This window comes from Phenylobacterium sp. J426, assembly GCF_024699945.1.
Taxonomy (GTDB): Bacteria; Pseudomonadota; Alphaproteobacteria; order Caulobacterales; family Caulobacteraceae; genus Phenylobacterium.
Map to the genome: position 1 here is coordinate 167,260 of NZ_JAJOMY010000001.1, position 220,116 is coordinate 387,375.

A 220,116-nucleotide genomic window follows, 5' to 3' on the forward strand; every position below is an offset into this window, starting at 1 on the left:
GGTGATGAACCTCGTGGTCAACGCTCGCGACGCCACCCCGCCCGGCGGCATGATCCGGGTCGAGACCCTTCGCGCCCGCCTCGGGGCCGGCGAGATCGAGGACCTGGAGGCCGGCGATTACCTCTGCCTCGCGGTGCACGACACGGGCGCCGGCATGGACGCCGAGACCGCCGCGCGGGTCTTCGAGCCCTTCTTCACCACCAAGGCGCCCGGCAAGGGCACCGGCCTGGGCCTCTCCCAGGTCTACGGCTTTGCGCGCCAGAGCGGCGGCGCCGCCGCGATCGACAGCGAGCCCGGCAAGGGCGCCAGCGTGCGGCTCTACCTGCCGCTCACCGACGCCCCGACCGCCGAGGACGAAGCGGCGGCGCGGCCGCAGCTCGCCCGCGGCCCCAAGCTCCGTGTCCTGCTCGCCGAGGACGATCCGCAGGTCGCCGAACTGGTCGAGGCGCTGCTCGCAGACCTTGGCCACGTCATCATCCGCAAGCCCGACGCCGCCCAGGCGCTCGAGATCCTGCGCAGCACCGCCCCGATCGACCTCCTGCTCACCGATCTCGTCATGCCCGGCGACATGAACGGCGTGGAGCTGGCGCGCGAGGCCGTGCGCCTCCGGCCCGGTCTGCCGGTCGTCCTCTCCTCCGGCTACACCGGCGAGACGCTCAACGCCGCCGAGGGCGCGCCCTGGCCGCTGCTCCGCAAGCCGTACGGCGCCGACCAGCTGGCCCAGGTCATCGCCGACGTCGCGCCGCACGCCGCCGAACCGGCCTGAGCGCGACCCCACGTCAGCTTTCCGACTAAGCCCTTGCGCCTTGGCCGCACGGCGCTATATCTGTGCTTGACCGTTTTGCTCGAATTGAGCAAAAGGAGCCCGCCGCGTCGGAGACCGCCTCCGGCGCATTTTAAAGGCCTCAGTAATGCTCATTTTGAGCATAAGGGAGGATAAGATGGCCGCCGACGGTTTCCAGTTCGACTTCACGCCTGAAGTCGAGGCCCAGACCTCCCTCGCCTGGGGAAAGGTCAAGCGCCACGTCACGCCGATGGAGTGGCGCCGCCAGGCCCCCCTGATCGCCGAGATCAACCGGCTGAAGCGCGAGAAGGACGCCGTCATCCTCGCCCACAACTACATGACGCCCGAGATCTTCCATGGCGTCGGCGACTACGTGGGCGACAGCCTCGGCCTCGCCAAGGAAGCCGCCCGCTCCGACGCCAAGGTGATCGTTCAGGCCGGCGTCCACTTCATGGCCGAGACGTCCAAGATCCTCAGCCCCGAGAAGCGCGTCCTGATCCCGGACCTGCGCGCCGGCTGCAGCCTGGCGAGTTCCATCACCGGCGCCGACGTGCGCCTCATCAAGCAGCGCTATCCCGGCCTGCCGGTGGTCACCTATGTGAACACCACCGCCGACGTGAAGGCCGAGACCGACATCTGCTGCACCAGCGCCAACGCCGTGCAGGTGGTGGAAGAAGCCGCCAAGCTCTGGGGCGTCGACCGGGTGATCCTGATCCCCGACGAGTTCCTGGCCCGCAACGTCGCCCGCCAGACCCACATCGGCATCATTGCCTGGAAGGGCCGCTGCGAGGTGCATGAGCGCTTCACGGCGGAAGACATCCTGGAGATCAAGGCCGCCTATCCAGGCGCCGAGGTCCTGGCCCACCCGGAATGTCCGGCCGAGGTGCTGGAGGTTTCCGACTTCGCCGGCTCCACCGCGGCGATGAACGACTATGTGCTGCAGCGGAAGCCTAAGCGCGTGGTGCTGATCACCGAGTGCTCGATGGCCGACAACGTCGCCGCCGACGCCCCGGAAACCGAGTTCGTGCGGCCCTGCAACCTCTGCCCCTACATGAAGATGATCTCGCTCGAGAACATCTACGAGACGCTGGTGCACGACCGCTACGAGGTCACGGTGGATCCCGCGATCTCCGAGCGCGCCCGGCTGGCCGTTCAACGGATGGTCGACCTGCCGCCGCCGGCCCAGCCGGCCCGCTACGATCTCGTGAAGGCCCGCCACCACGTCGACGTGGAGCTGATCTGATGGCCGACCGCCTCCGTCACGACGGGATCGTCGTGGTGGGCGCGGGCCTGGCCGGCCTCACCGCCGCCCTGGCCGCCTGCCCGACGCCGGTCCTGGTGCTCACCGAGGCTGCGCTCAACGCCGGATGCTCCTCGGCCTGGGCGCAGGGCGGCATGGCCGCGGCGCTGTCCGCAGACGACAGTCCCGCCCTGCACGCCGCCGACACGGTGGCCGCCGGCGCCGGCCTGGTGGACGAGGCCATGGCCCGCCTGCTGGCTGAGGAAGGGCCCGAGGCCGTCCGCGCCCTGGCGCGCCTCGGCGCGCCGTTCGACCGCACGACCGAGGGCGCGTTCGCCCAGAGCCTGGAGGCCGCTCACGGCAAGGCCCGTGTCGCCCGCGTGAAGGGCGACCAGGCCGGTCGCGCCATCATGCAGGCGGTGGCCGCCGCCGCGCTGGCCGCGCCCCACGTCAAGGTGCGTCAGGGCGCCAGGCTCACGGGCCTGCTCCAGGCGGCCGACGGCCGCATCCGCGGCGTCCTCGCCGACCTCGACGGGCGCCCGACCGAGATCGTCGCCCATGCGGTCCTCTCGGCCACAGGCGGCATCGGCGGGCTGTACGCCGTCACCACCACGCCCGCCGAGCTGAAGGGCGAAGGCCTTGGCCTCGCCGCCCTCGCCGGCGCGACGATCGCCGATCCCGAGTTCGTTCAGTTCCACCCGACGGCCATCGACATCGCCCGCGATCCCGCGCCGCTCGCCACCGAGGCCCTCCGGGGCGAAGGCGCGCTGCTGGTGAACGCCGCCGGCGAGCGCTTCATGGGCCGCTACCACCCGGCCGGCGAACTCGCGCCTCGCGACGTCGTGGCCCGCGCCATCCACGCTGAGCGCGAGGCCGGCCGCGGCGCCTTCCTCGACGCCCGTAAGGCGGTGGGCGACCAGTTCCCGGATGAGTTCCCGACCGTCTTCGCCGCCTGCCTGTCGGGCGGCGTCGATCCAAGGCGCCAGCTCATCCCCGTCGCTCCGGCCTGCCACTACCACATGGGCGGCGTCGCCACCGACGCAGACGGCCGCACCTCCCTGCCCGGCCTCTTCGCCGCCGGCGAATGCGCGGCCACCGGCGTCCATGGCGCCAACCGGCTGGCGTCGAACTCCCTCCTGGAGGCCGCCGTGTTCGGCGCCCGCGCGGGGCGCGCCGCGGCCGCGGACCCGGGCTGCGACGCCGCCTGGCGCCCCGTGACAGCCCCCGAACTGCCGCCCGAGGGCCTCAAGGCCCTGCGCCAGGCCATGAGCCGCCACGCCGGCGTCGTGCGCGACGCGCAGGGGCTCGGCCGGCTCCTGAACCTGATCGACGGGTTGGAAGCCGCGTACGGTCGCAGCGCGCCGCTCGTCGCCGCCCGCCTCGTCGCCGCCTCGGCCCTGGCCCGGCGGGAAAGCCGCGGCGGTCACTTCCGCGCCGACTTCAAGGGCCAGCTCGCGCCGGCCCGAACCTTCGTCACCCTGGGCGACGCCGAGGGTGTCGCTCCCCCGGCCTTCGCAAGGTACGCCGCCGAATGATCGAGCCGATCCCCGACCTCCTGATCCTGCCGACGATCCGCCAGGCGCTGGCCGAAGACCTCGGCCGGGCGGGCGATGTCACCGCCCAGGCCTGCGTGCCGGCCGAAACCGAGCTTGCCTGCACCTTCGGCGCCCGACGTGGCGGGGTGATCGCCGGACTCGCCTGCGCCCGTCTGGCGCTGGCCGAGCTGGATCCGGACGCCGAGTTCCGCGCCCTCGTGAGCGACGGCGATCAGGTCGCCGCCGGCACGGTTCTGGCCGAGGTCCGCGGCAAGGCCCGGGCGATCCTGTCGGCCGAACGCACCGCGTTGAACCTGCTGGGCCGCCTCTGTGGCATCGCCACTCTGACCCAGGACTATGTAGACGCCGTCGCCGGCACGCGCGCCCGCATCACCGACACCCGCAAGACGACCCCGGGTCTGCGCCACCTCGAGAAGTACGCGGTGCGCTGCGGCGGCGGGATCAACCATCGCTTCGGTCTGGATGACGCCATCCTCATCAAGGACAATCACGTCGCCGCCTGCGGCTCGGTCGGCGAGGCCGTGCGGCGGGCCAAAGCCTTCGCGGGCCACCTCATGAAGGTCGAGGTGGAGGTCGACAGCCTGCACCAGCTGCACGAGGCCCTGTCCCAGGATCCGGACGTCATCATGCTGGACAACTTCAGCCTGCAGGACATGGCCGAGGCGGTCCAGATCGTCGGGGGCCGCGTCGTGCTCGAAGCCTCCGGCGGCGTCACCCTGGAGAGCGTGCGGGCCATCGCCGAGACAGGGGTCGACGTGATCAGCGTGGGCGCCCTTACCCACTCGGCCAAGGTGCTCGACATTGGCCTGGATGCCGCCTGAGCCTTAGGAACCGACCTTTCCGCCCGGGGTTCACCCTCCCAACCCAGGAGGCATACCCATGGCTTCGAAAGCTCCCCCGATCCCGCCCGAACAGCGCTCGCACCCGGGCGAGAAGCCGGATGTGGCCGGCTCCGACATCGGTCGCCGCGATGCGATCACCGGCAACCAGTCGAGCCAGCCGGGCGACGACGACGTGAACATCAAGCAGCAGGGCCGCCAGGGCGGCATCCACCAGAACACCCATCATCAGGGCTACCAGCAGGACCGCTGATCATGCCCGACAAGCACCCGAACACCGACCGTTACGGCGGCCCAGGCGCAAGCCACGAGGACCGGACGGAGCCCAAGCCCAAGCCGCAGCAGACCCGCCAGCCGGGCGAGCCCACCAACACGGCCTTCTCCGGCGTGTCGGGCGGCGGCGGCGAGCGCGACCGCCACCACAGCCACGATCCCGACCAGAAGGTGGATCGCCAGCAGAACAGCGAACAGCGCGCCAAGCACGAGACGCCGCCCCGCACCACGCACTGAGCCTGCAACGGGCGGCGTTCGTCGCATTACAGAGGCTTCACTGGTCCGGACTTGGCCGCAGCGCTTAAGTCCGGGCCATGTTGAAGCTCCACGCCTTGACGGCCACCCTGCTGGCCATTCCTGTCGTCGCCGCCGCGCAGGATTATCCGAAGAAGATCCCGGCCCCCGGCGGCCACGTGATCATTCCGGCGGCCGGCGCCCAGCGCGCCTATGACGACTACAAGTACGCCCCCGCGCGGCGCGCCGGCGACTTCCTCTATATCTCCGGCGTCGTCGTGGGGCCCGCGCCCGACCAGGGCCGCGACGTGGAAGGCTTCAAGGCGGGCGTCCGCCGCGCCTTCAACCACATCAAGCTCAGCCTGGCGGCCGAGGGCCTCACCTTCGCCGACGTGGTGATGATCAACTCCTTCCACGTCTGGCAGGGCCCGGGCTTCGCCGGCACGCGCGACGAGCAGTTCGCCGCCGTCAGCGCCGTGAAGGACGAGTTCATGAGCGCGCCGCACCCGGCCTGGACCGCCGTCGGCACGACCGGCCTTCTCATGGAAGGCGGCGTCGTCGAGATCCAGATGATCGCCTACGCGCCGCAAAAGCGCTGAGCCGGATTTCGTCGCACGCTCGGCGGCGTTGATCGACGTCGCCTTGCGCCCTGCGCCCCGTCCGGCACTGACGAACGCCGCGCCCGCGAGGGCCCAGCCGTCGTTCGTCCCGCCATGCGCCGCCGCCAGTCCCTAGGCCGTTCCCTCCCCGCCGTGCGCCGGAACATGCGCCTGCGGAGTTGGGCCTGATGGGGCGGATATCTGTGGGATTGCGCGTCGAAAGCCCACGGTTCCTCGCTGCGACCCTGAGGAGCCTCGCCGCCCAGACCTTTCCTGACTTCGAGATCATCGTGGTGGACGACAGCCCCGATGGCCGCGCTGGCGACGCAGCGCGGCGCCTTGGGGATCCACGCCTGAGGGTCATCGCGGGGGAGCGCCGCGGCTGGGGCGCCGCACTGACCCGCATCTGGGGCCAGGCCGGCGGCGAGTTCCTGAAGATCGTCGCAGAGGGAGACCTCCTGCGCCCGCGCGGGCTCGAAGTCTTGCACGGGCTGATGCGACATGCGCCGCAAGCCGGCGTCGCGTTCGGACGTCGGGTGGTCGTCGACGAGAACGACGTGGTGCTCAGCCGGCCGCAGGCGCCGATCAGGCCCGGCCCGCAAGGCCTGGCCCCCGGCGAACTCCCCGCCATGTAGCCCGGAGTCTCGTCGACCCGATCGACGGCTGGACGCCCATGCTGCTGCGACGCTCCGTCGTGAGCGACCCTTCCGCCCTTTCCACATACGCGGGGGCCTCGATCCGAGCCCGCTCGAGCCTGCCCGCCGTGATGAACGCCGCCGCTGCCCCCGCGGTCGGGATCGGCGAGATCCTCGCCATCGTGCGGGAACGAGATCCGGCCCTGGAAGGCGAGCGCGTGTTCGAGTGGGAAGCCCTTCATCGCGGCGCCGTCGCATGCGGACTGCTGGACCCCTCGGAGGCGCTCGCCGCCCTTGAGCGCCTTGAAGGTCTGTACGCGCGCCACCGCCAGGGGCGCGGCGAAGTCGCGCTGCTGCAGAGCGCCCTGCCCGAGCTCCGGTCCGCGCTCGCGGCAGGCCGCACCGACGTGCTCGACGAGGGGTTCCGGACCACCCTGCTGTTGGCCGAAAGCTGGTGCGCCGCGCGCGGCGAACTCGGCGAGCCGCGCCTCCGCCGGCCGGCGGACCATGAGCCGCGGCCCGGGACGCCGCTGGACGAACACGCCCGCTTCACCGCGCCCTCTCCCGAGTTCGAGGAGGTCGATCCCGATATCCTGCAGGACGTTTCCGCGCTCCAAGGGGCCGACCCGCTGGTGCTGGCCTTCTACCTTCCCCAGTTCCACGCCATTCCCGAGAACGATCGCTTCTGGGGGGAAGGGTTTCACGGAGTGGCGGCAACTCGCCCGCGGCGCACCGCGGTTCCCTGGACATTACCAACCGCGCATTCCCCGGGACCTGGGCTTCTACGACCTCGCGGATGTCGAGGTGTTGCGGCGTCAGGCCGCTATGGCTCGCGCCGCCGGCGTCGGAGCCTTCGCCTTCTACTACTACGCGTTCGCGGGGCGGCGGGTGCTGGAGCGACCGCTGGAGAACCTGCTGGCCTCCGACGTCCAGATGCCTTTCCTGCTTATCTGGGCGAACGAGAACTGGAGCCGGACGTGGACCGGCTCCGTCTCCGACGTGCTGCTGGCGCAGGACTACTCCGAAGAGCATGAAGACGCTCTGCTCGCGGACTTCGCCCGCCACATGGCCGATCCCCGCTATGTCCGGCTGCAGGGCCGCCCGCTGTTCGTGGTCTACAATCCCGACCATGTTCCCGACGCGCGCGCCGCCTTTGCGCGCTGGCGGGCCAAGTGGGCGGCCATGGGCGTCGAGCCCCTGATCTTCATGGCCCAAACCTTCGGCTGTCACGATCCCAGGCCGATCGGGCTGGACGGCGCCCTGGAGTTCCCCCCGCACAAGCTGGGCGCCTCAACCCCGTGCAGGTCCGTGGACGCCTTTTCGGCCGACTTTGCAGGGACCGTGTACGACTACGACGCCTTCGCCGCCGCCTCCCTGCGCGAGGCTCCGCAGCCATTCCCCCTGATCAAGACCGCGGTCCCCATGTGGGACAATGATGCGCGCCGTCCCGGCCGAGGCTCGTACCTCGTCGGCGTTTCGCCGGCCAAGTACGAGGCCTGGCTCGGCGAGCTGCTCGCCCGCGCGGCGGCTCACCCGGTCGGGGGGACGGCCCATCGTCGCGGTGAACGCTTGGAACGAGTGGGCCGAGGGCGCCTACCTGGAGCCCGACCTGCACTTTGGCGGCGCCTTCCTGAACGCCACGGCCCGAGCCGTGAGGCGCGCGCGCACCGCCGCCGTGCGTCGCCGGGCGCCGCCGTCCGAGCGACTGCGCATCTGCATCGCCGCCGACAGTCTGGAGGTGGGCGGCGGCGAGCTCATGCCGCTGGAGATCGCCAACGGCCTGCATCGCCGGGGCCATCAGGTCACCTATCTCACCGTCGCCCAGGACGAGCCCCCTGGACGTCCGAACCTCCGCGGCCGGCTTGAGCCTTCCATCCCTGTTCTCCGCTGGAACGATGTGGAGGTTCGACTGGGCGCCCTCCTCCAGGCGCGGGGAATACAGGTCTTCAATTCGCACAACATCAGCATCGACCACCGGCTGTTCCGGCGCGGGTGGCGTCTTCCGTCGGCGCACGTCGTCTCGCTGCACGGCTCGTACGAGAACGCTCCCGAGTACCTGACGCCCGGCATGCTGTCGTACCTGCGCGGCGTCGATCTATGGCTCCACCTGACCGACGGGAGCCGCTCCCGGCTGGTCGACCGAGGCCTCGACCCGGCACGCTTCCGTCGGAGCTTCAACGCCGTGCAGCGCTCTCGTCCGGGGCGCTCGCGGGCCCAGATCCGCCACGAGCTGGGCATCCCTCAGGAAGCCTTCGCCCTCGTCCTGGTCTCGCGCGCCCTGGCCGAAAAGGGCTGGGCCGTCGCCATCGAGGCCTGCAGTCGCCTCCACCAGCGGGGGCAGCCGGTCCACCTCGCCCTGGGGGGGTCAAGGCCCGGCCGCCGAGGCGCTCCGCCCCCTCTGGTCGGGCGCGCCCTTCGTGAGTTTTCTTGGTCACCTGCCCGAGCCGCAGGAAATCCTGCCCGCCTTCGACATGGGGATCTTCCCCAGCACCTATGCCGGCGAGACCTTCCCGCTGTTCCTCCTGGAATGCTTCCAGGCCGGACTGCCGGCAGTCGCCACCGACGTCGGCGAGATCCCCGCCATTTTCGGCTCCCCGCCGGATGCGCGGCCGGGCGCCTTGGTGTCGGCGGCCTTACCGCCGGCTGCGCTCGCTCAGGCGCTGGCCGAAGAGATCCTGCGGCCGGCCACCGACCGCCATCTTGCCGCCCGATGGGCCGCCAACGCCGCGGCGAGGTCGAGGACCTACGACCTCGAGGCCTTGATCGACTTCTACGAAGCCTGCTTCCGCGACCTTGTCGAAGGCCAAGCGGCCCCGCGCCACGCCGCCGAGTAGGCTGTCACACCGCCTGGAGCCGCGCCGCCGCGCCGACCGCCGCCTGCGTCCGGCCCTCCAGGCTCTGCGCCATCAGCGCCCGCACCCGCGCCAGCACCTCGGGCCGCGCGAGCTCCGGTCGGCCCGACTGAAACGGCGGCGCCGGCGCGTACTCCAGGCCGAGTTGCACGCCTTCGGCGTAATCGTCTCCGGCAAGTTCGGCCAGCAGGGTGAAGGCGAAGTCGAGGCCCGCGGTGACGCCGCCGCCGGTGATGATGTCCCCGTCACGTTCCACCCGGGCCTCGGAAACGATCGCCCCGAAGGGCGTCAGCAGGTCCCGCCACGCCCAGTGGCACGCCGCACGCCGGCCGCTGAGCAGACCCGCCGCCGCCAGCACCAGCGAGCCGGTGCACACGCTGGTCAGGTACTTCGCCTGGCCGCCCAGCCGCCTGATCTCGCCCATGAAGTCCTCATCCAGCATCGCGTCAGTGCAGCCGAAACCGCCGGGGACCAGGAGCACGTCGCAGCGCATGACGCCCTTGAGGTCGGCGAGACCGGTGAACGTCAGGCCCTCGGCCTCGATGTCCCGCCCGCCCATCGAAGCGACGCTCACCTGGGCGTTGGGCGCGCGGCTCAGCACCTGGTGCGGCCCGGTGAAGTCCAGGTGGGTGACGCCGGGATAGAGCGCGATCACGATGCTGAGCTTCGACATGGCCTGGCCCTCCAATGGGATTGACGACGCCACGCTAGCTGGCGCAGTTTGCGGCGGGAATGACAATGTTCCGGCACATCCTGCCATGACCCACCATCTCGCGATCCTCGTGTTCCCGGGCTTCCAGTTGCTGGACGCCGCCGGCCCGATCGCCGCGTTCGAGATTGCCGAGCGGTTCCGGCCCGGCGCCTACAGCGCCACCGTGCTCGCCCCCGGAGGCGGCGCGATCGAAAGCTCGTCCGGGGTGGCCTTCGCCGCGGAGCCGCTGGACGCCGGCCCGTACGACACCGTCCTGGTCTCCGGGGGCGACGGCACGCGCGACCTGCACGCTCTGGCGGAAATCGTGGCTTGGCTGAAGAAGACGCCAACGCCGCGCGTCGCCAGCGTCTGCTCCGGCGCCTATCTGCTGGCCGAGGCGGGACTGCTCGACGGTCGCCGCTGCACCACCCACTGGGGACGGACCGACGACTTCAGCCGGCGCTATCCGAAGGTGAAGCTGGACGCCGACCGCATCTTCATCCGCGACGGCCACGTCTGGACCTCTGCCGGCATCACCGCGGGGATCGACCTTGCGCTCGCCCTGGTCGAAGAGGACCTCGGCGTGGAGGTCGCCCGCCGAACGGCCCAGCAGCTCGTCGTGCACCAGCGCCGACCGGGGGGCAGTCGCAGTTCTCGGCGCTCATCGATCTCGGCGGCCGCACGGGGCGCTTCGGCGAGCTGATGGACTGGATGCGCGCGAACCTCGCCCGTCCCCTCACCGTGGACGAGCTGGCCGAAAAGGCCTGTATGAGCCCTCGCAACTTCGCGCGGGCCTTCGCCGCCGAGACCGGGACCACGCCGGCGAAAGCCGTGGAACGGCTGCGCCTCGAAGCCGCCCGCACCGAGGTCGAGGCCGGGCGCGCGCCGATCGACCGCGTGGCGGAATTGGTGGGATTCGGAGATCCGGAGCGGATGCGCCGAGCCTTCCTGCGCGCCTTCGGCCAGCCGCCCCAGGCGCTCAGGCGCGCGGCGCGGGCCTAGGCCTGCCCCGCGAGCTGCTTGCGCAGGATCTCCAGGCTCTCGTCCTGGCGCCGGATCATGTCGGCCATCTCACGGTAGCGGAGGGCGTCCATCTTGTCGTGCAGGTGCATGATCTCGAGTTCGGCGCGAAGGTTGACGATGTAGTCCTGCTCCGCGGCCCTCCGGTCGCGCTCCGCCGCCCGGTTCTGGCTCATCATGATGATCGGGGCCTGCACCGCCGCCAACGTCGACAGCATCAGGTTGAGGAAGATGAACGGGTAAGGGTCGAAGGCGAGGCCATGCCCCCTGCCCCAGGCGTTCCACCCCATCCACACCGCCAGGCAGGCGCCGAAGCCGATGATGAAGCCCCACGAGCCGCCGACGCTGGCGACCCGGTCGGCCAGTTTCTGGCCCGGTGTTCGCTCATCCAGCTTCAGTTCCGGATCCGCGGCGCTGGGCGACTCGGTCGCGATCAGGTCGATCACGCTCCGCTGGATCGGCGTCAGCTTGTCGTACTCGCACCCCAGCAGTTCCTGGGCGAGATGCTCACGGGCTAGCTCCGACATGGCTCGACGGTCCTGCGCAACGGTTGCGCCGGAGCATCAGGCGGACTCAGGCTCCGCCGCAAGCGGCGGTTCGCCCTAGGAGGCGGCGGGGGGCGGAGGCGACGGCCGAGGCCGGCGAGCCCTTCAGCGCCGCCGAGTCCGCGCCGCCCTTGGCCGGGGCGGCCTGGGCCGGCTTGGCCTCCGCTGCGGAGGCCGCGCCTTCGGCCGAAGCGGCGTGAGGGACCTCCGCCGGCTTCTCCACCACCACCACATTGGTCAGGCGGTACTCGATGGGAGCCTCGGGCAATCCGGACGTCAGCACGGCGGGCTGCAGCGGAGCCTGGGCGGCCGCCTGCATCACGCCTCGCGGATTGAACTTGTAGAAGACGTGCATCCCCACCTGGGCCACGCGGCGCATCTGGGGCCCCCAGGCCGGGGCCACCGCGGTCGTGTGGAAGTGGGTCGCCGAGCCGACGTCGGCGACGGCGGCGCCGGCCAGCACGCGGCTGGCCACCTTGCGGGCGCGCTGCCAGGCGCTGGTCTCGTGACCGCCGCGCATCGAGCCGTCGCAGGCGAAGCTGAACTGGCATCCGGTGCGCCGGCCCGAGCCCTGGAACACCACGCCGCAGACCGTCTTCGGGAAGGCCGGGTGCTTCACGCGGTTCATCACCACCTGGGCGACGGCGAACTGCCCTTGCGGGCTCTCGCCGCGGGCTTCGTAGTAGACCGCCTGCGTCAGGCACTCGAGATCCCGCTGGGCGGAAACCTTTCGGTCGCCCTGCTGGTTCTCCAGACGCTCGGTGAGCTGGGCGAGCTGCCGCGCCTGCGCGCTTCCGCTCGGCTGCTGGGCCAGGCGCAGGACGTTGGCGTCCTGCAGCATCGCGTCCGAATAGCCGCCGGCGGCGGCCATTGCGATGCGTTCGACGCGGCTGTGGTCGGCGGCGTGCTGGGCCATGCCTCCCGCCAGATAGGCTGCGCCAAGGCTCAGGCCCACGCCTGAGCCGATCAAAGCGGCGCTCATCAGCATGCGCCAGTCGGCGCGTGCCTGCGTTCCAAAATTCAAGACTCTCGGTTCCCTGACCGCGAGGGCGACAACACGCCCCCCGACAATTGTCGCCGCGGTCGCTCCTGCTCTTGCTGGCAGCGTCCGCCGGCTGGCCTCGCCCCGGATCCGTAAGTGGGGCAGGCGACGGCAAATGGTGAAGGATGTATGAATGAACTCGCCAGCCCTGGCAAGTCATTTTTGCAGCGCAGCATAGGACTTGGGGCCGCGCCCATGGGTGTTCCGCTCCGATACATTCCGATTTCTGAGCGGCAATCGCCGGGCCATTTACCACGACTTCCGAAAATCAGTTATCGCAGGAACAAGGACTTCGGCGGGCAATTTTGCGTCCTGTTGGCCTCGCGCGTTTACCTTGTTCCCGAGGCGGACCTTGAGCGGAACTGAACCTGGCGCGCGGTGTTTCCGCATCGCAAACCAAGGAGGCTTCGCCCATGACCAAGACGCTTCTGCTCGCGGCCGCCGCGGGCATGGCCCTCACCCTTTCGGCCTGCGGGCACAACACCGAGCAGAAGGCCGCCACGGGCGCGGTCGCGGGCGCCGTGGTCGGCGGCCCGGTGGGCGCAGCGGCCGGCGCGGCCGTGGGCACGGCGGTCAGCAAGGCCGACGACAAGTAAGCCGCGCGCCGGCGGCGGGCCTCTCCGCCGCCGGCCGTGCGTGAGCCATCGGACTCCCCGGCGGACTTCCCGCCGCGGCGTGCTAATCTACGCCGTAAATGAACCGGGAGGGCTCCGATGATCCGCACCATCATGGCCATGGCGGCCGCGCTTGCGCTGGCCGGGGCGGCTCACGCCGCGCCGCAGGACAGGTTCGCCGCCAACGGCGACGTGAAGATCCACTACGCCGTCGAAGGCCGGGGCCCGCTCGTGGTGCTGCTGCACGGCTTCCCCGACTATTGGGGCACCTGGAAGCCGCTGATGGCCGAGCTGAACAGGGCCGGCTATCGCACCGCCGCCCTTGACCTGCGCGGCTACAACCTCTCGGACAAGCCCCAGGGCGAGGCGGCCTACGCCATGCCCAATCTGATCGGCGACGTGGCCGCGGTCATCGCCGCCGAGGGCCAGAAGAGCGCCGTCGTGGTCGGCCACGACTGGGGCGCCGCCATCGCCTGGCAGGTGGCGATGAACCGTCCCGACCTGGTGAACCGCCTGGTGATCATGAGCGTGCCTCACCCGGCAGGGTTCGCCCGCGAGATGGCGTCCAACAAGGCTCAGCAGGAAAACAGCCAGTACGCCCGCAACTTCCAGCAACCGGGCTTCGAGAAGAACCTCACGGCCGAGGGGCTCGCCAACTGGGTCAAGGATCCGGCCGAGAAGCCGGCCTACGTCGAGGCGTTCAGGCGGTCAGACTTCACGGCCATGCTGAACTACTACCGGGCCAACTATCCGCGCGGCGCGGGTGAGGCGACCGCTCCTCCGGCGGGTATGGCCGCCAGCAACCGGGTGAAGGTCCCGACCCTGGTGATCCACGGCATGAAGGACACGGCCCTGAACGCAGCCGGTCACTCGGGCACCTGGGACCATGTCGACGCGGACACCACCATCGTGATGTTCCCTGACGCCGCCCACTTCGTGCAGCACGACGCCAGGGACCAGGTGAACCGCACGGTGCGCGACTGGCTGGCCGCGCGCCGCTAGGCGATCAGTACTTCACGCAGAGCAGGTCGCGGAGCACCGTCGAGCGCCCGATGATCCGGCCGTCCGGCGCGATGGCGCGGTTCGCGCGCTCGCTGGAGTCGTACCAGACGGACGGGCCCAGGCCCTGCCGGCGGCAGAAGGTGTCGGCGCCGGTCTTGCCGGCCGCCACGTCCACGCCGCGGACCTGGGGCCGAGCGAAGAACACGGTCTTGACCCCGTCCACGCCACGGCTGTCCCCGCCGGGAGGGCCCCAGCCGCCGTGGCCGCCGCCCGGCGGCGGGAAGGGGCCGGGACCAGGGCCAGGGCCCGGCGGCCGCTGCCAGCCGGCCGGCTCCAGGGACGAGATCTGCGCCATGAGGCCGTACTGCGTCAGGTCGGGCACGTCCCCGCGGATCTCCTGGCAGCGGCCACGGAAGTCGTCGTGCTCGCAGACCCGCCAGGTCCCCGAGAACCGCGCGCTCTGCGCCCGGTCGTTGAACCGCCAGTCGCCGAGATCCGACGTGGAGCCGGTGATGGTCACCGACCGGCCCTGGTAGTTCGGCAGCTCGTACAGGGTGGCCGAGCCGCTCCCGCGACCCAGGTTGTTCTGCGCGGCGGCCTCGCCCGCGCAGGCGAGCGCCGCGATCGCGCCGGCCACCAGGGCCGCTCTTTTCGGGTCCAGTCTCTTGGTCATGTCAGCCTCCTTAGCCGTTGCCCGCAGGAAAGCTTGGCCGCGCTGAACGGCGCCTGAAGCTCGCGCTTCATCCGCCGTTCATTTCCAAATGGGAAGCAATCTTCCGCTCGATCGCGCCTTTGTCTACGCGACGTAAGAACTATCTTGATCTGCGAAACGGCGGCGCGCCTTCAATCCTCGCGCCGCCCAGCGATAGAGTTCGGGAGAGATGAGATGATCGAACGCAGGCCTTTCGCCGACCTCGGCGGCGCCGACCACGGCTGGCTCAAGGCGCGCCACCACTTCTCGTTCGCCAACTACTACGACCCGAAGAAGATGGGCTGGGGCCCGATCCGGGTCTGGAACGACGACGAGATCGCGCCGCAGTCCGGCTTCCCGCCGCATCCCCATGCCGACATGGAGATCATCACCTACGTCCGTCAGGGCGCGATCACCCACCAGGACAGCCTGGGCAACAAGGGCCGCACCGAGGCCGGCGACGTCCAGGTGATGAGCGCAGGCTCGGGCATTCGGCACGCCGAGTACAACCTCGAGGACGATGTGACGAAGATCTTCCAGATCTGGATCATGCCCAAGACCGAGGGCGGTCCGCCCGCGTGGGGGCGCCAAGCCCTTCCCGAAGGGCGACCGGGCCGGAAAGTTCGTCACCTTGGCCAGCGGCCTGCCGGATGACGGCGACGCCCTGCCGATCCGCACCGACGCCCGAGTCGCGGGCGCGACGCTGAAGGCCGGCGAGACGACCGAATACGCCCTAGGCCAAGGCCGGCACGTCTATCTGGTGCCGGCGGCGGGTTCGGTGGAGGTCAACGGCGTCCGTCTCGACGCCCGCGACGGCGCCGCGATCCGCGACGAAGCCGTGCTGACGGTGAAGGCGCTCGAAGACGCGGAAGTCGTCCTGGTCGACGCGGCGGCTTAGAAACCTCCTCCTTCGCGACAGCGATGGCGGGAGGCTCAGAAAAGGTCAGGGCCCGCGGCGTCTCCGCCGCGGGCCCTTTCCGCACATCCGCTCAGGTAAGGGAGAGCTTAGCGGGCGGCGTAGTGGTGCGTCAGGGCGGCCTGCTGGGCCCGGCGGACCCCATCGGCCTTGTGGTTCAGCTCGGCGCGGACGCCCGCCTGGCAGGCCGCGCGATCCGTGTTGGCCTTGCGGTTGAGGCAGTAGCGGAAGGCGGGCGCCGTCGATGCGCTGCTTCAGGACCGCGTTGCCCTGGTGCGTCAGCAGGTTCAGGTCGTTCACGGCGACCGCGGCCGGCGCGGCCTGGGCGGTGGTGGACAGGGCGGCCATCGGCAGGGCGGCGAGCGCCAGGGTGGCGAGGCCGGCGAGGCGGCTGGTGAAGCTGGTCTTTTGCATGTTCGATCCCTCTTGCGGTGTGCGGCGGGCGTTGCGTCCGTCGACAGGGATACGAATACTTCCAGACAGCCGTCATTTCCCGTGAATACGAGGTAATGACGTGGATTTAAGAATATTACAGAGACTTAATACTTGAACATCCCGTAATGATTGCCGCGTCCCTCTCCAGTCAGCCACGTCGCGAAGGCCGCTGCCGCCGCATCGGCGGCTGCCTGACACGAGGCGTCCTGCCCCGTCGACACCGATCGGCGTGGTGAACGTCAGCTTCGGGTCGGGAGCTGACATTCACTCCAAGCTCAGAAGCGGGCCTACGGAACCGCAGTCCCCGCGCATTCTCGCTCGAATGCTAGCTTGGTGGCGTCGAAGTTCTCGGCTGTGCAATTGAGAAACTCTATCGCCTGCCGCCAGCCTTCCCGCCGGGCGACCAGTTGGTCATCATGGGCTTGCCACTCGAACGCTTGGAGCACCTCGTGAACTGCGCGCTGCTGATGGTCGGGTAGCAACGGATCGTCGGTCTGCGCACCGGGAAGGTAGTTGTTGCAGCACCAGTATGACATTTCCTCCGTGGTGATTTTCCCCTCACCCCAATCGCGCATCAGCTTCAGGAGCCGTTGCTTCGGCACGTAGCTGAGATTTTCGCTAGTTATCATTGCGCGAACGATGACCTGCCAGACGAACGTCTGCAACGGGTCGGGAGCGGACATCAGTGGAGCGCCGGGGAGCGGACGTTCGTGTCTGCCGCACCGATGCAGGCGCTCTAACGGTCTAACCTTCTCAGGGCCCCTGGCGCGAAGGTCGGCATGCTCCTTGACGGCGAGAGCCCGTTCAGCGTCAGCGACGGGACGAGAAGGTGGGCGCTCCGTCCCATCTATGCGACGGTAAGCGTGACGCGGCGGATCAGCCTCCGCTTGGATGGAAAGACGAGGCGGCGCGAGGGCCGGGAGGTCGAATGCGGGGCAGCTTCTGGGTCTTTGTCGGGCTTGCGGCGACGCTTCTCTGCCTACCAAGACCTGCGCAGGCGCAACTGCGGCGGGACTGGTCGAACGTGCCTACGACGGCGGACTTCGAGGCGGCCCTGCCGAGCGCGGGATTCGATGACCGCCCCACGGCGCACGCCATCTGCAATGGGGACACCGCAGGCGCGCTTGCCGGTTGCGTCATCATAGATGAGGAGCCGTCCGGCCAAGGCGTGGGAGAGGCCCTAATCCGAATGGCGCCGTCATTCCGGCTAAAGCCGGCGAGTGCTTCCTGTGTCACCCGTTTCCCACGGACCTTGATCCATTCGATGTGGTCGGACAGAGCGCCGGACCTGGTGCTGAAGCGCGCGCCGACGATTGAGGATGTCCGCAAGTTCTACCCACGGTCCGGCGCCGGGCCGACGGCACAAGGCTTCGCGATGGCGCGCTGCATCGTAGCGGCTTCCGGCAAGGTTGATGAATGCCGCGTGATCTATGAAGAGCCGAAGGAGGCCGGGTTCGGCGCAGTCGCCCTGAAGGTCGCCAAGAAGCACACGTTCGACAAACCGCAGTCATACGACCCCGCCAACCCGCCGACCTTCACTATGCCGATCAACATCGTCGCCAACCCAGACGCCGCGCGCCGATGCGGGGTCTGGTGATGCGGCGGATGTCCGCAACGGGTCGAGGCTGTGTAAAAACGCGAAGCAGGGCAGACTCCTGACACACGGGTCGGGAGGCGCTGATGAGCCGCTTCGTCGAGGGTGAAGATCGCCGTCAGCCGGTGCTGCTTCCCAGCTGTCTGGACGACTACGTCAGCGACGAGAACCCGGCTCGGCTGATCGACGTCTTCGTTGATGAGCTGGATCTCGGCGGCCTGGGTTTCGAGATCGTCCCGGCTGCGACGGGCCGGCCGGCGTATCACCCGGCGATGCTGCTGAAGCTATACATCTATGGCTACCTCAACCGGGTGCAGTCGAGCCGGCGGCTGGAGCGCGAAGCACAGCGCAACGTCGAGCTGATGTGGCTGACGGGGAAGCTCGCGCCGGACCACAAGACCATCGCCAACTTCCGGAAGGACAACGGCGCAGCGATCCAGGCGGCCTGCGCCCACTTCATTGTGCTGTGCCGTCAGATCGGCCTGTTCACTCAGGCGGTGGCTGCGGTGGACGGCAGCAAATTCAAGGCGGTGAACACCCGCGACAAGAACTTCACGCCGGCCAAGCTGAAGAAGCGGATCGAGCAGGTCGCGGAGCACATCGCCGGCTATCTCCAGGAGCTGGACACCGCCGACCGTCTCGAGGGCGAGGCGGTCGAAGCCCGCACCGTGAAGCTCAAGGACAAGATCGCCACGCTGCGGGCGCAGATGCAGGCGCTGAAGGCGATGGAGGCGCAGGTGGAGGCGTCCCCTGACGGCCAGGTATCGCTGACCGATCCGGACGCGCGATCCATGGCCACGAGCGGCCGCGGCAGCGGCATCGTCGGCTACAACGTCCAGAGCGTCGTCGACGCCGAGCACCACCTGATCGTCGCCCATGACGTGATCACCACGGGCAGCGATCGCCAGCAGCTCGCCGAGATGAGCGGCAAGGCCAAGGACGCCATGGGCGTGGAGCGGCTCGAGATGCTGGCCGACCGAGGCTACTTCTCCGGCGAGGAGATCCTGGCCTGCGAGCAGATCGGCGTGACGCCGTACGTGCCCAAGCCGCTCACCTCAGGTGCCAAGGCCGATGGACGCTTCGGCAAGCAGGACTTTGCTTACGTGCCCGAGCAGGACGCCTATCGCTGTCCCGGCGGGAGCCTGCTCCGGCGGCGCATGACGACCGTCGAGAAGGGGCTCACCCTGCATCGCTACTGGGATCGGGCGAGCTGCCAGGCCTGCGCGCTGAAGCCCCAGTGCACGCCCAGCGTCGAGCGCCGGATCACCCGCTGGGAGCATGAAGCCACGATCGAGGCGCTGCAGCGGCGGATGGATCTCGCGCCCTACGCCATGCGGGCCCGCCGGCGGATCGTCGAACACCCCTTCGGGACGATCAAAGCCTGGATGGGCCACACCCACTTCCTAATGAAGCGGCTCCCGAACGTGAAGACGGAGATCAGTCTCCACATCCTCGCCTACAACATGAAGCGGGTGATGCAGATGCTCGGAACGGGGCCGCTGATCGCGGCGATCCGGACCTGAGGGAGCGGCGCGTCTAGCCCGCCTGCCATCAGCGGCTCAGCGCCGGCAGCGAGTTTTTACACGGCCTCGGTCGGAAGCCGACGTTCGGACGGTCGGCTTGGAGGGCGTGCGCGTGCTCCTAGGAACATCGGGCTGAGTTCTCGCGAACTTGCTCTGCCAGCGTGGTGATCAGGCCGAACTGTTGGCGACGCACGTCGAGACTGCTCTCATCCTCGATCGGATGAGGCCGCCAATCGCCGGGCCCAACGCATATGCCTTGAAGACCGAACCTTTGAGGCGCGCCGGCGCCGGCGGCCCACCGATCGAAGAGATAGGGGAAGCGCTTCCGCTCGGTCTGCCCTTGATCCAACAGGGGTTCGAGGACGGCGATCATGCGCCGCTGGAAGCTGCGGTCCTGATCACCATGCTGAACGAGAAGCCAAGCCGCCGCGTCTGCCTTTACGCCGTCTCGACCAATGGTGAACCAGCCGCGCCGGGCTACCGTCTCCGTTAGCCAGGCGCGGTTGTCTTGATCCACCGCCACCGCCTCGTTGCTGATAAGTCCGCGCAATAGCTTGATAGCTAAGGGCGAGAGCCCGCCGGCGAACTGCGCCTGGGCCTGAGGTGCGAGACTCTCGCGTGCAGCTTGGTCACGAGCTGCGCGTCGGAAGAGCTCGGCGACATCCGGGTCAGAGGTAGCCTGCGCGAGCTTGGTGAAGCTCGCGGTGGTGGCCCAGCCTCGTAAGGGCGGCTCTCCGGTCCGAAGGACAATGCTGACGGCGCTCCGCCTGCGCGCATCCGCGTCGCGAGCCTGTCGACAAGCCCGCGCCCATTCCACTGGGCTAGCTGCGCTTCGCTCTTCGGCGATAGACGAGAGGGGCGCGGCGAGCGTCGATACACCTAGGCAGCTTCGAAGGTCTGCCGAGCTGATCTCCGCAGCGGGTGAGCTGATCAGCAACGTAAGCGCAGCGAGCGACAGACTTAGCATCCTTCACCTCCGTCGCTCCCGCCGACGTCAGTGAAGCTTAGAATGCCCATCGAGGGAATGCATCGGACGTCCGCTTCTGAGCCGAACGCCGAGGTTCGCTAACCACCCCTAGCGGACCATCCGAGCGGCCGGTCATCAGGCAGCTAAGCGAGACAGGCCTCAGTGCAGCCGTGGCGGCTCCACCACCGCCTCGTCCCACTCGCCCTCGTCGTCGCAGACCAGGACGACCCGGCACTCCTCGTCCACGCGCGCATAGTCGAGCGCCGCCGCCAGCGCGGCCGCGCGGCTCTCGTAACGACCCAGCTCCTCGCCGTCGTCGTCCTGCAGGATCCAGCGGCCGCCCTGGGCCACCACGCTGAGATCGAACATCGAAGGCTCCCCTCGCCCAACCCGGTTATCCCGGATCGGCGGCGGGAAGGCGCGAGGATTTCGCGTCGCACGTGTGCGACACGGGCGCGCAGGAGGCGCCGCGGACCTAACCTTCGCGGAAGTAGGGCTCGACCGGCCCCTTGAGCTTGATGGTCAGCGGATTGCCGCGGCGGTCGCGGGCGTTGCCGGCCGTCACGCGGATCCAGCCTTCGCTGACGCAGTACTCGTCGACGTTGGTTTTGTCCTCGCCCTTGAACCGCACGCCCACGTTCCGCGCCAGCATCTCGGCGTCATAGTAGGGGCTGTCGGGATCCACCGAGAGGCGGTCCGGCGGGGTATCGGTCTTCTCGCTCATGCCGCGCGAGGTCGCACAGAGCGGCCCCCCATTTCAAGGCAGGCGTTCAGATGAGGCCGGCCACCAGGCGCCGCGCCAGCGCCTCGTCCGCGTGGACGTACCAGTTCACCTGCGCCCGCTCGAGCAGCTCGGACATGCCGACGTCGGTGTCCTCGATCAGATCGTCGAAGTCCTCTTCCTCGACGTCCAGGCCCGTGTCGATCTCGCCCAGCAGCGCTTCGACCCGCATCCTCGCCGCCTTGAGCGGCCCCTCGAAGGTCACTGTCTTGTTGAGCTGCCGGCAATGGATCAGCAGCGCCGTCCCCCGGCTCAGCCAGCGGTCCGTCCGCGGGAAGGCCGACATGATCGTCACCCCGGCGGAGTAGACCACCGACTTGCCGAGGAAGATCGTCCGGCGGCCGGTCCGCTCGCGGAACAGCCGAACGTCGGCCGCGATCCGCCGCCCGATGTCGGCATCGCCGCCGGTGGTGGTCAGCTCCAGCACCAGCGGTCCCTCGCCGGCCGTCTCCGCCATCGCCATGCCGTCGATGAAGAACCGCAGCATGGCCTCGTCCACCGGGCCGTTCAGCCGAACCTGCGGGCTCGCCAGCTCGGCCGGCGCCCGGGCCATCGTTGCATCGTCCATGGCCGGCGGAACGCGCGAGCCCGGCAAAGGCGCCCTGCCTTGCCAAATGGCGCGGCCCGTCGTCTGTTCGGCGCCGCTTGAAGGGGGAGTTTCTTCGCATGACGATCCGGGCTCTGGCGGTCGCGGCCGCCCTGGTTATGGCGGCGCCGGCCCAGGCGCAGGACGCGCCGGCGCAGTTCAGGCAGCTCCTCGACGACCATTGGGCCTGGTACCTGAAGAACAATCCCGTCCAGGCCAGCACGCTCGGCGTTCGCACCTACGACAAGGAGCTGGGCGACCCCTCGCTCGCGGCCATCGACCGCGAAGCCGCCGACGCAGCCGCCTTCCTGAAGCGTCTCGACGCGATCCCCGCCGAAGCACTCTCCCCGGCTGACCGCCTGAACCGCGACATCCTCCGGCGCGAGCTCGCCAACCAGGTCGAGGGCGGCAGGTTCGTCCAGCGCGCCATCCTGTTCTCGAACCGTCGCGGCTGGCACCTCAGCTTCGCGCGCCTGGGCGAGCGGATGCCGATGTTCAACCTCGCGGACTACGAAAGCTACGTCGCCCGCCTCGCCGCCTTCCCCGACTACAACCGCAAGGCCATCGAGACGACGCGCACCCTCGTAAAGGCCAGGGCGACGCATCCCTGCGCCGCCATGGTCGGCTTCGAGCGCGGCATCCAGAACCAGATCGTGGACGATCCGGCGAAATCGGATCTCTACGCGCCCTTCCTGAAGCCGAAACCGGCGGCGATCACCGACGCCCAGTGGGCCGATCTGTCGGGCCGGGCGAAGCAGCTCATCTCCTCGGGCGTCGTCCCGGCCCACCGCGACTTCCTGAAGTTCTATGAGACCGAGTACGCGCCCGCCTGCCGCAAGGGGGTTCGGCGCTTCCGAAATGCCGCAGGGCCGCGAGTGGTACGCGTACCGCATCCGGCTGATGACCACGATGAACCGGACCCCGGAGGAGGTGCACCAGCTGGGCCTCGCCGAAGTCGCGCGCATCCGCGCCGAGATGGACGCCGTGGTGAAGCGCTCCGGGTTCGCCGGCGACCGCGCCGCCTATGTCGAGCATCTGCGGACCGACCCGAAGTACTATCCGAAGACGGCTGAAGAGCTGATGGCCGTGGCCAGCGTGCTGGCCAAGCGCATCGACGGCGAGATGCCCAAGCTGTTCGGCCGCCTGCCGCGCACGCCCTATACGGTGCGCGAGGTCCCCGCGGCCATCGCCCCCGGCACCACCACCGCCTACTACAACTCCGGCTCCTACAAGGGCGGCCAGCCGGGCATCTACTACGTCAACACCTCCAAGCTCGATCAGCGCCCGCTGTTCGAGATGCCGGCGCTGACCGTCCACGAGGCCGTCCCCGGCCACCACCAGCAGCTCTCCATCCAGGACGAGCTGGAGGGCCTGCCCGAGTTCCGCAAGTACGCCGTGAACTTCACCGCCTTCACCGAAGGGTGGGGTCTCTATTCCGAGCGCCTCGGGATCGACATGGGCCTCTACGACACCCCCGAGAAGGACTTCGGCCGCCTGTCTTACGAGATGTGGCGCGCCTGCCGACTCGTGGTCGACACGGGTCTTCACGCCAAGGGCTGGACGAAGGACCAGGCCATCCAGTTCATGCTCGACAACACCGCGCTGTCGCGCGGCAACATCGAGGCCGAGGTCAACCGCTACATGGTCGATACAGCCCAGGCGCTGGCCTACAAGCACGGCGAGCTGAAGCTGCGCGAGCTCCGCGCCAAGGCCGAGAAGGCGCTGGGGCCGAAGTTCGACCTCCGGGCCTTCCACGACGTCGCACTCGAGAACGGCGAGGTCCCCCTCGACGTCCTCGACGCCCACGTCACCGCCTGGATCGAGACGCAGAAGTAACGCCCTACCTCCCCCATCGCGGCAGCGATGGCGGGAGGGGGACCGCCCGCCGTAGAGCGGGTGGTGGAGGGGGCAGGCCGCACGCGCCGCACCTTTCGTTCGCCCCTCCACCCCCGGCTCTTCGCTGCGCTCGGCCGGCGGCCCCCCTCCCGCCGCTGCGCAGGGGAGGTAGATCGTTGCCAAGCGCCGCCGCACGCTGTTCAACAGGCGCCATGAAGCTCATCCTCGCCGCCGCTGCGGCCATCGCTCTCTCCGGCGCCGCCATGGCCGAACAGCTCCCGCCGAAGCGGATCTTCGAAAGCCCCGACCTCAACGGCCCGCGCGCCCGGGGCGTGAAGCTGTCGCCCGACGGCCGGTCGGTGACCTACATCAAGGTCCGCGCCGACGACCTCACCGTCACCGACCTGTGGGTGGCCGACGTGGCCGGCGGCGAGCCGCGCCTGCTGATCGACGGCAAGACGCTGGCGCCGGACGCGCGCGAGCTCTCCGAGGCCGAGAAGGCCCGCCGCGAGCGGGCCGGCGTCGCCACCCGCGGCGTCGTCGACTACGCCTGGGACGACCAGGGCCGGCTGATCCTCGCCCCCGTCGAGGGCGACCTCTACGTCTACGACCTTGGCTCCCAGCAGGTCCGCCAACTCACGCGAACGCCCGGCGACGAGATCGACGCCAAGGTGAGCCCCCGCGGCCGGTTCGTTTCCTACGTCCGCGACGACAACCTCTACGTCACGCCCATCGCCGGCGGGGCCGAACAGGCAATCACCCAGGGCGGCACGGAGCTGAAGAGCTGGGGCACGGCCGAGTTCATCGCCCAGGAGGAAATGGACCGCCACACCGGCTACTGGTGGAGCCCGGACGAGAGCCGGATCGCCATCGCCTTCGTCGACCAGACCGGCGTCGATGTGGTCGATCGTCCGGAAGTCGGCGCCACGGGCGCCAAGGTGGTCGCCCAGCGCTATCCGCGCGTCGGCCGCCCCAACGCCGTCGTCGACCTCTATGTGCAGGACCTGGCCGGCGGCCAGCGCCTGAAGGTCGATCTCGGCGACAATCCCGACATCTACCTGGGTCGGGTCACCTGGTCGAAGGACGGCCGCACGCTGTACGTCCAGCGCCAGTCGCGCGACCAGCGCCGCCTCGACCTGCTCGCCGTCGATCCGGTCACGGGCAAGGGCAAGGTGATCCTGACCGAGACCAGCCCGCACTGGGTGGACCTGACGGACGACTTCCGTCCGCTCGCCGACGGGACCTTCCTCTGGTCGTCCGAAAGGAGCGGCTTCCGCCACCTCTACCTGCACCGCGCCGACGGCCGGGTCCTTCGCCAGGTGACGAAAGGGCAGTGGCCCGTCGCCGCCCTGCTCGGCGTCGACGAGGCCCGTGGCGTCGCCATCTTCAGCGCCAACAAGGACGTCCCCGTCGAGCGCCGCCTCTACGAGCTCTCGTACAAGGCCCCGGCCGCGCCCCGGGCGCTCACGCCCGCCGGCGGCTGGTGGAGCGCCGAGGTCGCCCGGACCGGCGGCGCCTTCGTCGGGACCTACGAGGATCCGAAGACCCCGCCCCAGACCGCCCTCTATCGCGCCGAGGGAACCCGCGTGCGGTGGATCGAGGAGAACCGGCTGGCCGCCGGCCACCCCTTCGCGCCCTACGTCGATCGCCTGCGCGCGCCCGAGTACGGGACGATCAAGGCCGCCGACGGCAGCCCCCTCTGGTACTCGCTCCGCACCCCGCCCGGGTTCGATCCTGCGAAGAAATATCCGGTGATCGTCCAGGTCTACGGCGGCCCCGGCAGCGCCCGGGTCTTCAAGGGCTGGCAGTCGCCGGAGGACCAGATCCTGCTCGACGCCGGATACATCCTCTTCAGGCTCGACAACCGCGGGACGCCGAACCGCTCGACCGCCTTCAAGACCGCCATCGACCGCAAGCTCGGCCAGCTCGAGGTGGACGACCAGATCGCCGGCGCCCGCTGGCTGCAGGCCCTGCCGTACGTCGACAAGGACCGCATCGGCGTCACCGGCTGGTCCTACGGCGGCTACATGACGCTCCTGCTTCTGACCGCGCCGGACAGCCCCTTCAGGGCCGGCGTCTCGGGCGCGCCCGTCACCGACTGGACGCTCTACGACACCCACTACACTGAGCGCTTCATGGGCACGCCCAACGACAACAAGGACGGCTACGAGCGGTCTGAGGTCGTCCGCCGCCTCGACCGGCTGAAGCCCGGCAGCCTGCTGCTGGTCCACGGCATGGCCGACGACAACGTCACCTTCGACCACTCGACGCGGGTGATGTTCGACCTGCAGGCCAAGGGCGTGCCGTTCGAGACCATGGTCTATCCCGGTCTGCGCCACCGCGGCGGCTGGACGCCCACCAACCGCCTGCACCGCGCCATGCAGGCCCTCGACTTCTTCGACAGAAGGCTGAAGTGACCTTCTCCCCGCGAGGGGAGAAGACGCTCACATCACCGCGGCTTGCGGAACTTCATCGCGAACTGGTCGGTCTTCCCGCGGATCGACGGGTCGAAGACGCTGGCCGTGTGCGGGTCGGCGCTGTCGCGCAGCAGCGGGCTTTCGCCCTCGAACCTGAAGCCGGCCGCCTCGACCTCCTGGCGCACGATCGACGGCTCGATCCGGTGCACCTTCGTCGCCGCCTCGAGCCCCGAGCCCGGCGCCGCCACATGGTCGACGATGACGTAGAGCCCGCCCGGCTTCAGCGACTTGAAGACCTCGGCGTTCACGGTCTGCGCGACGCCCTTCGGGAAGTTGGAGAGGTGCAGGTCGTGGTAGTTCTGGACCGTGAACACCAGGTCCAGGCCATCCGGCAGGTCCAGCGCAGCCAGGCTCTCGCGGCTGGAGGTGACGTTCTTGTAGTCGGCGACCACCTTCGTCTGGTTTTCGCCGTAGCTCGCCTGGTACTTGATGAACTCGTCCGGCTGATAGGCGTGGACCTGGCCCTTCGGCCCGACCGCCGCCGACAGGATGCGGGTGAAATAGCCGCCGCCCATGATGAAGTCGGCCACCTTCTGCCCGGGCTTCACCTCGGCGAACGCCAGCAGCTCGGCGGGCTGGCGCGCCGCGTCACGGCCCACGTCCGCCGCCGGACGGGCCGTGTGGGCGAGCGCTGCGGTGAGATGCGCGGGGACCGCCTGGGCCAGCGCCGCGCCGGCCGCGGTCACCATCAGGGCGGAAAGAAGCGGAACCAGGATCCTGCGGGCCATTCGGGCCTCCCTCGACTGCCGTTCGGCGAACCGTAGCAGAGGAACGGGCCGAACCGAATGGCGCCGCTCGTCTCCTCAGGCGTTCTCCATCGCCGGTTCGTTCTCCCGGAACGGTGCGAGCTGCGCCTCCAGCGCCCGCCCGAACGCCGGCCGCGCCTCGCAGCGCGCCAGGTATGGCCCCAGCACCGGATGGCCGGTCACCAGATCGGTGTCCCGCAGGCCGCGCAGCACCGTCGCCATCATCAGGTCCCCCGCCGTGAAGCGGTCTTCCAGATGCTCCCGGCCGTCCAGCCGCCGGGCCAGGCCGTCCAGCCGCCGCCGGATCGTCTCGACCACCTGCGGCCGGCGCTCGGCCGTCCAGGCCTCGCCGGCGTGGAACAGGTCGATGTCCGCCAGCGGGCCGATATAGGCGTCGACGCTGTCCAGCGAGGCCGTCACCCACTGCACGGTCTTGGCCCGCCCGGCGGGATCGCGCGGCATCAGCGCCTCGGACCGCTCGGCGATGTGCAGCACGATCGCGCCGCTCTCGAACAGCACCAGGCCGTCCTCCTCGATCGCCGGCACCTGCCCCCACGGCTGGATGGCGCGGTACTCGGGCTGGTCCTGGTCGCCCAGGCCGAGGAGCCGGGTGGCGTAGGGGACGCCGGCCTCTTCCAGCGCCCACCGGACCCGCAGGTCGCGGACCAGGCCCTGGGCGAAGGGCGGCACCCACTTGAAGGCGTAGAGCGTGATCATGCGTGGTCCTCCGGCTCGGCCTCGACATAGGCCTGTTGCTTGTCCAGCAGCCCGCTCCAGCCGGCGATGTGGCTGTCCCGCCGCGCGACGTCGGTGAAGGGGGTCTGGTGGAAGGTCTGGATGGTCCCGTCGTGGGCCTCGGCGAAGGTGATCGTCACCGTCGTCTCGATCCCTGCCGCCGGACCGTCGTCCCAGGCGAAGGTGAAGACGATGCGGCGGTCCTCGACGATCTCGCGATAGACGCCCTCGTGCCAGTTCTCGCCGTAGCGATCCGAGGTGAACCCGGCCCGCCACTTGCCGCCCTCGCGGAACTCGTGGCTGAAGTGGATGCAGCGGCAGTGCTTGGGCGCCCACCAGTTCGCCCGGTGCACCGGGTCGGCCCACATCCGGAAGACCAGCGGGATCGGCGCATCAAAGTGCCGGACGATGAGCAGCTCATCGTCGCGAAGCGGCATCCCGGGGTCGACGACGCCCGCGCGCACGTCAGTTCTTGCGTCCATTCGGATCTCCTTTCGTCAGCGTCGCCAGGTAGGCGTCCATCTTGTCGAAGCTGCCCTCCCAGAACCGGCGGTAGTGGGCGAGCCAGCCGTCCAGGTCGCGCAGCGGCCCGGCCTCCAGCTTGCAGGGCCGCCACTGCGCCTCCCGACCGCGGCTGATCAGCCCCGCCTGCTCCAGCACCTTCAGATGCCGGGACACCGCCGGCAGGCTGATGTCGAACGGCTCGGCCAGCTCGTTCACCGTCGCCGCGCCCTGCGCGAGCCGGGCGAGGATCGCCCGGCGCGTGGGATCGGCCAGCGCCGAGAGCGTAGCGCTCAGGGGGTCCCTCTGCGGGTCGGCCTGCATGGTCATCATCTCTCCGAACTCAGGCGCCTCAGCCACGGCGCGGCGTGAAAGGCGGCCATCAGCAGGTACATCGCCGTCATGCCGGTCAGCGGCGACGCGGACCCGGCCGAACAGATCACGCTCGAGGGTCCGCCGCTCGCCGCGCTCGCCAGCGCCATGATGGCGAAGGTCGGGGTCGCGGCCAGGCTCAGGGCGTCGGCCGGCCTCATGGCTCCGCCCCGTGCGGCCCATAGCGGTCGTGATAGTTCCACCAGCTGTAGGTCGGCGCCTGCGGATAGCCGGGCGGCGAGTCCTCCCAGGCTTCCTGCCGGCCCAGCGGCGACAGGTCGAGATAGCTCCAGACCGTGCCCATCCCCTCGTCGCCGCGCGCGTTGATGAAATAGGTCCGGTAGATCCGCCCGCCCTCGCGGATGAACACGTTGTGGCCGTGCCACTCGTCCACGCCGAAGTCGGCGTCGAAGCTGTCGGTGATGGTGTGCCAGGGGATGTGCATCCAGCCCATCCGCGTCCGGATGCGCGCCAGGTCGCCCTGCGAGCCGCGAGAGACGAAGCGCAGCGTCGTGTCCCGCGCGTTCAGGTGCGCCAGGTGCGAGACCTGGTCGGCGACCAGGGAACAGCCGCAGCAGCCGTTCTCGGGCCAGCCCCTGACGCCGGGATCGAAGAAGGCGCGATAGACGATCAGCTGCCGCCGGCCTTCGAACAGGTCCGCCAGGCTGGCGGGGCCGGTCGCCGTCTCGAAGACGTAGTCCTTCTCCACCCGCATCCACGGCATCCGCCGGCGCTCGGCGGCGAGCGCATCGCCCGCGCGGGTGTGGGCCTTCTCCTTGACCAGCAGCGCCTGCCGGGCGGCCTCCCAGGCGTCGGGCGAAACGATCGGCGGCGGCTGCATGTCGGGCTTCCTAATTAGCAATCACGTTAATTAGCCGGATTGTTAAATACGGAAGGCGGCGAGAGAGTCAAGATCGGGGTCGCGCCCCGGCCCCAGGCCGACCCGGCGCGTCTAGAAGACGGTGGTGGAAACGCCGGCCAGCAGCCGGTTGATGTGCGTCGCCAGCGCCTCGGCCTCGTCGCGCGCGACGCCCGGCCTGAGGTCCAGGGTGAACAGCGAATTGCTGTAGGACGAAACCGCCCCGCTGGCGGGGAAGAACGCCAGGAAGACGACGCCGTCGCGGCCCTGCCGGACTTCACAGCGGTGGGCTTGATCGGGACTCATTGCAGGATGCTCCGGTCGCCCTTGAGGCGTCGGCGGTTCAGCCGCTCGGCCAGATCGTCGGCTTCGGGCCACGAGAGGCCCGCCTGAGCCGACAGGCCCAGCATCACGGTCTCGCCCGTCCAGCGGTCGAAGACCGTCCACCCGCGGGCGTCGCGGCGGGTGTCGTATTGGATCGGGTTGGGCATGGTCCGCTTCCTCCGCATGGGTCGGACGAAGGCGAGCGGGCCACGAGGGCCCGCTCCGCCCGAGGGTCAGGCGCCCTGCAGCTGGCCGGCCGAGGTCTTGCCGCTGCGCTGGTCGCGCTCCAGCTCGAAGCTCAGCTTCTGGCCTTCGTGCAGGCTGGCCATGCCGGCGCGTTCGACCGCCGAGATGTGCACGAACACGTCGTTGCCGCCGTCGTCAGGTTGGATGAAGCCGAAGCCCTTTTGGCCGTTGAACCACTTCACAGTCCCGGTGCTCATTTGATCGTCCCTTTCGGACATGAGTTCTCACGCCCAAGAACAGGCTGTGAGATCAAATTTTCGGAGAGGGTCGAAAGACGAATCCGGATCGAAACCAAAGCTTCGACGGGGATGGCGCGCGAGCCAAAACGATATTTGATCTGGCCAATATGCGCCTAGGCCGGAAGATCACCAAGTTTTATTTTCTATTTTCTGACTTCTTCATAAGGTCATGCTAGATATCGCGGATGCGCATGACAATCGACAGGGCGGTGCTCACCGTCATTCCACGCGACGGCGGCTGGGCCGTCGAATTCGACGGCGACGTCTTCGGCCATTCGCGGGACAAGGACGTGGCTCGCGCTGCGGCCAACCGGCGGGCGCGCGAGGTCCAGGACGGCGGTCGCGCCTGCCAGGTCCGCGTGTATGGCGAACACGGCTTCTGGGCGGCCGCGTGATGCGGGCTCCCCCTCCCCGTTCGGCGGTTCGCCGGCTCTCCCCCGCCGACCGGCTGCGCGGTCAGATCGAGGCGGCCGAGGCCGAGGGCGCGCTTCGGGCCGACATGGTGCTGCGGCTCACCCGCTCGGACGTCGACCACCTCAAGCGTGACACCTCGCTGGCCGTGACCGACATCAGCTTCGCGGCTGGCGTCATGCGCTTCCTGGGCGTCAAGATCGAGCAGGGCGGCGTCGCCGAGAGCGTTCTCGAGCAAGCCTAGGGGCCGCGCCGCTAGGCGCTAGCCATAGGGCTGGCCATAGGGCTGGGACGGCGCTGCGGCCTCGGGCTCCCCCGGCGCCTGGGGCGGCTTCGGCGGCTTGCCCGAAAGCCGGTCCGCCAGCTTGAACACGAACGGGTTCAGCACGATCGAGATCAGGGCGCCGGCCAGGATCAGGTCGTGTGTCTCCCGGCTCAGCGCCTCCAGCTTCAGCCCAACGCCCGCGAGGATGAACGAGAACTCGCCGATCTGGGCGAGGCTGGCGGCGATCAGCAGGCTCGGCATCCGTTCCAGCTTGAACAGGCTGGTGATGGCCAGCGCCGCCAACGCCTTGCCGCCGACGATGATCGCCACCACCAGGGCCACCGCGATCGGCTGCTCCAGCAGCACGCGCGGATCGAACAGCATCCCCACCGACACGAAGAACAACACAGCGAAGGCGTCGCGCAGCGGCAGGGCCCGCTCCGCCGCGTTGTGGCCGAGCGGCGTGCCGTTCAGAACCAGGCCGGCGATGAAGGCGCCCAGGGCGAATGAGGCCCCGAAGACCGCATAGGCCAGGTAGGCGATGCCTAGCGAGATGGCGAGCACGCCGAGGGTGAACAGCTCCCGCGAGCGCGTGTGGGCGATCCGCACCAGCACCCACGGCAGCACCCGGCCGCCGACCAGCAGCATGAAAGCGACGAAGATGCCGATCGAGAGCAACGTGCCGCCGATCTTCAGGCCCACCGCCCCCCAGTCCGCGCCCGGGCCGGCGCCCTGCACGGCGCCCTGCGCCGCGGCGGCTTCCGGGACGGCTCCGGCCGTGGCCACCAGCGGGATCAGCACCAGGGCCACGACCATTACCAGGTCCTCGACGATCAGCCAGCCCACCGCGATGCGCCCGGTTTCCGTCTTGACCTGTTTTCGCTCCTCCAGGGCGCGCAGCAGCACGACTGTCGAGGCCACGGAGAGCGAGAAGCCCATCAGGGCCGCCTCGACGTCGTTCAACCCCATGAAGAAGCGGCCGACCGCCCATCCCAGGGCCGTGGCCGCCGCGATCTGGAACAAGGCGCCGGGCACGGCGACCTTGCGCACCTGGAGCAGGTCCCGGGGCGAGAAGTGCAGCCCCACGCCGAACATCAGCAGGATGACGCCGATCTCGGCGAGTTGCTGGGCCAGGCCCGCGTCGGCCACCCAGCCGGGGGTGAACGGTCCAACGACCACGCCCGCCAGGAGGTAGCCCACCAGGGGCGACAGCTTGAACCGCAGCGCCAGCATGCCCAGCACGAAGGCCAGCACGAAGCCGGCCACCAGCATCAGGATCAGACTGTCGTCGTGCGGCATCAGGGCTCCATCTTGTCGGGGAGCTTCCGAGGTGCAGGCCCCGACCGGCGGGGTCAACCCCGCGGCGGCAGAAAACTGCGCTATGCCGGTTTGCGGATCACCGCCGTCACCACCGCGATCCGTTCGACGTCGGCGTAGACGTCGCGCTCGAGGTCCTCGCCGAACACGTCGGGATCGGTCTCGCGGTAGTCGAGCTCTGCGCCTTCCGCCGCGGCCAGCTCCGCCAGGCCTTCGCGCAGTTCATCGCGGCCGCCGTCCAGGATGGCGCTGCCGGTGTAGAGCAGCAGCCGCCCGCCCGGCTCCAGCACCTCCAGCGCGGCCTTCGCCCAGTCGACCGACAGCCGGCCGCCGTGCAGGTCGCCCCCCATCCCGATAGCTCTGGCCAGAATCGGCCATGTAGGGCGGGTTGGCCAGCACCACCGAGGCGCCCGGCGCCACCCCGTCCAGTCCGCTGGTCCTCAGCATCGACAGCGCCGCCCCGGCATGCGCCGCATTGATCCGCGCCAGCCGGAGCGCCATCGGGTTGATGTCCGTCATCGTCAGGTCCGCGCCGGGCGCTGCGAGCGCGGCCGTCAGGGCGCCGACCCCGGCGCCGCCGCCCACGTCGACGATCCGGCCGCCGTCCGAGGCATCCAGTTCGCGCAGGATGAAGTCGGCGAACCGGTAGCTGTCGGGCCCGAGGAAGACGGAATCCTTCTCGACGGTCGGGAAGGCCGAATGCAGGAAGAGCCGCCCCTTCAGGCGGGCGACCCGCACACGGCTCCGGGCGAGACCGTCGCCAAGCTCGGCCAGCAGGTCGGCGGCGCGCAGCGCCTGGATCAGGAAGACTGGCGCATCGGCGGTCTGGAACGGCAGGCTCCAGCCCAGCACGTCCCGCAGGTCCCCAGTACGCGCCGTCGCCCGCCGGGCGATCACCCGCCGATGCGTGGCCGGCGTCGGCGGCGTGAAGTCGTAGCCGCGCCGCTCCAGCTCGGCGAGCAGGGTCGTCAGCGCCACGTCGGGGTCGCTCAGCTTGGCCGATCCATCCATGCGCCAATCAAAGCCCGAACCGGTCGCCCGTTCCGGCCGTTGAACCGCGACCATGCGTATCGCCACCTACAATGTGAACGGCGTCAACGGCCGCCTGCCCGTGCTGCTCCGCTGGCTGGAAGAGGCTCAGCCGGACGTCGTCTGCCTCCAGGAGCTCAAGGGCCCGACGAGCGCTTCCCGCGGGAAGCCATCGAAAAGGTCGGCTACGGGGCCATCTGGCACGGCCAGAAGAGCTGGAACGGCGTGGCGATCCTGGCCCGCGGCGGAGAGCCGGTGGAGGTGCGCCGCGGCCTGCCCGTCGTCGATCCCGAGGACGTCCAGAGCCGCTACCTCGAGGCCGCCGTGAACGGCCTGCTGATCGGCTGTCTCTATCTGCCCAACGGCAATCCCGCCCCGGGCCCGAAATTCGACTACAAGCTGCGCTGGTTCGATCGGCTGCTCGCCCACGGCCGGAGCCTGATCGACCAGCAGGTTCCGGCTCTTCTCGTCGGCGACTTCAACGTCATGCCGACCGACCTCGACGTCTACAAGCCCGAGCGCTGGCTCGACGACGCCCTCTTCCGCCCCGAGGTGCGGGACGCCTACGCCAGGCTGCTGGCGCAGGGCTGGACCGACAGCCTCCGACTCCTGCATCCGGGCGAGCGGATCTACACCTTCTGGGATTACTTCCGGAACGCCTACGCCCGCGACGCCGGCCTGCGCATCGACCACCTGCTGCTCAGTCCGCCCGTCGCGCCCCGCCTGGAGGCCGCCGGCGTCGATCGGCACGTCCGTGGATGGGACAAGACCAGCGACCACGCGCCCACCTGGATCGAGCTCGCCGGGTCGTAGAATCCCATAGTCTCGCTCGATGGAGAACCCGCTCAGGATAGACGCGCCGAACGACCGAACGTCGCGCGTCGAAGCGTCCGGCGATTCCGTGCACGCGTATCTGCTACATCGCCGGCTTCTCGCACCTTGACCCGACCCCACGTTATGCGGACGTGTTCCCCCGGATGAGCCCGTACATTCTCATTGCCGACGACGACCCGCTGTTGCGCGCGATCCTGGAGCACAAGCTGGAGGCGGCGGGCTACGCCGTGAAGAGCGTCGAGGACGGCCGCGCCGCCCTCGAGGCGGCCGCCGAGGACATCCCGGGCGTCGTCGTGTTGGACGCGATGATGCCGGTGATGGACGGCTTCGAGGCTCTGCGTCGGTTCAAGCAGGATCCCCGGTTGGCCGACGTCGCCATCATCATGCTCACCGCGCTCAAGCGCGAGGCCGACATCGTCAGCGCGCTGAAGCTGGGGGCCGCCGACTATGTGCCCAAGCCCTTCAACCCGGACGAACTGGTCGCCCGCCTCGACCGCCTGATGAGCGGCCTGCGCGGAGCCTCGGCTTGAAGCCTCTGGTCCTCGCGGCGGCGCTCGCCGCCGCCGCCGTTCCCGCCCTTGCCCAGCCCGCCGCCGATCCGCTCGCGACGGGCGCCGAGCTGCGCCGCGCCGGCCGGGCCGCGGAGGCCATTCCGCATCTGGAGGCCGCCAGCCGCACGCAGTCGGCCGACGCCGACGTCTGGCTCAATCTCGGCTTGGCCTACGCGGCCGTCGGCCGCTTCGACGACGCCGACCGCGCCCTCGCCGAAGCCCAGCGCCTGGCGCCGGACTACGCCGACGTGGCCGTCGCCCGCGCCCGCGTCGCCTTCTTCCGCGGCGACTACGACGAGGCCGATCGCCGGCTGGCGCCCGCCCTGACCGCCCGGCCGCCCGGCCCCGACGCCCTCGCTTTGCAGGCCCAGGTGGCCGCCGCCCGCCGCACGCCGCCGGAGGCCGAGGGCGCCGCCCGCTGGCGGCTGGACGCCGGGGCGACCTACGGCGACCGCACCCGCGGCCTGTCGTCGACCCGGATCGGCAACCTCGCCCTCAGCCGCACCCGGGGTGGCCTCACCCTCGGCGGCGCGCTGGAGCACGCGCGCCAGTTCGGCGCCGCCGACACCTATGTCGAAGGGCTCGTGGCCAACCGCGCCGGATACCTCGCCGTGGGCGGGACGCCGAAGGCCGACTTCCGGCCGAAGGTCGCTGTCCGCGCGGGCGCGGCGACGCGGCCGAAGCCCTTCGGAGACGGCTGGGGCGCGAGCCTCGGCCTCGACGGCGGCTACGCGCGCTACGCCGTGGGCGACGTCTGGAGCCTGCACCCGTCGCTCACCCTCTCGCGCGGCGAGGCCGTGTCGCTCACCGCCCGGTGGATCAACGTCGTCGACGAAGCGGACGAGCACCGCGCCGGCTACGCCCTGCGCGCCGCATGGCGACCCGCCGCGCCGCTGCAGCTCTCGGGCGGCTGGAGCAACGCGCCGGAGTCCAGCGAGGGCGTCACCGTGCGGGTGAAGGCGGTCGCGCTCGGCCTGGCCTATGACGTCTCGGACGACCTCACCCTTCGCCTGGATGGCGTGCGCGAGGATCGCGCCGCCTATGACCAGGACCTCGTCAGCCTCGGCTTCACCCGGCGCTTCTGAGGTGTCGCTGCTCCTCGCCATCTGGGCCATCGCGCTCGTGCTCATGGCCATGGCGTTGAGCTGGATGGCCGCTCTGATCGTGCAGCGCCTGGTGGGCGCGCGGCTGCAACGGCGGCGCGTGGCGCGCCGCCGGGCGATCGAATTCGCGCTGCTCGCCGTGATGCAGGGGCGCGCCGACGCCGCCCTGGCGCTGCGGCCCTACCAGGACGACCCGCGCCTGATCGCCGAGACCCTGCTCGACTTCCTGGGCGTGGTCCGGGGCCGTGACCGGGAGCTGGTTGTCGAAGCCCTGGAGGCGATCGGCGTGCCGGGCCGCCTTCGGCGGCGGCTGTCCACCGGAGCCTGGCCTGGCCGCCTCGCCGCCGCCGAGGCGCTCGCCGCCTTTCCCGGCCCTGAGACCGAGGCCGCGCTGCGCAGACTGGCGGACCGCTCGCCCGAGGCGCGCCTGACGGCGCTGGAGGCCCTGGCGCGCGCCGGCGGCCAGGTCTCGGTCGACCAGCTCCTCGACGCCGCCTCGCAGGGCGATCTGCGCCTGACCGGCCGCTTCGCCGAATTCCTGCGCGAACAGGCCGCGGCCGATCCGGCCGGCGCGAGCCTGGCGTTGGCGCGCGACGACCTCGCCCCCGAACTGCGCATCCTGGTCCTCGACGCCCTGGGCGGCAGCGGAGACTACAACGCCATCACCGTCCTGGCGGAAAATGCGCGGCGGCCCGAGCCTCTCGTCCGGGCGGCCGCCGTCCGCGCGCTCGGCCGGCTGCAGCATCCCGCCGGCCAGACGGCCATCGCCGCGGGCCTCGACGATCCTGACGCTGAGGTCCGCGCGGCCGCCGCGGAGGCCGCCGGCGAAGCCCGCCTGCCCAAGCTGGCCGAGGCGCTCTACGGCCGCCTGTCCGACGACGCCTGGCGGGTGCGCTTCCAGGCCGCCGCCTCGCTCGGCCGGCTGGGCGAGCCCGGCCTCGAGCGGCTCCGCACCGCCGCCGCCCTCTCCGAACCCGCGCCGCAGCGCGCCGCCTCGCTCACCCTCGCCGAGCTGGGGGTGGTCTGATGCCGTTCGACCTCGACGCCACCGTGCAGGGCGCGCTGATCGCGCTGACCGGCTTCGCCGAGGCGATCGCCATCCTGGTGATCGGCGCGGGCCTGCTGCAGAACGCCTTCCACATCTGGCAGCTCATCGTCGCCGCCGACGCCCTCCGCCGCGAGCGCGGCGTGGTCGAGGCCCGCATGCTGTGGCGCCGCTACGCCGACAGCGCCCCGCCGATCGCCCTGCTGGTCCCCGCCTACAACGAGGAGATGACCATCGGCGAAAGCCTCCGGTCGCTGCTCGCGCTGCAGTACCCCAGCTTCGAGGTGGTGGTCGTCAACGACGGCTCGAAGGACGGCACCATGGAGGCCCTGAAGGCGGCCTTCGACCTCAGGCCCGCCGAGCGCGCCTGGGAGCCGATCGCCCCGCACGCCCCGATCCGCGGCATCTATGTGGCTCCGAACCAGCCGCGGCTGCTGGTCGTCGACAAGGAGAACGGCGGCAAGGCCGACGCGCTCAACGCCGCAATCAACCTCTCCCGCGCGCCGATCGTCTGCTCGATGGACGCCGACAGCCTGCTCGAGCCCGACGCCCTGCTGCGCGCGGTGCGCCCGTTCGTCGAGGATCCCGAGCGCGTCGTCGCCGTCGGCGGCACCGTGCGCATCGCCAATGGCTGCGAGATCCGACACGGCCACGTCGTGAAGATCGGCGTGCCGCGCAATCTCGTGGCCCTCGTCCAGACCATCGAGTACCTGCGCGCCTTCCTGATGGCCCGCATCGCCTGGAGCGAGATGCAGGCGCTGACGATCATCTCGGGCGCCTTCGGCCTCTTCCGCCGAAGCGCCGTGCTCGAGGTCGGCGGATACAGCCTGGGCACGGTCGGCGAGGACATGGAGCTGGTCATCAAGCTCCACAAGCGCGCCCGGCAGGAGAAGCGGCCCTACCGGGTCGCCTTCGTCCACGAGCCGGTCTGCTGGACCGAGTGCCCCGAGGACCTCCAGATCCTCGGCCGCCAGCGCGCCCGCTGGCATCGCGGGGCGCTGGAGACCTTCTTCCGGCACCGGGACATGCTCTTCAATCCGCGCTACGGGCGGCTCGGCTTCCTGGGCTTCGGCTACATCCTGCTCGTCGACGTCCTGGGGCCGTTCATCGAGCTGTTCGGCTACCTGCTGATCCCCGCCTTCTGGGCGCTGGGCGTCCTGCAGACCGAGTACCTGCTGGCCTTCCTGGCGGTGAGCTTCGCCTACGGCGTCGTCATCAGCGTCGGCGCGCTGGCGCTGGAGGAGGTGGAGCTGCGCCGCTTCCCCAACGCGCGATCGCTGGTCATCCTGCTGTTCGCGGCGATCATCGAGAACTTCGGCTACCGGCAGATCAACAACATCTGGCGCATCCGCGGGACCTGGCAGTTCGTCACCAAGCAGCACGGCTGGGGGGCCATGACCCGCAAGGGCTTCAGCCCGGCGGCAGCGCCTCCAGCGCCGAAATGAGCGCCGTCATATCGGCGGGGCGCCCCTCCCGCAGCTCGTCCTCCAGGGCCGCCGCCGCCGCGCTGACGCCGCCGTAACCGAACACGCCGCCCGAGCCCGCCAGCTTGTGCGCCCGCGCCAGCAGCTCATCCTGCGGCGCGCCCCCGGTCGCCCGGATCCAGGCCAGGTCATCGGCCGCCCGGGCCAGGAACCGGGCTCTCAGCGCCGCCAGCGGATCCGGTCGGTCAGTTTGGGTCATCGCGCCCTATCTTCCTTAACTTGCCTTGGCTTAGCATGGCGGACCGTCGGCCGACCCATCCGGAAACCTGCTTTTGAGTCCCTCCGAGCTCGCACGTCTCGCCATCCTCCACGAGTATGGCGTCCTCGACACGCCGGCCGAGGCGGCGTTCGACCGCATCACCGAGCTGGCGGCCGAGCTGTTCAACGCCCCCATCGCGCTGGTCACGCTCATCGACGCCGAGCGCCAGTGGATGAAGTCGGCCCACGGCCTGGAGCGCGGCGAGACCACCCGCCAGGACGCCTTCTGCGACTACACCATCCGGTCCGACGAGGTGATGATCGTCCCCGACGCGACCGAGGACGACCGCTTCCGCGACAATCCCTACGTCACCGGCGACCCCGACATCCGCTTCTACATGGGCCCCCCTGCAGGTGCCGGGCCCCGGCGGCCCGCGCATCGGGGCGCTGTGCATCCTCGACCGCGTGCCCCGCGAGCCGCCCAGCGAGAAGGACCAGCGCCGACTGCAGATCCTGGCCGCCGCCGTCGTCGGCGAGATGAACCTGCGCCTGGCCAACCAGCGCCTGGAACTCGCCCGCCGCGAGGCCGAGGCCGCCGCCGAGGCGCGCTCCGAGTTCCTCGCCAACATGAGCCACGAGCTGCGCACCCCGCTCACCAGCATCATCGGCTATTCCGGCATCCTCAACGCCTCGAAGGACCTGCCCGAGCGCGAGAAGCACTTCGCCCAGCGGATCAATTCCGCGAGCCAGGCCCTGCTCGCCATCGTCAACGACGTTCTCGACCTGGCCCGCCTCGACTCAGGGCGCCGAGGACGAGCCGGCCGACCTCGCCGACGTCCGGGAGATCGCCGAGAATGCGCTGGGCATCGTCGCCGAACAGGCCCGCGCCAAGGACCTCGACCTGCGCTTCGAGGCGCCGCCGTCGCTGCCCCAGGTGCGGGTCCCCACCGCCCGCCTGCGCCAGATCCTGCTGAACCTGCTGTCCAACGCCGTGAAGTTCACCGAGGCCGGCCATGTGACGCTCAGCCTCTCCGCCGACGAGGACCGCCTCTACGCCCGCGTCGCCGACACCGGCGTCGGCATCCCGAAGGATCGGCAGGCCCGGATCTTCGACCGGTTCATCCAGGCCGACTCCTCGGTCGCCAAGAAGTACGGCGGCACCGGCCTCGGCCTCACCATCTCCAGCCGCCTGGCTGAGCGCATGGGCGGCCAACTGACGGTCGACAGCGAACCTGGCCAAGGCAGCGTCTTCACGTTGGCCCTGCCCCTGGCCTGACGCTCCGGCCTGGCTCCGGCCTGGCTCCGGCCTGGCTCCGGCCTAGTTCCGGAACCAGCCGCCGACCACGCAGGTCGCCACCCCGTCGCGCACCGTCACCGTCGTCCGCCGCACCGGCGGCGGGCTGAAGACCGTCGTCCCCCGGGGCGTCGTCACGCTCACATAGCCCGGCGCGTTGAACTGGCAGATCCGATACACCTGCCCGTCGTCCCGGAACCCCGCACAGCTGACGTGCCCGTGCTGGCGCGTGAAGGTCGCATCGCCATAGGTGAAGGTCCGCGGCAGCCGCCGTGACACGGGCGCGCTCGCCGCCACGTCACAGGCCGGGCCGGTGATGCCGTCCCAGGCCGCCTTCTCGGCGCGCGCCGCCCACCATGTCCTGGCGATGTCGGTCAGCGGCACGGCCGCCGCGATCGCCAGCACGCCGACCATCCCCGCCGCCTGCAGCCGGTCGACCAGCCCACTCGTCAGCCTCGAACCCCGAAGTCGCCCACGCAGCGCAGCGCTCATGACGTCGCTCCCATCCTGGAGCGCGCATTACATATGTAATTTTCCTAGCCGACAAGCCCCGATGGCCGCGTGAACTGCCCGGGCGAAAGCGCCGCCGGCGTGAACCGGCATTCCCGGATGGCGCCGTTGAACCAGTCCACCCGGTTCAACCGAACGCCCACCGAGGTCCGCCCGGGCCCCTGCGGCCGGAAGGCGATCTCCGCCTCGGCCTGCAGCACGCCGTCGACATAGGCCGCGTAGCGCCGGCCGTCGCACACCTGGGCCACATGCGCCCAGCGCCCCACCGGATGCCGCTTGGTCGGATCGATCAGCACCTGGCTGTAGCCCGGCCCCTTCACGAAGGCGTCCAGCCACCAGGCGTCCTCGGCCACGCGGATCTCGAACAGCATCCGCGTCCCGCCCGAGACGCTCCCCGCTCCCTCGGCGTCCGCGGCGTCCGCGGCGTCCTGCGCCAGGTGCAGCCAGCGCTGCTCGAACCGGCCGCCGTCCGGCCGGAACACCGCCTCGATGGTGAAGGCCCGCGCGCCGGCGAGCGGATGTTCCGGGATCACCAACCCGTCGTCCTGGCCGTCGAACAGCAGCGCCCTGCCCCCCGGCCCCGGCGTCACGCGTGGCTCGCCCAGCACCTCGGTCGCAAGTCCGCCCACCCGGTCGGGTCGCGTGAAGCTCCACACGCGCGGCTTGCCCGGCTCCGCGGCGGCGAACGCCGGTGCGGACGTCAGCGCGGCGGCGCCGGCCAGCACGGTCCTGCGATCGAGGCACTGCATGCGGGCCAGGGGGCCACATTCCGCGCCCGGCGCCTAGGCGCCTCCGCAAACCGACGTTACCGATACCATGAAACGTCCCGCCTAGAGGACGACCTGGGAGGCCATCATGGCGCCGGCGACCTTCACCGCCGTCCTCGTCCTGCAGTTCGCGGTCATCCTGGCGGCCGCTCATGCCGCGGGCTGGCTGTTCCGCCGGTTCCTGGGCCAGCCGCGCGTGGTCGGCGAGATGACCGCCGGCATCCTGCTGGGCCCCTCGCTCTTCGGGCTCCTCGCCCCGGACCTGCAGGGGCGCCCTGTTCCCCGCCGAGACGCGCGGCGCCCTCCACCTCGTCGCCCAGCCGGGGTCGGCCTCTACATGTTCCTTGTGGGGCTCGGCTTCGACCGCGGCCATCTCCGCCGCCAGGCGGCCGGCGCGGGAGCGTTCGCCGCCGCAGGCATGATGGTCCCCTTCCTCGCCGCCGCGGCCCTGGCCCCTTGGCTGCTGGCCCGCCCGGGCCTCTTCGCCGATCACCTGGACCTCGCCCAGGCCACGCTGTTCCTCGGCGCCAGCCTGGCGATCACCGCCTTCCCGGTCCTGGCCCGCATCCTCGACGAGCGGGGCCTGACCGAGACGCCGCTGGGCGCGCTCAGCCTCTCGGCCGGGGCGCTGGGCGACGTCGGGGCGTGGATCCTCCTCGCCCTGGTGCTGGCGACCGTCGGCGGCGGAGGCGGCGTCCCGGACCTTGGCCTCTATGCGGTGTTCGGAGGCTTCGCCGCAGGCCTCGTGGTCCCGCGCGGACCGGTGGCGCGGCGCCTGAAGGCCGGCCTGGAACCGATCGTCGCCGCCGCCCTCGTGCCGGTGTTCTTCGCCGTCTCGGGACTGAACACCCGCCTCGACCTGGCGACCGACCCCGCCCTGGCGGCCGTCGCCGCCGTCGTGCTGCTTGCCGCCGTCGGCTCCAAGGTCGGGGGCGGCTGGCTCGCCGCCCGCCTCACCGGCCACGACAACCCGACCGCGCTCGCCGTCGGCGTGCTGATCAACACCCGGGGCCTGATGGAGCTCGTGGTCCTCAACATCGGACTGCAGGCCGGCCTGATCCAGCCCGCCCTGTTCTCGATCCTCGTGCTGATGGCCCTGGTGACGACCTTCATGGCCGCCCCGCTGTTTCGGGCGGCGTACGGCCGTCGCGCCGGCGCGCTGGCCCCGCCGGACGCCTCCGGCGCCGCTGGCCGCCTAGGGCGCCTCGGCCTCGCCGTCGGCCGGGGACGCCGCGCCACATGAGAACGCATCCAGACGCTCGGCGCCCAGCCACAGCTCGCAATCGAACGGCTGGCCGGCGCACATCGCCCGCGCCTTGACCTGAGCCTCGCGGAGATCGGCGGCCTCCAGCCATTCGCCGACCGCGATCCGTCCGTCGGGCCCCAGCTTGTAGAGGCGGTAGCTCGGCAAGGGTGTCCTCATACGGCAGGCTTGGAAAAGGGCGCGCCGTATGACGCTGGTCTTTTGAACCCAATCTGAACCACGGCGACGCTTCCCCGCTGTCTGGCTTCGCGTCCTCCGGTGCGCCAGTATCCCCCGGTTGAGCCGTGGCCGGACAGGAGATCGCCATGCCCGAGGCCGAAAACGCGACCCGCGAGGGCGGCTGCCGCTGCGGCCAGGTCCGCTTCCGCCTGACGGGAGCGCCGCTCGTCACCATGGCTTGCCACTGCCGCGGCTGTCAGAAGATGACCGCCAGCGCGTTCTCCCTCAGCGTCCTGGTCGCCGGCGAAGGGTTCGAGGTCACCGCGGGCGAACCTGTCGTCGGCGGCGCCGGCAGCCCCGACCTCCGCCATTTCTTCTGCCCCAAGTGCATGAGCTGGATGTTCACGCGGCCCGACGCCATCGGCCCGTTCGTCAACGTCCGCAGCCCGCTCCTCGACGACCCGTCGGGCCTCGAGCCCTTCATGGAGACCCAGACCGCCGAGAAGCTGCCCTGGGCGACCACGCCCGCGAAACACAGCTTCGACCGCTTCCCCGCCCCCGAGGACTTCGGCCGCCTGATGGCCGAGTACGCGGAGAGCCGGGCCTAGGTCTGGTCGGCGCCGGCCCGCTGCCTCACCCCCGCCCGCGCTGCGCGGCTCCGCCGCCGTGGGCCGCGGGGTGAACTCCTTGACCATCACGGTCATCGGCCGGGCTTCCTGTTCGGCGTCCCGCGCCACCAGCCGCTCGCTGTACTTGCGCGGCGCGAGCCTGGGCGCCTGCCAGCGGATCAGGTCGAACTTGAACCGGCAGGCCCAGACGTTGCCGGGCGTCACCTCGCCCGCCAGTTCGCGCGTCTCGTCGAACAGGTAGTCCCCCTGGAACTGCCGGGCGGCCACGTACAGGTCCTCGAAGTCGGGGAGGCGCTGCACCCAGCGATAGACCGTCGCCGGCGTCGGCAGGTGATCGTCGCGGCAGATCGAGATCAGGCTCTCGCCGTTCGCCAGGCGAAAGCAGATCTCCTCGCCGATCTCGGCCGTGTAGGTCGGCTCATGGCCGCCGTCCCGCCGCGCCAGGTCACGCCGCGCCCGCCGCTCGGCCTCGCGCTCGCGGTCCGCCAGCCGCCGCGCCAGCCGCGCGCGTCGCTGCGCCGCCGCCAGCCGTTCCCCGAACTCCATGTGGCTGCGCCGCCAGACCCCGATCGCCGTCCGGCTCGGCATCCGCGGGTCCTGCTCCAGCGCCGCCAGGCTCTCGCCCGCCGCCACCCGGCCCACGATCTCGTCCGCCAGGGCCTCGGTGAAACGCACATGCTCCCGCCGCGGGAGCCCGTCCCCGCGCCCCCAGGCCGCTCCGCCGCCATCCATCCGAATTGTCCGCAAGCACGGCCGCACGCCGCCCAGCGATAAGGTGGCTGAGCGCGGAGCCGATGTCAAGAACAAATCGAGAACAGCTATGCGGCTACCGGTCCTCCCCCATCTGGGGAGGACCGGCCGGAGGGGGTCACCCGAGGTGGGCTCCGCAACCTCCGCAAACACAAACGCCAGGATCGTGCGCGCGGCGTCGGCGGCCGCAGATCACCCCCTCACCCGCTTCCCCACCGGGGAGCACCCCAGGCCGCTCATCCCCCGTTCATGCAGCCTCCGCCCTAATCGCCGGCTGGCGGCGGCTTTGGGGGTGCGCGGCCGCGCCGCACCCTTCACGCGCCCCGCTTGAGTTACGCTTACCCCCGCGTGTCAGCCGGAGCCTGCAAGTGCGTCACGTGACCCGAATTCTCGCCCTCGCCGCGCCTGCTGCGGCGCTCGCCACAGCCGCCGCGGCCGCGCCCTCGCGGCCCGTCGCCATGCCGTGGATCATCTCCCCGGCCGACGCCGCCTGCCGGACCCAGATCGAACTCACCTCGCGCTCCGGCGCCGTGACGCCGGTGACGCTCACCTCGGACGGCCAGGTCGTCAGCCTGACCTTCGCCAAGCCTGACCTGCCCGAACGGGCCTTCCTGCCGATCCGGGTGGACCGCAACCGCTTCTCCAACCTGGTGATGCGCCGCGCCGACGGGGTCACCGGCGAGCTGGTGCTGTCGGAAGAGACCGAGGCGGCCATGCGCAAGGGCCAGACCCTCGACATCGCCTGGCTGTCGGAGGAGCCCGTCTCGGCCACCCTCGCCGGCTCGGAACAGGGCCTCACCGATCTGCGGGTCTGCGGCGCCCAGATCGCGTCCCAGGCGCGCGCCCGCGCGGCGGCCGACGCCGAGGCCAAGGCCCGCGCCGAGGAGGACGCCCGCAAGCAGGCCGTCGTCCAGGCCCAGCTCGAGGCCGCCCGCGCCCAGACCGCCGCGGCGGAAGCCCAGCGCCAGCGCGTGGAGCAGGAGGCCGAACGCCAGCGCCGCCAGGAAGCCCAGGAACGCGAGCGCGTCTACGCCGAGGCCCGCCAGCGGGAGTACCAGCGCGAGTACGACTACGAGGCCGCCCGCCGCCGCGAGTATGAAGACGCCCGCCGCCGGGATTGGGACGACGAGCCGTACGGCGGAGACTACCGCCCGGCTTTCCAGCCCCGCTATCCCATCTACCCGCAAGCGCAGCCCAGCTATCCGCCCGCCTGGGGCCGCCGCTGGTAGATCAGTGCATCGTGCCGGCGACGATCTCCAGCTTGTTGCCGTCGGGATCGAACAGCACGCAGCCGTAGTAGTCGGGCGCGATATCGGGATGCGGCCCCGCGGCCCGCACCGGCTCGGCCCCCGCTGCGACAGCGGCCGCATAGGCCTGGTCGACCTCCGCCCGGCTGCCGGCCGTGAACGCGATGTGGGTCCCGAGGCCCGCCACCTGCGCGCCGCTCACCGGATAGAGGTAGAGGTGGCCGCCCACCCCGCCCGGCCCGTAGGCCAGCTCCTTCTCGGTGGTCAGGGAGACCGCCACGCCCAGCGGCCCGAAGAAGGCGTCGTAGAAGCGGCGGGCGGCGGCGAGATCGCGCACGCCCAGCGAGAGATGATCGAACATCGGAAAGCCTCCTCCGGCCAAGCTTGAAGGCTTCAGATAAGGGGTCGACCGCCGTTCCGCGAGCCCTACCTCCCCCATCGCGCAAGCGGTGGCGGGGGGGGGACCATTCGCCGAAGAGCGAATGGTGGAGGGGGCAGGCCCCAGGCGCGGCAGTTCAGCTGCGGGCCGTCGCGCCGGTCGGCCGCTCGCCCCCTCCACCGTCCGCTCTTCAGACGGCGACGCCGTCTTCGGCCGACGGTCCCCCTCCCCCGCTACGCAGGGGAGGTCGTCACTCCGCGCCCGACTTCGCGCGGTAGTCCAGCGGCGGCGGGCGATCGCCGACCATCGCCCTGTACTGGAAGTCCGGCCCGCGCTTCTGGTTGAGCTCGGCCTTGGCCGCCTCGATCGTCGCCGGGTCGCGGAACAGGGCCGCGCCGGTGAGCGCCAGCGACTTGGCGGCCACGACGCCGCCCTTGGTGGCCATGCTCGTGCCGCCGGCCGCCACCGCCTGCCACGAATGCGCCGGGGTGCCCGGCACCCAGACCGCGGCGCGCATGCCCACCGTCGGCGTCACCCAGCTCACGTCGGACACGTCGGTCGAGCCGCCGCCGTCGCCGCCGATCCGCATCGGCTGCACCTCGGCCGCGCTCTCCAACTTGGCGTTGGTGGTCGGCAGGTGCTTCTGCAGCGCCTCGGCGAAGGCCCGCTCCTCCGCGTTCCAGACCACCCCGCCCACGTCGCGCAGGTTCTGGTCCATCACCTTCGCCAGGGTCTCGTTCGGCAGCATGTTGTAGACGCCGCCGGTCTGCTCGAAGCTGACCTTTGTCTCTGTGGCCATGGCCGCGCCCTCGGCGGCCTTCATCACCCGGGCCATCACGTCGCGCACCACCTGCGGATCGCGGTGGCGGACATAGTAGTAGGCCTCGGCCTTCTCCGGCACGACGTTGGGCGCCTGGCCGCCGTCGGTGACGACATAGTGGATGCGCGTGCCGTCCGGGATGTGCTCGCGCAGCATGTTCACCGCCGCGTTCATCACCTCCACGCCGTCCAGCGCCGAGCGTCCGCGCCACGGCGCCGCCGAGGCGTGCGACGAGGCGCCGGCGAAGCGGAACTTGCCCGAGATGTTGGCCAGGCTGACGCCCTGGCTCGCGTCATTGGCGTCGCCCGCATGCCAGTGGAGCGTCGCGTCCACGTCCTTGAACAGGCCGGAGCGCACCAGATAGACCTTGCCCGAACCGCCCTCCTCGGCCGGCGAGCCATAGACGCGGACCTCGCCCTTCACGCCGTTGGCGACCATCCATTCCTTGAGGCTGATGGCCGCCTGCACGGAGGCCGCGCCGAACACGTGGTGGCCGCAGGCGTGGCCGGCGACGCCCGGGATCGCCTTGCGCTCGGGGCTGGCGGCCTGGGCCAGACCCGGCAGGGCGTCGTACTCGGCGAGGATGCCGATCACCGGGCCTTCGCCCGACTTGAAGCTGCCCACGAAGGCGGTGGGCATGCCGGCCACGCCGGCCTCGACCTTGAAGCCCGCCTTCTTCAGCTCGGACTGCAGCAGGGCCGAGCTCTTGTGCTCCTGGTAGCCGACCTCGGCGTAGTCCCAGATCTGCTTGGCCACCTGGCCCAGCCGCGGGCCCGCCTTGTCGACGCTGGCCTTGATCTGCGCGCGATCCTGCGCCGAGAGCTCGGCCGCGTCCGCCGCGCCCGCGAACGCCAGGACGGCCGCCGCCGCCAGAAGAACCCGCTTCATCGAAAAGCCCCCGAAAGCTGAACTTGCGGGCGAAATTCGTAAGCAGCCTCAGCGGCCGCGCAAAGCGGATTGTCGGGAACGGGGTTACGCCGGCTCGTAATTCAGGATCGGCGCCAGCCAGCGCTCAGCCGTGCGCACATCCCAGCCCTTCCGGCGGGCATAGTCCTGAACCTGGTCGCGCTCGATCCGGCCGACGCCGAAATAGTGACTCTCGGGATGGGCGAAATATAGCCCCGACACCGCCGCCGGCGGCGTCATGGCGAAGCTTTCCGTGAGCTCGATCCCCGCCGTCTCGGTCGCCGACAGCAGCTGGAACAGCGTCGTCTTCTCGGTATGGTCGGGCTGGGCCGGATAGCCGGGCGCGGGGCGAATGCCGCGGTACTTCTCGGCGATCAGGGCGTCGATGTCGAAGGGCTCGTCCGGCGCATAGCCCCACAGCTCTGTACGCACCTTCCGGTGGAGCGCCTCGGCGAAGGCCTCGGCCAGCCGGTCGGCGAGGGCCGTGAACAGGATCGCCGAATAGTCGTCGCCGGCGTCCTTGAACGCCTTGGCCTGGGCGAGTTCCCCATGGCCGGCGGTCACCGCGAAGCCGCCGATGTAGTCGGCCTTGGTCCCCACCGGCGCCACGAAGTCGGCCAGCGCCACGTTGGCGCCGTCGCCCGTCTTGATCATCTGCTGGCGCAGCGTGTGCAGCCGCGCAAGCTCGGCCTCCCGCGCCTCGTCGGCATAGACCACAATGTCGTCGCCCTCGGCGTTGGCCGGCCAGAAGCCCACCACGCCGCGCGCCTCCAGCAGTCCCTCCTGCAGGATGCGGTCCAGCATCCGCTGGGCGTCGTTGAACAGGTCCGTCGCCGCCTTGCCGACCACCTCGTCGGTCAGGATGTCGGGGAAGCGGCCCACCAGCTCCCAGCTCGCGAAGAACGGGGTCCAGTCGATGTGCCGCCGCAGCTCCGGCAGGTCGTAGGGCGCGAAGGTCCGCACGCCCAGGAAGCTCGGCTTCGGCGGGTCGTAGGCCGTCCAGTCGGGCGTGAACGCGTTGTCCCGCGCCTCCTGCAGGCTGGCCCGGGCGCGATTGCCCTGGCCGCGGGCGAACTGCTGGCGGACCTTCTCGTAGTCGGCCGCCGTCTCCGCCAGGAATCGCGCCTTCTCCGTCTTCGACAGCAGGTTCGAGACCACGCCCACCGCCCGGCTGGCGTCCAGCACATAGGTCGTCGAGCCCGACGGATAGCGCGGCTGGATCTTCACCGCCGTGTGCGTCTTCGAGGTGGTGGCGCCGCCGATCAGCAGCGGGATCTTGAAGCCCCGCCGCTCCATCTCGGCGGCCACGAAGCTCATCTCGTCCAGGCTCGGCGTGATCAGCCCCGACAGCCCGACGATGTCCACCTGGTGCTTCTCGGCCTCGTCGAGGATCCGGTCCGCCGGCACCATCACGCCCAGGTCCACGACCTCGTAATTGTTACATTGTAACACCACACCGACGATGTTCTTGCCGATGTCGTGGACGTCGCCCTTGACCGTCGCCATCAGCACCCGCCCGGCGTGCTCCCGCGGCTTGCCCTCCTTCTCCGCCTCCATGAAGGGCATCAGGTAGGCCACGGCCTGCTTCATGACCCGGGCCGACTTCACCACCTGCGGCAGGAACATCTTCCCCGCCCCGAACAGGTCGCCGACCACGTTCATGCCGTCCATCAGCGGGCCTTCGATGACGTGCAGCGGCCGCTCGGCCTTCTGCCGCGCCTCCTCGGTGTCGGCCTCGATCCAGTCCGTGATGCCGTGCACCAGCGCGTGGCTCAGCCGCGCCTCGACCGGCTGCTCGCGCCAGGCCAGGTTCTCGACCTTGGCCTCGCCTTTCTGGCCCTTGTACTTGGGCGCCAGGTCCACCAGCCGCTCGGTGTTGGAGACGCCGCCCTTCGCCGGCCGGTTCAGGATCACGTCCTCGACGGCCTCGCGCAGCTCCGGCTCGATGTCATCATAGACCGGCAGATCACCGGCGTTGACGATGCCCATGTCCATGCCCGCCGCGATGGCGTGGTACAGGAACACCGAGTGGATCGCGCGGCGCACCGGCTCGTTCCCGCGGAACGAAAAGCTGACGTTCGAGACCCCGCCGGACACCCGCGCATGCGGCAGCTCGGCCTTGATCCGCCGCGTCGCCTCGATGAAGTCGACCGCGTAGTTGTCGTGCTCCTCAATGCCGGTCGCGACCGCGAAGATGTTGGGGTCGAAGATGATGTCTTCCGGCGGGAAGCCCACCTGCTCGGTCAGGATGCGGTAGGCGCGCGTGCAGATCTCGACCTTGCGGTCCTGGGTGTCGGCCTGGCCCACCTCGTCGAAGGCCATCACCACCACGGCGGCGCCATAGCGCAGGCAGGCCTTGGCCTGCTCGATGAACTTCTCTTCGCCTTCCTTCAGGCTGATCGAATTGACGATCGACTTGCCCTGCACGCACTGCAGCCCGGCCTCGATCACCTCCCACTTGGAGCTGTCGATCATCACCGGCACGCGGGCGATGTCGGGCTCGGCCGCCATCAGGTTCAGGAACGTCCGCATGGCGGCGACCGAATCCAGCAGGCCCTCGTCCATGTTGACGTCAATGACCTGGGCGCCCGCCTCCACCTGTTGCCGCGCCACGCTCAGCGCCTCGGGATAATGCCCCTCGGCGATCAGCTTCCGGAATTTGGCCGAGCCGGTGACGTTCGTCCGCTCACCGACGTTCACGAATGTAGGGCGCACTAATCTGCCTCAGGAGGTACAAGGGCCGGCAGCCCGTCGATGGATTTGGCGTTGCTGGCGTAGCGACGGGCCGTCCACTCCTCGAGCGGCCGGTGATCGATCCAGCGGCGGAGCTGATCCCGCTCGCCGCGATAGTCGAAGAAGGGGATGCTCCAGCCGCAGCTGTCGGCGATGCGGCTGAGCTCGACGACGATGACAGCCCGCGCCCGGTCATAGCCGGGGAACCGCGCCAGGAGGGTCGGAAACTCGGCGTCGTGGAGCGCGACCGCGCGACCACGCCCGTACAGCCGCAGGATCTTCGGCGCGCCGTCGAAGGCGCAGAACATCAGGGTGATGCGGCCGTTCTCCCCGGACGTGCGCCATCGTCTCGGCGCCTGACCCGCCCAGGTCCAGGTAGGCGACGGTCTTCTCGTCCAAGACGACGAAGGTGTCGTAGCCCTTCGGCGAGACGTTGACCGAGCCCTCGCCCGACAAGGGCGCCGTCGCGACGAAGAACATCTTCTGTCGCGCGATGAAGCCGATCAGCGCCTCGTCCAGCTGTTCGAACGTCTGGCTCATCAGACGAGCTCGAAGGGCTCCAGCCCCGCCAGCCGCATCGCGGTCGGGCGCTCCGGGATCTGCCGCGGGGTCACGCCCTTCACGGCGTCGGCGACGTGCTTGATGTGTTCGGGCGTCGTGCCGCAGCAGCCGCCCAGGATGTTGACCAGCCCGTGCTCGGCCCACTCATGCAGCATGTGGCCCGTCTCGTGCGGCTGCTCGTCGTACTCGCCCATGGCGTTCGGCAGGCCGGCGTTCGGATAGGCGCTGACCAGCGTATCGGCGATCCGGGCCAGCTCGGCGATGTGCGGCCGCATCAGCTCCGCGCCCAGGGCGCAGTTCAGGCCCACCGCGAACGGCTTCGCATGCCGCACCGAATTCCAGAACGCCTCGACCGTCTGACCCGACAGCGTCCGCCCCGAGCGGTCGGTGATGGTGCCCGAGATCCAGATCGGCAGTGGCTCGTAGCCCTGGTCCTCCAGGTCCATGATCGCCTTGATCGCGGCCTTGCAGTTCAGGGTGTCGGTGATGGTCTCCACCAGGAACAGGTCGACCCCGCCCTCGTGCAGCGCCCGCACCTGCTCGGAATAGGCCTCGTAGACCTGCTCGAAGGTGACCTTGCGCGCGCCGGGGTCGTTCACGTCCGAGCTCATCGACAGCATGACCGGCAGCGGCCCGATGGAGCCCGCCACGAACCGCGGCTTATGCGGCTCCTTCGCCGTCCAGGCGTCGGCCGAGGCCCGCGCCAGCTTGGCGCCTTCGAAGTTGATGTCCCACACCGCCGCCTCACAGGCGTATTCGGCCTGGCCGATCGACGTGGCCGAGAACGTGTTGGTCTCCGAGATGTCGGCGCCGGCCGCATAGTAGGCGTCGTGCAGCTCCGCGATGATGTCGGGCCGGGTGATGCACAGCAGGTCGTTGTTGCCGCGCAGCTCGCCCGCCGCGTCCTTGAAGCGGTCGCCGCGATAATCGGCCTCGGCCAGGCCGCGCTTCTGGATCATCACGCCCCAAGATCCGTCGAGGATCAGCACGCGTTGCTTGGCGGCGGCCTTCAGGGCCGCGATCCGTTCCTGCCTCGTCATGCCGCGGCCTCCTTGGGCTCGGGTCCGGTGTCGCGCACGCCCAGGATCCGGCAGATCGCATAGGTCAGGTCGGCGCGGTTGAGCGTGTAGAAGTGGAAGTCGCCGAAGCCCTCTTCCGCCAGCCTCGCGCACATCTCGCTGGAGACCGACGCCGCGATCAGCCGGCGGGTTTCCGGGTCCTTGTCCAGGCCCTCGAACAGGTTGCCTAGCCACGTCGGCAGCTCGATGCCGATCGGCCCGGCCATCTTCTTGAGACCGGTATAGTTGGTCACCGGCATGATCCCGGGCGAGATCGGGATGGTCACGCCCGCCTTCCGCACCCGATCCATGAACCGCAGGAAGCCGTCCACGTCGAAGAAGAACTGGGTGATCGCCCGCGTCGCGCCGGCGTCGACCTTGGCCTTCAGCACATCGATGTCGTGGTCGATCCCGACGCTCTCGGGGTGCACCTGCGGATAAAGGCCGACGCTGACCTCGAAGTCGCCGACGGCGCGGATGCCGGCCGTCAGTTCGGTGGCGTTGCGGTAGCCGTCGGCGCGCGGCGTATAGGCCCCTCCGATCTGCCCCGGCGGGTCGCCGCGCAGGGCCACGATGTGGCGGATGCCGGACGCCCAATAGTCGCGGATCACCTCGTCCACCTCGGCGCGGCTGGCCTCGACGCAGGTCAGGTGCGCGGCGGGCTTCAGCGTCGTCTCCGAGAGCATCCGCAGCACGGTCCGGTGCGTGCGGTCCCGCGTCGAGCCGCCGGCGCCGTAGGTCACCGAAACGAACGACGGGTTCAGCGGCTCCAGGCGGCGGATCGCCTCCCACAGCTTCTCCTCCGCCTCAGGCGTTTTCGGCGGCGAGAACTCGAAGGAAACGTTCGGGCGCGGCGCGCCGCCCACGCCGGCGCGGGCCACGGGTCCCAAGGCAGAATTCGCGGGGCTCATGCGGCGGTCCTCTGCGGCTGGCGCGCGCGCTCGGCGGTCCAGATCTTCACGGTCAGTCCCTGTTCGCGAACAGGCGGCAAGGTCTCCACGGCCACCCGATCCAGGCCGGCCTCGCCCAGCCAGCGGCTCATCTCGGCGTCCGAGAAGCCCAGTCGGCGATGCTGGTGCTGCTCGCGCAGGAACTCCAGCCCGTGCGGGGCGAAATCGACGATCACCAGCCGGCCACCGGCTGCGGTGATCCGCCCGGCCTCCTTCACGGCCGCGGCCGGGTCGCCCAGGTAGTGCAGCACCTGGTGCACCACCACGAGATCTGCGCTCTCGTCCGGCAGCCGGGTGCCGAAGATGTCGCCGTGACGCAGCTCGCACCGCTCCAGCCCGGCCTCGGCCACCTGGGTCCGGGCGATGTTCAGCATCTGCTGTGAAAGGTCGAGGCCCAGCGCCTGCTCGGCCCGGGGCGCCAGCAGGGTGAGCATCCGGCCGGTGCCGGAGCCGAGGTCCACCAGACGGCGGAACGGGCCCTTCCCGACGGCCTTCAGCACGGCGGCTTCGACATCGGCCTCGGCCACGTACAGCGAGCGGATTTCGTCCCAGCGGGCCGCGTTGCGCGCGAAATACTCTCCCGCGTCCGCGGCCCGCTCGGCCTGAACGGCGATCAGCCGCTCGGCGTCGCGCATCAGCCCCGGATCGGCTAGGTCGACACGGGCCAGGATATCCGCCGCCAACTCACCGGCGTGACCTTCCTGAACCAACCGGTAGAACACCCAGGCCCCATCGGGGAAGCGCTCCACCAGGCCCGCCTCGGCCAGCAGCTTCAGGTGACGGGAGACACGCGGCTGGCTTTGATCGAGCACGCGGCACAGCTCGAGAACGGCCAGTTCCTCGCGCGCGAGCAAGGCGAGGATGCGCAGACGCGTCGGCTCACCCGCCGCGCGGAGCACGTCAACAGCCTGGGCCGCCGAAAGCTTCATGGCCCATATAAAGATATCTTTATGTCTTTAAGTCAAGGCCGGTTCAGGCGGCGACGGGGCTGGCCACAGGCTCCCCCGCCAGGAACAGTCGCACGTTCTCCACCGCTTGCGCCACCATGCGCGGAATGGAGTCCACCGTGCCGCCGGCCGTATGCGGGGTCAGAACCGTGTTGGGAACGTCGGCCCAGCGCGCCGCGGGCGTCGGCTCGTCCTCGAAGACGTCTAAAGCGGCCCGCCCCAGCCGGCCGTCCTTCAGCGCCGCGATCAGCGCATCCTCGTCGACAACGGACCCGCGCGCCACATTCACGATCAGCCCCCGTGGTCCGACCGCCTCGATGACATCCCGCGAAACCGCCTTGCGGTTGGACGCATCGGCCCGACAGGCCACGACCAGGATGTCGCTGTCGGCCGCGAGCGCAAGCAAGCTCTCGGCCTGCGGCCAGCGCACCGCCTTGGGATTGGGCCCCCACCATGAAACCTGCATGCCGAACGCCTCGGCGCGCACCGCCACTGCCTCGCCGATGGCGCCCAGGCCCATGACGCCCAGCTTGCGGTCCTTGAGGCCGGGCCGAGGCCTCATCCGGTCATCGTTGCGCCAGCCGCCCTCGCGCACCACCCGATCGCCGGCCACGATGCTCCGCCACGACGCCAGGATCAGGCCGATGGCATGGTCCGCCACGTCGTCGGCGTTCAGCCCCTTCGCGTGCGTCACCTCGATGCCATTCGCGCGGCACCAGGCAACGTCGACGCCGTCGTAGCCGACGCTCACGCAGGCGATCAGGCCGAGGCTCGGCAGCGTCTCGAGGAACTCGGGCGTCAGCGGGATCTCGCCGGCGTGCACGATAACCCGCACATTGGCGCGATCGGCCTCGGAGAGCGTCCAGCGCGCGGCCACGCGGAAGCCCGCCGCCTCCAGCGGCTGCCGCACCGGCGCCAGCATCTCGTGCGAAAGCATCACCACCGGCTCGGACATACCCATCTCCCTGCAAGCGGGAGACCAGATGCCAGAGCCGGCGGGTTGCGCCTAGCGTCAGGTGTAGAAGCTGGACGGCACTTGGCCGCCGTTCTCGGCCAGCTTCTTCATCACCGCCTTGTGGAGGGCGATGTTCTGCTCGGCGCTGCCGTGTTCGCCCGCGCGGACGCCCAGTTCGTCCGCCAGCTCCTTCCGGGCCTGCAGGCTGGAATCCATGTGCAGCAGTTTCAGCAGGTCGACGATCGAGGTGCGCCAGTTGCCGCCCCCGCCGTCCTGCATCTCGGCCATACTGGCCAGCACCGCCTCGACGTCGACCGCAGGCTCCGACGCACTGCTGGTCGCCGCGGCGGGCGTCGAAGCCCCGACGGCCGCCGGGGCCTGCGCCGCAGGCGCCTGCGCCTGACCCGGCGCTGCGCGCTTGTGACCGAAGATCTTGTCCTTGATGGCTGAGAAGATGCCCATGCGCGGCCTCCATTGTCCGGGTTCAGCGAACCCGGCTTGGCCGCGCATGGTTCCCGGCCACGTGCGTCAGATGCTCGAGCGCGTCTCGCCCGTCTGCGCCTCGGCATGGCCGCCGCGGTGGCGTCCTTCGGCGAACTCCTCGACCATCCTGGCGCAGAACGCCGGCAGATCGTCCGGATTGCGCGAGGTCACGAGGCCGCCGTCGACGACCACCTCCTGGTCGACCCATTCGGCGCCGGCGTTGCGGAGGTCGTTCTTCAGCGACGGCCAGGACGTCATCGTCTTGCCGTCCACGCCGCCGGCGTCGATCAGCGTCCACGGTCCGTGGCAGATGGCGGCGATCGGCTTCTCGGAGCGGACGAAGTCGCGGATGAAGTCGATGGCCTCATCCTCCAGCCGCAGTTGGTCCGGATTGATGACTCCGCCCGGCAGCACCAGTCCGTCGTAGTCCGATGCGTTGGCGTGCCCGAGGTCGCGGTCGACCGGGACCTGGTCGCCCTTGTCGTGATGGTTGTAGCCCTGGATCTGGCCGCCCTTGGGCGAGACCACATGCACCTCCGCCCCAGCCGCTTTAAGCGCCTCGACGGGCTTGGTCAGCTCCACCTGTTCGAAGCCGTCCGTGGCGAGCACCGCCACCTTGCGTCCTTGCAGACGTCCTTCAGCCATCACTGGCCTCCTCTTCGGGAATTGTCGGATTTCCGCCCGAACAACCCACGGGAGGCGCCGGTGTTCCGGTTCTAGCTGGTGAAGATCCAGCCGGCTGGGAGCGACGAAAGCTGCACGCCCACCAGCACAACCTGATCGCCATTGCCCATGTCGACGATGGCGTCGCCCCCTCCTGGCGGAGCGTGTACGCCGTGCCCGCCAGCACGTTCACCCGATCGCCCTCGGCCGCGTTGAAGTCGAGGATCCGGTCGATCCCCGCGCCGGAAAAGGTGTGGAAGGTGTCGGCGCCTAAGCCGCCGATGATCGTGTCCGCACCCCGGTCGCCCGCGACGAAGTCGTCGCCCTCACCCGCCGAGATGCTGTCGTTGCCCTGGCCCCCGCGGACCCAATCGTTGCCGTCGCCGCCCTCACAGGTGTCGTCGCCAAGATTGCCGTAGACCACGTCGCCGTCGGCTTCGCCGTACAGCATGTCGTTGCCTTGCCCCCCGACCACCCAGTCTCCGGCAAGCCCGCCCCGCAGGGTGTCCTCGCCCCAGTTGCCGTGCATGTCGTCGAAGGCGTCGCCGCCGACCATGGAGTCGTTGCCGTCTTCGCCCCGGAGGAAGTTCAGCCCCGCACCGCCGCTGATCGAATCTGCCCCGGCGCCGCCCATCAGGGTGTCGCCGCCGCCCCCACCGGCAAGCGTGTCGGCCCCGGCCCCTCCGGAGAGCCGCTCCCGCGCCGCCGCCGCCGACGAGGCTGTCGTTGCCCCCGCCGCCGTCGACGAGCCCCGTGACGGTTCCCAGCTCGCCTTCGTACCGGTCGTCACCTTCCGCGAGGGTCACGTCGCCCTGGATCGACCCCGAGTTGACGAGGCGCGACGCCGCGTTCCCCATCATCACCTTGCCGATCATAGTTCCGGCGTTCGTGAAGGTCTCGGGCTCACTGGCGCTGTTCACCTGCAGCGCGATCTCGGCATCGATCACGCCGGCGTTGATGAAGGCGCTGCTGGCCCGGGGCGAGCCCCAATAGACGCCGAGGCTCTCACGTGCCGGATCGGAAGCAATGGCTCGAATAACGCCCGAGTTGTGGAAGGTCAGCCCGACCTGGTCGACGAGATGGACTGCCCATGCGTCCGTCTTGCCAGACACCAACAGCATGCCCTCGTTTCGGAAGGCTGCGCCGTTTGACTGGACGCCGATGGCGGCCCCGCCGCTGGAGGTGACGCTGAACTGCCCCGCGTTCAGGAAGCTCCATCCTTCCGACGCAGAGCTGAACGCACCCATCGCGGGCCCCGTGGCTTCGACGATAACCGAGCCGCGATTGACGAAGTCGATGGCCTTCGAGCTGCCGTGAAAGCCGGTCGCCGCTCCAAAATGGGCTTCCGGCCGCGTGGACGTCACCCTCAGCAGCCCGGACCCCTCCACGGTTACGACGGCGTTCGCCGGGGCCGAACTGAAGAAGCTGACGGCGATGCCCGCGATCTGAGTCTCGGCGGAGCCCGCCGAGTTCGAGACGCTGACTGAGCCGCCGATGGTCAGCACGTTCGCGGTCGCGCCGGGGGTCAGTTCGATGATGAAGCCATTTTCGTTCAGGTACTGTCGAACTTCGCCCGGCCCCAAGATCAGGCCGCCCGTCGTCACCGTCGTCGTCGCCACGCCGCAACTCCGCACAACACTCTAGGTTGTGAGGCATAGCGGAGCGGCCGTCCCACGGCCAGCCTTATGGCAGAGCTTGGCCCCTTACCGGGCGAACTTCTGGAACTTGATCCGGTGCGGGATCAGGCTGTCGGCGCCGAGCCGGCGCTTCTTGTCCTCTTCGTAGGCTTCGAAGTTGCCCTCGAACCACTCAACGTGGCTGTCGCCCTCGAACGCCAGGATATGGGTGGCCAGCCGGTCGAGGAACCAGCGGTCGTGGCTGATGACCACGGCGCAGCCGGCGAACTCCTCGAGCGCCTCTTCCAGGTTCTGCAGCGTCTCGATGTCGAGGTCGTTGGTCGGTTCGTCCAGCAGGATGACGTTGCCGCCCTCGGTCAGCGTCTTGGCCAGGTGCACCCGGTTGCGCTCACCGCCCGACAGCAGGCCGACCTTCTTCTGCTGGTCGCCGCCGCGGAAGTTGAAAGAGCCCACGTAGCTGCGGGTGTTGATCTCGCGCTTGCCCACCGCCAGGACGTCGAGGCCGCCCGAGATCTCCTGCCAGATGGTCTTGTTCGGATCGAGCGCGTCGCGGCTCTGGTCGACGTAAGACAGCTTCACCGTCTCGCCGAGGCGGAAAGTCCCGCTGTCGGGCTGCTCCTGGCCGGTGATGATCTTGAACAGCGTCGACTTGCCGGCGCCCGTTGGGGCCGATGACGCCGACGATGCCGTTCGGCGGCAGCTTGAACGACAGATCCTTGAACAGCACCTTGTCGCCGTAGGCCTTCGACAGATTCTCGGCCTCCAGCACCACATTGCCCAGGCGGGGGCCCGGCGGGATCTGGATGGCCGCGAAGGTCTGGGCCTGGCGGGAATTCTCCTGCTCCAGCACCATCTCCTCGTAGCGCGCCAGGCGAGCCTTGGACTTCGCCTGGCGGGCCTTGGCGCCCGAGCGCACCCACTCCAGTTCGCGGGTCATGGCGCGCTGGCGGGCCTCGCTCTCGGACTGCTCCTGCACGATGCGCTTGGTCTTCTGCTCCAGCCAGCCGGAGTAGTTGCCCTCGTAGGGGATGCCCTTGCCCCGATCGAGCTCCAGCGTCCACTTCGTCACCTGATCCAGGAAGTAGCGGTCGTGGGTCACCAGGATCACGCAGCCCGGGAAGGCTTCCAGGTGGTGCTGCAGCCAGGCGACGCTCTCGGCGTCGAGGTGGTTGGTCGGCTCGTCCAGCAGCAGCATGTCGGGCTTGCTCAGCAGCAGGCGGGCCAGCGCGACGCGGCGCTTCTCGCCGCCCGACAGCTTGTCGACCGGCCAGTCGTTCGGCGGACAGCGCAGGGCGTCCATCGCCATCTCGATGCGGCTGTCGATGTCCCACAGGTCCCCGGCGTCCAGCTTCTCCTGGAGGGCGGTCATCTCCTCCATCAGCTCGTCCGAGTAGTCCTCGCCCATCAGGGTGGCGACCTCGTTGTAGCGGTCGAAGATCTTCTTCTCTTCGCACCACGAGATCACATTGCCCCAGACGTTCAGCTGCTCGTCCAGCTGGGGCTCCTGCTCGAGGTAGCCCATCTTCACGCCGTCGGCCGCCTTGGCCTCGCCCGAGAACTCCTTGTCGATCCCGGCCATGATCTTCAGCAGGGTCGACTTGCCCGAGCCGTTGACGCCCACGACGCCGATCTTGGCGTCGGCGTAGAACGACAGCCAGATGTTCTCGAACACCTTCTTGCCGCCGGGATAGGCCTTGGTCAGGCCCTGCATCTGGAAGATGTACTGCTGCGCCATGGGGCGTCCGCGCTCTCGCTTTGGTATGTCGGGGAAATCCGCCGGTGCAGATAGCGGTCCGGGCCTCCGGGCGCAACGTCGGCGCGGCGGCCGCAGGATGTCGGAACCGGTCTCACGCGCGCGCGTTGTGGCGGTTTGGTCGACGGTTCGTCAGGGGGGACGAGGCGGGTGCGCGCCCATCAGGACAATCCATGTCCGCCGCTCGTGGCGGCCGGGGCCGTGGGGCATCTTCCCGCTCAACCGTTGGGCGATGCCGCTCGCCTCGATCAGGCGTCAGGGTTAAGTGGGCCATGGCCATCGTGACCAAGTCCGGAATCCCGCCGCAGACCTCCGATCATCTTCTCGACGCGCTCATCGAGTATGCGGTGTACAGGCTCGACGCCGAGGGCCGCGTCGCAAGCTGGAACAAGGGGGCCGAGCGCGCGATCGGCTTTACGGCGTCCGAGATCCTGGGCCAACGCGCCGAGTGCTTCTTCACGCCTGAGGACCGCAAGGCGGGCGCGTTCCGCAACCTCCTCCGGGAGGCGGCGGCCCACGGCAGCGTCAGGACCCAGGGCTGGCGTGTGCGGAAAGACGGGGCGCCGTTCTGGTCCGAGGGCGCGCTCCACGCCGTCCGCGACGAGGCGGGCGCACTGACCGGCTACGCGGAGATCACCCGCGACATGACCGCCGAGCGGACGGCGCGCGACGACCTCATGCAGAGCGAGCGGCGGTTCCGCCTGCTGGTGGAGAGCGTCGTCGACTACGCCATCTTCATGCTCGACGTGAACGGCACGGTGACCAACTGGAACGCCGGCGCCGAACGCATCAAGGGGTACCGCGCCGACGAGGTGGTGGGCTCGCACTTCAGCCGGTTCTACACGCCCGAGGACCGCCGCGCCGGACTGCCGGCCCGGGCGCTCGCCACCGCCAGCCGTGAAGGCCGCTTCGAGGCCGAGGGCTGGCGGATGCGCAAGGACGGGAGCCGCTTCTGGGCCCTCGTGGTCATCGACGCGGTGCACGACGACGATGGGCAGCTCATCGGCTTCGCTAAGATCACCCGCGACATCAGCGAGCGGAAGGCCGCCGAGGATGCGCTGGCCGACAGCGAGCGGCAGTTCCGCCTGCTGGTGGCGGGCGTCGTGGACTACGCGCTCTACATGCTCGACCCCAACGGGGTGGTCGCCAACTGGAACGCCGGCGCGGCCAAGATCAAGGGCTACCGCGCCGAAGACATCGTCGGCCAGCATTTCAGCCGCTTCTACACCGAGGGCGACCGGGCCGCCGGGGTGCCCGCCCGGGCCCTCCAGGCGGCCACGGAACAGGGCCGCTACGAGGCCGAGGGCTGGCGGGTGCGCAAGGACGGCAGCCTGTTCTGGGCCAGCGTCGTCATCGATGCGATTCGCGACGAGGACGGGGCCTTGCTGGGATTCGCCAAGATCACCCGCGACATCACCGAGAAGCGCACCGCGCAGCTCGAGCTGCAGCGGGCGCACGAGCAGCTCGCGCAGGCCCAGAAGATGGAGGCCCTCGGCAAGCTCACAGGCGGCGTCGCCCACGACTTCAACAACCTGCTGATGGTCGTCGCCGGCCAGGCCCAGTTGCTGCGCAAAAGAGTGGCGGACGACGCCCGCGCCTTGCGGGCGCTCGACGCCATCGAGGCCTCCGCCAAGCGGGGCGAGGATCTCACCCGCCACCTCCTGGCGTTCTCGCGCCGCCAGCGGCTGCAGCCGATGTCGATCTCCCTGGCCGAACGGCTCGAGGATCTGAGGGCGCTGATCGCCACCAGCCTGCCGGCCTCCATCAGCCTGGACCTTGCCCTGCCGGACGACCTCTGGCCGGTGAAGGTCGACCCCAGTGAACTGGAACTCGCCCTCCTCAACCTGGCCGTCAACGCTCGCGACGCCATGTCGACCGGCGGCGCGCTCTCGATCCGCGCCGCCAACGCCACCCTTGATCGCCGCGATGACGCCCTGAGAGGCGAGTTCGTGGCGGTGACGGTTGAGGACAACGGCACCGGCATCCCAGCCGACATCCTGCCCCGCATCTTCGACCCGTTCTTCACCACCAAGGAGGTGAGCAAGGGCACCGGCCTCGGCCTCTCCCAGGTCTACGGCTTCGCCGAGCAGAGCGGCGGTCGGGTGGAAGTGGACAGCCAGCTCGGGCGCGGCACGCGCTTCACGCTCTACCTTCCCCGGAGCGGCGGATCCGCCGAGAGCCTCCCGCAGGACGAGCCGGAGCATGTCGCCGCCAGCGCCAGGATTCTCCTCGTCGAGGATAATCCCGAAGTCGCGGAAGTGGCCGCCGCGATGCTGGAACAGCTGGGGCACGAGGTTCGCCTCGCCAGTTCGGCCGCGAAGGCGCTTGCGATGCTCGGGGAGGCAGAACCGCCGGACCTGGTGTTCAGCGACATCGTCATGGCCGGCGAAATCGACGGCCTGGGCCTTGCCCGCCAGATTCGCGAGGCGCGGCCGCAACTGCCCGTGCTGCTGGCCACCGGCTACAGCCAGGCCGCCGAGGGTCTCAGCGGCGAATTCCCGATCCTTCGCAAGCCCTATCGGCTGGCGGAGCTCAGCCGCGCCATCGGCGCCCTTCTCGGCCCGCCCGAGGGTGGCGGGGGACGACGCGGAGGGGATCCCGCGCAGAAGGACGCCGACGGCAAGCTGGTGGACCTTGACGCGGCGCGCAGCCGTCGAGCCCGGCGGGACGCCTGAGGTCCGATCTTGACCCTTCCGGCCGCTAGTTGCGGGCGGTTTGGATCGTAATGGCCCCGCGGTTGCAGGCCCGCACCTGGCCGGCGGTCAGCTCACGGCCGCGGCTCTTGTAGCTGGAGACCGGTCCCACGACGGCGGCCACCCGCTTGCACTCCTTCACGAGCCCGTCGACACCGGCGCGCCGAGCGGCGTAGCCCGAGCATTGGTCGCCTTCACAGCGCCAGGCGACGCCGTTGATGGTCGCCTCGGGCGGCGCCTGAGCCGGCGACGCCAGCGTGGCCTGCCCGCTGAACTCACCCGCCAGCGGGGGTTGGGCGGAGGCAGCCCCAGGCGCAGCCATCCCGGTGACCAGCACGGCTGCCGCGATCGCCCCAACAGTCCTGAAACTTTGCATCTTCGTGATCCTTCCACTAGAAAAGAGCACGACCGGTCGCTAGCTCAGAAAGAGCACGATCGGTCACTTTCTGTCAAGCGGGAGGCTTGGCCGTATGCGCAAAGGTGAAGCGACGAGGATCCGGATCGTGGAGGAGGCTGCTCGGCAAGCCTCCCTGCGGGGCCTCGCGGCGGTCAGCCTCGCCGACGTGGCCGAGGCGGTGGGCCTCTCCAAGAGCGGGCTGTTCAAGCACTTCGACTCGAAGGAGGCGATGGAGCTCGAGATCGTCGACTACGTGACCCTGCTGTTCACGGAGTTCGTCTGGCGCCCCGCCGAGCACCTGCCCACCGCCCGCGAACGCCTCTCCCGCATCTTCGACCTCTGGATGGACTGGGAAGACAAGAAATGGGCCCAGGGCGGCTGCCCGATCATGGCCTTCAGCGTCGAGCTCGACGACCAGCCGGGTCCCGTCCGCGACCTTCTGCAGAGGCGCCTCCAGCAATGGAAGAAGACGCTGCTGCGCCAGTTCCAGCAGCTGCGCGAGCCGCCGCTGTCCGACGTGGAGGCCCAGACCGCCTACTTCCAGATGAAGAGCTTCGCCCTTGGCCACCTCGACGCTCGGCGCATCATGGGCGACGCAGACGCCCGTCGTTCGGCCCAGGCCGCGTTCGAGGCCCTGCTCGACCGGACCGAACGCGCGTCTCCGCCCTGACGGGCGGAACAATCGGCTCCTCATTTGATTGTCTCGGCACGCCAACTGAGGAGAACGATATGCACCGCGATGAAATGAAAGGCGCCGGCAAGGACATGAAGGGCGCCGTCAAGGAAGCCACCGGCCGCGCTACCGGCGACGAGCGTCTGGAAGCCGAAGGCAAGGCCGATCGCGTCGAAGGCAAGGTCCAGAAGGGCGTCGGCAACCTCAAGGAAGCCGCCCGCGACGTGCTCAAGCACTAGCTCCGTAGCCGCCCGGAGTTGGCGCCGACGCATTCGGCGCTATCTCCGGGGGGCATGAACGCAGTCGAACATCCTCGCGGCCCCCGGATCGGTCCCGGCGTCGCCGCGGGCGTCACCGAGGCGGTGATCCGCACCCAGGTGCACACATTCTACGCGCGGGTCCGCGAGGACGAGGTGCTGGGCCCAATCTTCAACGCCGCCATCCACGACTGGGATGAGCATCTCGCCAAGCTCTGCGACTTCTGGTCCTCTGTGCTGCTGGTCACCGGCCGGTTCAAGGGCTCGCCGATGGCCGCGCACGCCCGTACCCCCGGCGTCGAGCCCGAGCACTTCCCTCGCTGGCTCGCCCTGTGGGCCGACACCGCCCGCAAGGTCTGCCGCCCCGAAGCTGCGGACCTCTTTATGGCCAAGGCCGAGATGATCGGCGAGAGCCTAAAGCTGGGCCTTGCGGTCAGCCGCGGCGAGATTCCGCCCCTCGCCCGTTAGCTATTCCGCCGCCATCGCCTCCGTCGGCGCCTGCCGGGCGCGCCAGGCGGCCACCAGCCGCTGCTGTTCGGCACGGCTGCGGTACAGAAGGTCGCGCGGCAGCCCAAGCCGCGCGCTGGCCTGACAGGGCGGCGAACTCGGATCCACCACCCGCTCGGCCAGCCGCCCGGCGAGTTTCAGGGCGACCCGGTCGGTGGCCCTCAGGTCCCACTCCGGTCCGAGTTGCAGGACCTGGCGGACCTCCTGGGGCAGGAGCGAGACCGAGGCCTTGGCCAGGGCGCGGTGGAACAGCTTCGGCACGCCGGGCGCGGCCTTGCCCGAGCAGATGATGTCCAGGAATTCGCCGACGATGGGGTGGGGCTCGAAGCCCGGCGCCAGGCTCTCCATCATGGCGATGAAGTGGGCCGACGAGGTCAGAGGCGTCTGCACGCCGTATAGCCGGGCGATCGGCTCACCCTCGCGGTAGAAGGCGTCGAACTCTGCGGGCGTCAGCGGCGCCACGAAACGGTGATAGGCGTTGACGAAGCCGAAGCCGGCGGTGGCGTGCACCCAGTCCAGCAGCTCGGGGTCCAGCGCCCTGTAGGCCCGCCCGCCCGGCGTCTCGCCGCTCACCTGGGCGTGCATGTTGGTGACGCCCTGGATCACCCGCCGGGCCGCCGCCTGCGGGCCATAGACCCCGACCATCGCCGCCATGCCGGTGCGGCGCGAGCGGCCGATGGGATCGGCCTTGTAGGTGGAGTGGTCCCACACACCCGAACGGATCCGCGGCTCCGCGAACTCCAGCAGAACCGCCGCCACCCCGCCGACGCCCAGCGCGATCGGGTTCTTGAACACTCGCCAGGAGATGGAGTCGGGTTCGAGATAGGCCGCAGCGCCCTTCGGCGAAGCGAAGTCGACCTTCCAGCCCATGTATGAGGCGATTTCGGTCATGGGGGCAGCTCACGTGACATGCGCCCATCCTACACCGCTCGCAGATTGACGTTCAGTCAGGCGTGCGCCCTTCAGCGCCCGTAGATGCGGTCCAGCACACGAGCCACGTCCACCAGCCGCTCGGCCGCCGGGTCGTAGCGCTGCCCCTCGGCCATCCGCCGCGCCCAGTCCGCCGCCGCGCGGCCGCCCCAGGCGTCCGGCGGCTCGGCCAGGCTTTCGCGCGTGGTGCCGCGGTAGCGATCGGCGGTGAAGTCGTAGAACGAGCCGTCGCAATTCTTCAGCGCCGTCCCGCCGTCCGTGCCGTAGAAGCCGGCCTGGATGATGGCGTCGGTCCCGGCCTGCAGCCGCCACGAACACGCCAGCCGCACCACAGCGCCGCCCGCCAGCCGCAGCCGGCACTCGGCATAATCTTCGACGGTGTCGGTCCGTCCGGCCAGCGGCGCGGCGCCGGCGTAGAGGTCGGCCCGCACGTCCTCCACCTCGGGGAAGTCCAGCGCCCAAAGCGCCAGGTCCACCAGGTGGACGCCGAGGTCCATCACGCAGCCGCCGCCTGACAGCTCAGGGTCGTAGAACCACGGCTTGTCCGGTCCGTAGGCGTTGTGGAAGACGAGGTCGGCGGCGAACACCCGGCCGATCTCGCCAGCCCTCAAGATTTCGCGGATCCGCCGCATCCCTTCCGTGAACCGGTACGAGAAGTCGACGCCCAGCAGCCGGTCGGCCTGGCGCGCGGCGGCGACCACGCAGGCCGCCTCCTCCGCCGTGCGGCCCAGCGGCTTCTGGCAGAACACCGCCACGCCCGCATCGAGGGCCTGGATCGCCTGCGCCGCGTGCATCGCGCTGGGCGTGGCGATCACCAACCCGTCGACCTCCACGGCCAGCAGCCCGTCCAGATCGCCGACGACCTGCGCTCCGGGCGCGATCTTTGCGGCCTCCTGCGTCATCTCGGCCGAAGGGTCGGCGATCGCCGCCACCTCGATCAGGCCGGTGTCGGCCATCGCCTGCATCCGGTGACGGCCGATCCAGCCCACGCCCAGGAAGCCGATCCGCGGCCGCGTGGTCGCGGCGGGCTTGAGCCGCAGCGTCTCGAGGAGCTCGCTCACAAGGTCACCAGCGCTTTCAGGAAACCATCCGGCCGGTCCCGCGTCGCGTCCAGCGCCTGGCCCAGGTCCTCCAGAGGGTAGCTGTGGGTGTAGAGGGAGGACGGATCGAGGCGGCCCGAGGCCACCGCCTCCACCGCCTCGCGCAGGCCCTGCGCATAGACGGCCGGGTCGCGCTCGTGGGCGTTGATCACGTCCAGGCCGCGCCAGTTCCAGAGCTGCATGTTCACCTTCCGTGGGCCGTCCTGGTGATAGCCCGCGATGATCAGCTTGCCGCGCTCGGCGCAGAGCTCGGCGGCCAGGTCCAGCGGCCATTGCTTGCCGACCGCTTCGATCACACGTTCGCAGAACCGACCCCCGGTCAGCTCGCGCACCCTCTCGATGATCGTCCGGTGGTCGTCCATCGGCACGACCTCGGCCGCGCCGAACTGCCGGGCCACGTCGAGCGAGAACGGCCGCCGCGAGATGGCGATCACCCGCGCGCCGGCGTCCGTCGCCAGCCGGGTCAGGATGGCGCCGAGGAAGCCGATGCCGACGATGGCCACAGTCTGGCCAGCCTGCACGTCGGCGCGGCGGAAGATGTTCATGGCGCAGCCCAGCGGCTCGCCCGGGAACGGCTTGCCGTCCAGCTCCGCCGGCAGCTTCACACAGGCCGACGCGTCGGCGACGTCATATTCCGCATAGGATTTGTACGAGAGCGCCGCCACACGGTCGCCGGCGGCGAGATCCGTCACCCCTTCCCCCACGGCGTCCACGACGCCCCAGCCCTCGTGCCCCAGCCCGCCGGGCTCCGTCGGGAAGGTCATCCACTCCGGCCCTTCCCACGGCGTCAGGTTCGAGGCGCAGACCCCGCAGCCCTCCAGGCGCACCCGCACCTGGCCGGGGCCGGGCTGCGGCAGCGCCGCGCGTTCGAGCCGCATCTCGCCGGGCCCCGAGAGCACGGCGGCGCGCATCGTCGTCGAAACAGCTTGAGAGCCGTCCATCACCCCTCGCAAACCAACTGGCGTTCCCGAGGAGCAGAACAGCAGGGGTTGACCTTGGTTCCGGTCGGACCTCGGCCATTGGCGACCTCTCGTCGCACCGCGACGCTTGTTAGGTTGACGCTAAGGCTCCAGCCGCCATCATCGGCGCACCCGTTCGCCGGCCTGGAGGCAAGTTCGTATGCCCACCCTCGTCCGACGCCGAGAGGCCCTGGGACTCGCCGGGGCGTTTGGCCTCTCCGCCTTCGTGCTGCCCACCTGGGCCCAGGCGCTACCGGCGACGGCGCCGCGCCGCGCCGCGCTGAAGAACCTGCACACGGGCGACGCCTTCAACGACGTCTATTTCGAGAACGGGCGCTACCTGCCCGACGCGCTCGCCGAGGCCCAAAAGGTGCTGCGCGACTGGCGCACCGGCGACGAGCACTTCATGGATCCGGGCCTGTTCGACGCGCTGCACGCCATCTCCGACAAGCTCGAGACTCGTGCGCCGTTCCAGATCATCTCCGGCTATCGGTCGCCCAAGACCAACGCCATGCTGCATGCCAAGAGCAAGGGCGTGGCCTCCACCAGCCAGCATACCCAGGGCAAGGCGGTGGACGTCCGCGTGCAGGGGATCGAGCTCGCCCGCCTCCACAAGGCGGCGCTGGCTGTCGGCGCGGGCGGCGTCGGCTACTATCCGGTCTCCGACTTCGTCCATGTTGACACCGGCCGCGTACGCCAGTGGCAGGGGTCCTGAGCCGCTAGTTCGGCGGCGTCTGGGCCGGCGCTTCCGGCTCGGGCTCCACCGTCGTCAGGCCCACTGCGGCCGCATCCTCTTCCACCTGCAGCTCTTCCGGCGTCTTGACGATCGGGGCCGTGGGCTGCGGCGCGGGCTCCGCCGCCGCGGTCGGCTCGGCGGCGTCCTCCGCGGCGGGCGCCTGAACCGGCGCCGGCTCTTTGGGCGCGTTCGAGGTCAGGTTCACGCTGCGGCTGATCGCCAGCGCCGCCAGCAGCACAGCGCAGGCCAGCGCGATCCACAGCACCTTCTTGAGCATCGGTCCCTCTTGAGCCTTCGGCCCTAAGCCTTCGCCTGCGCCTGCCCCACCACGCCGACCTTGGTCAGCAGGAGCCGGTCCCAATTATACGGGTCGCCGCGGAAGTGCATCAGCCCATCCGCGCCCGCGAACGCGGTCCAATAGAGGATCATCACCGGCACCTGCTCGGGCAGCTTAACGCGCTGGGTCTTCGAACCGTCGCCCAGGGCGGTGTCGAACGCAGCGCTGTAGGCCCAGGCTGGGTCCGCCGCCAGCAGCGCCTCCGCCAGCGCGCGCGGCTTCTCGATCCGCACACAGCCGTGGCTCGCCTGGCGGGCATAGAGGTCGAAGCCGCCCTTCGATGGCGTGTCGTGCAGATAGACGGCGAACGGGTTGTCGAAGTCGAACTTGAACCGGCCGAGCGCGCTGCTGTCGCCCGACTTCTGCTGAAGCCGCGGCTCGCCGCCTTCCACCGGGATGATCCGGTAGTTGTGGCTGGCCAGGTAGCCGGGACGCGCCCGCTCCTTCGGCCACAGCTCTTCCCGGGCGATGCGTGACGGCACGTTCCAGGGCGGATTGATGACCACCGAATGGATCGCCGACATCAGCATCGGCGTCTCGTCGCCGGGCTTGCCAGACACCGCCTTCATCGACAGCACCGGCTTGTCGTCCCGGAACAGGGTCACGATCGCCGCGCCCGAATTCACCTGCACCCGCGTCGAGGGCATGGTCGCCGGCAGCCAGCGCCAGCGCTCCATGTTGGCGATGATCTGAAGCACGCGCTGACCGACCGGCTGGTTCAGATAGGCCAGCGTGCCGTTGCCGACGACGCCGTCGGGCTTCAGGCCATAGCGCTTCTGGGCCCGGACGACGGCGTCCTGCAGCGCCTTGTCGAAGGTCGGCGAACCGGTCGCCTCCGCCTGCGGATCCTCCACCGCCAGCCGCTTGCGCAGCGCCGGCACCCGAGGGTCCGTCGAGCCAAAACCCATAGCCGCGCCCGGGGGAATGGTTTCCCAGCCGCCCGCGGTCGCGATCTCGCGATAGCGCACCAGGCCGCGCTTCAGCGCCACATAGCCGGCATAGCGCGGCGCGAGCCCGTCCAGCCAAGGCTGCAGCCGGTCCTCGGCCACGGCCTTCGCGAGTTCCGGGGCGGGGTCGTACGGCGGCGGCCGTACGGCCCACAGCTCCGGGAAGTCGCCAAGGGCCAGGCGGCCGACCTTCACGTCCCGGGCATACCGCAGCAGGCCCTGGGTCACCGCTGCCGCATCGGCTTCGTCGGCGGGCAGATAGTCCTTGGGCCGGAGACCGTGCAGGTCGGCGGTGCGCAGCGCCTTCAGCGCCGTCTCCAGCTGTGCGGCGCTCAGTTGCGTCGCCGTCGGGGCGGCCGCCTGGGCTGAGGGTGCGGGCGGGCTCACCACCGGCGGCTCCTGCGCCACAGCCACGGCGTTCGCCAGCACCGCCGGAACCGCCGCAATCCAAGCCCAACGCATTGAAAGTCTTCCCCTGACGCCGTCTCACACGCTCAAACGCGTGAAATGGCATTTCGATTCCCCGTCTTTGCCGCAACCTCGCTGAACGGCGGATTGACGGATATCAGTCCTGCGCCGGGGGATACGCGTGGTGGACGCCCGCAGGATCTTCGATGTGCTTTCCGTGCACATAGTTGGGGCCGATCGGCGCCTTGCCGTGCCCGCCTGGGATGTCCAGCACATAGGTCGGCTGCGCCAGGCCCGACAGCCGGCCGCGCAGGTCACGCATCACCGCCCGACCCTCGTCGATCGTGGTCCGGAAGTGCGCCGTGCCGGGCGCCAGGTCCCCGTGGTGCAGGTAGTAGGGCTTGATCCGCGCTTCGACGAAGCCGCGCATCAGCGCCTCCAGCACCGTCGGCTCGTCGTTCACGCCCTTCAGCAGAACGGTCTGGCTGATCATCGGCACACCGGCATCCACGATCCGCGCGCAGGCGGCCCGCGCCTCGGGCGTCAGCTCGTCCGGATGGTTGGCGTGCAGCGCCACCCAAACCGTCTTGCCCGACGCCTTCAGCGCCTCGACCAGTTCGTCGGTCACCCTGGCGGGATCCACGGCCGGCAGACGGGTGTGGAAGCGCACGACCTTCACGTTGTCGATCCGCGCCAGCCGCCCGCCGATGTCGCGCAGCCGCCGGGGTGACAGGATCAGCGGGTCGCCGCCGGTGACGATCACCTCCCAGATCGCCGGGTCGCTGGCGACGTAGGCCATCGCCGCATCCAGCTGCTCCAGGCTCAGGGGCCGCACCCCGTCAGGCCCCACCATCTCCCGGCGGAAGCAGAACCGGCAGTAGACCGCGCAGGCATGGTTGGCCTTCAGCAGCACACGGTCGGCATAGCGGTGGACGATCCCGTCCACCGGGGAATGGGCGGCGTCGCCGATCGGATCGGCGCGCTCGTCCGGCGTCGTCTCCAGCTCCGCCGCGGTCGCCACGAACTGCCGCGCCACACCCTCGCAGGTCTGCGACAGCTCCGCCATCGGCGGCGTGATCGCCACCGCATAGCGCTCCGCGACGCGCGCGAGCTCGGGCAGGGCCTCGGCCGGCGCGAGGCCGGCGGCCACCAGGTCTTCAGCTGTGCGCAGCGGGCGGGTCATGGCGGCCGCGCCCTTACACTATTCCGCGCTACGGGGCGACCGGCGTCCAGAGCACGTCCTCGATCCGCCGCGCGCCGGTGGCCAGCATCACCAGGCGGTCGAAGCCCAGGGCCCCCCCGCTCGCCTCCGGCATCAGCGCGAGAGCCGCCAGGAAGTCCTCATCGATGGGATACCGCTCGCCGTACACGCGGCTCTTCTCGGCCATCTCAGCCTCGAACCGCACGCGCTGCTCGGCGGCGTCGGTCAGTTCGCCGAAGCAGTTCGCGAGCTCCACCCCGCAGGCATACAGCTCGAACCGCTCGGCCACCCGCGGGTCGCCCGCCTTCTTCCGGGCCAGCGCCGCCTCGCTCACCGGGTATTCGTACAGGATCGTCGGCCGCCCGAAGCCCAGCCTCGGCTCCACCTTCTCGACGATGATCTTCGAGAACACGTCGGCCCAGACGTCGTCCTCGGCGACCCGCATCCCTGCGCCCCGCGCCTGGGCCGCCAGGTCGCCAAACAGGTCCAGGCCGGCGTACCGCTCGAACGCCTCGGCCACCGTCAGTCGCTCGGGCTCGGCGAACGCATCGCAGGTCCCGCCGCGCCAGGTCAGCACCTCGGCGCCCACCGCCTGCGCCGCCAGCCGCATCAGCGCCGCGCAGTCGGCCATGATGGTCTCATAGGCTTCGCCCGCCCGATACCACTCCAGCATCGTGAACTCGGGATGGTGCAGCGGCCCGCGCTCCCGGTTGCGCCAGACCTTGCCCAGGCTGAAGATGCGTCGCTCGCCCGCCGCCAGCAGGCTCTTGCAGGCGAACTCCGGCGAGGTGTGCAGGTAAAGCGCCCGCGCCTCGCCCGCCGTCGTCAGCGCCTCGGTGGCGAAGGCGTGCAGGTGCGCTTCGTTGCCGGGCGAGACCTGCAGCGCGGCGGTCTCCACCTCGGCGAACCCCTGGCCCTCGAACCATGCCCGGAAGGCCCGCGTGATCGCACCCCGGCCGGTCAGGAACGGCCGGCGGTCGGCGTGGCGCTCGGGGCGCCCACCAGGGGGAAGTCTCTTTGACGGACAAGGGGCTGCGACGCTCTAGGACTGGCGAAATCGGGCGCAATCGCTATACGAGCCCGCCAAAGAACTCGCAAAGCATCCTCGAGGACCGAACTTGAAGGTTTCCGCCAGCTCCCTCCGCAAGGGCAATGTCGTCGATCTCGAAGGCAAGCTCTATGTCGTGCTCAGCGCCGAGAACATCCATCCCGGCAAGGGTACGCCCGTCACCCAGCTGAACATGCGCCGCATCTCCGACGGCGTGAAGGTGTCGGAGCGCTACCGCACGACAGAGACCGTCGAGCGCGCCACCGTCGACGACCGCGACTACACCTTCCTCTACGAGGACGGCGAGGGGTATCACTTCATGAACCCCGAGACCTACGACCAGGTCGTCGCCTCGGCCGAAATGATCGGCGACTCCAAATACTACCTGACCGACGGCTGCAAGGTTCAGCTCTCGACCCACGAGGGCGTGCCGATCGCCATTGAACTGCCCCGCACCGCGATCTTCGCGGTGGTCGAGACCGAGCCTTCGGTGAAGGGCCAGACGGCGTCGTCGTCCTACAAGCCCGCCGTCCTCTCGAACGGCCTGCGCACCATGATCCCTCCCTACATCGGTCCGGGCACCAAGATCGTCGTCCTCACGGAAGACGGCTCCTACCAGGAACGCGCGAAGGACTGAGATCCTCGAACATCCTTTCGCCCTTGCGGGAGTAGGTGTCACCCGAAGGGTGACGGACGAGGGGCCGCACCGGAGACATCCGGGCGGCCCTTCTTCGTGCTGCCGGCTGGCGCCGCAGCTGCGCCACGCTACAACGGTCTCCAGAGTACTCTGGGGGCCTTCCGATGATCCGCACAACCCTGGCTGCCGCCCTGGCGCTTGGCCTCTCGACGCCCGCCGCCGCCCAGCGCCCGCTCAGCCCCTACGCTTCCGCAGGCCAGCAGCAGGCGGCGATGAAGGACGGCCGGGTGTCCTCCGAACAGCTCGTCCGCGCCTACTTCGATCGCATCGCCGAGATCGACCGCGCGGGGCCCAAGCTCAACAGCGTCCTGGCGCTCAGCCCCCCGCGCCATCACCGAGGCTCGGCGGTTCGACGCCGAGCGCGCCGCCGGCAAGATCCGCGGCCCGCTGCACGGCGTGCCCGTCCTGCTGAAGGACAATATCGAGGCCGACATCGGCCTGCCCACCACCGCCGGCTCCCTGGCGCTTGCCGACAATGTCACCGGCCGCGACGCCCCGATCGTGAAGCGCCTCACCGACGCGGGGGCGGTGATCCTGGGCAAGACCAACCTTTCGGAGTGGGCCAACTTCCGTTCCACCCGCTCGATCAGCGGCTGGAGCGCGGTCGGCGGCCTCGTCCGCAATCCCTATTCGCTGGACCGCACCGCCTGCGGCTCGTCCTCGGGCTCGGGCGCGGCCATCGCCGCCGGCATCGGCGCGGTCGCCATCGGCACCGAGACGGACGGCTCGATCACCTGCCCGGCGGCCATGAACGGCGTGGTCGGCCTGAAGCCCACGGTCGGCTTGGTCTCTCGGACGTTCATCGTGCCGATCTCGCCCGCCCAGGACACCGCGGGCCCCATGACCCGCACCGTCGCCGACGCCGCCGCCGTGCTCACCGTCATCGCCGGTTCCGACCCGGCCGACGCCGCCACGGCCCAGGCCGACGCCCGCAAGGCCGACTACCTCAAGGCGCTCGACCGTGATGCGCTGAAGGGCCAGCGCATCGGCGTCTGGAACCGCGGCAAGGGCCAGCTCCCAGTGCTCGACGCCGCCTTCCAGAAGGCGCTCGAGGACCTCGAGGCGGCGGGCGCCGAACTGGTCGAGATCAAGGGGCCCACCGACGCCGAACTCGCGCGGATCGGCGGCCTGGAGGGCGAACTCCTGCGCTGGGAGTTCAAGGCCGCCCTCGACGCCTATCTCGCCAGCACGCCCCCAGCCGTGAAGCCTCGCACGCTCGATGCGCTCATCGCGTTCAACGCGGCCGAGCCGCGCGAACTCGCCCTCTTCGGCCAGGAGATCTTCGAACAGTCGGCCAAGACGCCGCCGGCTTCCGACACCGCCATGCAGGCCAAGCGCGCCGAGGCCCGGAAGCTCGCCGCCGATGCCCTCGACAGGATGCTCGCCGAGAACAAGGTCGTCGCCATCGTCGCGCCCAGCGGCGGCCCGGCCTCCATCGTCGACCCGGTGAACGGCGGCCGCTTCTTCGGCTCTCCGTCGACCCTGCCGGCGGTCTCGAGCTATCCGCACCTGACGGTGCCGATGGGCTTGGCCGGCGGCCTGCCGGTCGGCATGTCGTTCCTGGGTCCGGCCTGGTCCGAGGCCCGGCTGCTGGGCCTGGGCTACGCCTACGAACTGCAGTCCCGCGCCCGCCGCGAGCCCGACTTCCTGACGAGCGTCGCTCAGCAGCCTGCCATCGCCGCCGCCTACGACCCCCGCTGATCGCGCAACTTCGTTCGTGCTGCGGGGTTATGGGCGCGAGCCTGCAACCCCGGAGCCCCTCCATGCGCATCAATGAGATCATGTCCCGCGACGTCGAGACCGCCCGTCCGCAGGACACCATCCAGGACGTGGCGCGCAAGATGCGTGAGATCGACAGTGGCGTGATCCCGGTCTGTGACGGCGACAAGGTGCAGGGCATGGTCACCGACCGCGACATCGTCATTCGCGCCGTCAGCGAGGCGCGCAGCTTCGACACGCCCGTGACGGATGTCATGACCGCCGACGTCGAGTACTGCTACGAGGACGATGACATCACCGCGGCCGCCGATAAGATGGCCGAGCTTCAGGTCCGGCGCCTTATCGTTCTGGACCACGACCAGCGCCTGGTCGGCATCGTGTCCCTGGGCGACATCGCCCAGCAAGGGAAGGACAAGACCACTGGCCAAGCTCTGGAGGAGATCAGCGAGCCGAACCGGCACTAGTCGCGAGCTGACCCGTGAGGGTGGTCGCGAGCGCTCGGCCGCCCTGTTCCTGGCGGCGTCCAACAGTATCAACGATGGAAGGGCAGGCCGCGTGTCGGAAGCCACCGCCCTGAGGCTGGCAGAGAAGGTGCGGCCTGCCACCCTGGCGGGGGCGGCGGCCGCCGTCGAGGGGAACCTCGGCTTCCACCTGCTCGACACCACCATGATGTACGCCCCGAAGTCCGGGGGCGTGAAACGCTACCTGATGGCCAAGCGGGCCTGGCTCGAGAAGCGCCGGCCCGACATCCGGCACTCCCTGGTCGTGCCCGGCGCCCGCACCCATGCCGAGGCCGACGGCATTGTCACCGTCGCCGCCGCCCGCCTGCCCTTCGGGAACGGCTACCGCATGCCGGCCAGCCTGGCGAAGTGGGAGACGGTGTTGACGCTCCTGCGGCCCGACATCATCGAGGCCGGAGACGTCTTCGTGCCCGGCCACGCCGCGCTCGAGGCCGGAGAGGCGATGGGTGTGCCGGTCGTGGGCTTCTGCCACACCGACGCCGCGGCACTGGCCGCGCTACACTTCGGCGAGTGGGCCGAGCAGCCCACCTTCAACTTCTGGGCCCAGGCCTATCAGCGCTTCGACCACGTCGTCGCGCCCTCCAAGCACATGGCCGCCCGCCTGGCCGACGCCGGCGTCGAGCGTCTGTCCATCCAGCAGCTGGGCGTCGATACCGAGCTGTTCGACCCGGTGCGCGGCGATCGCGCGAAGCTGTTGCGGCGTCTCGGCCTGTCGGCCGAAACCCGCCTGCTGGTCTTCGCCGGCCGTCCGGCGCGCGAGAAGAACATCGACTCCATGGTCGAGGCGGTGGAACGCCTCGGCGGCCCTTACAAGCTGCTGCTGGTCGGCGCGGGCAAGGACGTGACGCCCTCCGACAGCGTCATCTGCCTCGACTACGAGCGCGATCCGGTGAAGCTCGCCGGGATCATCGCGTCCTGCGACGCCTGCCTGCACGCTAACGAGAACGAGATCTTCGGTCTGGTGGTGCTGGAGGCCATGGCCGCCGGCCTGCCGGTCGTGGGCTCCAAGCGGGGCGGCGTCGGCGAGCTGATCGATGAGACCGTCGGCCAGCCGGCCGAGACCGTCGATGCGAAGGGCCTGGCTGCGGCCATCGAGGCGCTGTTCGCCCGCGACCTGGCCGAGATCTCCCGGGCAGCCCGACGCCGCGCCGAGGCCCGCCACGGCTGGGACGCCACCTTCGAGGCGCTCACCCGCCTCTACGGCGGCCTCGTCCAGGGCCGCGCCCGGCCGCCGCTGGCCCTGACCGCATAAGGAAAGAACCCCCGGAGCAAGCCCCGGGGGTCCATCAGGCCACACCTTCCGCCGGGGGTTCAGCGCCCCGTCGGCATGTCCTTGAAGGGCACGTCCTTGTCGACCCGGATGTCGCCGGGCAGGCCCAGCACGCGCTCGGCGATGATGTTCTTCAGGATCTCGTCCGTGCCGCCCGCGATCCGCAGGCCCGGCGCGTACATCAGCGACCAGTGGAAAGCGCCCTTCAGCGGCAGCAGCTTCTCGTCATTGATCACGCCATACTGGTCCATCATCTCGACCGCGCTGTTGGCCAGGTCCTGCATCTGCAGGGCGCTCACCACCTTGCCGATCGAGCTCTCCGGCCCCGGCGTCTGGCCGCGCGACAGCGCGGTGATCGTCCGGTTGCGGGTGTGCTTCAGGCCCTCGGTCTGGACGTACCAGTCCGCCAGCTTCTCGCGCAGCGCCTGGTCCTTGATCGCCGGACCGCCGTCCAGGCCCGCGACGCCGCGCGCGGCTTCCAGGAACTGGCTCCAGCCGGCGCCCGTGGGGCCGCCCACCGCCAGGCGCTCGTTCATCAGAGTGACGAGGCTCACCTTCCAGCCGTCGTTGACCGCGCCCAGCCGCTGGCTGTCCTTCACCCGCACGTTGGTGAAGAACACCTCGTTGAAGCCCGAGCCGCCCGACATCTGGTGGATGGGCCGCACCTCAATGCCCGGGTCGCTCATGTCGACCCAGAACATGGTCAGGCCCTTGTGCTTCGGCGCATCCGGGTCGGTCCGCGTGACCACGATGCCGAAGTTCGAGAACTGGGCCCCCGTCGTCCACACCTTCTGGCCGTCGATGATCCAGTCGCCCGAGCCGTCGGTGGCCTGGACGGCGCGCGTTCGCGCCGCGGCCACGTCCGAGCCGCCGGCCGGCTCGGAGAACAGCTGGCACCAGATCTCCTCGCCCCGCAGCGCCGGCCCGACAAAGCGCTTCTTCGTGTCCTCGTCGGCGAAGGTCATCACCGTCGGCACGCACATGCCGAGCCCGATCTGGAACGGGTTCGGCGGGATCGGATACTTCGACTCTTCCTGGTTGAAGATCACCTGCTGGATCGGCGTGCCGCCCGGCCCGCCCCATTCCTTCGGCCAGGTGATCTGGGCGTAGCCGGCCGCCGCCTTCTTCGCCTGCCAGGCCTTCGAGGCGGCCATGGTGTCGCCACCCTCGGGATCTCCGCCGGCGTTCTTCTTGGGCGCGTTGTCCTTCAGCCAGGCCTGGACCTGCGCGCGGTAGGCGGCTTCTTCGGGGCTGTCGTTGAAGTCCATTCCGTAATCTCCGTCATCCCGGTCAACGAAGCGCCGAGGGCGCGCAGGCCAAACCGGAACCCATGTTCATCCGCGGCGGTTAGGCGGCATTCCTGCGTTCGAGGTGGCTGACCAGCCGCTCCTTCCAGACGCGGGGCGCGCCCGCGACGAGGGAAAGCTGGCGCGAGCGCCGGTAGTAGAGGTGGGCGTCCACCTCCCAGGTGAAGCCGATGCCGCCGTGGGTCTGGATGTTCTCCTTCGACCCGAACCAGAAGGCCTCCGACGCCGCGATCCGCGCCGCGCTGGCCGCCACCGGCAGCTCGGGCGCGTTGGTGTTGAGCGCCCAGGCGCCGTAGTAGGCGTTCGAGCGGGCCAGCTCGTTCTTCACGTACATGTCGGCCAGCTTGTGCTTGATGGCCTGATAGCTCGCGATCACCCGACCGAAGGCGTAGCGCTCCAGCGCGTAGGCCTTGGCCATCTCGAGGCATCGGTCGGCCCCGCCGCACTGTTCGAAGGCGATCAGCACCGCCGCGCGGTCCAGCACCTGCTCCAGCAGCGAGAGGCCCTCGCCCTGCGGGCCCAGCCGCTCGGCGGCCGCGCCGTCGAACGTCAGCTTCGCCGCGTCGCGGGTCGGGTCCAGCGTCTTCAGCGCCTCGCGGGTCACGCCGCCGGCGGACAGGTCCACCAGGAACAGGCCGGGCTTGCCGCCCTCCTTGGCCAGCACCACGGCGTGGGTCGCGATATCGCCGTCGGTGACCGGGATCTTCGTCCCCGTGAGCTTGCCGCCCGAAACGCTGGCCTGGACGCTCTGCGCTGTCACCGGGCCGGGGCCTTCCGAGGTCGCCAGCGCGCCGATCACCTCGCCGGCCGCGATCTTCGGCAGCAGCGCCTTTTTCTGCTCGTCCGAGCCCGCCAGCATCACCGCCTCGGCCAGGAAATAGACCGTCGACGCGAACGGGATCGGCGCAACGGCCCGGCCCAGCTCCTCGGCGATGGCGCACAGCTCCACATGGCCCAGGCCCAGGCCGCCGTACTCTTCAGGGATCGCGGCGCCCAGCCAGCCCTGTTCGGCCACCTGCTTCCAAAGGGCCTCGTCATAAGGCTTGGCGTCGTCGTCCAGCGTCCTGCGGACCCGCTGCGTCGTGCAGTTCGCGTCGAGGAACTTGCGCGCCTCGCTCTTCAGGAACTTCTGGTCGTCTGAAAAATCGAAATTCATCTAAGGCCCCATCCGGCCGGTTATCTCCGGCCTCGGCTTCCTCTCTAGGAAGGGGAGCATACGCGTGGCGAAGGCCCTGAAAAGTATGACCTCGCGTCATCCCGCGAGGTCAAAATCTTCGTCAGGCTCAGCCGGGCCCGCGAGTGAAGACGCCCAGCTTGGAGAACCGGCCGACCATCCGGCCGCCGGACCACAGTTCCGACGCCACGCCGTGGCGGTGCAGCGCCTGGGCGCGGACCACGGCGTCTCCATCGCTTTCCGCCTCGAAGGTCTCGCCCAGGCCAAGACGGCCGCCGCCATCCAGGCGGTAGATCCGGTACGACGCCACTCTAAAGCCCCCGATGCCCCGGCGGCTTTCTGCGGTCGCGGGCTGGCGTCGTCTGTCGCCTTCACGACGCCTGCCCTTCGAAAAAAAACGGAACCTCGCCCGCCGATGGCCGGTTGCCCACCAAATGAGGGCCGCAAATCCGACCGCCATGCAGATCATGGTGGCGTGGCGGGACAACAAGTGGGTGGTGGAGCGCAACGCGCTGAAGGTCGCCGCCTATGCCTACCGCGTTCACGCGATCGACCACGCCCGCGCGCTGGCCGCCGAGGCTCAGGCCTCGGGCCTGGAGTGCTACCTGCTCATCCGTGAGCAGGATGGCCGCTGGTCCGAACGGCCGTGTCCCCGCTCCCGCCAACGACCCGGCCCGCCCCACGCCGCCGCACGCTGAACGCGCGCGCCTTGGCGCCGCCGCACTCCAACGCCTAGATGGCCCTCATGCGCACAGAGACGCCCCAGCCCATCCGCCTTTCCGACTACCGCCCGCCCGCGTACCTCGTGGACGAGGTCTTCCTCGCCTTCGACCTTTCACCCAACGCCACCCGGGTGAAGGCGCGGCTCTCGGTGCGCCGCAACGGCGACCACGCCGAGCCGCTGCGTTTCAACGGTGAGCGGCTGAAGCCGATCTCGGTGGCTATCGACGGCCGCGTGCTGTCGGCCGCCGAGCATGAGATCGACGCCGAGTGGCTGACGATCCCCAACCCGCCGGCCGCGTTCACCCTCGAAACCGAGGTCGAGATCGACCCCGAGAACAACAAGGCGCTGTCAGGCCTCTACATGTCCGGAGGCAGGTTCTGCACCCAGTGCGAGGCCGAGGGGTTCCGCACCATCACCTTCTGGCCCGACCGGCCCGACGTGCTCAGCCGCTTCACGGTCCGCATGGAGGCCGACCAGGCGTTCCGGCGCCTTCTGTCGAACGGCAACCTCGTCGAACAGGGCGAGCTCTCCGGCGGCCGGCACTTCGCCGTCTGGAACGACCCGTTCCCCAAGCCCAGCTACCTCTTTGCCCTGGTCGCCGGCGAACTGGACGTGCTGGAAGATGCGCTGATCACGATGAGTGGCCGCACGGTGGACCTCAGGATCTACGTCGACCCCGGCATGGCGCCCCGCGCCGCCTACGCCATGGACGCGCTGAAGCGCTCCATGAAGTGGGATGAGGACGCCTTCGGCCGCGAGTACGACCTCGACCTGTTCATGATCGTCGCCGTCCGGGACTTCAACTTCGGCGCCATGGAGAACAAGGGGCTGAACATCTTCAACAGCTCCCTGTTGCTGGCCGACCCGGAGACCGCCACCGACCTGGACTACGAACGCATCGAGAGCGTCGTGGCCCACGAGTACTTCCACAACTGGACCGGGGACCGGATCACCTGCCGCGACTGGTTCCAGCTGTGCCTGAAGGAGGGCCTGACGGTCTTCCGCGACCAGAGCTTCTCCGCCGACATGCGCGGCGAGGCTGTCCAGCGGATCAAGGATGTGAAGGCCTTGCGCGCCCGCCAGTTCGCGGAGGACCAGGGCCCGCTCGCGCATCCGGTCCGGCCCTCCAGCTACCTGAAGATCGACAACTTCTATACGGCCACGATCTATGAGAAGGGCTCCGAGGTCATCCGGATGCTCAGGACCCTGATCGGCCCCGACGCCTTCCGGTCCGGCATGGACCTCTACTTCGACCGCTGGGACGGTCACGCCACCACCGTCGAGGAATTCATCCGCTGCTTCGAGGAAGCGAGCGGACGCGACCTGTCCGACTTCTTCGCCTGGTACGAACAGGCCGGCACCCCGCGCGTCACGCTGACGACCCGCTACGACGAGGGCGCCCGCGCGGTGACGCTCGACCTCGCCCAGGAGACGCCGCCCACGCCCGGCCAGCCGGCCAAGCGCGCCCTTCCGATCCCGGTCACCGTCGGCCTCCTCGACCTCGACGGCCGCGTCCAGGCCTTCGAGCGCGACGGCAAGGCCGTCGACGAGACCATCATCGTCCTCGATCAGCCGAAGGTCAGCGTCACCCTCACCGGCGTCGACCGCGACCCTGTGGTCTCGGCGCTCCGCGGCTTCTCGGCGCCCGTCGTGCTCACGACCGACGCCCCGCCCAAGGACCGCTACGTCCAGCTGGCCGCGGACCCCGACCTCTTCAACCGCTGGGAAGCCGGCCAGGAGCTGGCCGCCGACCTGATCCGCCGCCGCGCCGCCGGCCAGCCGGACGAGGTCAACGAGGAGCGCTACGCCGAGGCGGTCGGCCGCGCGCTCGCCGACCAGGCCTCCGACGCCGCCTTCAAGGCCCTGCTGCTGGCCCTGCCGTCCGAGCCCGACCTCGCCCTGCAGATGACGCCCGCCGATCCGGCGGCCATCCACGACGCCCGCGAGGCGCTGCGCGAGCGCCTGTCGGTGCACCTGGAGCAGGAGCTGCGGCGGCTGCACACCGGGTTGCAGGACCTGGGCGAGTTCACGCCCGACGCCGCCGGGGCGGGGCGCCGCGCGCTGCGCAACGCGGCGCTGGAGCTCCTCGCCGCCAATCCGCGCAGCGACATCGCCGAACTGGCGGTCGGCCACTACCAGGCCGCCGGCAACATGACCGATGCCATGGGCGGGCTCTCCGCCCTCATGCAAATCGGCGGCGAAGCGTTCGATGAGGCGCTCGCACATTTCTACGAGCGCTGGAAATCCGAACCCCTCGTCGTCGACAAATGGTTCGCCATCCAGGGACGCGATCCGTCGGAAGGGGCGCTGGGCCGCGTCCTGGGCCTCACCGCCCACCCGGCGTTCGACGCCAAGAACCCGAACCGCCTCCGTGCGCTGGTCTCGACGTTCGCCAATTTCAACCCGGCGCGGTTCCACGACCCGAGCGGCGCGGGCTACCGTTTCCTCGCAGACCAGATTCTGGCCGTCGACGGGTTCAACCCGATGACCGCCGCGCGCTTGGTGGACCCGCTCGGCGGCTGGCGCCGCTACCGGCCCGAACTCGGCGAACGGATGAAGGCCGAACTCGCCCGCATCGCCGCCAAGGACGGTCTGTCGAAGAACGTCTACGAGCTGGCCACCCGGGCCCTCGAGGGTTGATCCACAGCGAAGCCGAGTCGATCCGCCACGGTTACGCTGCGACTCGACTTCGCTTAGACTCCTGATTTGCGCCGGGGTGGGCCGGCGTCGGGGATGGAGCCTCAGGCCTTGTTCGGAGGGGCGCGTAAGGCGGCGGAGGAGCGGCGGCCGGCCGAGCTCGCGCCTGCGCGCCCGCCGACCCAGCGCTTCATCCGCATCGGCATCCTCTCGGCCCTGCTGCTCTTGGCGGTCTACACCGTCTTCGCCCTCTTCCGGCTGCAGGGCGGGCCCCAGAGCGCCGAGGAGCAGTTCGCCTGGTTGGCGGCGCCGCTGGTCGTCGCCTTCGCCCTCGGCGGTCTGCTGCTGATCGAGTCACGCCGGGTCGAACGGGCCCACGCCGCCTTCAGCGATTCCGAACAGCGCTTCCGCATGGCCGTGGAGGCCGCCCGCTGCGGGATCTGGGAGTGGGACCTCACCGCCGACCGCATCTTCATGTCCGAAGTCACCGCCGCGCTGTTCGGCTGGCGCGGTGGCGTCGTGGACGGCCAGGCGGTGCTGGACCGGGTCTCTCCCGGCCACCGCGACGGCCTGCGGGAAGCACTGGCCAACGCCGCCATCTACGGCGACTTCGACGTCAGCTTCCGGGTGCCCAGCCCCGCCGGCGGCCGCCCGGTGTGGATCGACGCCCGCGGCCGTGGCTTCGGCGACGCGCCTGAGGGGGGCTACGCCCGGATCATCGGCGTCGCCCTCGACGTCACCGAGGAGCGGCTGGCCCAAGCCCGCGCCCAGCAGGCTGAAAGCCGCCTGCGCGACGCCATCGAGAGCGTGTCCGAAGCCTTCGTCCTGTGGGACCGCCACGGCCGCCTCCTGATGTGCAACCACAACTATCGCGACTACTTCAAGCTGGAGCCGGTTCTGCTTGCCACCGGCGTCAGCCGGGAGCAGGTGGAACGCGCGGCCCGGGCGGCGATCCGCCAGGAATATCCCGCGCCGGGCGGCCGTCGCGGCGTCCGCGAGGCCGAGCTCTCCGACGGCCGGTGGGTGCAGATCTCCGAGCGCCCCACCGCCGAGGGCGGCCTCGTCGTCACCGCCGCCGACATCACGGTGCTGAAGGCCCAGGAAGAGGCCCGCCGGCTGAAGGAAGAGGAACTGCGCCGTGTCGTGGTCACGCTGGAGCGCAGCCAGGAACAGCTCTCCGAGCTCGCCCGCAAGTACGAGGCCGAAAAGATTTGCGCCGAGGGCGCCAGCCAGGCCAAGTCCGAGTTCCTGGCCAACATGAGCCACGAGCTGCGCACGCCGCTCAACGCCATCAACGGGTTCTCCGAGATCATGGTGGCCGAGATGTACGGCCCGCTCGGCGACGCCCGCTACCGGGACTACTGCCGCGACATCCTCAATTCCGGCCAGCACCTGCTCGCCTTGATCAACGACATCCTCGACATGTCGAAGATCGAGGCCGGCAAGATGAGCCTGCGGTTCGAACCCTGCTCGCTGGAGGAAATCGCCGAGGACGCCCTGCGCCTGGTCCGCAACCGCGCCGAGAGCGCAGGCCTGACCCTGATCCTCGACTTCGTCGAACTGCCGGACGTCGAGGCCGACTACCGTGCGGTGAAACAGGTGCTGCTGAACCTGCTCTCCAACGCCATCAAGTTCACGCCCCGCGGCGGCCGCGTCACGCTGCGCGCCGACCGCCGCGACGATCCGCTGGGCGAACGCGTCCGGATCAGCGTCATCGACACTGGCATCGGCATCTCGCCCGAGGACCTGGAGCGCCTCGCCCGGCCGTTCGAACAGGTCGAGACCCAGCACGCCAAGACTCAGCAGGGCACGGGCCTCGGCCTGGCGCTCACCAAGGCCTTCGTCGAGATGCACGGCGGCCTGCTGGACCTGAAGAGCGGCGGCATCGGCCAGGGCGCCACCGCCAGTTTCAGCCTCCCCGTGCGCCAGAGCGCGACGGCCTACGCGGCATAAGTCCCCTTCGCCCCTGGGCGAGAAGGACCAGGCTAGCCTTTCACCACCGCCTGGTACGCCTTCCGCGCCCGCGCCTGCGCCTCGCCGAGCTTCTTCTTCAGGCCGCGGAACTCGCGCACCCCGCCGGCGCGCGCCAGCAGCGCCCTGAACGCCTTCGGCTCTTCGCTCGGGTCGGCGTTCTCTTCCAGCGCCACTTTCAGGAGTTGGGTCAGGTCCTGCTGCAGTCGCCAGGCGTCGATCAGCGCGTCCAGCGGCTCGGCCTCGGCCAGCCTCAGCTCTCGGAACGCCGTCAGCGCCTCGGCGGTGTTGGGCGACAGGGGCCCGCCCTCCGCGGCGTGGCTGAGCTGCAGGAACTGGGCGGCGAACTCGATATCCACCAAGCCGCCGGGCGAGAGCTTCAGGTCCCAGTCGCCCTTCGGCGGCCGCTCACGCTCCAGCAGCGCCCGCATCTCGCGCACGTCCTTGGCCGTGGCTGCGCGGTCCCTCGGCCGGCGCAGAGCGTCCCCGATCGCCGCCTCCGCTTCGGCGGCGAAGGCCTCGGAGCTCGCCCAAACCACCCGGGCCCGCGTCAGGGCCAGCAGCTCCCACGTCTCCGCCTCCCCCTGGTAATAGGGTTGGAAGGCCGCCATCGAGACCGCGACCGGCCCCTTGGTGCCGGAGGGGCGGAGCTGCATGTCCACCTCGTACAGCGTGCCTTCGGCCGTGGGCGACGACAGCGCCGCGATCAGCCGCTGGGTGAACCGGCCGTAGAAGGTCGAGGCGTCCCAGCCCTTCACCTCGGACATGCCCGCCGGGTCGGCGGCGCGGTAGAGGGTCATGAGGTCGAGGTCCGAACTCGCGCTCATCTCGCGCGAGCCGCACTTGCCCAGCGCCACCACCGCTGCGTCGCCGCCGAAGGCTCCGCCCAGCCGCTCGGCTTCGGCCAGCGACGGCGGCGCGAGGGTGCGGATGCAGACGTCGGCCAGGTCGGCGAAGGCCTTGCCGGCCACCTCCGCGCTGGCCGCCCCGCTCATCACCTGGACGCCCACCCGGAAGGCCTGCTCGCGGTGAATGCGGCGCACCACGTCCATGGCCGCCTCGAAGCCCCCGGCCCGACGCACCGCGCTCGCCATCACCGCCTCGTCCTCGGCGACGTCGATGGGCTCGAAGAAGGCCGGGTCGAGCATGGCGTCGATCGCCGCCGGTCTCCGCGCCAGGGTCGAGGCCAGCCGCGGCGCGAAGGCCATCACCTGCACGATCAGCTCGAACAGCCTGGGCTGGGCCAGGAACAGCGACTGCAGCTGCACGCCCGTCGAGATGCCGGCGAAGAAGTCCTGGAAACGATTGAAGGCCGCGTCCGGCGCGCCCGTGGCCTGGGCCGCTTCCAGCAGCTTCGGCGCGAGCCGCGTGAACAGCTCCCGGCCCCGCTCCGTGCGCGTCGCCGGAATGTGGCCGTGGTGCCAGCCGCGGATGGTCTGCGAAACGCGCGCGGGGTTGGAAAAGCCCATCCGCTGGATCGTGGCCAGCGTCTCCGGATCGTCGTCGACGCCAGTGAAGACCAGGCTTCCGAACTTCGACGACAGCGGCTCCTCCTCGGCGAACAGCTCGCCGTAGCGGGCGTTCACGCCCTTGAGGATCCGGGTGATGGCCGCATCGAAGCTCTGAAGCCGGTCGTAGCCCGACAGCGCCGCCACGCGCCGCCGCTCCGGGTCGCTCTCCGGCAGGCGATGGGTCTGCTCGTCGGCCAGCATCTGGATGCGGTGCTCCACCGCCCGCAGCGTCTTGTAGGACTGGGTGAGCTCCGTCGCCGCCTCGGGCGTGACGTGGCCGGCCTCGGCCAGCGCCGCCAGGGCGTCCAGCGTCCTTGGGCTGCGCAGCTCCGGATGCCGGCCGCCCAGGATCAGCTGCTGGGTCTGAACATAGAATTCGATCTCGCGGATGCCGCCCCGCCCCAGCTTCAGGTCGACCCCCTTGGCCGAGACCCGCTCGTCCACCTTGTGCGCGTGGATCTGCCGTTTGATCGAATGGATGTCGGCGATGGCGGCGAAGTCGAGGTTCTTCCGCCAGATGTAAGGGACCAGCTCCGCCAGGAACGCCTTGGCGGCCGGGATGTCGCCGGCGCATGGCCGGGCCTTGATGAAGGCCGCCCGCTCCCAGTTCTGGCCGACAGTCTCGTAGTACTCGAGCGCGGCCGGGACCGGCACCGCCGGAGGGGTCGAGGCCGGGTCGGGGCGCAGCCTCAGGTCCATCCGGAAGACGTAGCCGTCCGCCGTCTTGGCCTGCATCAGGTCCGATACTCGGTGCGTCAGCCGCACCGCGAAGGCCTGGGGCTCGACGTCCTGCGCCAACACCTCGGCCATCGGCTCCGGATCGAAAAAGACCGAGACGTCGATGTCGCTCGAGTAGTTCAGCTCGAAGGCGCCCTGCTTGCCCATGGCGATGCAGAACCAGCCCGGCGCCGGGCCGCCCGCGCCCTCCCCCAGCTTCGCCAAGCGCCCGGATTCCTGCTCACCCCGCGCCGCCGACCAAAGCGCCGCCGTCACCGCGGCGTCGGCGAACCGCGTCAGGGCGCCCGTCACCTGGTCCAGGTCCCAGAGCCCGCCCAGGTCGGCCAGCGCCGTCAGCAGGTGCAGTTCCTGCTTCAGCAGCCGAAGCGGCGCCATCGCCTGGTCGGGCAGGAGCTCGGCGACCGCCGCCGTCCGGGCCAGCAGGTCTTCCAGCCGCGCGTCCGGATCGCTGTCCAGCAGCGCGCCCAGCCGCTTGGCGTCCCGGCGGGCCAACCCGGCGAGGTAGGGGGCGGCCCCGAACACCGGCGCCAGCGCCGGCCAGGCCTGCTCCATCGCGGGCGTCCAGGCGCTGTCGGCGATGATCTCCCGCGCGCGCTCCGCGGCCTTGGCGTCGGCGACGGGCCCGCACGGCGTCAGCCCATGGCCCAGCTTTTCGGTCTTGCCCGCGGTCATCCGGCGTCCATCATCCCGCCCCTGAACTCACGGGGGGCACGTTCATGAGCATCGCAAGCTGGATCACCCTGCCGCAACTCTCCAGGGCCGGCGACGCCGCCCTGCTGCTGACGCGGCTCAGCGTCGGCGCGTTCCTGATCTGGGGCGTGTGGGACAACATCACCAGCGCCGAGCACATGGCCAGGTTCGCCGCCTTCCTCAAGCAATTCGGCTTCCCGGCGCCGACGCTGATGGCGCCGCTGGGCGTGGCCGTTCAATTCATCTGCGGCGCGCTCTTCATCGCCGGCTTCGCCACCCGCTGGGCGGGTCTGTTGTGCGCCCTGAATTTCCTCATCGCTATTGTCATGGTCGACCAGCACGCGGGGCTCCGCGCCGCCTACCCGGCCTGGTCGCTGGTGGCGATCGGGCTCCTCCTCGCGACCGTGGGCCCCGGCCGCTACGCGGCGGACGCCCGGATCACACCCGAGGCAGGATGAGCGCCACGCGCAGGCCGGGTCCCATCTCGCCCACCTTGCCGGGGCCTTCGTCCAACTCGAGCCGCCCGCCGTGCGCTTCGGCCACGGCCGCAACGAGCGACAGGCCCAGGCCCGCGCCCGGCTCGTTGCGGCTGTTCTCCAGCCGGACGAAGCGCTGGATGACCCGCTCGCGGTCGCCGTCCGGCACGCCGGGCCCGGTGTCGGTGACCGAGAACTCCACCTCGCCCGACGACCTGCGGCGCACCCGCAGCATGATCGCCCCGCCCGCAGGCGTGTACTTCACGGCATTGTCCAGGATGTTGGCCAGCGCCTGGGCCAGGAACTCGCGGTTGCCGCGCACCGTCAGGTCCTTCGCGAACTCGGCGGCGAATTCGATGCCCTTGTCCTCGCACAGCGGCTCGTACAGCTCGGCGATATCCGCCCCGAGTTCGGCCGGGTCGAACACCACCGGGTCCGGCGCCTGGCCGGCCGCCTGCAGACGGGCGATGGAGAGCACCGCGCCGAAGGTCTTCAGCACCCCGTCCGTGTCGGTCAGCGCCTGGGCCAGCGCCTCCTGCGGGTCGCCCTTGCCGGCCTCCACGTCCAGGAAGGCGGACTCCAGGCGCGCCCGGAGCCGCGTCAGCGGCGAACGCAGGTCGTGGGCGATGGCGTCGCCGGCGTGCTTGTGGCCCTGCATCGACCGCTCCAGCCGGTCCAGCATCTCGTTGAGGCCCTGGGCCAGCTCGTCGAACTCGTCGCGGGTGCCGCGCACGGTCGCGCGCGCGCCCAGCTCGCCGTTCCGCACCCGGTCCACCACGTCGGTCAGGCTGGCCATGCTGCGCGAAACGTTGCGGCTCACCAGGACCCCGCCGGCGATGCCGACGATGATCACCAGCACCACCGAGCCCCACAGGGCGTTCACGATCTTGCCGACGTAGGCCTCGTCCTCACCGACGTCCGCCCCGACGAACAGTATCTCGCCGCCGTCCAGCCGCTGCTGCAACCCCCGCGCCGGGTGCTTCACCTCCCGGCCCTGGACGTCGTAGTCGGTGACCTGGAAGGTCGCCCAGGCCGGCTGGCCGTCGAACTCGTCGATCGGGCTCTCCTCGATCGAGCCCGAGATCCGCTCCTCCTGCGGGCTCATCAGCAGGTAGAGGAACGGCCGCTCGCTGGCCGCCCGCTCGATCAGGGACTGGTTCACCGCATCGACACCGGCGCGGTCGTAGACGTCCGTCAGCGACCGCATCTCGCGGCGGATCTCCTGGTCCGTCCGCCGCGTCGCCTCGCCGGCCGTGGCGACGTAGATGTAGGCGAGGAAGGCCGAAGCGGCGCTGGCGAACAGCGCCAGGAACAGCAGCGTCAGCCGGAACGGCGTCGTCCGCAGGAGGCGCGGCAGGCGCACCTTCGTCTAGGCGTCCAGCCGGTAGCCCGCGCCCCGCACGGTCTGCAGCATCGGCCGGTCGAAGCCCTTGTCGATCTTCGAGCGCAGCCTGGAGATGTGCACGTCGATGACGTTGGTCTGCGGGTCGAAGTGGTAGTGCCACACCTTCTCCAGAAGCATGGTGCGCGTCACCGACTGGCCGGCGTGGCGCATCATGAACTCCAGCAGCTGGAACTCGCGTGGCTGCAGGTCGATCTCCTTGCCCTGTCGGTGCACGGTCCGGGCGATGAGGTCCATCTCCAGCTCGCCCACCCGCAGCAGCGTCTGCACCGAGCCGGTGTCGCGGCGCCGCGCCAGGGCCTCGACGCGCGCGATCAGCTCGGCGAAGGCGTAAGGCTTCACGAGGTAGTCGTCGGCGCCCGCCTGCAAGCCGTCCACCCGGTCGGTCACCTCGCCGAGCGCCGAGAGGAACAGCACCGGGGTGCGGTCGCCCTCGCGCCGGATCGTCTCGACCAGTTGCACGCCGTCCATCTTGGGCATCATGCGGTCGACGATCATCACGTCGAACTCGCCCTCGGCCTTGCGCGCCTCGACGAGGCCCTCTTCGCCGTCGGCCGCGGTCACGCAGGTGTGGCCGGCCTCGGTGAGACCGCGGGCCATCACGCCCGCCGCATCGAGGTCATCTTCGACGATGAGGATCCGCATCTGATTCCCGCCCCCCAGAATCTCCGTGGGAGCCTAGCCTGAAACCTTCAGCGGCAGGAAGGACGTCCGGCCGCCGCGGTAGACGCCGACCAGCACGCTGGTGCGACCGGCCTTCTTCGCCGCCTCGACCACCGCCGCCAGTTCCGCCGCGCTGGTCACCGCCCGGTCGTTGGCCCGCGTGATGACGTCGCCTCGGCGCAGGCCCTTGGTGGCGGCGTCCGAGTTCTGGTTGACGCTCTCGACGAGCGCCCCGCGCACTTCGGCGGGCAGGCTCAGCCGCTGTCGCGCCGCCTGGTCCAGCACGCCGAACGACATGCCCAGCACCGGCGGTTGCGGCGCGGTCTGGGCGCCCGGCGCGCCCGGCGTCCGCGAGCCCGGCGCCGAATTGTCGTTGGAGGCCTGCAGGTCGCGCTCCGACGGCCTCACGCCGGACCGGATGGTGACGTTCTGCCGGCGGCCGTCGCGGACGACCTCGAGCCGCAGCTGGTCGCCCGGCCGCGCGCGCGCCACCTGGCGGGTCAGCTCCGACGACGACCGGATCGCCTGGCCGTTGATCGAGGTGACGATGTCGCCCACCTGCAGCCCCGCCCGCGCCGACGGTCCGCCCGGCGTGAGGTCGGCCACGATGGCGCCCTTCTGGTCGCCCAGCCCCGAAGCCTCGGCCATCTCGCTGGTGAAGTTCTGGATGGTCGCGCCGATGTAACCGCGCTCGATGCGGCCGCCGTTGATCAGCTGCTTCACGACGCCGTCGGCCACTTCCGCGGGGATAGCGAAGCCGATGCCGACCGAGCCGCCCGAGGGCGAGAAGATCGCCGTGTTCACGCCGATCACGCGGCCATAGACGTCGAACGTCGGGCCGCCCGAGTTGCCCCGGTTGATCGGCGCGTCGATCTGAATGAAGTCGACGAAGGTTTCGCCGATGTCGCGCCCGTAGGCCGAGACGATGCCGGCGGTCGCCGTGCCGCCCAGGCCGAACGGGTTGCCCACCGTGATCACCCAGTCGCCCACCCGCGGGCGGGCGGCGTTCTCGAAGTTCACGAACGGATAGGGGCCGCGGCCGCCCTTCACCTTGATCACGGCGAGGTCGGTGGCCTCGTCGCGGCCGACGACGGTGGCCTCGAGCTCGGTCTCGTCCTTCAGGACGACGGTGATCTTCTCGGCGTTTTCGACCACGTGGTTGTTGGTGACGATGTAGCCGTCGGCCGAGACGAAGAAGCCCGAGCCCGCCGACTGCTGGGTCGGCAGGCGCGGCTGGCCGCGCTCGGTCTGGCCGCCCTCGTCCCCGCCGTCCTCGCCGCCGCCGGGCTGGCGCGGGATGATGTTGAACGGGAAGCCGGGGATCTGCCGCAGCGACTCGGCGCTCACCCGGCTGGTCACGTTGATCGACACCACCGCCGGGGAGACGCGGTCGAAGATGTCGGCGAAGGACATGGGCGCGCCGGGCGGCGGCGCGAAGATCGGCGCGGTCGAGGCCTTGATCAGTCCGCCTTGCAACTGGCCCGCATTGGCCTCGGGCATGCGCATGCCTGCGCCCGCCACCGCCGCGGCCATGACACCGGCGCCGGCCACGGCGCCCAGCAGGTAACCCGTCTTCTTGCCCGTCGTCTTCGAGGTCATCAGCCTTACAATTTCCCTGTGCGCGCCGAGAGGTCTAGGCGCGCCCGAACAACCTAGGTTCGATGCACGGAAGTGCAACGCCCCTCAAGTTACGTTTAGGCAAGCCTGCGATCAGCTTCGCGTCTGATCTTGGGCGCAAACGTGTCAGCGCGTTTCAGGGTCCGCGATCTTTTTCAGCCGGCGCGTCTCCTCCTCGGAAAGCTCCGGCTCGGGGCCGCGCGCTCTCAGGCGCATGAGCAGCAGCGCGATCCCCGCCAGGACAACGACGAACGGCCCGATCCACAGCGCGAGGTTCCAGGCGTTGAACGAGGGCGTCAGCAGCACGAACTCGCCGTAGCGCTGGGTCAGGAACTGCTTGACCTCGCCCTCGCTCTTGCCGGCCGCCACCTGCTCGCGCACCAGCGCCCGCAGGTCCTTGGCGAGTTCGGCCTCGGAGTCGTCGATCGATTCGTTCTGGCAGACGAGGCAGCGCACATCGCGGAAGATCTCCCGCGCCCGAGCTTCCTGCGCCGGGTCCGGCAGCCGCTCGGCCGGGTCCGACGCCGCGGCGATCGACAGCGCCCCGAAGGCGATGGCCAGCAGCGCCCGCAGCCTCATGCCCCCGCCCCTTTCGGGGCCTCCTTGCGCGCCACGCCCAGCCGCAGCCGGCGATCCGAAAGCGAGACGAGCCCGCCCAGCGCCATGATCAGCGGCCCGACGAAGATCAGCGTCGCCCAGGGGTTCCAGTAGGCCCGCACCAGCCAGACCGGCTGGCCGGCCGCGTCGCGCCGCTCTCCCAGGACGAGGTAGATGTGGCTCATGCCGCGGTAGCACAGCCCGACCTCCGAGGTCGTCTGGCCGCCGGCCGGATAGAGCCGCCGCTCCGGCTGCGCCGTACAGACCGGCTGGCCGTCCTTCGTCACGCTGACCAGGCCGCGCTCGGCCTCGTAGTTCGGGCCCTCCACGCCGTCGATGCGCTCCAGCGTCACGTGATAGGCGCCCACGTCCAGGCTGCCGCCCACCGGCAAGGCCTCGGCCGCCTCGACCTTCCAGGTCACCTCGAAGACCGCGCCCAGCACGAAGACGCCCAGGCCCAGGTGCGCCAGCGTCATGCCCCAGGCCCCGCGCGGCAGGCCCCACAGCCTGCGCCAGCTCTCCCGGCCCGGCGCCCGAAACAGCCGCACGCGTTCGATGATCTCGGCCAGCGCTCCGGCGATCAGCCAGGCGCCCATGGCCACGCCCGCCGCGCCAAGGCCGTGCCGCGGCGCGATGGCCGCGAACACCACCCAGCCGATGGCCACCGCCGCGGCGAACGCCCACCAGAGCCGCCTGCCGCTGCCCATCGCGTCGCCGCGCTTCCACGCCAGCAGCGGGCCCACCGGCAGGAGGATCATCAGCGCCGTCATCAGCGGGGTGAAGGTGAGATTGAAATAGGGCGGGCCGACCGAGATCGCCTCGCCGGTCGCTGCCTCCCGGATCAGCGGGAACAGCGTGCCCAGCAGCACCGTCGCCGTCGCCGCCGTCAGCAGGATGTTGTTCAGCACCAGCGCGCTCTCGCGGCTCACCGGCGCGAACACCCCGCCCTGCGGCAGGCTCGGCGCACGCCAGGCGAACAGCGCAAAGCCCAGGCCGGCGGTCACGCCCAGGATCATCAGCAGCAGCACGCCGCGCGTCGGGTCGACGGCGAAGGCATGTACGCTGGTCAGCACGCCCGAGCGCACCAGGAATGCGCCCAGCATCGAGAACGTGAAGCCGGCCAGCGCCAGGAAAACGGTCCAGCCCGGCAGCGCGCCTCGCTTCTCGGTCACCACGGCCGAATGCAGCAGGGCGGCGGCGATCAGCCAGGGCATGAAGCTGGCGTTCTCCACCGGGTCCCAGAACCACCAGCCGCCCCAGCCCAGCTCGTAATAGGCCCAGAAGGAGCCCAGCATGATGCCGACAGTGAGGAAGCTCCAGGCGGCCAGGGTCCAGGGCCGCACCCAGCGGGCCCAGGCGGCGTCCACGCGACCCTCAACCAAGGCGGCGACCGCGAACGAGAACACCACCGACATGCCCACATAGCCCGCGTAGAGGAACGGCGGGTGGACGGCCAGGGCCGGGTCCTGCAGCAGCGGGTTGAGCGAACGGCCCTCGATCGGAACCTGCGTCAGGCGCGCCAGCGGATTGGAGGCGAAAACGGTGTAGGCGAGGAACACCACCCCCAGCAGCCCCTGCGTCGCCACGGTGACGGCCCGCAGGCCGCGCGGCAGCCCGCGCCCCAGGCCGGCGGCGGCGGCCCCGAAGCCGGTCAGCGCCAGGCACCAGAGCAGCATCGAGCCTTCATGGCTGCCCCACGTGCCGGCCACCCGGTACAGCAGCGGCTTTTCGGAATGCGAATTGGCGGCGACGTTGGCCACCGAAAAGTCCGAGGTGACGAAGGCGTGCATCAGCGCCGCGAACGCCACCGCCACCGACAGGAACGCCGCGAGCGCCGCGCCCTCGCCCGCGCCCGCCAGCACGGCGGACCGCTTCCAGCGCGCGGTCGCCGACAGCCCGACCTGCGCCACGCTCAGCGCCAGCGCCAGGATCAGCGCGAAACTGCCGGCCTCGGCGATCAAGTGGCGTTCTCCTTGCCGGCGGCATGCTCGGGGCGCTGGCCGTCGCCGTACCACTCGCCCTGTTCCTTCAGCGCCTTCTCCACCTCGCGGGGCATGTAGCGCTCGTCGTGCTTGGCCAGCACGCGCTTGGCCTCGAAGACGCCGTCGGCGCGGTAGGCGCCGATGGCCACGATCCCCTGCCCCTCCCGGAACAGGTCGGGCAGGTCGCCCTGGAAGGTGATGCGGTCCGACGCCTTCTGGTCGGTCACCGTGAACTCCACGCGTCCGTCCGGATGCTTCACAACCGAACCGGCCTCAACCAGGCCGCCCAGCTGGATCGATCGGCCGGGCTCCGGCTTGGCGGCCTGCGCCTGGCTCGGCGTGTAGAAGAACGAGATCGAGTCCGAGAGGCCCCAAAGCGTCAGCCCGGACGGCCAACGCCAGCACGGGCGCGATGGCGGCGATGAGGGTCAGGCGGCGACGGGCTTTCGGGGATTTGGGCAACCAGCTCATGGGATCAGCTCACGGCATGGGGGCCGCACGGGCGGCCTCGTCCAGTTGCGTCAGAACATCGGGCCTGTCGGCGAAGCGCGCCTTGGCCTTCGTCAAGGCCGCGTCCCGCTGCGTCACATCGCCCAATACGGAATAGGACCGCACCAGCCGCACCCAGCCCTCCGGGTCGTCCGGCGTCTGCTCCAGCTTCGCAGCCAGGCTCGCCACCATCCCCCGGATCGCGTCCAGTTCGGGCGACGGCTCGCGGGTCGGCGCCGGCCGGCCCTCGGCCTTGGCGATCGCGGCCTCCACATACGGCCGGCGCTCGTCGTCGGCCGGCATCTCGCCGAGCAGCGCCCGCAGGTCGGACGCCGCCTCGGCGCCCCGCCCGGCCTCGGCCTTGGCCTGCGCCAGGTAGAAGCGCGCCGCGGCGTCCTGCGGGTCACGCCGCAGCAGCTCGGCGAACACCGCCTGAGCGTCGGCCTCGACCTTGCCGCCCGACTGGAACACCAGGGCCTCGCCCAGCATCCGGCGCAGATCGTTCCGTTCGGGCGCCAGGGCCACCGCCCGGCGCAGCGCCCGCACCGCGCCGCCCATGTTCTGGGACTCGGCCTCCACCATCGCCAGCATGCGATAGCCCTCCGCGTCGTCCGGCCGGGTCTTCAGGACGTCGCGCAGCACCGCGCCGATCTCGGGCGGCGACAGCGTGGCGAGTTCGGCGGTCCGCCAGGCCTGCAGCCGTTTGGCGTAGGGCTGGTCCGGAAAGCCCGGGGCGCCCAGGCCCCAGTAAAGGCCCAGGGTCAGGGCAGGGACCGCGACCACCGCCAGCAGGACCCGCTTGCGGGCCTTGGGATCGGCGCTCCAGTCGTCGCGCGGCGCATCCGTCGCGGCGAGCAGCCGCCGGGCGGCCTCGGCATGCGCGCTCTTGCGCTCGGCCTCGCCCATCAGGCCTCGGTCGGCCAGTTCGTCGATCTCGGCCAGTTGCCGCCGATACAGCCCCGCCGACGGATCGACGGCGGAATCGGCCGAAGCCGCCTTCGCGGCGCGCATCAGGATCAGGGCGGCGGCGGCGGCCGTCAGCGCCCCCGCTGCGACCCAGAAAACGATCATGCCCGGGCTTTAGCCGAAACCGAAGGACGGTGCGAGCGCGTCTCTGAGACGCGCCTGAAACACGTTCCCGTTCCGATCCGGTGAGGGGCCTCGGCGGGCTAGCCCCAGCGCTCCCAGTGCTCGCTCTCGGCCTCGCCGTCGTCCTCCTCGTCGAAGTGGACCGGCGGCGCGTCGGGATTGGCCGCGGCTGCGGCGCGGCGGCGTACGAGGTCTGCGGCCTTTTCGCCCCGCAGCAGCAGGGACAGGTCGGCCGCCACGCCCAGGAAGGCCTGAGCCCGGTCCGGGTCCTCAACGTCGCCGGTCTTCACCAGGTCCACGAGTTCCTCGACATAGATGTCGATGTATTCCCCCACATGCTCCAGCATCCGGCTGCGGGCGGCGGCGAACCCGCCGTAGTTGGCGCTCGAGCGCACCTCCTGCACGAAGGCCAGCAGGGTCGTGGCCCGGCGCACGTGGGTCTCGTCCGGCGGCAGGCTGAGCCGGGGCTGCGGCCGCCGGATCCGGCGCAGTCTCGCCCGCTCGGTCGGCAGCGCCAGCAGGCAATATTTCTCGGCGTCGCGGATGCGGCCTTCCACGACGCCCGCCAGCGCCGTCTTCTGCTTGTTGATGCGGTGCCCCCACCCGTGGTCGCGCGACAGGTCGATATAGGTCTCGAGCTCCGTCACCTGCAGCGTGATCAGCTCCACGAGCTTGCCGGCCCGCCGCCCGGCCTCCGGCCCACCGTCGATGTCGAGCCTGGCGATGGCCTTCATGGACTCGTCCATCTCGTCCATCAGCCGCTCGCCGAAGCCCGCCATCTCGGAGTCCGCGAGGTAGCGCTCGTTGGGCTTGTCCATGACTTCGGAGATGATCCGCAGGACCATCCAGGGATAGGTCATCTGCGCGGCCAGCATCTCGAAGAAGCGGGGGCCTGCGTCCTCGGCGATGGCCACGGCGTCCTTGTAGGCCAGCCTCGCCGCCGCGGCGGACTCTTCGCTGAACGAAGCCAGCCACTCTGGGATGCGCAGCGCCGAGCGCCGCACCACAGGCGAGAGCTCCAGACAGGCCGCAAGTTGCTCGGCGCCGTCGGGACGCGCCGCATCGGCGAGCTCGGCCGCCTCGCGGAATTCGGGATAGTCGCGCGAGCGCAGGGCGTAGGCGGCGATCCGCGCCAGATGGTCGAACGCCTCCCCGGAGGTCTCCTCGGGGCTGAACGCGCTGAACGCCAGTTCGGCCTCCTCGATCTCTTCCGCGGCGGTGCCGCGCAGACCCCGCCAGATCAGCGGGAGGACGCGCGCGGGGAAGGTCAGCGATCGGGGGTCCCGGCCATCGCCCAGGCACATCGGCGCGATCGCCTGCAGCACGGTGTTGCGCAGCCGGCGTTCATGGACTTCCACCTCGACGAGTTCGCGCACACTGCCGAGGGCGGGATCCTCGCCCGTGTCGGCCAGCGCCATCTGCAGGCCGCCCACGATCTTGTCGGGGGCCGCCTCGACCAGCGTCCGGACGATCTCGATCTTGCGCGGCGACAGCGCGCCCATGGCTTCAGGACTCCGGCGGACTTGAGGTCCGCGACGGTCCAGCTTGCACGACCTGAGGTTAAGGTTTTCCGAAGCTTAAGGTTGCGGCCTCCTGTGGAGAGGGGCCCCTATCCCTCGGCCCGCGGCAGGTGCAGCGTCAGCATCAATCCACCCATGGTTGAATCGCCCAGGATCAGCGAGCCGCGGTAGGCCCGCGCCAGTTCGTCCACGATGGAGAGGCCCAGACCCGAGCCCGGGGCGCTCTCGTCCAGACGGGCGCCGCGCTTCAGCACCTCGTCTCGGCGCTCCGGCGGCAGGCCGGGACCGTCGTCCTCGATGGTCAGCGTCAGGTGCGTCTCGCCCTCCGGGACCGCGCGCACCCGCACCCGGCCCTTGCACCACTTGCCGGCGTTCTCCATGCCGTTGCCGGCGATCTCCATGAAGTCCTGCCGCTCGCCGAGGAAGAACAGGTCGTCCGGCGCATCCCAGTCGATCTGCACGCCCTTGTCGCGGAATATCCGCTCCAGCGTCCGGGCCAGTTCGTCCAGCACCTCCGACACATCGGTCCGCTCCCCCGGCCCCTGCGTCCGCGCCGCGGGCGCGCGCGCGCCGCAGGTGGTGGTCCACCTGCTGCTGCATCGCCTGGGTCTGGCGGGTGACCACCTCGGCCAGCGGACCGGGACGCTGGGAGGCTTCGGTCAGCATCACCGAGATCGGCGTCTTCAGCGCATGCGCCAGGTTGCCCACGTGCGTGCGCTGGCGCTCCACCGTCTCCTGGTTATGGCGCACCAGGGCGTTCAGTTCGTCGGCCAGGGGCTCGAGTTCGGTGGGATAGTCGGCGCTCAGCTGCTCGGCCTTGCCGCGGCGCACGTCGCCTACCTCGCGCTGCAGCCGGAAGATGGGGCGCAGGCCGACGCGCACCTGGATCACGATGGCGCCGATCAGTCCGGCGCTGAGCAGGGCGAACGCCGCTGCGGTGGTCGCCATGAAGTTGCGCACGTCGCGGTCCACCGGCCGCCTGTCCTCGGCGGCCATGAAGATCACCGGCTTCTCGTGGCCGTAGAAGGTGGTCCAGCGCGCCAGCACGCGCACCCGCTCCCCCGGCTGCGGGCCTTCGGCGTCGAAGGCGACGGGCCTGCCGGGGTCGGCCTGCAGGCGGGAGACGAGGTCGCCCGGCGCCTCCAGCTCGGCGTCGAAGAGCGAGCGCGAGGTCAGGCCGTCGATCGCCTCCGCGCGGCCGTCCGGCGTCACCTGGGCGATCTGCCAGTAGCGGCCCGATAGCGCCCGCAGCGCCCTGAGGTCGGTCAGCGCCGGCGCCACCACCTGGCCGTTCTCGATGGTCGAGCCGGCGATCAGGTTGTCGATCAGGTCCGAGAGGTTGGCGTCGAACCGGCGCAACGCCGCCTGCTGGAACAGCAGCGCCAGCACCACCGCCACGATGACCAGGGCCGCGAAGCTCCAGCCCACCGCCAGCAGTACCAGCCGGCGGGCGAGCGAAGGCCGCCTCAGCGCGGTGGGAAGCGCTCGCCCCAGCGTCAACGGCCGCTACGCCTTCTCGCCGGCCCCGAGCTCGTCCTCGGGGCAGATCAGCCGGTAGCCCAGGCCGCGGACGGTCTCGATGCGGTCGGCGCCGATCTTCTTGCGCACCCGGCCGATGAACACCTCGATGGTGTTGCTGTCGCGGTCGAAGTCCTGGTCGTACAGGTGCTCGACCAGCTCGGTGCGGCTGATCACCCGCCCCTGGTGCATCATCAGATAGTGCAGCAGGCGGTACTCCAGCGACGTCAGCCGCAGCGGTTCGCCGTTCACGCTGGCCCGCGCCGCCCGCGGATCGAGCCGCAGGCCGCCGCACGACAGGTTCGGCGTCGCATGCCCGGCCGAGCGCCGCAGCAGCGCGCGCAGCCGCGCCAGCAGTTCCTCGGTGTGGAACGGCTTGGTGAGGTAGTCGTCGGCGCCGGCGTCGAAGCCCGCCACCTTCTCGCTCCACGCGCCGCGCGCGGTCAGGATCAGCACCGGCGTCGCCATGTTGTCGCGACGCCAGCGCTCCAGCACCGACACCCCGTCCACCTTGGGCAACCCAAGGTCCAGGATGACGGCGTCGTAGGGCTCGGTCTCGCCCAGGTACTGGGCCTCCTCGCCGTCCGGCGCGTGATCCACCGCATAGCCGGCGTCAGTCAGCGCCAGCTTCAGCTGACGCGACAGGTCCGGATCGTCTTCGACAAGCAGGATGCGCAAGCTCTGCGTCCTTCCTCGGTTTCCTAAGCCTTCGCCCGCGGGCTACCCGCCCTGCCGGCCGATGATCTGTCCCGACTCGGCGTCCACCACGAACACCACCACCCGGCCGTTTTCGAGCTGCCACTGCACGAAATAGGCGGGGCGGCCCCCGGCGTCGCCCTGCATGGTGTTGAGGTGACGTCCGCCGTTGCGCGACGCGATCATCGCCAGAACGCGCGAAAGCGGAACTTGGCGTCCCGACTTCACGCCCTCGCGGGCCTGGTCCTGGTCGCCGCGGCCGGCGCCGAACACCGGCCGGCCCATGTCCTGCGCGTGCGTCACGGCGGGGGCCGCGGGCGCCGGCGAGCAGAACGGCGATGGCGAAGAGGCTTTTCATGGGATCTCTTCTAGGCGCCCAGGACTGAACCTCGGCTGAACGCCACCCTTAACCTAGGTTCGGCGGCGCGGCGAATACGGCCTGGCCTTGCGCATGTCCTCGGCCAGCAGTTCCAGCGCCGGATCCGGCTGATCGGGCAGGGTCACCACCAGCCGCGCGAACAGGTCCCCCCGCGCGCCCTTGGCGTCGGCGAGGCCCTTGCCCTTCAGCCGCAGCTTGGCGCCCGAGTTGGCTCCCTTGGGAATGGTCAGGGTCACCGGGCCGTCCGGCGTCGGCGCCTCGACCTTGCCGCCCAGCACGGCGTCGTACAGCGTCACCGGCAGGTCCATGACCAGCACCTCGCCCTCGCGCTTGAACACCGGATGCGGCGCGATGGTCAGCTCGATGAAGGCGTCGCCCGCGCCCGACCGGCCCGGCGCGCCCTGGCCCTTCAGCCTCAGCGTCTGGCCCTCCTGGGCGCCCTTCGGAATGCTGACGTCCACCGTCCGCCCGTCCGAGAACGCGATCCGCCGCTTGCCGCCGCGGATGGCGTCGATCAGATCGACCTCCAGCTTGGCGCGCACGTCCGCGCCCCTCTGGGAGAAGCCGCCGAAGCCGCCCCCCTGTCCGCCGCCGCCGCGCCCGCTCCGGCCGCCGCCGAACATCTCGCCCAGGATGTCGCCCAGGTCGACGTCCTCGAAGGTCTCCGTGCGGTAGCCGCCGCGCCGCTGGCCGCCGAATCCTCCGCCAGGCGGCGCACCCCACGGGCCGCCGGCCCCGCCGCCGCCGCCGAAGCCGCGGAAGGTCTCGCGCCCGTCGGCGTCGATCTCGCCGGCGTCGAACTTCTTCTTTTTCTCCGGGTCCCCGATGATGTCGAAGGCGGCGCTGACGCGCTTGAAGCGCTCCTCGGCCTCCTTGTTGTCGGGGTTGGTGTCCGGGTGGTTCGCCTTGGCCAGCTTGCGGAAGGCCTTGCGGATCTCGTCCGCCGATGCGCTCCGGGAGACGCCCAGCTCCTGATAGGGGTCGCGCGCCAAGCTTCCTGAACCTCCGCCTCAAAGCCTTACAACGAATGCGACTTCTAGATTGGCCGCGCGCCGCCGTCACGCAAGCCTCTGTGTGATAATTTTGCCACAGGCGATCCGGCGCGGCTCGCGCTAGGGACATGGCATGGCCGAAAAGCCCGCCTGGACCCGACTCTTCTCCTTCCGCGGCCGCGCCGCGCGCCGCGAGTACTGGCGCGTACTGGCGGCGCTGTTCGTGTTCGGCGTGGTGCTGCAACTCGCGTCGGTGCTGCCGGGCGTCGTCCTGATCGCCCTGCCGCTCGGCCTGGCCACCAATGTCGTCCAGTGGGCCGTCGTCGCCCGGCGCCTGCACGACCTCGGCCGCTCGGGCTGGTGGCAGGTCCCGGCCACGGCGCTCGGCCTCATGGTGGTGGCCGAGGCCGTTTCCCGCGGCCTCATCGATCCCGAGAATCCGAAGCCGCTGCCGCCGCTGCTCGCGGTGGCCATGCTCCTCATGCTGGCCTTCTTCATCGCCATCGGCTCCGTGCGCGGCGATCCGGGGCCCAACCGCTTCGGCGAGCCGCCCCGCTAGTCGTCGCCCCGCTCGACCACCAGGTCCCACGCTGCGAAATCCAGGGCGTCCTCGGCATCGGCCAGCGCGCTCTCGCTCACCGTCTGGCCGCGCACCGAGATCCCCGCCCGGTGCACGCTCTCGGGGTCGCCTGAGAGCAGCGGGTGCCAGTCGGCCAGCTCCCGTCCCTCGTGCAGCCGCCGGTAGGCGCAGCTCCTGGGCATCCACTCCAGCGCCTCGATGTTGTGCGGCGTCAGCTTGATGCAGTCCGGCACGTACTGCTTGCGGTTCGCATAGTCGCTGCACCGGCAGGCGTTGGCGTCGAAAAGCTTGCAGTGCACCCGCGTCGGGATGACCTCGCCGGTCTCCTCGTCCTCGAACCGAACCAGGCAGCACAGGCCGCAGCCGTCGCAGAGGCTCTCCCACTCCGCCACGGTCATCTGTTCGAGCGTCTTGCGCCGCCAGAAGGGTTCACCCGCCATCGCGCCCACATAGGCCGCCGCGAGCCTCGGCGCGAGAGCGACCTTTCGCGCAAGCCCATGAACCTCTATCTCCCCGCCCCCCATGAGAGCTCCGATCCTCGCCCTGAAGGACGTCCGCCTGGCCGACGGCCCGCGGATGCTGTTCGACGGCGTGGACCTGGGCCTCGAGCCGCGCGTCCGCGCCTGCCTCGTCGGCCGCAACGGCGCCGGCAAATCGACCCTGATGCGGATCATCGCAGGCGTCACCCAGCCCGACTCCGGCGAGCGGGTGATCACGCCGGGCGTGCGCGTCTCCATGGTGCTGCAGGAGCCGGAGATCGCCGGCGGGACCCTGCTGGACTACGCTGTGGCCGGCGGCGCCCCCACGCACCGCGCCGAGGCCGAACTGGAAACCTTCGGCCTCGACCCGCAGAAGGTCGCGAGCGGCCTCTCAGGCGGCGAGACCCGCCGCGCGGCGCTGGCCCGCGCCTTCGCCGAGGACCCCGACGTCCTGCTCCTGGACGAGCCGACCAACCACCTCGACATCCTGGCCATCGCGACCCTCGAGCAGGCCATCACCGACAGCCGCGCCGCGATGCTGATCGTCAGCCACGACCGCGCCTTCCTCGAGCGCGTCACCGGACGCTGCTTCTGGCTGGAGCACCGCCAGGTCCGCCGCCTCGACCGCGGCTTCGCGGAGTTCGACGGCTGGGTCGAGAAGATCGAGGCGCAACAGGCCGAGGAGGCGCGGCGCCTCGACAAGGAGATCGAGCGCGAGCAGCACTGGCTGGCGCGCGGCGTCACCGCCCGCCGGGCTCGCAACGAGGGCCGCCGCCGCCGGCTCATGGCCCTGCGCGAGGCGAAGTCCGAACGGCTGAAGGAGGCTCGCGGCAGCCTCAACATGGGCCTCGCCAGCTCCGGCGTGTCCGGCCAGCGCGTCGTCGAGGCCAAGGGCCTGTCCAAGGCCTTCGGCGACCGCGTGATCCTGAAAGGCTTCTCCACCCGCATCATCCGCGGCGACCGCATCGCCATCGTCGGCCCCAACGGCGCCGGCAAGACCACCCTGGTGAAGCTGCTGCTGAGCGAGATCCCGGCCGACGCGGGCGAGGTGAAGCTCGGCACCAACCTCACCGTCTCCTACATCGACCAGGCCCGCGCCGGGCTGAAGGAGGAGATGACCGTCCGCGACGTGCTCACGCCCAACGGCGGCGATCAGGTCATCGTCCGCGGCGTGCCCAAGCACGTGAACGGCTACGCCAAGGACTTCCTGTTCACCGAGATGCAGCTGCGCCAGCCGGTCCGCAGCCTGTCCGGCGGCGAGCGCAACCGCCTGCTGCTGGCCCAGGCGCTCGCCAACCCGGCCAACGTCATGGTGCTGGACGAGCCCACCAACGACCTCGACATGGACACGCTGGACCTGCTCGAGGACCTGCTCGCCGACTACGACGGCACCCTGATCCTGGTCAGCCACGACCGCGACTTCATCGACCGGCTCGCCACCTCCACCATCGGCCTCGACGGGACCGGCCGCGTCGTCGAGACACCCGGCGGCTGGCAAGACTTCATCGGCCAGAACCCCGGCTTCTTCGCGCAGGTCGCGCCCCCGCCCCCGCCCAAGGCGGACAGACCGTCCGCGCCCGCGCCCCGTCCGGCCGCGCCGCCGGCGAAGCTCAGCTTCAAGGAGCAGCGGCGCCTCGCCGAGCTGGACGCCCTGATCCACGACCTGCCGGCCAAGATCGCCACCCTGGAAACGGCGCTGGCGGACCCCGCCCTCTACGCCAAGGATCCGCAGGCCTTCGACCGCTACGGCCGGGCCCTCGAGGCGGCGCGGTCGCAGCTGTCCGCCGCCGAGGAGGAATGGCTGGCCCTGGAGGAGCGCCGCGAGGCCTGGAGGCCAGCCGCTAGCGGCTTTCTGTGGATAAGCTCAACCCGCTGAATCCACGGAAGAAGTCACCCGCAATCCCGCGGTTGTTAACAGCTTCTTCACGGATTGTTGACGCCCGGCGCACGTTGGGCCGCATTCGGGCGCTTGCCTCATACAGGGTTCCGGCGCAACGTCAACAGGCCGACAGGAACTGCGGCGCGGCCCAAGAAGAAAGCTGGCGACAGCGGCCTTCAGAACGCCAAGCAGCGGAGTGTCCAGCGGACCACATGAACCGGGGCGACCCGGAACAGACGGACCCGCGAAGACATCGGATGTGAGGGAAAACCACGGAGTAGCCCGCAAGGGTGAAACGAAACCGAACTCACACCCGGCCTCGATGGCGCAGATCCCCCAACGGATCTGGATGAGAGGGCGACGCCCCGGGCGACCGGAGCGCCGCTCTCTTGCTATTGGGGCCTTTCCAACCTTCACAACAGCGCCCTAACTTCCGCGCCATGAAAGCTCTGCGCTCGCTCGTCCCAGCCTTCGTCGTCGCCGCCGCTGTCGCCCTGTTGGCCGCCTGCTCCGGCCCCAGGGAAGACGCCCAGGCCCCGGCGGAAGCCGGCCGCACCGCCATCCGCTTCGCCACCGACTGGCGCGCCCAGGCCGAGCACGGCGGCTTCTACCAGGCCCTGGCCTCCGGCGAGTACGCCCGCCGCGGCCTCGATGTCCGCATCGTCCAGGGCGGGCCGGGCGTGAACGTGCCGCAGTTGCTGGCCGCCGGCGCCGTCGACCTTGGCATGGGCTCCAACAGCTTTATCGTCATGAACCTCGCCAATGAGGGCGTGCCGGTGAAGGCGGTCGCCGCCTACATGCAGAAGGACCCGCAGGTCCTGATGGCCCACCCGGACACCGGCGCCGAACGGATCGCCGACCTGAAGGGCCGCCCGATCCTGCTCTCCGACGCCTCGGTCGCCGCCTTCTGGGTGTGGTTGAAGGCCAAGTACGGCTTCACCGACGACCAGGTGCGCAAGTACACCTTCAACCCCGCGCCCTTCATCGCCGACAAGCGCGCCGTCCAGCAGGGCTACGTCACCTCCGAGCCCTACACCATCCAGAAGCAGGCGGGCTTCGCCCCTAAGGTCTTCCTCCTCGCCGACGAGGGCTATCCCGGCTACGCCACCATGGTGCTGGCCCCCGACGCCCTGATCGCCAGCAACCCCGCGGCGGTGCAGGCCTTCGTCGAAGCCACGGCGAAAGGCTGGCGCGACTACCTTTACGGCGACCCCGCCGCCGCCGACGCCCTGATCCGCAAGGACAATCCCGAGATGACCCAGGACGTCCTCGACCAGGCCCGCGAGAAGATGAGGGCTTACCGTATCGTCGAAGGCGACGAGGGCCTGCCTGTCGGCGCCATGACCGAGGCCCGCTGGACCGCCTTCGCCGAGGTCGCCAAGGCGCAAGGCGTCTATCCCGCCGCCCTTGACCCCAGGCGCGCCTACACCCTCCAGTTCGCCCCGAAGTAGACGTCTACCTCCCCCGGTCACGGGAAGGGGGGACCGCCCGTCGAAGAGCGGCGCCCGGCTTCGCAGCCAAGGTGTGACCGTCTACAGAACGAGCGCATCATCGGTTTACGAGGATCTCACGGACGTGGCTGACGGCGTGCGCAGGCTCGCGGCGGAACTTCAGGCGCCACGGCCCGCGCCCTCTGCGGGGCGCGGTCCCCCTCCCCCGTCGTCTCCGCGACACGGGAGGCAGGATTGACCACAGCCGCCCTCCGGAATGTCCGCGTGGACTACGCCCGCGGCCCGGCGCTCGGGCCGGTCGACCTCGCCGTCGCCGACGGCGAGGTGGTCGCCCTCGTCGGCCCCTCTGGCTGCGGCAAGTCCACGGCGCTGCGCTTGCTGGCCGGCCTTGAGGGCCCCACCGCCGGCGAGGTGATCCGCGCGCCCGGCCGCGGCGAGACCGCCGTCGTCTTCCAGGCGCCCACCCTCGCCCCGTGGCTCTCGGCCCGCGCGAACGTCGCCCTGCCGCTGGAACTCGCCGGGACCGGCCCCGCCGACGCCCGACGTCGCGCCGACGAGGCGCTGGCCCGCGTCGGCCTCGCGGGGGCCGAGGCGGCGCGACCTGCCACGCTCTCCGGCGGGATGGCCATGCGCGTATCGCTGGCCCGAGCGCTGGTAACCGAGCCCCGCCTGCTGCTGCTGGACGAGCCCTTCGCCGCGCTCGACGAGATCACCCGCCGGGCGTTGGCCGACGACGTGCTGCGGCTCTGGGCCGCCACGAGGCCCGCCATCGTCTTCGTGACCCACAATGTCGAGGAGGCGGTCTACATGGCCTCGCGCGTCGTGGTCCTGACCCGTGGCCCCGGCCGCATCGCCGGCGAATTCGGCGTTGAAGGTCCCCTGCCCCGCCCCGCCGCCTTCCGTACCGAGGCCGGCTTCCGCCGCACCGTGGAGGCCGTCTCCGCCGCGCTGGCGGAAGGCGTCGCGGCATGAAGCGGCTCGGTGAGGTGCTCGCGCCGCTCGGGCTGACCGCCGTCCTGCTGGCGGTCTGGGAGCTCGCCTGCCGCACGCTGGAGGTCCCCGCCTATTTCCTGCCGCCGCCCTCCGCGGTGGCCGTCGCCCTGGCGGACCACCTGCCCGTCCTCGTCGCCGCCGCCTGGCGCACCCTGTCGACCGCGCTGATCGCCCTCGTGGTCGCCAGTCTCATCGCCCAGGCGCTCGCGATCCTCACCGCGCTCAGCCCCTGGCTCGACCGCGCCATCCGGCCGCTGGCCTCGGTCGTGCAGGTCACACCGGTGATCGCGCTCGCCCCGCTGCTGCTGATCTGGGCCGGACTCGACCATCCGGACCGCGCCCTGGTCGCCATGGCGGTCGTCGTGGCCTTTTTCCCGATCTTCTCCGGCGCGGTGGCGGGCCTTCGGGCGGCTGATCCGGACCTGGAGCGCCTGTTCGACCTCTATGGCGCGAAACCGTGGCAACGTGTGCGGCGCCTCCGCCTGCCCGCCGCCGTCCCGTTCCTGCTGGAAGGCCACAAGGTCGGCGCCGGCCTCGCCCTCATCGGCGCCGTGGTGGCCGAGTTCGGCGCCGGCTCCGGCGGCGTCTCCGGCCTTGCCTGGCAGATCCAGGACGCCGGCGCCAAGCTGCAGACGGCCCGCATGATTGCGGCCCTGGTGGTCCTGGGGATCATGGGCGTGGCGCTCCACGCCGCCCTGGAGCGGCTGGAGCGCGCCGGCCTCAGGTGGTGGCGCGGGCGCTAGAGCCTACCGGGCCGCCTGGCTCACAGGCTTCAGGTCGTAGCGCACCGGCACGCGCACCTTCGAACCCACGATCGGCAGGCCTTCCGCCGACCACGGCTCCACCTTGAACTTCGGCGCCAGCGCCAGCACGCCCTGGCCAAACCCCTGGCCCGCCGGCTCCTCCTTGTCGACCGCACAGCCGCTTAGGACCCCGCCAGCCTGCACGTCGCAGACCAGCACCACCCGCACCGCGTTCGGCCCGTCCTCATGCTTCGGGATCGTTGCCTGGAAGTCGGCGGCCTCGGGCATCGCCGTCCACTTCGGCGTGCGCGCGGTGAAGTCCGCCTTCAGCAGGTCGGCCTGGAAGTTCACCGGCACCTTTACCTCGACGCCGGTGGCCACGCCGCTCACCCGCATGCCGTGCGCCAGCTGTCGCGCTGCCTGGCCGAAGCCGTGACCGCGGGGGGTCTCGCCGATCACGCTGCAGTCCTTCAGCCCGCCGCCGGACGTGGCCGTGCAGCTCAGGTCCACCGCGCCAGACAGCCCGGCCGCCTTGGCCTTCGCCGGGAACGCCGCCGCCACCCGCTCGCGGCTGGGCGCCTCCACGAACGTCGCCGCCACCTGGGCGCTGGCCGCTCCGGCCACGAGCGCCGCGCCGGCGGTGATCAGGGTGAGCAGGGTCGTACGCATGCTGAAGTCCTCCCCAAAGAGCCGCGGCAGAATGGCGCCGCCCCCCGGGTTGCGAAAGAACGAAAGTCGCCTCAGGACGCCGGCCTGGCCTCGCCCGCCGCCTTGGCTCTTGCCGGCAGGGCGGCGGCCAAGGCGCTCACATCTGGCAGCGGCTGCGTGGGTTCGCGCCTACTCCGGCGCGCGCACCGCCTGACTGGTCAGCCGAGCCAGGGCGTCGCTCGCGAGCACGCTCAGCGACCGCAGCCCATGCTCGCCGAAAACGTCCAGGGCCGCGTCCAGCGCCAGCGTCGCCGACGCCCGCTCGCCGTTGTCGACGCCGGTCATCGACAGCCGCGTCTCGTAGAGCCGCGCCAGGTGCAGCTGCGCGAGCGCCCAGCCGACCGGATCCTTGCGCGCCGACTTCGCCGCCAGTTCCATCTTCATGGCCGCCTCGGCCACGTCCAGTACCGCCAGGTCGCCGGTCAGCTCGGCCGATCGCGCCAGGCAGACGGCGCGGGCGCTGCCGGCCATGCCGCGCGCAGCGGCAGAGTGGGCGTGTCCCTGAGCACCAGGTTGGCGCGGTCGTAGCAGCTCACCGCCTGCTCGAAGGCCCGCTCGTCGCAGGCGGCCTCGCCCAGCGCCTGCAGCGCCTGGGCGAGCGCCACCTGCGTCCGCGCCCAATCCATCGGGCTGTGATCGCGGGTCAGATGGTCCACGGCCTCGGCGAGGCGCCGCGCGCCCGACGCGATCAGCTCGATCTCGCCGGTCGTCTCGCCCAACAGGGACAGGGCTTGGCCGTGAGCGACCTCGGCGCGGGCCCAGGTCAACGGTTCGTATGCGGCGTCCACGCGCAGCGTCGCCGTGGCGGCTTCCTCGACCGCCTCGCGCAGCAGCATCTCGTCCTTCAGCCGGGCGCCCCAGCCGCACAGCAGGTCGGCCCGCGCCAGCCGGGCCTCGGCGGCCAGCGGGCGAACTGAGGTGGCGCGGCGCGCCTGATTGTCCAACGCCAGGATGGGGGCGTGAAAGGCGCGGCACAACGCGCGCGCTTCGGCGGCGTCCGCGGTGGAGAGCTTGCGGCGCGCCTCGATGGCGGCGAGCCCGATGTCGGCCAGCGGGGTGGCCACCCCGCCGCGCACGGCCGCGCGCACCTCACGGAACGCCACCTCGGCGGCGGCGTCGAGGCCGGGATCCCCGAACAGTTCGGCGCCCAGCAGCGCGCAGAACGCCTGCTCGCAGCGCGCGCGGGCCCAGCCCTCGGTGCGGCGGTCGGCCTGGAAGCCAGCCGCGGCGGTCTCGGCCAGGGCCGCGGCCTTGCGCAGCGCGGCGGCGTCACCCGTGCGGCGGGCGACCTCGCGCCAGGCTGCCGCGGCGTCCAGGCGGCGGCTGGCCTTGTCCTTTTCGCCAAGTCGGCCCGCGGAAACGTCGGCGCCTCGCGCTTCGTCGGTGAGCAGCTTCAGGTCCAGCAGCTCCAGCAGGGCGGCGTCGCCGCGCGCCAGGCCCCCGGGCTCCGGCGTCCGGTCGCCTGCGAAGAGCCGCTTCAGCTCGCGTCCCAGCTCGAACATGGCTCCGCTCCGACCCTCCCTCCGTCCCACGATGGGACGGCCCGCCAGGGCCCTGAACGGGTTCAGCAAAGCCGGAGCCGATAGCTTTAACAAGTCATTAACTTCTGCGGTATGGTTAACGGAAGCTTACCATCCACAGTAAAGCGCGGCCTCCGGGCAGGTTCCGGAGGGGTGCGGGAACTACGCCCGCTCTTTGGCCCGATGGAACGCGACCTTGGGGAATCGCTCGGTCACGTAGCCGATCTCCCAGGCCGACTTGCCGAGGAACACGGGCTGTTCGTCGATGTCGGTCGCCATGGCGCTGCGATGCTTCCCGGCGAAGTCCTCGAGATCGGCCCGTTCGCCCGACAGCCAGCGGGCCTCGGCGTAGGGGCTGGGCTCGAAGATGACCTCCAGCTGGTATTCGTTGGCCAGGCGGTCGGCCATCACCTCGAACTGCAGCTGGCCCACCGCGCCCACGATGAAGTCGGCGCCCATCTGCGGCCGGAACAGCTGCGTCACGCCCTCCTCGGCCAGGCTCTCCAGCGCCTTCTTCAGGTGCTTGGCCTTCAGCGGGTCCTTGACCCGCACCCGCTGCAGGATTTCCGGTGCGAAGTTCGGCAGGCCGGCGAACCGGAGCGTCCCGCTCTCGGACAGGCTGTCGCCCACCCGCAGAACGCCGTGGTTGGGGATGCCGATCACGTCGCCTGCGAAAGCGTCCTCGGCCAGCTCCCGGTCGGAGGCGAAGAACATGGTCGGCGCGTTCACGCTGAGCTGCTTGCCGGTGTTCTGCACCTTCAGCTTCATACCCCGCTGGAACCGCCCCGAGCACAGCTTGAGGAAGGCGATTCGGTCGCGGTGGTTGGGGTCCATGTTCGCCTGGACCTTGAAGATGAAGCCGGTGACCTCCTTGTCGCTCGGCTCGACCCTGGCCTCGGCGCCGCCCTTGATGGCAGGGACGGCCTTGGGCGGCGGCGCGTATTCGCCGATCACCGCCAGCAGCTGGTCGACCCCGAAGTGGCGAAGCGCGGAGCCGAAGATCACCGGCGTCATGTGGCCTTCCAGGAACGACTGCCGGTCAAACGGCTTGGACGCCTCCTGCACGAGGGCCGCGCCCTCCAGCGCCTCGGCGAGTTCGGTCTCGTCCAGGAACGCGGCCACCGAATTGCCTTCCAGCGACACCGGGTCGGGGTGGCCGTCCTGCTGCTCGCTCGGCTTCGAGAACGGGATGAACCGCTGGCCCTCCAGGTCGACCATGCCCTTGAACCGGCCGCCCGAGCCCGCGGGCCAGTAGAGCGGCGCCGGGTCGAGCGCCAGCTTCGAGGCGATCTCGTCGAGGATCTCGATGGGGTCCAGCGCCTCGCGGTCCATCTTGTTGATGAACGTGACGATCGGGATATCGCGCAGTCGGCACACCTCGAACAGCTTCAGTGTCTGCGGCTCGATGCCCTTGGCCGCGTCCAGCACCATCACCGCAGCGTCGGCCGCCGTCAGCGTCCGGTAGGTGTCCTCCGAGAAGTCCTCGTGGCCCGGCGTGTCCAGCAGGTTGAACATCTTGCCGTCGTGGTCGAACGTCATGACCGACGCGGAGACGGAGATGCCCCGTTCGCGCTCGATCTTCATCCAGTCCGATCGGGTGCGGCGGTTCTCGCCGCGAGCGCGCACGGCGCCGGCCGCGCGGATCGCGCCGCCGGCCAGCAGCAGGTGCTCGGTCAGCGTCGTCTTGCCGGCGTCGGGGTGCGAGATGATCGCGAAGGTCCGGCGGCGCTGGGCCTCGGCGGCGGGGAAGGTGCTCATGGGGCGGCGCTTATAGCGGGGCGCCGGCCGCTTTGCAGGATTTTCGGTGTCGCGCCTTGAAAGCGCCACCATCCGCGCCCATCTCATCCTTGCGGGCCGGGCCCCTCTGGCGATTGCGCGAGACGCGATCGTGATGTCGGACCGCATCGGGTGTGCTCGATGCTTAAGGGTCCGGTCGTCCCCCCCACTTCCGCCCGGCGTCGAGCCCCCGAACACACCCCAAGCAGCCCACACTCGGGGCGGCAGCTCCCCCTGCCGCCCCGTTTTCTTCGGCGCTCAGGCTGGCGGCCGGATCTGCTCGAAGGTGCACTGTCGCGGCGCCTTGTCGGGCCGCCAGCGGACCAGCCGCGTCCCGTGCCGAAACCGGCCCCCGGTCACCTGGTCGTAGCGGACCTCGACAACCAGCTCCGGCTTTAGCGCCACCCACGCGCCGGTGCGTTCAGTGCTCCAGCGGCTGGGGCCGCCCGGCGCATCGCCCGAGAACCCCTCGCCCTTCAGCGCCTCCAGCCGACTGGTGAGCTCGGGACGCTCGGCGTTCGAGATGGTCGAGGTGAAGCCCACGTGGTGCAGCTTCCCGTCATCGCCGTACAGCCCCAGCAGCAGCGAGCCCACCTGCTCTGTCCCCTGCTGGTAGCGGAAGCCGCCCACGACGCAGTCGGCGGTGCGGATCTTCTTGATCTTCAGCATTGCCCGCTCGCCGGGCGCGTAGGGGCCGTCAGTCCGCTTGGCGACCACGCCGTCCAGCACGAACCCGGCCTCATCTAGCCAGCGGCAGGCCTGATCGCGATCCTCGGTGTATGGCGACAACCGCATCACCGCCGCGCCCTCCAGCCGCTTGAACAGCGCCTCCAGTTCGCTCCGCCGCCGCGAGAGAGGCGCGTCGATCAGCGAATGACCCTTGGCGTCCAGCAGGCAGTCGAACAGCGTCAGCGCCGCCGGCTGCTCGGCCGCCAGCTTGCGCACCCGGCTCTCTGCGGGATGGAGCCGCATCTGCAGCGCCTCGAAAGAGAGCCGGCCGCCGACGTCGATGGTGAGCTCCCCATCGACGACGAAGCGATCGACCGGCAGCGCCTTGAGCGCGTCGACCACGTCCGGAAAGAACCGATCCAGCGGCTTGCCCGACTTCGCTCGAAGCGCCACCTCGTCGCGGGCCCGAAACGCCACGCAGCGGAAGCCGTCCCACTTCGGTTCGAAGCGCCACCCCGCCTCACGCGGAACCTCCTCGACCAGCTTCGCCTCCATGGGCGGGAGGTCGAGCGGTATGGGCAGGTCGGCGAGCGTCGGCACGCCGCAGAAGCGTCAGGCGCGCTCCACCGGTTCCACCAGGAAATGACGGCCTTCGCGATCCTCGATCTCCACCACCCAGACGTCGGGGTCGATGCGCACGGCGCGTTCAATGTAGCGGTCGAGGTCCGGCTCCTGCTCAGACGCCGCCGGCTGCATCCACACCCGCTCGCCGTCGCCGCGGGTCGCCTCGGAATAGAGCCGCGCCGTGCCGTCCGAGCGGTTCAGCACCTTCACGAGGACCGTCCCTGCGCGGGGATCCCCCTTGCGCGCCACGACGGCGAAGCCGCCGCCGATCTCGACGCGGCGGATGAGGGCGCCGACCCAGATGTCGGTGGAGAGCAACATGGCGGCGACCATGCCCCGCCCGCTAACCGAACTTCAACATCCCTCGCCTATCCGTTGCGGCAAAGGCTCGCGAAGAAGGGCCAAGAACGGAAGTCGGTGGATGCAGGACACGCGCGCAACAGCGCGGCCGGCGTCTCTGTGGTTGGGTTTGGTGAGCGCGGCCGTGGTCGCGGCCCCGAACGCCGCCCACGCGGACGCCTTGAGCCTCTATGTCGAACGGACCGTGCTGCAGGCGGCGGACGAGCGCTGCAGCCTGCTGGCGCCGGAGGTGGGCGCCGCCCTCGCCGCAGGCGCCGCCCAGGCTCGCGGCGCGGCCTTGCGCCAGGGCACGGGTGAACGCGCCCTCAAGGCGATAGAGGCTCGCGCCCGAGGTCGCGCCGCCGGCCTGCCGTGCTGGTCGTCCGAGTTGACCCAGTCCGCGCGCCAGATCGAGAGCGCCTACAAGGGTTTCGCTCGGATCACCCGGATGACCTATCCGGGCGACCAGGCGGCCTGGCGTGCGGATCGCACGCTAGCGCGCGAGGCCCGGTGGCGGCTGGCTCAGGACAGCAGCTTCGGCCGCGACCGCATGATCTTCGGCCTGGCAGGCAAGGACGCGCCCGGCGCGTTGCTGGCGGTGGCCCAGTTCACCGACGGCGCCCAGCCGTATGGAGCCCGGCTCGTCCTGCGCGACACCCGCCGCACGCTGGGGCCGTATCTGCCGGGCGGAGCCCAGCGGCTGTCCTCCCGGCTGCCGCCCGCCTCCGGCCAGCGGGCCTATCTCGCCGAGGCCCGGAGCCCGGCGGGCGAGGATCTGCTGCCCAAGGATGCGCGCGCCGGTTGGGCCTTCCGTTTCCCCGCGGAGGCGGTCGCCTCCCTGTCCGGCCTAGACCCGCGCGAGGCGGTGGCCGTCGAGTTCCTGTTCTCGGGCGACCGCGTCCGGACCGCCTATGTAGAAGTCGGCGACTTCGCCGCCGGCCGGGCCTTCGTCCAGATGGCCGCGCGCTAGGCTTCGGCCGCCGGCGCCGCCACGGGCGTGACCGGCGCAAGACCCAGGACGGGCATCCGCACCGTCACCGTGGTGCCATCGCCGACAGCGCTCTCGATCGTCATCTCGCCGCCGTGCAGCGCGGCGAACGCCTGCACGAGCGACAGACCGAGGCCAGACCCCGCGGCGCGCTGCTGGGCGTCGCCCGCCTGTTCGAACGGCCGTCCCAGGCGCTCGAGGTCGTCGGGCGCGATACCGACACCAGAGTCGGTGACGATCAGTTCCAGCACGTCGCCGGCCGCCTGGACGGTGACGGTCACGGTCCCGCCACGCGGCGTGAACTTCAGGGCGTTCGAGACGAGGTTGAGGGTGATCTGCTTGATCGCACGGCGATCCGCATCGGCCTCGAGGGGTTCCGCCGGCAGCACCCCACGCAGGATGACACCGTTCCGCTCGGCTTGGCCGCGCATCAGACGCAGCACGGCGTTGACGGCGTCGCGGACGTCGAACTCTTCGCGCGCCAGTTCGAACCGCTCTGCCTCGATCTTGGACATGTCGAGCACGTCGTTGATCAGCTCCAGGAGGTGACTGCCGCTCTCGTGGATCAGTTCTGCGTATTCGGTATAGCGGTCCGCCATCGGGCCGAAGAGCCGCTGCCGCATGATGTCCGAGAAACCCATGATGGCGTTCAGCGGCGTGCGGAGCTCGTGGCTCATGTTGGCCAGGAAGCGCGACTTGCCGGCGTTCTGCTGCTCGGCCGAGGCGCGGGCCTGCTCCAGTTCGAGTTCGCGGGCGCGCTGAGCCCTGGCGTCGCGCAGGGCGGCGGCGAGACGGTTCCCGGTCAGCCGCCTGAGAGTCAGCTCCAACCAGCCGTTGGGATCGTACGCCGGCGCGAAGAACACCTGAGCCGATCCGTCACGCGCCGCCGTCTGGAGCGCTTCGTCTACCGCCAGCTGGTGCTCCAGTGCGACGAAGTCGGCGAACTGCCGGTCACGGAGCCGCCGGGGTGGCGCGCTGACCAGATCCGCGCCGTAGGCGGTGAGGATGCGGCCTGCGGGATAGAGAGTCAGGAGCAGCTGCGGCTGATGGTCGAGCGCCTCCCGGAGTTCGGTTTCGGCTTCGTCGCGCGCCCGGGCCTCGCCCGCTGCGGCCGCGTGCAGGCTGATGAGCGCCGCCGCGAACCCGAGCACCGTGGTCAGGGTCGCGATCAGGCTGAGCCAGCCGGCGCCGTTCTCCGCGGCCTGCGGCAGGGGCAGGAGCGCTCCGGCCAGGGCCGACACGCCGGCCACGCCTACCGCGGCGGCGGCGCCGAAGGCCAGCAGGCCGGACTGGCGGAATGCGGCGGCCGCCGCGAGTGGGGCGAGGCACCAGGCCGCGAGGGGGCCGCCGGCGCCGCCCGTTAACTGCACCGCGGCGGTCGACGCCACGGCCCAAACCAGGATCGTGATCGCACGGCCCGGCGCACCAAGACCGGACAGCAGGGCTCCGAACGCGGCGGCGGCGCAGACAGCGGCCAGCGCGGCCGTCTCCACCCCGGGCGGCGCCAGACCCGCAGCCCACATCGCCGCCCCCGCCCCGGCTACCGCAAGGGCGAACAGCGCATGCCAGGCCTGGGCGAAGCCGGCCTCGCGGCGCCGACGGCGCCTGGCGCTCGATGTGGGACGGACGTACGGCACGGGCGGTTTAGGTCGGGCCTTTCCCAGTGGACGTGAGTCGAAGCTTAGCCGTCCGCTCGCGGAGCGGGTACCCCGCTCGCGCGCCAGGCGACCTTGCGGGTCCTAATGCGCGCAGGCCCGGATAAGGAAATCGTAAGCGCAAGGCGGCACTGTGGCGTTCCAAGCCCTGCAGGCCCCCGGCCCCTTCATGCCCCCAGCCGCTCATCTCCGAACCGCCCAGCCGCACGCGCCCGACCGCCGCGAGACGTCTCTCGACGAGCAGAAGCGTTCGTTCCTGCGGATGGCCAGCCATGAGCTGCGCACGCCTCTCAACTCGATCCTCGGCTTCTCCGAGATTCTCAGCTCGGAACTGTATGGGCCTCTCGGAGCCCCCCAGTACAAGGAATATGCCGAGATCATCCGCAGCAGCGGGCACAAGCTGCTCAAACTTGTGAATCAGGTGTTGGAGATCGCCCGACTCGAAGCCCACGCCATGGACTTCGACCTCAGGCCGGAGCCGCTGGAGCCGGCGCTCGAGGATACGATCGCCGCGCTCGGCGACGAGCTTTCCGACATCACCGTCGAGATCGCCGGGGGCGAAAGCCTGCCGATGGTGATCGCCGATCCCCGCGGTCTGCGGACAGTGCTGTTCCACCTGTTGCAGAACGCCGCCGCGTTCTCGCCCAAGGGCTCGACGATATTCGTCAGCGCACAACGGCTGGCCGGGGGCGTCCAGATCGTCATCCGCGACCAGGGCTGCGGGGTCGAGCCCGCCGAGTTGCCGCGGCTGATGAGCCCCTTCGAGCAGGGCGAGAACGCCCTCACGCGGCATGGCGAGGGCGCCGGCCTGGGCCTGCCGATCGCAGAACTGACCTGCAAGGCGATGGGCGGACACCTGACCCCTTGCTTCGAAACCCGGAAAGGGCCTGACCGCCGGCGTGCGGCTCCCCGCCGGCTGAACCCGGTTGCGCCTCCGCCCCCCGGTCCTTAAGTGCGCCGGCATGGCCGGCATCCACGACGCACTGACCGAACTCGCCGATGAGTTCGACCTCCTGGGCGACTGGGAGGAACGCTACCGCTATGTGATCGAACTCGGCAAGGCGCTGGCGCCCCTGTCCGACACCGAGAGGTCGGAGGCCAACAAGGTCCGCGGCTGCGCCAGCCAGGTGTGGCTGGTCACCGAACCCCAGGCGGACGGGACGTTGCGGTTCCGTGGCGATTCCGACGCCCACATCGTCAGCGGGCTGATCGCGATCCTCCTGCGTCTGTACTCGGGGCATCGGCCGGACGAGATCCTGGCGTTCGACGCCAAGGCGGCGTTCGATCAGCTCGGGCTGTCGGGGGCGCTCTCCTCGCAGCGCTCAAACGGGCTGGCCTCGATGGTGGCGCGCATCCGCCGCGACGCGGAGCTTGCCCGCGCGGCGTAGAGGTCACGCCTCTTTTCCTCCCCTGCGGAGCGGAGGAGGGCGCCGGGGGCGAACGGCGGCGGTTCGGCTTGGCCTGCAGCGCATAGGTCAGGCGGACCGAGCGGCCGGTGGGTTCGAGGGCGGTGGCGAGCTCGGCGGCTTCAGCGGCGTCCTCGCGGGGTCGGCCAGGCGGTAGAGCTTTTCGGCCAGCGCCAGCTGCAGTTCGGCGAGGCGCGCGAGACCCGCGTCCTGCACCTCCAGCATGTCGGCGCCGCTCACCCTGAACAAAAAAAGAGCATCAACATCGCGGGAGGTGAAGCAGAACTGTCGGGGGATCTGCCTGCAGCGAACGGGGCCTGGACCGGGCGCTTCGCAGTGGGTGAGAAGTGCCGGACCGGGCTCAGGCGGCCCGGATGCCCGTGGGCAGGGCGCTGAGGCCCACGACGGCGTCGTAGCCGAGGATGAGATCGACGTCGGTCCCGTTGGAGGCGAGCGGCAGGCGCAGCCAGACGATGGACAGGTGGGACGCCCCGCGCCAAGCGAGGTTATGCACGCCCACCGCGGGGCGGCCTTCAGCGACCAGCTTGCCGAGTTCGCTGCGCCAGTAGTCTGCGGCGGCGGAATTGTAGACGTCCGTCAGGCGTCGACCGGTGATCTCGCGGCCATAGACATTGTAGAGCCCGGTGCCCGCCAGGCGGATCCGGTAGTCGAGCGGCGCGCCGGCGATCGCCGGCCGTACAACCTCGGTTAGGCTGACCATCGGAAGCAGGCGCTTGAAACCGCCGGGGTGGATATCGGCGCGCGCCGGCAGGCCCGCGCCACGGCGCGGGAGCTCCAGTAGGCGAAGAGCTCCTCATGCGCGCGGATCGCCGCAGCTGGAGCTCCGATCTGCGCCGCCATCAACAGATTCCTTAACAACTACTTGGAATCACGACGAATCACTTATCGCCTGATGCGCAGAATCGGCGGCAAGGCCAGATGATGGCGCAGCCTCAAGAAAAACGCCGGAGCTAGACTGCTAAACGGAAACGCCCGCCGAGCGGCGGGCGTCCCTGTAACTGTATAGCGGCTCCGCTCCAGAGAGCGGCGCGCGATCAGCGCTTCTTGCGCGGGGCCTGACGGCCGCCCTGACCCAGGCCCATCTGCTTGGCCAGGTCCGAACGCGCCTTGGCGTAGTTCGGCGCGACCATCGGATAGTCCTTCGGCAGACCCCACTTCGCCCGGTACTCTTCGGGGCTCATGTTGTACTTCGTGCGCAGGTGCCGCTTCAGCGACTTGAACTTGCGACCGTCCTCAAGGCAGACCAGATAATCCGGCGTAATCGAGCGACGGATCGGAACGGCCGGTTCCTTCGGCTGGGCCTCGACGGTCTCGGCGCCGGAGGAAACGCCGGCGAGCGCCCGGTGCACGCTCTGGATCAGGCCGGGCAGGTCGGCAGCGGCGACCGTATTGTTGCCCACATAGGCGGAGACAATGTCCGCCGTCATCTCGATGACTTCCGTCTTCTCGTCCATTCTTTCGTTCCGCGAAATCCGCGCCAATTCAAGCGCCGGAATTGAGTCACTAGTAGATTTGCCGGTGAATATCTGGAACGTCGGATGGAGACAACACGGAAATAGAGCTCAAGGCCCCTCCACATGCGAAAATTGATGAGCATTCCAGCTCATCAATGAACTTCTCTCTCGAGGCGAGTAAGGCGAGCTCTCGTGACTAGGCAACTTGAAGGCGGCGTGAAGCTGTTGCTCGCGGCGCCGCAAACAAGCATGCCGCAGCGCCGCAAGACCAGGTTTCACCCCAGGAATATCAGCGCCTTAGCTGAACTTCGGCGCTTCCCAATGGGGCCAGATGTCGGGCAGATCGCGGGACACCCGGTCGGGATAGTTCGGCAGCCGCTTCTCCAGGAAAGAGCTGACGCCCTCGCGCGCATCGCCCGAGCGTCCGCGCGCCTGGATCGCGCGGCTGTCCGCCTTGTGCGCCTCCATCGGATGCGTCGCCCCGGCCATGCGCCAGATGAGCTGGCGCGTGACCGCCACAGAGACCGGGGCGGTGTTGTCGGCGATCTCGCGGGCGAGGGCCCTGGCGGCCGGCAGCAGATCGTCAGGGGCATGGACCGAGCGGACGAGCCCCCTCTCGTGCGCCTCCTGGGCCGGGAAGATACGGCCCGTATAGCACCACTCCAGCGCGGTCTGGACGCCGACCAGGCGCGGCAGGAACCAAGACGAGGCCGCTTCCGGATTGATGCCCCGGCGGGCGAAGACGAAGCCGTAGCGCGCGTCGGACGAGGCGAGGCGGATGTCCATCGCCAGCTGCATGGTCACGCCGACGCCCACGGCGGCGCCATTGCAGGCCGAGATGACGGGCTTGAGGCTGTCGAAGATGCGCAGCGTCACCAGGCCCCCGCCGTCGCGGTGCACGCCGTCCTGCTGCCGCGCCGCCTGATCCTGGCCGCCGCGGGCGTCGTAGTCGAAGGTCTGGGCGCCGCCGGAGAGGTCGGCCCCGGCGCAGAAGGCCCGTCCCGCGCCCGTGATGATCACGGCCCGGACATCGTCGTCGCCGTCCGTGTCATCGAAGGCGGCGATCAGCTCCTTCATCATGGTGGTGTTGAAGGCGTTGAGTTTGTCGGGTCGGTTCAGCGTGATGACGGCGACGCCGTCCTCCACCGCATAATCGAGGGTCTCGAAGGCAGGCCGGGTGGTTGCTTGGGGCATCGGAGCGTTTCCCTTGTTCGTCGTCGGTCGGTGCGCATTGCGGCCAGCTTGACGGACCGTAGGTCAAGGCCCGCAATCGTTCGGGCGAAGAACCAGAGCGGCGGCCCAAGCCGCCTCCGCAGCCCCTGGGAGTGACCGCATGCATCCGGCGCACCACGCCAAGAGCCAGCCCGACCGCGCCGCCTATGTGATGGCGGGCGGGGGCGAGACCGTGACCTACCGCGAGCTGGAGGACCGCTCGAACCAGGGCGCCCAGCTGTTCCGCTCACTGGGCCTGAAGGTGGGCGACGTGATCGCCGTCTTCATGGACAATAACGCCCGCTATTTCGAGATCGCCTGGGCTGCGCAGCGGTCGGGCCTCTACTTCACCTGCATCTCGTCGAAGCTGACGGCGGCGGAGGTCCAGTACATCGTCGAGGACTGCGGTGCGAAGGTGCTGATCGCGTCTCCGGGCGTGGGCCCGGTCGTCGACGAGCTGCCCGGCGTGCTGAAGGGCGTGAAGCTGTACATGGCGGCGGGGCCGGCGAAGCCCCCTTACGAAAGCTGGGAGGCGGCGCGCGACGCCATGCCGGCCGAGCGGATCGCCGACGAGGCCGCGGGGTCGGACATGCTCTATTCTTCGGGCACCACCGGCCGCCCCAAGGGCGTGAAGCCGGCGCTGACCGGACTGCCGATCGACAGTCCCAACGCCCTGCAGATGATGGCCCAAGGCCTGTTCGGCTTCAAAGAGGGCTGCACCTATCTCTCGCCCGCGCCGCTGTACCATGCGGCCCCGCTGCGCTGGTGCATGAGCGTCCAGAAGCTGGGCGGCACGGTGATCGTCATGGAGAAGTACGATCCCGAAGCCGCGCTGGCGCTGATCGAGCAGCACAAGGTCGACTGCGGCCAGTTCGTGCCGACCCATTTCGTGCGGATGCTGAAGCTGCCGGAAGAGGTGCGCGCGAAGTATGACGTCTCGTCGATGAAATCGGCGGTGCACGCCGCAGCGCCCTGCCCCATCCCCGTGAAGGAGCAGATGATCGCCTGGTGGGGGCCGGTGATCTACGAGTACTACGCCGGCACCGAGGGCAACGGCTTCTGCTTCATTACCGCCGACGAGTGGCTCACTCACAAGGGCTCGGTGGGCAAGGCGGTGCTGGGCGAGCTGAAGATCTGCAGCGAGGAGGGCGACGAGCTGCCGCCGCGCTCGGAAGGGCTCGTCTGCTTCGCCAACGGCCCGCCGCTGGCCTATCACAACGCCCCGGAAAAGGTGGCCGAAAGCACCAACAAGCACGGCTGGACCACCCTGGGCGACGTGGGTTGGGTGGACGAGGAGGGCTACCTCTACCTCACCGACCGCAAGAGCTTCATGATCATCTCGGGCGGTGTGAACATTTACCCGCAGGAGATCGAGAACCTGCTGGTCACCCATCCGAAGGTGGCCGACGCCGCCGTCGTGGGCGCTCCCGACGAGGAGATGGGCGAGAAAGTGGTGGCCGTCATCCAGCCGCTGGACTGGGACGAGGACCACGAGAGCCTGCGGACCGAGCTGCTGGCCTACGCCCGGCAGAACCTCAGCCACGTGAAGTCGCCCCGGGTGCTGGATTTCATGAAGGAGCTGCCGCGGCATCCGACGGGCAAGCTCTACAAGCGACTGATCCGCGACGCCTACTGGGGCAAGGAGGGCTCGCGGATCGTCTGACGCGAGCCGGCGTCAGGCGCGGCGGCGCCCTTCCTCGGGCCGGGCCTTGGCGGGGGGATGCGGGCGCCGCGCCCAGGAGGACGTCGAGGCGCTCGACCAGCACGCCCAGTTCGATGGGCTTGGGCACCACGTCGTCGAACCCGGCGGCGTGATAGGCCTCGGCCTCGTGCGCCATGACGCTGGCGGTGACGGCCACCACCGGGGTGCGCGGCCGCCCGCTGCTCGTTTCACGGGCGCGGATCTCCCGGACGGCGTCCAGGCCGTCCATGCCCGGCATGTGCACGTCCATCAGAACCGCGTCCCAGGGCTGCGCCGCCCAGGCTGCGACGCCTTCGGCGCCGTCCGCCGCAAAGCCGCACTCGCAGCCGAGCTCCTCCAGCATGATCCGCAGGACCAGCTGGTTCGTCGGCTTGTCATCGACGATGAGGATCCGCGGCGCGCGTCCGAGCAGCGCCTGCGGCTCGGCGCCGCCCCGGGGCGCCTCCGTCGGGGCCGCAGCGCGCGAGATCGGCACGCCGAACGTGAAGGCCGAGCCCTCGCCCGGCGTCGAGGCGACGGAGATCTCACCTCCCATCAGGATGACGAGGTCGCGGCAGATGGCGAGGCCGAGCCCGGTGCCTTCGAAGCTCCGGGCGGCGCTGTCGTCGACCTGGGTGAACTTGTCGAAGATCGCCGCCTGCTGGCCTGGCGCGATGCCGATCCCGGTGTCACGGACCGTGCAGACCAGTTCACGGCGATCGGCGATGAAAGTGACGGCGATCTCGCCGGCCGGGGTGAACTTCATCGCGTTCGACAGGAGGTTGGAGACCACCTGGCGCAGCCGCGCCTCATCGGCCACGCAGCGCCCTTCGGAGCGGTCCTCGACCTCCAGCCGGAAGTCCAGGCCGCGTTCCTCGGCCAAGGTCGCATAGAGGCGGCGGATGCCTTCGGCGAAGCCGCCGAGATCGAACGGCTGACGCTGGAGCTCCAGCTTGCCGACCTCGATCTTCGAGATGTCCAGGATGTCGTTGAGGACCTGCATCAGCGCGCCGGCCTGCTGTCGGATCACCGCCAGGTGCGCCCGCTGGCGGCCGGCCAGCCGACCGCGCTCCATCACCTGGACCATGCCGAGGACGCCGTTCAGGGGCGTACGGATCTCGTGGCTCATGGTGGCGAGGAAGGCAGACTTGGCGCGGCTGGCCGCCACCGCCTCGACGGACATCCGGTCTGACGCGAGCCGGGCATCGATGGCCCGGGAGACCGTGCCGCGCATGAGCGCCGAGATGCCCAGGGCCGAGAAGCCGGCCGCCAGTCCCATGAACGCGTAGGTGTCGAGGAACGCCTGGCCGAGCCGCCAGCCGGTCAGCGTCAGCCCGCCCATCGCCAGCGCGACGGCGGCGACGGCCACGCGCTTCGTCGGGGCCGCCGTGGCGGAGATGAGGGCCACGAAGGTGAAGTAGACCAGGCGCTGCTCGTCGAAGATCAGGAGCTGATGGACGACGACGTTGGCGTTGACGAGGCAGAACGCGCCCAGCGTCACCAGCTCGAGACGCCCCATCCGGGGCGGCGTGCGGCGCAGGCGCCGGCAGCCCAGCAGGAGCACCGCCGACGTGAGCGCCGCCAGGGGCAGCAGCACGGCCAGGTTGAGGCCGCTTTCGATGAAGCTGTGAGCGACGGCGATCAGCGCATAGTAGACGCCGCCCGTCAGCAGGGCGCCGCTCACCACCGGCGTGTAAGCCTGCGCGAGGTATGACGAAGGAAGCATCGCCTCCCGGCGCCGGCCCGACCGCATCTTCGACTCGCGTTTCCTGACCGCCACCGTACCGGAGGTCCGAGAACAGGTTCCGCGAAAGGCCCTAAGGATTTGCCAAACTACCGTGGGTTGAGATGACGCGACGGGCGCCTTGCGGCGGCGCCGCCAGATGCTAGAGGCTGGGCGGAAACCGCTAAGGGAGCGCAACGAATGAACCCCGTCGAGATCAACGACCTGCCCGGCATGGTCGGCCAGGAGGTGGGCGTGTCGGACTGGCTGGAGATCAGCCAGGAGCGCGTGAACCAGTTCGCCGAGGCCACCGGCGACCACCAGTGGATCCATGTCGACGTCGAGCGCGCCACCAAGGAGATCGGCGGGCCGATCGCCCACGGCTACCTGACGCTGTCGCTGATCCCGTTCCTGTCGGCCGGCCTGCTGCCGATCAAGGGCGTCGTCCGGGGCATCAACTACGGCTCGGACAAGGTGCGCTTCACCAACATGGTGCGCGTGGGATCGCGGGTGCGCCTGCGTCAGAAGCTGATCGGCGCCGAGCCCAAATCGGGCGGCATGCAGATCAAGAACGAGTGCACGATCGAGATCGAGGGCCAGGACCGGCCGGCCTGCGTCGCCGAGACGATCAGCGTCGTCTACGGCGCCTAGGCGCTAGTTCCGCGCCGCTTCCTCCGCGGAGGCGGCGCGGGCCCCCACCAGGACGCCGCCGTCGGCGACCGTGGAGGGCGCGAGCGGATTGGCCAGCAGCGCGATCGTCTCGCGGATGTACTTGGCGTGGGTGACGATGCCGATCTCCAGCCGCTCGGAGTTCAGCTCCACCTGTTGCGTCAGCAGGCCGGCGATGAAGCCCTCGTCGCCCTTGTCGGCCACCTGGGTCAGCACCGTGGGGGCGGGGGCCTTGCTGACGAACACGGGCCCGCCCGAGTTGCCGGGGAAGACCGAGAAGTCGAGCAGGAAGGTCGGGAACACCTTGGCCGGGGCGATCGGATAGGACGCCACCTTGCCGGCGCGCAGGATCGGGAAACCGGCCTGATTGGCCGAGAGGCCGCGCGGGAAGCCCAGCGCCATCATCTCGTCGCCAGCGCGGACGCGGTAGTCGGTGAAGGTATCGTCGGCGGCGAGATAGTTCAGCGGAATCGCCGCCTTGGCGAAGGCGGCCGGAGCCTTGATCTCCATCACCGCCACGTCGCGGGTCGGATGGTGGGTCCAGAGCTCACCGCCCTTGCCGTCGCGGATCTTCAGCTGCTGGGGCGAGTAGCTCCACGAGCCGTCGGCGTTGGCGATGCGGTAGCCGATGCGCGCGTTGGCGCTGGGCATCTTTTGGAGCACGTGGTTCGCGGTGACCAGGATGGTCCGCGGCTGGCCGTCGGCGCCGGCGGTCGAGATGAGGAATCCCGTGCCGACGGTCCGCGTGCCGTCGCCCAAAGGCTGTTCCAGCTGAACAGTGGCGTGGATCAGCTCGACAGCGAGATCCATGACCATGGCGGTCCCCGAATACTAGAAGCCCCTCGCGTCTTCTGCGCGATCTCGATGTGCGAACAGTGAATCAGAGTCAGAGGCGCGCAACAAGCGAACATGCGCGTGAGCGCCCGCGCCAGAACGACGCGACTTTGCCTTGAGACCAGGGCGCCGGCAGCGCATTTAGCCGGGCATGAGCCTCCCCACGCCCCCCGCCGCGCCCAAGCGCCCGACCACCACCGAACAGCTCGGCCGCACGCGCACCGACGATTACGCCTGGATGAAGGACGACAACTGGCAACAGGTGCTGCGCGACCCGAAGGCGCTGAGGGCGGACGTCCGCGAGCATCTCGAGGCCGAGAACGCCTACACCAAGGCGGTGCTGGCCGGGACGGAGGCGTTGCAGGCCCAGCTGTTCGCGGAGATGAAGGGGCGCATCAAGGAGGACGACAGCTCGGTCCCGTCCCCCGATGGGCCGTGGGAATACTACGTCCGCTACGACGTGGGGGCCGAGCATCCGATCCACGCTCGGAGGCCCCGGCAAGGCGGCGCCGAGCAGGTGCTGATCGACGAGACGAAGCTGGCCGCAGGCAAGGCCTATTTCCACGTCGGCGCGACCAGCCACAGCCCCGACCACGCCCTGTTCGCCTGGGCCGCGGACACGCAAGGCAGCGAATACTATGAGATCCGGGTGAAGGACCTCGCGAGCGACGAGGAGATCGCGGCGCCGATCGAGAGCGCTTATGGCGACTTCTGCTTCTCCCCGGACAGCCAGTGGATCTTCTGGATCTGGCGCGACGAGAATGCGAGGCCGTCGAAAGTCCTCCGGCGCCCTGCGCGCGGCGGCGACGACGTCCTCGTGTATGAGGAACACGACGAGGGCATGTTCCTGGGCGTCGGCGTCACCTCCGACGACAGCCATGTCGTGATCCACGTCGGCAACCAGGAGACCACCGAGCTGTGGCTGGTCCCGGCCGCTGATCCGACGGCCGTTCCGGTCGTCGCCGAGCCGCGACGCTTGGGGGTGAAGTACAGCCTCGACCATTGGACCGACCGCTGGGTGATCCGGACCAATGACGACGGCGCCGTGGACTTCAAGCTGTGCGTTTCGCAAGCGGACGTGCCAGCGAAGGCTACGTGGCGCGACTGGGTCGCCCATGCGCCGGGCCGCTACATCACAGGCTTCGCGGCCTACGCCGGGCACCTCGTGCGGGCCGAGCGGGTAGACGCCCTCGATCGGCTGGTCGTCATGGATCGCGCCGGCGGCGAGCACACCATCGCCTTCGACGAGGAGGCCTATGCGCTGCACCTCGAGGACGGCTTCGAATACGAAACCACCCTCACCCGTTTCGTCTACCAGTCGCCGACCACGCCGCGGCAGTGGTTCGACTACGACATGGCCAGCCGTGAGCGGACGCTGCGCAAGACCCAGGAGGTGCCATCGGGCCACGACCCGGCGCTGTACGTGGCCCGCCGCCTGCAGGCGACCGCCCCCGACGGCGCCCAGGTGCCGATTACGCTGCTGATGCGGAAGGACGTCGCGATGGACGGCGCAGCGCCGGTTCTGCTGTACGGCTACGGCAGCTACGGCCACGCGATGGAGCCCAGCTTCTCGATCCGCAACCTCAGCCTGGTCGACCGCGGATGGATCTGGGCGACCGCACACATCCGCGGGGGCTCGGACAAGGGCTGGGGCTGGTTCCTGGACGGCCGAAAGGAGAAGAAGCCCAACACCTTCACCGACTTCATCGCCTGCGCCGAGCACTTGATCGCCGCGGGCTATGCCACAAACGGCAGGATCGCGGCCTACGGCGGCTCAGCCGGCGGCATGCTTATGGGCGCGGTGGCGAACCTGCGCCCCGACCTCTGGGGCGCCATCATCGCCGCCGTGCCGTTCGTCGACGTGCTGAACACCATGAGCGACACGAGCCTGCCGCTGACGCCGCCGGAATGGCCCGAGTGGGGCAATCCGCTCGCCGACCCGGCCGCGTACGACCTGATCGCCAGCTACAGCCCGTACGACCAGGTGGCGGCCAGGGCCTATCCGCCGGTTCTGGCCACCGGCGGCCTCTCGGACCCGCGCGTCACCTACTGGGAGCCCGCGAAGTGGGTCGCCAGGCTGCGCGATCACACGACAGGCGACGCGCCGATCCTGCTCAAAATCAACATGGAGGCGGGCCACGGCGGGGCGTCTGGCCGTTTCGACTTCCTGAAGGAGATCGCGCTCGACTACGCTTTCGCCATCTGGGCGATCGACAAGGGCTGGAAGCAGGCATGATCCTCCGCGCCGCGACCGAGGACGACACCGAGGCCCTGGCGGCGATCTACGACCATCACGTGCTCCACGGCTTCGGCACCTTCGAGCTGGAACCGCCCGGCGTCGCCTGGATGGAGGCCAAGCGGCGCGACATCCAGGGCTACGGCCTGCCGTTCGTCGTGGCCGAGCTCGGGAGGAAGGTGCTGGGCTACGCCTATGCCGGGCCCTTCCGGCCGCGACCTGGCTATCGGTTCACCGTGGAGGACAGCGTCTATGTCGCGCCCGACGCCGTCGGACGGGGCGTTGGGCGGGCGACCCTGGCGGCTGTCCTCGACCAGTGCGCGGCGCGCGGCCTTCGGCAGGTGGTGGCGGTGATCGGCGACTCCGGCAATGCCGCCTCGGTCGGCCTGCATCGCGCCCTGGGCTTCCAGGACGCCGGCGTGTTCCGCGACGTGGGCTTCAAACACGGCCGCTGGGTGGACATCGTGATGATGCAGAAGCCCTTGAACGGCGGCGGCGCCACCCTGCCCGATGGTCCCGGCGTATCCCTCGGCTGAAGCCCGGAACTCCGGCGCCGGGCGCCGGGTTGTCAGGCGCCGCCACATTTCCATCCGACGACTCCAGGGGTCGCCGAGGTCCCTCCGCGAGGGACATAGAAGCGCTCTATGGGGCGAGCTTCACAAAATCAATTTGCTTATGAGGCTGAAGACACTACCTCAGCCCCTCGACATCAACCGGGAGCCGTACATGTCTCTGATCAACACCGAGGTGAAGCCGTTCACCGCCCAAGCCTACAAGGAAGGCAAGTTCCTCTCCGTGAGCGACGCCGACCTGAAGGGCAAGTGGTCGGTGGTCTTCTTCTATCCGGCCGACTTCACCTTCGTCTGCCCGACCGAACTGGAAGACCTGGCCGACAGCTACGCCGAGTTCCAGAAGCTGGGCGTCGAGATCTATTCGGTGTCGACGGACACGCACTTCTCGCACAAGGCCTGGGCCGACACCTCACCGGCCATCGGCAAGATCAAGTACACCATGATCGGCGACCCGTCGGGCGTGGTAACCAACAATTTCGGCGTGATGCGCGAAGGCCAGGGCCTGGCCGACCGCGGCACCTTCCTGGTCGACCCGGACGGCGTGATCCAGTTCATGGAAATCACCGCCGAAGGCATCGGCCGCAACGCCGCCGAGCTGCTGCGCAAGGTCAAGGCCGCGCAATACGTCCGCAACCACCCCGGCGAAGTCTGCCCGGCGAAGTGGGAAGAGGGTGAGAAGACGCTCGCCCCGTCGCTGGACCTGGTCGGCAAGATCTAAGCCTGACCTCGAACGACCCGGCGCCGCTCCCAGCGGGCGGCGCCGGCCTTACTTCCCCCGAAATTCCCCTGCTCTCGCCCGAGAGTTCGACGCCGGAGTTCCCGCGTATGCTCGACGCCGCCCTGAAGACCCAACTGAAGGCCTATCTCGAGAACCTGCGCGAGCCGGTGGAGCTGGTCGCGTCGCTGGACGACGGCGCGAAGTCGGCGGAGCTGTTCGAGCTGCTGAACGAGATCGCCGAGGCCTCGTCGAAGGTCAGCCTCCGCCGGGACGGCGACGACGCCCGCAGGCCCTCGTTCGCGATCACGCGGCCGGGCACGGACATCGCCGTGCGGTTCGCCGGCCTGCCGCTCGGCCATGAGTTCACCTCGCTAGTCCTGACCCTGCTGTGGGTCGGCGGACACCCGCCGAAGGTGGAGCCCGAAGTCATCCAACAGGTGAAGGCGCTGGACGGCGACTTCCTGTTCGAGACCTACTTCTCGCTCTCCTGTCAGAACTGCCCCGACGTGGTGCAGGCATTGAACCTGATGAGCGTGCTGAACCCGCGCATCAAGGCGGTGTCGATCGACGGCGCGCTCTTCCAGGCCGAGGTCGAAGCCCGCCAAGTGATGGCGGTCCCCCACCGTCCTGCTGAACGGCGAACCCTTCGCGCAAGGCCGCATGCAGCTGGAGCAGATCCTGGCCAAGATCGATGTCGGCGCCAGCGCGCGGGCGGCCGAGAAGATCAAGGGCAAGGACGCCTTCGACGTGCTGGTGATCGGTGGCGGTCCGGCCGGCGCCGCGGCCGCCATCTATGCCGCCCGCAAGGGTATCCGGACGGGCCTCGCGGCGGAGCGGTTCGGCGGCCAGGTGCTGGACACCATGGCGATCGAGAACTTCATCAGCGTTCCGCACACCGAAGGTCCGAAGCTGGCCTCCGGCCTTGAGCAGCACGTGAAGGACTACGAGGTCGACGTGATGAACCTCCAGCGGGCGGCGAAGCTGATCCCCGCCGCGCAGGAGGGCGGCCTGATCACGGTCGAGCTGGAGAATGGCGCCAGCCTGAAGTCCCGGACCGTGATCCTGGCCACCGGCGCCCGCTGGCGGACGATGAACGTGCCCGGCGAAGACCAGTACCGGAACAAGGGCGTGGCCTACTGCCCGCACTGCGACGGCCCGCTGTTCAAGGGCAAGCGCGTGGCGGTGATCGGCGGCGGCAATTCGGGCGTCGAGGCGGCCATCGATCTGGCGGGCATCGTCGCCCACGTGACCCTGATCGAGTTCGACAGTCAGCTCCGCGCCGACGCGGTGCTGCAGCGCAAGCTCGCCAGCCTGCCGAACGTGCGGATCGTCACCTCGGCCCTGACCACCGAGGTGAAGGGCGACGGCCAGAAGGTGACGGGGCTGGTGTACAAGGACCGCAACTCGGACGAGACCCACAACGTCGATCTGGAAGGCGTCTTCGTGCAGATCGGCCTCGTGCCCAACACCGAGTGGCTGAAGGACTCGGTGGCGCTGACCAACCGCGGCGAGATCGAAACCGACTTCCGCGGCGCGACCTCGGTCCCCGGCGTCTTCGCGGCGGGCGATGCGACGACGACGCCCTACAAGCAGATCGTCATCGCCATGGGCGAAGGCTCAAAGGCGGCGCTGTCGGCCTTCGACTATCTGATCCGCCTGCCCACCGCGGACACCGCGCAGGCGGCGTAGGCTAGAAGGGCATGAAGACCGGGATCGCGATCACGGCCGCGACCCAGGTCAACAGGTTCAGGGGCAGCCCGACGCGGACGAAGTCCATGTAGCTGTAGCCGCCCAGCTCGTAGACCAGGACGTTCGTCTGGTATCCGAACGGGGTGGCGAAGGCTGCGCTGGCGGCGATCATGAGACCGACCAGGAACGGCTGCGGGCTGACGCCCAGGCTCTCGGCCAGGGCGGCGGCCACCGGCGTCAGCAGCACGGCGACGGCGGCGTTGGACAGGATTTCAGTGAGCGCGAGCGCGATAGCGTAGAACAGCGCCAGGGCCAGATGCGGACCCAGGCCGGTGACGAGGGCGGTGAGGCCGCCCGTCGCCGCGGACGCCAGGCCGGAGACCTCCAGCGACAGCCCCACCACGACCATGCCGGCGATGAGCAGCAGGATCTCCGGCCGCAGGCCGCGATAGGCTTCGTCGGCGCTGATGACGCGGGTCAGGATCAGCACGACCGCGCCCGTGAAGGCGGCGGCCGCGATCGGAGCGTACCCCAGGGCCGAGACCACCACGACGGCCACGAACACCACCAGGGACGCGAGGCCACGCTTGAGGTCGAGCGGCCGCCGCTCCGCGAATAGCGCCGCATCGCCCACCGTCACGCCGCGCGAGCTGCTGGCGTCCTCGACCGCCTGCGCGAAGGCCGTCTCGGCCACGCCCTCGCGGTTTCGCAGCAGGCGCGGGGCAACCAGCAGCAGATAGACCGCCCCCCACCGCCGCCACGACGAGCGCCGGGGCGGTGATGTCGAACAGACCGAAGCCCGGCTGGCCCGAACTGCGCGCCATGTCGTTGACCAGCAGGTTGGTCGAGGTGCCGATGAGGGTGCACGAGCCGCCGAGGATCGTGATGTAGGAGAGCGGGATCAGGAATCGTTTGGGCGGCAGCTTCATCGACTGGCTGACGTCGCGGATCACCGGGGCCGCAAGCACCACGATGGGCGTGTTGTTGAGGAAGGCCGAGGCCACGCCGCAGAAGCCGATCATCAGCCACAGCCCCACCGCGCCGAGGCGGCCGCACAGCCGCACGCCCAGACGGATCAGAGCGTCGAGGAGCCCTGACAGCTCCATCGCGTAGGCGATGACGAACAGCGAGGCGAGCGCGATCAGCGCTGGACTGGCGAACGCCGCCTGGGCCTCGACCGGGCGGATCACGCCGATCGCCAGCAGGGTCGCGGCGCCGGCAAGCGCCACCACGTCGGCGCGGAGCCGGTTCCAGATCAGGGCCGCCATGACGGCGATCAGGACGGCGAGCGCGGCGGCCTGGTCGAAACTCATCCGGTCAGATTAGGCCACTGCGGCGGTGGCTGCTATCGTCCCTCTCATGTCTCGCTTCTCCGCTTCCGCCCTCGCCCTGGCGCTGACGGCCTGTGCGCGGGAGACCCCCTCCGAAGCCCCAGCGCCCGCGCCTGCCCCGGCGGCGGTCCCGTTGGCCCCGTCGCCGCCGCTCGGCCGCGCAGACCTGCTGGCGGCGGTGGCCCAGGCCGCCTCCGCGGCCGCTGCGGGCGCCCCTGCCCCGGAGGCGGCCGGCGCCCTCGCGGGAAGGCGCTTCAGCCTACGCCTGCCCTTCGGCTGCGCGGGTCCGGCGTCCGACACCTGGGCCGGCTTCGAATACGACGAGCGGCGGGAGGCGCTGCGGCTGTCGGCGCGGCCCGAGGCCTGGACCGACCAGCCGTGGGTGCGGACCCTCGTGGCCACCGACGGCACGGAATCGATCGCGGGCTTCTGGCTACGACGCCCGTGGATGCTGACCGAAACCTGTCCCTCCGTGGCACCGGTCGCAGACGCCGGCGGCGGCGAGGAAACGGTGGGCCTGGCGCAGGTCTTCGAGGCGGGCGGGTCACGCGTGCCGCGGCGCGGCGGGCGGGCCTACCAGGCCACCGAGAAGCTGGGACGTGAGCCGCCGCCCGGGCGTGGCGGCTTCCGGCTGGTGCTGGAAGGCCGCGTCGCCTCGCCCGAGGCCCGCGGCCCGATCCGCTGCCTCGCGCCGAGCGCGGACCAACGGCCGGTATGCCTGGTGATGGTCGAGATCGACCGCGTAGCCTTCGAGGACGCGAACGGCCGTCGAATCGCGGAATGGACCAGCTGAGGGCTTGAGGCGGCCCCCTTTAGTCGGCGGTCTCCGCGACCGGAGGCTCGGCGTCGGCAGGCGCATAGCGGGCGGCGAGGTCGGCGTGCTCGGTCTCGCGGATCGCGCGGGCGACATTGAGGCGGGTGTAGATGCTGGCGCCGCGGCGCATCTGCGGTGACAGTTCCTCGGCGGCCCGCGACAGGTCGTCGGTGGCGGCGACGGCCACCACCCTGACGCCCTCGGCCCTGGGACGGACCAGGGCGTAGTTGCCGGCGATCGGAACGTGCTTCTCCCCGGCAGGGGAGAAGCCGGAAGCGGTAGGCGGCCCCGAGGCGCCCGTCAGGTCCAGGAACGGCTTCATGGGGCGGCGGTTAGGCGATGACGGAGCCTGCGTCGAGCCGAATCGGTCGGCCGAGCGTTGGCTGCGGCGGGGAGTCGCGATGGCATGACGAAGAGATCCGCAGGCGACCGCAGAGGCTTGTCGGGCCCGCATCGGCTGGGCCGCGTCTTCAGCGTCCGCCGCGAGACCTGGCGGCTCGACCAGGACCCGTCCCGCGAGCGCCCGGAGGTGACGGTCCTGGCCTCCCGCCGCAGCGCGGCCGAGGCTGCTGACCTGGCGCGGGCGGCGGCGGCGGTCTTCGAGCGACGCGGCTTCCACAAGGCGACGGGGTCTTGGTGGGGTGTCGCCGCGGGGCGGTTCCACCGCTTCCGGGTAGTGGGGCCCACACGCCGCGCGGGGTTGGTGGCGGCCGGTCTCGGAGTGCTCGCAGCGGCCGTGCTGATCGGTCGTCGGCGACAGGCCAGGCGTTCGGCGCCGCCTGGTGTGAAGACGGGGCTCGGGGCCGCTTCCCAAGGCGCGACGCAGACGGCGCCGCACAAGGGCGCGGCGAGCGCGTCAGAGCCTCGGCAGGGAGCGGATATCCTGGAAGCTTGAAGTGGCTGGGGAACTAGGACTCGAACCTAGAATGACGGTACCAAAAACCGCAGTGTTACCATTACACCATTCCCCAGCAGGAACAGCGCCGAGGGGTCGCCCTCGCGGAGGCGGTGAGATAGCGCAGAGGCCTCGCCGATGCAACGCCAAGAAGCGCCCATTTCTTCGTCTTGCAGCGCGCAATCGGCTACCCTATAAGGCGCCCTCCTTGAGATCGGAGTGTGGCTCAGTCTGGTAGAGCACTGCGTTCGGGACGCAGGGGTCGCAGGTTCAAATCCTGCCACTCCGACCATCTACTCTAGGGAGGAACCAGACCTCCCAGCCTTCAGCGAAGTGGTGGCGACAATTCCGGGGCTTAGCGCCTAGCGGGTCGGCCATGTTGCGTCTCCCACTAGCGGAACAGCGCGATTTTCCCGCCATTCTCCGCCCTGCTCTCCAGAACCTCTCCGGAAGTGTCCGTTTTCGGGAATCGACGTTAGGGGCCGCAGCGCTTGCCTACGGGTTCAATCGCGTCGGCTGCCGCAGGACCTTCCGAAGATCAGCAACGCGCCAGCAGCCGCCGTTCCTGACGCTCGTCCTCCTCGCCTAGCCTGCATCTCTTCTCCCTGGACCCCGGCAGGGGAAATCCAAGCCGTTCGACCCGAGTCCGCACGACCGCCTAGGCGGGCGGGCGAATGTGTGCGAGAGCCGCTTCGGCGGTCGAGGAATTCGGTAGCGGAATGAAGCAGTTCCTGATCACGGCGGCCGGCGTTTTCGCCGGCCTGATGATCTTCCTGGTGGGCGTGCCCGTCCTCCTGGTGTCGCTGGCGCTCAGCGCGGCGAGCCCCACGCCCACGCCGTCGCGCACGGTTCTGGAGCTGGACCTGCGCGAGACGCTGACCGACCAGGCGCCGCGCAGTCCCCTCGCCGGCTTCGGCCGCAGTTCGACGGCGGTGATGAGCATCATCGAGGGGCTGCGGCAGGCCGAGAAGGATGACCGGGTCAAGGGCATGCTTGTGCGGCTGCCCGAGGCCGGCATCGAACCCGCCATGGCCGACGAGCTGCGTCAGGCCCTCCTGCGCTTCCGCGCGAGCGGCAAGCCGGTGATCGCCCACAGCCAGGGGCTCTACCCGGGCGGCGTCGTCACCTCGACCTACATGCTGGGCGCGGCGTCCGGGAACTACTGGATGCAGCCGGGCGCCTCCCCTGCAGGCCACGGGCCTCGCGACCGAGGATGTGTTCTTCAAGCGCTTCTTCGACAAGTACGGGGTGACGCCGCAGTTCGAGCAGCGCCAGGAATACAAGAACGCGGTCAACACCTTCCTGCAGAGCGACTACACCCCTGCGCACCGGGAAGCGACGCTGTCGTGGATGACGGCGGTGTACGACGCCTCCCTGGCCTCCGCCGCGGGCGACCGCAAGGCGGACGCCGCGACGCTGCGCCGAACGCTCGAGGCCGGCCCCTATCTCGCCGAGGACGCCCACCGCCTAGGACTGATCGACCGCGTCGGGCAGGTTCGCGAGGCGCGCCAGACGCTGCTCGACCGCGCCGGGGACGACGCCAAGGCCGTGGAGTTCCGCGACTATGCGCGCGGCGATGTCGACCGGCGCGAGCGCAGCGGCGACACCATCGCCGTGATCGAGGCGGAAGGCCCGATCGTGACCGGGCGAGACAAGGGCGCAAGCCCCTTCGTCAGCAACGGCGCCATCTATTCCGACGACCTGGCCGACGCGATCCAACGGGCGACAAAGGCCAAGAACGTCAAGGCCATCGTGCTGCGGGTCAATTCGCCCGGCGGCTCCGACACGGCCTCCGAGCAGATCCTCGACGCGATCCGCCAGGCGAAGGCGAAGGGCAAGCCGGTGGTGGTGTCGATGAGCACCTATGCCGCCTCGGGCGGCTACTGGATCGCGTCGGAAGCCTCGGCCATCGTCGCCCAGCCGTCGACCCTGACCGGCTCGATCGGGGTGTTTGGCGGAAAGTTCGCCGTTGGCGAGGCCCTGGCCCGTTTCGGCGTCGATCTGCGCGAAACCAGCGTCGGCGGCGAATACGCCGGCGCCTTCAGCACCGGCCGGCCGTTCACTCCCGACCAGCGGACGGCGTTCGGCGCCTGGATGGACCGCATCTACGACAACTTCATCACCCGCGTGTCGACGGGCCGGAACCTGCCGCCCGAGCGCGTTCGGGAGATCGCCAGGGGCCGCGTGTGGACGGGGACGCAGGCGAAGCAGCTGGGCCTGGTCGACGAACTGGGCGGCTTCTACCAAGCCGTCGAGCGCGCCAAGGCCCTGGCCAGCCTGAAGGGCGACGTGCCGCTGCGCCGGATGACCCCCAGCGAAAGCCCGTTCCAGGCGCTGGAGCGGGCGCTGGGCGTCTCGGCGACCTCGGCCCGGACGCTGGCCGCCGCCGCCTGGGTGCTGGGCGACCCGCGCGCGGAGGCGGTGATCTCGCGCGCGGCCGAGGCCCGCCTGCGGGCGCAGGGCGCCACGGTGCTGGCGCCGTCGCCGCTGCACTAGGCGCGCCGCATGAGCGCGCCGGACCATCGCCAAGCCTATCAGCTGCTGCAGCGGGGCGACGTCGACGGCGCCCTGCGGTTCACCGCCGCGCTGCTTGCCCAGCCGCTGCCGAGCGCCGGGGCCTATGCGGCGCGCGCTGCGGTCCTCAAGGCGGCAGGCCGGCCGCAGGAGGCGCTAACCGTCAATCGGGAGGCCGTGCAGCGCTACCCGACGAGCGGCGTGACCTGGCACAACCTGGCCTCTACCCTCGGCGACCTTGGCCAGGGAAAGGAAGCCGTCGCGGTGGCGCAGCGGGCCATCGGCATGGGCCTGGCGGCGCCGGAGACGCGCCTGGTGCTGGCCCGTGCGCTGCAGCTGGAGCAGCGCTTCGACGAGGCCGAAGCGGTCTTCGGCGAGGCCCTGGCGCTGCGTCCCGACTACGAGGAGGCCGCCAACGAGCTGGCGCAGCTCGTCTGGATGCGCACGGGCGACGCCGAGCGCGCACTGACGCCGCTTCGGCGCAGCGTGGCCGGCCATCCCGGCCATGCGGGACTCGCCTATGCCCTGGCCATGGCCCAGGAGTTCACGGGCCAGAAGCAGGCGGCCCGCGCAACGGCCGAGCAGGCCCTGGCCCGCATCCCGGGCGACCGGCGACTGCTGAGCCTGGTCGTCGAACTCTGCTGCAAGCTGGGCGACGCCCAGGCGGCTGTCCGCTGGGCCGCGCAGGCGGCGGGCGACGATCCGGTGGCCAAGGCCCTTCAGGCCCAGGCGCTGCTGGCGCTCGGCGACGGAGACGGGGCGGCCAAGGCCGCGGAGGTCGCGGTCCGCCAGCAGCCCACGGACCAGTATTCGATCGCCCTGCTCGCCACGGCTTGGCGCATGAGCGGCGATGCCCGCTACAGCGGGCTCTACGACTACGACAGCCTGGTCGCCGCCTACGACATCGTGGATCCCGACACGGCCGACGGCGCCGCCTTCCTCGAGGAGCTGCGCGGGTCGCTGCGCCGGCTGCATCGCTATACCACCCACCCCTTCGGCCAATCGGTGCGGCAGGGCAGCCAGGCGACGCTTCGGCTGGACGGAGGCCACGAACCGGCCATTGAGCGTCTGCTGGACCTGCTCCGCGACGCCGTCGCACGACGTGTCGCCGAGGTGGGCGCTGGCGACGACATGTTCCGCCGCCGGGCCACCGGCGCCGCGGATTTCTCCGGCGCCTGGTCGATCCGGCTGATGGGCGCCGAGGGCCACCATGCCGACCACATCCACCCGATGGGCTGGATCTCGTCGGCGTTCTACGTTTCCGTTCCGGACGACGTGGCCGACGAGCAGGCCAGGCCGGGCTGGATCAAGTTCGGCGAACCCGGCGTCGCCACGGCGCAGCCGATGGCGGCCGAGCGTTTCGTGCAGCCCAGGGCCGGCCGGCTCGTGCTGTTCCCGTCCTACATGTGGCACGGGACAGTGCCCTATGCGTCGGCGGCCGAGCGGATGACAGTCGCCTTCGACGCCGTTCCGCGGCTGGGCTGAGCCTTTCCGACAACGAGACCTGGACCCGGCGCTCTCGGCGCGCCGACTCGACCTTGCGCGCAAAGAAAAAGGGCGGCGGCCGAAGCCACCGCCCTCGTTCCTAGAGGCTATCGCCCGGACTAGAAGTCCGCGCGGACGCCCACGAACAGGTACCGGCCCAGAGCGTCGTAGGTCTGGGGATAGGTGTTCCCATTGCAGGGGCCGGCCGGGCAGTTCGACTGGCTGACGAGCGGCGGCTCGTTGTCGAACACGTTGTTCACGCCGAAGCGGAACGTCACGTTCTCACGAACGGCCCAGGTGCCGGCGATGTCGAAGTAGTTCTTGTCGGTCAGCTTGTCGTCGCGCCACTGCTGGGGCGGCGTATCGGCGAAGACGAAGCGGTCGGACTTGACGCTCGAAACATAGCGCCAGGTGGTCGACAGCTCGAAGTCCCAAGGCGTGCGCCAGGTGGTGCGCAGCTTGTGGCGCCATTCCGGCATCGGAGCCGAAGCCGGCGTACCCGAGCTGGTGCAGACGCCGCCGTAGTAGCCGGCGCAGTCATAGGGCTCGTCGCCCGGCAGGGTCGTGACCGCGTACTTGTCGAGGTACGAGCCCTGGAAGTTGAACGACAGGCCGCCGAATTGGTCGAGGGCCGAGGTCATGCCGAAGTCGCCGAAGTCGAAGCGGTAGTTGGCCTCGACGTCGATGCCTTCGACTTCCAGCTTGCCGGTGTTGAAGGTGGTGTCGACGATGTAGCCGTTCTGCGACAGCCACAGCGAGCCGGTGCCCGGCGCACGCTGGATGAGACCGCAGAAGAACTGGTCGCCGGTTTCAAGGCAGCGCTCGAGGGTGACGTCCTGGCCGATCTGGCCGATCCGATCCTTCAGCGAGATGTTGAACCAGTCGACCGAGAGCGAGAAGCCCGGGACGAAGGTCGGCGTGAAGACGACGCCGAACGAGACGGTGTCCGAGGTTTCCGGATCGAGGTTCGGGTTACCGCCCGTCTGGCCGTTGTACTGCTCGGCCGAGTTGGCGGCAATGTTGCCGTACTGCGCGGCCGTGACGCCGGTGCGGGCGCACTGCGCCAGCGTCGCCGTCGGGTTCGCGCCTTCGCAGGGATCGGTCGAGCCGTTCAGCACCACGTTCAGGGTCGAGAAGAGCTCGACGATGTTCGGGGCGCGGACGGCGCGGTTGTAGCTGCCGCGGAGGCGGAAGTCCGACGTCGGCGACCAGTCGCCGGCCAGCTTGTAGGTGTCGGTCGAGAAGCCCAGCGAGTAGTCCGACCAGCGGTAGCCGACTTCCACCGACAGGTTCTGGAAGAACGGCTGGTCCTGGATCAGCGGGATCCGGGCTTCACCGAACAGCTCGTACAGGTCGTAGGCGCCTTGCGACGGCAGGGTCGCGCCGCCCTGACCGGCCAGGTCGCCCGTCTGGTAGGCGAGGTCGGTGTTCAGGTCGAGACGCTCGCGGCGGTACTCGGTGCCGAGCGCGAAGCCGACGCCGTCGTTCGCCCACGGGGTCTTGACGCCATACTGGCTGAGGTCGCCGGTGATCGAGCCCGAAACCACCGTCTGGGCGTACTCGCCGTTCTGGAAGCCCGGGGTCTGCAGGTAGTCGATCGAGGCTTGCGACGGGCCGGCGATGGAGAAGATGTCGTACGGACGGCAGGCCAGATCGACATTGGCGCCCGCGAGGGTGGTCGCCGAGCGGCAGGCCGCTTGGCCGGTCGCCGGGTCGATCACCACGTCCAGCGCGCGGGCCGAACGGGCGAGCGAGAAGTCGTTGAAGTAGATGTTCTGGTAGCTGACGACGCCGTACTGGGCGAACACGTCGTACATGAAGCCGTTGCCGAGGTCGCCGCGCATGCCGACGACGCCGCGGTAGTCGGTGTGGCGCAGGTCGGAGATCCGGCCGCCGCCTTCGACGTTACGACGCAGCACCGCCACCGAAGCCTGACGGCCAGGGGTGATCGGGTCGGCGTCGTCGTTCACGCCGAGGGTGTTCGGGAAGTTGGGGTCGTCCGGCAGCTGGTCGATGGTGGGGGCGCAGAACGCGGTCACCATGTCGGCCGACAGGAACGGGTTGTTCTCGCAGTTGATGTTCATGTTCTGGCCGAAGATGCCCGAGGGGGCGATCTGGGCGGCCGTGTGGTCGTCCATGAACATCAGCTGGGTGTAGAGCTCAGCCTTGTCGTTGAACTTGTAGTTCGCGAAGGCGCCCAGCACGTACCGGGTGTCCGGACGCTGGTAGTAGTTGTAGGGCGCGAAGTTGAACTGGTCGCGCGAGCCCACGTAGTTGCGGAGACCACGGCCGCCGGCGGCCGCCGGGTTCAGCGTGAAGTCGCCGCCGCCGCTGCCGCCGCCGTTCAGGAAGCGCGCGGGAGCCGTGGTGCCCGAGCCCGAGCAGGTGAAGCCCGACGGATCGGTCAGCGAGCGGGCCAGGGTACAGGCCGAGTAGTCGCGCGCGTCCTGGGTGACGCCCTGGACGTTGCGGTAGCCGGCGTAGGCCGTCACGTTGCCGCGGCCGTCCGGGGAATTGACGCCGACCACGAGGTTGATGTCGGTCACACCGCCGTCCCAGACGTCCTTTTCCGGCAGCGCGAAGCGCGACGGATCCAGCGCGGTGGACTGACGACGCGTCACCAGGTCCTGGATGCGGTCGTTCTCGTTGGTGTGCTGGTACCCCGAGTACTGCGCGTCGAGACGCACGCCCTCGAAGTTCTTCTGCATGATGAAGTTCACCACGCCGGCGACGGCGTCGGCGCCGTACACGGCCGAGGCGCCGCCGGTGACGACTTCAACGCGCTCGACGAGGGTCGCCGGGATGAAGTTCAGGTCGGGGGCGGTGTTGGTGGCGCCGGCGGCCGGGGTGCCCGGCTGCAGGCGGCGGCCATCGATCAGCACCAGGGTGCGGTTCGCGCCCAGGGCGCGCAGGTCGACGGTCGCGGTGCCGGTGGCGCCGTTCGCGTAGGACGAGCCCTGCGCGGCGAACACCTGCGGCAGCTGGTTCACCAGGTCTTCGGTCCGGGTGATGCCTCGGGTGGCGATGTCGGCGGCGCCGACGACCGTCACCGGGCTGGCGCTGGTCAGGTTCGGCTGCGGAATCCGCGAGCCGGTGACCACGACTTCGGCGACTTCGCCGTCTTGCGCCATGGCCGGGGTGGCAAGGCCAACGAGGGCCGCGCCACAGATCATCGAAGACGCCAAAAGGCGTTCCCGCACGGACTTGAATTTCACGGTCTGGATCCTCCAGCGGCACTGCCAGGGCGGCAGCCGCTCCCCACAAAAGAGATCGGTCCCGGGAACAGGGCTGCCCCCGGTTACGGTGGAGTTACGGGGTGGATCGACGACCGGTCAACGAACATTAGCCGCCTGCAACGTTGCGGGCGCCAACCTGTCGCATTCTGGTCACAGATTGTGCGCCTGTGGCAGGCTGACGCACGTTTGTTGCGGCTTCCGGCCATGACGGAGACCCATTCGCGCCTTCGGATCGGGCGCGGTAGAAACGGCCAGACCGTGGAATCAGTCCTCCTAAGGAGCCTCGAGATGACCCGTACCCGCGCCCTGCTCGTCGTCTCCCTCTGCGCCCTGGCCGCGGGGCCGGCCCTGGCGCAGCCCAAGGCCGAAGGACGCGCCGCCTTGGTGCAGCGGCTGTCCGACTGCCGCAAGCTGGGCGAGGATCCGGCGCGCCTGGCCTGCTACGACCAGGCGACCGCCGCCCTGGAGCAGGCCGAGGCGAAGGGCGACATCGTCGTCGTGGATCGGGAACAGGCGCGGACGGTGCAGCGCCAGGCCTTTGGCTTCAGCCTGCCCTCGCTGTCGGTGTTCGATCGCGGCGAAGAGAAGGAGGCCGTCGACAACGTCACCGGCAAGATCACCTCGGCCCGCATGGACGGGGCCGGCAAGTGGGTGCTGAAGCTGGAGGACGGCGCCGTCTGGCAGCAGATCGACGTCCAGGAGCTGTCGCTCTATCCGAAGGCCGGACAGTCGGTGACGATCCGCAAGGCGACGCTCGGCAGCTTCCTGGCCAGCGTGGAGGGGCGGCGCGCCTTCCGTGTGCGCCGCGTCGAGTAGCGGCTCAGCTTTCGTAGAACCGGTTGCGGGCCAGCATCAGCGTCTTGATCAGCTCGCGCTCGCCGGCCTCGAGGAACGGGTTCCAGATGTCGAAGATCAGGATCACCCGAAGCTGATCGGAGTCGTTCCAGGCTTCGTGCTCGATCGTGTCGTCGAAGACCCAGGCTTCACCCATCCGCCACGAACGCGTCTCGTTGCCGACGCGGAAGCGCGCCGGCCCGGGCAGGATCAGCGGCAGGTGGGTGAGGAGGCGGGTGTTGGTCGAGCCTGTATGCGCCGGAATGTGCGTCCGCGCGTCGAGCGCCGAGAACATCGCCGTGGGCGCGAACTCGGGCTGATCGGCCATCGGCAGCCGCTCGAGCAGCGCGGCGGTCCTGGGGCAACGGGCGCAGACGGCGTCCTGGCGCTGCCCATCCTTCCAGAGAAAGAGCGAGCTCCAGCGGCGGGAGTGGTTCAGCTCCTCCCACTGGTTCACAGGCGCGTCCGGCGGAAAGGCGATGTAGGGCGCGAAGTCCTGCATGTCGCCGGCCAGCAGCGCCTGGAGCTCGGCCTGGATCACCGGCGTCGCCGCCTCCAGCTCCGGCAGCCAGGGGAAGAGCTCGCGCGGGAAGAAGGGGATGGCGGGCAGGCGCGGGTAGTGCAGCAGCAGCGGTTCGTTCTGGTAGACCTTCTTGCGACCCGCATAAACGCCGATGGCCTCGTCCAGACGGGAGACGGCCAGCTCGGAGCCGGCGCCGGCGATCGGCCCCATCTGCTCGCGGAGATAGGCCTCCATAGCCGCCTGGGTCCTGGCGATCACCTCGTGCGCGCGGGCCACCGGCGCCTTCAACGGCGGCGGCAGCTGGGCCTCGTCGGGAGCAAGCTTGAGCGCGTTCTGATAGACGCGCGCCGCGACCTTCTCGCCGGAGACCTTCTCGACCAGGGCGCCCTTCGAGAGCAGGGCGAGGAAGTTATAGGGATCCAGGGCCAGCGCCTCGTCCAGCGCGGCGATGGCCTCGGGGAAGGCGCCGGACATGCGCAGCGCCAGCGCCCGCTGCATCTTGATCTGCGGATCGTGGGGGGACGCGCCCTCGGCCTGGCCGATGGCGGCGAGCGCGGCCGCAGGATCGCCGCGCCGTAGGGCCTGGGCGGCGTCGGCCAGGAGCTGCTCGGGCGAGGTTTGCAAGCCGGCGGTCATCACCTGTCCTTGGGGTCTATGGCGTCGCGCAGACCGTCGCCGATGAAGTTGAAACCCATCAGGGTGAGCACCATCACGACGGAGGGGAATATCAGCAGCCAGGGGGCCAGTTCCATGTCCGACGCGCCCCCGGCGATCAGGGAGCCCAGCGACGCCATCGGCGGCTGCACGCCGAGGCCCAGGAAGCTGAGGAAGCTCTCGGCCAAGATCACCGCCGGGATCGTCAGCGTCACATAGACGACCACCGGCCCCAGCAGATTCGGCACGATGTGGCGGGTGATGATCCCGGCAGGGCCCAGCCCCGCCGCGCGGGCGGCCTCGACGAACTCCTTGTGCTTCAGCGTCAGGGTCTGGCCGCGCACGATGCGGCTCATGGTCAGCCATTCGACCGCGCCGATCGCCACGAAGATCAAGACGAGGTTTGAGCCGAAGGTCACCATCATCAGGATCACGAAGAAGATGAACGGCAGCGAGTAGAGCACGTCGACAATCCGCATCATCGTCTCGTCCACACGCCCGCCGACGTAGCCCGCGGCCGCGCCCCAGGCGACGCCGATGATCAATGAGACCAGGGTGGCCACCAGGCCGATGGCCAGCGAGACCCGCAGGCCCATCAGCAGTCGCGCCAGCAGGTCGCGGCCAAGCGCATCCGTGCCCAGCAGGTGGCCGTCGGTCAGCGGCGGGGACCAGACGTGTTGCTTGTTCACCGCGTCGTAGGCGTAGGGCGTCAGGTATGGGCCGACGATGGCGGCCAGCGTCAGCAGGGCCAGGACGACCATGCCGGCCACGGCGGCGCGGTTTCGCAGGAGGCGGCGCCGGGCGTCGTCCCAGAGGCTGCGACCGCGGACGGCGGCGGCTTCCATGGTGGCGGCGCGGCCGATCATGCCAGCCTCACCCGGGGATCGAGGGCCGCGTAGAGCAGGTCGGCCACCAGGTTCAGCAGCAGGATCAGCGCGGCGTAGAAGATCACCATGCCCATCACCACCGTGTAGTCGCGCTGCAGGGCGCTGATGACGAAGAACTTCCCGAGGCCCGGCAGGTTGAAGATTTTCTCCACCACCAGAGAGCCGGTGATCAGACCGGCGCAGGCCGGGCCCAGATAGCTCACCAGCGGCAGGATGGCGGCCCGCAACGCGTGCTTGCCGACAATGCGGTGCTCGGGGAGCCCTTTGGCGCGGGCGGTGCGGATGTAGTTCGAGTGCAGCACCTCGATCATGCCGGCGCGCGTCAGGCGCGAGATGATGGCGATCTGCGGCAGGGCCAGCACGACGACCGGCAGCACCATGTTGGCCAAGGCCCCGTCGTTCCAGCCGGCGGTCGGAAGCCATCCTAGGTGCGAGGCGATGACCAGCACCAGCAGCGGCGCGGTGACGAAGGTCGGAATGCAGACGCCGAGGATGGCGACGGCCATCACCAGATTGTCGACCGTCCCGTTCTGCCGAAGCGCCGCCACCACGCCCAGGCTCAAGCCGACGACCGCAGCGATCGCGATGGCCGACAGCCCGAGCTTCAACGAGACGGGATAGTTCTCCTTGAGGATGTCGAGGACGGTCTTGTCCCGGTACTTGAGCGACGGTCCCAGGTCGCCTCGGACCACCCCGGCTAGATAGTCGACGTACTGCTGCCCCAGCGGCTTGTTCATGCCGTAGGCCTCCCGGACGTTGCGCTCGATCTCGGGCGAGAGCTTGCGGTCCAGGTCGAACGGGCTGCCAGGCGCCGCGCGCATCATGAAGAAGGCCGCAGTGATCACCAGGAAGAGCGTCGGGATCGCGACCAGCAGACGGCGGCCGATGAAGCGGAACATGGGCGACCTTGCGGGCGAGACGTTGCGAAACTTCCACCCGACCCCGATGATGTCAACGAAGGGCCCCGCAAGAGTACAGAGAGCTTCAGATGTCCGACTTCCGACGCGTCACCGACGACTTCACCACGGCGCCCCAGATCAGCGTGGCCGACGTGGAGGAAGCCGCACGACAGGGCTTTCGTACGATCATCAACAACCGGCCCGACGACGAGCAGCCGGGTCAGCCATCGAGCGCCGAGATCGAGGCGGCCGCCCGCGGGGCGGGCCTCGCCTATTTCCATGTTCCGGTGACGGGCGGACCCACGCCGCAGCAGGTCGAGCAGACTCAGGCGATCCTCGCCGAGGCGGAACGGCCGGTGCTGGCCTTCTGCCGCTCGGGCACACGCTCGATCGTCACCTGGTCGCTGAGCCAGGCCGCTTCCGGCGCCAAGCCCCGGGACGAGCTGGTGCGGCTGGGCCGCGAGGCCGGCTACGATCTCTCCGGCGTGCTGGGCGGATGATCCCCTACGTCCGCCAGATCGACTTCGAGTACGGCCGTTGCGACCAGGTCTCGCCGCTGGTGCGGCGGGTGATCGCCAACAACCCGAGCCCGTTCACCTATGTCGGGACCGGCACCTACATCGTCGGCCGCGGCGAGGTGGCGGTGATCGACCCGGGCCCCGACGACCCGACGCATCTCGAGGCGATCCTGGCGGCCATCCCCGGCGAGCGGGTGACCCAGATCCTGATCACCCATCACCATTCGGACCACTCGCCGCTGGCCCGGCCGCTCCAGGCGGCCACCGGCGCGCCGATCGTCGGCTGCGCGATCACGGAGGCGCACGCCGACACGTCCGAGGTCCGTATGGAGGCCGACCACGACGCCGCCTTCGAGCCGGACGTCAGCGTCTGCGCCGGCGGCGAGATCGCAGGATCCGGCTGGACGTTCGAGGCGATCCCGACGCCGGGACACACCTCGAACCACATCTGCTACGCGCTGAAGGAAGAGAACTGCCTGTTCTCCGGCGATCACATCATGGGCTGGTCGACCACGGTGATCACCCCGCCCGACGGCGACATGACCGCCTATCTCGCGAGCCTCGACCTGATCCGTGAGCGCGGCTTCGACACGCTTTGGCCAACGCACGGCCCGCCGATCCGCGATGTCGCGGCCTTCATCGACGCCTACAAGGCCCATCGCCAGGAGCGCATCGACCAGATCCTGGGCGCGCTGCGAGCTGGCCCCGGCAGCATCGGCGAACTGGTGCCGCGGCTCTATGCGGACGTGGATTCCAGACTATGGCCGGCCGCTTCGCGCTCCATGCTGGCGGCGATGATCCACCTGGAGCGCGAGGGTCGGATCGCCCAGGAGGGCGGGACCTATCGACTCGTCTAGGCTCCGACCGGTTGAGCCGTCGGCAGGACGTAGTCCTTCATCCGCTCGCGGATCAGCTTCTTGTCGATCTTGCCGGTGGCGCCGAGCGGGATCTCGTCGACGAAGACCACGTCGTCGGGCATCCACCATTTGGCGATCTTGCCCTCCAGGAACGACAGGAAGTCCTCCTTAGCGGCGGTCTCTCCGTCCTTCAGCTTGACCAACAGCACCGGGCGCTCGTCCCACTTGGGGTGCAGCGCGCCGATGACCGCGCAGATCGCCGCCTTTGGATGGCCGACGGCGATGTTCTCGATCTCGATCGAGCTGATCCACTCGCCGCCCGACTTGATCACGTCCTTGGCGCGGTCGGTGATCTGCATGAAGCCGTGTTCGTCGATCGTCGCGACGTCGCCGGTGTCGAAGAAGCCCTCGCCGTCCAGGATCTCGCCGCCGTCGCCGGCGAAGTACTGGCCGACCACGAACGGCCCCTTGACCATCAGCCGGCCGAAGGTGGTCCCGTCGTGCGGCAGCCGCTGGCCGTGGTCGTCGACCAGCTTCATCTCCATCGCGATCGGGGGGCGGCCCTGCTTGAGCTTGTACTTGATCTGCTCTTCCGCCGGCAGTTCGGCGGTCGCCGCGTTCATCGACGAAACCGTGCCCAGGGGCGACATCTCGGTCATGCCCCAGCCGTGCATCACATCGACCCCAAACTCATCCCGGAAACCGCGGACGATGGCTTCGGGCACCGCGGATCCGCCGATCATCACCCGCTTCAGCGTCGTGACCTTGCCCTTGGTCTCGCGCAGGTGGGCCAGCAGCATCTGCCAGACGGTGGGCACCGCGGCCGAGAACGTCACGCCCTCGGTCTCGATCAGCTCGTGGACCGAGGCGCCGTCGAGCTTGGCGCCGGGCATCACCATCTTCGCGCCGACGGCCGGGCACGAGAACGCGAGCCCCCAGGCGTTGGCGTGGAACATCGGCACCACCGGCAGCACGACGTCCTTGGCCGAGAGGCACAGCACGTCGACGCTCATGGTCACCAGCGTGTGCAGGAAGTTCGAGCGATGGCTGTAGAGCACGCCCTTGGGATTGCCGGTGGTGCCCGAGGTGTAGCAGAGCCCGGCCGGCGTGTTCTCGTCGAAGCCGCCCCAAGCGGTGTCGGCCGAGTTCTGCTCCACCAGGTCTTCGAAGCAGAGCGCGCCCGGCAGGTCGACGCCCTTCATGCCCTCGCGGTCGGTCATGACCACGAAGTGCTTGACGGTCGGCATATTGGCCCGTTGGGCCGCGATCACCGGAACGAAGGTCAGGTCGGTGAAGAGGACCTTATCCTGCGCGTGGTTGATGATGTAGCAGAGCTGGTCGACGAACAGCCGTGGGTTCAGGGTATGGCAGACCGCGCCCATACCCATCACGGCATACCAGGCCTCGACGTGGCGAGCCGTGTTCCAGGCCAGCGTGGCGACCCGGTCGCCAGGCTGCACGCCCAGGCCCTTCAGGGCGTTCGTCAGGCGCCTGGCGCGCTCGTGGACCTCGGCGTAGGTGGTGCGGACGATGGGACCTTCCACCGAGCGGCTGACGATCTCCCGGCCGCCGTGCCAGTCCCTGGCGTGATCGATGATCTTGTCGACCGTCAGCGGCCAATTCTGCATCACGCCGAGCATCTGTGCGTCTCCCCAACTGAACGCTTGTTAGTTTGGGAATAGGCTTAGTGAGGCGCTGACGTTTAGGCAACGCGAGTCGGCGGCTTACCGCCTGGCGCTCCACGCCCGCGCTGCAGCCTCGGCGGAGCCGCTGGTGTCCACTCGAGCCCAGGCGATCGCGGGATCCAGGCTTTCCGCCTGGTCACGCAGCACGTCGACGGTGGCGTCCGACGCATCGCCGGTCCGCGCCGCCACCCGGGATTCCAGCACCGGCAGCGGCGCTCCAGCCAGACGCCCTCGAACGGGACGCCGCAGTCCGCCGCCAGGGTTTCGGCGCGGGCGCGCAGCTGGGGCGATGTGAAGGTCGCGTCCAGGACCACCGACCGCCCGGACTTCAGGAGGGCCGCGGCGTTGGCGAAGAGCGCGTCGTAGGTCTGGACGTAGAACTCGGGCGTGTAGGCGTCGCGGGAGACCCCCTGGGTGGGCGCAACGCCCAGGAGGCGTTTGCGGATCTCGTCCGTGCGCAGGACGACCGCGCCCGGCGAGGCTCCGAGGGCGGGCGCGCAGGTGCGGGCGAAAGTTGACTTGCCGGACCCGGAGAGCCCGCCCACGGCGACCAGCACCGCGGGCTGGGGCGCCAGGTGGGCGATGCCGGCCTCGACATAGGCCCGAGCCACGTCGGGCCGCCCGCTGTGGGCTTCGACGTGGGCGCGCACCCCGGCCCGCACGGCCAGCATCAGCGGCAAGGCGGCCAAGCCGTTCCAGACGGAATCCCCGAACGTGCGGGCCGCCTCGTCCATGTAGGCGGACAGCACCCGGACCGCGGCGTCGCGGCGCCCCCCGGAAGTCGAGGTCCATCAGCAGGAAGGCGAGGTCGTAGAGGACGTCGAGATCCGACAGCAGGTCGTTGAACTCGATGCAGTCGAAGAGGATCGGCCGGCCGGCCTCCATGAGGATGTTGCCGAGGTGCAGGTCGCCATGGCAGCGGCGGGCGAAGCCCTCGGCCGTGCGCCGGGCCAGCAGCGGGCGTTGCCGCTCGAGCTCAACGTCGGTCAAGGCGATCATGTGCTCGACCCGCGCCTGGTCGAGGCCCGGGCAGGTCTCTCGCAGCAGCTGGGCGTTGGAGCCGATGGTGAAGGCGATCGCCGACAAGCCGCCTTCCGGCCGCAGCGGCGCCGCCGCATGGAAGCCGGCGATGGTCCGCCCCAGCGCCTCGGCGAGTTCGCCGTTCACCGTCTCGGGCCGGGCCGACAGCACCTCACGCTCGTCGAACCGACGCATCTCCAGCACATATTCGACCGGCTCTCCCGCGCCTTCGAGGGCAAGGCCGCCGTCACGCTCCCGGGTGATGGCGCGGACGGCGCGATAGATGTCGGGCGCGGCGGTGCGGTTGAACTCCAGTTCGCGGCGCAGGGCCCAGAGCCGCCGCTCGGCGGTGGAGAAGTCGGCATAGCCGAGGTCGACGTGACGCTTGATCTTCCAGGCGCTGTCCTCGGCCAGGAAGACGTGGGCGCAGGCGGTATCGATCTGGCGCGGCGCGCGGACCCTCAGGAACGCGACGATCTCGGCCTCGGACGCGGAACTCATGCGCCGGCCTTAAGGGAACAGTCGGTGCGTGGTCCAGCCGGCGCCGGCGCGCTGGAACACCAGACGCTCGTGCAGGCGGAACGGGCGGTCGCGCCAGAACTCGATGGCCTCGGGCGCGATGCGGAAGCCCGACCAGTGGGGCGGACGCGGCACCTTGCCGAGCCCGAAACGCAGGCCGGCGTCGGCGATCTTCCTTTCCAGCGCGAGCCGGTCGGTGAGTGGCCGCGACTGGTCGGACGCCCACGCCCCGAGCTGCGCCGGCCTGGCGCGGGTCGCGAAGTAGGCGTCGGCCTCCTCCGGGGTGACCTGCGTCACCGCGCCGCGGACGCGCACCTGACGCCGGAGCGACTTCCAGTGGAACAGGAGGGCGGCCCTGGGCTGGCCAGCGAGCTGCCGTCCCTTGGCGCTTTCCAGGTTCGTGTAGAAGACGAAGCCCTGCGGATCGACATCCTTGAGAAGCACCATCCGCACGTCCGGCAGGCCGGCCTCGTCGACCGTGGCGAGCGCCATGGCGTTGGGATCGTTGGGTTCTTTGGCCGCGGCCTCCTGCAGCCAGGACTTGAACAATGCGTAGGGGTCGGTCTCGCTGAGCAAAGGCGGCGGCTCGGCGGCGGCCACTTGGCGGACGTAGTCGTCCTCGGACGGGGACGGCGGGATCAGGCTCTTGTCGGTCACGCCCCGCATATACGCGCGGTCTGCGACGCCTGCGAGATTTTACCGGGCCTTTAACCCTCTCAAGCGAGGGTTCGGTTCCATGGCAAGGCCCCGCTCCGAGATGACGCTGAAGCAAGCGCGTGAGGTGCTGGGCGTCAGTTCGCTCTGCACTCCGAGCGAGGTGCGCGCCGCATTCCGCGAAGCGGCCAAGCACGCCCACCCCGACGCCGGCGGCAGCGACGGCGCCTTCCGCCAGGTGGTCGAGGCCTATCGTCGACTGCGCAACCCGATCATCGACGACGGCTTTGCGCCGACCCCGGCGCGCCGCGCGGCTGAGCCGGCGGGCGACCCGCGGCTGAACATCCCGCCGATCACAGCGCTGCTGGGCGGCGTGGTCGAGCATCGCCTGCCGGACGGCCGCACGCTGCGCATCACGCTTCCCGCCGGCCTGCGCTGCGGAGACAAGGTCCGCGCCGGCGACGCCCGGCTCGAGATCTATGTGAAGGCCGAAGGTGGTGTCCTGGTGCGTGGCCACGACCTCTGGATGACGGCCCACCTGGCGCCGGCGACGCTGAAGAAGGGCGGTCGGATCAGCCTCGACACGCCGCTGGGCAAGCGGATCGTGTGGATCACCGGCAAGGCGGCCGAGCGCGGGCTCGTACGGCTCGAGGGCCAGGGTCTGCCGGCCCGCGGCAAGCACCCCAAGGGCCACCTGTTCATCCGGCTGGCCCAGACCTCGGGCGCGGTGGACAGCGCCGCCGTCTCGCTGCTCCGCCGGTTCGCCGCCGCCTGGGCGGCGTAAAGCCCGGTTTGGCGAAGCGCCCGCGGCTGGGCTAGAGACGGCCCGACATGTCGCACAACACCTTCGGCCATCTCTTCCGCGTGACCACCTGGGGCGAGAGCCATGGGCCGGCGCTTGGCTGCGTGGTCGACGGCTGCCCTCCCGGTGTGCCCCTGACCGAGGCCGACATCCAGCCCTGGCTGGACCGTCGCCGGCCCGGCCAGGGCAAGTTCGTCACCCAGCGCCAGGAGCCCGACGCCGTCCGCATCCTGTCGGGAGTCTTCGAGGACGCGCGGACGAGCGGCCAGGTGACCACCGGGACCCCGATCTCGCTGATGATCGAGAACGTCGACCAGCGCTCCAAGGACTATTCGGAGATCGCCCAGGCCTTCCGGCCCGGTCACGCGGACTACGCCTACTTCGCCAAGTACGGCGTGCGCGACTATCGCGGCGGCGGCCGGCAGTCGGCGCGCGAGACCGCCGCCAGGGTGGCGGCCGGGGCGATCGCCCGAAAGATCCTGGACGGCGTGACGATCCGGGGCGCGGTGGTGCAGATCGGCCCCCACGCCGTCGATCCCGCGCGCGTCGACTTCAGCGTCACCGGGGATAATCCGTTCTGGGCCCCCGATCCGGACATCGTGCCGCTCTGGGAGGAGCATCTTGAGGCGATCCGCAAGGTCGGCTCGTCGACCGGCGCCGTGGTGGCGGTCGAAGCGACCGGCGTTCCCGCGGGCTGGGGCGCGCCGCTCTACGGCAAGCTGGACGCCGAACTCGCCGGCGCCCTGATGTCGATCAACGCCGCCAAGGGCGTGGAGATCGGCGCCGGCTTCGCCTCCGCCGCGCTGACCGGGGAGGAGAACGCCGACGAGATGCGGATGGGCGATGCTGGCCCGGTCTTCTTGTCGAACAAGGCCGGTGGCGTGCTCGGCGGGATCTCCACCGGCCAGGCCGTCACCGCGCGGGTCGCCTTCAAGCCGACGTCGTCGATCCTAACGCCGCGGCGGACCATCGACGAGGCCGGCGGCGAGATCGAACTGCGGACGAAAGGGCGTCACGATCCTTGCGTGGGGATCCGCGCGGTCCCGGTCGTCGAGGCGATGGTCGCCTGCGTCCTGGCCGATGCGTTCCTGCGGCACCGCGCCCAGACCGGCGGAAGGCCGCACCAGCCAGGGGCGTGAAGGGGCGCTGCAGGCGCCGACCCAGTATAAATACGTCAATAGGCTACTGAACTCAGCAGCTTAGCGGTGTTTCACAACCGCAACGGCATTGACCGGGCTGACGGGCCTACATATTCAGCGCGCTCCGCCTCACCGCGAGGATGCCGGCGGGGGGCTATGCGCAGAGGGACGTCGGTCAGCGGTTGCGGTACGACCTGCTCAAGATCCTGCTCGTCGACGACAACCACCACATGCGGGTGCTGTTGGCCGAGATCCTGCGCGCCCTTGGCGTGAAGAACATCTACGAGGCCAACGACGGCGCCGAAGGGCTGCAGATGATGCGCAACCACGCCGTCGACATCGTCATGACCGACCTGTCGATGCAACCGCTGGACGGTATCGATTTCGTGCGCCTGCTGCGCAACTCGCCCGACAGCCCGAACCAGCTGGCGCCGGTGATCATGATCACCGGACATTCGACCTTCGCCCGCGTGAACGAGGCCCGCGACGCCGGCGTCAACGAGTTCCTGGCCAAGCCGCTCACCGCGCGAGGCGTGGTCGAGCGCATTCATCAGGTCGTCGAGAACGCCCGGCCGTTCGTCCGCACCGACGACTACTTCGGTCCCGATCGCCGCCGCCGCGCCGACCCCGACTTCAAGGGGCCCTGGCGGCGCGGGACCGACCCGCAGGCCCGGTAAGGCGATCGGCCGCAGGCCGGCGGCCTCAATCGCGGCGCACGGCGGCGCCACATTGGACGATCACCGCCTGGAGCCCTCGATGTCCACCCATGCTCTCCTCCGCCTCGCCCTCATCGGCGCTGCGGGCCTGATGCTGTCCGGCTGCCTGGCCGTGGCGGCGACCAAGACCGCCGTGGGCGTCACCGGCGCGGTGGTCGGCACAGGTGTCAAGGCGACCGGCGCCGTCGTGGGCGCGGTGATCCCCGGCGGCGGCGACAAGAAGGACTAGGCGGGCACCGCCATCGCGCAGCTCTCGCCGATCGTCGGACGCGAAACCACGATGCGCGACAGGCCGGGAAACTGCGGCTTCAGCCGCTCGGCGAAATAGAGGCAGAGGTGCTCCAGCGTGGGGCGCGTCAGACCGGGCTTCTCGTTCAGGAGGCCGTGGTCCAGCTCGGCCGCCACCGCCTTCAGCGCGCCGCCGAGGTCGGCGAGGTCGGCCACCCAGCCCACCGGCTCCTGCGCCGCCCCGCTGACCGTCGCTTCCACCTTGAAGGAGTGGCCGTGCAGGCGCGCGTAAGGCCGATCCTGGGGACCGTCCTCCAGATAGTGGGCCGCGTCGAAGGTGGCCGCCTTGGTGATCTCAAAAACAGGTTGGCTCATATGAAGTCGCGTTTCGCCGCCAGGTCCTTCGGGGCCTAGGCGATGCCGAGGTACTTGTGGGTTTGGACGCTTAAACGCCACCGGGGGTGCGCGAGGCAATAGGCGATGGCCGCCTGCGTGTTCGCGACGCGATCCGGGCCATCCATCGGTTGGAGCAGGAAACGCTCGAAATCGAGGCCCTCGAACCGCTCAGGCATCGCGGCGGGCTGCGGGAAGACCAGCTTCAACTCCTGGCCGCGGGTCTGCACCACCGGCGCCTCGGCCTTGGGGCTGACGCAGATCCAGTCGACCCCCTCTGGAACCGGCAAGGTTCCGTTGGTCTCCAGCGCGATCGAGAAGCCGCGCGCGTGCAGGGCGTCGATCAGCGCGGCGTCCACCTGCAACAGCGGCTCGCCGCCGGTGAGCACCGTCAGCCGGTTTTCCGCGCCGCCTGTCCACTGGGCCTCGATCGCCGCCGCCAGCGCCTCGGAGTCGGAGAAACGGCCGCCGCCGGGCCCGTCCATGCCGACGAAGTCGGTGTCGCAGAAGGTGCAGACCGCCTTGCCGCGGTCCTCCTCGCGGCCGCTCCAGAGGTTGCAGCCGGCGAAACGGCAGAACACCGCCGGACGACCGGCCTGGCCGCCCTCCCCCTGCAGGGTGAGGAATATCTCCTTGACCGCGTAGCTCATGCCGCCAGCTCGGGACGGCCCCCCGCCGCCCATTCGTCCCAGCCCTTCGCCCGCAGCTCGCAGGCCGGACAGGTCCCGCACCCATGACCCCAGGCGTGCAGCTCCCCACGTTCGCCCCGGTAGCAGGTGTGGCTCTCCTTGACGGTCAAGGCGACCAGCGCCTCGCCGCCCAGCCGCTTGGCCAGGGCCCAGGTCTCGGCCTTGGTCAGTTTCATCAGCGGCGTCTCGATCCGGAAATCCTGGGCCATGCCGAGGTTCAGGGCCCGCTCCATGGCGTCGATCGCGTCGCGCCGGCAGTCGGGGTAGCCGGAGTAGTCGGTCTCGCACATGCCGCCCACCAGCACGCGCAGGCCGCGCCGGTCCGCGAGCGCGGCTGCGTAGGTCAGGAAGACCAGATTCCGACCCGGGACATAGCTGTTCGGAAGCCCCTTCTCCGAGATCTCGAACGCGCGCTCCTCGGTCATCGCCGTGCCGCCAATCGCGCCGAAGCCGCGGATCTCGAGCATGTGGTCCTCGCCGAGGCGGCTGGCCCAGCGCGGAAACGTCTCCGTCATGCCTGCGCGCACGGCCTGCCTGGCTTGCAGTTCGACGGCGTGACGCTGGCCGTAGTCGAAGCCGACCGTTTCGACGCGGGCGTAGCGGTCCAGCGCCCACGCCAGGCACACGGTGGAGTCCTGGCCGCCGGAGAACAGGACCAAAGCCCCTTCCGGGGCTGCACTGGGGGCTGCGGAGCCGTCGATCATCGGGCCCCATATGGAGCGGAAGAGCTCACAAAGGAAGCGACGCTACGGAAACTCCGTTGTCTCCGGCGCCACAGTATTCGCCGAACGCACATATTTCATGCCCAAGGTCGTCATCGCGTTCGTTGACACCGGCGTCATCGAGAGCGAGCCTCGTTGTCAAGTTGTCGGGGGACACGCCGCACTCCGAACAGCGCGCCTTTTGCGGCGGCACGGCGAGAAGGGCCAACAAGAGCCCGCGCCTCTGGGAGGAATGTAATGAAGACTGCGAGCTTTCGCGGCCTGCTGGCTGCTGGCGTCTCGTTTGGCGTGATCTGCGCCTTCGCGACCTCCGTTTCGGCCCAGACGGCCGGAAGTAACGTCATCGAGGAACTGGTCGTCACCGCGCAGAGGCAGGCGGAGGCGCTTCAGGATGTGCCGATCGCGGTCTCCGCTTTCGACCAGGGCGCTCTCGAACGATCCAAGATCGACGGCGGTCCCAACCTGGTCCTGGCCGTGCCGAACGTGAACTTCTCGAAGGGCAACTTCACCGGGTACAACTTCCAGATCCGCGGCATCGGCTCAAAGCTCGTGGCCGCGTCGGGCGACGCCGGCACCGGCATCCACCTGAACAACAGCCCGCTGATCGCCAACAACCTGTTCGAGACCGAGTTCTACGACATGGAGCGCGTGGAAGTGCTCCGCGGCCCGCAGGGCACGCTCTATGGACGGAACGCGACGGGCGGCGTCGTCAATCTGATCACCGCCAAACCGGTCGACACCTTCCAGGCCAACGCCCGCGCCGAGTACGGCAACTATGAGTCGATGAAGTTCCGCGGCATGGTGAACATGCCGCTGGGCGAAACCTTCGCGCTGCGCCTGGCCGGCAACTATCTGAAGCGGGACGGCTACGGCACCAACCTCGCCACCGGCAACGACGCCGACGACCGCGACCTGTGGGGCGGCCGGGCGACGCTGGGCTTCACGCCCACCGAGCGTTTCCGCGCCTGGCTGCTACTGGATCACTTCGAAGAGCACGACAACCGCTCGCGGATCGGCAAGCAGCTCTGCACGAAGGACGTCGGCCCGGCCAACATCGGCGCGCCCTACTCGCCGGTGGCGCCGATCGCGCAGATCCAGCGGGGCCTGTTCAGCCAGGGCTGCCTGCCCACCTCGCTCTATGACGACAGCGCGTTCGGCACGGTGAACTCGCAGGCGACTCTGGGCGGCCTGTTCGGCGCGCTAGGCGGCTTCCAGACGGGCGACGCCTACGCCGGCAAGATGCAGACCCGCGACGTCCGCGACATCGAGTCCCTGTTCGACCCGATCTACAAGGCGAAGACCAACATCTATCAGTTCAACGCCGAGTTCGACGTCACCGACCAGATGACGCTGAGCTGGCTGTCGGCGTTCAGCAACAACAAGCTCTACACCCGGCAGGACTACAACCGGTACCTGCCCTCCTCCAACTTCAACACCACGCCGAACCCGGTGAACGCGTTCGCCGCAGCACCCATCCCGGGCGGCTACGGCGCCATCTACAGCCTGCTGTTCCCCGGCGGCGTGATCAACGATCCGCAGAACGGTCCGCAGAACCGCTTCACGACGAGCGACATCTCCTCGGGCTACACCGAGCAGTGGAGCCACGAGCTGCGGCTGCAGTCCGACTTCGACGGGCCGCTGAACTTCAGCGTCGGCGGGTTGATCACGAAGTACAACGCCACCGGCGACTACTACGTGATGTTCAACACCGGCACCGGCTATGTGCAGATTCAGAACCTGCTGAACGCGGGCAATCCGAACTGCACCAGCGGCCCCACCTGTATCGCTGTCGATCCCAGCGCCGACCCGACCCGGCTCGGCCACAACTACTACGACAGCTACGGCCCCTACCGGCTGATGTCGTACGCGGCGTTCGGCGAGCTCTACTGGCAGATGAGCGACACCTTCAAGTGGACGCTCGGCCTTCGGTACACGGTGGACGACAAGCGGGTCCAAGCCCACACCGTGTCGCTGACGGTGCCCGGCGCCCGGCCCGATCCCGCGCGAGCTCCAGCAGGTGAAGTTCAAGGAGCCGACCGGCCGCATCGGCTTCGACTGGAAGCCGGAGACCGGCTTCACGGACGACACGCTGGTCTATGCCTTCTATTCGCGCGGCTACAAGGGCGGCGGCCTGAACCCGCCGTTCAGCCCCGGCGTCGGCATCGTCCCCGTGTCGGAGACCTTCGAGCCGGAGTTCATCAACTCCTACGAAATCGGCACGAAGAACACCCTCGCCGGCGGCACCGTGCAGGCGAACCTCGCGGGCTTCTACTATGACTACAAGGGCTACCAGGTCTCGAAGATCATCAATCGGACTTCGATCAACGAGAACATCGACGCCAAGGTCATGGGCGCCGAGTTCGAGGGAATCTGGCAGCCGCTCGAGGGGCTCCGCCTCAACGCGGCGATCGGCTATCTGAAGACCGAGATCAAGAGCGGTTCGTCCATCGACACCTTCAACCGCACCCAGGGCAATCCGAACCTGGTGCTGGTGAAGTCGAGTTCGGCGTCGAATTGCGTGGTCTCCCGCGCCACGGCGGTCGCCGCGCTCACCGCGTCGGCCTCCAACCCGTTCAACCTGCTGGGCGTCTGCACGCCGGCGGTGGCGGCGGGCGCCGGCACGAACATCGGCGGCACCGGGGCGATCGCCGCCGGGACCAACGTCTTCGGGCTGGCCGGCATTCCCGGCGTCGACGGCCTCGTCTCCGAAGGGGTCCCGGTCGACCTCGACGGCAACGAACTGCCGAACGCGCCGGAGTGGACCATCTCGCTGGGCGCCCAGTACACGCTGAACTTCGGCGACTGGGACGCGACCCTGCGCGGCGACTATTACAAGCAGACCAACACGTTCGCCCGCATCTACAACTCGGGCGCCGACCGCATCCGCGGCTGGGAGAACGTCAACCTGACGCTGACGGTGGCCAACCGTGACATGGGGGTCGAGGTCGGGGCGTTCATGAAGAACGCCACCAACGAGACGGCAGTCACCGACTTCTACCTGACCGACGACAGCTCGGGCCTGTTCCGGAACGTGTTCTACACCGAGCCGAGGACTTACGGCATCTGGGTGTCCAAATCGTTCTGACATCACGGTCGAAAACGGCCTGAGAGGGCGGCGGAGCGATCCGCCGCCCTTTTTCTTTGCCGGCCCTCGCACGCTTTTGAGTGCCTGGTATGGCGTCTCACCGAGCGTCGTTCGTTTTTGTGCAGTCGATTTGAAAGTGCGGTACTTCCGCAACAGCGGGCGAAAAGCCGCACTGAACGGCGTCAAGTTATCAGCGGAAAGTTGACGCCTCCGTCAGCTCGGTCCGAGGGTCCGGCCGGGCGCCTCCCCGCGCCCCCAGCAACGATTCGAACGAGAGGCGGCGACGCTTGAGCGTCTGCGCGCCCTGGGAGGACATTGATGTCGCAATCCGCTCACGTGCGGAGTCTGCTCGCTGCGAGCGTCTCCAGTCTGGCCCTCGCCGCAATGGCCGCTCCGGCCCTGGCGCAGGACGCCGCCCAGGGCGCGCTGCTGGACGAACTGGTCATCACCGCCGAAAAGCGCGAGCAGTCGCTGCAGGACGTGCCGGTCGCTGTCTCGGCCTTCACCTCGGAGCGTCGCGATGTCGCCGGCATCACCGGCATCCAGGACTTCGTGAACTTCACGCCCGGCATGAACTATTCGGGCACCGACCGCGTCAGCCTGCGCGGGGCCGGCCGCAACACCTTCTACATCGGCAACGACCCCGGCGTGGCGTCCTACTCGGACGGCTTCTACTCGGCCTCGTCGTCGGAGCTGTTCAAGACGCCGCTGTTCATCGAGCGGACGGAAATCCTGCGCGGTCCGCAGGGCACGCTGTATGGCCGCAACGCCATCGGCGGCGCCATCAACCAAGTCTCCAAGCGTCCGAGCCAGGAGTACGGCGGGGAGATCCGCGCGCTGTACGGCAACTACGACCGCTATCGGATCGAGGGCGCGGTCTCCCTGCCGGTCGCTGAGAACCTGCGCTTCAAGATCGGCGCGAGCCACGACGACCAGAGCAAGGGTTTCATCAAGAACATCGGCACCGCCAACGACGGCGCCACCATCAAGCGCACCTACTACGAGTTCATGCTTGAGGCCGAGCCCACCGAGAAGCTGGACATCTTCGTCCGCTACAACCGCTCGGTCTGGGACGACACCATGGGCGTCGGCGACCGCCTTGCCAACCTCACCACCCCCTACGACACGACCCGCGTCTTTGGCCCGATCGGCCAGCTGCAGGTGAATCCGCAGTTCGGCTACACGACCCCGAACCCGGGCGTGCTGGACCCGTACGTCCAGAACACCAACACCGACGGCTACGGCCAACTGCGGGGCAACCACGTCATCACCACCACGGTGACGTACGACCTGGGTTTCGCCGACCTGAAGTACATCGGCGGCTTCCAGCAGTATAACTACCAGACCGGCGGCGACTACGACGCCACCAGCCGGACCGCCCCGATCGTGGGCATCCTGGCGGTCCCGTACTTCCCGACGCAGACCACAGACTTCAACGAGCACAAGCGGTACTATTCGAACGAGATCAACCTGACCTCGAACGACGACGGGCCGCTGCGCTGGATCCTGGGCGTCTACCAGTACCAGGAAGAATATCGTCAGCGGATCCAGCTCGCGAACCCGAACCAGGCGCAGCTGGCTACGCCGCTGACCCTCGCCGGCACGCCGGCGGCGCCTAACCCGGGCCGCAACTTCGCCGACAGCCAGGCGACGCTCGACTCCAAGGCCTACGCGGTCTTCGGCCAGGCGACCTACGAGCTGAGCGACCAGTTCGCGGTGACGGCCGGCCTGCGCTACACCAAGGACGAGAAGAGCGGCACCGAGTTCCAGCGGCTGATCATCCAGTCGCCGAGCATCGCCGGCGGCGCGGCCGCGTTCGATGTCTCGACGGACATCGACCCGAACACCCCGGGCGTGCAGAACTTCCGCGCGCTGTCCGACAGCTGGGACGCCGTCACCGGCGTTCTGAACCTCGACTGGACGCCCGACCGCGACACCTTGGGCTACGCGAAATACAGCCGCGGCTACAAGTCGGGTGGCTTCCTGCTCGGCACCCTGGCCCCGGACCCGAGGGCCGACCAGGAGCAGGTCGACGCGTTCGAACTCGGCCTGAAGAAGACCTTCGCCGGTCGGCTGCAGGTGAACGCCGCGGCGTTCTACAACGACTACAAGGGCATGCAGCTCAACCTGTCGCAGCTCAACGCGACCGGCACGGCGGCGGCCAACAACTTCGTCAACGTCGACGCCGAGGCCTATGGCCTGGAGCTGGAGGCGATCTGGCGGCCCATTCAGAACCTCGACCTGTCGGCGAGCTACGGCTACCTGCACACGGAGATCACGTCCGGCTGCTGCTTCTACGATCCGGCAGATCCGGGCGCACGGGACCCGAGCGCCACGCCGTCCGGCGGCGCGGCCAACTCGAACGGGACGGCCCTGGTGTTCCAGACCCTCAAGGGTTCGCGGATCTACCAGTCGCCGAAGCACAAGTTCGCCGGAAACGCGAACTACACCTTCGACTTCGACGCGGGCAGCCTGATCCTGTCGGGCACCTACACCTGGACGGACGAGACCTACTACCAGCCGTTCAAAAGCGAGGCGAACCGGGTCAAGGCCTATGACGTGACCGACTTCCGCATCCTGTGGAACGACGGCGACGACCGCTACACCGTGATCGGCTTTGTGAAGAACGCCTTCGACAACCGCGGCTTCACCTCGAACGGCTCGACGACGCCCACCGCGATCTTCGACAGCCCGCCGAATCTGCAGGTCCCGACGGCCACCAGCCCGCTGGTCCAGACGCGCACGGCCATCACCCGCGGCCTGATCCAGCCCCGCACCTATGGCGTGGAGCTGCAGTACCGCTTCTAGTTTCTTCGGCGCGTTTCCTCCCATATTGCGCCCTGGGCGGCGGACCTCACGGTCCGCCGCCTATTTTTTTGATCTCGGGGACGCCGTGGACAGGCTCCACCGGGAGTTGCGCAATTTAACGTCTGCTCAAGCGCTCCCCACGATAGTGTCGACGCGGTAGTCGCAAAGCATCGGCCTGTATGTCCCTGCCCGAGTACTTCTTCGAGCGCGTCAGCGCCGACATCCGGCAGCAGTTGGACGGCGTGCAGGCGCTGGCCGACCGCCTCGCCGATCGCAGGCTCGCGCCCGACGCCCACGCCTGCGTGGATGGCATCGCCGAAGCGACCGCAGGGTTACGTCGGCTGCTGGACGCGGCCTTGGACCTGCGCACCGCCGCCCGCGAGCCCCCCGCTTGGCCGTGGGCCCCGTGCGGCTGCGCGAACTGGCCGACGCTCTGCAGGAGACCTGGACGAGACGCGCCTCCGACGCGGGCGTCACCCTGCTCGTGTCGTACGACGGGGATCCCGAAGCCTGCGGGATGGCCGACCGCGGCCGCCTGCTGCAGGTGTTCGACGGCCTGATCGGGGAGGCTGTCGGATCGCGCAGTCACGGCGCTGTCGAGGTCGTCCTCCGCGTCTCGTCCAGCGCGGGCGGCCATCGCCTTGAAGGTCGCGTCCGCGGCCTGCGCCGTGACGACTGGGACGGCCGGGACCTGGAAAGCCGCGTGCGGGCGATCGACGGGCGTGTCGGCCTCGAGGCAGCGATCGCCGCCGTGTTGGCCAGGGCGGTGCTGCACGCGATGGGTGCGACGCTGGAACGGGAAAGAGCGGCAGGCGCCTCCGAGACACTGAGCTTCGCGCTCGACCTGCCCCGCGCCCCCGAGGCCGCCGCGCGCCCCGCGCCGCGCCCCGCCCCGCCCATGTGCTGGTGGTCGACGACAACGCCACGAACCGAATGGTCGCCCAGAGCCTCGTCGAGATGTTCGACTGCACCTCAGAAGCGGCGGAGGACGGTGCGGAGGCGGTCGATGCTGTGCGGAGCGGCCGCTTCGACCTGGTGCTCATGGATATCAAGATGCCGCGGATGGATGGCGTGGAAGCCACCCGTGCGATCCGGTCGCTGCCGGCGCCCGCCGGCGCGATCCCGGTCATCGCGCTAACTGCTAACGCCGACCCGGAGGACGCCGCGGGTTACATCGCCGCCGGGATGAACGCCGTGGTCGAGAAGCCGATGAAGCCGGAACAGCTGCTGGCGGCCCTACAGGCGGCGCTGGGCGCATCCGTCGAGGACGCCGCCTAACAGGAACTCCCAGCAGGGCCCTGCAGGCGGCGTACGCCTCAGACCTGCGCGAGGCCCCCGTCGACGAAGACCTCGCCGCCGGTCATGAAGCTGCTGTCCGACGAGGCTAGAAACGCCGCCACGGCGCCGGTTTCACTGGGCTCGCCGATGCGGCCGATCGGAGTGGCGGCGCCCAGCGCCTCGAACTCGGCCTCGCCGACGACGTCCAGCGCAAGATCGGTGCGGGTGGGCCCCGGCGACAGCACATTGACACGTATGCCCGTGCCCTGGAGATCGAGCGCCCAGGTCCGGGCGAAGTTGCGGATCGCCGCCTTGGTAGCGCTGTAAACGCTGAACTGCGGGGTGCCCATGACCCCCGTGCTCGATCCGGTCAGGATGATGGAGCCGCCCTTGCCCATGAGCGGCAGCGCCTTCTGCACGGTGAAGAGCAACCCCTTCACATTGACGTCGAAGATCTGGTCGTAGTGGTCGCGCGTGATCTCCCCGAGCGGGGCGAAGGCTCCGGTCCCCGCGTTGGCGAAGACGATGTCCACCCGGCCGCGTTCGGCCTTCACGGTCGCGTACAGGCGGTCCAGGTCGGCGAGATCCGTGACCGAGCCTTGCACGGCGCGCGCGTTCGGGCCGAGCTCGGCCAATGCCGCATCGAGCGCGTCCTGCCGCCGGCCGAAGATGTATACGAACGCCCCTTCCTCGACGAACCGCTTGGCGGCGCCGAGACCGATGCCGCTTCCCCCGCCGGTGATCACCGCGGTCTTGCCGTCCAACCTCTTCATGACGTGCTCCTTGGTTGAGGTTGCACTGAGCTGGCGGCCCACATACCTACCGACAAGTATGCACCTTTTGGTAAGTGCCTAGAAAATGTCGACCGAACCCCCCGCCACGACTTGCGACCCGACGCTGCCCGGCTTCACCTGCGGCCTGGACGCGACGCTTCGTGTCATCTCCGGCAAGTGGAAGCCGCTGATCCTCTACTTCCTCGCCCAGGGCGGGCCGACGCGGTACGGCGAGCTGCGGCGCGCCATCCGGGACGTCAGCGACAAGGTGCTGATCCAGCAGCTCAAAGAGCTGGAGGCGGACGGCCTCGTGAAGCGCACGGACTACAAGGAGGTCCCGCCGCGGGTGGACTACAGCCTCACCGCGCTGGGCGTGAGCCTGGCCGAGGCGCTGGTCCCGCTCTGCACCTGGGGAACGGAGAACATGGCCGCAGTGACGCGCGTCTTCGCCGAGCGCGCGACCTGGAGCCGGAAGGGCGCCACGGCGTAGGCGTCAGACGGCCAGGGCCTCGGCGGCCTCCGTCAGGCGATCACAGGTGGCGAACTCCCGTCGGCGGAAGGCCTCCGCGGCGGCGCGGCGCAACAGGGTGTGGGCGGCGGCGGGATAGCGGACGCGCAGGCGGGCGGCCCAGGCCTCAGCCTGCTCGGGTGACGGCCGCAGTTCGTCGCCGCGGGCCTCGATCATCCGAACCGCTTCCGGCAGCGCCGGCCAGGCGAGCAGCAGGTCCAGGCCCTGGACGGCGTCGGGCGTCTGACCCGCGATCTCGAAGATGCGGTGCTCGGCCTCCACGTCGGCGAAATCCGGCAGCCGGGCGGTGAAGGCCTTGGCGCGGGCCAGCGAGAGCGTCCGCTCGAACGAGGCCCAGCGCGCCTCCTGGGCGGCCTCCGACCGGCCGGCGCGTTCCAGATAGTCGATCCAGACGGTCTCCCAGTCGAAGTCCGGCTCAGCCCGGCCGCCTCGGCCCTTGCGGAACAGCCCCGGGCGGACGGCGTCCTCCAGAAGCTGGCGCGCCTCCTCCAGACGATCCGCCTCCAGCATGCGCGCCGCGACCTCCGCGGCCACCGACGGGGTGCGAAGCGCTTCAGCGCTGAACGTGGCGCGGAAGGCGTCGGCGTCACCGGCCGCCTCCGACAGCCGTCGCAGGATGGCGGCCCAAGCGGGACCCGAGTGTGCGCCGAGGCTGGCCAGGGCGGCGCGGGCAAGGCCGGGGTCGGCATGCTCCAGCGTCGCGGGCGCCCAGTTCGACCAGAGCCCAGGAGCCTCCGCGATGGCCGCGGCCAGCATGGACCCGGCCTGCGCCGCCTCTCCTCGCGCCAGCAGCCGGCCCGCGTCGGCGGCCGCCCGCTGGAAGACGGCCGCCACCGCGCCTTCCTTGTCGCGCACGCGCCGCGCCACAGCCGTCGCCAGGCCCAGGAGCCGCAGGATGCGGTCCTGAGCGGCCGGGAGGTCCAGCGCCGACAGTCGCTCGGCCACCAGGGTGCGAAGGCCGTCGAGGTCGCGGACGAAGGCCGGTCGCTGCCGCCAGGAGACCGACGAACGGCTAGCCCCGATCAGGGTGAGCCGCCGGTCGATCTCGGCCAGCAGGTGCTCTGCGCCCTGCTCCGCCGCCAATTCCATCCGCAGCCTGCGCTTCAGGTCGGCTCGGCTCTCCGCCACCTCGGCCAGGATCTCGGCCAGCCGCTCAGGGCCCAGCCGGGCGAGGTTCTCCGGGGTGACGCGTTTCAGGCTGGCGGGCGTGGGTCGCTTCATCGCCGGATCAGCGCGCGGACCATGGCCGGGGTTCATCGGACCAGGGACGGCAAGTCCGGCGCCCTGTATGTTTCAGCTGCAACTTTATTGCGGCCCTCGGCCCTATTGCGCCCCGCGCCGCAATGACCTAACCGGCTTGCCTCGTTTTCGGGGGAGATTATGGCCGGCAAGCCCGCGCCCAAGGCTGGAGGAACGACGCCGTCGCTGGACGAGGTGCGCGCGCGCATCGACGCCATCGACGCCGACCTGCTGCGCCTGCTGGACGAGCGGGCGAGCCTGGCCCGCGCCGTGGCGGCGGCGAAGGCGGCGGCGGGCGACGCGGGCAAGTTCGGCCTGCGCCCCGGTCGCGAGGCGCAGATCGTCCGCAAGCTGGTCTCCAGCCCCCGCGCGGCGGCGACGCCCAGCCTGGTGGTGCGGGTGTGGCGCGAGCTGATGGCCGAGAGCCTGGCGCTGCAGGGGCCGTTCCGCCTCAGTGTCTGGGGCGGCAAGGATCCGGGCCGCACGGCCGAACTGGCCCGCCTGCGGTTTGGCGCGGCGCCGTCGATGCGGCAAGTGGCCAAGGCCGAGGACGCCATCGCCGACGCCCGGCAGGTGGGCGGCGTCGCCGTGCTGGCGCTGTCCCGCGACAGCCACTGGTGGGGACGGCTGCTGGCCGAGCCGCGCCTGAAGGTGTTCGCCGCCCTCCCCTGCCTCGCCGCCTGGGGACCGATGGGTGCGCTGGCGGTCGCCGAGGTGGAGGTGGAGCCGACCGGAGACGACGTAACCTTCTGGGTCACCGACGCCGCGGGATCGGCGGCGGCCATAGAGGAGGCTCTGGGCCGCGACGGCGTGGCCGCCGAGCTGATCGCCGACAGCGGCGGACTGAAGCTGTTCTCGCTCGCCGGCTTCTATCAGGCGGGTGACGAGCGGCTGGCGCGGGCGCCGGGGCGGCTGAGCGGCGTGATCGGGGCTGCGCCCGGGCCGCTGGACGTGTAAGAGGCGGCCGCCATGGCCGACTCCATCGATCTCACCAACGACCGTTCCCGCGCCGCTCGTCCCGTGCCGAAGCCCGGGATCATGGACATCCACGCCTATGTGCCCGGCAAGGCCAAGGCGGACGGCGTCGCAGATCCGATCAAGCTCTCGGCCAACGAGAACATCCTGGGGTCCAGCCCCAAGGCGCGCGAGGCCTATGCCGGCGCGGTCGACCATCTGCACATGTACCCGGACAGCCGCACCACCCTGCTGCGGGCGGCGGTGTCGGAGGACTTCGGCCTCGAGCCGGAGCGGCTGATCTTCGGCCAGGGCTCGGACGAGGTGTTCCAGCTGCTGAACCAGGTGTTCCTGGAGCCGGGCGACAACATCGTGCAGGGCGAATACGGCTTTGCCGCCTATGCGATCGGCGCGCGGGCGTGCCAGGCCGAGGTGCGGACGGCGAAGGAGCCCAACTACCGCATCGACGTGGACGAGGTGCTGAAGGTCGTGGACGATCGGACGCGGCTGGTGTTCATCGCCAACCCGGCCAATCCGACCGGCACCTGGATCCCGTTCGCCGAGGTGGTGCGGCTGCACCAGGCGCTGCCGCCCAGCGTGGTGCTGGTGCTGGACGGCGCCTATTCCGAGTTCTGCAAGGACCCGACGTTCTCGGACGGGCTGGAGTACGCCCGCACCCAGTCGAACGTGGTGGTGACGCGGACCTTCTCGAAGCTGCATGGGCTGGCCGCCCTGCGCGTGGGCTGGGGCTATGCGCCCGAGGAGATCGCCGCCGCGGTCGACCGGATCCGCCTGCCGTTCAACATCTCGATCCCGGGGCAGCTGGCCGCCATCGCCGGCCTGCGCGACGTCGACTTCCAGGAGCGGTCCATCGCCCACGTGGAGCAGTGGCGGCCGTGGCTGGCGCAGCAGCTGGGCGGACTTGGGCTCGAGGTGGTGCTGCCGTCGGCGGCCAACTTCCTGCTGGTGGGCTTCCCGAAAACGCCCGGAAAGACCGCGAAGGACGCCGAGGCGTTCCTGGCCTCGAAGGGCCTGCTGGTGCGCGGCGTCGGCAACTATGGCCTGCCCGACCATGTGCGGATCACCATCGGCCTGGAAGAGCACAACCGCGCCGTGGCCGAAGCCTTGGCGGAGTTCCTGGCCTAGCTAGGACGGCCGCTTCGCCGCCACCTGGTCCAGCAGGCTGCGGGCCTGGTCCACGAAGGCCTCCACCACCTTGGGGGCGTAGGGGTTCTGGGTCTGGATGGCGGTGAACAGCTCGAAGGTGTCGGCGCCGATCAGGCCGCAGAGCTCCAGCAGGTGCTGGTAGGACTGGGTGGCCAGCCGCTCGTCCGGGATGCCCAGGTTGACCAGCGAGCGGCCGATCAGGTGCGTCAGGGCCTGGACGTAGGCCATCTCCTCGTCGTGCTCCTCGGGCGTCGTGACCGTCACGGCGAGGCCCAGCTCGCGGCCCAGGGCGGCGACGCGCTCGTGCCGGTCGCCGCGCACCGGGCAGACCACGAACCTGAGCCCCGGCAGGCCGTCGCGGGCCACCGACTGCGGGCCGAACAGCGGGTGGGTGGCGACGATGTCCACGTGGGCGGGCAGCAGCTCGACCATCCACTGGGCGGGCAGCATCTTCACCGAGCCGACGTCGACCACGAGGGCGCCCGGCTTCAGGTGCGGGGCGATGGCGGCGAAGACCTGGCGCATGGCGGCGACGGGCACGGCGACCACCACGACATCGCGGGCGGCGGCGGCCTCCAGCGCGCCGAAGCCGACGCCCAGCGCACGCGCCTGCTCGGCCGCGTCGGGCGCCGGGTCGGCGACCAGCACGTCGAAGCGGTCCTTCAGTATGCCGGCGGCCAGCCGGCCGAACTGGCCGAAGCCGATGAGGCCGAGGGTCTTGCTGGCCGGTGTGGTCATGGCGGGCTCGATAGCGGGGGTTGGCCCGCACCGCAAACCGGACACGATCCGGAAATAGCGTTGCAACGCGGGCGCCGCTCAGTGCGGGCGACAACGAACGGAGCTCTCCGAATGCGCACTCTGATCCTCGCCGGCGCCGTGCTGCTGGCCACTGCGGGCGCCGCCGCCGCCCAGATGCCCTCGCCGGCCGAGATCGTGAAGGCCTGGGACAAGGACGGCGACGGCGCGGTCTCGAAGGACGAATGGGTCGCCGCCGGCCGCCCGGCCGAGCGCTTCGACCTCGTCGACGCCGACAAGGACGGCAAGGTCACCGCCGCCGAACTGGAAGCCGCCTTCAAGGCCATGCAGCAGCAGCGCGGCGGCTGATCGGACCCGCGGGAGCGGCGCCCATCGGGCGCCCTCCTGCCCTAGCGCCGGCGGCTGTGGCGGAACAGCTCCGGGTTCTCGCGCCGGTCGAGCTCCTGCTGGATCGCCTCGGCCGCGCCCTTCGCCCCCTCGTTCAGGGCCGAGGTGCGGAGCGCGACCAGCGTCGTCTCCGAAAGATCCTCATAGCCCACGAGCCCGTCAGGCCCCGCCGTGGGACCGGTCTCGGCCTGCGCCGTATTCCGCCGTCTGCTCATGCGGCAAGCCCTTAGCCCGTCGGCCCGCGGATGTCGCGGGCGACGCGCAGGCCGCCTCCGGCTCCGCCATTAGACAGGCCTCCCGTTCATAGTGTCAGGAATCCACGCCTCCCCCGTGCGATGGGAGAGGCGGACCATATGGTTCGCCGAGTGGCGAACCGCTCTCGACGGGAACCGGATCGCCTCGCGATCCGGTGGGCGATGGAGGGAGCGTCCGCCCCGTGCTCCACGCCGGACACAGTCGCGACGCTGAGGGGAGACTCTCACGACCGCAAGGCCGACTTAAGATCACAACACGAACACAGACCGCCTTTCACGGCCGCGTGCGCTGCAAGTTGATCCGTTTGTCCACGCTCTAGCGACCCAGGCAGAGCGTGGACAAAGGGCGCGATTAGACGGTCGGGACGGCGCCGCCGTCGACGACGAGTTCAGCGCCGTGGATCGAGGCGGCTCGGTCCGAGGCCAAGAAGGCGATGGCTTCAGCGACTTCGAAGGGCTCGGCGCCGCGGCCGATCGAGATGCCGCCGAGCCCGTCCAGGACGAGCTTGCGCGCGTCCTCGAGAGAGCCGCCGTTGGCGTCCTGCAGCCGCTTGAGAAATACGTCGGTCCCCTCGGTCATGATCCAGCCGGGAGAGACGACATTGACCCGCACCCCCTTCGGCCCGAGTTCCTTCGAGATCGACTTGCTGTAGGTCCTGAGCGCCGCCTTGGCGCTGGCATAGGCGGTCGTGGCCTCCGGTAGCGGTAGGATCGACTGGATCGAGGTGACGTGCACGACGGCGCCCGCGCCCCGCTCGATCATCTGCGGGATCAGCAGCCGATCAAGCCGCACCGTGGCGAGCAGGTTCAGGTTCAGTTCGGAGAGCCAGTGCTCGTCCGTGAGGGCGACGAACCCGCCGCCCGGCGTCGCCGAGCCGCCGATCACATGGGCGAGGATATCGACGCCGCCCAGGCGCTCGAGCGCCGCCTTGGCCAGGGCTTCTCCGCCCTCCGGAGTCGTGAGGTCGGCCTGCACGAACTCGACGCCGTCGATGGGCTCCATCGCTCCGCGGGCCGAGGTGATCACCCGAGCGCCGCCGGTCAGGAAGCGATCGACGGTGGCGCGGCCCAGGCCCTTGGTGCCGCCACTGACAAGCACGCGCTTGCCCGCGAACTCGGTCGGATCAACCTTGAGGGTCATGCCGTGATCTCCAGGCCTTGGATGGCGTCGTTCGCGAGCGTGAAGCGGTAGGTGAAGCGGATCGGGCTGCCCCTGAAGTCGCCATGGGCAGGACCTTCAACGATGACCTCTCCGCCCTCGCGCCGCACGGTGTCGGGCGTGAAGATCGCGTTCACGGCGACCACCTCCTCTTCGAACAGGGTCCGCAGTTCGGCGTGGCCTCGAAACGGGGCGCCGTTGTCACGAAGCACCGCGTCGGCGGCGAACGGCGCCAACATGCCGTCGACATCGAGGCGGGCGTTCGCAGCTACATACGCGGCGATGGGGGAAGGGAGTTCGAGCGACATTGTCCTTGTCCTGCTGATGGGGCGCGGCGGCTGCAGCGTCAGCATCCAAGCTAACGATGGACATGCCCGGCGATAATCGGGACAAAAGGGTACGAGTCATCACGGAAACCGGGACAATCTGTGCGCAGTGACCTTGCGGAACTGGACGCGGTCCTGATGGTGGCTCGGCACGGCAAGTTCCGCGCGGCCGCCCTGGAACTCGGGGTGTCGACAACCGCGCTCAGCAACGCCGTGAGCAAGCTGGAGCGCACGCTCGGCGTGCGCCTGTTCAACAGGACGACGCGGAGCGTCTCGCTGACCGAGGCGGGCCAGCAATTCGTCGCGCAGGTCGCGCCCGCCGTGCGCGACATTCAGGAGGCCATGGACGCCGCGCGCGCCCGACAGGCCACGCCGTCGGGCACGCTGCGCATCAACGCCTTCCCAACGGCCGCGCGCGAGATCTTCTCATCCCTCGTCCTGCCGTTCTTGCGCGCGCACCCCCAGATCCACATCGACATCGTTACGGAAGGACGCCTGGTGGACATCGTCGCCGGCGGCTTCGACCTCGGCGTCCGCAGCGCCGATCTCGTTCCGGCCGACATGATCGCGCTGCCGCTGGGGCTGGCGCGACGCAACGTCGTGGTGGCCACACCCAGCTATCTGAACGCCCGCGGGACGCCGCTGATCCCGCAGGACCTCGCCGAGCATAGCTGTCTCCGCGTCCGCCTCCCCAACGGCGCTATCTACCGATGGCCTTTCGAGAAGGACGGACAGACGGTCCAGATCGACGTGGGGGGCTCGATCACACTCGACGAAGCGAGCTTGGCCCGCACGGCGGTCCTCGCGTCGGCGGGTCTGGCCCTGATGATGGAGTCCGACGTGCGCGACGACATCGAGGCCGGCCGCCTAACGCGCGTGCTGGAGGAGTGGACGCCGACGCTTTCACCCCTGGCCCTCTACTATCCGAGCCGACGTAACCCGACAGCCGCGTTCAAGGCCTTCATCGAGTTCGCGCGACGGCAAGGCGCGGCTGCCGAACCCAAAGGCCCCGTCATCGGCTGAACGGCCGGCGGCCCGCTTCAGTCGGATTGGTCCTCGGCGCCCCAGCCGCCAATGCTGCCATAGATGGTGTCGCGGAGCCGCCTGACGTCGGCGTTCAAAGGCGCCCAGGGCCTCTGGCGTTTGCGTGGAGGCCGCGAGGAGCGTGTCGCCGAGACAGCCCGCGCGATCCTGCATCGCTTTTCCCTGGGCGGTCAGCGCGACGATGACCTGGCGTTCATTCTCTGGATTGCGCGTGCGGCGGACGAAACCGGCCGCTTCGAGGCGTTTCAGCAGGGGCGTGACCGTGCTGGATTCCAGCATGAGGCGCTCTGCAAGGGCGCCGACGGTCTGCTGATCGCGCTCCCAGAGCGCGTTGAGCACCAGGTACTGCGGATAGGTCAGACCCAGCTCGTCTAGCAGCGGCTTGTAGGCGCGCTGAATGGCCATGCCAGCCGAATAGATGGCGTAGCAGAGCTGATCATCCAGAGCGGGCGGTCGCTTCGCGGTCATCATCGCCTCCGTACCGCCAAACATAGGCATTTTCCGCAAAAATACATATCGCGATATTTTTTGCTGGACGATGCGACGCCTGCGCCCTATCTAACTCGATATCGCGATAATCGTTGTCGCCGTAAATCTGAATAAGGAGCGCCTCACATGTCCAAGAAGATCCTCAACAGCCTCGCCGCCGCCGCCGCCGCCGTAGCCGCCCTGTCCGGCGCCGCCCAGGCCCAGCCGGCGCCGTCCCCGCAACCCGCGGCGAAGGCCGTTCGCGATGTGGTGCTGGTGCACGGCGCCTTCGCGGACGGTTCCGGCTGGCGGGGGGTCTACGAGAACCTGACGGCCCGCGGCTATCGCGTCAGCGTCGTCCAGAACCCTCTGACCTCGCTGGCGGACGACGTCGCCGCGACGCAGCGGATCATCGATCGTCATCCCGGGCCGGTGATCCTGGTGGGACACAGCTGGGGCGGCACGGTGATCACAGAGGCCGGAAACAATCCCAAGGTCGCCGGCCTGGTCTACGTCTCGGCGCTCGCGCCCGACAGCGGCGAGACGACTGCGAAGCAGTATGAGGGCTTCCCCCCGGCGACCGAGTTCGTCCTCGATATTGGCGCGGATGGCTTCGGTTTTGTGAAGCCGGAAAAGTTCAAGTCAGGCTTCGCAGCCGACGCCAGCGCTGCGGACGCCGCTTTCCTGCGGGACTCGCAGATCCCGATCAACATGTCGGTGTTCGCCACCCCGATCTCTAAGGCCGCGTGGCGTACGAAGCCCAGCTGGGCGGTCATCGCGCGGGAAGACAAGGCGTTTGGCGAGGGCATGCTGCTGCACATGGCCCATCGGATGCGCGCCGACGTCACCATGGTCCCTGGCAGCCACGCGCTATTCATGACCCAGGCGAACGCGGTGGCCGATGTCATCGACCGCGCCGCCAAGGGCGTCCGCCACCAAGCGGCGGTGACGGCGCGTTAGAAGCCGGGCATCGACGCAAGTGTCGCGATCTGCAAAGGCGCCCATCGGCCGAAGTCGTGCCGGTGGGTGTCATGTCCGATCAGCACGTCACCGTCGCCGCTCGGCTTGGACACGAGGCGACGATCACCCTCAAGTCACAAGCGCAGGTATTCTGGACGTCCGCAACCGACCCTAAGCGGCCATCGCGCGGCCGAGCTCGAATGCAGCGCCCGAAGCGGAGACGTTCAGCGTCACCTAAGAGCCGTGCGCCGACGCGCCATATCCCCTGCGACACCCAGTTCCCCTTCCGTTCGCGGCCCCCGCGGGGTAACCTCCGGGCACAGTGACTCTCCCGCCCGCCGCCCTCGATCTCGCCCCGGCGCTTGTCGTCCTGCCGGGGCCGCGCGCCGCCGTGGCGGACGCGGCGACGACCCGCGCCTTGCGCGCGCCGGACGCCCGCGACCTGTTCGAGTCGGCGCCGGTGCTGCTGGCGCATGCGGCGATGACGGCGCGCAGGCTGGGGCTGCACGCGCCGCCGCGCGGGCCCCGCATCTTCGACGCGCTGGAGCTGTTCGCCTTCGTGCGGCCGGCGAAGTTCTGCGCGCCGTCGGCCGCCGGGCTGGCGCTGGCGCTGGGGCTGCCGGAGCCGAAAGGCGCCGAGGCGCAGGCCGCCTCGCTCCGTGAGTCCTGCCGGCTGCTGCTGGCCGAGCTGGCGCTGACGCCGGAGCCGTCGCGCGAGGAGGCGCTGGCGGTCGCCGAGACGCTGGCGCGAGCCGGCTGGCCCTGGGGCTCGGCGGTGATCGGCGCCCTGCGCTCGGCGCCGGCCGGCAACCAGTTCCGCTCGTCGGGCCTCGACGTCTGGATGCGGCTGACCGAATGGGAGGCCGAGGCGCCGCCCGGCGAGGCGGGCTCGAAGCCGCTCGATCCTGAGGCGGCCGCCCACCGGCTGAAGACGCTTCTCGAGCGCTCGGGGCTCGACGAGCCCCGCCCCGCCCAGGCCGAGCTCGCGACGGAGGCGGCCTTCGCCTTCCAGCCGCGCGAGCGCGAGGGCGAGCCGCGCATAATGCTGGCCGAGGCCGGCACGGGCATCGGCAAGACCCTGGCCTATCTGGCGCCGGCCTCGCTGTGGGCCGAGGCCAACGGCCCGGCGGTCTGGGTCTCGACCTACACCCGGGCCCTGCAGCGCCAGATCGAGCGCGAGAGCCGGAGCATCTTCGAGGACGAGAAGACGCGGGCGAAGAAGGCCGTCGTCCGCAAAGGGCGCGAGAACTACCTCTGCCTGCTGAACTTCCAGGAGCAGGCCAACACCGCCCAGCTGGGCGGGGCGGACCTGGTGGGCATGGCGCTGGCCGCCCGCTGGGCCCGGGCCACCCGCGACGGCGACATGACCGGCGGCGACTTCCCGGCCTGGCTGCCGACCCTGTTCGCCGTGGCGCCGGCCGCCCAGGCCAGCGCCGGCAACCTGGTCGACCGGCGCGGCGAGTGCATCCACGCCGGCTGCCAGCACTACCGCGCCTGTTTCGTCGAGAAGGCGATCCGCGGCAGCCGCCGGGCCGACATCGTCATCGCCAACCACGCCCTGGTGCTGACCCAGGCCGCCTTCGACGGCGCCCGCGCCGCGCGGGGCTCCAAGGCCGACAGCGAGACCAGCCAGCTCAAGCGCATCGTCTTCGACGAGGGCCACCACCTGTTCGACGCCGCCGACAGCGCGTTCTCGGCCGCGCTCTCGGGCGCCGAGGCCGCCGAGATGCGCCGCTGGATCCGCGGGCCCGAAGGCCGCGGCCGGCGTGGGCGGGGGCTGGAAGCCCGGCTCTCCGACATCCTGGGCGACCGCGACGGGGCGCGGCAGACGCTGCAGGACGCCGTGCATGCGGCGAGCGCCCTGCCCGGCGAAGGCTGGTCGGGCCGCATCGCGCCGCCCAACGGCGAGGTGAACCCCATCGGCCCGATCGAGGCCTTCCTGGTGGCGGTGCTGGAGCAGCTCCGCGCCCGGGCCCAGAACAGCGAGATCGGCATGGAGTGCGCCGCCCGGCCGGCGCTGGACCTGGTGCGCGCCAACGCCCGCGAGGCGGCCGCCGCGCTCGCCCGCGTGGAGGCGCCGCTGCTGGCGCTGGCCCGCGCGCTGGAGGACCTGCTGGACGAGGAGGCCGCCACCCTGGGCGGCTCTGAGCGGGCCCGGATCGAGGGCGCGCTGCGGGGGCTCGACCGGCGCGCGCGGATGACGCTGCCGGCCTGGCGCTCGATGCTGCGGGCCATCGACGAGGACGCCGAGGACGATCCCGACTTCGTCGACTGGTTCGACGCCACCTTCCTCTATGGCCGGGTGGTGGACGCCGCCTGCCGGCGCCACTGGGTGGACCCGACCGAGCCCTTGACCAACGCCGTCATCAAGCCGGCCCACGGGGTGCTGGTGACGTCCGCCACGCTGGCCGATCCGACGCTGGAGGACCCTTTCGCCCTGGCCGAGATGCGGACCGGCGCGGCGCGCCTGCCCGACCGGCCCAAGACGCTGAAGCTCGCCTCGCCCTTCGACTATGCGTCCAACGCGCGGGCGCTGGTCGTCACGGACGTCAGCCGGGAGGATGCGCGCCAGGTGGCCGCCGCCATGCGCGAGCTGTTCCTGGCCGCAGGCGGCGGGGGGCTCGGCCTGTTCACCGCCATCCGCCGGCTGAAGGCGGTGCACGAGAAGATCGCCGGGCCGCTGGCCGACAAGGGCCTCGCCCTCTACGCGCAGCACGTCGATCCACTGGAGGTCGGCGCGCTCGTCGACATCTTCCGCGCCGAGCAGGACGCCTGCCTGCTGGGCACGGATGCGGTGCGGGACGGGGTGGACGTACCGGGCCGGTCCCTGCGCCTGCTGGTCTTCGACCGGGTGCCGTGGCCGAGGCCGGACATCCTGCACAAGGCGCGCCGCGCCCGCTTCGGCGCCAAGAGCTACGACGACGCGATCGCGCGGGGCCGCATCGCCCAGGCCTTCGGCCGCCTGATCCGCCGGGCCGACGACAGGGGCGTCTTCATCATGCTGGACGCCGCCGCGCCGACGCGGCTGTTCATCGGCCTGCCTGAAGGCGTCGAGCTGCAGCGGGTGACGCTGGTCGAGGCCATCGAGCAGGTGTCTCAATTCTTGACATCATCCCGGACAGCCGAAGGCTGATCCGGGACCGAGGGCGTTCTGCAGTGCGGCGGTCCTGGATCCTGGCTCTCCGCTGCGCTGCGGCCGGGATGACGGCTAAAGGGCGCGCTCCAGGGCGCCGAGGATCATCGTCCAGCCCTCTGTGGTGGGGGCCATCCATTCCTCGGTCAGGTCGTCGTTGGTGAGCGTGAGGATGCAGCCGTCTCCGTCGGGCGCGATCTCCACGGTCACCCGTGTGACGCTGGGGTCGAACTGCGGCACCGCGAAGGTGAAGACCAGCCGCCTGGGCCGGTCGATCTCGAGGTATTCGCCGACATGGACGATGTCGCCGCCGTCCGGCATGTGCGCGTCGTCGGGCGGCCGGCGGTCGGTGATGGTGTAGCGGCCGCCGACGCGCGGATCGATGTCGCACCGCACGACCTCGCCGGTCTCGGTGGTGAACAGGAAGCGGCGCGCGAGCTTCGGGTCCAGCCAGGCGTCGAACACCTTCTCGGGCGAATGGGCGTAGCGGTGGGTGACGGTCACGCTAGGCATCGTTCAGCACCTTCTCCAGTTCGTTGAGCGTCCGGCTCCACAGCCGCCGCTGCTGGTCGATCCACTGGGCGGCCTCGTCGAGGGGCCTCGGGTCCAGCGCCAGGAAGTGCTCGCGCCCCTCCACCCGTCGGACCACCAGCCCGGCCCGCTCCAGCATCCGGATGTGCTTGGAGACCGAGTTCAGGCTGATCGGAAACGGCCGGGCCACGTCGGTGACGCGCGCCTCCCCCGTCGCCAGCCGGGCCAGGATCGCCCGACGCGTCGGGTCGGCTATGGCGGTCAGCGTGTCGTCCAACATATTCACCTCTTGGGGTGAATATCAGCGCCGGAGCGCGGCGGGTCAAGCGCCATGGCCGAGGTCCGGCTCGGCGGCCCCGGAATCGAACTGTGGATTCGCAACCGGCGGGTGCTGACACTCGCGCACATGTTCTCTTTATGTTCGCGCCTTTCGATGAGGAGGCGCGCGCGAAATGCCGACCTACACCTACAAGATCGAACGGCTGAAGGGACCGGCGGCGGAGGGCGGCCGGACGCTGGCCCTGTTCATCCGCCCGGGGCGGGTGCGGGGCCCGTGGAAGTGGTTCGAGCCCGACGCGGTCCCCCCTTTCGAGGGGGACTACGCCTGGTTCGAGATCGAGCGGAAGGGCGCTGCCTGGGCCTTCGTACGGCAGGTGACCGGGCGCTAGCGAGAGCGGGTGGACGCGCCCTGACTGCCGCCGGCGGCGAACGCCCGCGCCGGGTGAGATCCGGCGCCGCAAGCGGTCCAGACGTTGAACCGGGCGGCGGCGGCGTAGGCCGTGGGGTCGCCGGCCACGCGGCAATAGCCCTGCCGGCGGAGCTCGGCGGCCAGGGCCTCGCGACGGCGGCAGGCGGGATCGGCCGGGTCGGCGGCCCCGCAGGCGGCGGCGGCCCGGTCGTGCTCGCCCTGGGCCTCGACGATGCGCACGTAGCGGACGAAGGCGGGGTCGGGGCCCCCGGGGTCCAGATCGACCGAGGCGCAGGCCGACAGGGCGGCGGCGGCGAGGATCAGGGCGGGAATCGCGATGCGGGATGAAGGACGCATGACGAGGGCGTGTTCGGCCGCGGCGGCGCGCCGGGCAAGCCGGCGGGTTCCTCAGATCGGGGAACCCGCCCCGGAATGGGTAACGCCAAGGGCCTGGTTCTGGGCCTACGCGGTCAGGCGGCGAGGAGTTCGGCGGCGCGGCGGCGGGCGCGGGCCTCGGCGCTGTTGACGAGCGCCCAGCGGAGCGCGCGACCCAGCATCTGAACCCCGGCGCGGACCGCCAGGCGCTTGGGACCCGAGATCCGGAAGCCGTGCATGCGGGCCGCCCAGCCGGGCAGGAGATCGCGTGCGGCGTCGAAGGTGAGCGCCATGGCGGGAGCCGCAGCGGGGCTGGGCGGGGTGGTCGACAGCAGGGCCTCGGCGACCTCGCGGGTGCGGTGATCGTAACGGAGCTGCGGCCGGACGGCGCGGAAGTAGGCCTCGACCTCGGCGCGGCTCTCGGGAATGTCCGTGGCCCCCAGGCGGCGGGCGATCTCGGCCGTCTCGCGGTAGTAGCGGTCCTGCTCCTCGGGCGGGAAATCGGGATCGACGTAGACCAGGTAGGCGGCCAGGAAGCTGGAAACCTCGGCGACGTGGACCCAGGTCAGAAGGTCCGGATCGTCCGCGGCGTAGGGCGTGCCGTCGGGCAAGGTTCCGGCCACGCGGGCATGGATGGCGCGGACGCGGTCGATGAAGCCCTGAGCTTCCGCCCGGTCGCCGTAGGTGGTGCCGGCGATGAAGCGCGCGGTGCGCTGCAGCCGGCCGGACATGTCATGCCGGAAGTTCGAGTGGTCCCAGACGCCGGCCAGGGCGCCCGGATGCAGCATCTGGACCAGCAGGGCGGTGACGCCGCCGACCATCATCGAGGCGAGGTCGCCGTGGACCTTCCAGCAGGCGCTGTCGGGTCCGAAAAAGCCCACGTCGCGACGGTTGCGCTCGACGGTGTCGTCGCCCGTGCCGCCGACGAGGCGGCGGACCTGGAGCACGATGGCGTGTCTGAGGGGGTGCGGCATCGGACGACCAAGATAGTACCGCCACGCGTCGCGCAAAGCGTCGCCGTAGGAGCGCCTTATTGCCGGTGTCCGTTAGAGCCCGGTTCGGGGTAGGAACGAGGCCATGAAGCTTTCCCTTGCGGCCCTTGGGACGACCCTTGGCCTCGCGGCCGCCCTGTCGCTGGGCGGCGGGGCTCTGGCCAACGACGACGGCCCGATGGCCACGGCCGGCGCAAGCGGCTCACCCCCGACGGGTGCGGAGCCCCCGGCGCGCGAACGCGTGGCCCCGCACGCGGCGCCGGCTCGGCCGATGACCACGGAAGAGCAGATCGACGCCTTCATCCGCAGCTCGCCCGCCGCGGCGCCCTCGGTCGAGGAGATGGCGGCCCTGGACGAGGCGCCCGAGCGGCAGGTGCACGGCAGCGTCGAGGTGGGCGTGGGCACGCACGGCTACCGCCACGCCCGCGTCGAGGCGCACTATCCCATGGGCAAGACCGGCCACCTCAGCGTGGCGGTGGGGACCACCCGGGGAAAAGGGCTGGTCGGCGCATGTCCTGGCGGCGCGCTGGGCGGACCCTATGGCGGCGGCCTGGCGCCTTTCCCGGGTCCGCAGGGCTGCCACGCCCCCTGGTGAGGGCTATTTCATCTTCGACCAGGCCGTGCCCAAGGACAGGGCCAGGATGAAGACGGCGAACATGGCGATCACGCCATAGACGACCGGAGCTGCGTCGGGGTTCATCGAAGGTCTCCTTTCGAGTCCGCTTCTGCCGCGCGCCCGGCGCGGCCGCCTTGATGAGGATCAACCCCAGGTCAGCCCGGCGCCTCGCAGACCTGGATATCGGCCGGATCGGGCCGCCGTCCGGGCGCGGGCGGCTCGAAGATGGCGAGGTAGCCGACGCCGCCCTGCAGGCGCTGGAAGTCGACCATGCGGTAGCCGACCGCCTCGAACTCGCATTCGAGCAGGCCGGGCGGCGCGCCGTGGTTCTGGGTCGGGCGGTCGAGGTCGATGACGCCGACCCGGCCGCCGGGCCTCAGCGCGGGGGCGAGGTTCCACAGCAGGGCGTAGGGGTTCTCGATCTCGTGGTACATGTGGACCAGGATCGCGCGGTCCACCGAAGCCGGCGGCAGCTTGGGATCGTCGGGCGTTCCGACCACGATGCGGACGTTGGTCAGGCCGCGCCGCTGCGCCTCCCGCTTCAGCCCCGCGACATAGCTCTCGTTGATGTCCTCGGCGTAGACCACGCCGGACTCGCCGACCACCGGCGACAGACGCAGCGTGTGATAGCCCGAACCCGCGCCGATGTCGGCGACGGCCATGCCGGGTCGGATGTCCAGGCCGCGGATCAGCTGGCCCGACTCGTCAGCCGCATCCCGGTCGGGACCGGAGCTCCACGCGCCCGCGACGGCGGCGGCGACGGGACGGTCCGGCGTGGGGAAACCGCCCGGCCCGCGCGGGGCCGCCGCCGCAGCGCCGTTTCCGGCGGGGCCTGGGAGCAGGCGGTCAAGGCCGCGAGCGCGAGAAGAACGGGGAAGGAGAAACGCATCGGTGGGTGATCCTAGCCGTAGAACTTAGGGATACGGCAGCCGTTTGACACCCTCACCGCGGAGCTGACGAAACGAAGCAGGAACATGATATAGCAGGCACGATGGCCGACGCCGGATCTCCAACGCTGTTGCCGCCGCGCTTCGAAGCCTGGTTCGAGCGCCGGGGCTGGCGGCCGCGCGCGCACCAGCTTGAGATGGTGGAGAAGGGCCGGCACCGCCGCGACGCGCTGCTGATCGCGCCGACCGGCGGCGGCAAGACCCTGGCCGGCTTCCTGCCGAGCCTGGTCGAGATCGCCGAGCGGCCGCCGGCCAACGCGCCGCGCGGACTGCACACCCTCTACATCTCGCCGCTGAAGGCGCTGGCGGTGGATGTGGAGCGGAACCTGAACGCCCCCATCCTCGAGATGGGCCTGCCGGTGGTGGCGGAGAGCCGCACCGGCGACACCGGAGTGGCGCGCCGACAACGACAGCGGCTGAAGCCTCCGGACATCCTGCTGACGACGCCGGAGCAGCTGGCCCTGCTCTGCGCCTGGGAGGGCGCGCGGGGGGTTCTTCCAGGACCTGTCCTGCGTGATCCTGGACGAGATCCACACCCTGCATTCCTCGAAGCGCGGCGACCTGCTGGCGCTGGACCTGGCCAGGCTGCAGCAGCTGGCCCCGAATATGCGCCGGGTCGGCTTGTCGGCCACTGTCGACGACCCGGCGGTGATCCAGCGATGGATGGGCGCCGGCCGCGATGTGGATCTCGTCCTTGGCCCACCGGGCGCCGAGCCGCAGGTGGACATCCTGCTGTCGGAAGGGCGGGTGCCGTGGGCCGGTCACACCGCGCAGCACGCGATGGCCGAGGTCTATGAGGCGATCAAGCGGGCGCGGATCGCGCTGGTGTTCGTCAACACGCGCTTCCAGGCGGAGTTCGCCTTCCAGGAGCTGTGGCGGCTGAACGACGACAACCTGCCGATCGCGTTGCACCACGGCTCCCTCGCCGCCGAGCAGCGGCGGAAGGTCGAGGCGGCGATGGCCCGGGGGGAACTGCGGGCCGTGGTCTGCACCTCCACCCTGGACCTGGGGATCGACTGGGGCGACGTGGACCTCGTCATCCAGCTGGCCAGTCCCAAAGGCGCCTCGCGGATGGTGCAGCGGATCGGGCGGGCCAACCACCGGCTGGACGAGCCCAGCCGCGCGCTGTTCGTACCCGCCAACCGGTTCGAGATGCTGGAATGCCAGGCCGCGCGCGAGGCCATCGCCGAGAACCGGCTGGACGGGGATCCGCCCAGGATCGGCGCGCTGGACGTGCTGGCGCAGCACGTGATGGGCTGCGCCTGTTCAGAACCCTTCGACATGCTGGAGCTGTACGAGGAGGTGCGGACGGCGGGGCCGTACCGCGACCTGACGTGGGAGGACTTCGAGCAGGTCGTCGATTTCGTCTCCACCGGCGGTTATGCCCTGAAGACGTACGACCGCTTCCGCCGGATCGTCCCGGGCGAGGACGGCCGCTGGCGGGTGCGCAACATCGCCACCGCGCAACGGCATCGGCTGAACGTCGGCGCGATCGTCTCGCCGGCGGTGCTGTCGGTGCGGATGGCCGGGCGTGGCGGGCGCGGCGGCCGCAAGATCGGCGAGGTCGAGGAAGGGATGCTGGAGATGCTCGACCCCGGGGACACCTTCGTCTTCGCCGGCCAGGTGTGGGCGCTGGAAGGCGTGACCAACCTGGACGTCCTGGTGCGGCCGGCCAACGACCGCGATCCGAAGATGCCGTCGTGGGGCGGCTCGAAGTTCGCGCTGTCGACCTACCTCGCCAAGCGCGTGCGCGAGCTGATGTTCAACGAGGAGCACTGGAAGGTGCTGCCCCGCGACGTCTGCGAGTGGCTGGGGGCGCAGAAGGACCGCTCGCTGATCGTCGGCGAGGACGAGATGCTGCTGGAGACCTTCCCCCGCGGGCAGCGGCACTTCCTCGTCTGCTATCCGTTCGACGGCCGCCTGGCGCACACCACGCTGGCCATGCTGCTGACGCGCCGGCTGGAGCGGGCGGGCGTCGGGCCGCTGGGCTTCGTCTGCAACGACTATGCGATGGCGATCTGGTCGCTGAAGCCGATGGACGGCCTCGATTTCGACGCGCTGTTCGCCCAGGACATGCTGGGCGACGACCTGGAGGCCTGGCTGGACGAGAGCTTCATGATGAAGCGGGCCTTCAAGGGGTGCGCGATCATCGCCGGGCTGATCGAACGGCGCTTCCCGGGCGAGCAGCAGAAGACGGGGCGGCAGATCACCTTCTCGACCGATCTCATCTACGACGTGCTGCGGCGGCACGAGCCGGACCACCTGCTCCTGAAGTGCGCGCGGGCGGATGCGGCGACCGGCCTCATCGACGTGGCGCGGCTGTCGGGGCTGTTGGAGCGTATCCAGGGACGCATCCGCCACGCGCCGCTGGAGCACCTTTCGCCGTTCTCGGTGCCGATCCTACTGGAAATCGGCAAGGAGCGCTCGCCCGGCGGCGCCACCGAGATCATGCTGGCGGAGGCCGAAGAAGAACTGATCGCCGAGGCCCTGACCCCGTGAGCCTGACCCCGTGAGCCCGACCCCCGTGAACGCCGTGACGCCGACCTTCAGCTATCAGTTCGCCGCAAGCGACTGCGGGGGGCTGCGCACCCGGGTGCGGGAGGCCGAGGTGACGTTCCGGGCCTCCGGCGCGATGTGGCTGCGCGCCGAGCGAACCCTGGTGGTGGCCGACCTGCACCTCGAGAAGGGGTCGAGCTACGCCATGCGCGGCCAGATGCTGCCGCCCTACGACACCCGCGAGACGCTGGACCGCCTCGAGGCCGAGGTGGCCGGGACAGGCGCCGAGACGGTGATCCTGCTCGGCGATACGTTCCATGACCGCAAGTCGGAAGGCCGGCTGGCGAGCGACGACGCCGCGCGGCTGCGGAACCTGGCAGGATCGCGGCGGCTGGTCTGGGTGATCGGCAACCACGATGCGGATGGGCCGCAGGCGCTGCCGGGCGAGACCGCGGACGAGCTTTCCGTTTGTGGCCTGACCCTTCGCCACGAGCCGCAGGCGGGCCACCAGCCGGGCGAGGTGGCCGGCCACCTGCATCCGGCCGCGCGCGTGCGGGCGCCCCGCGGCGTCGTGCGGCGGCGGTGCTTCGTCACCGATGGCGAGCGGGCGATCCTGCCGGCGTTCGGCGCCTATGCCGGCGGCCTGAACGTGCGCGACCAGGCCTTCGCAGGCCTTTTCGTTCGGCCGCCGCTGGCCGGCGCGCTCGGACCCGCGCGCGTGCGGGCGATCGGCTGGAAGCAGCTCACGGACGACTGAGCTGTCGAGAAGCTCTTACGCGAAGAAGCCGTGCTCGCCGATGACCCGGACCTGGCAGGGACGCCCGGCGTCCTGATTGGCGCGGGCCTCGCGGTTGGCGGCGGCCTTGGCGTCTTCCTTGTCCCGCGAGTGGCCGAAATAGCGGCCTTCCTGCTCCACGGCCCATTGGCCTTCGTGGCGCGTCACGGTGAAGACCACGCGATCCATACTCATTCCATCCTGCAGTTGATGCGCCGAGGAAACGCGCGACACGGCATTCCGATCCACGGCGCAGCCGCTAACCTGCGGGAATCCTGAGCATTCCTGAACCGGTGGAAATCGATTCTTGCTTTTCGCGACAGGAGAACCCATTCTTGTTCAATCAAATTCGTTGACGCTCTACGGCGACTTCTGCGGAAATTCTGAATTTCCAGCTCGAGTTTAGCCCCCCGACCTCTCCGAAAATTTGATCTCACCGCCTACTCTCGGGCGTGAGAACTCGTATCCGGAAGGGAACGACACATGACCACGGGCACCGTGAAGTGGTTCAACGCCACCAAGGGCTTCGGCTTCATCCAGCCTGACGACGGCGGCAACGACGTCTTCGTGCACATCTCGGCCGTCGAGCGCGCCGGCATGAGCTCGCTGAACGAAGGCCAGAAGCTGAGCTACGAGCTGCAGAAGGACAACCGCAGCGGCAAGATGTCGGCCGCCAATCTGCAGGCGGCGTAAGCCCGTCCGGAGGCGAATGCCTCCAGACGCGTAGAAAGTCAGAAAGGCGCGAGAGCTTCCGCTCTCGCGCCTTTTTTGCTGTCGGCGCCGGGGGCGGCGCTCGCGCGTTCAGGGAGCTTCGCCCACTGGAGCTTTCCCCGCATGGCCTCATCCGCCGCAACCGCCCAGACCGCCGCCGAGAAGGCTGCGGGCGACGCCGCCGCCCCTCTGGGCGAAATGCTCGGGATGGCGCTGTCCGGCGACCCGGTGATGTTGCGGAACCTCGCGGCGAGCCTGACCAGCTTCTCGGTGCGGCTGATCGTGGCGCTGCTGATCCTGGGCGTGACGCTGTGGCTCGCCGGCCGGGTCGCCGGGATGGTGGACCGGGGCATCAGCCGCCTGCCCGCACATCGCCGCCATCCGGCCGACCGGACCCTGCCGGTGTTCGTCTCCACCCTGGCGAAGTACGTGGTGATCGCCGTCGGGGTGATCGCGGTGCTGCAGCAACTGGGCGTGCAGACGACCTCGGTGATCGCGGTGCTGGGCGCCGCCTCGCTGGCGGTGGGCCTGGCGCTGCAGGGGACGCTGAGCAACGTGGCGGCCGGGGTCATGCTTCTGCTGCAGCGGCCCTACCGGGTGGGCGACCGGGTCGAGCTGAACGGCCGCCAGGGCAAGGTCCGGCGCATCGACCTCTTCAACACCGTCGTCGTCGACTACGACGGCCTGACCCTCTACCTGCCCAACGGCAAGGTGTTCGGCGACATGATCGTCAACTACGACCGGGTGGGGCAGCGCCGGATCGACCTCACCTTCGGCGTCGACTACGAGGACGACCTGGACCTGGCGATCGCGACCCTGCTCGAGATCGCCGAGGCCGAGCCGCGGGTGCTGAAGGAGCCGGCGCCGTGGTCGAAGGTGACGGAAATCGCCGACAGCTCGGTGAACGTCTCCCTGCGGTGCTGGGCGCCGCCGGACGTCTGGATGGACACCCGGTTCGATCTCATCAAGCGGGTGAAGGAGACCTTCGGCGCCCGCGGGCTCAACTTCCCCTACCCGCACCAGGTGGAGATGTGCCGCGACGAGGCGCGGCCGAAGCGGGCGCGGGGGAGCCCCGGCGACCTGACCCCTTCCCTTGCGGGGCCCGTCTGGGCCAAGCTCGCGCCCTGGTTGGAGGGAAGTCCATGGACAGGCGGGAATGGCTGGCGGGCGCCGGCGCAGTCGGGTTGGTCGGCGGACTGCTGGCTTTGGCCCCGCAGGCCGGCGCGCAGAGCGGCGCGCGGGCGTCGGGCGGAACACAGGCGGCCAAGGCCTATCCGGTCGCGGAATTCTTCGAGACCACCAACTACCGGATGGCGGCTTCGGCCGGCCACGCCTTCTCGCCCGACGGACGCAAGATCCTGATCTCCAGCGACCAGTCCGGCGTGTTCAACGTCTATGCCCTGCCCGCGGCGGGCGGCGCGCCGCAGCCGCTGACCGACTCCAAGACCAACGCCACCTTCGCGGCCAGCTACTTCCCCGCCGACGAGCGGGTGCTGTTCACCGCCGACCAGGGCGGCGACGAGCTGAACCACATCTACGTGCGCGAGACGAACGGGCAGGTGCGCGACCTGACGCCGGGCCAGAAGCTGAAGGCGGCGTTCGTCGGATGGAGCGCCGACGGCGACACCTTCTACGTGACCTCGAACGAGCGGGACCCGCAGTTCTTCGACCTCTACGCCTACGCGGCGAACGGCTACGGGCGGAAGCTGCTGTTCCAGAACTCCGGCTTCACGGTCGGCGCCGTCTCGCCCGACGGGCGCTGGGCGGCGCTGGTGAAGGCGCGCTCCAGCGCAAACAACGACATCTACCTGGCCGACCTCGCCGCGGGCGGCGAGCCGAGGCTGATCACCGAGCATCGCGGATCGGTGGAGCACACGACCTACGGCTTCACACCCGACGGGAAGGCCCTCATCTACGGCACGGATCAGCACGGCGAGTTCACCCAGGCCTGGCGCTTCGACCTGGCGACCGGGGCCAAGTCGGCCCTGATCGAGGCCGACTGGGACGTCATGTACGTGATCCACGGCTGGAGCGGCCGCTACCGCGTGCACGCCATCAACGCCGACGCCTCGACGGCGGTGACGATCACGGACGCGGGCGGCAAGGCGGTGAAGCTGACCGGCGCGCCGGCCGGCGACCTGGGCGGCGTCCGGTTCAGCAACGACGAGACGACCATCGCCTTCACCGTCGCGTCGGACACCTCGCCGGCCGACGTCTTCGTGGCGAGCCTGAGCGACGGCAAGGCTCGCCGCCTGACCAAGGCGCTGAACCCGGCGATCCGGGAAGCAGACCTGGTCGAGGCGACGGTCGCGCGTTTCAGGAGCTATGACGGCCTGGAGATCCCTGGCGTGCTGTACCGGCCGAAGGGGGCGAGCGCCGCCAAGCCGGTTCCGGCGCTGGTCTGGGTGCACGGCGGCCCCGGCGGCCAGAGCCGGCGCGGCTACTCCGCCGAGATCCAGAACCTCGTGAACAAGGGCTATGCCGTCTACATGATCAACAACCGGGGCTCGTCCGGTTACGGCAAGACCTTCTACCACCTGGACGACAAGAAGCACGGCGACGTCGACCTGAAGGACGTGACGGCCTCGGCGGCGTGGCTGAAGTCTCTGGACTGGGTGGCCGACGACCGGATCGGCATCATCGGCGGCTCGTACGGCGGCTACATGGTGGCCGCGGCCCTCGCCTTCTCCCCCGAGACGTTCGACGCCGGGGTGAACATCTTCGGGGTCACAAACTGGGTTCGGACGCTGAAGTCGATCCCGCCGTGGTGGGGCGACTTCAAGACGGCGCTGTACGACGAGATGGGCGACCCGGCCACCGACGAGGCCCGGCACCGGGCGATCTCGCCCCTGTTCCACGCCAAGAACATCCGCCGCCCGCTGCTGGTGGTTCAGGGCGCGAACGATCCGCGGGTGCTGCAGGTGGAGAGCGACGAGCTGGTGGCGGCGGTGAAGGCCAACGGCGTTCCCGTGGAGTACGTGGTCTTCCCCCCACGAAGGTCACGGCTTCCAGCGGCGCGAGAACCGGATCACGGCGTCGGAGGCCTACATTCGCTTCCTGGACACGCACCTCAAGCGCAAGACCTGACGCGATGATCGACCACCTGACCTTCGGGGTGTCGGACTTCGGCCGGTCGACGGCGTTCTACGATCGGGCGTTCGCTCCGCTGGGTCTTCGGCGGATCTTCGACGATCCACGTCCCGACGTCCGGGCCACCGGTTACGGCGACACCCGGCCCTTTTTCTGGATCGCCGAGCAAGACCCCACTTCGGGGAAGCTGCACGTCGCGATCCGGGCGGAGAGCCGTGAGGCGGTCGACGCGTTTCACCAGGCCGCGCTGGCGGCCGGCGGCGTCGACAACGGCGGCCCCGGCCTGAGGCCGCACTATCATCCCGGCTACTACGGCGCCTTCGTGCTCGACCCCGACGGCCACAACATCGAGGCCGTCTTCCACGACCCGGCGCTCTCAGGAACCGTCAGCCCGGACTGACCTGGACGTTGCGCAGGCGCGGACACCGTCTCCGTCTCCGGCTCCAGCTCCAGCTCCAGCTCCCGCGGAACAAGGGCTAGAGGCCGGCCAGGACGGCGATCCGTGCGAGCTCGGCGGCGCTCTTGCCGCCCGTCTTGGCCATCAGGTCGGCGCGGTAGCCCTCGACGGTGCGGACGCTGATCCCCAGCTCGTGGGCGATCTCCTTGTTCAGCTTGCCGGCGACGACGCCGGCCAGCACGTCGCGCTGGCGCCCGGACAGGGTTTTCAGGATCGCGGCGCACCGAACCCGCTCGGCTTCCTGGCCGAGGATGTCGGTCTGTTCAGTCCAGGCCTGTGCGATGGTCTCGGCCAGCCGAGCGGCGCGGATCGGTTTCTGCAGGTAGTCGGCGGCGCCCGACTTCATCGCCTCCACGACCAGATCGACGTCGCCGTGACCCGAGATGACGATGACCGGGTGCGGCGCGCCGCGCGCCTTGAGCTGCTTGATGAGTTCGAGGCCGGACATCCCCGGCAGACGGATGTCCACGAGGACGCAGCCGGTGGGCAGGTTCGGCAGGCCGTCAAGGAACGCCTCGGCGGAAGCGTGCAGGCTGACCGTATGGCCCTGGGGGCCGAGCAGTGCCGTCAGCGCCTTGCCGATCGCGATATCGTCCTCGACGATATGGACCGCACAGCGTGCCGGGGCCTCCGTTTCCGGGCCCCCCCGGGATCTGCAACCGTCATCAGACCCATTCAAACCCACCGCCGTTCGGATCGAAACCCTTCGACGCAAGAAGCTGAGCTATAGCTAAAACGCGTGGGAAGGCGTTGATCTGTCACCTGATTGCGCTCTCATGACGCACTCGTGAACGCGAACACAACCTTGGCGTGAGCACACTCGCCGTGAACGACGCAAGCCCGGATCTGCTGGCCCCTCTGCAGGCCGCCTTCGACCAGATGCCGGCCCTGGCCACGGTGGTCTGCGGCCCGGAGTGCCGCGTCGTGCTCGCCAACCGGCTTTGCCGCGACGCGTTCGGCGACCAGATGCTGGGCCGTCCGCTCGCGGAAGCCATGCCCGGCTACCCCGCGCTCATACAGTCCATCCACCGCGTCGCCGCGAGCGGAGAGGCGGAGAGCTGGCAGGGGCGTGCGCGCCGAGGCGAGCACGCCGGAAGGCCCCCGGTCGATCTTCGTCGACGTTCGCGTCCACCCCCTGCGCGACGCGAACGGCGCCGTCTGGGGCGTGCTGGTCCAGGGGCTCGACACGACGCGCGAGACGCAGGCCTTGAAGGCGCTCCAGGCGCGCGAGCACGAGCTGGAGGAGGCGCTCGCCGCCTATCAGGCGATCCTGGACAATTCGCACGACGTGATCTGCGTGTTCGACTCGGACGGCGTGATCCAGCAGGTGAACCGCCACACCCAGGCGGCCTGGGGCTACACGGCCGAGGAGCTGATCGGCCGCAACTACATCGCGCTGGTGCATCCCGAGGACCGCGAGGCGTCCGTGCGCTTCGCGTTGCGTGCGCGGATGGGTCGGCCGGCCACCGGGTTCCTTAACCGCTACCGCCGCAAGGACGGGACCTACACGCCGATGATGTGGTCGGTGGGCTGGTCCGAGCGGTTCCAGCGCGGCTACGGCATCGCCCGCGACATGCACGAGTGGGTGGCCGCCGAGGAACGGCTGCGACAAGCGCAGAAGATGGAGGCGATCGGCCGCCTGACCGGCGGACTGGCGCACGACTTCAACAATATCCTGACGGTCGTGATGAGCGGCTCGGAAGCGATGCTGCAGAACCTGCCGCCGCGCTCCCCCCACCGCGAGATGGCCGAGCTGACGCTGAACGCCGCCGAGCGGGGCGCCGACCTGGTGGAGCGCCTGCTGTCGTTCTCGCGCAACCGATCGCCGAAGTCGGAAACGATCGATTGCCGCGCGCTGATGGACGGCGTCGCGCCGCTGATCCGGCAGGCGATCGGCGAGCGCGTGACGCTGACGGTGGAGACGCCGCAGGAGCTCTACTGCCGCGCCAGCCGGAGCCAGCTCGAGTCCGCCCTGCTCAACCTCTGCATCAATGCGCGCGACGCCATGCCCGAGGGCGGCGAGATCCGCATCAAGGTGAGCGCCGTCCGCCGCCCTTCCGGCGACCCCGAGATCGGACTGCGCGAGGAGCGCGACTTCGTCTGCATCGCAGTGACCGACACCGGCGTCGGCATGTCGCCGAGCGTGGCCGATCGCGCGCTGGAGCCGTTCTTCACCACCAAGGACGGCCAGGGTTCGGGGCTGGGTCTGAGCATGGTCTACGGCTTTGTGTCCCAGGCCGGCGGAGACCTCACCATCGACACGGCCGAGGGCCAGGGCACGACGGTGACCCTGTGCCTGCCCATGGCGAGCGGCCTGACCGCCCAGTCGGCGGAAGCCGACCCCGACATCCCGCCCGACTGGCTGGGCCGCCGGATCCTGCTGGTGGACGACGACGAGCTGGTCAGCCGACAGCTCCACCTGCAGCTCCTGGCGCTGGGATTCCAGGTGCGGCCGGCGCGCGACGCCGCGGCGGCGCTCAGGGTCCTGGAAGGCGACGAGGACATCGCGCTGATGCTGACCGACGTCGTGATGCCGGGCATGGACGGCGTCGACCTGGCCGCCGCCGCCGGGCGCATCCGTCCTGAGCTGAAGGTGATGTTCACCACCGCCTACGCCCGCGGCGAGGACAGCGGGCGCGCCCTGCCCGCCAACGCCGTGGTGCTGCACAAGCCCTACCGGCGCGGGAGGTTGATTGCGCTCCTGATGAAGATGCTGCCGCCGGGGCGGGTGGCCGGGGACTGAGGCGCCTACGCGTTGAGCGCACGCTCGAGGGCGAGGCCCAGCGAGACGCAGGCTCCGGCGGCGATCGCGGTGGAAAGCGTCGGATAGCGGGCGGGCGTGTCGGGGGTCTGGTGGTCGAACAGCCACTGGACCAGGAAGACGGCCAGGAAGCCGCCGAGGATCCAGACGTCAGGCAGGCGGCCTCGCCCGAGCAGCACGAGAAGCGCGGCCGTCGCGGTCAGGGCGGAGAACGCCAGACGGTACCATCGCGGCGCGGCCTCGCGCGTCTCCAACCCCCAGCGTACGCCGCCCAGGAAGGCCACGACGAGCGCCGCCCAGCTGAGCAGCACCGTGAGCCCCGGCCGCGCGAGCTCGGGGGGCCCGAAACTGTAGAGCAACGCCGCCACCGGAAACGGCGCCATGGCGGCCAAGGCGATCATCCAGAGAGCGGCCGGAGCGGACTCCATCCGGCGCTCGGGCCGCGCTTCATCCATGAGCAATCAGTCTCTCCGGAATGCGGCCGAGGCGGCCCACCCAGCCGCCAGCGCGAACGCCATCGAGGCCAAGCCGTACGACCATGGCCTGTTATGCGCCCAGAGGTAAAGAGTCCGCTCCAGGCCGACCTTTTCGACCGTCAGGGTGCGGACCCTTCCGGACACCGGCTTGCCATCCTGGAAGAGCAGGATGTCGGCGCGGTAGACGCCCGTGGGCGCGCCGGCCGGAAGGGCGATTTCGGCCCGGAAGAGGCCCTGGTCCACGAAGCGGACGCCGCGGCCGTCCTCGTCGTAGAGACCGGCCTTCTCCTTCAGACGGACGACCGCGCGGCGCCAGTCGTAGTAGTCGGCGCCGAGGCTGGAGACCACCACGTCACGAACGCCGTAGCGGGTCTCGATGCGCCGCTCGGCCGGGGCGTTGATCGGCAGGTGGTCGACCCCCGCTCCCAGCGCCGCAGCGTGCCGAAGGTGGCGACCTCGTCGAGCGGGCGGTTCGACGCCGCCATGTAGAAGCCGGGGGCGCCCTGGAAGACGACCGGGCGGCTGTTGAGCCAGAGGCCGGCGACCCGGACCTTGCGGGTGATCCGCACCGGCTGGTCCGGTCCGCGGACGATCACGACCACGTCCGCCGGGTCGGCGTCAGGCTGGAAGACGGCCCCATAGAGGACGATGCGGGCGCCGCGAAAGTCGGCGCTGACCCGCACGTTGGTTTCTGTGAGCGCCGCGGAGATCGCGGGCGTATCGGCGGGAGGAGGCAGATCGACCGCCATCAGCCGAGGGCCCCTGTAAGCAGGACGAAGGGCTCTTCCGGCGCGATGAACAGGCCAAGCCCCATCCGCAGGCCGACGAAGAGGACGATCAGCGCAAGCACCGCCCGCAGCTCTTCCGCGCGGAAGCGGGCGGAGGCGCGCGCGCCGTACTGGGCGCCGACGATCCCGCCCGCCAGCAGCAGCACGGCCAGGACGATGTCGACGGTCTGGTTGCGGCCCGCCTGCAGCACGCCGGTGAGGGCCGTGGTGACGATGATCTGCAGGAGGCTGGTGCCGACGACGACGCCGGCCGGCATGCGCAGCAGATAGACCATGGCCGGCACCAGGATGAAGCCGCCGCCAACCCCCATGATGGCCGAGAGGACGCCCACCAGAGCGCCCAGAACCAGGGGCGGGATGACGCTGATGTAGAGGCGCGAGCGGGGGAAGCGCATCTTGAGCGGCAGGCCATACAGCCAGGGCGGCCGCCGGTCGCGGCGCGGAGGCGGCGGCTGGCCGCGCCGCCGGCGCAGGATGGCGCCCAGGGATTCCGTCAGCATCAGGCCGCCGATGACGCCGAGGAAGACGAGATAGGACACGGCGACCACCAGGTCGGCCTGGCCCAGCAGCCGCAGCCAGCGGAACAGCTCCACGCCGGCGAAGGCTCCGACCACGCCTCCGGCCGCCAGCACACCCCCATCCGCAGATCCACCGCACGACGCCGGCCATAGGCGATGACGCTGGACATGGACGAGGCGGCGACGTGGTTCGACATGCTGGCGACCGCCACCGCCGGCGGGATGCCGAGGAAGACCAGCATCGGAGTCATCAGGAAGCCGCCGCCGATGCCGAACAGGCCGGAGATGAAGCCGACGAACAGTCCCAGCGCCACGATGAGCGGCGCATTCACCGAGACCTCGGCGATGGGCAGGTAGATGTCCATGGTCTGCCTACCCTAGCCCGCCCACACGGAGCGGCTAGCCCCGGGGCGCTTGCGACGCCGGCGTCGGGTTCGGCTTCTGCGTGAGCTTGGTCTTGAGACCCTCGGCGGCGGTCCGGGCGAGGTCGTCGCCCTGAGCGGCGGCCAGGCTGAACCACTTGAGGGCCTCGGCCTGGTCCTTCTGAACGCCGCTGCCGGACTGGTACATGAGGCCGAGATTGTACTGGCTGTCGATCACGCCCCGCTCCGCCGCCTTGCGGAACCACTGGGCCGCCGATGCCAGGTCCTGCGGGCCGCCGTCGCCGCGGAAGTAGTAGAGCCCCAGGTTGTGCATGGCGTTCGGCTCGCCGCTCTCGGCCGCCCGCGCCGTCCAGCGGCGGGCTTCCGCCAGGTTCCGTACGACGCCAAGGCCGCCGGTCTCGTAGAGCTGGGCCAGGTAGAACTGGGCCGGCGCATAGCCGTCGTCGGCGACGGCCTTCAGCTTCGCCAGCCCGCCCGCCTGCTTGCTTTCGGCGGCGCGCAGGGCCTCGGCGTAGCGCGCCTGCAGTTCGGGGGTCGGGTCGGTCGGGACGGGCGCCTCGGGCGACGTCGCCGCCTGGACGTCCGGCGCGATCGCCACGGCGGCGCGCGGCTCGGCCACCAGAGGCGCCTCCGCGGCCCCCCTGCTCCGCCTGGGGGCCGTTCATCAGCACGACGCCCGCGGCGCCGACGCTGAGGAAGCCGCGGCGCTGCCGGCCACCATCAGGGCGGTCTGCACCGCGCTGTTCGGACGGCGCGCGCGGGGGGCCCCGAAACCCGAGAGCATGCGTCCCGTGGCCTCGCGACGATCCAGCTTGGCGCGCACGTCCACGGGTCGGGCCCGGACCTCGGCGGCCGACGGGCGCTCCTCGGCGGCGCCCTGCTGGGCGCGGGCGGCGGCGCGGGCCTGTTCGATCACCTCGCGGGTGGACAGCGGCCGGGGGCCGTCAGCGCCTGGCGGGTCCGGCTGGTCCAACTCGAACACATCGTCGTCGGCCGGCTCGGCGAGAGGCGCGAAGCCTTCAGCCGCGGCGAAGTCCTCGGGCGCGAACGACGGTCGCACCGGATCGACGCTGGCCTCGGCCACCGACTCGGCGCGGGAAAAGAGCTCCGGACCGAAGGGGCCGCGCGGGGCGCTCTCCTCCGGCTGGCGCCGCGGCGGGACGAAGGGCGCGGCTTCTTCGAACTGCACCTCGAGGTCCGCTTCCGGCGCCTCGCCGCCGACGTCACCGCCGAGCCGCGCGCGGGCGTCCTCGAGGAACGCGGTCGTGCGCTCCTCACTGTCGCGGATGCGATCGGCGATCTCGCCGGCCGTGCGCTCCTGGCGCTGCTCCATCCGCTCGGTGGCGCGGGCGACCTGCTGGCCCACCTCCTCGATCGCCTGCGCGGTCCGGTGCTCGGCGGCGACCAGCCGTTCGGAGACGCGGTCGGTCAGGCGGCCGATCTCGGCGCCAAACCGCTCGAGGCTGTCGGCCTGGGCATGTTCGGCGCGAGAGAGGCGGGCCTCCACCGCGCCGGCGATGCGGGCGATCTCGCCGCCCACCTGCTCCAGCGCCTGTGCGTTCTGCTGCTCGGCGCTCTGCAACCGGCGATTCATCGCCTCGGCCATGGCCAGCACCTGCCGGCCGATCTGCTCGACGGCCTGGGCGGAGCGCCGTTCGCCAGCTTCGATGCGGGTGACGCGATCTTCCAGGATCCGCAGGGCCTCGGCCGATCGGGGCCCGGCGGGCGCCGCCTCCAGCCGCGCGAGACGCTCGGTGAGCGCGAAGCCTTCCCGCTCGTTGGTTTCAATACGGGCCAGGGCCTGGCGCACCGAATGCTCGACGCCCGATATGGCGAGGCCCGTCCGGGTTTCGGACGCCTCGATCCGGTCGGTCAGGCGGTCGAGCGCGTAGGCGATGCGCGAGAGGTCGTGCGGTGCGGGCGCCGGGGCGGCAGGCGGCGCGGGGGGCGAACCGCGAGGCCGCTTCATAGACGCCGAAGGCGCCGCTGCGCAGGGGACGGTCCGAGACCTGCGCCTCGTACGCCGCGTCCTCGGGCGTGTCGTCCTCCAGGATGACGTGGTTGAGCCATTCGCCGAGGGTCATGCCCGAGCGTCGGGCAAGGTCCTTTGCGACCTCACGGGCCCTAGGGTCGATCCCCTTGACGCTCCAGGGCGCGCCCGCCGTCATCGAATCGCGTCTCCCACCTACGGGAACGCTAACCACCGATTCTGGGGGTGTAAACGCGACCTTAACGCTATTAGTTGTGGCGAGGGTGCGTTCCTGTGGATGGAAGAGAGCGCCTCCGAGAGGCGCGGCTTCCGGTTTTGCGCGCGCCCTGCGATATCCCGCCGCCAATGGACCTTCGCACCACGCTCATCCTCCTCGCCGTGCTGGCCGCGTTGGCGCTGTTCGCCGGCTGGCGGGGGCGCGCCCGCCCAATCCGCACAAGGGGCCGCGCATGGCCCCCTGGCGCTTCATCATGCTGCTCGCGGCGGCGGGCGTCATGCTGATGGTGGTGCATGCGGTGAACCTGCTGGGGTTCTCCACCGGGACCGGCCGCTAGGGGGCCGCGGATTCCGGCGCGGACGCCCGCTTCGGCCGCTTGGCGAGTCCAGCCATGCCGCCGGAGGTCAGCAGGCCGACGTCGGCCAGCACCAGCGGGATGTTCCATTTGCGCGGCGCGGCGACGTAGCGGGGCCGCCACAGAGGATCCCACTTGTTCTTGAATTCGCGCACGCCCTGGAAGTTGTACAGGTCCTCGGCGTTCTCGAAGAGCAGGCTGCCCACCCGGGACATCATCGGGGCCAGCGGTCGATCCTGCAGCCCTGACAACGGGGCCATGCCGAAATCGAAGGCGGCGTAGCCTTCGGCGACGCCCCACTTCAGGAGCTCGACGAACAGGAAGTCCATGATCCGCTTCGGCCCCTCGTCGACGTAGCGCATCAGGTCGATCGAGAAGGCCGAGCGCTCGGCGACCGGCCACAGGGTGGCGAAGGCGATGATCCGGCCCTCGAAGCGGACGACGGCGACGGGGAACTCCTCGACGTAGCGCGGGTGGAAACCGCCCATGGTGAAGCCCTTCTCGCCGCCGGCGTGCTGGGCCAGCCAGGCGTCCGAGATCCGCTGCAGTTCGGGCATGATCGCGGGCACGCCGCCGGGCGGAACGACCTCGAAGGCGGCGCCGGCGTCGGCGGCCTGCCGCCACGCGCGCCGCGCCTTGCCGCGCCGCGTGCCGTCGATGGTGAAGCCCTGCAGCGGCAGGACGGCGACCTCCCCGATCTTCTGGATCGAGAAGCCCATCTCGACGACGTCGGGCAGATCCTCGGCGTCGAGGGCGTAGATCGCGGGGCGGGCGGCGTGGGCGTCGGCCAGCTCGCGGAAGCGCCAGAGCAGCTCCAGCCGCTCGTCGGCACGGCCCACCGGCGGCGCAAGGGCGATCCAGGAACGGCCGCGCACGCCGAACATCAGGAAGGTCTCGCCCGAGGCCGAGAACAGGAAGCGCTTGTCGCCCAGCAGCGCGAGGTTGGAGTTGGGCCGCGCGTTGTCGGCCTTGGCGAGGATCTGGCGGACCCTTGCGAACTCCGGATCGTCTTCACCCACGATGGGCGGGGTGGCGGCCGAGCCCAGCATGCGCCAGAGCCCGAAGGCCAGCAGCGCGACGGCCGCCACGGCCCAGCCCCGGATCGAGCGGGCGATGTCGTCGTCGACCATCATCCGCCAGAGCGGGACCTCGCCGTAGTCGGCGTTGTGATAGGACCAGACGCCGATGATGCCGGCGCCGGCCAGAAGGCAGGCGGCGGAGACCAGCCAGCCGGGCGTGACCTCCATCCGCGACAGCCGTGCGGTGCGCGGGAACGCCTTGCGGAACGGCGCGAGCACGACCGCGGCCGTCAGCAGGATGGCGGTGTCCTCCCAGACGATGCCCTTCTCCAGGCCCAGCGGCGCGGCGACGAGCAAGGCGATCATGGTGGCGGCCCAGGCCGCACCCAGGCGTGCGCGCAGGCCGAAGGCCAGGATCACCAGCATCAGGCCCAGCAGGCTGGAGAGCAGGTGGCTGAGCTCGATCAGCCACACCGGCGAGGTGGCCATGAGCTGCAGGAAGCGCTCAGGCTCGGAGGGCCGCGCTCCGGAGGTGAGCAGCAGCACGCCGCAGCCCAGGGCGACGAGCGCCGCCACGGACGGCGCCGCAGCGAAGGCGGCCGGTTTGAGGTCCCTCAGGAATCGCACGGCGGTCCATTACCTGAAGTGGCGGCCCAACGCTCAAACAACTGTTTCATCCCACTTGCCCCCGCTCGGGCGGACGCTAGAGTTGGGCTTACAAGGCTTTCGAAACAGGGAGGACGCCATGGCCGACTTTGGCGGCGCCGAGCTCGACGCATTCCGCACCGAGGTCCGGGCATGGCTGGACGCGAACTACCCTGCCGAGTTGCGCGATCCCAAGGCGAAGACCGACCCGGAGGCGATCTGGGGCGGCCGCCCCTTCGCGGGGTCCAGCGATCCCCAGATCGTGTGGATGCGCCGGGTCGCCGAAAAGGGCTGGACGGTGCCCACATGGCCCAAGGAGTACGGCGGCGGCGGCCTTTCGCCGCAACAGGCCCGTGTGCTGGCCGAAGAGATGGCCGCCGGCCGCTATCGGCAGCCGCTGGCGTCGTTCGGCGTGTGGATGCTGGGCCCGGTGCTGCTGGAATACGCCAACGAGGAGCAGAAGCGCGAGCACCTGCCGAAGATCGTGGGCGGCGATATCCGCTGGTGCCAGGGCTACCCGAACCGGGCGCCGGCTCGGACCTCGCCGGGCTGCAGACCAAGTGCGAGGACAAGGGCGACCACTGGCTGATCAACGGCAGCAAGGTGTGGACCAGCTACGCCGACAAGGCGGACTGGTGCTTCTGCCTGGTGCGGACCGACAACACGAAGAAGCACGAGGGCATCTCGTTCGTGCTGATCGACATGAAGACGCCAGGCGTCGAGACGCGGCCGATCCCGCTGATCAGCGGCGAGAGCCCGTTCTGCGAGACTTTCTTCACCGACGTGAAGGTGCCGAAGGGCAATCTGGTGGGCCGGGTGAACGGCGGCTGGGAGATCGCCAAGCGTCTGCTGCAGTACGAGCGCCAGAACATCTCGGCCGGCTTCGGCGAAGGCGGCAGCGCCGGCGGCGCGGCGGGCGACCTGGGCAAGATCGCCACGCAGTACGTCGGCGTCGACGAGACGGGTCGCGTCGAGGACGGCGACCTGCGCGCCCGCATCACCGCCAACAAGATGAACTTCGCGGCGCTGCGCCAGACGATCGCCCGTTCGGCGGCGGAATCGAAGGCCGGCAACGGCCCGTCGGCCGCCACCTCGATCATCAAGTACGCCGCCGCGGAGTTCGCCAAGGAGCGCTCCGAGCTGATGGTCGAAGCCATGGGCCACCAGGGCCTGGGCTGGAGCGGGGAAGGCTATGAGCCTGCCGAACTGCTGGCCGTCCGCGGCTGGCTGCGCACCAAGGCCAATTCGATCGAGGGCGGCACGTCCGAGATCAACCTGAACGTCATTTCCAAGCGGGTCCTGGGGTTGCCGGATCCGAAGTAGCCTGAAGTATTTGATTTTTCATACGAACATAGAGCCGGAGATTTCACGATGGCCGATTTTGGAGGGGGCGATCTAGACGCCTTCCGCACCGAGGTGCGCGACTGGGTGGCGGCGAATTTCCCGTCGTCGCTCAAGGGGAAGGGCCCGGCGATCGGGCCGGAGCGGGCGAGCGAGACCGCCGATCAGAAGGCCTGGCGCCTGGCGGTCGGCGAAAAGGGCTGGGGCGTTCCGACGTGGCCCAAGCAGTACGGCGGCGGCGGCCTCAGCGGCGCCGAGGCGCGGGTGGTGAACCAGGAGTTCGGGCGCGCCGGCGCCTACAACCCGATCGTCGGCATGGGCACGATGATGTTCGGCCCGACCCTGCTGGAGTACGGGACGGAAGCCCAGAAGCAGCAGCACATCCCGAAGATCGCCAATGGCGAGGTCCAATGGTGCCAGGGCTTCTCGGAGCCCGGCGCGGGGTCCGACCTGGCCGCGCTGTCGACGCGCGCCGAGGACAAGGGCGACCATTTCCTGGTGAACGGCCAGAAGATCTGGACGTCCGGCCCAGTGGGCCGACTGGTGCTTCTGCCTGGTGCGGACCGACTTCACCAAGAAGCACGAGGGGATCTCCTTCGTGCTGTTCGACATGAAGACGCCGGGCGTCGAGGTGCGGCCGATCCAGCTGATCAGCGGCGCCAGCCCGTTCTGCGAGACCTTCCTCACCGACGTCCGCGTCGAGAAGGACCAGCTGGTCGGGCCGCTGAACGGGGGCTGGACGATCGGCAAGCGCCTGCTGCAGCACGAACGCAACAGCCTGGCCGGCGGCGGCGGCAGCGCGGGACGCTACGCCTCGGGCCGTGCTCCGGCGCAGCTCGCCAAGGACTACGTCGGGGTGGACGAGAAGGGCCGCATCGCCGACGGCGACCTGCGGGTCCGGATCGCCCAGAACGATATCGACCTGAAAGCCTTCCAGCTGACCGCCATCCGCGCGATGCAGGAGAGCAAGGGCAACCAGGGGCCTTCGGCGGCGACCTCCATCATGAAGAACGCCGCCAGCCAGACGCTGCAGCAGCGCGCGGAACTCTGCATCGAGATCCTGGGCAGCCAGGGGCTCGGCTGGGAGGGCGACGGGTTCTCTGAGGAGGAGCTGACGTTCGTCCGCAACTGGCTGGGCGGCAAGGCCACCACGATCTACGGCGGCTCGCAGGAGGTGCAGAGCAACATCATCTCCAAGCGCATCCTCGGTCTGCCCGACAGCACCAAGAGCGTCTGAATTCCATCACCCACCGATGAACCCAACAATGTCACCCCGGCCATAGCGAAGCGGAGAGCCGGGAACCAGGAAACGCCGGAGCGCTGGCCCCTGGGTCCCGGCTCGGCCCGCGCGGCTCCGCCGCTCCGTTGGCCGGGATGACGATCATATTGAGAAGGAAACCTTCATGGCCGTTCTGACCGAAGAACAGAACATGCTGCGCGACGCGGCCAAGAGCTGGGTGCAGGACAAGAGCCCCGTGACGGCGCTGCGCAAGGTGCGCGATAGCGGCGCCGAGCTGGGCTACGACGTCGCCGCCTGGAACGAGATGGCCGAGATGGGCTGGGCGGGCGTCATCGTCCCCGAGGAGTACGGCGGCTCGGCGTTCGGCTATCTGGCGATGGGCCTGATCCTGGAGGAGACCGGCCGCACGCTGACCGCCTCGCCGCTGCTGGCGTCGGCGCTCGGCGCCGCCTCGGCGCTCGTCCTGGGCGGCTCGGAAGAGCAGAAGCAGGCCTGGCTGCCGAAGATCGCCGAGGGCTCGATCGTGGCGGCGCTCGCCGTGGACGAGGGTCCGCACCACAATCCCGAGAAGGTCGAGGCGTCCTTCAGCGGCGGCAAGATCACCGGCAAGAAGACCTTCGTGCTGGAAGGCATGGCCGCCGACCTGTTCGTGGTCTCGGCCAAGGGGGCCGACGGCGTGGGCCTCTATCTGGTGAAGGCCGACGACGCCGGCGTGAAGCGCACCCGTCTGCAACTGGCCGACAGCCGCGGCGCGGCCAATGTCGAGTTCAACGGCGCGGCCGCCGAGCCGCTGTCGGGCGGCGCTCAGACGCTGGAGAAGGTGCTGGACCGCACCCGCGCCGGCCTGTCCGCCGAGATGCTGGGGGCCGCCACCCAGGCCTTCGAGACCACGCTGGACTACCTGAAGACCCGCGTGCAGTTCGGCCAGGTGATCGGCAGCTTCCAGGCCCTGCAGCACCGCGCGGCCAAGATGTTCACGGAACTGGAGCTGGCGCGCTCGACGGTCGAGGCCGCCCTGGCGGCCATCGACAACGACAGCCCCGACGTGCCGGAACTCGTGTCCCTGGCGAAGGCCAAGATGGGCGACACCTTCCACCTCGTCTCGAACGAGATGGTCCAGATGCACGGCGGCATCGGCATGACCGACGCCCACGAGAGCGGCTTCTACCTGAAGCGCGCCCGCGCCGCCGAGGCCGCCTTCGGCAACCAGGCCTATCACCGCGACCGCTACGCGCGGATCAACGGCTACTGAGACGGGAGCGAGACATGCTCAATCACGTGATGGTGGGGTCGAACGACCTCGAGCGCTCCAAGCGCTTCTACGATGCGGTGCTGGGCGTGCTGGGCGCTGGCGAGCCGTTCCGCAACACGGCCGACAGCGGGCACACGCGGCTGTTCTACATGAACGGCGGCAGCACGTTCTGCGTGAGCGAGCCGATCGACGGCGGGCCGGCGACGCACGCCAACGGCGGCACCATCGGCTTCAAGTGCGCCTCCCCGAACAGGTGAAGGCCTTCCATGACGCGGCGGTGGCCAATGGCGGGACCTCCATCGAGGACCCGCCAGGCGAGCGGAACGGGTCGCTGGGCCCCATGCACCTGGCCTATGTGCGCGATCCGGACGGCAACAAGCTCTGCGCCATTCACCGGCCCGGCTGAGCGTCCGCGGCGCACGCCGCCGCGTATGCGGAAGATCAGCGGCTTCCGAGGAGCCTCTGTGTGCAGGAGCCCCGCCGGCATCACGCCGGCGGGGCTTTCTGCATCGGGGGCCCAGGCCCTGCCAACTCGCCGGGGCCCGATGCCCGGCGCCCTAGGGCCTTATCATTCGGCGGCCAGGGTGCGACTGAAACGGCGCGGCGGAGCGCCGTACTCGGCCGCGAAGGCGGCGACGAAGTTGCTGACGTGGGCGTAGCCCACGCGCCACGCGATCGCCTTCATGGGAAGGTCTCCCACCTCGAGGAGGCGCCGCGCCTCGGCCAGGCGCGCCAGACGCAAGGCGCGATCGGGACTGGCGCCGTGGACGGCTTCGAAGGCGTTTAGGAACCGACGCAGGCCCATCCGCGCGGCCTTGGCCAGTTCGGCGGCCGAGGGCGGATCACGGAGGTCGGCCACGAGGGCGTTGCGCGCCTCCCGAAGCGCCGTGGTCTCGGCGGCGGTGAGCGAGGCGACGTCGAACCCCCGCATCTCGGCGCCGAGGACTTCGGTGAGCAGGCGCAGGGCGACGGCCTCGCGATGCAGGCGCTCGAGCGAGCCGCCTTCGCCCGGCGCGCCGAGTTCGCCGACGAGGACACGGGTGGCGGCCTTGATCGGCCGCTCGCGGATCACGGTCTCGCGGGCGCGGCTCTCGACGAGGGGGGCGGAGCCTTTCCGGGACCCTCTCATCCAGCAGGGACACGAACAGCTCCGGCGAGACGGCGACGCTGAAGAAGCGGAAGGTCTGCGGCCCCGGGAAACGGAACACGCCGGCGCGGTCCTTGGTGACCAGCAGGGCGGCGCGCCACGGCCGGAAGCGGTATTCGGGCCGGTCGGAGGTGGCGAGCGTCGCCTGGCCCGCCACGGGGACCCAGACCGAGATGGACGGCGGCGCGTCGCTGTCGCCGACGACCTGCTGCTCCGCGGCGGTCTCGGTCTCGACGCAGCCCAGGTTCATGTGGAAGCCCGCGCCGAAGGTGACCCGCTCGTAGCGGCCGGTCCAGCCGGGACCGGACAGCACCGTGACGCCGTTCGGATCCAGACGGACCTCGCTCCCACGGTCCGCGATACGCCAGTCCGGCGACTTCATCGAAAAGCGACGCCCCACAACCCTGGCGACAGCATCTCATAAGAAACGGCGCGATCCAATAACGCGGGTCCGTGGCGAGCGGGTGGAGGCGGCTGGTACCCGGAGGGGATTCCAGGAGGGGGCAGTCATGGCCACGTTCGTCGTCAGCAACACCAACGACGCGGGGGCGGGCTCGCTCCGGCAGGCGATCCTCGATGCGAACGCGGCCGGCGGCGCCGAGGTGATCACGTTCAACCTCGCGCCGGGAGCCGTCATCACCCTGAGCGACGACCTGCCGCCGATCACCGACGACCTGTTCATCGACGGGAGCGGCGTTCCGGGCCTGACGATCAGCGGCGCGGGGCTCTACAGGGTGTTCTGGGCAGGTGCTCCCAGCGTCGAGATCAGCGACCTGATCATCGCCGACGGTCTGGCCCAGGGTGGCCGGGGCGGCGACGGCGACGCCCAGCATGGTGCGGGCGGCGGCGGCGCTGGCCTGGGGGGCGCCATCTACTCCGACGGCGGTCAGCTGACGGTCCGCCGCGTTTCGTTCGTTGGCAACGACGCCGTTGGGGGGCGATGGAGGCCGGCGGACCAATGGCTCAGGCTTCGCGGGCGGAGGCGGCGGCGGCATGGACGACGATGGCATAGCCGCCGACGCGACCCCCTTCCTGGACCCGGGCCGGGGCGGCGGGGACAACGGCGGTGCGCCGGGCGGGGGGGCAGGCGGGGACTACGGCGGCGGCGGCGGCAACGACTTTTCGACCGGCGGCGCGGGCGGCTTCGGCGGCGGCGGGGGCGGCGGCGGCCTCTCCGGCTCAGGCGGCGCGGGCGGTTTCGGCGGCGGCGGGGGCGGGGCGGGACACTCCACCTTTCCTGGGCGCCGGCGGCTATGGCGGTGGCGCGGGCAGCCACGTCGCGACCGGGCAGAGCGGCGGCGGCGGCGGTGCGGCCCTGGGCGGCGCGGTGTTCGTCCGGTACGGCGGATCGATCACCCTCGAGGATGTGACGTTCGGATCGGGCAACTCCGTCACCGGCGGCGCAGGCTTCGAGAACGGCTCCGCGGAAGGCGCCAACCTGTTCCTGATGGGCGGCGGTCTGCTCACCTATGGGGTCACGACGGGACGGACCATCACCCTCGGCGGCGGGTTCGAGGGCGAAGCGCCGATGCAGCTCAGCAGGACAGGCGCGGGCACGCTCGTGGTGACCGACGGGGGCGATATCGGACAGCTGGTCGTCACCGAGGGTGTTCTTCGCGTGACGGCAAATCTGGCTGCAACCGCCGCGACGGTGATGGCCGGCGCGACGCTCGAGGGGGACGGGCGCCGTCGGCGATTTCGACGTGCATCCGAACGGCACGCTGGCGCCCGGCGCCAGCCCGGGCGTGCTCGCGACGGGCAACCTCGGCCTGAACGCCGGCGCCACACTGGAGGTTGAACTCGGCGGCACAGGCGCCGGCCAGTTCGACCGGCTGAATGTCACCGGGACGGTGACGCTTGGGGGCGCCTTTCTCGACATCCAGCTCTACGGTGGGTTCACGCCGGTGGCGGGGAACAGCTTCCTGCTGATCGACAACGATCTGGCCGATGCGGTGAGCGGGGAGTTCGCGGGCTTCGCTGACGGCGTGGCGGTGACGATCGGCGGCCTGAACTACACGGTCGACTACCAGGGCGGCGACGGCAACGACGTGGTGCTGACGGTTTCGGCGATACCGCCGCCTCCACCGCCTCCGCCCGCCCCGCGGGTCGTCGCGACGGCGGGCAGCGACGGCGACGACCTCGCCGTACTGGACGACAACGGCACGACCTACAGAGCCGGCGGCGGCCACGATCTGGTGCAGGCCGACGGCGGCGATGACTGGGTGCACGGCAACAGCGGGGACGACACCCTCTTCGGCGGCGCGGGCGACGACACGCTCCACGGCGGGCAGGGGAACGATGTCCTCTATGGCAACGACGGGGCCGACGTGTTGTTCGGAGACCGCGGCGACGACTTCATCCACGGCGGCCGAGGCGACGACGTGCTCGACGGCGGTGACGGCTCGGATGCCCTGGCCGGAGGCCAGGGGAACGACGTGCTGCGCGGCGGCGGCGGCGACGACGTGCTCTCCGGCGACCGGGGGAACGACACCCTGGCCGGCGGCGCCGGGGCCGACCTGTTCCGCTTCGCCTCGGGCGGCGGCGCCGACGTGGTGTCGGACTTCAACGCGGCGGAAGGCGATCGCATCCAGGCGGCCGGGCCCTACACCGCCGTCCAGGCCGGAGCGCACGTCTTGCTCGACTTCGGCCAGGGCGACACGGTCACGCTGGAGCATGTCGCTCTCGCCGACCTGCCCGAGGGCTGGATTTCGATCTGAGCGTCCGGGACGGCTCCGCCGGTCCCTCAGGCGCGGGTGCTGGGACGCTGAAGCCCCGGGGCTGTCCCCCGTGGGTGCTGAGGAGGTCTGGGAAGCGCCGCGGTCAGACCGGCCTGGGGGATGCGCTCGCCGACGGCGCCGGCGCCCCGGCGGGCGTCATGCGCAGCGTCAGCAGGACGGCGCCGACCACGATCCCCAGCCGGAGCGCGTTGCCCAGCCAGCCGCCGAGGGCGTTCTCGCCCAGCGCGAAGACGATCCAGAGGCTGTTCATGCCGACGTGCAGCAGGATCGGCGGCCAGAGGTTGAAGTCCCAGCGCACGAACAGCCAGCCGAACAGCAGCCCGCCCAGGCCGGTGATCGCCACCACGCCGGCGATGCTGGCCGGGTCGGACCCCTGGCCGGCGTGGACCAGGCCGAACATGAGCGCCGGCATCAGGCAGGCGGCCCACCAGCGCCAGCCCGCGAAGGCGATGAGGGGCGCCGACGGCGAGGCCGCGGTAGATGACCTCCTCGAAGACGGGAAAGCCGAGGCCCTGCCAGAAGAGGTCGACGCCTTTCAGTTCGCCGGAGACCGGCGCCGCCAGGGCGGCGACGAGCCCCGCAGGCACAAACAGGACGGCCGCCCAGATCAGCGGCCGCACGACGGGGCGCGGGAGACCGCTCAGGGCCAACAGCCGGCGCGGCCCGGCCTGCGCCGCCAGCGCCACCAGGAGCGCCATCACGAGGAGGTCGCTGAGGTTGGCGAGGGCCGACCGGCCGTAGGGCACGTCGACGCCGGCGGTGAGCGGCCGCAGCACCTGGCCGCTGAAAGTGGTCCACACGAGGGCCACGGCGACGGCCGCGGCGATCGCCAGCCCCCGCCTCGAGCGCCAGTCTGCCTGTTCGTCCGCCACCGACTCATCCTCCAAATGCACAGCGCGCGCTCTCTATGCCTGCACGGTCGCGCTTGATTGAAGGTTTCGGCCATTGGCTTCGCCCGCGCCGCCCCAGGGTGTGCTCACCGTCGTCCCTGCCCCGGCGGACATCGCCGCGGCCGCCACAGCCTTCGTGCGGCGGATCGATCCCGGCTGCGGCGGCGTGGTGCGCATCCTGCCGGAGCTGCGCGTTTCCCTGCAGGTGCAGGCGGCCGATCCCTACTGGATCCAGGAACAGGGGGACGCCGGCGCGTGGCGCCAGGTCCCCCGCGTCTCGGCCTGGGGGCCGCGGCACGACTGGGCCTGGGGCTACGCACGGCGGGACATCTCGGCCTTCGGGGTGCTGCTGACGCCCGCCGGGCTGGCCGCCCTGACCGCGGCCGCCGCGCCCCGCCTGGTCAATCGCACGTTTGCGGTCGCAGACCTCGACGCCGAGCTCGCCGTCGCGCTCGACGCTTCGGCCGAGGAGCCATTCGAGCGGTGGACGGCGCGCGCCACGGCGGCCCTGCGGACGGCTTTCGGCCGGCGCCCGCCGGCCGCGGAACCCACGGGGCCGGCCCTGGAAGTCCTGGCGACGGCCGAGGGCGATGCGACCGCCCAGGCGGCCGCGGCCTGCGGGCTGTCCGTCCGCCACTTCCGCCGCCTCTTCCGGGACGCGCATGGAACCTCGCCGAAGCTGTACCAACGCCTGATGCGCGTGGACCGCAAGCTGCGCGAACTGCATGCGCGGCCTTGGGAGGCCGACCCCTGGCCGGACGAGCCGATCGCCTTCGCCGACCAGCCCCACGCGATCCGCGAGTTCCGCGCCCTGACCGGCATGACGCCCCGCGACTATGCCCGCGCGAAGGCGGCGGGCGACGCCACGCTGCGCTCGGTGGCCGGCCTGACCGACGCCCCCGCGGGACCCGAGGACGGCGGCTGACGGCAGGGCCTTGCAAAGCTCGGCCCGGTCTCCAATATCGAGGGTGCGGGACCGGGCCCCTCTGACGATCGACGGCGATCGTGATGTCGGACCGCACAGGTGCGCCTGGGGTCCGTGTCGCTCTCCCCCAAGCCCCAAAGGGCCCTCCCACCGGGCCCGCACGGGTCCCGGGCGCGCCTCCAAACGGAGGAGCACATATGATCGATCACAAAGTCTGGCGTCTTCGAAACCGCCACCGGGAGCTGGAGCGGATGATCCGCGACGAGCAGCGCAAACCCGAACCCAACGCCGCGCTGGTCCAGGACCTGAAGCGCCGGAAACTGCAGGTGAAGGACGAGCTCTTCATGGCGGAAGCCGGCCTCGTGCCGGTGTCCATCCGGCCGAGCTACTGACGAAGGCCCGGGAGGCGCGTGCGCGCGCCTCCCATCGCTTCCTGGATTCAAGATGTTCGAACCCTTGTCGGCGTCCGTGCTCGGCCAGCCGCTGTGGATGTGGCTGGCGTTCGCGGGCCTTGTCGTCACCCTGCTCGCCCTGGACCTGGGCGTCCTCCATCGCGACAACCATGAGATCGGCGTCCGCGAAAGCCTGCTGCTCTCCGGCGGCTATCTCACGCTGGGCCTGGCCTTCGGCGCCTGGGTCTGGAACCAGCTGGGTCCGCAGTCGGGCCTCGAATACGTCACCGGCTTCCTGATCGAGAAGAGCCTGGCGCTCGACAACGTCTTCGTCATCGCCACGATCTTCGCCGCCTTCGCCGTCCCGCGCGTCTACCAGCACCGGGTGCTGTTCTGGGGCGTCCTGGGCGTGATCGTGCTGCGCGGGATCATGATCGGCTTCGGCGCGGCCCTGGTGGCCAGCTTCGCCTGGGTGCTGTGGGTCTTCGCCGCCTTCCTGATCCTGATGGGCGTGAAGATGTTCGTCGCCGACGAGACGCCGAAGGACCCGCACGACAGCCCGGTCTACCGCTGGCTGGCCGGCCGCATCCGGCTGACCGACCGCTTCCACGGACCCCGCTTCTTCGTGAAGCAGCCGGGCCGCGACGGGCGGCTGGTCTGGTTCGCGACGCCGCTGTTCATGGCGCTCATCATGGTGGAGCTGGCGGACGTGGTGTTCGCGGTGGATTCGGTGCCCGCGATCTTCTCGATCACCACCGACCCGTACATCGTCTACACGTCCAACATCTTCGCCATCCTGGGTCTGCGGGCCCTCTATTTCGCCCTGGCCGCGGTGGTGGCGCGCTTCGCCTACCTGAAGCAGGCGCTGGCGGCGCTGCTGGTGTTCATCGGCGGCAAGGTGTTCTTCGCCGAGGCGATGGGCTGGGAGAAGTTCCCCGCGCCGGTGTCGCTGGCGATCACCGCGGCGCTGCTGGCCGGCGGCATCGGCTGGTCGCTGTGGAAGACCCGGGGCGTGCGCGGGGCGGCGCTGCGCCAACCTTGACAGAGCTCGCGCCGCGGGCTGGCCTGTCGGGATGAGCCACCGCGTCTACAAGACCAGCTTCGCGAGCGTGTATCCGCTCTATGTCGCCAAGGCGGAGAAGAAGGGCCGGACGAAAGCCGAGGTCGACGAGGTCATCCGCTGGCTGACCGGCTTCGACCAGGCGGCGCTGGACGACCAGATCGCGCGCAAGACCGACTTCGAGACCTTCTTCGCGGAGGCCGATCTGAATCCGGCCCGGGCGAACATCACCGGCGTGGTCTGCGGCGTGCGGGTGGAGGACGTGGCCGAGCCGCTGATGCGGGAGATCCGCTACCTCGACAAGCTGATCGACGAACTCGCCAGGGGAAAGGCGATGGCGAAGATCCTGCGCGCGTGAGGCCCGCCGGCCCAAAGACCGACGGGCACGGCAAGGTCAGTAGTAGTCCCGCAGCGTCAGCGTCACCGTCTCGCCGCCCTGGAGGGTGAGCGCCAGCGTCTGGCCGGCGGCGGCGGTCCGCAGCGGCGTCAGTCCGGCCACGCCGAGTTCTGCGGCGGGACGGCCGTTGACGGCGGTGATCACCTGGCCGGTCTTCAGGCCCGCCGCCTCGGCCGGAGAGCCGGGCGCGACCATGGCGATGGTGAAGACGCCGTCGGCGAAGCGGGCCAGCGCGCCGGCCCGGTCCTTGACGAAGGGCGCGGCCAGCGCCTCGGGGCGAGGCTTCAGCAGGATGCGGTTGCGGGCGTAGTCGGTGGTGACTTCGAAGCGGCTGAGCACCGGCATGCCGATGTTGCCGCCGGCGTGGCCGACGTTGAAGGCGCTGTTGTCCTCGTCGCCGAAGACGGCGGGAATGTCACGGATCTCGACGCCGGCGAGGGTCAGGCTGCGGACGCTGGCGACCGTGCGCGGTCGCAGGCCGCCCACCCCGCCCGACAGGCTCTGGGACGTCGGACGGCCGGAGAGCAGTCCCGCCGGCTTCCAGAGACTGGGATAGACCAGCAGCGGCGACCCGTTGCCCAGGTCGAAGTCCATCAGCACCGGCTTGCCGCCCTCGATGGAGACGGGAATGGCGTGCAGGCCCGACACGTTCGTGACGGGCACGGGCACTGGCGCCGGCCGGCGCGCGATAACGGGCCGGGTCGTGGAAGGTGATGGTCTTTCGCTCGAAGTCGAGCTGCACCGTCAGCGCGTTCAGCACCTCCTTGCCGAGGACCACCGGCAGCGGCCGGCCGATCGTCGCACCGATGGCCTTGAGGTCCATCAGGGCGACCGTCAGGCCCTTCAGCTCCACGTCGCCCAGGCGGATGTCGACGCCGCTGACGAGTTCGGCCACGTCGCGCCCGCCGGTGCCCACCGCCGCGACCAGGCCGGACGGCTTGAGGCCGAGGCTCTCGGCGAACGACCTGTCGAGGACGGTGGCCTCGGCGCCGCTGTCCAGCATCACGTCGGTGGCGACGCCGTTGACGGTGGCCGGGATGTTGATGCGCGTGCCGGCGAACAGCTCGAACGCCAGCGGGTCGGTATGGGCGCGGCCCGCCGGGAAGCTGTAGATCCGGCGCGACGCGGGACGGGCGAACGCCCGCGGATCGGCCTTCGGGTCTATATCGACGTGGGTGAGGACCGTGGTGATGACGATCGGCTCGCCCTCGGTCTGCTGCACCTGGCGGAACGGCATGCGCACGCCTTCGACGGGACGCCAATCCGAGAAGCGGGTCACGGTGACGACCCCCTCCTCCAGCGTCCGGTCGGCGACCAGCGCCCCCGTCGTCGGTTCCAGCAGGAGGTCATAGCGGCTGTCCGGCGTGAAGGTGACGCGGAGCACCTGAACGCTGCGGCCATCGAAGGTCTCGTCAGGCTCCAGCGTGAGCTCGCCATGCCGGCCGCCGAGGGCGTCGTCGAATGCGGTGAGTCGGCGGCGGGCGGCCTCCTGGGCCACGCCCTCGCCCGCGTCCTCGACCTGACCGCTGAGGGTGACGGTCCAGCCTTCGTCGCCGACCACCGCGCGGCGGATGTCGGCCGACCCCAGGACGAGGCGCTCGGCGAAGCGCCCAGGCTCGATGCGGCGCTCCAGCGGCCCGTTGAAGCGCCCGTTGTCGATCACGCCACGCACGTGGAGGCCGGTGGCGTTCTGGAACGCCGGACCGCCGCGCCAGGCGACGTAGCGGGCGACGGCGTCGCCGGCCGGATCGGCCGCGGCGGCGACGGGAAGGGCCAGCGCCAGGGCGGCGGCGGCGGCGAGCAGCGACTTCATAGCGGCACTCCAGAAGCAGGACCGGTCAGGGCCTCCAGGCCGGCGGGCCGGGAGCCGAAGAGGGAGGGATCAAAAGGCAGGGTCTGGCCGCAGGCCCGGGCGCCCAGCACGATCTCGGCGGCGAGGCCGCTGTGCTGCAGGCAGGCGAGGTAGGGGCTGTCGGTCCAGACGCCGTGGCGGCAGTGCTGGGCGTCGTGCGAGAGCAAGGCCGTCAGGTGCTCCTGGGCGTCGCGGACGATGGTGATCTGCAGACCGGGCCAGCTCGCCAGCTGCACCTCGGCCGTCGGCTGCCGGACGGTGGCGAGCGGCGTCTCCACCGGCTCGTACACCTGGCCGACGATGCGGACGCCGCGGGCGTGGGCGCGCTCCAGATCAGGGGCCAGCGTGGTGAAGAGGCTTGGGAAGAGGTCGAACAGCAGCACCTCTTCGGCCGCGGCGATCATGGCTCCGGCGCGGGCCAGCACCTGGTCGGGCGTGCGGAGGCCGTAGAGCCGCGCCTCGGCGCTGGCGGGTTTCAGCGTCTCGAGTGATGCGAGCGCAGCCTGGCTGCGCTGGCTGAACCGGGCCTCGAGCGCCGCGACAAGCTCGCGAGGCGGCACCGCGCGCCAGGCGCGGCCGTCGGCGTCATCGACGAAGACCGCGCCCTTGGCGGCCAGCGTTTCCAGCGCGGCGTAGGTGTTGGCCGAGGCCTTGCCGACCGCCTTGGCCAGCCGATAGCCGGTGGCGGAACCCGCGCGGATGAGCTCGCAATAGACCCGCGCCTCGATCTCGGTGAAACCGAGGTCCAGCAGCGCGGCGGCAGGCGTCGTAGCAGTCATGACTGCTACTAAGACCGGCGCAGCCCCGGGGTCCAGTTAAGCTCTGGTAATAGTGGGCGCGGGCGTCCGGACCAGGCCGCGCACGCCCACGCCCCGGCTCGCCGCCGCGTCAGTCGGCGCCGGACTTGCCCTTGGCCTTGGCGGGCGGCGCGGCCGCCTTGGCCTTCGCGGCCTCCTCCTCGGCCTGACGCGCCCCGGAGAGGATGGCCGGCAGGGCGTAGTTCCCCTCGTGGCAGGCGTATTCGTAGACGATGCCGTCCAGCGGATAGAAGTTGTACTCGCCGCCCCAGGCCGCATCCCACACGTCGGGGTCCTCGACGGTGAACTGGTAGTTCAGGCGGGTGTCCGAGACCCGCGTGAAGCGCTCGGTGATCTTGGTGTTCTTCCAGGCCCCGGCCAGCGCCTGGCCCTCCGGCAGGTTAGTGGTCTCGACCACGAGGGTGTCGCCCTCGTACCAGCCGATCGAGTCGCCCATCCACGGCCGGACGCCATCGGTGCGATGCTTGGAGTTCAGCCGCACGATCCGGTTGTCGTGGATCAGCTCCACCTGGATCACCACCGCGTCGGGGCTCTGCACGAAGCGGTAGTTGTTGTTGTAGTAGCCGTTCGGCAGCATCGGCGGGCCGGCGTTGCGGCCGAAGCCCATGATGCAGCGGTCGCCCAGGCCGCGGTACTCGTAGCTGTCGTAGGCGTCACGGAAGCCCATCCCGGCGCTGGGCGCGCCGGGCTTGCGCGGCGGGAACTGGCCGTTGGGCGTGGTCAGCAGCGAGGTCCGGAACTCGCCGTTGACCTCCATGATGTGGTTGCCCGGGTCGATCCAGAAGGTGTTGTAGCCGCCCACGTCGCCGCCGGCGGCGGCGAAGTCGGGACGGATCTTCACAAGATCGGACTGGCCGAACTCGGCCTGCAGCTCCTCGGTGGTCTTGTTCGGGTCGGTCTGGGCGTCGCTGTCGGCGAGCGCCTTGGCCCAGGCCTTCTCCAGTTGCTCGGCCTCGGCCCGGCTGACGGTGGGCTTGGGCGAGAGCCGCGGGTTGCGGGTCAGCGGGGTCAGCGTCGCGTTCGACCAGTAGCCCTCGAGATCCGGCGCGCCCCACGACGTGCGCGGCGCCTTCCAGCCCGGCTGGCGGATGGTCGGATTGACCTGCTGGCCCTTGGCGGCCTGAGCCGACTGGGCGGAGGCCTCGGCGGCGCCGAACAGCGCCAGCACCGAGACCGCGAGAACGAGCGCCTTGCGCATCACCAGATTGCCTCCCTCCAAGCGGACGGGCTTTCGCGCCCGCCTTCTCCCCGCAGTGTGCGGTCGTCGGTCCGCCGCATGATTTCAGACCTGAAAGCTGGAGTTTGTCACCGACGATCATGGAACTGGCGCTAGCCGTCATGGGCGCGGCCGGCGCGGCGCGGGAAGCTCCAGCGGCGAATGAGGGAGCGAAGCCATGCGATGGATGGTTCTCGGCGCGGCGCTGGCCTTCGCGGCGGCGGGCGGCGCGGCGGCCGACGGCTACAAGGCGCCGCGCAACCGGCTGGGGCAGCCGGACCTGTCGGGCGTCTGGACGAACACCTCGATCACCTGGCTGCAGCGGCCGCCGGGGGTGAAGGCCCTGGCGATGAGCGACGCCGAGGCCGAGGCGATGTCCCAACAGTTCCGGCAGATGGTCGACGTGCTGATCCGGCCGACCAGCGACCCGGACGCCCCGGCGCCGGAGGAGACCAAGGCGGTCGACAACTCCGACTTCCTGGAGATGGACCTGAAGCCGGCCCGGGTGAACGGTCAGTGGCGTTCCTCCTGGATCGTCGAGCCGCAGGACGGCCGCCTGCCCTTCACCGAAGAAGGCCGCGCGCGGACCCGTGAGCGTGGACGCAGCAAGGGCTACGACAGCTATGAGATGCGGCCGACGGACGAGCGGTGCCTGACCGCGATCGGCTCGCCCGAAGGCCCGCCGATGATGAACACCGGCTTCAACGGCCACTATCAGATCCTGCAGACGAAGGATCATGTCGCCATCCTGGTGGAGATGAACCACGACGTGCGCATCGTCACCCTGATCGCCGGTCCCGAGGCGAGGCGGCCGAGGACTGATCCGAAGGCGCCGCGGTGGATGGGCGAGAGCGTCGGCTGGTTCGAGGGGGGACAGCCTGGTGATCGAGACCACCAACCACAATCCGCTGGGCGCCTATGTCGGCAGCATGACCGGCGGCATGACCTACACGCAGACCGCCGTCGTGCGGGAGCGGCTGACGCGGACCGGGCCGGACGCGATCCTGTACGCCTTCACGGTGGAGGACCCGGCCACCTTCGCGCGCCCGTGGCGAGCCGAGATGCCGTGGCGGCCGGCGACGGGCCCGATCTACGAATACGCCTGCCACGAGGGCAACTATTCGCTGACCAACATCCTGGGCGGGGCCCGGGTCGAGGAGGCCGCCGCGAAGAACTAGGACTAGCGCCCGGACCGCGCCCGGCGCAGGCTGGCCGGCGCCACGTTTGGGAGGGGACCTGATGAACCTGCGATCGACCCTGTTCGCCCTCGCCGGCGCGCTGCCCCTGGCGCTAGGCGCGGCCGGGACCGCCAACGCCGCGCCGGCGGTGAAGCTCTACACCATGGATTGCGGCAAGCTCTCCATGCCGGATGCCGACATGTTCGCCGACGACGGGGCCTACAAGGGCCGCAAGGTGGACATGGTGGTGCCCTGCTATCTGGTACGGCATCCGAAGGGCGACCTGGTGTGGGACACCGGCGTACCGGAGAGCCGAGACAAGCTGCTGAGCCAGCTCAAGACCCTGGGGCTGGAGCCGAAAGACATCGAGTACGTCTCGGTCAGCCACAGCCACTTCGATCACATCGGCAACGCCGGGCTGTTCGCCGGCTCGACCTGGATCGTCGACCCGGACGAACAGGCCTACGCCTTCCGGCCGCAGGCGCGGGCGAACGCGACGCAGTTCGCGGCCTATTCCGCGCTGGAGGCCGCCAAGACCGTGCTGGTGGAGGGCGAGGGGCCGCACGATGTCTTCGGCGACGGCAGCGTCCAGGTGATCCCCGCGCCCGGCCACACGCCGGGACACACGGTCCTGCTGGTGAAGCTGCCGAAAAGCGGCCCGGTGCTGCTGACCGGCGACCTGTGGCATGTGGCCGAGAGCCGCGCCGCCAAGCGGGTGCCGCGATTCAACGTCGACCGGACGAAGACGCTGGAGAGCTACGACAAGATCGAAGCGCTGGCGGCGAAGGAGAAGGCGCGCGTCGTCCGTGAGCACGTGCCGGAGGACTTCGCTGCGCTCCCCGCCTTCCCGGCTCCGCTGGAGTAGCGGCTAGTTGGACTTGCGGTCGCCGCGATCGCCCTGACCCTTCTTGGCCACGGTCTTGGCCTTGGTCCGGCGATCGGCGGCCAGCGAGCGGCCGACGTCGGCGCTTTCCTTGAAGCGGCCCTTCTCGTCGCGCCGCACGTAGCGCTTGTCGGTCCCGGTATCGATGAGTTCGCGATTGGAGGACATCGGCGGTCTCCTGGGCTGTGATCGCGGAGGGAATCCACGACGGCCCAGCCCGGTTCCGCCGACCGACGGGAGCCGGAGCGCGCGGGAGCCATGCGGCCCTCCCGAGGGAGGACCGCACGCTCTCCACGATCAGTAGGTCTTGCGCAGCGTGACGCCGTAGGTGCGCGGCGGGTTGGTCTGGAAGCCGTAGCGGGCGCGCAGGCCCCGCTCGCGGTCGATGGACAGCCAGGCCCGCTCGTCGCCCAGGTTGTTGACGAAGGCGGCGGCTTCCCAGGTCTCGCCCCGCACGCCGAGACGCAGGTTGATGACCTCGTAGCTGGGAAGGTCGAGCGGGAAGGACAGCGTCGAAACCGTGGTCGCCCCGATATTGGTGAACAGCGGCGCGGAGGCCGGATTGTTCTCCTGGTCGGAGATCTGGGTGTAACGCTTGCCGACGTGCTGGAAGGTCAGGTTGGCGAAGGCGTCCAGCGTGCTGGTGACCTCGCGTTGATAACCCACGCTGAACGAGGCCTGGAACTTCGGCACGGTCGGCAGGCGGTTGCCGTCGCGCAGGCCCTGGATCGGATTGCCCGCCGCATCCTCGACACTCGAGGTCAGCTTGGCGTCATTGTACGAGGCCGAGGCCGCCACATCGAAGTTCTCGCCGAACCGCCAGGCGATCTCGGCGTCGAAGCCCACCGACTTGGCCTTGGGCACGTTGACGATCACCCGCGACGAGCAGGAGCCGGCGTCGATGGTCGCCTGCAGGTTCTCGATGTCGGCATAGAAGCCGGCGACGGTCAGCAGGCCTGCGCCGCCGCCCAGCCGGGCCTTCATGCCCGCCTCGTAGTTCCACACCGTCTCGTTGCCGAAGCTGGGTTCGGACAGGGCGTTGAAGGTGGCGAAGTCGGCGGGCGTGCAGAGCGGCCGGTTGAGCGGATCGTTGATGCCGCCGAGGCGGAAGCCCTTGGAAGCCTGGGCGTTGAATGTGACGTCGTCGTTCACCTCGTAGGCGACGATGACCCGGGGCGCCCAGGCGTCGGCCTTGGTCTTGCCGGGCACGCCGATGGTCTGCTCGGCGAAGATGCCGTCGAAGGTGAGCTCGCGGGTTTCCTTGTAGTCGCTCCAGCGGAGGCCTGCGGTGACGTCCAGCCGCTCGGTGACCGAATAGGTGGCCTCGCCGAAGACGGCGAACTGCTTCTGCTTATACGGAACGGTCGAATAGTAGAGGCTGTCGCGCGGCGCTGCCGGCCCGGCCGTCGGGATGCCGGTCAGCGCCTCGAACCCGATGACCTGCAGGTCCTGCGAGTAGTCGCGGTCGATGTTCGAATAGAAGGCGCCGAGCACCCACTGCAGCGGCCCCTCGCCGTTCGAGGCCAGGCGGACCTCCTGGCTGAAGGACTTGACGTCGGTGGCGTCGATCAGCGGCGCGTCGAGATTGTAGACTGCGGGGGCGAGGCCGATGGAGCCGCCGGTGATCGAGCCGGTGAGCGCGGTGGCGTCGCGCACGACCAGGACGTCGCGGTCGGTGAAGGACGAGATCGAGGTGAGCGTCAGGCCGCCAAGATCGTACTCGATGTTCAGGTCGGCGAGCAGGAAGTCGTCCTCGAACTTCTCCTGCAGCTGGGTGAACTGCTTGAGCCCGCCGAGTTGGTAGCGCGTGCGGGTGGTCGTGAACTCGTTGGCCAGGATGTTGAAGACGTCGACGCGGTTGAAGCCGTTCACGTCGATCGACTGGTAGAGGACGCGCGGCGTGATCGCGAGGTTCTCGCCGGCCTCGAAGCGCATGGCGGCGCGGACGCCCCAGCGGTTGCCGCCGTTGACGTCCTCCTGCACCGATCCCCCGGGCTGGATGGCGTCGATGAAGCCGGCGTATTCGGTGGCGTAGGCGCTGATCCGCAGGGCCGCGCGATCGCCCATCGGGATGTTGATCATCCCCTTCAGTTCGCCGCCCAGATCGCCCCCCTGGACCTTGGAGACGGTGGCTTCCAGCGCGCCGTCGTAGCCGTCCGGATCGGGCTGGTTGGTGATGTAGCGCAGCGTGCCGGACAGCGAGCCCGAACCGAACAGCGTGCCCTGCGGCCCGCGCAGCACTTCCACCCGATTGAGGTCGAAGAGATCGAGGTCCGGGGTGAACAGCGAGAGCGAGATGACGCTCTCGTCGAGGTAGACGCCGACCTGCTCCTTCACGCCGGGCTGGTCGCGGACGATCTGGCCCGCGGAGATGCCGCGGATGGCCACCTGGCTCTGGCCCGGGCCGAGGTTCTGGACCGTGAAGCCGGCGACCGTTCGGGACAGGTCCTCGATGTTGGTGACGCCGCGCTCGCGCATCACCGCTTCGCTCTGGGCCGCCACCGAGAAGGGCACGTCGATCAGGGCCTCGTCGCGCTTCCGCGCGGTGACCACCAGTTCCTCCACCTCGGCGGAGCTCGTCTGGGCGGCGGCGACGCCGGGCGGCACAGCGAGGATGAGGGCGAACAGGCTGGCGCGCGCCGCCAGCCGGGTCTTGCCGGATTGCATGGTCTCGAATTCCTCCCACGGCGCGGCTCACGAATGGCCGTGCTTCGTGTGCGGAGGAGTACCGCAGGTGGAATCCGCGCCGCTAGCTCCCCGGAACGGTGAAATGTGAACTGTTGCCGAAAGGCCGCGGCGTCCGCCTCTGGCCTGCGGGCCCGACGCAGCCCACAACCAACCCCATGAGCGACCAGCCCGTGTCCGACAGGGACGTCTATCTGAAGCTGTCCGCCGTGGCCGAGGAGCTGCTGCGGCTCGCGGAGGCGGCCGAGAGCTATGTGGGCAACGCCGCGCTGACCAGCGCGGCCAACACGCTTAGCGGGACCGCACGCGTGATCTACGAGCACTGCCTCGGCGGCGAGGACGGGATCCACTAGGCGTCGCGCCCTCGGCGACCGCGCGCACGAACATGGCCACCAGCAGCGCCAGGGGATAGGGCAGCCAGGTCGGCGCCACGCCATAGGGATGGCCGAGCGGGACCCGGCGGCGGAGCTGCAGAGCCCGGCGCACCTCGCGGCGCGCCTCGCCGGCCGTCATCGGCTCGGGGTAGCGGCTGATCAGAGGGTCGCGCGGGAAATGGGTCATGACGGGCGGCACGGGGACGACGGTGATCGCCTGTGCCACATCCCGGCGCCCATCAGCCATGCGGCAGGTACCCATTTTGCAGTTAACCGCCCGCGGGGCTGGCGCGGGGCTATGAAGCCTCGCTAGCTTGGCGGCATGCGGACGTTCAATTCGGCCTCCTTGACCCTGATCGGCGCGATCGGCGCCCTCCTCTGCCTGACCGGCGGCGCTCAGGCGCAATCCGGCGCCCCGCCCGCCGACCTGGTGATCTGGGGCGGCGCCGTCCACACCGGCGCGGACAATGCGCCGCAGGCCGAGGCGGTGGCGGTGCGCAGGGGCCGCATCGCCTATGTCGGAAGCCGGTCCGGCGCGCAGGCGCAGGTCGGCCCCGGCACGCGGGTCGTGGACCTGAAGGGCGCGGCCCTGTTCCCCGGCTTCACCGACAGCCACGCGCACCTGCGCGGCATCGGCGAGCGCGAGCTGTCGCTGAACCTGGAGGGCTCGAGGTCCGCGGCCGAGGCGGCGGAGCGTACGAAGGCCTATCTGGCGAAGCGGCCCGGCGATGCGCCGGTCTGGGGCCGCGGCTGGATCGAGACCGGATGGCCCGAGGGCCGCTTCCTGCACCGCAAGGACATCGACCATTTCGCACCGCACCGGCCGGTGCTGCTGGTCCGCGCCGACGGTCACGCACTGGTGGCCAACACCGCGGCGCTGAAGGCGGCGGGCATCGACGAGCGGACCCAGGCGCCCGCCGGGGGCGAAATCCTCAAGGACAAGGACGGCCGGCTCACCGGCATGCTGGTCGACAACGCCATGGGCCTGGTCGCCAAGCTGCAGCCAAGGCCCACCGAGGCCGACAAGCGCGAGGCCTATGCCGCGGCCTTCAAGGTCGAGACCGCCTACGGCTGGACCGGCGTGCACAACATGAGCGTCGATTGGGCCGACGTGGCGCTGCTGGAGGACCTGGCGGCCAAGGGGCAGGCGCCGCTGCGCGTGTACAACGCCATCGACATCGGCGAGGCCGCGCCCCTGCTGGAGAGCGGCCCGCGGACCAGCGCAGACGGCCGGATCACCACGCGGGCGGTGAAGATCTACGCCGACGGAGCGCTGGGTTCCCGGGGTGCGGCCCTGTTCGACCCCTATGCCGATGCGCACGGGACGAAGGGTCTGATCCTGACGCCGCCCGAAGCCATGAAGGCCTCGATGGCCAAGGCCTACGCGGCGGGCATCCAGGTGGCCACGCATGCCATCGGCGACCGCGGGAATGCGGTGGTGCTGGACCTCTACGAGCAGGTGTTTGCGGCCACGCCGCCGAACGTGCGGCGGATGGCCCCGCTGGCGGATCGAGCATGCGCAGGTGGTGCGTCCGGCCGACATCCGCCGGTTCGTGGACGACGCCGTGATCGCCTCGATGCAGCCCAGCCACGCCATCGGCGACCTGCACTTCGCGCCCGCCCGGCTGGGCGATGCGCGCCTCGACGGCGCCTATGCCTGGAAGAGCCTGACGGACGCTGGCGCCACGGTGGTGGGCGGCTCGGACGCCCCCGTGGAGCGCGGCGATCCGCTGATCGAGTTCTACGCTGCGGTGGCGCGCAAGGACCTGGAGGGCTTCTCGACGCCGGCCTGGCGCCCGAAGGAGGCGCTGTCGCGCCAAGAGGCGCTGAAGCTGTTCACCCGCAACGCGGCCTTCGCGCGGTTCGCGGAGGACGAGCTCGGGACCATCGAGGTGGGCAAGCGCGCCGACCTCTCGGCGTTCTCGGTCGACCTGATGACCGCGCCCGAGGCCGACATCCCCAAGGGCCACGCGGTGCTGACCGTCGTAGACGGCCAGGTCGTCTACGAGCGGCGCTGAGGCGATCATTCGTTAACAGTCGAGCGGAACCGTGGCGGCGGCGGCGGGTTCAGGGGCCGACCCCTGGAGCGAACCTGGAGACGCCGTCATGGCCCACGACAAGATGACTCCCGCCGAGATCGAAGACCGCATGTGGTCGGCGATCGAGAAAGGCCAGCACACCGGCATGCTGGGCATCAGCGGCGACGGACACCACTTCCAGCCGATGACCGGCTTCGTCGAGCGCGAGACCAACACGATCTGGTTCTACACCTACAAGGACACCGACCTGGCGGAAGCGGCGGCCCAGGGAATGGGCGGCGGCCAGGGCAGCTTCATCTTCCAGAGCCGGGACCTGTGGGCCTGCATCGACGGGCGGCTGACCACCGACTATGACCGCGAGCGCATCGACAAGTACTGGAACGCCCACGTGGCCGCCTGGTACCCGGAGGGCAAGGACGATCCGCGCCTCACCCTCCTGCGTCTCGACTGCGACGAAGCCGGGGTGTGGATCAGCGAAGGCGGACCGGTGAAGTACGCCATCGAAGTGGCCAAGGCGAACATGTCCAAGACCACGCCGGACATCGGCGAACGGCAGGACATCAACCTGCACTAGCCGTCCTTCACGGCGGATTGCGGCGACTTGGCGGCGCGGGACAGACGTTCCGCGCCGTCTGCGTTTCACAAAAGATGATTCGTCCAGACTCTCCACGGCCCCGTTGCGTAAGCTATAGTTAAGTCGACTATCCGACGCCCCCAAGAGCACTCAGAAGCTCGCCGTTGGCTGAGGACCACACAGTATTTTCGGGATTTTCCACCCAGACTTGCGAACAGTGTCGAGTTCACGACAGTATGAGACGAGGAGCGTCGATAACTTGAAACCCGAGCCCTACGGCCGCGTTTCTAGTCCCCGATGCAGAGGCCCGTCCCCGCGTTGCAGAATAGCCTGCTCGAAGCGCTGCCGCCTTCCGACTACGCGCTGATTGCTCCGCACCTGACTCAGGTGGAGCTTGAGCGCGGACGCCTGCTGTACGATCCGGGCGACGTGGTCGACGTCGTCTATTTCCCGCACGACGGCGTCATCTCCCTGATGACGCTGATGGAGAACGGCGCGGCGATCGAAAGCGCCACGATCGGGCCGGAAGGCGCGCTGGGCCTCATGGCCGCGGTCGCGCCGCGCCAGTCGCTCTCGCGCGTCATCGTTCAGACCCCGCTCAGGGCCGCTCGCATCAGCGCCGAGCGGCTTCACGAGGCCTGGGAGAGGAGCGCCAAGTTGCGCGACCTCGTGGACCGCCACACCGAGGCCCTGTTCGGCCATGCCATCCAGTCGGTCGCCTGCAACGCCCTGCACTCGGTGGAAGCCAGGTTCTGCCGGTGGCTGCTCACCTGCCACGACCGGATCTCGGCCGATACGGTGGCGCTGACCCAGGAATTCCTGGCCGACATGCTGGGCGTGCAACGGACGACCGTGACGGCGGTCGCCCGGCAGCTGCAGGAAAAAGGCCTGATCCGCTACCGCCGCGGCGTGGTGGACATCATGGATCGCGCGGGGCTCGAGGCCCAGGCGTGTGAGTGCTACGGCGTCATCCGCAAGACCTACAACCGGCTGTTGCCGCGGTAACGCCGCTCGTCCGGATTCTGATTGCGCGGGGCGGAAATTCCCTCTTCTCTGCATCCCATGGGGAGGTTCCCGCCGGGACCCCGGGATAACGTTTCGAAGAGAAGGCCTGATGACCCGCTTCACGCGCAAATTCCTGCTGTCCGCGACCGCAACCGCCGCCCTCGCCCTTTCGAGCCAGGCTCAGGCGGCCGACGGCCACGACCACACCTGCGCCGACCAAGCCTGCGAGACGGCGCTGCTGTTCGCCGACACGCCGAGCGCCTCCGGCGCCGCCGCCGCGACCTCGCTGGAGAGCCCGAAGTACGGAACGTGGGGCTTCGACCTGTCGGGCATGGACCGCTCGGTGAAGCCGGGCGACGACTTCTTCAAGTTCGCCAACGGCACCTGGGACAAGACCACCGAGATCCCATCGGACCGCGTGCGCTGGGGCAACTTCAACAAGCTGCGCGAGCTGTCGGACGCCCGCCTGCACGCCATCCTGGAGGAGGCCAAGGCCGGCAAGCTGCAGGACCCCGACGCGGCCAAGATCGCCGCCGGCTACGCCGCCTACATGGACGAGGCGCTGGCCGAGAAGCTGGACGCCAAGCCGATCGCGCCTGAGCTCGCCCAGATCCGCAAGATCAAGAGCCGCGACGAGTTCACCGCGCTGATGGGCAAGGCCAACACCACCGGCTTCAGCTCGATCCTGCCGGTGTTCATCTCGATCGACGCCAAGGCGCCCACCAAGTACGCGGTGATGTCGGGCACCGGCGGCCTGGGGATGCCGGACCGCGACTACTACCTGCAGGCCGCGTTCGCCGAGAAGAAGGCCAAGTACCAGGCCTATGTGCAGCAGCTGCTGACCATGATCGGCTGGCAGAACCCCGCCGACAGCGCCAAGGCGGTCGTCGACTTCGAGACGCGTCTGGCCGAGGCCTCCTGGACGCGCGTGGAGCGCCGGGACCGGGACAAGACGTACAATCCGATGACGCCGGCGGAGCTCGCCGCCTACACGCCGGGCTTCGACTGGAACCGGTACCTGGCCGCCACGGAGCTGCCGAAGGTCGACCGGGTCGTCGTGACCACCAACACCGCCTTCCCGAAGTTCGCCAAGGTCTATGGCGAGACGCCGCTGGAAACCCTCAAGGCCTGGCAGGCCTTCCACGTGGCCGACGGCGCAGCCCCGCTGCTGTCGAAGCGCTTCGTCGACGCCCACTTCGAGTTCCGTCAGAAGGAGCTCGCCGGCCAGCCGGAGCAACAGGCCCGCTGGAAGCGCGCGGCCCAGTTCATGGACCAGTCCATCGGCGAGTCCATCGGCCGCGTCTATGTCGCGCGCTACTTCACGCCGGATTCCAAGGCCAAGATGGACGACCTGGTGGCCAACATCCGCACCGCGATGCGCGAGCGCATCGAGAAGCTGGAATGGATGGGCCCGGAAACCAAGGCCCAGGCGCAGGACAAGCTGGCCAAGTTCACCGTCAAGATCGGCTATCCGGTGATGTGGCGCGACTACGCCAAGCTGGAGCTGAAGCCGAACGACCTCTATGGCAACGCGGTGCGGACCGGCGCCTTCCAGTGGCGGCGCAACGTGGCGCGCCTCGACCAGCCGGTCGACAAGCGCGAGTGGGGCATGACCCCGCAGACGGTCAATGCCTACTACAACTTCGCCAACAACGAGATCGTCTTCCCGGCGGCGATCCTCCAGCCGCCGTTCTTCGATCCCGACGCCGATCCGGCCATCAACTACGGCGGCATCGGCGGGGTGATCGGGCACGAGATCAGCCACGGCTTCGACGACCAGGGCCGCAAGTCCGACGGCGACGGCGTCCTGCGCGACTGGTGGACGGCCGAGGACAACGCCAAGTTCAAGGCTCAGGCCGACAAGCTGGGCGCCCAGTACTCGGCGTTCGAGCCCCTGCCCGGCTCCAAGCTGCAGGGCGGCTTGACCATGGGCGAGAACATCGGCGACCTCGGCGGGCTCTCGCTGGGCCTCGACGCCTACCACGCCTCGCTGAAGGGCAAGCCCGCGCCCGTGATCGACGGCCTCACCGGCGAGCAGCGCGTCTTCCTGGGCTGGGCGCAGGTCTGGCGTGAGAAGTACCGGGACGAGGCCCTGCGCCAGCAGGTCGTCACCGGCCCGCACTCGCCGGCGTATTATCGCGTCAACGGCACCATCCGGAACATCCCCGGCTGGTACGAGGCGTGGGACGTGAAGGCCGGCGACAAGCTCTATGTCGCGCCGGAAGACCGCGTCCGGATCTGGTGATCGCAAGGACGGGGGCGTTCGCCGCGACGAACGCCCCCTCTGCGTTGAAGCCGGTCATCGTTCCCGGTTAAGTGGGCGGGGGCGCCCTGCAGGACGGGACGGGATCATGCGCGCGTGGGTTTGCGCCAGACATCTGGCCGGAATGGCGGCCGCCGCCGGCCTGGCCGCATGCGAACAGCCGGCCTGGCTGACCGGCCGCGACCCTCTTCCGCCCCTCGCACCCTGGGCCGACGCCCTCGTCGGACGTCCGCTGACCGAGGTCTTCGCCCCGGCGCCGGCCGGCGCCTGCAGCGGCAACGTCGATCAGGTGGAGCAGAGGTATGGCGGCCAGCGCCCCGGCGCGCGCATCTCCGGCTGGGGCTGGGACGCCGCCGCGAAAGCGCCCCTGGCCCGAATCGTCGTGACCGGGCCGGACGGCCGAATCTCGGGCGGGGGCGAGAGCGGACGTGAGCGAAACGACGTGCCGGAGGCCCGACCGGAGGTCACCTCCCGGACCACCGGGTGGACGGCGCTGACCCGGACATCGGAGGGCGAGGCGCAGGCCTATGGCGTGCTGGCGGACGGCCGCCGCGCCTGTCACCTGGCCGGCGTCGCGCTTTGACGGCGTCCGCCTTCCCCGCCGCCGTTCCGGGCCGTCCGATGTGGCTGGCGGCCCTCGCCTTCGCCGGGCTGGCGACAGCGCTGATCTGCGTCCCTGCCTGGCCGGGGCACATGAACTACGACGGCCTCTACGCCTACGAGCGCTCGTTCGCGGGCATCGAGCACATGACCTGGCCTCCGACCCACACCTACCTTTTCTGGCTCAGCCGGAAGGCCGGTCTGGGCGTCGGCGGCCTGTTCGTCGCCCAGACCTTCCTGCTGTTCCTGGGCGCGGGTCTTTCGGCCAGCCTGCTGATCCGCAGCCGCCTTTGGGCGCTGGCGGCCATGGCCGCCTTCGCGACCGCCTTCGTCGCCGTGCCGCCGATGCTGGGCGTGGCGATGGCGCACTGGCGGGACGTGACGGTGGCGAGCTTCGCGCTGGCCAGTCTGGCGCTCTGGCTGCTGGCCGCCCACG

General features: G+C 70.0%; 219 protein-coding genes, 2 tRNA genes and 23 pseudogenes (2 of these 244 cut by a window edge). 121 read left to right on the forward strand and 123 right to left on the reverse strand.

Annotation, left to right across the window (positions count from 1 at the left end):
* From LRS10_RS00830 to LRS10_RS00875, 12 genes and pseudogenes are all read left to right on the forward strand, one after another.
* On the forward strand, nt 1-766 hold the 3' portion of the coding sequence (locus LRS10_RS00830; protein ID WP_257835592.1) for an ATP-binding protein. 344 nt of this gene lie to the left of the window's left edge; 766 of the gene's 1,110 nt are visible here — the last part of the coding sequence; its start codon lies off the left edge, out of view; its stop codon occupies nt 764-766.
* 145 nt (nt 767-911) lie between these two features.
* Nucleotides 912-2,027, forward strand: a complete 1,116-nt coding sequence (gene nadA, locus LRS10_RS00835) for a quinolinate synthase NadA (protein ID WP_257835593.1) — start codon at nt 912-914, stop codon at nt 2,025-2,027.
* Nucleotides 2,027-3,559: an L-aspartate oxidase gene (locus LRS10_RS00840; RefSeq protein WP_374569312.1), complete on the forward strand. Its 1,533-nt coding sequence runs from the start codon at nt 2,027-2,029 to the stop codon at nt 3,557-3,559. Before nadA ends, LRS10_RS00840 begins: the two co-directional genes overlap by 1 nt.
* Nucleotides 3,556-4,401 carry a carboxylating nicotinate-nucleotide diphosphorylase gene (gene nadC, locus LRS10_RS00845; RefSeq protein WP_257835594.1) on the forward strand — a complete coding sequence of 282 codons (846 nt, stop codon included), beginning with the start codon at nt 3,556-3,558 and terminating at the stop codon, nt 4,399-4,401. The genes LRS10_RS00840 and nadC overlap by 4 nt, the downstream gene beginning before the upstream one ends.
* 58 nt (nt 4,402-4,459) lie before the next feature.
* Complete coding sequence (locus LRS10_RS00850) at nt 4,460-4,672, forward strand: hypothetical protein (RefSeq protein ID WP_257835595.1); 213 nt, start codon at nt 4,460-4,462, stop codon at nt 4,670-4,672.
* 2 nt (nt 4,673-4,674) lie between these two features.
* Nucleotides 4,675-4,929, forward strand: a complete 255-nt coding sequence (locus LRS10_RS00855; protein ID WP_257835596.1) for a hypothetical protein — start codon at nt 4,675-4,677, stop codon at nt 4,927-4,929.
* A gap of 77 nt (nt 4,930-5,006) precedes the next feature.
* Nucleotides 5,007-5,525: a Rid family hydrolase gene (locus tag LRS10_RS00860; RefSeq protein WP_257835597.1), complete on the forward strand. Its 519-nt coding sequence runs from the start codon at nt 5,007-5,009 to the stop codon at nt 5,523-5,525.
* Nucleotides 5,526-5,713: 188 nt separating this feature from the next.
* Nucleotides 5,714-6,160 carry a glycosyltransferase family A protein gene (locus LRS10_RS00865; protein WP_257835598.1) on the forward strand — a complete coding sequence of 149 codons (447 nt, stop codon included), beginning with the start codon at nt 5,714-5,716 and terminating at the stop codon, nt 6,158-6,160.
* A gap of 131 nt (nt 6,161-6,291) precedes the next feature.
* A pseudogene (locus LRS10_RS24765) lies at nt 6,292-6,849 on the forward strand (hypothetical protein); the annotation flags it as partial.
* Nucleotides 6,839-7,678: pseudogene (locus tag LRS10_RS24770) on the forward strand (glycoside hydrolase family 99-like domain-containing protein); the annotation flags it as partial. The pseudogenes LRS10_RS24765 and LRS10_RS24770, both read left to right, overlap by 11 nt.
* Nucleotides 7,596-8,285: pseudogene (locus tag LRS10_RS24775) on the forward strand (glycoside hydrolase family 99-like domain-containing protein); the annotation flags it as partial. The pseudogenes LRS10_RS24770 and LRS10_RS24775, both read left to right, overlap by 83 nt.
* 250 nt (nt 8,286-8,535) lie before the next feature.
* A pseudogene (locus LRS10_RS00875) lies at nt 8,536-8,994 on the forward strand (glycosyltransferase); the annotation flags it as partial.
* A 4-nt stretch (nt 8,995-8,998) separates the two neighbouring features.
* On the opposite strand, the gene LRS10_RS00880 reads toward LRS10_RS00875, so the two are convergent.
* Nucleotides 8,999-9,685 carry a DJ-1/PfpI family protein gene (locus tag LRS10_RS00880; RefSeq protein WP_257835600.1) on the reverse strand — a complete coding sequence of 229 codons (687 nt, stop codon included), beginning with the start codon at nt 9,683-9,685 and terminating at the stop codon, nt 8,999-9,001.
* Between the two features lie 85 nt (nt 9,686-9,770).
* Here LRS10_RS00880 and LRS10_RS00885 point away from each other — a divergent pair, with 85 nt between their 5' ends.
* On the forward strand, nt 9,771-10,406 hold the full coding sequence (locus LRS10_RS00885) for an AraC family transcriptional regulator (RefSeq protein ID WP_257835601.1): 636 nt from the start codon (nt 9,771-9,773) through the stop codon (nt 10,404-10,406).
* Complete coding sequence (locus LRS10_RS00890) at nt 10,406-10,705, forward strand: helix-turn-helix domain-containing protein (protein ID WP_257835602.1); 300 nt, start codon at nt 10,406-10,408, stop codon at nt 10,703-10,705. Before LRS10_RS00885 ends, LRS10_RS00890 begins: the two co-directional genes overlap by 1 nt.
* Here LRS10_RS00890 and LRS10_RS00895 read toward each other — a convergent pair.
* The gene (locus LRS10_RS00895; RefSeq protein WP_257835603.1) at nt 10,702-11,250 is read right to left on the reverse strand and encodes a DUF1003 domain-containing protein; all 549 of its coding nucleotides are present in this window, start codon (nt 11,248-11,250) and stop codon (nt 10,702-10,704) included. The two genes, LRS10_RS00890 and LRS10_RS00895, sit on opposite strands and share 4 nt — an antisense overlap.
* A 46-nt stretch (nt 11,251-11,296) precedes the next feature.
* On the reverse strand, nt 11,297-12,250 hold the full coding sequence (locus tag LRS10_RS00900) for a cell wall hydrolase (protein WP_257835604.1): 954 nt from the start codon (nt 12,248-12,250) through the stop codon (nt 11,297-11,299).
* 473 nt (nt 12,251-12,723) lie between these two features.
* On the opposite strand from LRS10_RS00900, the gene LRS10_RS00905 reads away from it, so the two are divergent.
* Together LRS10_RS00905 and LRS10_RS00910 are read left to right on the forward strand one after the other, a co-directional pair.
* Nucleotides 12,724-12,906 carry a hypothetical protein gene (locus LRS10_RS00905; protein WP_257835605.1) on the forward strand — a complete coding sequence of 61 codons (183 nt, stop codon included), beginning with the start codon at nt 12,724-12,726 and terminating at the stop codon, nt 12,904-12,906.
* A 117-nt stretch (nt 12,907-13,023) separates the two neighbouring features.
* Nucleotides 13,024-13,926 (forward strand): alpha/beta fold hydrolase, encoded by a 903-nt coding sequence (locus tag LRS10_RS00910; RefSeq protein ID WP_257835606.1) that lies wholly within the window; start codon nt 13,024-13,026, stop codon nt 13,924-13,926.
* Between the two features lie 4 nt (nt 13,927-13,930).
* Here LRS10_RS00910 and LRS10_RS00915 read toward each other — a convergent pair whose 3' ends face one another.
* Nucleotides 13,931-14,599, reverse strand: a complete 669-nt coding sequence (locus tag LRS10_RS00915) for a beta/gamma crystallin family protein (RefSeq protein ID WP_257835607.1) — start codon at nt 14,597-14,599, stop codon at nt 13,931-13,933.
* 213 nt (nt 14,600-14,812) lie between these two features.
* On the opposite strand from LRS10_RS00915, the pseudogene LRS10_RS00920 reads away from it, so the two are divergent.
* Nucleotides 14,813-15,515: pseudogene (locus tag LRS10_RS00920) on the forward strand (pirin family protein).
* Between the two features lie 45 nt (nt 15,516-15,560).
* Here the strand turns inward: LRS10_RS00920 and LRS10_RS00925 are convergent.
* Nucleotides 15,561-15,947, reverse strand: a complete 387-nt coding sequence (locus LRS10_RS00925; RefSeq protein ID WP_257835608.1) for a UrcA family protein — start codon at nt 15,945-15,947, stop codon at nt 15,561-15,563.
* Between the two features lie 308 nt (nt 15,948-16,255).
* On the reverse strand, nt 16,256-16,651 hold the full coding sequence (locus LRS10_RS00930) for a hypothetical protein (protein ID WP_257835609.1): 396 nt from the start codon (nt 16,649-16,651) through the stop codon (nt 16,256-16,258).
* Between the two features lie 245 nt (nt 16,652-16,896).
* Here LRS10_RS00930 and LRS10_RS00935 point away from each other — a divergent pair, with 245 nt between their 5' ends.
* The gene (locus LRS10_RS00935) at nt 16,897-17,565 is read left to right on the forward strand and encodes an energy transducer TonB (RefSeq protein ID WP_257835610.1); all 669 of its coding nucleotides are present in this window, start codon (nt 16,897-16,899) and stop codon (nt 17,563-17,565) included.
* 83 nt (nt 17,566-17,648) lie between these two features.
* The gene (locus LRS10_RS00940) at nt 17,649-19,085 is read left to right on the forward strand and encodes an IS1182 family transposase (protein ID WP_257835611.1); all 1,437 of its coding nucleotides are present in this window, start codon (nt 17,649-17,651) and stop codon (nt 19,083-19,085) included.
* Nucleotides 19,086-19,203: 118 nt separating this feature from the next.
* On the opposite strand, the gene LRS10_RS00945 is transcribed toward LRS10_RS00940, so the two are convergent.
* From LRS10_RS00945 to LRS10_RS00960, 4 genes are all read right to left on the reverse strand, one after another.
* Entirely contained in the window at nt 19,204-19,602 is a 399-nt protein-coding gene (locus LRS10_RS00945; protein WP_257835612.1) for a DUF6624 domain-containing protein, read from the reverse strand.
* A 609-nt stretch (nt 19,603-20,211) separates the two neighbouring features.
* Nucleotides 20,212-20,421, reverse strand: coding sequence for a hypothetical protein (locus tag LRS10_RS00950; RefSeq protein ID WP_257835613.1), 210 nt, complete (start codon nt 20,419-20,421; stop codon nt 20,212-20,214).
* Between the two features lie 106 nt (nt 20,422-20,527).
* Entirely contained in the window at nt 20,528-20,776 is a 249-nt protein-coding gene (locus tag LRS10_RS00955; protein ID WP_257835614.1) for a DUF3297 family protein, read from the reverse strand.
* A gap of 46 nt (nt 20,777-20,822) precedes the next feature.
* The gene (locus LRS10_RS00960) at nt 20,823-21,386 is read right to left on the reverse strand and encodes a hypothetical protein (protein ID WP_257835615.1); all 564 of its coding nucleotides are present in this window, start codon (nt 21,384-21,386) and stop codon (nt 20,823-20,825) included.
* A gap of 152 nt (nt 21,387-21,538) precedes the next feature.
* On the opposite strand from LRS10_RS00960, the pseudogene LRS10_RS00965 reads away from it, so the two are divergent.
* The 3 genes and pseudogenes from LRS10_RS00965 to LRS10_RS00975 all read left to right on the forward strand — a co-directional run.
* Nucleotides 21,539-22,177: pseudogene (locus LRS10_RS00965) on the forward strand (DUF885 family protein); the annotation flags it as partial.
* A 100-nt stretch (nt 22,178-22,277) separates the two neighbouring features.
* Nucleotides 22,278-23,255 carry a DUF885 family protein gene (locus LRS10_RS00970; RefSeq protein ID WP_257839051.1) on the forward strand — a complete coding sequence of 326 codons (978 nt, stop codon included), beginning with the start codon at nt 22,278-22,280 and terminating at the stop codon, nt 23,253-23,255.
* 212 nt (nt 23,256-23,467) lie between these two features.
* The gene (locus LRS10_RS00975; RefSeq protein WP_257835616.1) at nt 23,468-25,672 is read left to right on the forward strand and encodes a S9 family peptidase; all 2,205 of its coding nucleotides are present in this window, start codon (nt 23,468-23,470) and stop codon (nt 25,670-25,672) included.
* Between the two features lie 32 nt (nt 25,673-25,704).
* Here the strand turns inward: LRS10_RS00975 and LRS10_RS00980 are convergent, their stop codons facing one another.
* From LRS10_RS00980 to LRS10_RS01020, 9 genes are all read right to left on the reverse strand, one after another.
* Nucleotides 25,705-26,460, reverse strand: a complete 756-nt coding sequence (locus tag LRS10_RS00980; protein ID WP_257835617.1) for a class I SAM-dependent methyltransferase — start codon at nt 26,458-26,460, stop codon at nt 25,705-25,707.
* Between the two features lie 75 nt (nt 26,461-26,535).
* Complete coding sequence (locus LRS10_RS00985) at nt 26,536-27,195, reverse strand: glutathione S-transferase family protein (protein WP_257835618.1); 660 nt, start codon at nt 27,193-27,195, stop codon at nt 26,536-26,538.
* Nucleotides 27,192-27,695 carry an SRPBCC domain-containing protein gene (locus LRS10_RS00990; RefSeq protein ID WP_257835619.1) on the reverse strand — a complete coding sequence of 168 codons (504 nt, stop codon included), beginning with the start codon at nt 27,693-27,695 and terminating at the stop codon, nt 27,192-27,194. The genes LRS10_RS00985 and LRS10_RS00990 overlap by 4 nt, the downstream gene beginning before the upstream one ends.
* Complete coding sequence (locus LRS10_RS00995; protein WP_374570858.1) at nt 27,679-28,038, reverse strand: ArsR/SmtB family transcription factor; 360 nt, start codon at nt 28,036-28,038, stop codon at nt 27,679-27,681. Before LRS10_RS00995 ends, LRS10_RS00990 begins: the two co-directional genes overlap by 17 nt.
* 5 nt (nt 28,039-28,043) lie before the next feature.
* Nucleotides 28,044-28,247 (reverse strand): hypothetical protein, encoded by a 204-nt coding sequence (locus tag LRS10_RS01000; RefSeq protein ID WP_257835621.1) that lies wholly within the window; start codon nt 28,245-28,247, stop codon nt 28,044-28,046.
* The gene (locus tag LRS10_RS01005; RefSeq protein ID WP_257835622.1) at nt 28,244-28,927 is read right to left on the reverse strand and encodes a DUF899 domain-containing protein; all 684 of its coding nucleotides are present in this window, start codon (nt 28,925-28,927) and stop codon (nt 28,244-28,246) included. Before LRS10_RS01005 ends, LRS10_RS01000 begins: the two co-directional genes overlap by 4 nt.
* Nucleotides 28,928-29,038: 111 nt before the next feature.
* On the reverse strand, nt 29,039-29,251 hold the full coding sequence (locus LRS10_RS01010; RefSeq protein WP_257835623.1) for a hypothetical protein: 213 nt from the start codon (nt 29,249-29,251) through the stop codon (nt 29,039-29,041).
* Complete coding sequence (locus tag LRS10_RS01015; RefSeq protein ID WP_257835624.1) at nt 29,248-29,436, reverse strand: hypothetical protein; 189 nt, start codon at nt 29,434-29,436, stop codon at nt 29,248-29,250. The genes LRS10_RS01010 and LRS10_RS01015 overlap by 4 nt, the downstream gene beginning before the upstream one ends.
* Nucleotides 29,437-29,502: 66 nt before the next feature.
* Nucleotides 29,503-29,712, reverse strand: a complete 210-nt coding sequence (locus LRS10_RS01020; RefSeq protein WP_257835625.1) for a cold-shock protein — start codon at nt 29,710-29,712, stop codon at nt 29,503-29,505.
* A gap of 227 nt (nt 29,713-29,939) precedes the next feature.
* Here LRS10_RS01020 and LRS10_RS01025 point away from each other — a divergent pair, with 227 nt between their 5' ends.
* Together LRS10_RS01025 and LRS10_RS01030 are read left to right on the forward strand one after the other, a co-directional pair.
* Entirely contained in the window at nt 29,940-30,149 is a 210-nt protein-coding gene (locus tag LRS10_RS01025) for a DUF2188 domain-containing protein (protein ID WP_257835626.1), read from the forward strand.
* Nucleotides 30,149-30,409 (forward strand): hypothetical protein, encoded by a 261-nt coding sequence (locus LRS10_RS01030; protein ID WP_257835627.1) that lies wholly within the window; start codon nt 30,149-30,151, stop codon nt 30,407-30,409. The genes LRS10_RS01025 and LRS10_RS01030 overlap by 1 nt, the downstream gene beginning before the upstream one ends.
* Nucleotides 30,410-30,427: 18 nt before the next feature.
* Here LRS10_RS01030 and LRS10_RS01035 read toward each other — a convergent pair whose 3' ends face one another.
* The 3 genes from LRS10_RS01035 to LRS10_RS01045 form a co-directional block, all read right to left on the reverse strand.
* Entirely contained in the window at nt 30,428-31,729 is a 1,302-nt protein-coding gene (locus LRS10_RS01035) for a cation:proton antiporter (protein WP_257835628.1), read from the reverse strand.
* A gap of 80 nt (nt 31,730-31,809) precedes the next feature.
* The gene (locus LRS10_RS01040; RefSeq protein ID WP_257835629.1) at nt 31,810-32,037 is read right to left on the reverse strand and encodes a hypothetical protein; all 228 of its coding nucleotides are present in this window, start codon (nt 32,035-32,037) and stop codon (nt 31,810-31,812) included.
* Nucleotides 31,970-32,812: a methyltransferase gene (locus LRS10_RS01045; RefSeq protein ID WP_257835630.1), complete on the reverse strand. Its 843-nt coding sequence runs from the start codon at nt 32,810-32,812 to the stop codon at nt 31,970-31,972. The genes LRS10_RS01040 and LRS10_RS01045 overlap by 68 nt, the downstream gene beginning before the upstream one ends.
* Here LRS10_RS01045 and LRS10_RS24780 point away from each other — a divergent pair.
* From LRS10_RS24780 to LRS10_RS01070, 6 genes and pseudogenes are all read left to right on the forward strand, one after another.
* Nucleotides 32,811-32,894, forward strand: a pseudogene (locus tag LRS10_RS24780) (exodeoxyribonuclease III); the annotation flags it as partial. The gene LRS10_RS01045 and the pseudogene LRS10_RS24780 overlap by 2 nt on opposite strands.
* Before the next feature lie 77 nt (nt 32,895-32,971).
* Nucleotides 32,972-33,589: an exodeoxyribonuclease III gene (locus tag LRS10_RS01050; protein ID WP_374570861.1), complete on the forward strand. Its 618-nt coding sequence runs from the start codon at nt 32,972-32,974 to the stop codon at nt 33,587-33,589.
* Between the two features lie 164 nt (nt 33,590-33,753).
* Nucleotides 33,754-34,140, forward strand: a complete 387-nt coding sequence (locus LRS10_RS01055) for a response regulator transcription factor (protein ID WP_257835631.1) — start codon at nt 33,754-33,756, stop codon at nt 34,138-34,140.
* Complete coding sequence (locus LRS10_RS01060; protein ID WP_257835632.1) at nt 34,137-35,246, forward strand: YaiO family outer membrane beta-barrel protein; 1,110 nt, start codon at nt 34,137-34,139, stop codon at nt 35,244-35,246. Before LRS10_RS01055 ends, LRS10_RS01060 begins: the two co-directional genes overlap by 4 nt.
* 1 nt (nt 35,247) lies before the next feature.
* The gene (locus LRS10_RS01065) at nt 35,248-36,291 is read left to right on the forward strand and encodes a HEAT repeat domain-containing protein (RefSeq protein WP_257835633.1); all 1,044 of its coding nucleotides are present in this window, start codon (nt 35,248-35,250) and stop codon (nt 36,289-36,291) included.
* Nucleotides 36,291-37,754, forward strand: coding sequence for a glycosyltransferase family 2 protein (locus LRS10_RS01070; RefSeq protein WP_257835634.1), 1,464 nt, complete (start codon nt 36,291-36,293; stop codon nt 37,752-37,754). Before LRS10_RS01065 ends, LRS10_RS01070 begins: the two co-directional genes overlap by 1 nt.
* On the opposite strand, the gene LRS10_RS01075 is transcribed toward LRS10_RS01070, so the two are convergent.
* Nucleotides 37,720-37,992, reverse strand: coding sequence for an Hpt domain-containing protein (locus LRS10_RS01075; RefSeq protein WP_257835635.1), 273 nt, complete (start codon nt 37,990-37,992; stop codon nt 37,720-37,722). The two genes, LRS10_RS01070 and LRS10_RS01075, sit on opposite strands and share 35 nt — an antisense overlap.
* A 73-nt stretch (nt 37,993-38,065) precedes the next feature.
* Here LRS10_RS01075 and LRS10_RS24785 point away from each other — a divergent pair.
* From LRS10_RS24785 to LRS10_RS01080, 3 genes and pseudogenes are all read left to right on the forward strand, one after another.
* Nucleotides 38,066-38,386: pseudogene (locus LRS10_RS24785) on the forward strand (GAF domain-containing protein); the annotation flags it as partial.
* 142 nt (nt 38,387-38,528) lie between these two features.
* A pseudogene (locus tag LRS10_RS24790) lies at nt 38,529-38,783 on the forward strand (sensor histidine kinase); the annotation flags it as partial.
* Between the two features lie 142 nt (nt 38,784-38,925).
* Nucleotides 38,926-39,267, forward strand: coding sequence for an ATP-binding protein (locus LRS10_RS01080; protein WP_257835636.1), 342 nt, complete (start codon nt 38,926-38,928; stop codon nt 39,265-39,267).
* A 42-nt stretch (nt 39,268-39,309) separates the two neighbouring features.
* Here LRS10_RS01080 and LRS10_RS01085 read toward each other — a convergent pair whose 3' ends face one another.
* Both LRS10_RS01085 and LRS10_RS01090 read right to left on the reverse strand, forming a co-directional pair.
* On the reverse strand, nt 39,310-39,777 hold the full coding sequence (locus LRS10_RS01085; RefSeq protein ID WP_257835637.1) for a hypothetical protein: 468 nt from the start codon (nt 39,775-39,777) through the stop codon (nt 39,310-39,312).
* Between the two features lie 44 nt (nt 39,778-39,821).
* The gene (locus LRS10_RS01090) at nt 39,822-40,520 is read right to left on the reverse strand and encodes a LamG domain-containing protein (protein ID WP_257835638.1); all 699 of its coding nucleotides are present in this window, start codon (nt 40,518-40,520) and stop codon (nt 39,822-39,824) included.
* Between the two features lie 130 nt (nt 40,521-40,650).
* On the opposite strand from LRS10_RS01090, the gene LRS10_RS01095 reads away from it, so the two are divergent.
* Nucleotides 40,651-41,805 (forward strand): cation:proton antiporter, encoded by a 1,155-nt coding sequence (locus tag LRS10_RS01095; protein ID WP_257835639.1) that lies wholly within the window; start codon nt 40,651-40,653, stop codon nt 41,803-41,805.
* On the opposite strand, the gene LRS10_RS01100 is transcribed toward LRS10_RS01095, so the two are convergent.
* Complete coding sequence (locus LRS10_RS01100; RefSeq protein WP_257835640.1) at nt 41,758-41,973, reverse strand: hypothetical protein; 216 nt, start codon at nt 41,971-41,973, stop codon at nt 41,758-41,760. The genes LRS10_RS01095 and LRS10_RS01100 overlap by 48 nt on opposite strands.
* Before the next feature lie 275 nt (nt 41,974-42,248).
* On the opposite strand from LRS10_RS01100, the gene LRS10_RS01105 reads away from it, so the two are divergent.
* Nucleotides 42,249-42,593: a GFA family protein gene (locus tag LRS10_RS01105; protein WP_257839052.1), complete on the forward strand. Its 345-nt coding sequence runs from the start codon at nt 42,249-42,251 to the stop codon at nt 42,591-42,593.
* A 141-nt stretch (nt 42,594-42,734) separates the two neighbouring features.
* Here LRS10_RS01105 and LRS10_RS24795 read toward each other — a convergent pair.
* Nucleotides 42,735-43,346: pseudogene (locus tag LRS10_RS24795) on the reverse strand (hypothetical protein); the annotation flags it as partial.
* A 386-nt stretch (nt 43,347-43,732) separates the two neighbouring features.
* Between LRS10_RS24795 and LRS10_RS01110 the strand changes: the two are divergent.
* The gene (locus tag LRS10_RS01110) at nt 43,733-44,593 is read left to right on the forward strand and encodes a hypothetical protein (protein WP_257835641.1); all 861 of its coding nucleotides are present in this window, start codon (nt 43,733-43,735) and stop codon (nt 44,591-44,593) included.
* Nucleotide 44,594: 1 nt separating this feature from the next.
* Here LRS10_RS01110 and LRS10_RS01115 read toward each other — a convergent pair whose 3' ends face one another.
* From LRS10_RS01115 to LRS10_RS24800, 12 genes and pseudogenes are all read right to left on the reverse strand, one after another.
* Entirely contained in the window at nt 44,595-44,972 is a 378-nt protein-coding gene (locus LRS10_RS01115) for a VOC family protein (RefSeq protein ID WP_257835642.1), read from the reverse strand.
* 268 nt (nt 44,973-45,240) lie between these two features.
* On the reverse strand, nt 45,241-46,698 hold the full coding sequence (locus LRS10_RS01120; RefSeq protein ID WP_257835643.1) for an amidohydrolase: 1,458 nt from the start codon (nt 46,696-46,698) through the stop codon (nt 45,241-45,243).
* 84 nt (nt 46,699-46,782) lie between these two features.
* A complete protein-coding gene (gene metH, locus LRS10_RS01125) occupies nt 46,783-49,431 on the reverse strand; it encodes a methionine synthase (protein ID WP_257835644.1) in 2,649 nt (882 codons plus the stop codon).
* Nucleotides 49,431-49,757, reverse strand: coding sequence for a hypothetical protein (locus LRS10_RS01130; RefSeq protein ID WP_257835645.1), 327 nt, complete (start codon nt 49,755-49,757; stop codon nt 49,431-49,433). The genes metH and LRS10_RS01130 overlap by 1 nt, the downstream gene beginning before the upstream one ends.
* Before the next feature lie 231 nt (nt 49,758-49,988).
* Nucleotides 49,989-51,050 carry a homocysteine S-methyltransferase family protein gene (locus LRS10_RS01135; RefSeq protein WP_257835646.1) on the reverse strand — a complete coding sequence of 354 codons (1,062 nt, stop codon included), beginning with the start codon at nt 51,048-51,050 and terminating at the stop codon, nt 49,989-49,991.
* Nucleotides 51,047-51,979: a methylenetetrahydrofolate reductase [NAD(P)H] gene (metF, locus tag LRS10_RS01140; protein ID WP_257835647.1), complete on the reverse strand. Its 933-nt coding sequence runs from the start codon at nt 51,977-51,979 to the stop codon at nt 51,047-51,049. The genes LRS10_RS01135 and metF overlap by 4 nt, the downstream gene beginning before the upstream one ends.
* Nucleotides 51,976-52,947 carry a metalloregulator ArsR/SmtB family transcription factor gene (locus LRS10_RS01145; protein WP_257835648.1) on the reverse strand — a complete coding sequence of 324 codons (972 nt, stop codon included), beginning with the start codon at nt 52,945-52,947 and terminating at the stop codon, nt 51,976-51,978. The genes metF and LRS10_RS01145 overlap by 4 nt, the downstream gene beginning before the upstream one ends.
* A gap of 43 nt (nt 52,948-52,990) precedes the next feature.
* On the reverse strand, nt 52,991-53,920 hold the full coding sequence (locus LRS10_RS01150; protein ID WP_257835649.1) for a 2-hydroxyacid dehydrogenase: 930 nt from the start codon (nt 53,918-53,920) through the stop codon (nt 52,991-52,993).
* Nucleotides 53,921-53,977: 57 nt separating this feature from the next.
* The gene (locus LRS10_RS01155; protein ID WP_257835650.1) at nt 53,978-54,382 is read right to left on the reverse strand and encodes a DUF3597 domain-containing protein; all 405 of its coding nucleotides are present in this window, start codon (nt 54,380-54,382) and stop codon (nt 53,978-53,980) included.
* Between the two features lie 66 nt (nt 54,383-54,448).
* Nucleotides 54,449-55,048, reverse strand: coding sequence for a type 1 glutamine amidotransferase domain-containing protein (locus LRS10_RS01160; RefSeq protein ID WP_257835651.1), 600 nt, complete (start codon nt 55,046-55,048; stop codon nt 54,449-54,451).
* Nucleotides 55,041-55,700, reverse strand: coding sequence for a calcium-binding protein (locus LRS10_RS01165; protein ID WP_257835652.1), 660 nt, complete (start codon nt 55,698-55,700; stop codon nt 55,041-55,043). Before LRS10_RS01165 ends, LRS10_RS01160 begins: the two co-directional genes overlap by 8 nt.
* A gap of 15 nt (nt 55,701-55,715) precedes the next feature.
* A pseudogene (locus tag LRS10_RS24800) lies at nt 55,716-55,856 on the reverse strand (hypothetical protein); the annotation flags it as partial.
* Between the two features lie 38 nt (nt 55,857-55,894).
* Here LRS10_RS24800 and LRS10_RS01170 point away from each other — a divergent pair.
* Nucleotides 55,895-56,059 carry a hypothetical protein gene (locus LRS10_RS01170; RefSeq protein ID WP_257835653.1) on the forward strand — a complete coding sequence of 55 codons (165 nt, stop codon included), beginning with the start codon at nt 55,895-55,897 and terminating at the stop codon, nt 56,057-56,059.
* A 710-nt stretch (nt 56,060-56,769) separates the two neighbouring features.
* Here the strand turns inward: LRS10_RS01170 and ettA are convergent.
* Nucleotides 56,770-58,438, reverse strand: a pseudogene (ettA, locus tag LRS10_RS01175) (energy-dependent translational throttle protein EttA).
* Nucleotides 58,439-58,728: 290 nt separating this feature from the next.
* On the opposite strand from ettA, the gene LRS10_RS01180 reads away from it, so the two are divergent.
* Complete coding sequence (locus tag LRS10_RS01180; RefSeq protein ID WP_257835654.1) at nt 58,729-61,131, forward strand: PAS domain-containing sensor histidine kinase; 2,403 nt, start codon at nt 58,729-58,731, stop codon at nt 61,129-61,131.
* 25 nt (nt 61,132-61,156) lie between these two features.
* On the opposite strand, the gene LRS10_RS01185 is transcribed toward LRS10_RS01180, so the two are convergent.
* Nucleotides 61,157-61,525 (reverse strand): hypothetical protein, encoded by a 369-nt coding sequence (locus tag LRS10_RS01185; RefSeq protein WP_257835655.1) that lies wholly within the window; start codon nt 61,523-61,525, stop codon nt 61,157-61,159.
* A gap of 127 nt (nt 61,526-61,652) precedes the next feature.
* Here LRS10_RS01185 and LRS10_RS01190 point away from each other — a divergent pair, with 127 nt between their 5' ends.
* From LRS10_RS01190 to LRS10_RS01200, 3 genes are read left to right on the forward strand one after another with little or no spacing between them, the layout of a single operon-like run.
* Nucleotides 61,653-62,216 carry a TetR/AcrR family transcriptional regulator gene (locus tag LRS10_RS01190; protein ID WP_257835656.1) on the forward strand — a complete coding sequence of 188 codons (564 nt, stop codon included), beginning with the start codon at nt 61,653-61,655 and terminating at the stop codon, nt 62,214-62,216.
* Between the two features lie 59 nt (nt 62,217-62,275).
* Nucleotides 62,276-62,458, forward strand: a complete 183-nt coding sequence (locus tag LRS10_RS01195) for a CsbD family protein (protein WP_257835657.1) — start codon at nt 62,276-62,278, stop codon at nt 62,456-62,458.
* Nucleotides 62,459-62,512: 54 nt separating this feature from the next.
* A complete protein-coding gene (locus LRS10_RS01200) occupies nt 62,513-62,944 on the forward strand; it encodes a group III truncated hemoglobin (RefSeq protein ID WP_257835658.1) in 432 nt (143 codons plus the stop codon).
* Here LRS10_RS01200 and LRS10_RS01205 read toward each other — a convergent pair whose 3' ends face one another.
* The 3 genes from LRS10_RS01205 to LRS10_RS01215 all read right to left on the reverse strand — a co-directional run bounded on the left by LRS10_RS01205 (nt 62,945) and on the right by LRS10_RS01215 (nt 65,954).
* Nucleotides 62,945-63,874: an oxygenase MpaB family protein gene (locus LRS10_RS01205; RefSeq protein WP_257835659.1), complete on the reverse strand. Its 930-nt coding sequence runs from the start codon at nt 63,872-63,874 to the stop codon at nt 62,945-62,947. It lies immediately after the preceding gene.
* Nucleotides 63,875-63,945: 71 nt separating this feature from the next.
* Complete coding sequence (locus LRS10_RS01210; RefSeq protein WP_257835660.1) at nt 63,946-64,974, reverse strand: Gfo/Idh/MocA family protein; 1,029 nt, start codon at nt 64,972-64,974, stop codon at nt 63,946-63,948.
* The gene (locus LRS10_RS01215) at nt 64,971-65,954 is read right to left on the reverse strand and encodes a zinc-binding dehydrogenase (protein ID WP_257835661.1); all 984 of its coding nucleotides are present in this window, start codon (nt 65,952-65,954) and stop codon (nt 64,971-64,973) included. Before LRS10_RS01215 ends, LRS10_RS01210 begins: the two co-directional genes overlap by 4 nt.
* 178 nt (nt 65,955-66,132) lie before the next feature.
* Between LRS10_RS01215 and LRS10_RS01220 the strand changes: the two genes are divergently transcribed.
* A complete protein-coding gene (locus tag LRS10_RS01220; RefSeq protein WP_257835662.1) occupies nt 66,133-66,687 on the forward strand; it encodes a DUF882 domain-containing protein in 555 nt (184 codons plus the stop codon).
* Nucleotides 66,688-66,691: 4 nt separating this feature from the next.
* Here the strand turns inward: LRS10_RS01220 and LRS10_RS01225 are convergent, their stop codons facing one another.
* The 4 genes and pseudogenes from LRS10_RS01225 to epmA form a co-directional block, all read right to left on the reverse strand.
* Complete coding sequence (locus tag LRS10_RS01225; protein WP_257835663.1) at nt 66,692-66,985, reverse strand: hypothetical protein; 294 nt, start codon at nt 66,983-66,985, stop codon at nt 66,692-66,694.
* 23 nt (nt 66,986-67,008) lie between these two features.
* Complete coding sequence (locus LRS10_RS01230) at nt 67,009-68,454, reverse strand: murein L,D-transpeptidase (RefSeq protein ID WP_257835665.1); 1,446 nt, start codon at nt 68,452-68,454, stop codon at nt 67,009-67,011.
* A gap of 103 nt (nt 68,455-68,557) precedes the next feature.
* Nucleotides 68,558-69,583: a lysine-2,3-aminomutase-like protein gene (locus tag LRS10_RS01235; protein WP_257835666.1), complete on the reverse strand. Its 1,026-nt coding sequence runs from the start codon at nt 69,581-69,583 to the stop codon at nt 68,558-68,560.
* Between the two features lie 28 nt (nt 69,584-69,611).
* Nucleotides 69,612-70,629 (reverse strand): annotated as a pseudogene (gene epmA, locus LRS10_RS01240) (EF-P lysine aminoacylase EpmA).
* A 90-nt stretch (nt 70,630-70,719) separates the two neighbouring features.
* Between epmA and efp the strand changes: the two are divergent.
* From efp to LRS10_RS01260, 4 genes are all read left to right on the forward strand, one after another.
* A complete protein-coding gene (efp, locus tag LRS10_RS01245; RefSeq protein WP_257835667.1) occupies nt 70,720-71,286 on the forward strand; it encodes an elongation factor P in 567 nt (188 codons plus the stop codon).
* A gap of 390 nt (nt 71,287-71,676) precedes the next feature.
* Nucleotides 71,677-73,047 (forward strand): amidase, encoded by a 1,371-nt coding sequence (locus tag LRS10_RS01250; protein WP_308238003.1) that lies wholly within the window; start codon nt 71,677-71,679, stop codon nt 73,045-73,047.
* Between the two features lie 62 nt (nt 73,048-73,109).
* Nucleotides 73,110-73,529, forward strand: coding sequence for a CBS domain-containing protein (locus LRS10_RS01255; RefSeq protein WP_257835668.1), 420 nt, complete (start codon nt 73,110-73,112; stop codon nt 73,527-73,529).
* A 91-nt stretch (nt 73,530-73,620) separates the two neighbouring features.
* Entirely contained in the window at nt 73,621-74,838 is a 1,218-nt protein-coding gene (locus tag LRS10_RS01260; protein WP_257835669.1) for a glycosyltransferase, read from the forward strand.
* Nucleotides 74,839-74,897: 59 nt separating this feature from the next.
* Here the strand turns inward: LRS10_RS01260 and LRS10_RS01265 are convergent, their stop codons facing one another.
* The 3 genes from LRS10_RS01265 to LRS10_RS01275 form a co-directional block, all read right to left on the reverse strand.
* Complete coding sequence (locus tag LRS10_RS01265) at nt 74,898-76,124, reverse strand: acyl-CoA dehydrogenase family protein (protein WP_257835670.1); 1,227 nt, start codon at nt 76,122-76,124, stop codon at nt 74,898-74,900.
* Between the two features lie 79 nt (nt 76,125-76,203).
* Nucleotides 76,204-77,319, reverse strand: a complete 1,116-nt coding sequence (locus tag LRS10_RS01270; protein ID WP_257835671.1) for an acyl-CoA dehydrogenase family protein — start codon at nt 77,317-77,319, stop codon at nt 76,204-76,206.
* A gap of 127 nt (nt 77,320-77,446) precedes the next feature.
* Nucleotides 77,447-77,647: a hypothetical protein gene (locus LRS10_RS01275; RefSeq protein WP_257835672.1), complete on the reverse strand. Its 201-nt coding sequence runs from the start codon at nt 77,645-77,647 to the stop codon at nt 77,447-77,449.
* A 124-nt stretch (nt 77,648-77,771) separates the two neighbouring features.
* Between LRS10_RS01275 and LRS10_RS01280 the strand changes: the two genes are divergently transcribed.
* The 3 genes from LRS10_RS01280 (at nt 77,772) to LRS10_RS01290 (ending at nt 82,651) form a co-directional block, all read left to right on the forward strand.
* Complete coding sequence (locus tag LRS10_RS01280; protein ID WP_257835673.1) at nt 77,772-78,035, forward strand: hypothetical protein; 264 nt, start codon at nt 77,772-77,774, stop codon at nt 78,033-78,035.
* Nucleotides 78,036-78,082: 47 nt separating this feature from the next.
* Nucleotides 78,083-80,701, forward strand: coding sequence for an aminopeptidase N (pepN, locus tag LRS10_RS01285; RefSeq protein WP_257835674.1), 2,619 nt, complete (start codon nt 78,083-78,085; stop codon nt 80,699-80,701).
* Between the two features lie 108 nt (nt 80,702-80,809).
* Nucleotides 80,810-82,651, forward strand: a complete 1,842-nt coding sequence (locus tag LRS10_RS01290; RefSeq protein ID WP_308237887.1) for an ATP-binding protein — start codon at nt 80,810-80,812, stop codon at nt 82,649-82,651.
* A gap of 32 nt (nt 82,652-82,683) precedes the next feature.
* Here the strand turns inward: LRS10_RS01290 and LRS10_RS01295 are convergent, their stop codons facing one another.
* Nucleotides 82,684-85,590, reverse strand: a complete 2,907-nt coding sequence (locus tag LRS10_RS01295; protein WP_257835675.1) for a bifunctional [glutamine synthetase] adenylyltransferase/[glutamine synthetase]-adenylyl-L-tyrosine phosphorylase — start codon at nt 85,588-85,590, stop codon at nt 82,684-82,686.
* 44 nt (nt 85,591-85,634) lie between these two features.
* On the opposite strand from LRS10_RS01295, the gene LRS10_RS01300 reads away from it, so the two are divergent.
* Nucleotides 85,635-86,066 carry a DoxX family protein gene (locus tag LRS10_RS01300; RefSeq protein ID WP_257835676.1) on the forward strand — a complete coding sequence of 144 codons (432 nt, stop codon included), beginning with the start codon at nt 85,635-85,637 and terminating at the stop codon, nt 86,064-86,066.
* On the opposite strand, the gene LRS10_RS01305 is transcribed toward LRS10_RS01300, so the two are convergent.
* The 9 genes and pseudogenes from LRS10_RS01305 to LRS10_RS24165 all read right to left on the reverse strand — a co-directional run bounded on the left by LRS10_RS01305 (nt 86,047) and on the right by LRS10_RS24165 (nt 95,844).
* A complete protein-coding gene (locus LRS10_RS01305; RefSeq protein ID WP_257835677.1) occupies nt 86,047-87,447 on the reverse strand; it encodes a HAMP domain-containing sensor histidine kinase in 1,401 nt (466 codons plus the stop codon). The two genes, LRS10_RS01300 and LRS10_RS01305, sit on opposite strands and share 20 nt — an antisense overlap.
* Before the next feature lie 6 nt (nt 87,448-87,453).
* The gene (locus LRS10_RS01310; RefSeq protein ID WP_257835678.1) at nt 87,454-88,131 is read right to left on the reverse strand and encodes a response regulator transcription factor; all 678 of its coding nucleotides are present in this window, start codon (nt 88,129-88,131) and stop codon (nt 87,454-87,456) included.
* A gap of 33 nt (nt 88,132-88,164) precedes the next feature.
* Nucleotides 88,165-89,748 (reverse strand): Do family serine endopeptidase, encoded by a 1,584-nt coding sequence (locus LRS10_RS01315; protein ID WP_257835679.1) that lies wholly within the window; start codon nt 89,746-89,748, stop codon nt 88,165-88,167.
* A gap of 144 nt (nt 89,749-89,892) precedes the next feature.
* On the reverse strand, nt 89,893-90,345 hold the full coding sequence (locus tag LRS10_RS01320) for a cytochrome c-type biogenesis protein (RefSeq protein WP_257835680.1): 453 nt from the start codon (nt 90,343-90,345) through the stop codon (nt 89,893-89,895).
* Nucleotides 90,342-92,324, reverse strand: coding sequence for a heme lyase CcmF/NrfE family subunit (locus tag LRS10_RS01325; RefSeq protein WP_257835681.1), 1,983 nt, complete (start codon nt 92,322-92,324; stop codon nt 90,342-90,344). Before LRS10_RS01325 ends, LRS10_RS01320 begins: the two co-directional genes overlap by 4 nt.
* Nucleotides 92,321-92,816 (reverse strand): annotated as a pseudogene (gene ccmE, locus LRS10_RS01330) (cytochrome c maturation protein CcmE). The gene LRS10_RS01325 and the pseudogene ccmE overlap by 4 nt, the downstream one beginning before the upstream one ends.
* Nucleotides 92,817-92,825: 9 nt before the next feature.
* Entirely contained in the window at nt 92,826-93,905 is a 1,080-nt protein-coding gene (gene ccmI, locus LRS10_RS01335) for a c-type cytochrome biogenesis protein CcmI (RefSeq protein ID WP_257835682.1), read from the reverse strand.
* A 98-nt stretch (nt 93,906-94,003) separates the two neighbouring features.
* Nucleotides 94,004-95,425: a hypothetical protein gene (locus LRS10_RS01340; protein ID WP_257835683.1), complete on the reverse strand. Its 1,422-nt coding sequence runs from the start codon at nt 95,423-95,425 to the stop codon at nt 94,004-94,006.
* A gap of 107 nt (nt 95,426-95,532) precedes the next feature.
* Complete coding sequence (locus LRS10_RS24165; protein ID WP_308238004.1) at nt 95,533-95,844, reverse strand: ATP-binding protein; 312 nt, start codon at nt 95,842-95,844, stop codon at nt 95,533-95,535.
* A gap of 175 nt (nt 95,845-96,019) precedes the next feature.
* On the opposite strand from LRS10_RS24165, the gene LRS10_RS24170 reads away from it, so the two are divergent.
* Nucleotides 96,020-96,685: a hypothetical protein gene (locus LRS10_RS24170; protein WP_308237888.1), complete on the forward strand. Its 666-nt coding sequence runs from the start codon at nt 96,020-96,022 to the stop codon at nt 96,683-96,685.
* Between the two features lie 264 nt (nt 96,686-96,949).
* On the opposite strand, the gene LRS10_RS01350 is transcribed toward LRS10_RS24170, so the two are convergent.
* From LRS10_RS01350 to LRS10_RS01360, 3 genes are all read right to left on the reverse strand, one after another.
* Nucleotides 96,950-97,639, reverse strand: a complete 690-nt coding sequence (locus tag LRS10_RS01350) for a response regulator transcription factor (protein WP_257835685.1) — start codon at nt 97,637-97,639, stop codon at nt 96,950-96,952.
* 42 nt (nt 97,640-97,681) lie between these two features.
* On the reverse strand, nt 97,682-97,960 hold the full coding sequence (locus tag LRS10_RS01355) for a PepSY domain-containing protein (protein WP_257835686.1): 279 nt from the start codon (nt 97,958-97,960) through the stop codon (nt 97,682-97,684).
* Between the two features lie 108 nt (nt 97,961-98,068).
* Nucleotides 98,069-99,028 (reverse strand): DnaJ C-terminal domain-containing protein, encoded by a 960-nt coding sequence (locus tag LRS10_RS01360; RefSeq protein WP_257835687.1) that lies wholly within the window; start codon nt 99,026-99,028, stop codon nt 98,069-98,071.
* Between the two features lie 133 nt (nt 99,029-99,161).
* On the opposite strand from LRS10_RS01360, the gene LRS10_RS01365 reads away from it, so the two are divergent.
* Complete coding sequence (locus LRS10_RS01365) at nt 99,162-99,587, forward strand: DUF805 domain-containing protein (RefSeq protein WP_257835688.1); 426 nt, start codon at nt 99,162-99,164, stop codon at nt 99,585-99,587.
* On the opposite strand, the gene LRS10_RS01370 is transcribed toward LRS10_RS01365, so the two are convergent.
* Entirely contained in the window at nt 99,584-100,048 is a 465-nt protein-coding gene (locus LRS10_RS01370) for a YcgN family cysteine cluster protein (RefSeq protein ID WP_257839054.1), read from the reverse strand. The genes LRS10_RS01365 and LRS10_RS01370 overlap by 4 nt on opposite strands.
* Nucleotides 100,049-100,130: 82 nt before the next feature.
* On the opposite strand from LRS10_RS01370, the gene LRS10_RS01375 reads away from it, so the two are divergent.
* The 4 genes from LRS10_RS01375 to LRS10_RS01390 all read left to right on the forward strand — a co-directional run bounded on the left by LRS10_RS01375 (nt 100,131) and on the right by LRS10_RS01390 (nt 105,153).
* Nucleotides 100,131-101,963: an ABC-F family ATP-binding cassette domain-containing protein gene (locus tag LRS10_RS01375; protein ID WP_257835689.1), complete on the forward strand. Its 1,833-nt coding sequence runs from the start codon at nt 100,131-100,133 to the stop codon at nt 101,961-101,963.
* Nucleotides 101,964-102,406: 443 nt separating this feature from the next.
* Nucleotides 102,407-103,417 carry an ABC transporter substrate-binding protein gene (locus LRS10_RS01380; RefSeq protein WP_257835690.1) on the forward strand — a complete coding sequence of 337 codons (1,011 nt, stop codon included), beginning with the start codon at nt 102,407-102,409 and terminating at the stop codon, nt 103,415-103,417.
* Nucleotides 103,418-103,651: 234 nt separating this feature from the next.
* Entirely contained in the window at nt 103,652-104,389 is a 738-nt protein-coding gene (locus LRS10_RS01385) for an ABC transporter ATP-binding protein (RefSeq protein WP_257835691.1), read from the forward strand.
* Entirely contained in the window at nt 104,386-105,153 is a 768-nt protein-coding gene (locus tag LRS10_RS01390; protein WP_257835692.1) for an ABC transporter permease, read from the forward strand. The genes LRS10_RS01385 and LRS10_RS01390 overlap by 4 nt, the downstream gene beginning before the upstream one ends.
* A gap of 3 nt (nt 105,154-105,156) precedes the next feature.
* Here LRS10_RS01390 and LRS10_RS01395 read toward each other — a convergent pair whose 3' ends face one another.
* From LRS10_RS01395 to LRS10_RS01420, 6 genes are all read right to left on the reverse strand, one after another.
* Complete coding sequence (locus LRS10_RS01395; protein WP_257835693.1) at nt 105,157-105,822, reverse strand: hypothetical protein; 666 nt, start codon at nt 105,820-105,822, stop codon at nt 105,157-105,159.
* A 168-nt stretch (nt 105,823-105,990) separates the two neighbouring features.
* Nucleotides 105,991-106,332, reverse strand: coding sequence for a hypothetical protein (locus LRS10_RS01400; RefSeq protein WP_257835694.1), 342 nt, complete (start codon nt 106,330-106,332; stop codon nt 105,991-105,993).
* A complete protein-coding gene (locus LRS10_RS01405; protein WP_257835695.1) occupies nt 106,284-107,363 on the reverse strand; it encodes a hypothetical protein in 1,080 nt (359 codons plus the stop codon). The genes LRS10_RS01400 and LRS10_RS01405 overlap by 49 nt, the downstream gene beginning before the upstream one ends.
* Before the next feature lie 180 nt (nt 107,364-107,543).
* Complete coding sequence (locus LRS10_RS01410; protein ID WP_257835696.1) at nt 107,544-109,139, reverse strand: peptide chain release factor 3; 1,596 nt, start codon at nt 109,137-109,139, stop codon at nt 107,544-107,546.
* 276 nt (nt 109,140-109,415) lie between these two features.
* The gene (locus LRS10_RS01415; RefSeq protein WP_257835697.1) at nt 109,416-110,426 is read right to left on the reverse strand and encodes an ATP-dependent DNA ligase; all 1,011 of its coding nucleotides are present in this window, start codon (nt 110,424-110,426) and stop codon (nt 109,416-109,418) included.
* Between the two features lie 12 nt (nt 110,427-110,438).
* Nucleotides 110,439-110,771 (reverse strand): DUF1491 family protein, encoded by a 333-nt coding sequence (locus LRS10_RS01420; RefSeq protein ID WP_257839055.1) that lies wholly within the window; start codon nt 110,769-110,771, stop codon nt 110,439-110,441.
* 163 nt (nt 110,772-110,934) lie between these two features.
* On the opposite strand from LRS10_RS01420, the gene LRS10_RS01425 reads away from it, so the two are divergent.
* Entirely contained in the window at nt 110,935-111,759 is an 825-nt protein-coding gene (locus tag LRS10_RS01425) for a hypothetical protein (RefSeq protein ID WP_257835698.1), read from the forward strand.
* Here LRS10_RS01425 and LRS10_RS01430 read toward each other — a convergent pair.
* The gene (locus LRS10_RS01430) at nt 111,756-113,414 is read right to left on the reverse strand and encodes a HAMP domain-containing sensor histidine kinase (protein ID WP_257835699.1); all 1,659 of its coding nucleotides are present in this window, start codon (nt 113,412-113,414) and stop codon (nt 111,756-111,758) included. The genes LRS10_RS01425 and LRS10_RS01430 overlap by 4 nt on opposite strands.
* A 151-nt stretch (nt 113,415-113,565) precedes the next feature.
* Between LRS10_RS01430 and LRS10_RS01435 the strand changes: the two genes are divergently transcribed.
* The gene (locus LRS10_RS01435) at nt 113,566-114,384 is read left to right on the forward strand and encodes a sensor histidine kinase KdpD (protein ID WP_257835700.1); all 819 of its coding nucleotides are present in this window, start codon (nt 113,566-113,568) and stop codon (nt 114,382-114,384) included.
* Nucleotides 114,385-114,394: 10 nt separating this feature from the next.
* Nucleotides 114,395-114,820, forward strand: coding sequence for a SufE family protein (locus LRS10_RS01440; protein ID WP_257835701.1), 426 nt, complete (start codon nt 114,395-114,397; stop codon nt 114,818-114,820).
* An 87-nt stretch (nt 114,821-114,907) separates the two neighbouring features.
* On the opposite strand, the gene LRS10_RS01445 is transcribed toward LRS10_RS01440, so the two are convergent.
* From LRS10_RS01445 to LRS10_RS01460, 4 genes are all read right to left on the reverse strand, one after another.
* A complete protein-coding gene (locus tag LRS10_RS01445; RefSeq protein ID WP_257835702.1) occupies nt 114,908-115,078 on the reverse strand; it encodes a hypothetical protein in 171 nt (56 codons plus the stop codon).
* A gap of 121 nt (nt 115,079-115,199) precedes the next feature.
* Entirely contained in the window at nt 115,200-115,637 is a 438-nt protein-coding gene (locus LRS10_RS01450) for a PAS domain-containing protein (protein ID WP_308238005.1), read from the reverse strand.
* 256 nt (nt 115,638-115,893) lie between these two features.
* A complete protein-coding gene (locus LRS10_RS01455) occupies nt 115,894-116,313 on the reverse strand; it encodes a MucR family transcriptional regulator (protein ID WP_257835703.1) in 420 nt (139 codons plus the stop codon).
* A gap of 297 nt (nt 116,314-116,610) precedes the next feature.
* Nucleotides 116,611-117,507, reverse strand: coding sequence for a crotonase/enoyl-CoA hydratase family protein (locus tag LRS10_RS01460; RefSeq protein ID WP_257835704.1), 897 nt, complete (start codon nt 117,505-117,507; stop codon nt 116,611-116,613).
* A 139-nt stretch (nt 117,508-117,646) separates the two neighbouring features.
* Between LRS10_RS01460 and LRS10_RS01465 the strand changes: the two genes are divergently transcribed.
* Nucleotides 117,647-119,188, forward strand: coding sequence for an acyl-CoA synthetase (locus LRS10_RS01465; protein ID WP_257835705.1), 1,542 nt, complete (start codon nt 117,647-117,649; stop codon nt 119,186-119,188).
* On the opposite strand, the gene LRS10_RS01470 is transcribed toward LRS10_RS01465, so the two are convergent.
* On the reverse strand, nt 119,094-120,932 hold the full coding sequence (locus tag LRS10_RS01470) for an ATP-binding protein (protein WP_257835707.1): 1,839 nt from the start codon (nt 120,930-120,932) through the stop codon (nt 119,094-119,096). The two genes, LRS10_RS01465 and LRS10_RS01470, sit on opposite strands and share 95 nt — an antisense overlap.
* Before the next feature lie 198 nt (nt 120,933-121,130).
* On the opposite strand from LRS10_RS01470, the gene LRS10_RS01475 reads away from it, so the two are divergent.
* A complete protein-coding gene (locus tag LRS10_RS01475) occupies nt 121,131-121,580 on the forward strand; it encodes a MaoC family dehydratase (RefSeq protein ID WP_257835708.1) in 450 nt (149 codons plus the stop codon).
* Between the two features lie 3 nt (nt 121,581-121,583).
* Here the strand turns inward: LRS10_RS01475 and LRS10_RS01480 are convergent, their stop codons facing one another.
* Nucleotides 121,584-122,414: a serine protease gene (locus LRS10_RS01480; RefSeq protein WP_257835709.1), complete on the reverse strand. Its 831-nt coding sequence runs from the start codon at nt 122,412-122,414 to the stop codon at nt 121,584-121,586.
* 169 nt (nt 122,415-122,583) lie between these two features.
* Between LRS10_RS01480 and LRS10_RS01485 the strand changes: the two genes are divergently transcribed.
* The 4 genes and pseudogenes from LRS10_RS01485 (at nt 122,584) to ahpF (ending at nt 127,647) form a co-directional block, all read left to right on the forward strand.
* A complete protein-coding gene (locus tag LRS10_RS01485) occupies nt 122,584-124,668 on the forward strand; it encodes a S9 family peptidase (RefSeq protein ID WP_257835710.1) in 2,085 nt (694 codons plus the stop codon).
* Nucleotides 124,665-125,204, forward strand: a complete 540-nt coding sequence (locus LRS10_RS01490) for a GNAT family N-acetyltransferase (protein WP_257835711.1) — start codon at nt 124,665-124,667, stop codon at nt 125,202-125,204. The genes LRS10_RS01485 and LRS10_RS01490 overlap by 4 nt, the downstream gene beginning before the upstream one ends.
* 190 nt (nt 125,205-125,394) lie before the next feature.
* On the forward strand, nt 125,395-125,958 hold the full coding sequence (gene ahpC / locus LRS10_RS01495) for an alkyl hydroperoxide reductase subunit C (protein WP_257835712.1): 564 nt from the start codon (nt 125,395-125,397) through the stop codon (nt 125,956-125,958).
* 107 nt (nt 125,959-126,065) lie between these two features.
* A pseudogene (gene ahpF, locus LRS10_RS01500) lies at nt 126,066-127,647 on the forward strand (alkyl hydroperoxide reductase subunit F).
* A gap of 1 nt (nt 127,648) precedes the next feature.
* On the opposite strand, the gene LRS10_RS24175 reads toward ahpF, so the two are convergent.
* Together LRS10_RS24175 and LRS10_RS24180 are read right to left on the reverse strand one after the other, a co-directional pair.
* Nucleotides 127,649-128,341 (reverse strand): SLC13 family permease, encoded by a 693-nt coding sequence (locus LRS10_RS24175; RefSeq protein ID WP_308237889.1) that lies wholly within the window; start codon nt 128,339-128,341, stop codon nt 127,649-127,651.
* A 112-nt stretch (nt 128,342-128,453) separates the two neighbouring features.
* A pseudogene (locus LRS10_RS24180) lies at nt 128,454-128,960 on the reverse strand (SLC13 family permease); the annotation flags it as partial.
* Between the two features lie 151 nt (nt 128,961-129,111).
* Here LRS10_RS24180 and LRS10_RS01510 point away from each other — a divergent pair.
* Nucleotides 129,112-129,771 carry a hypothetical protein gene (locus LRS10_RS01510; protein WP_257835714.1) on the forward strand — a complete coding sequence of 220 codons (660 nt, stop codon included), beginning with the start codon at nt 129,112-129,114 and terminating at the stop codon, nt 129,769-129,771.
* 19 nt (nt 129,772-129,790) lie between these two features.
* Here the strand turns inward: LRS10_RS01510 and LRS10_RS01515 are convergent, their stop codons facing one another.
* Nucleotides 129,791-130,114 carry a hypothetical protein gene (locus tag LRS10_RS01515; protein WP_257835715.1) on the reverse strand — a complete coding sequence of 108 codons (324 nt, stop codon included), beginning with the start codon at nt 130,112-130,114 and terminating at the stop codon, nt 129,791-129,793.
* Between the two features lie 84 nt (nt 130,115-130,198).
* Here LRS10_RS01515 and LRS10_RS01520 point away from each other — a divergent pair, with 84 nt between their 5' ends.
* Nucleotides 130,199-130,687, forward strand: coding sequence for a hypothetical protein (locus tag LRS10_RS01520; RefSeq protein WP_257835716.1), 489 nt, complete (start codon nt 130,199-130,201; stop codon nt 130,685-130,687).
* A gap of 2 nt (nt 130,688-130,689) precedes the next feature.
* On the opposite strand, the gene LRS10_RS01525 is transcribed toward LRS10_RS01520, so the two are convergent.
* Nucleotides 130,690-130,763: transfer RNA gene (locus LRS10_RS01525), tRNA-Gln, on the reverse strand.
* A 139-nt stretch (nt 130,764-130,902) separates the two neighbouring features.
* Between LRS10_RS01525 and LRS10_RS01530 the strand changes: the two genes are divergently transcribed.
* Nucleotides 130,903-130,979, forward strand: a tRNA-Pro gene (locus LRS10_RS01530).
* A 366-nt stretch (nt 130,980-131,345) separates the two neighbouring features.
* On the opposite strand, the gene LRS10_RS24185 is transcribed toward LRS10_RS01530, so the two are convergent.
* Complete coding sequence (locus LRS10_RS24185) at nt 131,346-131,633, reverse strand: hypothetical protein (RefSeq protein WP_308237890.1); 288 nt, start codon at nt 131,631-131,633, stop codon at nt 131,346-131,348.
* A 269-nt stretch (nt 131,634-131,902) separates the two neighbouring features.
* Here LRS10_RS24185 and sppA point away from each other — a divergent pair, with 269 nt between their 5' ends.
* Together sppA and LRS10_RS01540 are read left to right on the forward strand one after the other, a co-directional pair.
* Nucleotides 131,903-133,183 (forward strand): signal peptide peptidase SppA, encoded by a 1,281-nt coding sequence (gene sppA / locus LRS10_RS01535; RefSeq protein WP_308237891.1) that lies wholly within the window; start codon nt 131,903-131,905, stop codon nt 133,181-133,183.
* Nucleotides 133,184-133,192: 9 nt separating this feature from the next.
* Complete coding sequence (locus tag LRS10_RS01540; RefSeq protein ID WP_257835718.1) at nt 133,193-134,686, forward strand: putative 2OG-Fe(II) oxygenase; 1,494 nt, start codon at nt 133,193-133,195, stop codon at nt 134,684-134,686.
* Nucleotides 134,687-134,805: 119 nt separating this feature from the next.
* Here LRS10_RS01540 and LRS10_RS01545 read toward each other — a convergent pair whose 3' ends face one another.
* Nucleotides 134,806-137,901 (reverse strand): TonB-dependent siderophore receptor, encoded by a 3,096-nt coding sequence (locus LRS10_RS01545; RefSeq protein ID WP_257835719.1) that lies wholly within the window; start codon nt 137,899-137,901, stop codon nt 134,806-134,808.
* Nucleotides 137,902-138,210: 309 nt separating this feature from the next.
* Here LRS10_RS01545 and LRS10_RS01550 point away from each other — a divergent pair, with 309 nt between their 5' ends.
* Complete coding sequence (locus LRS10_RS01550; protein ID WP_257835720.1) at nt 138,211-138,738, forward strand: hypothetical protein; 528 nt, start codon at nt 138,211-138,213, stop codon at nt 138,736-138,738.
* A gap of 4 nt (nt 138,739-138,742) precedes the next feature.
* On the opposite strand, the gene LRS10_RS01555 is transcribed toward LRS10_RS01550, so the two are convergent.
* Genes LRS10_RS01555 through oppB form a run of 3 tightly spaced genes read right to left on the reverse strand, consistent with a single transcriptional unit; the run spans nt 138,743 to nt 141,719 of the window.
* Complete coding sequence (locus LRS10_RS01555) at nt 138,743-139,915, reverse strand: aspartyl/asparaginyl beta-hydroxylase domain-containing protein (RefSeq protein WP_257835722.1); 1,173 nt, start codon at nt 139,913-139,915, stop codon at nt 138,743-138,745.
* Nucleotides 139,915-140,799: an ABC transporter permease gene (locus tag LRS10_RS01560; protein WP_257835723.1), complete on the reverse strand. Its 885-nt coding sequence runs from the start codon at nt 140,797-140,799 to the stop codon at nt 139,915-139,917. Before LRS10_RS01560 ends, LRS10_RS01555 begins: the two co-directional genes overlap by 1 nt.
* On the reverse strand, nt 140,796-141,719 hold the full coding sequence (gene oppB / locus LRS10_RS01565; RefSeq protein ID WP_257835724.1) for an oligopeptide ABC transporter permease OppB: 924 nt from the start codon (nt 141,717-141,719) through the stop codon (nt 140,796-140,798). Before oppB ends, LRS10_RS01560 begins: the two co-directional genes overlap by 4 nt.
* A gap of 89 nt (nt 141,720-141,808) precedes the next feature.
* Between oppB and LRS10_RS01570 the strand changes: the two genes are divergently transcribed.
* Nucleotides 141,809-142,219 (forward strand): TIGR01244 family sulfur transferase, encoded by a 411-nt coding sequence (locus LRS10_RS01570; protein ID WP_257835725.1) that lies wholly within the window; start codon nt 141,809-141,811, stop codon nt 142,217-142,219.
* Nucleotides 142,216-143,094 (forward strand): MBL fold metallo-hydrolase, encoded by an 879-nt coding sequence (locus tag LRS10_RS01575; RefSeq protein ID WP_257835726.1) that lies wholly within the window; start codon nt 142,216-142,218, stop codon nt 143,092-143,094. Before LRS10_RS01570 ends, LRS10_RS01575 begins: the two co-directional genes overlap by 4 nt.
* On the opposite strand, the gene LRS10_RS01580 is transcribed toward LRS10_RS01575, so the two are convergent.
* The 4 genes and pseudogenes from LRS10_RS01580 to pdxH form a co-directional block, all read right to left on the reverse strand.
* Nucleotides 143,091-144,734 (reverse strand): long-chain-fatty-acid--CoA ligase, encoded by a 1,644-nt coding sequence (locus tag LRS10_RS01580; protein ID WP_257835727.1) that lies wholly within the window; start codon nt 144,732-144,734, stop codon nt 143,091-143,093. The two genes, LRS10_RS01575 and LRS10_RS01580, sit on opposite strands and share 4 nt — an antisense overlap.
* Nucleotides 144,735-144,796: 62 nt before the next feature.
* Complete coding sequence (locus tag LRS10_RS01585; RefSeq protein ID WP_308238006.1) at nt 144,797-145,513, reverse strand: AAA family ATPase; 717 nt, start codon at nt 145,511-145,513, stop codon at nt 144,797-144,799.
* Between the two features lie 31 nt (nt 145,514-145,544).
* Nucleotides 145,545-146,300 (reverse strand): annotated as a pseudogene (locus LRS10_RS24190) (phosphotransferase); the annotation flags it as partial.
* Nucleotides 146,301-146,309: 9 nt separating this feature from the next.
* Nucleotides 146,310-146,984 carry a pyridoxamine 5'-phosphate oxidase gene (gene pdxH / locus LRS10_RS01595; RefSeq protein ID WP_257835728.1) on the reverse strand — a complete coding sequence of 225 codons (675 nt, stop codon included), beginning with the start codon at nt 146,982-146,984 and terminating at the stop codon, nt 146,310-146,312.
* Nucleotides 146,985-147,054: 70 nt separating this feature from the next.
* Between pdxH and LRS10_RS01600 the strand changes: the two genes are divergently transcribed.
* The 4 genes from LRS10_RS01600 (at nt 147,055) to LRS10_RS01615 (ending at nt 149,858) form a co-directional block, all read left to right on the forward strand.
* Complete coding sequence (locus LRS10_RS01600) at nt 147,055-147,756, forward strand: DnaJ domain-containing protein (RefSeq protein WP_257835729.1); 702 nt, start codon at nt 147,055-147,057, stop codon at nt 147,754-147,756.
* A gap of 47 nt (nt 147,757-147,803) precedes the next feature.
* On the forward strand, nt 147,804-148,913 hold the full coding sequence (gene aroC / locus LRS10_RS01605; protein ID WP_257835730.1) for a chorismate synthase: 1,110 nt from the start codon (nt 147,804-147,806) through the stop codon (nt 148,911-148,913).
* Between the two features lie 182 nt (nt 148,914-149,095).
* On the forward strand, nt 149,096-149,590 hold the full coding sequence (locus LRS10_RS01610) for a response regulator transcription factor (RefSeq protein ID WP_257835731.1): 495 nt from the start codon (nt 149,096-149,098) through the stop codon (nt 149,588-149,590).
* Between the two features lie 79 nt (nt 149,591-149,669).
* On the forward strand, nt 149,670-149,858 hold the full coding sequence (locus LRS10_RS01615) for a hypothetical protein (protein WP_257835732.1): 189 nt from the start codon (nt 149,670-149,672) through the stop codon (nt 149,856-149,858).
* Here the strand turns inward: LRS10_RS01615 and LRS10_RS01620 are convergent.
* Genes LRS10_RS01620 through queC form a run of 3 tightly spaced genes read right to left on the reverse strand, consistent with a single transcriptional unit; the run spans nt 149,855 to nt 151,643 of the window.
* Nucleotides 149,855-150,232 carry a 6-carboxytetrahydropterin synthase gene (locus tag LRS10_RS01620; RefSeq protein ID WP_257835733.1) on the reverse strand — a complete coding sequence of 126 codons (378 nt, stop codon included), beginning with the start codon at nt 150,230-150,232 and terminating at the stop codon, nt 149,855-149,857. The genes LRS10_RS01615 and LRS10_RS01620 overlap by 4 nt on opposite strands.
* A 35-nt stretch (nt 150,233-150,267) precedes the next feature.
* Nucleotides 150,268-150,900: a 7-carboxy-7-deazaguanine synthase gene (gene queE / locus LRS10_RS01625; protein ID WP_257835734.1), complete on the reverse strand. Its 633-nt coding sequence runs from the start codon at nt 150,898-150,900 to the stop codon at nt 150,268-150,270.
* Nucleotides 150,897-151,643, reverse strand: coding sequence for a 7-cyano-7-deazaguanine synthase QueC (queC, locus tag LRS10_RS01630; protein ID WP_257835735.1), 747 nt, complete (start codon nt 151,641-151,643; stop codon nt 150,897-150,899). Before queC ends, queE begins: the two co-directional genes overlap by 4 nt.
* Before the next feature lie 255 nt (nt 151,644-151,898).
* Here queC and LRS10_RS01635 point away from each other — a divergent pair.
* The 5 genes and pseudogenes from LRS10_RS01635 to LRS10_RS01655 form a co-directional block, all read left to right on the forward strand.
* Nucleotides 151,899-152,309, forward strand: a pseudogene (locus tag LRS10_RS01635) (TonB-dependent receptor plug domain-containing protein); the annotation flags it as partial.
* A 1,369-nt stretch (nt 152,310-153,678) separates the two neighbouring features.
* Nucleotides 153,679-154,746, forward strand: coding sequence for a TonB-dependent receptor domain-containing protein (locus tag LRS10_RS01640; RefSeq protein WP_257835736.1), 1,068 nt, complete (start codon nt 153,679-153,681; stop codon nt 154,744-154,746).
* A 318-nt stretch (nt 154,747-155,064) separates the two neighbouring features.
* Entirely contained in the window at nt 155,065-157,554 is a 2,490-nt protein-coding gene (locus tag LRS10_RS01645) for a TonB-dependent receptor (RefSeq protein WP_257835737.1), read from the forward strand.
* A 179-nt stretch (nt 157,555-157,733) separates the two neighbouring features.
* The gene (locus tag LRS10_RS01650; RefSeq protein ID WP_257835738.1) at nt 157,734-158,114 is read left to right on the forward strand and encodes a hypothetical protein; all 381 of its coding nucleotides are present in this window, start codon (nt 157,734-157,736) and stop codon (nt 158,112-158,114) included.
* Between the two features lie 346 nt (nt 158,115-158,460).
* Entirely contained in the window at nt 158,461-158,832 is a 372-nt protein-coding gene (locus tag LRS10_RS01655; RefSeq protein WP_257835739.1) for a response regulator, read from the forward strand.
* 38 nt (nt 158,833-158,870) lie between these two features.
* Here the strand turns inward: LRS10_RS01655 and LRS10_RS01660 are convergent, their stop codons facing one another.
* A complete protein-coding gene (locus LRS10_RS01660; protein WP_257835740.1) occupies nt 158,871-159,605 on the reverse strand; it encodes an SDR family NAD(P)-dependent oxidoreductase in 735 nt (244 codons plus the stop codon).
* An 85-nt stretch (nt 159,606-159,690) separates the two neighbouring features.
* Here LRS10_RS01660 and LRS10_RS01665 point away from each other — a divergent pair, with 85 nt between their 5' ends.
* Entirely contained in the window at nt 159,691-160,095 is a 405-nt protein-coding gene (locus LRS10_RS01665) for a helix-turn-helix domain-containing protein (RefSeq protein WP_257835741.1), read from the forward strand.
* Nucleotides 160,096-160,098: 3 nt separating this feature from the next.
* Here LRS10_RS01665 and LRS10_RS01670 read toward each other — a convergent pair whose 3' ends face one another.
* Entirely contained in the window at nt 160,099-161,355 is a 1,257-nt protein-coding gene (locus tag LRS10_RS01670; protein WP_257835742.1) for a DUF6880 family protein, read from the reverse strand.
* Between the two features lie 159 nt (nt 161,356-161,514).
* Here LRS10_RS01670 and LRS10_RS01675 point away from each other — a divergent pair, with 159 nt between their 5' ends.
* Together LRS10_RS01675 and hisC are read left to right on the forward strand one after the other, a co-directional pair.
* The gene (locus LRS10_RS01675; protein WP_257835743.1) at nt 161,515-162,330 is read left to right on the forward strand and encodes a chorismate mutase; all 816 of its coding nucleotides are present in this window, start codon (nt 161,515-161,517) and stop codon (nt 162,328-162,330) included.
* 12 nt (nt 162,331-162,342) lie between these two features.
* Nucleotides 162,343-163,473 carry a histidinol-phosphate transaminase gene (gene hisC, locus LRS10_RS01680; protein ID WP_257835744.1) on the forward strand — a complete coding sequence of 377 codons (1,131 nt, stop codon included), beginning with the start codon at nt 162,343-162,345 and terminating at the stop codon, nt 163,471-163,473.
* Here hisC and LRS10_RS01685 read toward each other — a convergent pair whose 3' ends face one another.
* On the reverse strand, nt 163,474-164,232 hold the full coding sequence (locus LRS10_RS01685; RefSeq protein WP_257835745.1) for a prephenate dehydrogenase: 759 nt from the start codon (nt 164,230-164,232) through the stop codon (nt 163,474-163,476).
* 111 nt (nt 164,233-164,343) lie between these two features.
* On the opposite strand from LRS10_RS01685, the gene LRS10_RS01690 reads away from it, so the two are divergent.
* Nucleotides 164,344-164,598 carry an EF-hand domain-containing protein gene (locus LRS10_RS01690; RefSeq protein WP_257835746.1) on the forward strand — a complete coding sequence of 85 codons (255 nt, stop codon included), beginning with the start codon at nt 164,344-164,346 and terminating at the stop codon, nt 164,596-164,598.
* 41 nt (nt 164,599-164,639) lie between these two features.
* On the opposite strand, the gene LRS10_RS01695 is transcribed toward LRS10_RS01690, so the two are convergent.
* From LRS10_RS01695 to LRS10_RS01705, 3 genes are all read right to left on the reverse strand, one after another.
* A complete protein-coding gene (locus LRS10_RS01695; RefSeq protein ID WP_257835747.1) occupies nt 164,640-164,852 on the reverse strand; it encodes a hypothetical protein in 213 nt (70 codons plus the stop codon).
* 391 nt (nt 164,853-165,243) lie between these two features.
* A complete protein-coding gene (locus LRS10_RS01700; protein ID WP_257835748.1) occupies nt 165,244-166,032 on the reverse strand; it encodes an SDR family oxidoreductase in 789 nt (262 codons plus the stop codon).
* Nucleotides 166,029-166,358, reverse strand: a complete 330-nt coding sequence (locus LRS10_RS01705; RefSeq protein ID WP_257835749.1) for a nuclear transport factor 2 family protein — start codon at nt 166,356-166,358, stop codon at nt 166,029-166,031. The genes LRS10_RS01700 and LRS10_RS01705 overlap by 4 nt, the downstream gene beginning before the upstream one ends.
* Nucleotides 166,359-166,478: 120 nt before the next feature.
* Between LRS10_RS01705 and LRS10_RS01710 the strand changes: the two genes are divergently transcribed.
* Entirely contained in the window at nt 166,479-167,399 is a 921-nt protein-coding gene (locus tag LRS10_RS01710; protein ID WP_257835750.1) for a LysR family transcriptional regulator, read from the forward strand.
* On the opposite strand, the gene LRS10_RS01715 is transcribed toward LRS10_RS01710, so the two are convergent.
* On the reverse strand, nt 167,280-167,918 hold the full coding sequence (locus LRS10_RS01715; protein WP_308237892.1) for a MarR family transcriptional regulator: 639 nt from the start codon (nt 167,916-167,918) through the stop codon (nt 167,280-167,282). The two genes, LRS10_RS01710 and LRS10_RS01715, sit on opposite strands and share 120 nt — an antisense overlap.
* Nucleotides 167,919-168,035: 117 nt before the next feature.
* On the opposite strand from LRS10_RS01715, the gene LRS10_RS01720 reads away from it, so the two are divergent.
* Together LRS10_RS01720 and LRS10_RS01725 are read left to right on the forward strand one after the other, a co-directional pair.
* Entirely contained in the window at nt 168,036-168,848 is an 813-nt protein-coding gene (locus LRS10_RS01720; protein WP_257835751.1) for an alpha/beta fold hydrolase, read from the forward strand.
* Between the two features lie 322 nt (nt 168,849-169,170).
* Nucleotides 169,171-171,981 (forward strand): ATP-dependent DNA helicase, encoded by a 2,811-nt coding sequence (locus LRS10_RS01725; protein ID WP_257835752.1) that lies wholly within the window; start codon nt 169,171-169,173, stop codon nt 171,979-171,981.
* Nucleotides 171,982-172,056: 75 nt separating this feature from the next.
* On the opposite strand, the gene LRS10_RS01730 is transcribed toward LRS10_RS01725, so the two are convergent.
* Together LRS10_RS01730 and LRS10_RS01735 are read right to left on the reverse strand one after the other, a co-directional pair.
* Nucleotides 172,057-172,494: an SRPBCC domain-containing protein gene (locus LRS10_RS01730; protein ID WP_257835753.1), complete on the reverse strand. Its 438-nt coding sequence runs from the start codon at nt 172,492-172,494 to the stop codon at nt 172,057-172,059.
* Complete coding sequence (locus tag LRS10_RS01735; RefSeq protein WP_257835754.1) at nt 172,487-172,792, reverse strand: helix-turn-helix transcriptional regulator; 306 nt, start codon at nt 172,790-172,792, stop codon at nt 172,487-172,489. Before LRS10_RS01735 ends, LRS10_RS01730 begins: the two co-directional genes overlap by 8 nt.
* A 172-nt stretch (nt 172,793-172,964) precedes the next feature.
* Between LRS10_RS01735 and LRS10_RS01740 the strand changes: the two genes are divergently transcribed.
* Nucleotides 172,965-173,180, forward strand: coding sequence for a hypothetical protein (locus LRS10_RS01740; RefSeq protein ID WP_257835755.1), 216 nt, complete (start codon nt 172,965-172,967; stop codon nt 173,178-173,180).
* Here the strand turns inward: LRS10_RS01740 and LRS10_RS01745 are convergent.
* Together LRS10_RS01745 and LRS10_RS01750 are read right to left on the reverse strand one after the other, a co-directional pair.
* Nucleotides 173,177-173,557: a hypothetical protein gene (locus tag LRS10_RS01745; RefSeq protein ID WP_257835756.1), complete on the reverse strand. Its 381-nt coding sequence runs from the start codon at nt 173,555-173,557 to the stop codon at nt 173,177-173,179. The genes LRS10_RS01740 and LRS10_RS01745 overlap by 4 nt on opposite strands.
* A 113-nt stretch (nt 173,558-173,670) precedes the next feature.
* A complete protein-coding gene (locus tag LRS10_RS01750; RefSeq protein WP_257835757.1) occupies nt 173,671-174,549 on the reverse strand; it encodes an oxygenase MpaB family protein in 879 nt (292 codons plus the stop codon).
* A 103-nt stretch (nt 174,550-174,652) separates the two neighbouring features.
* On the opposite strand from LRS10_RS01750, the gene LRS10_RS01755 reads away from it, so the two are divergent.
* Complete coding sequence (locus tag LRS10_RS01755; protein WP_257835758.1) at nt 174,653-175,162, forward strand: hypothetical protein; 510 nt, start codon at nt 174,653-174,655, stop codon at nt 175,160-175,162.
* Between the two features lie 176 nt (nt 175,163-175,338).
* On the opposite strand, the gene LRS10_RS01760 is transcribed toward LRS10_RS01755, so the two are convergent.
* Nucleotides 175,339-175,845 (reverse strand): class I SAM-dependent methyltransferase, encoded by a 507-nt coding sequence (locus tag LRS10_RS01760; protein ID WP_374569368.1) that lies wholly within the window; start codon nt 175,843-175,845, stop codon nt 175,339-175,341.
* Nucleotides 175,846-176,174: 329 nt separating this feature from the next.
* Here LRS10_RS01760 and LRS10_RS01765 point away from each other — a divergent pair.
* Nucleotides 176,175-178,629: pseudogene (locus tag LRS10_RS01765) on the forward strand (ligase-associated DNA damage response DEXH box helicase).
* A 10-nt stretch (nt 178,630-178,639) separates the two neighbouring features.
* Nucleotides 178,640-179,383, forward strand: coding sequence for a ligase-associated DNA damage response endonuclease PdeM (pdeM, locus tag LRS10_RS01770; protein WP_257835759.1), 744 nt, complete (start codon nt 178,640-178,642; stop codon nt 179,381-179,383).
* Between the two features lie 15 nt (nt 179,384-179,398).
* Here pdeM and LRS10_RS01775 read toward each other — a convergent pair whose 3' ends face one another.
* Nucleotides 179,399-179,590, reverse strand: coding sequence for a DUF2188 domain-containing protein (locus tag LRS10_RS01775; RefSeq protein WP_257835760.1), 192 nt, complete (start codon nt 179,588-179,590; stop codon nt 179,399-179,401).
* 294 nt (nt 179,591-179,884) lie between these two features.
* Here LRS10_RS01775 and LRS10_RS01780 point away from each other — a divergent pair, with 294 nt between their 5' ends.
* From LRS10_RS01780 to LRS10_RS01795, 4 genes are all read left to right on the forward strand, one after another.
* The gene (locus tag LRS10_RS01780; protein ID WP_257835761.1) at nt 179,885-180,094 is read left to right on the forward strand and encodes a cold-shock protein; all 210 of its coding nucleotides are present in this window, start codon (nt 179,885-179,887) and stop codon (nt 180,092-180,094) included.
* Between the two features lie 141 nt (nt 180,095-180,235).
* Nucleotides 180,236-181,474, forward strand: coding sequence for a mechanosensitive ion channel family protein (locus LRS10_RS01785; protein ID WP_257835762.1), 1,239 nt, complete (start codon nt 180,236-180,238; stop codon nt 181,472-181,474).
* Nucleotides 181,423-183,207, forward strand: coding sequence for an alpha/beta fold hydrolase (locus tag LRS10_RS24805; RefSeq protein WP_374570871.1), 1,785 nt, complete (start codon nt 181,423-181,425; stop codon nt 183,205-183,207). Before LRS10_RS01785 ends, LRS10_RS24805 begins: the two co-directional genes overlap by 52 nt.
* Nucleotides 183,204-183,602: a VOC family protein gene (locus tag LRS10_RS01795; RefSeq protein WP_257835763.1), complete on the forward strand. Its 399-nt coding sequence runs from the start codon at nt 183,204-183,206 to the stop codon at nt 183,600-183,602. Before LRS10_RS24805 ends, LRS10_RS01795 begins: the two co-directional genes overlap by 4 nt.
* Nucleotides 183,603-183,678: 76 nt before the next feature.
* Here LRS10_RS01795 and LRS10_RS01800 read toward each other — a convergent pair whose 3' ends face one another.
* Nucleotides 183,679-184,338: a response regulator transcription factor gene (locus LRS10_RS01800; RefSeq protein ID WP_257835764.1), complete on the reverse strand. Its 660-nt coding sequence runs from the start codon at nt 184,336-184,338 to the stop codon at nt 183,679-183,681.
* Nucleotides 184,339-184,728: 390 nt separating this feature from the next.
* Here LRS10_RS01800 and LRS10_RS01805 point away from each other — a divergent pair, with 390 nt between their 5' ends.
* Nucleotides 184,729-186,402 (forward strand): PAS domain S-box protein, encoded by a 1,674-nt coding sequence (locus LRS10_RS01805; protein ID WP_257835765.1) that lies wholly within the window; start codon nt 184,729-184,731, stop codon nt 186,400-186,402.
* A gap of 5 nt (nt 186,403-186,407) precedes the next feature.
* Here LRS10_RS01805 and LRS10_RS01810 read toward each other — a convergent pair whose 3' ends face one another.
* The 7 genes and pseudogenes from LRS10_RS01810 to LRS10_RS01845 form a co-directional block, all read right to left on the reverse strand.
* Nucleotides 186,408-186,875, reverse strand: coding sequence for a DUF3429 domain-containing protein (locus LRS10_RS01810; RefSeq protein ID WP_257835766.1), 468 nt, complete (start codon nt 186,873-186,875; stop codon nt 186,408-186,410).
* 6 nt (nt 186,876-186,881) lie between these two features.
* Nucleotides 186,882-187,247: a TIGR02186 family protein gene (locus tag LRS10_RS01815; RefSeq protein ID WP_374569373.1), complete on the reverse strand. Its 366-nt coding sequence runs from the start codon at nt 187,245-187,247 to the stop codon at nt 186,882-186,884.
* Nucleotides 187,187-187,645, reverse strand: a complete 459-nt coding sequence (locus LRS10_RS01820; protein ID WP_257835767.1) for a TIGR02186 family protein — start codon at nt 187,643-187,645, stop codon at nt 187,187-187,189. Before LRS10_RS01820 ends, LRS10_RS01815 begins: the two co-directional genes overlap by 61 nt.
* Nucleotides 187,645-188,567: pseudogene (locus tag LRS10_RS01825) on the reverse strand (sulfite exporter TauE/SafE family protein). Before LRS10_RS01825 ends, LRS10_RS01820 begins: the two are co-directional and overlap by 1 nt.
* 34 nt (nt 188,568-188,601) lie before the next feature.
* On the reverse strand, nt 188,602-189,204 hold the full coding sequence (locus LRS10_RS01830) for a tetratricopeptide repeat protein (RefSeq protein WP_257835768.1): 603 nt from the start codon (nt 189,202-189,204) through the stop codon (nt 188,602-188,604).
* Nucleotides 189,205-189,249: 45 nt separating this feature from the next.
* Complete coding sequence (locus LRS10_RS01835; RefSeq protein ID WP_257835769.1) at nt 189,250-190,554, reverse strand: hypothetical protein; 1,305 nt, start codon at nt 190,552-190,554, stop codon at nt 189,250-189,252.
* A gap of 571 nt (nt 190,555-191,125) precedes the next feature.
* A complete protein-coding gene (locus tag LRS10_RS01845; RefSeq protein WP_257835770.1) occupies nt 191,126-192,793 on the reverse strand; it encodes a bifunctional lysylphosphatidylglycerol flippase/synthetase MprF in 1,668 nt (555 codons plus the stop codon).
* Nucleotides 192,794-192,911: 118 nt separating this feature from the next.
* On the opposite strand from LRS10_RS01845, the pseudogene LRS10_RS01855 reads away from it, so the two are divergent.
* From LRS10_RS01855 to LRS10_RS01880, 6 genes and pseudogenes are all read left to right on the forward strand, one after another.
* Nucleotides 192,912-194,134, forward strand: a pseudogene (locus LRS10_RS01855) (acyl-CoA dehydrogenase family protein).
* Nucleotides 194,135-194,182: 48 nt separating this feature from the next.
* A pseudogene (locus tag LRS10_RS01860) lies at nt 194,183-194,497 on the forward strand (acyl-CoA dehydrogenase family protein); the annotation flags it as partial.
* Between the two features lie 211 nt (nt 194,498-194,708).
* Nucleotides 194,709-195,389, forward strand: coding sequence for an acyl-CoA dehydrogenase family protein (locus LRS10_RS01865; RefSeq protein ID WP_257835773.1), 681 nt, complete (start codon nt 194,709-194,711; stop codon nt 195,387-195,389).
* A 166-nt stretch (nt 195,390-195,555) separates the two neighbouring features.
* A complete protein-coding gene (locus tag LRS10_RS01870; RefSeq protein ID WP_257835774.1) occupies nt 195,556-196,644 on the forward strand; it encodes an acyl-CoA dehydrogenase family protein in 1,089 nt (362 codons plus the stop codon).
* Between the two features lie 14 nt (nt 196,645-196,658).
* Nucleotides 196,659-196,901, forward strand: a complete 243-nt coding sequence (locus LRS10_RS01875) for a hypothetical protein (RefSeq protein WP_257835775.1) — start codon at nt 196,659-196,661, stop codon at nt 196,899-196,901.
* Nucleotides 196,814-197,050 (forward strand): VOC family protein, encoded by a 237-nt coding sequence (locus tag LRS10_RS01880; protein WP_257839060.1) that lies wholly within the window; start codon nt 196,814-196,816, stop codon nt 197,048-197,050. The genes LRS10_RS01875 and LRS10_RS01880 overlap by 88 nt, the downstream gene beginning before the upstream one ends.
* Nucleotides 197,051-197,212: 162 nt before the next feature.
* On the opposite strand, the gene LRS10_RS01885 is transcribed toward LRS10_RS01880, so the two are convergent.
* Nucleotides 197,213-197,773, reverse strand: a complete 561-nt coding sequence (locus tag LRS10_RS01885; protein WP_257835776.1) for a helix-turn-helix domain-containing protein — start codon at nt 197,771-197,773, stop codon at nt 197,213-197,215.
* Nucleotides 197,774-197,865: 92 nt separating this feature from the next.
* Between LRS10_RS01885 and LRS10_RS01890 the strand changes: the two genes are divergently transcribed.
* The 3 genes from LRS10_RS01890 to LRS10_RS01900 all read left to right on the forward strand — a co-directional run bounded on the left by LRS10_RS01890 (nt 197,866) and on the right by LRS10_RS01900 (nt 200,508).
* Nucleotides 197,866-198,075 (forward strand): hypothetical protein, encoded by a 210-nt coding sequence (locus LRS10_RS01890; RefSeq protein ID WP_257835777.1) that lies wholly within the window; start codon nt 197,866-197,868, stop codon nt 198,073-198,075.
* Between the two features lie 782 nt (nt 198,076-198,857).
* Complete coding sequence (locus tag LRS10_RS01895) at nt 198,858-199,589, forward strand: hypothetical protein (RefSeq protein WP_257839242.1); 732 nt, start codon at nt 198,858-198,860, stop codon at nt 199,587-199,589.
* Entirely contained in the window at nt 199,495-200,508 is a 1,014-nt protein-coding gene (locus tag LRS10_RS01900) for a calcium-binding protein (RefSeq protein ID WP_257835778.1), read from the forward strand. The genes LRS10_RS01895 and LRS10_RS01900 overlap by 95 nt, the downstream gene beginning before the upstream one ends.
* 103 nt (nt 200,509-200,611) lie before the next feature.
* On the opposite strand, the gene LRS10_RS01905 is transcribed toward LRS10_RS01900, so the two are convergent.
* Nucleotides 200,612-200,980, reverse strand: coding sequence for a type II CAAX prenyl endopeptidase Rce1 family protein (locus tag LRS10_RS01905; protein WP_257839061.1), 369 nt, complete (start codon nt 200,978-200,980; stop codon nt 200,612-200,614).
* Nucleotides 200,981-201,474: 494 nt separating this feature from the next.
* Here LRS10_RS01905 and LRS10_RS01910 point away from each other — a divergent pair, with 494 nt between their 5' ends.
* The 4 genes from LRS10_RS01910 (at nt 201,475) to LRS10_RS01925 (ending at nt 204,154) form a co-directional block, all read left to right on the forward strand.
* Nucleotides 201,475-202,344 carry an AraC family transcriptional regulator gene (locus tag LRS10_RS01910; RefSeq protein ID WP_257835779.1) on the forward strand — a complete coding sequence of 290 codons (870 nt, stop codon included), beginning with the start codon at nt 201,475-201,477 and terminating at the stop codon, nt 202,342-202,344.
* Nucleotides 202,345-202,541: 197 nt separating this feature from the next.
* Nucleotides 202,542-202,736: a YdcH family protein gene (locus tag LRS10_RS01915; protein WP_257835780.1), complete on the forward strand. Its 195-nt coding sequence runs from the start codon at nt 202,542-202,544 to the stop codon at nt 202,734-202,736.
* A 52-nt stretch (nt 202,737-202,788) separates the two neighbouring features.
* Complete coding sequence (locus LRS10_RS01920; RefSeq protein WP_257835781.1) at nt 202,789-203,778, forward strand: TerC family protein; 990 nt, start codon at nt 202,789-202,791, stop codon at nt 203,776-203,778.
* Between the two features lie 31 nt (nt 203,779-203,809).
* Nucleotides 203,810-204,154: a DUF2200 domain-containing protein gene (locus LRS10_RS01925; RefSeq protein WP_257835782.1), complete on the forward strand. Its 345-nt coding sequence runs from the start codon at nt 203,810-203,812 to the stop codon at nt 204,152-204,154.
* A 36-nt stretch (nt 204,155-204,190) separates the two neighbouring features.
* Here the strand turns inward: LRS10_RS01925 and LRS10_RS01930 are convergent, their stop codons facing one another.
* The 4 genes from LRS10_RS01930 to LRS10_RS01945 all read right to left on the reverse strand — a co-directional run bounded on the left by LRS10_RS01930 (nt 204,191) and on the right by LRS10_RS01945 (nt 208,061).
* Entirely contained in the window at nt 204,191-204,679 is a 489-nt protein-coding gene (locus LRS10_RS01930) for a PDZ domain-containing protein (protein WP_374569380.1), read from the reverse strand.
* A complete protein-coding gene (locus LRS10_RS24195; RefSeq protein ID WP_374569382.1) occupies nt 204,609-206,006 on the reverse strand; it encodes a retropepsin-like aspartic protease in 1,398 nt (465 codons plus the stop codon). Before LRS10_RS24195 ends, LRS10_RS01930 begins: the two co-directional genes overlap by 71 nt.
* Nucleotides 206,003-206,824, reverse strand: a complete 822-nt coding sequence (locus LRS10_RS01940) for a TrmB family transcriptional regulator (protein ID WP_257835784.1) — start codon at nt 206,822-206,824, stop codon at nt 206,003-206,005. Before LRS10_RS01940 ends, LRS10_RS24195 begins: the two co-directional genes overlap by 4 nt.
* Before the next feature lie 109 nt (nt 206,825-206,933).
* On the reverse strand, nt 206,934-208,061 hold the full coding sequence (locus tag LRS10_RS01945; RefSeq protein WP_257835786.1) for a hypothetical protein: 1,128 nt from the start codon (nt 208,059-208,061) through the stop codon (nt 206,934-206,936).
* A gap of 196 nt (nt 208,062-208,257) precedes the next feature.
* Here LRS10_RS01945 and LRS10_RS01950 point away from each other — a divergent pair, with 196 nt between their 5' ends.
* The gene (locus LRS10_RS01950; RefSeq protein ID WP_257835787.1) at nt 208,258-209,319 is read left to right on the forward strand and encodes a hypothetical protein; all 1,062 of its coding nucleotides are present in this window, start codon (nt 208,258-208,260) and stop codon (nt 209,317-209,319) included.
* Nucleotides 209,319-210,122, forward strand: coding sequence for an N-acyl homoserine lactonase family protein (locus tag LRS10_RS01955; RefSeq protein ID WP_257835788.1), 804 nt, complete (start codon nt 209,319-209,321; stop codon nt 210,120-210,122). The genes LRS10_RS01950 and LRS10_RS01955 overlap by 1 nt, the downstream gene beginning before the upstream one ends.
* 3 nt (nt 210,123-210,125) lie before the next feature.
* On the opposite strand, the gene LRS10_RS01960 is transcribed toward LRS10_RS01955, so the two are convergent.
* Together LRS10_RS01960 and LRS10_RS01965 are read right to left on the reverse strand one after the other, a co-directional pair.
* The gene (locus LRS10_RS01960; protein WP_257835789.1) at nt 210,126-210,308 is read right to left on the reverse strand and encodes a hypothetical protein; all 183 of its coding nucleotides are present in this window, start codon (nt 210,306-210,308) and stop codon (nt 210,126-210,128) included.
* A 129-nt stretch (nt 210,309-210,437) separates the two neighbouring features.
* A complete protein-coding gene (locus tag LRS10_RS01965; RefSeq protein ID WP_257835790.1) occupies nt 210,438-212,807 on the reverse strand; it encodes a TonB-dependent receptor in 2,370 nt (789 codons plus the stop codon).
* A gap of 176 nt (nt 212,808-212,983) precedes the next feature.
* Between LRS10_RS01965 and LRS10_RS01970 the strand changes: the two genes are divergently transcribed.
* The 8 genes and pseudogenes from LRS10_RS01970 to LRS10_RS02005 form a co-directional block, all read left to right on the forward strand.
* Nucleotides 212,984-213,178, forward strand: a complete 195-nt coding sequence (locus tag LRS10_RS01970; RefSeq protein WP_257835791.1) for a hypothetical protein — start codon at nt 212,984-212,986, stop codon at nt 213,176-213,178.
* A 343-nt stretch (nt 213,179-213,521) separates the two neighbouring features.
* Nucleotides 213,522-214,628: pseudogene (locus LRS10_RS01975) on the forward strand (amidohydrolase); the annotation flags it as partial.
* Between the two features lies 1 nt (nt 214,629).
* A complete protein-coding gene (locus LRS10_RS01980) occupies nt 214,630-215,217 on the forward strand; it encodes an amidohydrolase family protein (RefSeq protein WP_257839062.1) in 588 nt (195 codons plus the stop codon).
* 88 nt (nt 215,218-215,305) lie between these two features.
* Nucleotides 215,306-215,812: a pyridoxamine 5'-phosphate oxidase family protein gene (locus LRS10_RS01985; protein WP_257835792.1), complete on the forward strand. Its 507-nt coding sequence runs from the start codon at nt 215,306-215,308 to the stop codon at nt 215,810-215,812.
* A 318-nt stretch (nt 215,813-216,130) separates the two neighbouring features.
* The gene (locus LRS10_RS01990) at nt 216,131-216,817 is read left to right on the forward strand and encodes a Crp/Fnr family transcriptional regulator (protein WP_257835793.1); all 687 of its coding nucleotides are present in this window, start codon (nt 216,131-216,133) and stop codon (nt 216,815-216,817) included.
* 109 nt (nt 216,818-216,926) lie between these two features.
* A complete protein-coding gene (locus tag LRS10_RS01995; RefSeq protein ID WP_257835794.1) occupies nt 216,927-219,062 on the forward strand; it encodes a M13 family metallopeptidase in 2,136 nt (711 codons plus the stop codon).
* Between the two features lie 106 nt (nt 219,063-219,168).
* Nucleotides 219,169-219,663 (forward strand): hypothetical protein, encoded by a 495-nt coding sequence (locus LRS10_RS02000; RefSeq protein WP_257835795.1) that lies wholly within the window; start codon nt 219,169-219,171, stop codon nt 219,661-219,663.
* Nucleotides 219,660-220,116, forward strand: partial view of a hypothetical protein gene (locus LRS10_RS02005; RefSeq protein ID WP_257835796.1) — the beginning only. It continues 917 nt past the right edge of the window; 457 of the gene's 1,374 nt are visible here — the first part of the coding sequence; the start codon lies at nt 219,660-219,662; its stop codon lies beyond the right edge, outside the window. Before LRS10_RS02000 ends, LRS10_RS02005 begins: the two co-directional genes overlap by 4 nt.

Bases quoted from the DNA above. Each gene is read 5' to 3' on its own strand.
- LRS10_RS01520 (WP_257835716.1), top strand. From the start codon at position 130,199: ATGACGAAGAGATCCGCAGGCGACCGCAGAGGCTTGTCGGGCCCGCAT.
- queE (WP_257835734.1), bottom strand. From the start codon at position 150,900: ATGAGCTACGCGGTCAAGGAGATATTCCTCACCCTGCAGGGGGAGGGC.
- metF (WP_257835647.1), bottom strand. From the start codon at position 51,979: ATGAGCCCCGCGAATTCTGCCTTGGGACCCGTGGCCCGCGCCGGCGTG.
- LRS10_RS01165 (WP_257835652.1), bottom strand. From the start codon at position 55,700: ATGGGCGGCGCCGGGGCAGATTCGATCAGCGGCGGTGCGGGGCTGAAC.
- LRS10_RS00910 (WP_257835606.1), top strand. From the start codon at position 13,024: ATGATCCGCACCATCATGGCCATGGCGGCCGCGCTTGCGCTGGCCGGG.
- LRS10_RS02000 (WP_257835795.1), top strand. From the start codon at position 219,169: ATGCGCGCGTGGGTTTGCGCCAGACATCTGGCCGGAATGGCGGCCGCC.
- LRS10_RS01020 (WP_257835625.1), bottom strand. From the start codon at position 29,712: ATGAGCACCGGGACTGTGAAGTGGTTCAACGGCCAAAAGGGCTTCGGC.
- LRS10_RS00850 (WP_257835595.1), top strand. From the start codon at position 4,460: ATGGCTTCGAAAGCTCCCCCGATCCCGCCCGAACAGCGCTCGCACCCG.
- LRS10_RS00885 (WP_257835601.1), top strand. From the start codon at position 9,771: ATGACCCACCATCTCGCGATCCTCGTGTTCCCGGGCTTCCAGTTGCTG.
- LRS10_RS01690 (WP_257835746.1), top strand. From the start codon at position 164,344: ATGCGCACTCTGATCCTCGCCGGCGCCGTGCTGCTGGCCACTGCGGGC.
- LRS10_RS01950 (WP_257835787.1), top strand. From the start codon at position 208,258: ATGCGATGGATGGTTCTCGGCGCGGCGCTGGCCTTCGCGGCGGCGGGC.
- LRS10_RS01200 (WP_257835658.1), top strand. From the start codon at position 62,513: ATGAACGCAGTCGAACATCCTCGCGGCCCCCGGATCGGTCCCGGCGTC.
- LRS10_RS01160 (WP_257835651.1), bottom strand. From the start codon at position 55,048: ATGGCTGAAGGACGTCTGCAAGGACGCAAGGTGGCGGTGCTCGCCACG.
- LRS10_RS01570 (WP_257835725.1), top strand. From the start codon at position 141,809: ATGTCCGACTTCCGACGCGTCACCGACGACTTCACCACGGCGCCCCAG.
- LRS10_RS01410 (WP_257835696.1), bottom strand. From the start codon at position 109,139: ATGAGCACCTTCCCCGCCGCCGAGGCCCAGCGCCGCCGGACCTTCGCG.
- LRS10_RS01515 (WP_257835715.1), bottom strand. From the start codon at position 130,114: ATGAAGCCGTTCCTGGACCTGACGGGCGCCTCGGGGCCGCCTACCGCT.
- LRS10_RS01755 (WP_257835758.1), top strand. From the start codon at position 174,653: ATGAAGCTTTCCCTTGCGGCCCTTGGGACGACCCTTGGCCTCGCGGCC.
- LRS10_RS01375 (WP_257835689.1), top strand. From the start codon at position 100,131: ATGAGAGCTCCGATCCTCGCCCTGAAGGACGTCCGCCTGGCCGACGGC.
- LRS10_RS01705 (WP_257835749.1), bottom strand. From the start codon at position 166,358: ATGTCGCTCGAACTCCCTTCCCCCATCGCCGCGTATGTAGCTGCGAAC.
- LRS10_RS01620 (WP_257835733.1), bottom strand. From the start codon at position 150,232: ATGAGCCAACCTGTTTTTGAGATCACCAAGGCGGCCACCTTCGACGCG.
- LRS10_RS01695 (WP_257835747.1), bottom strand. From the start codon at position 164,852: ATGAGCAGACGGCGGAATACGGCGCAGGCCGAGACCGGTCCCACGGCG.
- LRS10_RS01585 (WP_308238006.1), bottom strand. From the start codon at position 145,513: ATGGACGAGGCGGCCCGCACGTTCGGGGATTCCGTCTGGAACGGCTTG.
- LRS10_RS01775 (WP_257835760.1), bottom strand. From the start codon at position 179,590: ATGGATCGCGTGGTCTTCACCGTGACGCGCCACGAAGGCCAATGGGCC.
- LRS10_RS00985 (WP_257835618.1), bottom strand. From the start codon at position 27,195: ATGATCACGCTCTACGCCTTCAAGTGGGTGCCGCCCTTCGCCCAGGGC.
- LRS10_RS01035 (WP_257835628.1), bottom strand. From the start codon at position 31,729: ATGCCGCACGACGACAGTCTGATCCTGATGCTGGTGGCCGGCTTCGTG.
- LRS10_RS01075 (WP_257835635.1), bottom strand. From the start codon at position 37,992: ATGACCCAAACTGACCGACCGGATCCGCTGGCGGCGCTGAGAGCCCGG.
- LRS10_RS01600 (WP_257835729.1), top strand. From the start codon at position 147,055: ATGGCAAGGCCCCGCTCCGAGATGACGCTGAAGCAAGCGCGTGAGGTG.
- LRS10_RS01145 (WP_257835648.1), bottom strand. From the start codon at position 52,947: ATGAAGCTTTCGGCGGCCCAGGCTGTTGACGTGCTCCGCGCGGCGGGT.
- LRS10_RS01130 (WP_257835645.1), bottom strand. From the start codon at position 49,757: ATGTTCTGCGCCTTCGACGGCGCGCCGAAGATCCTGCGGCTGTACGGG.
- aroC (WP_257835730.1), top strand. From the start codon at position 147,804: ATGTCGCACAACACCTTCGGCCATCTCTTCCGCGTGACCACCTGGGGC.
- LRS10_RS01120 (WP_257835643.1), bottom strand. From the start codon at position 46,698: ATGAAGCGGGTTCTTCTGGCGGCGGCGGCCGTCCTGGCGTTCGCGGGC.
- LRS10_RS01645 (WP_257835737.1), top strand. From the start codon at position 155,065: ATGTCGCAATCCGCTCACGTGCGGAGTCTGCTCGCTGCGAGCGTCTCC.
- LRS10_RS00865 (WP_257835598.1), top strand. From the start codon at position 5,714: ATGGGGCGGATATCTGTGGGATTGCGCGTCGAAAGCCCACGGTTCCTC.
- LRS10_RS00955 (WP_257835614.1), bottom strand. From the start codon at position 20,776: ATGAGCGAGAAGACCGATACCCCGCCGGACCGCCTCTCGGTGGATCCC.
- nadA (WP_257835593.1), top strand. From the start codon at position 912: ATGCTCATTTTGAGCATAAGGGAGGATAAGATGGCCGCCGACGGTTTC.
- LRS10_RS01440 (WP_257835701.1), top strand. From the start codon at position 114,395: ATGGCCGGCATCCACGACGCACTGACCGAACTCGCCGATGAGTTCGAC.
- LRS10_RS01405 (WP_257835695.1), bottom strand. From the start codon at position 107,363: ATGTTCGAGCTGGGACGCGAGCTGAAGCGGCTCTTCGCAGGCGACCGG.
- LRS10_RS01550 (WP_257835720.1), top strand. From the start codon at position 138,211: ATGACCCGTACCCGCGCCCTGCTCGTCGTCTCCCTCTGCGCCCTGGCC.
- LRS10_RS01715 (WP_308237892.1), bottom strand. From the start codon at position 167,918: ATGCCTATGTTTGGCGGTACGGAGGCGATGATGACCGCGAAGCGACCG.
- LRS10_RS00925 (WP_257835608.1), bottom strand. From the start codon at position 15,947: ATGCAAAAGACCAGCTTCACCAGCCGCCTCGCCGGCCTCGCCACCCTG.
- LRS10_RS01480 (WP_257835709.1), bottom strand. From the start codon at position 122,414: ATGGTCATGGATCTCGCTGTCGAGCTGATCCACGCCACTGTTCAGCTG.
- LRS10_RS01105 (WP_257839052.1), top strand. From the start codon at position 42,249: ATGACCGCCAGCGCGTTCTCCCTCAGCGTCCTGGTCGCCGGCGAAGGG.
- LRS10_RS01025 (WP_257835626.1), top strand. From the start codon at position 29,940: ATGCGCATGACAATCGACAGGGCGGTGCTCACCGTCATTCCACGCGAC.
- LRS10_RS01575 (WP_257835726.1), top strand. From the start codon at position 142,216: ATGATCCCCTACGTCCGCCAGATCGACTTCGAGTACGGCCGTTGCGAC.
- LRS10_RS00895 (WP_257835603.1), bottom strand. From the start codon at position 11,250: ATGTCGGAGCTAGCCCGTGAGCATCTCGCCCAGGAACTGCTGGGGTGC.
- LRS10_RS01940 (WP_257835784.1), bottom strand. From the start codon at position 206,824: ATGACTGCTACGACGCCTGCCGCCGCGCTGCTGGACCTCGGTTTCACC.
- LRS10_RS01555 (WP_257835722.1), bottom strand. From the start codon at position 139,915: ATGACCGCCGGCTTGCAAACCTCGCCCGAGCAGCTCCTGGCCGACGCC.
- LRS10_RS01970 (WP_257835791.1), top strand. From the start codon at position 212,984: ATGAGCGACCAGCCCGTGTCCGACAGGGACGTCTATCTGAAGCTGTCC.
- LRS10_RS01115 (WP_257835642.1), bottom strand. From the start codon at position 44,972: ATGTTCGATCATCTCTCGCTGGGCGTGCGCGATCTCGCCGCCGCCCGC.
- LRS10_RS01685 (WP_257835745.1), bottom strand. From the start codon at position 164,232: ATGACCACACCGGCCAGCAAGACCCTCGGCCTCATCGGCTTCGGCCAG.
- LRS10_RS00840 (WP_374569312.1), top strand. From the start codon at position 2,027: ATGGCCGACCGCCTCCGTCACGACGGGATCGTCGTGGTGGGCGCGGGC.
- pepN (WP_257835674.1), top strand. From the start codon at position 78,083: ATGCGCACAGAGACGCCCCAGCCCATCCGCCTTTCCGACTACCGCCCG.
- ahpC (WP_257835712.1), top strand. From the start codon at position 125,395: ATGTCTCTGATCAACACCGAGGTGAAGCCGTTCACCGCCCAAGCCTAC.
- LRS10_RS01320 (WP_257835680.1), bottom strand. From the start codon at position 90,345: ATGAGGCTGCGGGCGCTGCTGGCCATCGCCTTCGGGGCGCTGTCGATC.
- LRS10_RS01955 (WP_257835788.1), top strand. From the start codon at position 209,319: ATGAACCTGCGATCGACCCTGTTCGCCCTCGCCGGCGCGCTGCCCCTG.
- LRS10_RS00855 (WP_257835596.1), top strand. From the start codon at position 4,675: ATGCCCGACAAGCACCCGAACACCGACCGTTACGGCGGCCCAGGCGCA.
- LRS10_RS01915 (WP_257835780.1), top strand. From the start codon at position 202,542: ATGATCGATCACAAAGTCTGGCGTCTTCGAAACCGCCACCGGGAGCTG.
- LRS10_RS00930 (WP_257835609.1), bottom strand. From the start codon at position 16,651: ATGTCCGCTCCCGACCCGTTGCAGACGTTCGTCTGGCAGGTCATCGTT.
- LRS10_RS01580 (WP_257835727.1), bottom strand. From the start codon at position 144,734: ATGCTCGGCGTGATGCAGAATTGGCCGCTGACGGTCGACAAGATCATC.
- LRS10_RS01095 (WP_257835639.1), top strand. From the start codon at position 40,651: ATGGCGCCGGCGACCTTCACCGCCGTCCTCGTCCTGCAGTTCGCGGTC.
- LRS10_RS01380 (WP_257835690.1), top strand. From the start codon at position 102,407: ATGAAAGCTCTGCGCTCGCTCGTCCCAGCCTTCGTCGTCGCCGCCGCT.
- LRS10_RS01670 (WP_257835742.1), bottom strand. From the start codon at position 161,355: ATGAAGCGACCCACGCCCGCCAGCCTGAAACGCGTCACCCCGGAGAAC.
- LRS10_RS01315 (WP_257835679.1), bottom strand. From the start codon at position 89,748: ATGACCTCGAAGACGACGGGCAAGAAGACGGGTTACCTGCTGGGCGCC.
- LRS10_RS01085 (WP_257835637.1), bottom strand. From the start codon at position 39,777: ATGAGCGCTGCGCTGCGTGGGCGACTTCGGGGTTCGAGGCTGACGAGT.
- LRS10_RS01745 (WP_257835756.1), bottom strand. From the start codon at position 173,557: ATGCGTCCTTCATCCCGCATCGCGATTCCCGCCCTGATCCTCGCCGCC.
- LRS10_RS01150 (WP_257835649.1), bottom strand. From the start codon at position 53,920: ATGTCCGAGCCGGTGGTGATGCTTTCGCACGAGATGCTGGCGCCGGTG.
- LRS10_RS01485 (WP_257835710.1), top strand. From the start codon at position 122,584: ATGAGCCTCCCCACGCCCCCCGCCGCGCCCAAGCGCCCGACCACCACC.
- LRS10_RS01000 (WP_257835621.1), bottom strand. From the start codon at position 28,247: ATGAGGCCGGCCGACGCCCTGAGCCTGGCCGCGACCCCGACCTTCGCC.
- LRS10_RS01540 (WP_257835718.1), top strand. From the start codon at position 133,193: ATGAGCGCGCCGGACCATCGCCAAGCCTATCAGCTGCTGCAGCGGGGC.
- LRS10_RS01965 (WP_257835790.1), bottom strand. From the start codon at position 212,807: ATGCAATCCGGCAAGACCCGGCTGGCGGCGCGCGCCAGCCTGTTCGCC.
- pdxH (WP_257835728.1), bottom strand. From the start codon at position 146,984: ATGCGGGGCGTGACCGACAAGAGCCTGATCCCGCCGTCCCCGTCCGAG.
- LRS10_RS00935 (WP_257835610.1), top strand. From the start codon at position 16,897: ATGCGGGGCAGCTTCTGGGTCTTTGTCGGGCTTGCGGCGACGCTTCTC.
- LRS10_RS01010 (WP_257835623.1), bottom strand. From the start codon at position 29,251: ATGAGTCCCGATCAAGCCCACCGCTGTGAAGTCCGGCAGGGCCGCGAC.
- LRS10_RS01995 (WP_257835794.1), top strand. From the start codon at position 216,927: ATGACCCGCTTCACGCGCAAATTCCTGCTGTCCGCGACCGCAACCGCC.
- queC (WP_257835735.1), bottom strand. From the start codon at position 151,643: ATGATCGACGGCTCCGCAGCCCCCAGTGCAGCCCCGGAAGGGGCTTTG.
- LRS10_RS01135 (WP_257835646.1), bottom strand. From the start codon at position 51,050: ATGACGAGGCAGGAACGGATCGCGGCCCTGAAGGCCGCCGCCAAGCAA.
- LRS10_RS01875 (WP_257835775.1), top strand. From the start codon at position 196,659: ATGCTCAATCACGTGATGGTGGGGTCGAACGACCTCGAGCGCTCCAAG.
- LRS10_RS01945 (WP_257835786.1), bottom strand. From the start codon at position 208,061: ATGCGCAAGGCGCTCGTTCTCGCGGTCTCGGTGCTGGCGCTGTTCGGC.
- LRS10_RS01885 (WP_257835776.1), bottom strand. From the start codon at position 197,773: ATGAGAGGGTCCCGGAAAGGCTCCGCCCCCCTCGTCGAGAGCCGCGCC.
- LRS10_RS01730 (WP_257835753.1), bottom strand. From the start codon at position 172,494: ATGCCTAGCGTGACCGTCACCCACCGCTACGCCCATTCGCCCGAGAAG.
- LRS10_RS00960 (WP_257835615.1), bottom strand. From the start codon at position 21,386: ATGGCCCGGGCGCCGGCCGAGCTGGCGAGCCCGCAGGTTCGGCTGAAC.
- LRS10_RS01225 (WP_257835663.1), bottom strand. From the start codon at position 66,985: ATGCTCAAGAAGGTGCTGTGGATCGCGCTGGCCTGCGCTGTGCTGCTG.
- LRS10_RS01615 (WP_257835732.1), top strand. From the start codon at position 149,670: ATGTCCACCCATGCTCTCCTCCGCCTCGCCCTCATCGGCGCTGCGGGC.
- LRS10_RS01045 (WP_257835630.1), bottom strand. From the start codon at position 32,812: ATGGTCGCGGTTCAACGGCCGGAACGGGCGACCGGTTCGGGCTTTGAT.
- LRS10_RS01490 (WP_257835711.1), top strand. From the start codon at position 124,665: ATGATCCTCCGCGCCGCGACCGAGGACGACACCGAGGCCCTGGCGGCG.
- LRS10_RS01370 (WP_257839054.1), bottom strand. From the start codon at position 100,048: ATGGCGGGTGAACCCTTCTGGCGGCGCAAGACGCTCGAACAGATGACC.
- LRS10_RS00975 (WP_257835616.1), top strand. From the start codon at position 23,468: ATGAAGCTCATCCTCGCCGCCGCTGCGGCCATCGCTCTCTCCGGCGCC.
- LRS10_RS00990 (WP_257835619.1), bottom strand. From the start codon at position 27,695: ATGGACGCAAGAACTGACGTGCGCGCGGGCGTCGTCGACCCCGGGATG.
- LRS10_RS01280 (WP_257835673.1), top strand. From the start codon at position 77,772: ATGAGGGCCGCAAATCCGACCGCCATGCAGATCATGGTGGCGTGGCGG.
- LRS10_RS01015 (WP_257835624.1), bottom strand. From the start codon at position 29,436: ATGCCCAACCCGATCCAATACGACACCCGCCGCGACGCCCGCGGGTGG.
- LRS10_RS01665 (WP_257835741.1), top strand. From the start codon at position 159,691: ATGTCGACCGAACCCCCCGCCACGACTTGCGACCCGACGCTGCCCGGC.
- LRS10_RS01470 (WP_257835707.1), bottom strand. From the start codon at position 120,932: ATGCTTCCTTCGTCATACCTCGCGCAGGCTTACACGCCGGTGGTGAGC.
- LRS10_RS01235 (WP_257835666.1), bottom strand. From the start codon at position 69,583: ATGACCCGCCCGCTGCGCACAGCTGAAGACCTGGTGGCCGCCGGCCTC.
- LRS10_RS01180 (WP_257835654.1), top strand. From the start codon at position 58,729: ATGGCCATCGTGACCAAGTCCGGAATCCCGCCGCAGACCTCCGATCAT.
- LRS10_RS01475 (WP_257835708.1), top strand. From the start codon at position 121,131: ATGAACCCCGTCGAGATCAACGACCTGCCCGGCATGGTCGGCCAGGAG.
- LRS10_RS01185 (WP_257835655.1), bottom strand. From the start codon at position 61,525: ATGCAAAGTTTCAGGACTGTTGGGGCGATCGCGGCAGCCGTGCTGGTC.
- LRS10_RS01365 (WP_257835688.1), top strand. From the start codon at position 99,162: ATGGCCGAAAAGCCCGCCTGGACCCGACTCTTCTCCTTCCGCGGCCGC.
- LRS10_RS01795 (WP_257835763.1), top strand. From the start codon at position 183,204: ATGATCGACCACCTGACCTTCGGGGTGTCGGACTTCGGCCGGTCGACG.
- LRS10_RS00970 (WP_257839051.1), top strand. From the start codon at position 22,278: ATGCCGCAGGGCCGCGAGTGGTACGCGTACCGCATCCGGCTGATGACC.
- LRS10_RS01560 (WP_257835723.1), bottom strand. From the start codon at position 140,799: ATGATCGGCCGCGCCGCCACCATGGAAGCCGCCGCCGTCCGCGGTCGC.
- LRS10_RS01265 (WP_257835670.1), bottom strand. From the start codon at position 76,124: ATGGACTTCAACGACAGCCCCGAAGAAGCCGCCTACCGCGCGCAGGTC.
- LRS10_RS01870 (WP_257835774.1), top strand. From the start codon at position 195,556: ATGGCCGTTCTGACCGAAGAACAGAACATGCTGCGCGACGCGGCCAAG.
- LRS10_RS01300 (WP_257835676.1), top strand. From the start codon at position 85,635: ATGAGCATCGCAAGCTGGATCACCCTGCCGCAACTCTCCAGGGCCGGC.
- LRS10_RS01215 (WP_257835661.1), bottom strand. From the start codon at position 65,954: ATGGACGGCTCTCAAGCTGTTTCGACGACGATGCGCGCCGCCGTGCTC.
- LRS10_RS00995 (WP_374570858.1), bottom strand. From the start codon at position 28,038: ATGCAGGCCGACCCGCAGAGGGACCCCCTGAGCGCTACGCTCTCGGCG.
- LRS10_RS01820 (WP_257835767.1), bottom strand. From the start codon at position 187,645: ATGGCGGTCGATCTGCCTCCTCCCGCCGATACGCCCGCGATCTCCGCG.
- LRS10_RS01785 (WP_257835762.1), top strand. From the start codon at position 180,236: ATGGCCTCATCCGCCGCAACCGCCCAGACCGCCGCCGAGAAGGCTGCG.
- LRS10_RS01460 (WP_257835704.1), bottom strand. From the start codon at position 117,507: ATGCCCCAAGCAACCACCCGGCCTGCCTTCGAGACCCTCGATTATGCG.
- nadC (WP_257835594.1), top strand. From the start codon at position 3,556: ATGATCGAGCCGATCCCCGACCTCCTGATCCTGCCGACGATCCGCCAG.
- LRS10_RS00860 (WP_257835597.1), top strand. From the start codon at position 5,007: ATGTTGAAGCTCCACGCCTTGACGGCCACCCTGCTGGCCATTCCTGTC.
- LRS10_RS00900 (WP_257835604.1), bottom strand. From the start codon at position 12,250: ATGAGCGCCGCTTTGATCGGCTCAGGCGTGGGCCTGAGCCTTGGCGCA.
- LRS10_RS01810 (WP_257835766.1), bottom strand. From the start codon at position 186,875: ATGGATGAAGCGCGGCCCGAGCGCCGGATGGAGTCCGCTCCGGCCGCT.
- LRS10_RS01230 (WP_257835665.1), bottom strand. From the start codon at position 68,454: ATGCGTTGGGCTTGGATTGCGGCGGTTCCGGCGGTGCTGGCGAACGCC.
- LRS10_RS01390 (WP_257835692.1), top strand. From the start codon at position 104,386: ATGAAGCGGCTCGGTGAGGTGCTCGCGCCGCTCGGGCTGACCGCCGTC.
- LRS10_RS01070 (WP_257835634.1), top strand. From the start codon at position 36,291: ATGCCGTTCGACCTCGACGCCACCGTGCAGGGCGCGCTGATCGCGCTG.
- LRS10_RS00890 (WP_257835602.1), top strand. From the start codon at position 10,406: ATGGACTGGATGCGCGCGAACCTCGCCCGTCCCCTCACCGTGGACGAG.
- oppB (WP_257835724.1), bottom strand. From the start codon at position 141,719: ATGTTCCGCTTCATCGGCCGCCGTCTGCTGGTCGCGATCCCGACGCTC.
- LRS10_RS01700 (WP_257835748.1), bottom strand. From the start codon at position 166,032: ATGACCCTCAAGGTTGATCCGACCGAGTTCGCGGGCAAGCGCGTGCTT.
- LRS10_RS01155 (WP_257835650.1), bottom strand. From the start codon at position 54,382: ATGGGCATCTTCTCAGCCATCAAGGACAAGATCTTCGGTCACAAGCGC.
- LRS10_RS00880 (WP_257835600.1), bottom strand. From the start codon at position 9,685: ATGTCGAAGCTCAGCATCGTGATCGCGCTCTATCCCGGCGTCACCCAC.
- LRS10_RS01650 (WP_257835738.1), top strand. From the start codon at position 157,734: ATGTCCCTGCCCGAGTACTTCTTCGAGCGCGTCAGCGCCGACATCCGG.
- LRS10_RS01465 (WP_257835705.1), top strand. From the start codon at position 117,647: ATGCATCCGGCGCACCACGCCAAGAGCCAGCCCGACCGCGCCGCCTAT.
- LRS10_RS00980 (WP_257835617.1), bottom strand. From the start codon at position 26,460: ATGGCCCGCAGGATCCTGGTTCCGCTTCTTTCCGCCCTGATGGTGACC.
- LRS10_RS01295 (WP_257835675.1), bottom strand. From the start codon at position 85,590: ATGACCGCGGGCAAGACCGAAAAGCTGGGCCATGGGCTGACGCCGTGC.
- LRS10_RS01340 (WP_257835683.1), bottom strand. From the start codon at position 95,425: ATGGGCGCGCTGTCGCCGCGCAAGATCGAGATCGTCCGGACGCTGGTC.
- LRS10_RS01740 (WP_257835755.1), top strand. From the start codon at position 172,965: ATGCCGACCTACACCTACAAGATCGAACGGCTGAAGGGACCGGCGGCG.
- LRS10_RS01925 (WP_257835782.1), top strand. From the start codon at position 203,810: ATGAGCCACCGCGTCTACAAGACCAGCTTCGCGAGCGTGTATCCGCTC.
- LRS10_RS01220 (WP_257835662.1), top strand. From the start codon at position 66,133: ATGCCCACCCTCGTCCGACGCCGAGAGGCCCTGGGACTCGCCGGGGCG.
- LRS10_RS00940 (WP_257835611.1), top strand. From the start codon at position 17,649: ATGAGCCGCTTCGTCGAGGGTGAAGATCGCCGTCAGCCGGTGCTGCTT.
- LRS10_RS01720 (WP_257835751.1), top strand. From the start codon at position 168,036: ATGTCCAAGAAGATCCTCAACAGCCTCGCCGCCGCCGCCGCCGCCGTA.
- LRS10_RS01195 (WP_257835657.1), top strand. From the start codon at position 62,276: ATGCACCGCGATGAAATGAAAGGCGCCGGCAAGGACATGAAGGGCGCC.
- LRS10_RS01780 (WP_257835761.1), top strand. From the start codon at position 179,885: ATGACCACGGGCACCGTGAAGTGGTTCAACGCCACCAAGGGCTTCGGC.
- LRS10_RS00950 (WP_257835613.1), bottom strand. From the start codon at position 20,421: ATGTTCGATCTCAGCGTGGTGGCCCAGGGCGGCCGCTGGATCCTGCAG.
- ccmI (WP_257835682.1), bottom strand. From the start codon at position 93,905: ATGATCGTTTTCTGGGTCGCAGCGGGGGCGCTGACGGCCGCCGCCGCC.
- LRS10_RS01270 (WP_257835671.1), bottom strand. From the start codon at position 77,319: ATGAATTTCGATTTTTCAGACGACCAGAAGTTCCTGAAGAGCGAGGCG.
- LRS10_RS01030 (WP_257835627.1), top strand. From the start codon at position 30,149: ATGCGGGCTCCCCCTCCCCGTTCGGCGGTTCGCCGGCTCTCCCCCGCC.
- LRS10_RS24185 (WP_308237890.1), bottom strand. From the start codon at position 131,633: ATGATGCTCATCACCGCCGTCGAACTGCGGCCGAAGCCGGCGAGGGGA.
- LRS10_RS01055 (WP_257835631.1), top strand. From the start codon at position 33,754: ATGAGCCCGTACATTCTCATTGCCGACGACGACCCGCTGTTGCGCGCG.
- LRS10_RS01395 (WP_257835693.1), bottom strand. From the start codon at position 105,822: ATGCGTACGACCCTGCTCACCCTGATCACCGCCGGCGCGGCGCTCGTG.
- LRS10_RS01985 (WP_257835792.1), top strand. From the start codon at position 215,306: ATGGCCCACGACAAGATGACTCCCGCCGAGATCGAAGACCGCATGTGG.
- LRS10_RS01255 (WP_257835668.1), top strand. From the start codon at position 73,110: ATGCGCATCAATGAGATCATGTCCCGCGACGTCGAGACCGCCCGTCCG.
- LRS10_RS01750 (WP_257835757.1), bottom strand. From the start codon at position 174,549: ATGCCGCACCCCCTCAGACACGCCATCGTGCTCCAGGTCCGCCGCCTC.
- LRS10_RS01205 (WP_257835659.1), bottom strand. From the start codon at position 63,874: ATGACCGAAATCGCCTCATACATGGGCTGGAAGGTCGACTTCGCTTCG.
- LRS10_RS01005 (WP_257835622.1), bottom strand. From the start codon at position 28,927: ATGCAGCCGCCGCCGATCGTTTCGCCCGACGCCTGGGAGGCCGCCCGG.
- LRS10_RS01920 (WP_257835781.1), top strand. From the start codon at position 202,789: ATGTTCGAACCCTTGTCGGCGTCCGTGCTCGGCCAGCCGCTGTGGATG.
- LRS10_RS00915 (WP_257835607.1), bottom strand. From the start codon at position 14,599: ATGACCAAGAGACTGGACCCGAAAAGAGCGGCCCTGGTGGCCGGCGCG.
- LRS10_RS00905 (WP_257835605.1), top strand. From the start codon at position 12,724: ATGACCAAGACGCTTCTGCTCGCGGCCGCCGCGGGCATGGCCCTCACC.
- LRS10_RS01400 (WP_257835694.1), bottom strand. From the start codon at position 106,332: ATGGCCGGCAGCGCCCGCGCCGTCTGCCTGGCGCGATCGGCCGAGCTG.
- LRS10_RS01960 (WP_257835789.1), bottom strand. From the start codon at position 210,308: ATGTCCTCCAATCGCGAACTCATCGATACCGGGACCGACAAGCGCTAC.
- hisC (WP_257835744.1), top strand. From the start codon at position 162,343: ATGGCCGACTCCATCGATCTCACCAACGACCGTTCCCGCGCCGCTCGT.
- LRS10_RS01420 (WP_257839055.1), bottom strand. From the start codon at position 110,771: ATGTTGCTCTCCACCGACATCTGGGTCGGCGCCCTCATCCGCCGCGTC.
- LRS10_RS01760 (WP_374569368.1), bottom strand. From the start codon at position 175,845: ATGGCCGTCGCCGACATCGGCGCGGGTTCGGGCTATCACACGCTGCGT.
- LRS10_RS24195 (WP_374569382.1), bottom strand. From the start codon at position 206,006: ATGAAGTCGCTGCTCGCCGCCGCCGCCGCCCTGGCGCTGGCCCTTCCC.
- LRS10_RS01735 (WP_257835754.1), bottom strand. From the start codon at position 172,792: ATGTTGGACGACACGCTGACCGCCATAGCCGACCCGACGCGTCGGGCG.
- LRS10_RS01455 (WP_257835703.1), bottom strand. From the start codon at position 116,313: ATGGACGAGAAGACGGAAGTCATCGAGATGACGGCGGACATTGTCTCC.
- LRS10_RS01835 (WP_257835769.1), bottom strand. From the start codon at position 190,554: ATGAAGCGGCCTCGCGGTTCGCCCCCCGCGCCGCCTGCCGCCCCGGCG.
- LRS10_RS01310 (WP_257835678.1), bottom strand. From the start codon at position 88,131: ATGCGGATCCTCATCGTCGAAGATGACCTCGATGCGGCGGGCGTGATG.
- LRS10_RS01660 (WP_257835740.1), bottom strand. From the start codon at position 159,605: ATGAAGAGGTTGGACGGCAAGACCGCGGTGATCACCGGCGGGGGAAGC.
- LRS10_RS01980 (WP_257839062.1), top strand. From the start codon at position 214,630: ATGCGGTGGTGCTGGACCTCTACGAGCAGGTGTTTGCGGCCACGCCGC.
- LRS10_RS24805 (WP_374570871.1), top strand. From the start codon at position 181,423: ATGGCGGCTTCGGCCGGCCACGCCTTCTCGCCCGACGGACGCAAGATC.
- LRS10_RS24165 (WP_308238004.1), bottom strand. From the start codon at position 95,844: ATGGAGATCGCCGGCAACGGCATGGAGAACGCCGGCAAGTGGTGCAAG.
- LRS10_RS01675 (WP_257835743.1), top strand. From the start codon at position 161,515: ATGGCCGGCAAGCCCGCGCCCAAGGCTGGAGGAACGACGCCGTCGCTG.